This is a genomic window from Bacillus sp. B.PNR1 (genome assembly GCF_030386235.1).
Classification (GTDB): domain Bacteria; phylum Bacillota; class Bacilli; order Bacillales; family Bacillaceae; genus Bacillus; species Bacillus stercoris.
Genome location: NZ_JANYMN010000004.1, coordinates 115343 through 326275 on the forward strand (window position 1 = coordinate 115343; position 210933 = coordinate 326275).

Below are 210933 nucleotides of genomic sequence, written 5' to 3' on the forward strand. Positions count from 1 at the left end.
AGCCATTTCAGGTGTGCTCTCATTGGAAGATGCTCTTGACATCGTCAGCTATCGAGGGGCAGCGCTCCAAAATCTGCCGTCCGGTTCTATGCTTAGCGTTTCCTTAAGCGAAGCAGACATTAAACCGTATATAGACGGAACCATTTCAATCGCTGCCGTGAATGCATCGGATTCATGTGTTGTATCAGGAGAATCAAGTGCGATTGATGCATTGGAAAGGAAGCTGAACGCCGAAGGGCACAGTTGCAGAAAGCTTCATACATCACATGCCTTCCATTCGTATATGATGGAACCGGTTTTAGAAAGCATGAAACAAAAGCTCTCAGCCTATCAATTTAAAAAACAAAAGATCCCGTTTGTCTCAAATGTAACCGGAGACTGGATCACTGACGAGGAAGCTAAAGACCCGGCATATTGGACTGATCATTTGCGGGGAACCGTCAGATTTATGAACTGCGCAAAACGCTTAAAAGAAGAACTGGATCCAATTTTTATAGAGGTCGGCCCTGGAAATGCGCTGCGTTCGTTTGTCAGCAAATTGTATCAGGCAGAGGACAAGCAGCATATTGCAATCCAGCTGATGAGGCATCCAAAGGAGACGGCTTCTGATTACCGTTATTTGCTGAGCAGGCTGGGTGATATGTGGCTCCACGGGGTGCCGGTCGATTGGACAGCCTTTTATGACCAGGACCAATGCCAGCTTATTCCGCTTCCAACATATCCTTTTGAAAGAGAAAGATACTGGATTGGCCGGACAAATGAACAGCAGGGAACACCGGCGGCAGAACATTTTCAGCTTTTAGTGCCTGAGCAAGCAAATGACGGGCAGACAGCTGATGCAGAAGCAGATATTCAATTTAATGAGACAGAGACGGTCTTGGCTGCTATGTGGAAAGACATTCTCGGAGTCAAACATGTCACATTAGATACCCATTTCTTTGAAACAGGCGGGCATTCATTAAACGCCACTGGTCTGATTTCCCGCATTCATAAGGAATTTGGAGCGGAGCTGACGTTAAGCGATGTATTCCAGCACCCGACAATCCGTGCGCTTGCCGCGCTTATTGATCGCTCTGACCGACAACAATATACATCCATCCTGCCTTCAGAGAAAAAAGACGTATACAGGCTGTCAGCTGCACAGCGGAGAACGTATTTGATTCATCAAAGAATCGGGCAAGTCACCACATATAACATGCCGATGGCTCTTTTATGCTTCGGGAAAATTGATGCCGTCCGCTTCGAGGACACATTCAAAAAGCTGATTGAAAGGCATGAAACACTGCGTACAACGTTTGAAATTAAGGATGGAGAACCTGTGCAGCGAATCCATCAAAACTTTGAATTTTCGATTGAACAAACCGAAGCGAAAATGGATGAGCTTGATGACGAAATCAGTTCATTTATACGGCCGTTTGATCTTAAGGTTTCTCCATTAATTCGGGTGAAATTCGTCAAAATCGAGGAAGAAAAACATGCGTTGCTTGTTGATATGCATAATATTGTGGCGGACGGCGCCTCAATGAATATTTTTATAAAAGAATTCACCCAATTATATAGAGGGGAACAGCTCCCAGAAAACATCATTCAGTATAAAGATTATGCGGAGTGGCAGCAGACATTTTTTAATAGTGATATGTTTAAACGCCAAAAAGAGTATTGGCTGAAGCAGCTTGAGGGTGAAGTGCCTGTGCTGAATATGCCTCTTGATTACGAACGAAAAGAACAAAGCTTTTTAGGCAGGGCGATCAAGTTTACAATCCCGCCGCGCGTTTTAGAAAAGCTTGAGAAAATCGGAGAGGCGCAGCAGCTGACAAACAATGTCATGCTGTTTCAGCTCTATGCCATGCTTTTGTCCAGTTATACAAAACAGCAAGAGCTGATGATTGGGTCATTGGTGGCAGGCCGGCGTCATGCGGATATTGAGAATACGATCGGTATGTTTACAAACTTTTTGCCGATCAAAATTCATTTGAATCCTGAAGAGTCGTTTGTCGGCAACCTTCAGCACACAAAACAAACTCTGCTTGAAGCTTATGACCATCAGGATTATCCATACGATCAAATGGCAGAAGCGCTGCAGCCGGTGATCAAGCCGAACCGCAACCCTTTCTTTGACACCATGCTGATCTATCATAATGAGTATGACCCGAATATAAAAATAGAGGCTGGCGGATTAACATTTGAAACATACGAATTCGCAAAGGGCATTTCAAAGCTTGATATGAAAATGGACGTCGTGAAGGAAGTGACGGGAGAGCTTAAATGTGTGCTTCAATACAACCGGTCGCTTTTCACTCATGAATCCATGCAGGCATTTGTTTCTCATTTTATCTCTCTTGCTGAAAAAGCTGCAGAAGAGCCTGAAAAATGCATTAAGGACATTCCGGTGCTGAGCCAAAAAGAGCAGGAAGAGGCCGAGCGGAAAAGGGAGAGAGAGTCAAACCGAGTCATCTCGTGCCCATTAACCATTTGTTCCAATTTTACAGCTGATCCGATTGTGCCTTACCTAAAATGGTGGGGCGAACAGTTTGATATCAATTTAGATATAAAGCTGTCTCCTTACGGCCAGGTGTTTCAAGAATTGCTTAATGAAGAAAGCTTGCTGTCAAGGCAAAAAAACGGTGCCAACCTGCTGTTGATTCGCCTTGAGGATATGGCGGGGGATGCGGGTCTTTCTTTGGAAGAAAGAATAGCTCACGTTCAATATAATTCAGATGAACTGCTCGCCATCATGAAACAAAAGAAAAAGGAAGTGCCTTATTTCATTGGATTGCTGCCGCTGGAAAATGTGAAAGAGCAGGAGCTCCGGGACATTCTTGTGCAATGCCAGCAGAATTGGATCGCGCAGCTTGCTAAAGAAACGGATGTACATTTGATTGATCTTCGCCAGCTGCATCAAACATACCAGCTTGATGCCATATTTGACCCGCACAGTGAAAGAGCGGCAAGAATACCGTTTACTGAAGAATTTTACGCGGCGATGGGAACACGGGTGGCGCGTGAGTTGACGGCATGGCTCAAACCGCCATTTAAAGCGGCCGCCATCGATTGTGACGGCACTTTGTGGAGCGGTACCGTGTCTGAAGCTGGGGCGGAAGGAGTCATTATTACTCCTGCCCATCGAGCGCTGCAGCAATTTTTAAAGAAAAAACAAGAAGAGGGTCTGCTCCTTGTGCTTTCAAGCAGGAATAATGAAGAAGACGTCTGGAATGTGTTTGAACGTCATCCAGATATGATTTTAAAGAAAGAGGACTTTGTCCTGTCACGCATTAATTGGGATGAGAAAGCCAGAAACATGAAAGAAATGGCCGACGAGCTGAACATTTCAGTGGACCGGTTCATATTCTTAGATGATGATCCGGCTCAATGCCTTGAAATGAACGAACGCCTGCCAGAGGTTCTGACCTTGCTTCTGCCGTCAGATATAGATTCTATTCCAATGTTCTTAGAACATGTCTGGGCATTTGACAGGTTCAGGGTGACAGAAGCTGATCAAAAGCGCACGGAACGATACTTGGCAGCACAAGAAAGAAAAATAGATTTGAATACGTCCCGTTCTCTTGAAGAGTTTCTTTCCGGTTTACACCTGCGTATAGCCTTGACTGAGATGACAGAAGAGCATTTGCCGCGAGTTGCTCAAATGAGTGCGAGAATTAATCAGTTCAATATGAATCCGTCAGTCTATCGTGAGGAGCAGCTTGCCCAGCGGCTCAATACGGACGGCCATATCGGCTGGGTCGTTGAAGCGGCGGACAGATTCAGTGATGAAGGCATCGTCGGTGCAATCATGGGAATCCAAAAAGAAGATTCATTAAAGATAGATACTTTTCTGCTCAGCTGCCGCGCACTAGGCAAAGGAATTGAACATAAGGTGCTATCCGGCCTTGCTTCATATGCAAGGGATAAACAGCTTGCGACGTTGTCGTTGAAGTATAAAAAATCAGGGAAAAACCGGGCTTTTTCTGAGTTTTTGGCTGAGCATCGTTTTATGGAAGAGGCTGACCCGTTAAATACGGTTTATCACATATCCGTCAATGAGGTAGAGGATCAAAGCGGCCATATCGAATGGGTGTCCTCGTTAGAGCCAGCGCCTCGCAAAAAGGCGAAAGCAATTGCCGATGGCGTATTGCAATCCGCTTTAATGGAAAACACAAACGCTCATTGGGAAGTGCTGCATGCTGAGAAATCCTTGCATTCTCCATATTTAATGGCCTTAGATACCAATCAGCCGGAGCATTTGCGTGCTCTGTTAGTAAAGGAACATTTAGGAGCCGAAACAGAAGATAGCGGACCGGAGACAGAACAGCAAAAAATCCTCTCGGATATCTGGAAGCAAATTCTCCACTTGGATTTTGTAGGAATTGACAACGATTTCTTTGATTTGGGAGGAAATTCGCTGCTCGCTGTCAAAATGGAAGTAGAGATGGAAAAGAAAGGCTGGTATGTTGATGATTTGAATCTTGCGAAAAAACACACGATAAGGGAATTATCTAAATATATGAAGAGGGAGAATCAGCATGCATAAAGATATTAAAGCAATATTTGATGAAGAAAAGGTTTTGGCAGAAGCTGCCGTTATATATGGATTTACTAGAGATCAAGTGCAGTTTTTAGCGGATGCGGAAAACTATGTGTATGAGTTTGCTAAAGACAATGAATCCTATATTTTAAAGATTACACACACGATTCGCCGGTCGCCGGATTATATTATGGGAGAGATGGAATGGCTCCATCATCTTGCTGAAGGCGGTCTTTCAGTGGCCAAACCAATCCCGTCGTTAAACGGTAAGGATGTTGAGGAAGTGCCGGACGGAAAGGGCGGAGCATTTTTATTGAGAGTGTATGAAAAGGCGCCGGGCCATAAAGTAGACGAATCTGATTGGAACGAAACCCTATTTTTCGAGCTTGGCAGATACACAGGGAAGATGCACAGCCTGACAAAAAGCTATAAACTGAGCAATCCTACATTTAAAAGACAGGAGTGGGATGAAGAAGAGCAGTTGAAGCTCAGAAAATATGTTCCTGAAGATCAGACAAAGGTTTTTCAGCAGGCGGACGATTTAATGAATGAGTTGCGCCAGCTGCCAAAAAACCGTGACAGCTACGGCCTTGTTCACGCAGATCTTCATCATGGTAATTTTAACTGGGATCATGGGAAAATCACTACATTTGATTTTGATGATATCGGATACAACTGGTTTGTGAATGATATCAGCATTCTTCTCTACAATGTACTATGGTATCCGGTTGTTCCTTATGAAAATAAAGCAGCCTTTACAGAAGAATTCATGACGCATTTTATGAAAGGGTACAGGGAGGAAAATGAAATTGACGCCGAATGGCTCAAGAAAATTCCAGATTTCCTTCGCCTGCGCCATATGCTGATTTATGGATTGCTCCATCAAATGTTTGATCTGGATCAAATAGGAGAAGAAGAAAAAGAAATGCTGAAAGGATTCAGAAACGATATCGAAAATCAAACACCGATAACCGAATTTGACTTTTCGAAGTTAGCTTAAGAGAATTGCGCCGGTCCCTTTTGGGGCGGCGCTCCTTAATCAAAAAACGCCGGCAGTGAGCCGGCGTTTTTTATTTTTGTTCAAAAATAGCAAAAATGTTTTTTGCCTGCTGCGTATTGTCGATAAGCCCCTTCCATTTTTCCTTTCCCGGACCGTAAGCATAAACCGGTACGTCTTCCCCGGTGTGGGCTAATGTCGTCCAGCCGGAAAAAGACCGTTTATCAAAAATCCATTGAATGCTTTTTTGGATCTCAGCTGTATTCGATTGTGAGGCTGCATTTTGAACCTGATTTATCTCGTTTTCCGTCAGCTTCATATCAACATAAGTGCTGAGCACCTTTTCGGCATCTTGGCCTTCAGCGATCTTTTCTGCCATATAGCCCGGCGTTTTTTTAGCGGCGATGATTGGGGAAGGGTCCCATTTATAGCCGGTCTCGCGCGTCATTCCCTCTGCGCCGTAAGAGAACCCGCCTGTAGAGTGATCAGCTGTAATAATAACCAGCGTTTCTTGATCTTTTTTCGCAAAATCCAGAGCAGTTTGAACGCCTTTCTCGAAATCTTCCATTTCGCTCAAAGCGCCCACCACGTCATTTTCATGGGCTGCATTGTCAATATTGCTTCCTTCCATAAGCATGAAAAAACCGTTTTCGTTCTTCTGTAACTGGGTGAGTGCCGCTTCCGTCATGTCTTTTAGAGAGGGTGTGCTGTTCTCTCTGTCAATCGCTTTATCTAATTCAACTTCTCCAAACAGTCCGAGCAGTTTTTCGTGCTGATTTTTTTTTAGGTCTTGCTTCGTGGTCACATAATGATAGCCGTCTTTTCGGAACTCTTCAGCAAGATTTCGGTCATTGCGAATGAAATATTTCGCTCCGCCTCCAAGTAAAACATCAACCTTATGAGATCCATTAATACGTTCATCATAGTATTGGTCAGCAATTTCAGTGTAGTTTTTCCGTGAGACGTTATGTACGCCGAAAGCAGCGGGAGTGGCATCGGTTAAGTCCGAAGTCACGACAATGCCGACGGATTTCTTTTTCTCTTTTGCAGCTTCAGTTACGCTTTTGAGCCGCTGATGATTGTTGTCTACAGCAATGGCGTCATTATATGTTTTCGTTCCGGTTGCCATGGCAGTTGCAGCCGCCGAGGAATCAGTGATATTGTCTCTGGGATCGTTAGGTTGCGTCATCTGCATGCCTGTTAAATAAGAGTCCCATGCTGTTTGAACGGGAGTGTTCAGCTTTTCGCTTTTTAATGTCCTATAGCTGTTAATCATCGGCATACCCATTCCGTCTCCGATGATTAGGATAATATTTTTAGGATTCTTGCTGCTGCTCTTGGATGATTGAGAATGAGGAGGGGATATGAATTCAGTTATGGCAAAAATACTTAAGAAAGCAGTCAAAATGAGGGTGACAGTTACTGTAAACCGTGATTTGGTAATGAGGAACATCTCCTTTTATTATATTTATTTACTAATATGTATTTTATTTGAAAATAATAGAGACTTCAATGTTTTTTTCGATGACAGCAAAAAGCCAATGGGATTCCGCCCCATTGGCTTTTATAATGTATCACACTTCACGCCGACTACGCCTTCAATGGCTTTAATGTCATAGTAGACATCAGTCGTGTATCTGTTTTTATGGACGCGGACCTTCACTTCCATAATTGGAAAGTCCTTTTCGCCCAGGTCGTCGATCCGGACGGAGTGTGTTTTGATATCTTTTCTTTTCATTTCTTTTAAAATCTCTGTCATTTTGTCCTTATCAGAAAGTGACATTCTGATGCGGATGTCTTTTTCCTGCAGGCGGTCGGGACCGATTTTTCTGACCGCCCATGGGAGAAATTCCACGCTGATCAGGATGAACAGAAGACTGGCAAACGCTTCTTTATAAAATCCGGCTCCCGTTGCCAGCCCGAGTCCCGCTGCACCCCAGATCATGGCCGATGTCGTCAGGCCGGAAATGACATCATTGCTTTTTCGCAGGATGACACCGGCTCCGATAAATCCGACGCCGGAGATGATTTGTGCCGGCAGACGCAGCGGATCCATCATGATGCGGTAGTATTTAGGGAAATGATATGCCGCATTAATACTGACGATCGTCAGCATGCATGAGCTGACGGCGATGACGATACAGGTTTTTAATCCGAGCGGCTTATTTTTTAATTCGCGTTCAAGCCCGATGACCATGCCAATCAATGTTGCAATGCCCAATTTTAATAAAATATCAGGATCAATATACCAGCTCAACAGCAAACTTCCCCCTTTTCTAAGGTGTTTTTAAATAAATATGATTTTCTCACAGTATTTATAGCAAAACAAGAGCACAAAAGCCACCAAGCTGCGCTTGATGGCTTATTGTTTACTTTTTGCGTTTTAACAGCTTTTCCATGACACCGAATAATCGGTAAGAGGCTTTTGCAGGACGTTTTGTGATCAAGCTTCCAATAATACCTGCAATCATACTCAAGAAAAATCCTGGAATCATTTCATAGATGCCTGTAGAGTCAGCTAAACCAGTTGTAATCCAAATTAATACTGTCGCAGCCCCAACAACCATGGCTGAAAGGGCGCCCCATTCAGTCATCCGTTTCCAATACAGGCTCAGCAGAATGGCAGGCCCAAAAGCAGAACCGAATCCGGCCCATGCATAACCAACCAAATCAAGAATCGTGCTGCTTGGATTCAAGGACATCAGAATCGCAATGACCGCGATAATCAATACTGACAGCCGGCCGGCCAAGACCAATTCTTTATCTGATGCTTCACGTCTGAAAAATGTCCGGTATAAGTCTTCTGTCATTGCGCTTGCTGTTACCAAGAGCTGAGAAGAGATCGAACTCATAATGGCTGCTAAAATAGCAGACAGCAAAAATCCAGTAATCAATGGATGGAACAATATTTTAGAAAAAATAATGAAAATTGTTTCAGGATCACTTACAGCAACTCCGAATTTATGGGCGTAAGCCACACCGACTAAACCCGTTACGGTTGAACCAAGAATGGAGATAATCATCCAGCTCATACCGATTCTGCGCGCAGGTTTTAAATCCTTGATATGCTTAATCGCCATAAAACGGACGATGATATGAGGCTGACCATAGTAGCCTAAGCCCCAAGCCAAATAAGAAATAATGCTAATGACGCTCGCGCCTTTAAAAATATCCAATAGCTTTGGGTTTACAGCTGTAATCTCATGTAAAGCAGGAGAAACGCCGCCCAGCTGGGTAAAAGCAACGATCGGCACAAGCACTAGTGCTGCAAACATGATCGCACCCTGTACAAAGTCAGTCAGACTGACAGCAAGGAAACCGCCAAACAGTGTATATAACACGACAACGCCTGCAGTCAGCAGGAGTCCAAGTGTATAATCGGCTCCAAAAGCAGATTCAAATAATCTTCCGCCTGATACCATACCTGAAGAAGTATACAGTGTGAAAAAGATCATAATGATTAAAGCTGATACAATTTTCAGCACTGACGAAGAATGCTGGAATCGTTTATCAAAAAAATCGGGAATCGTAATCGCGTCATCCGCCGCTTCCGTATACGCTCTAAGACGTGGAGCCAAAAGAAGATAGTTCGAATACGCGCCGATTGTCAAACCGAGTGCTAGCCATAGTGTCGACAAGCCTGTCGCAAACATTGCCCCTGGAATTCCCATCAGCATCCATCCACTCATATCCGCCGCTCCGGCAGACAAAGCTGTGACAAACGGTCCGAGGCCTCTTCCTCCAAGCATGTAATCGTTGATATCAGTTGTTTTCTTAAACGAGTACCAGCCGATTAACAGCATGGCAGTAAAGTAAATTCCTAAAGATATAATAATTTCAATACTCACGATTTACCCTCTCTTCATTTCTAATAATGTTGCATCACCTCTCAAATTGATGGTGCCAGTTAAGCAGCCTGGCGTAAGTGCGAAACAAAAGAAATTCTTTTAGGAGTGCACTTGGTAACTTAACCTAACAAAGTATTCCCGGCCATTCAAGCAATGAAACCTTGCTCATGAGCGGGAAATACCGCCGCAAACCTAGAAGGGAATAAAGAATAAAACGCTTTCGAAAAATAATAAAAGTAAAAATATTCAGAAAAATATTTCGTTTCTCCTTCGTCTCATTTTAGTATAAAATATATAGGGTATTGTTTCGAAAACACAGGCCTGTCTTAAGGCGTTTTGTTGCTTTAAAGGGCTTGTTTTTGATATGATCAGTATTATATGACTTAACGGAGAAATATGTGGAGGTGGATCATATGTCACGAATTTCAATAGAAGAAGTAAAGCACGTTGCGCACCTTGCACGACTTGCGATTACTGAAGAAGAAGCAAAGATGTTCACTGAACAGCTCGACAGCATCATTTCCTTTGCCGAGGAGCTGAATGAGGTCAACACAGACAATGTGGAGCCTACAACTCACGTGCTGAAAATGAAAAATGTCATGAGAGAAGATGAAGCGGGTAAAGGTCTTCCGGTTGAGGATGTCATGAAAAATGCGCCTGACCATAAAGACGGCTATATTCGTGTGCCATCAATTCTGGACTAAAGGAGGGACACAAGAATGTCATTGTTTGATCATAAAATCACAGAATTAAAACAGCTGATACATAAAAAAGAGATTAAGATTTCTGATCTGGTTGATGAATCTTATAAACGCATCCAAGCGGTTGATGATAAGGTACAAGCCTTTTTGGCATTAGATGAAGAAAGAGCGCGCGCATACGCGAAGGAGCTTGATGAGGCGGTTGACGGCCGTTCTGAGCATGGTCTTCTATTCGGTATGCCGATCGGCGTAAAAGATAATATCGTAACAAAAGGGCTGCGCACAACATGCTCCAGCAAAATTCTTGAAAACTTCGATCCGATCTACGACGCTACTGTCGTTCAGCGCCTTCAAGACGCTGAAGCAGTCACAATCGGAAAACTGAACATGGACGAATTCGCCATGGGATCATCTACCGAAAACTCAGCTTACAAGCTGACGAAAAACCCTTGGAACTTAGAAACAGTTCCCGGCGGTTCAAGCGGCGGTTCAGCGGCTGCGGTTGCTGCGGGAGAAGTTCCGTTTTCTCTTGGATCTGACACAGGCGGCTCCATCCGTCAGCCGGCATCTTTCTGCGGCGTTGTCGGATTAAAGCCAACATACGGACGTGTATCTCGTTACGGACTGGTCGCATTTGCGTCTTCATTAGACCAAATCGGTCCGATTACCCGTACGGTTGAGGATAACGCATTTTTGCTTCAAGCGATTTCCGGCGTAGACAAAATGGACTCCACGAGTGCCAATGTGGACGTGCCTGATTTTCTTTCTTCATTAACTGGCGACATCAAAGGACTGAAAATCGCCGTTCCGAAAGAATACCTTGGTGAAGGTGTCGGCAAAGAAGCGAGAGAATCTGTCCTGGCAGCCCTAAAAGTCCTTGAAGGCCTCGGCGCTACATGGGAAGAAGTGTCTCTTCCGCACAGTAAATACGCGCTTGCGACATATTACCTGCTGTCATCTTCTGAGGCATCAGCGAACCTTGCACGCTTTGACGGCATCCGCTACGGCTACCGCACAGACAACGCGGATAACCTGATCGACCTTTACAAGCAAACGCGCGCTGAAGGTTTCGGTAATGAAGTCAAACGCCGCATTATGCTAGGAACGTTCGCTTTAAGCTCAGGCTACTACGATGCGTACTACAAAAAAGCGCAAAAAGTGCGTACGTTGATTAAGAAAGATTTCGAAGACGTATTTGAGAAATATGATGTCATTGTCGGACCGACTACACCGACACCTGCGTTTAAAATCGGTGAAAACACGAAAGATCCGCTCACAATGTACGCAAACGATATCTTAACGATTCCGGTCAACCTTGCCGGCGTACCGGGAATCAGTGTGCCATGCGGATTAGCAGACGGACTTCCGCTCGGCCTGCAAATCATCGGAAAACACTTTGATGAAAGCACTGTATACCGTGTTGCCCATGCATTTGAACAAGCGACAGACCATCATAAAGCAAAACCTGAATTGTAAGGGGTGAAAAGAATTGAACTTTGAAACGGTAATCGGACTTGAAGTCCACGTTGAGTTAAAAACAAAATCAAAAATTTTCTCAAGTTCTCCAACGCCATTCGGCGCGGAGGCGAATACGCAGACAAGCGTCATTGACCTCGGATACCCGGGTGTCCTGCCTGTCCTGAACAAAGAAGCCGTTGAATTCGCAATGAAAGCCGCTATGGCGCTTAACTGTGAGATCGCAACGGATACGAAGTTCGACCGCAAAAACTATTTCTATCCTGACAACCCGAAAGCGTATCAGATTTCTCAATTTGATAAGCCGATCGGCGAAAACGGCTGGATCGAAATTGAAGTCGGCGGAAAAACAAAACGCATCGGCATCACGCGTCTTCACCTTGAAGAGGATGCCGGAAAACTGACGCATACAGGCGACGGCTATTCTCTTGTTGACTTTAACCGCCAGGGAACGCCGCTTGTTGAGATCGTATCTGAGCCGGATATCCGCACGCCGGAAGAAGCGTACGCGTATCTTGAAAAGCTGAAATCCATCATCCAATATACAGGCGTTTCCGACTGTAAAATGGAAGAAGGCTCACTTCGCTGTGATGCCAATATCTCTCTTCGTCCGATCGGCCAAGAGGAATTCGGCACAAAAACAGAATTGAAAAACTTGAACTCCTTTGCGTTTGTTCAAAAAGGCCTTGAGCATGAAGAAAAACGCCAAGAGCAGGTTCTTCTTTCCGGCGGCGTCATCCAGCAGGAAACGCGCCGTTATGATGAAGCAACGAAGAAAACCATTCTCATGCGTGTCAAAGAGGGATCTGACGACTATCGTTACTTCCCAGAGCCAGACCTTGTCGAGCTCTACATTGATGATGAATGGAAGGAACGCGTAAAAGCAACCATTCCTGAGCTTCCGGATGAGCGCCGCAAGCGTTATATCGAAGAGCTTGGCTTGCCTGCATATGACGCGATGGTTCTGACGCTGACAAAAGAAATGGCTGATTTCTTCGAAGAAACCGTTCAAAAAGGCGCTGAAGCCAAACAAGCGTCTAACTGGCTGATGGGTGAAGTGTCAGCTTACCTAAACGCTGAGCAAAAAGAGCTTGCCGACGTTGCCCTGACACCTGAAGGCCTTGCCGGCATGATCAAATTGATTGAAAAAGGCACCATTTCTTCTAAGATCGCGAAGAAAGTGTTTAAAGAATTGATTGAAAAAGGCGGCGACGCTGAGAAGATTGTAAAAGAGAAAGGCCTTGTTCAGATTTCTGACGAAGGCGTGCTTCTGAAGCTTGTAACAGAAGCGCTTGACAATAATCCTCAATCAATCGAAGACTTTAAAAACGGAAAAGACCGTGCGATCGGCTTCCTGGTCGGACAGATTATGAAAGCGTCCAAAGGACAAGCCAACCCGCCGATGGTCAACAAAATTCTGCTTGAAGAAATTAAAAAACGCTAATAAAAAAGCAGCCCTTAGAGGCTGCTTTTTTATGGTTAAATGGAGATAAAGACAGAGATCAGAGCCCGAAGTTTTTCAACTTCTTCGTTATTGGTTCCGGTCAAATTGGACAGCATGCCTTTTATAATCGGCTTGCGCGGTTTAGCCTGAGCCAGTTCTTCCTCGATCACATCGAGTGACACTGTGATATCCTCGGGCAGCGTGCTGTTTTCTTTCACTTTCTGAATGTCCTCAAGCAGCTGGTCTTTCCCCGCAGGCATCGGAGTGAAAATTTCTTTTGGCACGATCGGATTGAGGTTTGAACGGCTCAGCCCCTGTACAAGATCATCCAGTCTCTCGATGATAAAGGCTGAGATTTCCTCTGCACCGATATTAAGCTCACTGTTAAATACCATCACATTCATATAGGAATGCACAATGCCTCTTGCCATGATAGACAGATCCGCGACGTACCGCTCGATTCCTTCGCCATAGGATACCAGCAAGGCGTTCCGGTACAGCTTATCCGTCTCCATGGTTACTTTGTAAAAGTATTGCTTGATTTCTTGATTTTCCGGAATGATATTTTCGGTAAGTAAAAGAACAATAAAATCTTTATGATCGCGAAAATCTTCAAATTGAGCGCCAATTTGCTTTTTTAACACTTCCTTAGGCGGCTTTCCGGCGAGATCTTCTTCTATATCTTTCATTTTGGTCATAGACATACCGATGTAATATTCACAGGCAGATAACAGCAGCGCTTCTTTCGATTTGAAGTGCAAATAAAAAGCGCCCTTTGAAATGCCGCATTCACTGGCGATTTCCTGGATCGTCGTAGCTGCGAATCCTTTTTTCGCAAATAAACGAATGCTGGTTTTTATGATTTTCTCTTTTTTTTCATTCATGACGTGCCTTCCCCTTAATCCTTGAAAAATTTAGTAAAATTTTCTGGTATATGAGTTGACGTTGTTGCGTTATAACGTTTAGTATTATATAGAATGACCAGTCAGTCAATAAAAAATGTAATGGAGGATATGATGAATCACGTTATTAATTTCGTTCTGAAAAACAAATTCGCCGTATGGCTGATGACGATTATTGTAACGGCAGCCGGCTTGTATGCGGGTATGAATATGAAGCAAGAGTCTATTCCTGACGTGAACATGCCTTACTTGACGATCAGCACGACATATCCGGGTGCGACACCAAGCCAAGTGGCTGATGAAGTGACCAAACCGGTTGAACAAGCCGTTCAGAACTTGGACGGTGTCAGCGTTGTGACGTCGACGTCCTATGAAAACGCATCGTCGGTCATGATTGAATATGATTATGAGAAAGACATGGACAAAGCAAAAACAGAAGCGGCTGAAGCGTTAGAAAACGTCAGTCTGCCTGATGACGCGAAGGATCCGGAGATTTCACGCTACAGCTTGAACTCATTCCCGATTCTGACGCTGAGCGTGTCCAGTGATAAAGATAACCTGCAAGAGCTGACGAAAAAAGTGGAGGACAGCCTCGTTTCTAAGCTTGAAGGCATAGAAGGCGTTGCGTCCGTCCAAGTATCAGGCCAGCAGGTGGAAGAGGTTGAATTCTCTTTCAAAGAAGACAAACTGAAAGAATACGGCCTTGATGAAGATACTGTGAAGAAAGTGATTCAAGGTTCAGATGTGACAACTCCGCTTGGCTTGTACACATTCGGAAATGAAGAAAAATCTGTCGTCGTCAGCGGCGATATTGAAACAATTAAAGATTTGAAGAATATGAGAATTCCTACGGCATCTGCTTCAAGTGCAGGCAGCAGCGCAGCATCTCAAGCGGCGGCTCAAAGTGCACAAGCAGCTCAAAGTGCGCAAGCTGCAGCACAGGCACAGCAAAGCGCAAGCACAGCAGTGCCGACGGTCAAGCTTTCTGACATTGCTACAATTAAAGATGTGAAAAAAGCTGAATCCGTTTCACGCACAAATGGCAAAGACAGCATCGGCATCAACATCGTTAAAGCAAACGATGCGAATACCGTAGAGGTTGCCGACAATGTCAAAGCTGAGCTGAAGAAGTTCAAAGAAGACCATAAAGGCTTCAACTACAGCGCAACTCTCGACATGGCGGAGCCGATCACACAGTCAGTTGACACGATGTTAAGTAAAGCCATCTTCGGTGCTATTTTTGCGATTGTGATTATTCTCTTATTCTTAAGAGATATCAAATCTACATTAATTTCGGTAGTTTCAATTCCATTATCATTGCTGATCGCACTCCTTGTGCTGCAGCAGCTTGATATCACACTGAATATTATGACGCTCGGCGCAATGACCGTCGCCATCGGACGTGTCGTCGATGACTCCATCGTTGTGATCGAGAACATTTACCGCCGCATGAGACTCAAGGATGAGCCGCTCCGCGGAAAAGCCTTGGTTCGTGAAGCGACGAAGGAAATGTTTAAGCCGATCATGTCATCGACGATCGTGACCATCGCGGTATTCCTGCCGCTCGCACTTGTAGGCGGACAAATCGGTGAATTGTTTATTCCATTTGCCTTAACGATTGTTTTTGCGCTTGCCGCATCACTGTTGATTTCGATCACGCTTGTGCCGATGCTCGCACACAGCCTGTTCAAAAAATCATTAACCGGTGCGCCGATGAAAGCAAAAGAACACAAACCAGGCAGACTTGCAAACATCTATAAAAAAGTATTGAACTGGGCGCTGAGCCATAAATGGATCACGTCTATCATCGCTGTTCTAATGCTCCTTGGAAGCTTGTTCCTTGTACCGTTAATCGGTGCCAGCTACCTGCCGTCCGAGGAAGAAAAAACGATGCAGCTCACATACAGCCCAGAACCGGGTGAAACGAAAAAAGAAGCCGAAAAAGAAGCTGAAAAAGCGGAAAAAATCCTGCTTGACCGCAAGCATGTCGATACGGTTCAGTATTCATTAGGCTCTGGCAGCCCGCTTGCCGGAGGAGATTCTAACGGTGCGTTATTCTATATCAAATATGAAAGCGACACGCCTGACTTTGATAAAGAAAAAGACAACGTGCTGAAGGCCATCCAAAAGCAATCTGACCGCGGAGAATGGAAGTCACAGGACTTCAGCTCTTCAGGCAATAACAACGAATTAACATACTATGTGTATGGCGATTCTGAAAACGACATTAAAGACACAGTCAAAGACATTGAAAAAATCATGAAAGATGAAAAGGATCTGAAAAACGTAAATTCAGGCCTTTCCAGCACATATGATGAGTACACATTTGTCGCTGACCAAGAAAAATTAAGCAAGCTCGGTTTAACCGCGTCTCAAATTTCTCAAGCCTTAATGTCACAAACATCACAAGAACCGCTCACAACTGTGAAAAAAGACGGCAAAGAGCTTGATGTGAACATTAAGACAGAAAAAGACGAGTATAAGAGTGTGAAAGATTTAGAGAATAAAAAGATCACTTCCGCGACTGGCCAGGAAGTCAAAATCGGCGATGTGGCAAAAGTGAAAGAAGGATCAACATCAGATACCGTGTCAAAACGTGACGGAAAAGTCTATGCGGATGTCACAGGTGAGGTTACATCTGACAACGTCACAGCCGTATCAGCTGCTGTACAGAAGAAAATCGATAAGCTAGACCATCCTGATAACGTATCGATTGACACAGGCGGTGTATCCGCGGATATCGCTGATTCCTTCACGAAGCTCGGTTTAGCGATGCTGGCAGCAATAGCGATCGTTTACCTTGTGCTCGTGATTACCTTCGGCGGAGCATTAGCGCCATTTGCGATCCTGTTCTCATTGCCGTTCACAATCATCGGTGCCCTGGTTGGACTTTACGTATCAGGTGAAACGATCAGTCTGAACGCAATGATCGGTATGCTCATGCTGATCGGTATCGTTGTGACGAATGCGATTGTCTTAATTGACCGCGTGATTCATAAGGAAGCGGAAGGTCTGTCTACGAGAGAAGCGCTTCTGGAAGCCGGCTCTACACGACTCCGTCCGATCCTGATGACAGCCATTGCGACAATCGGCGCCTTGATTCCATTAGCGCTCGGCTTCGAAGGCGGAAGCCAGGTCATTTCAAAAGGACTCGGCGTCACGGTTATCGGCGGTTTAATCAGTTCAACGCTTCTGACGCTCTTGATCGTGCCAATCGTATATGAAGTATTGGCGAAGTTCCGCAAGAAAAAACCGGGAACGGAAGAAGAGTAAAAAAACAAAAAGCCTCAGCTCTGCTGGGGCTTTTGTGCGTTTTCACCTGTAAGATTATGTACATTTTGTTGCGATTTTTTTAACTCATAGTATAATTAAAGGTTGTTAGTGTAAAAATGGATCGGATACTCTTAAGTAGGATGATGAGATAATGAAACGTGCACGCATAATATACAATCCGACTTCAGGACGGGAGATCTTTAAAAAGCATCTTGCCCAGGTCCTGCAAAAATTTGAACAAGCCGGCTATGAAACCTCCACCCATGCCACGACATGCGCAGGAGACGCTACACACGCTGCCAAGGAAGCGGCATTGCGTGAGTTTGACCTGATCATTGCGGCAGGCGGAGACGGAACGATCAACGAGGTCGTCAATGGGCTTGCGCCTTTAGACAACCGTCCGACACTCGGTGTGATTCCAGTCGGCACAACAAACGACTTCGCCAGAGCGCTCGGCATTCCGCGAGAGGATATTTTAAAAGCGGCAGATACGGTCATTAATGGCGTTGCCCGCCCGATTGATATCGGACAGGTCAACGGCCAGTATTTTATCAATATCGCCGGAGGAGGCCGTCTGACGGAGCTGACGTACGACGTGCCAAGCAAACTGAAAACAATGCTAGGCCAGCTTGCTTATTATTTAAAAGGAATGGAAATGCTGCCTTCACTTCGTCCGACAGAAGTCGAGATTGAATATGACGGCAAGCTGTTTCAAGGTGAAATCATGCTGTTTTTGGTCACGCTGACAAACTCCGTCGGCGGGTTCGAAAAACTCGCGCCGGATTCTAGCCTGAATGACGGCATGTTTGATTTGATGATACTAAAGAAAGCAAACCTTGCTGAATTTATCAGGGTCGCCACGATGGCGCTTCGCGGCGAACACATCAACGACCAGCACATTATTTATACAAAAGCGAACCGCGTGAAAGTCAATGTATCAGAAAAGATGCAGCTGAACCTGGACGGCGAGTACGGCGGCATGCTGCCGGGCGAATTCGTGAATCTGTACCGACACATTCACGTCGTCATGCCGAAGGAGAAAGCGGAACAGCTGGATGACTAAAACTTGGCTTTGTAAGCCAAGCTCAGAGTTATGACAAAATCCTAAAACAGTTTTCGTTTTAGGATTTTGTCATCTTTTCAGCGTGATTGAAAACCTTTGAAGTCTAGGAAGGACGAGCATTGGAGCGGAGCGAATGTTGAATTCGTGAGCACCGAAGCACAGGACTGACAACGAATGCGAAGGTTTGCCTACACGCTGAAACTTGGCTTGAATAGGCCAAGTTTTTCTTTATGCTTAAAACAAGAGGTGAACATACATGAAAATGAAACCCCCAGTAGAAAAAAACGAATACTACGACGTGACATTTGAGGATTTGACCCACGAAGGAGCGGGCGTCGCAAAGGTTCAAGGATTCCCGATCTTTGTGCCGAATGCCCTGCCCGAGGAAAAAGCGCAAATCAAAGTGACACGCGTCAAAAAAGGTTTTGCTTTCGGACGCTTGATTGAGCTGAAGGAAGAAAGCCCGCACAGAACGGATGCCCCGTGCCCGATCTACAAGCAATGCGGCGGCTGCCAGCTTCAGCACATGACCTACGAAGGCCAGCTCTTGTTTAAACAGAAACAAGTCAAAGACGTCTTAGAACGCATCGGCAAGCTGGACCTTTCCAACGTGACCGTGCACCCGACACTCGGCATGGAAGACCCGTGGAACTACAGAAACAAAGCGCAGGTGCCGGTAGGAGAACGGGAAGGCGGACTCGTCGCCGGATTCTATCAGCAAAGAAGCCATGACATCATCGACATGAGCGCCTGCCTGATCCAGCAATCCAAAAACGACGAAGCAGTTCAAGCTGTCAAAGACATTTGCGCAAACTAGGGTGTCAAAGCCTACAACGAAGAACGCCACAAAGGCTGGCTCCGCCACATCATGGTCAGATACGGCGTTGTTACGGGCGAAATGATGATCGTTTTCATCACAAGAACAACCGATTTCCCGCATAAAGCGAAGATCATCGAAGACATCACAGCGCAATTCCCGCACGTCAAATCCATCGTGCAAAACATCAACCCAAACAAAACAAACGTCATTTTTGGCAACGAAACAAACGTAATCTGGGGCGAAGAATACATCTACGACCTTATCGGAGACGTCAAATTCGCCATCTCCGCCAGATCGTTCTACCAGGTCAACCCGGAGCAAACCAAAGTGCTCTATGACAAAGCGCTTGAGTACGCGGAGCTTCAAGGCGAAGAAACCGTCATTGACGCTTACTGCGGCATCGGAACGATTTCTCTCTTCCTGGCAAAGCAGGCGAAAAAAGTGTACGGCGTAGAAATTGTACCAGAGGCAATTGAGGATGCCAAACGCAACGCCGAGCTCAACGGCATCACAAACGCAGAGTTCGCGGTCGGTGAAGCGGAAACCGTCATTCCAAAGTGGTATGAAGAAGGCATTACAGCTGATACGCTAGTCGTCGACCCGCCAAGAAAAGGCTGCGACGAAGCCCTCCTGCGGACAATTGTGGAGATGAAACCGAAGCGAGTGGTGTACGTGTCCTGTAATCCTGGCACGCTTGCGAGAGACCTGCGGGTGCTTGAGGATGGCGGGTATGCGACGCGCGAAGTGCAGCCTGTGGATATGTTTCCGCATACGAATCATGTGGAGTGTGTGGCTGTGCTTGAAAGAAAAGATATATAAGAAATTTTTAAAAAATAAAAGCCTCCCAAGATCAGGAGAGGCTTTTTATATGATTACGTTGTTTTTTAGGTATCTCATTTATATACAGAGGTGTTTGAAATAATGGCTGAAGTTTTAGATGATTCGAATTTAACCATACAAGAAAAAATGATTAAAGTAATAACAGAATATCATAAAGCTAAAAGAGAGATGTTTAAAGACCATCCTATAGGGACACTTGTTCGTCATAAGATAAAAGAGTCTCTTTTTAAAGACGCTGAATTGGATCGAAAAATTTACCATATAGTAGGGTCGGTAGGACAAGGTAGATGGGCTGAGATCCCATGGATTTCTGTCTTTATTAAGAAATTAACAATTTCAGCCACAAGAGGATACTATATTGTATACTTGTTTAATGCAGATGGCAGTGGCTTTTACGTTAGTTTGAATCAAGGTTGGACATATTTTAAAGATAAATATGGAACAAAGCTAGGGAAGGATAAAATAAAAAAAACAGCTTCTATAATTAGAGGAAAATTAAATACTATACCTAAAAACATGAATCTTTTAAATATTGATTTAAAGGGCAATGGTGATCTTGCTAGAGGATATGAACTAGGACATATATGTGGACGATATTATGATGTGAGCTATTTACCCAGTAAGGAAGAATTCATAACTGATTTACAAAATTTGTTGATTACATATAAAGAAATAGAAGGCCTGATTGGAAAGAGGTCGATAGAACAGTTCAATGATTTCATTTTATTACAGGAAGACGGATTATACACGGAAGATACGAATAATGAAGAAGAATATCAGCTAGCAGTTCAGCATTTTATTATATCTGAGAGTGTAAAAAGGACATATGAAGTAAATCAAAAAAAAGTACGTCCAGAACCAATTTATAATAAAGGTGGACAAAAGCAATGGACAAGGAATGCAAGCCTAGCCTCTATGGCAATGATGCTTTCAAATTACACTTGCGAAATTGACGACTCTCATAAAACATTTATCTCTAAATCTACCAATAAGCCTTTTGTTGAGTGTCATCATCTTGTGCCTATAGCTAAGCAAGATGAATTCCAATATGACTTAGATCAACTAGAGAACATGGTAAGTTTATGTCCACTTTGTCATCGTCTTATACATTTAGGTAGAGATCAAGATATAGAAACACTTTTAAGAAAATTGTTTGATCAGCGTAAGGATCAATTGAAACGTATAGGTATAGAAATAACCTTTTCGGATCTTAAAGAGATCTACGGTTGTCAAATAAAAAGTTAGTGAAATCATTTATATTATATTCTGGAAGTATTAATCTTCTAATTATTGATTATAACAGGTCTATTACTGCAATCAATAGTTTTAAGGGCATTATTGACTCTCGGTAATACGATAGTAAGAACTGTTCATTTAGAAAAAGGCGGAGGAGTTATCGGATGTCTGTTCTTAAACTTTTCACCATCTTTTTAACAGCTTTTATGTTTACATAGGATTCATGTATTCGTTTGCTGATTCTAGATATGCTTTTGTCATGGTGCCTAATTTATTTTTTAATGAAGAAAACCCTTTCTTCGAATTGCTCCTCGGATGAATGTTGTATAAAGAATTTTGCCACTTCATATCTTTTTAATATGTTTTTCACTATAGAGATTGGATTTTTTTGTTAATTGTTTTTATTGCTGTAATTGTTAATAGAGTTATTTTATTAAATCATATCAAAAGTGGACGCTTTTTATTAAAACTATAAGCCCTCGATTAAGAGGGCTTACTAGTAGGTTGCTCTATAAACCAAATAAATTGAAATTTAATCAAATATTATTATGATATCCTCCCACAGATTGGACAAGTCCTGCAACAGCTTTTACTCTAGCCTCAACCGTGCCTGTTATGTTAACTTCGATTACATCTTCCTTCTTTTCAATCTCTATGTTTCCGCTGAAATTTCTGCTTAGTGACTTAATGCTAATTTCCTTTATTTCAAATAAGTCAATTTCAATAACGGTAGTGTTATAATTTAAAAGGCTCCATTTTTTTGGCGGATTATCAGCGTGTGATGGCATATCAAATTTAATGCTAACTTTGTCGCCTTCTTGAAGAATATTAATCTCTGCAATTCTAACATTTTTTAATTCAGGTACCTTGTTATATAAATTACAAATCGCTATGTTTTTGTCTAAAGCTTCATGCCACATATTAACACCTCATATTTATTTATTAAATTCGTAATGATCTTTTGTACCATCAATACTTCCAGTTCGGGGGTTATCGCTTGGTCTTACGTTAAAATGGGGGCCTTGTCCGCCTTTTTCATGGCCAGCACTGTGATCTTGAATAATAATTGTTTCACCTTTATTGTTTTTAAAGTAATATTCTCGCGTGTATATAACATTACCTTGTTTATCTTTTATCACATGTCCACCTTCATGGGCTGCAGTTCGCATTGGTTCTGTCTTTACATCAAATGGTTGCTGAACAACAGGAATTCCCGCGTCTCTTTTAGCTTCTTTAAAAGCACCTCTGCGTGCATTTGTAACGACTTTTATATTGGAGCTAACACTTGTGTTTTTTCCGCTATTGGACTGATATAGTACACTATTTTTCTCGGTTATATCTTTCAGAGGTTTTGTATCTAGTGTATTATGAATATCTTTAATTCGATTTAAATCACCCGCAAAAGCAAATTGAACTGATCCGTTAGAAAATGTGTCTCTAATCATTCTAGATGTAGTAACAAGTGCTTCATTGCCTTTTGTAATAGTTTTTTGAGCTGTGAGTTTTCCTAGCTTTCCAACTTTATCTATACCTTTAGTTCCAATAAGTGCTGTTACAACAGTGGCTAGGGAATAGGTGATCCAACGTGATCTTGACTCTGCGTCTCCGTTTATCATATCACGCTTCCATGAATCGGATAACGCTGCCCATATATTAACTCCCGTAAATGTAACTGTTGCAAGTTGTTGGGTGGGAGAGGAGTTTAAAAATTTGTACACACTGCTAATTGTCTCTGGTGCATTTAAAATCATATCCTTCACACCAAGAGCAGTGTCTTTTCCAAAGTCGTATAATCCCTCACCAATTCCTTTTAAAATTTTAGCATCCTGTTTAGCAGTTTCTAATTGTATCACATACTGTTGTTGATAAGGCTCAAGGTTCTCATACCCAATCTTCTTCGCAATTTCTAAATATTCATCAGGGTCAGATACACCATCCGCAAGCTTTTTCTTCAATTTTTCAATCTCGCGTTCCTTCGCTTCCTCTTTCTTAATCTTCAAATAAGCCTCAGTCCGCTTTTCAATGTCGCCTTTTTTCTTGTGTATGTCGCTCTCACGGTACGCCTTGGCGTTGTAGTGGATGGGTGTGGCGTTTTTACCTTTGCCCGTTGCTTCTTGGAGCTTTTGGAAGTCGGATTTGATGAATTGTTCGTTTGGTTCTGACAGGGCGTATTCTGTTTTCAGGTCTTCGTCCAAGGCGTCCAATTTTTCCAGTGTTTTTTTGCGTTTGTCATTGGCATCGGCCAGCTCGTCTTTGAAGGTTTCTGTTGAAAACAAGTCGAGCGGGAGGATGTCGTCGACATCGTTCAGGATGTCTTTCATCGCTTTTTTCTGTTCGGACATGATGGATTTTGATTTTTTATTGGCATTTGCCAGTTCGTGCTCCAGGAAGGATTCTTCGATGTATGCGTCTGAGAGGCCTTTGTCCTCGGCGGCTCCGGCGATGCTGTTGAAAAATGCGATTTTCATGTCGATGTAGTCGATCCATTGGTCGGTGACGCCGACGTGGTCGTGATAGAAGGCTTTGATGTTGCTGGCGCCTTTTCCTGAGAATTCACTGTCACTGAGATCAGCGACGCTTTTTAACGCTTTTCTCAAATTGACCATTTGCGTTCTTAGTTCTTTGTACTCTTTTGCACGGTCTGTCGCTTCCGAAAGCAGTGTTTTCGCTTCAAATACTTTCATGACCATTTCCCTTCTTTTGTTCGCTCAATATCAAAATTTTACCACGGAGCGGGATGAGGGTGGGGGTGAGAACGTGTTTTGGTGGAAAAATGAGTCATTTGGCATGTGTCTTTATTCGTGGAAGGATTGGCGGAAACATGGTCGAAATGATATTGATTGCTACACATTTTTTGGAAGTTTGTATTCTATATTGTTTTTTAAGGAGCATGTTGATGACGAAAAAACGGATTACATTTGGTTTATTAGTTTTAATGGTATGTGTCATGCTGTTTGTTCTGTATGTTCAGTTACGCAATAAAGACAGTATTCCTGTCCAATCTTCCGCCATCCACCCCGAAGAAGACCGCATCTTTTTTATTTACTCCAATCCTTTCATAAAAGAAAGCGTGCTGCTTTCAACCTCTACAGGCGAACACTTTAACAGGCGTACATTCAAGGTGGCGGATGTGCCCTATATTCAAACGAAATCTTATGCATCAACAGACCTTGTTTTATTAGCGGAGCACGAGCCTTTTTATTACACGCTGGAGAAGGATGCGATCAAAGAGCATCCTCTTTCAGATCCATTTGCGTTTTGGCATGAGGGGAAGGATGTCTCGGTTAAGGCCTATAATGTTGATACGACGGGGAATGAGATCCACATAAATGATAAAAAAATGAAGAAGGAATATAACCTTACCTTGCCTTCGCTTGTCACAATGGGGGCCAGTGATGAGAACTTTATTTATATCATTCAAAGTATGGCTATTTACGTGATTGACAGAAAAACAGAGGAAATGATTGAGACTCTGAGTTTAGCTTCATACGCTGATCAATTCGCAGATTCGGAGGAATTTATTGTCGCAAGCTCGGAGCATGAATTGACTGTGATTGAAAAAGGGACATGGAAGACGACATATATTGCGTATCCTGAAGATCTTGAATATGCAGATACTGTGTATTATGACAAAGAAAGCGGCAGTTTTTACGTGGCGTACGAGGACAAAGAGGGTGGAGCGAACTTGCTGGAATATGGGGAGGATTTTTCTTTTCACACATACAGCTTGAAGTTTCCTTATATGGAGGCGAAGTTTAAGGGGAATCTATTGTATATAGTCGCCCAGGAAGAGCATAAAAAGGGCATTGGCGGGTATGTGGGTGTGTTTGATATCCATTCTAAGAAGATGCTTTATCAGTTTGATTTGCCTGAGGAACAGGTGAAGGTGCAGGATTTTGTTGTGATTGAGTAGGCTCATTTCAGTCTCTTTCTGCTTCTGTAAAAATGAAATGTACAAAGCGACAAAAGACCTATAAAATAAGAAAGCTACCATGAGAGAGCAGAAGGGTGAGAAGAGACAATGAGTTATAAATTGGGTGCGCTGCTTTTATCTGTTTTATTCCTATTATCGGCGTGTTCTGATAGCGGAGCTTCTGATAAGGATCAGGAAAAGCAAGCTGTGAAGAAGGCGAGCGTTGCGAAGATGACGGAGCAGGAAGTAAAATCAGCTTTGAAAAACGATATTGATGCGATCTTCAATGCATTTGATAAAGCGGGAACAGAAAACGGCTGGAGCACGGCAAACAAGGCGGATTTCAGCAAGCTGCGGCCAAGTGTGCTGCCTTATGCAACAGAAACGTTTGCAGATCAGACCTTAAAGGATTTGGCCGGAGAGTACTTTTGCGAGTGTGATGCTCCTTTTCAACCGGGCACTGATTTCGATGTGCGTTTTACATATAAACAGAACAAGAATAAGATAGAGGCTTCATCAATAGATCCGGCAACAGAATTAAACAACATGGGCACATCATGGACGTTTGAATTGGTGAAGGAAGATGGCGATTGGAAGATCAACAAATGGGACAGCAAGTCGCTTCAAGGGGATGATATCAAGCTGACAAAAGAAGAAGCAAAAACGATTCTGTCGAGAAACGGTGAAACGGCGGAATTTGTGAAGTCCTATGAATCGAAGGCTGCCGGCGGAACAGCTTATCTTTTCAATGTAAAGAGTTCACATGGGGAAAGACAGGCGGCGATCAGCTCAAAGGATACCAGTCTGGTAAGTGATAATGAAAACGAGACTGAGGCTGCGGAGCAAGAGACAGCTCAGACGACTGCGGAAACCGCATCGCCTGATACAGCGGATACACAGCGCAGTGGGCAGACAACGGGAAGCACAAAAACAGATTATGTTGCGAAATTGTCTGCGGCAGAAAAGAAAGAAAAGCACAATGACTATCAAAGTGATTATCAGATGATTGAGGATTACGGTTATAATTATCAAATGTGGGACGGATTGCTGAACGAGATATACGGTGTGCTGCAAAATCAGCTTTCTGCTTCAGACATGGCGGCATTAAAAGGGAAACAGCGCCAATGGATAAAGGATAGGGATGCTGCGGCCCAGAAACGATATGATGAGGAGGGCGGCGGTTCATTATCCCGAGTCGTCCAAACGGAAGAGCTTGCCAAACAGACGAAAGAGCGCTGTTACGAGCTGGTGAATACGTATATGAAATAAGTGAAGGGCCTGTGCCGCAACAATGTTGCAGGCACAGGTCTTTTTTATTCAGGTAATGAATCCTCTTTTTGATCGATATACAGCGTGCCGTCTGTTTGAACTTCTGCATAAAATACTTCTTTAGGATTTTGGATGCCTGCCTCTTTTAGCCGATCCATCAGCCATTGCCTGTTCAGATGCAATTTTTTTAAATTGTCTTCTCTCACTTTTCCATCAGCTATGACTGAAGCGGAATGAGATACTTTCGCGTTTGCTGCTTGTACGTTCATATCCTTTTTTGTCACGCTTTGGTGTGCTTCCTTTTTCAACACAGATACAGTGCCGTCCGATTCGTAAATAGCATAATCCACTTCGGCAATTGAAAATATATATTTTTTGCGAAGCGAAGTTTGCAAAGTATCGATATCAATTCGGGCTTTTCTAAGCTCCTTCTCCATGATTTTCCCTTTTTTAATCAGAATGACAGGCTGTCCTACAACCGCATACCGAAAAGCGGGGAATGTAATATCCAGAAACCCGATGATGATTGTAAAAGCGCTCCACACCAACAAGGCGATGAATCCATTTCTCATACTGATTGTTGAGTCAATGGCAAGCGAGGCCCCGATCGTTCCAATGGATATGGCTGAAACAAAGTTAAAAAAGGTCATCTGGGAGATTTCTTTTCTGCCCATCAGTCTTGTTAACACCAGCAATGTGATAAAGGCGATGAAAAGTCTAATGATCAGTTGCGTGATTGGCATCGGCCATTCTCCTTTACATAGGATCTGTTCATAGTGTTCCCATGCTTTTGTTTTATTTTCATTAAAGGCTTTTGAAAAAGGGGTTTTGAATGCTTTTGCCAGGATGAAAAAGAAAATTCTTCCTTTCGTATTGTTTTCAAAATTTGGGATTGATAGAATATGACATATCTCACAGAGAAGGAGGGAAGCCGTTGAGTCAAGCCATACCGTCTTCGCGTGTTGGTGTTAAGATTAATGAATGGTATAAAATGATTCGCCAGTTCAGTGTTCCGGATGCTGAGGTTCTGAAAGCGGAGGTTGAGCAGGACATTCAGAAGATGGAAGAGGATCAGGATTTGCTGATCTATTATTCTCTGATGTGTTTTCGGCACCAGCTGATGCTGGATTATTTGGAGCCGGGACAACCTTACGGGAATCGCCCTACCGTGACAGAGCTTCTTGAAACGATTGAGACCCCTCAGAAAAAACTCACAGGCCTTTTGAAATACTACTCTTTGTTTTTCCGCGGCATGTATGAATTTGATCAAAAAGAATATGTTGAAGCAATCGGGTTTTATCGCGAGGCGGAGAAAGAACTGCCGGTTGTGTCTGATGAAATTGAGAAAGCGGAATTCCATTTTAAAGTGGCGGAAGCGTATTATCACATGAAGCAAACCCATGTGTCGATGCATCATATTCTTCAAGCCTTAGACATTTATCAAAACCATCCCTTATACAGCATTAGAACGATACAAAGCTTGTTTGTGATCGCCGGAAATTATGATGATTTCAAACACTATGGCAAAGCGCTCCCGCATTTAGAAGCGGCGCTGAAATTGGCAATGGACATTCAAAACGATCGGTTTATCGCCATTTCTCTATTGAACATCGCGAACAGCTATGACAGATCAGGAGACGATCAGATGGCTGTAGAACATTTCCAAAAAGCGGCGAAAGTGAGCAGAGAGAAAGTGCCTGATCTGCTTCCGAAAGTCTTGTTTGGGTTAAGCTGGACATTATGTAAAGCGGGCCAGACACAGAAAGCGTTTCATTTCATAGAAGAAGGGCTGAACCGTATCACAGCACGTTCTCACAAATGTTATAAAGAATTGTTTCTGTTCTTAGAGGCCGTGTACAAGGAGACTGTTGATGAACGCAAAATTCATGATCTTTTAAGCTATTTCGAAAAAAAGAACCTGCACGCGTACATTGAAGCATGTGCCCGGAGTGCTGCCGCTGTGTTTGAAAGCAGCTGTCACTTTGAACAAGCTGCTGCGTTTTATCGGAAAGTGCTGAAAGCTCAAGAAGATATTCTAAAAGGAGAGTGTTTATATGCCTATTAAGAAAAAAGTGATGATGTGTCTGGCTGTTACTCTAGTTTTCGGAAGCATGTCGTTTCCATTCTTGACAAACTCGGGCGGCGTTAAGGAATCAACAGATCGAAATACGACGTATATTGACCATTCCCCTTACAAACTCAGTGATCAGAAGAAAGCCCTTAGCTAGGGCTTTTTCTTGCTTTACGGAAGACGTTCGATTTTCCCACCGCGGCATTCCTTCTATTTCTAACGCAAGACACTCGAAACAACCAAACCATTTGAGGTATAATGGATAAAGTGAATAACAGCATTTAGATTGATATATATGAAAGAGAGTGGAACATCATGGGCCGTAAGTGGAACAATATTAAAGAGAAGAAGGCGTCTAAGGATGCGAATACGAGTCGGATTTATGCGAAGTTTGGCCGTGAGATTTACGTGGCGGCGAAGCAGGGCGAGCCTGATCCGGAATCTAACCAGGCGCTGAAGGTTGTGCTTGAGCGCGCGAAGACTTACAGCGTGCCGAAAAACATCATTGAACGGGCGATCGAGAAGGCGAAGGGCGGAGCGGAAGAGAATTACGATGAGCTTCGTTATGAGGGCTTCGGGCCGAACGGATCAATGATTATCGTTGATGCGCTGACGAATAATGTAAACCGTACGGCGCCGGAAGTGCGTGCGGCGTTCGGGAAAAACGGCGGAAACATGGGTGTGAGCGGATCTGTTGCTTACATGTTTGACGCGACGGCTGTTATTGGTGTGGAAGGCAAAACGGCTGACGAAGCGCTTGAAATTCTGATGGAAGCGGATGTCGATGTCCGTGACATTTTGGAAGAGGATGACAGTGTGATCGTCTATGCGGAGCCGGATCAATTCCATGCAGTGCAGGAGGCGTTTAAAAACGCGGGCGTTGAGGAATTTACAGTAGCGGAGCTGACAATGCTTGCGCAAAGCGAAGTCACGCTTCCGGATGATGCGAAGGAACAGTTTGAAAAACTGATTGATGCCTTAGAGGATTTGGAAGACGTTCAGCAGGTGTATCATAACGTTGATTTAGGCGAGTAAGGAGTGAGCAGGCTGTTATAGCCTGCTTTCTTTTTTTGTCCTAGAAATTGTTTTAGCTGTATGTAGGCGGCTGCCTATACGATCTGTAAGATATTCTCATACTCTGGACTGTAACCTAAGTGAAGGAGAGAGTGAATATGACTGATACTGATACAAGACAGATCTATGGCGGACCTGGTTTTGGCGCTTTTCCAGGCTACGGCATTGGCCGTCCGGGGTTTGGCATGTATGGAGGACTAGGCTATCCGGGCTATGGGATGTACGGAGGCTACCCAGGCTACGGCGGCATGTTTGGAGGTTACCCAGGTTATGGAATGTCTGGAGGCTACCCGGGCTACGGCATGTATGGGGGGTATCCAGGCTATGGCATGCATGGAGGAGTCGGCGGCTATCCGGGATATGGCGCGTATGGCGGCGGTTACCCAAGCGGCGGTTATGGAGGCTCTCCGGGAGCTGTAAGCTATCCGGGCATGCACCATGAAAACGATGGACATCATCACTATTATCACCATCACCATGATGGAAAAGATAATCTTCATCACCACCATCATCATGTTGGTAAGGATAATCACCACCATCATCATGATGGTCATTATGGCCACCATCACCACCATATGGGCCATTGGGGAAAAGACGGCTTTAAATAAAAAAGATGATGGTGAAAAGAGGACACTCTTGCAGATCAAGAGTGTTTTTTTTATTTTTTCTTGACTGTTCAGTCCAGAAAATGATAACATTTGTTTCAGGAGGTGATCGTTTTTTGGGGAGGAATAAAGAATTTGATACGGCGCTTGTTCTTCACAGGGCGATAGAGGTTTTCGGAGAGTATGGCTACGAAGGAACGTCTCTTCAGGAACTGCTTTCTCATTTAGGCATTGCCCGCCAGAGCTTGTATGATACGTATGGAACGAAACGTGATTTGTTTTTGTCCGCTGTGAAATCGTATCTTGAAGGAAAAAACACTGCCGTTATGGAAAGGCTTGAAGCGCCAGGATCTGTAATGGAAGCCATTCGTGAAATTTTTCAGGAGGGTGTCAATGCCCTGAGGGATCCGGAACGGGCGAAGGCGTGCTATATCATTAACAGCGCGATTGAACAGATTCCGCATGACCCTGAGCTTGCCCGGTATTTTGAAAGACAATCCAAGCAGCTTGAGGACGCTTTTTATCAGGCGCTTTTAAGGGCGAAGAATCAAGGAGAATTGAATGGCGAAGATCCTGATATATCTGCGCTTGCCCGGTACCTGAATCAAAGCAGGCTGTCACTGACATTTATTGCGAAAGTGACGGCAGATATGGATCGTCTTCAGGACCATGTTGACGTGAGTTTATCAGTGCTTGATTAACATGTGGTAAAGAATTCTTTGCCCATGTGTGCATTTTTTGGACTGAATGGTCTGGAAATAAAAAAAGAGGTGATGATGAATGTTGATGAATGAATTTGAAAAAGCATGTGAAACTTTGAGAAAGTTTATGGCTTATATGCTTGAGAAGGACATGAAGAGCTGGGTGGAGCTTTGGGATGAGAATGCTGTATTTGAGTTTCCTTATGCGCCGGAGGGATCACCAAAAAGAATAGAAGGAAAAGCGGCTATTTACGATTATATTAAGGATTATCCTAAGCAGATCCATCTTTCTTCATTTACCGCTCCGACAGTGTATCGTTCAGCGGACTCGAATACGATGATTGCGGAGTTTCAATGTGACGGTCATGTGATTGAGACTGGATTGCCTTATCGCCAAAGCTATATCAGTGTCATCGAAACGAGAGAAGGCCGCATTGTGCGTTATAAGGATTATTGGAATCCGCTTGTTGTAAAAGAGGCCTTTGGAGGATTATTTTTGCAAACAGAGGAGAGTGGAAAATGATGAAACAGAATCCGATTTTAATCACGGGCGGGACCGGCACAGTCGGCAGCCGAATCGCCAGCCGTTTAATCAAGCTGGGATACAGGGTGCGTATTGCAAGCAGAAAAAAGGGCGCGCTTGCAAATGCAGAGTATGTGTATTTTGATTGGATGGATGCCTCCAGTTATACGCCTGCCCTAGAACAAGTAAAAGACATCTATCTTGTTGCTCCGGTCGGTGTGCTTGATCCGGCTCCCTATGTGCTTCCCTTTTTAAAGGAAGCAAAGCGTCTTGGTGTAAAGCGGGTAGTGATGCAAAGTGCGTCTGTTGTCTCCGAGAATGGCCCTGTGTTTGGCGCGCTTCACCAGGCAGTGCGCGAGTTTCCAGAATGGACGGTGCTGCGGCCCTCATACTTTATGCAAAATTTCATCAACGTCCAGCATCAAATGTCGATTCAAAATGAGGGACGCATCGTCACGGCTTCGGGTGAGGGAAAGCTAGGATTCATTGATGCTGATGACATCGCAGAAACAGCTGTCCGTGCTTTGGCTGATGCCGTCCCTCATCAAACACATCATATCCTGACAGGACCCGAGGCGCTGAGCTATGCCGAAGCGGCAGAGATCATCGGTGCTGCCGCGGGACGCCGGGTGAAGCATGTCAGCATTTCTCGTTCTGAGCTGCAAAATAGGATGGCGGCAGCTGGTTTGCCGGCGGATTATGCCAGTTTTATGGCGGGGCTAGATGAAGCAATCAGCCATGGTGCGGAACATCGGGTAACGGATACAGTGAAGCGTGTGACAGGAAAAGAACCTCGTTCGCTCTTAAAGTTTGCTGCTGCTCATGCTGCGTATTGGAAACACTGACCTCATTTTGGACTGAATAGTCTAGAAAGACCTTCGGCAGAGCCGAAGGTCTTCTTATTGAAAAAGCTAAGTCGTGTTTCAGTCATAATCATGCCTCCTGCCTCATACCTATTAAGGTCATTGTTTTTGAGAAAGGAGGAGCCGGAATGAAGGATATGCAGCCGTTTACGCCTGTCAAATCATATACGCCCTTTCACAGCCGTTTTGATCCCTGTCCGCCCATAGGGAAGAAATATTACAGAACGCCCCCTAACCTTTATATGACCTTTCAGCCTGAGCACATGGAGCAGTTTTCGCCGATGGAGGCTTTAAGGAAAGGCACCCTTTGGAAGGATCTCTATGATTTTTATGAAAACCCTTATCGAGGGGGAGACGCACATGGCAAAAAAGGTTGACGCCGAGTATTATCGTCAGCTTGAGCAAATACAGGCCGCGGATTTTGTGCTTGTTGAGCTGAGTCTTTATTTAAATACACATCCTCATGATGAAGATGCGCTGAAACAATTCAATCAATATTCCGGCTATTCAAGGCACTTAAAAAGACAGTTCGAATCCTCTTACGGGCCGCTTCTGCAGTTCGGCAACAGCCCCGCGGGCGAGGATTGGGATTGGGGCAAAGGGCCATGGCCGTGGCAAGTATAAGGAGGAATGCCTGAATGTGGGTGTATGAAAAGAAGCTGCAATACCCTGTCAAAGTCAGTACGTGCAACCCAACGCTGGCGAAATATTTGATTGAGCAGTATGGCGGAGCGGACGGCGAGCTGGCCGCGGCTCTCCGGTATTTGAACCAGCGGTATACAATTCCAGATAAGGTCATCGGCCTTTTAACAGATATCGGTACGGAGGAATTCGCCCATTTGGAAATGATTGCGACCATGGTCTATAAGCTGACGAAAGACGCCACACCGGAGCAGCTGCGTGAAGCTGGCCTCGGCGATCATTACGTCAATCATGACAGCGCGCTATTTTACCACAATGCGGCGGGTGCGCCGTTTACAGCGACTTATATTCAGGCGAAGGGCGATCCGATTGCCGATTTATATGAAGACATTGCGGCAGAGGAAAAAGCACGGGCGACGTATCAATGGCTGATTGATATCTCGGATGATCCTGATTTAAACGATTCCCTGCGCTTTTTGCGTGAGCGTGAAATTGTGCACTCCATGCGTTTCAGGGAAGCGGTTGAAATTTTAAAAGAAGAACGGGATAAAAAGAAGATTTTCTAATAGGCAGATTGGCCTCTCTTTCATACACCCTTTTACATACAGAGAAAATGGTCTGTTTTTGCGGTTTGGTCTGCATTATAATCAAGGTGTGTGTGCAAGCTTACTTTTTGATTGGGAGGCCTTTATGTCAGCTTTTAAGATTGAGAACGAAACGATAGCAGATGGATTTTACGCGTGTCCGGCCGTCTATGAGGATGCAGAATCGATTACCGGGTTGCTCGTCCGAACAGCTGAATGGCTCCGGGATCGGGGGTCTAACCAATGGAGCGGACTTCTCAAAGGGCAAGATATACATGATATCACGGGGTCAATTGAAAAGGGACATGTGTTTGTGTTTAAAAAAGATGAAGAGCTTGCGGCTGTCGTGATGCTGCTGCCTGAACCAAGTGAGTGGGACCGGACGCTTTGGGGAGACGATGGGCATGAGGAGTCCATTTATTTGCATCGCCTCGCAGTAAGCCGCCGGTTTGCGGGACAAGGACTTGGAGCACGCGTCCTTCAATGGGCGGAGACGGGCATACACTTTCCAGGGAAAACGCGGATTCGGCTTGACTGTGTCGCTGATAACGACGCCTTGCATTCCTTTTATCGGCGTATGGGATATGAATTCATGGGTGCTGATGCATCCGGATATCATTTGTTTGAGAAAGAGATTACGACAGAATAAGCGTCCTTTCAAGGAGGCTTTTTTGTCTTTTTCTAAAAGGGAGGGCAGGCGATGTTGTGGCCAATTTTATTTATGACAGGGATCGTGACGGCTTGTTTGTTCACTGGCGTATCTGCTTTGATACGGATGAAGTTTCCTGGCAAAAGCCGGCCGGAATGGATATTGGCCGGGCTGATCGTCCTTGGTGTGTTTCTGATCTGGTACAGCCTCGTGTATGTACGCGGCTGGGAAGGGGCTGCGCTCGGAGTGCTTGGATTCAATGTCATTTGCGGAGCCATTGCCGGATATTTGATCGATAAGGCCATCCGGCGTTACAGGAAAAGATAAGGCGGAGGCTGTCTCTCATCATGTCGAATTTTTCACAGAACGGCAGGAATTTTCTTTCGAAAGGAGAAATACATAGTACTTTAAAATGAAAGCGTTTTCCAGAGCGGGAAGGTGATGTTGATGATACACAGTGTGACGAATGGGCTGAATCGTTTTTGTACATGGGTGATGAGACTGGCCTATTTGAATGTGCTTTGGATTTTGTTTTCTCTTGCAGGCCTGGTTGTGTTTGGGCTGATGCCCGCTACTGCCGCGATGTTTACAGTGGCGAGAGAATGGGCGAAGGGGAATGCGGATGCCCCGGTGTTTTCTGTCTTTATTCGGGCGTTTAAAAAGGAATGGCGGGCATCACAGATCATCGGGCTCATCGTTGTGACGGCTGCCCTGTTTCTGTTTGCAGATATGCGGATAGCGGCTCAGATGGATCAGCCTGTGCTCGTCAACGTGTTCCTGAGCATCAGTTTGATTTTCGCGTTTGTTGTGCTGTATGTGTTCCCGGTGTTCTCTCATTTTGACGTGAAAATCAGAGAGGTGCTGAGCATTAGCTTTTTGATTGCCTTCAGCCGCCCGGCGGTGACGCTTTTGATGGCGGCGGGCGCTGTCGGTGTGCTTTGTCTCATTCTGTTTCATGTCACATTTTTGCTGTTTTTCAGCGGGAGTTTACTCAGCCTGATCTTAACGAAGCTGTCCTTTAAAGCATTTCGGTCAATGGATCAGCGGCAGGAGAAAGAAAAGGCGGCATGAAGAAAAGAATTGCTGGCTGGTACAGGCGGATGAAGATTAAGGATAAGCTGTTTGTGTTTCTATCGTTGATTATGGCCGTATCCTTTCTGTTTGTATACAGCGGGGTGCAGTATGCCTTTCATGTGTATGATGAGCAGATTTACCGCAAGTCCTCGGAGGTGCTGCGGATGTCTTCTGAAAGGATCGAAGACGAGCTGAAAAAGATAGAGGATGTGTCTTATGAAATCATTACAGACGAACAGATTCAGCGCATCCTGAGCATGCAAAATCGGGATGATACGTATGATCAATATCAAATGAAGCAGGAGCTGTGGGATCAGCTTGCAGGATATGCCAGCGATGAAAAGTACATCGATTCCATTCATTTGATTGATGCCCGCGGCGCAGAGTATTCAGCCGGAAGCAGTTCTTCAGATCTTTTGCAGCAGGAGCAGGAAGAGGTATTTAAGCGAGCGAAGGCGAAAAATGGAAGAAATCTTTGGATGACGCTCGGCGGGTCAGATCCTGTCCTGATTTCAGCACGGCAGATCAGATCCTTTCACCAGCTGAGTTTGAACGGCTTGGGCATGGTGCTGATCCAAGTCAATATCAAACAGATGATTCGTGATGTGCCGAAGGATTGGGGCGATTCAGTCGGAGACATCATGATTGCTGACCAAGGCGGGAATTTGGTGTATACGGCACATGCATCAGCGCATGTTCCTGAGGCAGCAAAGGAGACGCTGAAGCACCCAGGTTATGACTTGATAAAAAAGAATGGCAAACGTTACTTTATTTCTTACCTTCAATCATCCTATCAAAATTGGAGCTACTATAACGTCATCCCCTTTGATCAGATGTTCGCAAAAATTTCCTTTATGAAAACAGTGATTGGCACTTGCTTTCTTCTCTTTTTCTGTGTGGTTTTGCTTTTCGGAAGGAAAATTGCCAACAGCATCACGGAGCCGATTGAACAGCTTGTGACCGCGATGAAATCGGTACAGCACGGCGGCATTGAAGCAGGTGTATCGCTTTCTCTGCCGGAGCATACACAAGATGAGGCCGGCATGCTGAACCGCCATTTTACTGTCATGATGAAACGGATTAATGAGCTGATGGAAGAAAATGTGGAAAAACAGCTCATCATTAAAGAAACCGAATTGAAAGCACTGCAAGCCCAGATCAATCCGCATTTTTTATATAACACGCTCGAGTCCATCAATTGGCTGGCCAAGGCGAATCAGCAAAAGCAAATCTCAAAAATGGTGGAATCGCTCGGTTTTCTTCTGCGAAACAGTATACATATGAAGAAGGATATCGTGACCATTCAGGAGGAGGCGGACATCGTACTCCACTATATGACCATTCAGCGATTTCGATTTGAAGAGCGTTTGAACTTCACGTTGGATATTGACGATGAGGTGAAGCATTGTCTCATTCCAAAACTAACGCTCCAACCGCTTGCGGAAAATGCGATTCAATACGCGCTTGAACCCTTTACAAGGCCGTGCGCCATCCGGATTCAGGCGAAAAAGGAGAAGGACTGTGTCTGTATGACGGTCGAAGATAACGGCCCTGGCATGGATGAACGGATTCTTGAATCATCGGGCGGAAGAGGAATCGGACTGTGGAATATTCGTGAGCGCATCAGCCTGACATTCGGAGAGCCATACGGATTGCGTATTCAAAGTAAGCATGAAAAGGGAACGAGGATTGTGATCACAATACCGTGCCGAAATGAGGTGGTGTGATGTATAAAATACTGCTGGCTGATGATGAGAGGATTATCCTCGATGGAATGGCGGGAATCATTGAGTGGGAGGCGCTTGGCGCTTCACTGATCGGCAAAGCGCAGAACGGACATGAAGCGTATGAAAAGATTGTACATAAGCAGCCGCATATCGTCATCACAGACGTCAAAATGCCTGGCATGGACGGGCTTGAGCTAATCAAAAAGGTATCAGCCGTCAGCCCGTCGGTGCAGTTTATCGTCCTGTCCGGGTTTGGAGAGTTTGAGTACGCAAAGGAAGCCATGAAATATGGGGTGAAGCATTATTTGCTGAAGCCCTGCAATGAACAGCAGATTATCAGCTCGCTGGAGGAAATCATTGCTGAGCTGAAGCGGCAAGATGTGCGGAAAAAGAAAACAGACCACCTGATACACGAGCTTGATCATATCCGTTCCTTTGCTGCCGATCAATACTTGGAAGGCTTGATCGCCGGTGTCGCCCAGCTGTCTCCGCCGCCTTCGCTTGCCGGAAAAAAGGTCCGCCTCTTGATTTTAAAAGGGGGCCAATCTATTGATACCGTGGCTAGAAAGGCACTCGGGACGGCGCTGACAGCGGTTTGCGGCAGCGGAGAATGGACCGTGCTCGCTGTAGAGGAGGACGCCGCTGAAAAGGCGGCGGAGGTTTTTGCGGACCGCAAGATGGCTATCAGTCAGGCGGGAGAACTCCGGCACGCGGGGCAGCTGTTTCGGGACACAGCTGAAGTGGTTGATGACCTGCATGGGAGCGCAGTGATTTCAAAAATGATCAGGCTTATTGCCGACGAGCTCGGAAACCCGAATCTGTCCTTAAAATGGGCGGCGAAGGATATGCTGTTTATGAATCCTGATTATCTCGGGAAGTTATTTAAGCAGGAAACAGGCGAGAAATTTTCCCAATATGTTACACGAGTGCGTCTTGAACATGCGATGAAGCAGATGAAAATAAGGCGGGACGCAAGTGTATCAGAAATTGCTGAAGAAATCGGGTTTGGTGATAATCCGAAGTATTTCAGTCTTGTTTTTAAAAAATATACCGGTCTGACACCGTCAGAATTCAGAAGAAAACAGGGAGGCGCTTCCGCAGGATAGCCATCTCTGTTTTTTTGACTTTCCCCACTGTTTTTTGAGTGTTTCGCCTCATCTGAACGCTTTAAAATAAATGTAAGCACTTACATTAAAGGGGGGATTGGTTTGAAGAAGATTTGTTACGTGCTGTTATCGCTTGTCTGCGTCTTTTTTTTCAGCGGTTGTTCAGCGGGTGAAGAGGCCTCGGGAAAAAAAGAAGACGTTACACTCAGAATCGCATGGTGGGGCGGGCAGCCAAGACATGATTATACAACAAAGGTAATTGAACTTTACGAGAAAAAGAATCCGCACGTCCATATTGAAGCGGAATTTGCGAACTGGGATGACTACTGGAAAAAGCTCGCGCCCATGTCTGCCGCCGGCCAGCTTCCTGATGTCATCCAAATGGATACCGCTTACTTAGCCCAATACGGAAAGAAGAACCAGCTGGAAGATTTAACGCCGTATACAAAGGATGGAACGATTGATGTCAGTTCAATCGACGAGAATATGCTGTCGGGCGGAAAAATCGATAATAAGCTCTATGGGTTTACGCTAGGCGTCAACGTGCTGTCTGTGATTGCGAATGAAGATTTGCTGAAAAAAGCCGGTGTGTCTATCAATCAGGAAAACTGGACGTGGGAGGATTACGAGAAGCTGGCGTATGATCTTCAGGAAAAAGCCGGCGTCTACGGCTCCAACGGAATGCATCCCCCTGATATTTTCTTTCCTTATTATTTGCGCACGAAGGGTGAACGTTTTTATAAAGAAGACGGCACTGGCCTCGCGTATCAGGATGATCAGCTGTTTGTCGATTATTTTGAACGGCAGCTGAGGCTGGTGAAAGCGAAAACGTCCCCAACACCTGATGAAAGCGCACAGATTAAAGGGATGGAGGACGATTTTATCGTCAAAGGCAAATCAGCGATTACATGGAACTACTCCAATCAATATTTGGGCTTTGCCCGGTTGACAGATTCGCCGCTGTCTCTCTATCTGCCGCCGGAGCAAATGAAAGAAAAGGCGCTGACACTGAAGCCGAGTATGCTGTTTTCCATTCCGAAAAGCTCTGAGCATAAAAAAGAGGCTGCCAAATTTATTGATTTCTTCGTGAACAATAAAGAGGCAAACATGCTGATCAAAGGCGAGCGGGGAGTGCCAGTATCCGACAAGGTGGCGGATGCGATTAAACCGAAACTGAATGAGGAAGAAGCCAACATTGTGAAGTATGTGGAAACCGCATCAAAAAACATCAGCAAAGCCGATCCGCCGGAGCCTGTGGGAAGCGCGGAGGTCATCAAGCTGCTGAAGGACACGTCTGATCAGATTCTGTATCAGAAGGTATCGCCGGAAAAAGCCGCCAAAACGTTCCGGAAAAAGGCCAATGAGATATTAGAGAGGAATAATTGACGGGAAATGGGGCTGACGCAATGAAACAAAGCCGGAGTATGAGAAAAGACAATCTGGCGGGATATGCTTTTATTTCTCCGTTTATCATTGGGTTCCTATGCTTTACGGTCATTCCGATGGGGGCGTCCCTGTTTCTGTCCTTCACAAGCTATGACTTGTTTACGGCGCCGAAATGGATCGGGCTCGACAACTTTAAGGAAATGTTTACGGGTGACGAAAAGTATTGGCAGTCGTTGAAGGTGACGTTTACGTATGTGCTTGCCGGGGTTCCGCTCCGCCTCGGCTTCGCGCTTTTTATCGCTGTCATCTTAAACAATGCAGCAAAAGGAACGGCCATTTACAGAACGCTCTTTTATCTGCCTTCGATCATCGGCGGGAGCGTGGCCGTGGCGATTATGTGGCGCAATATTTTTGGCAATGATGGGGTCATCAATGCGCTGCTGTTTTTTGTCGGGATTGATCAAAAAATTCTTTGGTACCAGGACCCGACAAGTGCGTTGTGGACATTGATTCTGCTTTCCGTTTGGCAGTTCGGGTCATCAATGCTGATTTTTCTTGCCGGGTTGAAAAACATTCCGTCTGCGTATTTGGAAGCGGCAAGTGTGGACGGGGCGAATCGGGCGCAGCGTTTCTTTAAGATCACGCTTCCGATCCTCACACCGATTATCTTCTTTAATCTTGTGATGCAGACAATTTCAGCATTTATGACATTTACACCTGCCTATATCATATCGAAGGGCGAGGGAGGACCGCTTGACGGGACGCTTCTGTATTCGCTCTATTTGTTCCAGCGGGCGTTTAACTATTTTCAAATGGGCTACGCATCGGCGATGGCGTGGGTCATGCTTATCATTGTCGGGCTGATAACGCTGATACTGTTTAAAACATCGTCCTATTGGGTTCATTACGAGTCAAAGGAGGAATGACGGATGGAGCCGATCAACCAGCCTGTCAGAGAAGTCCCGGTTTTTGAGAGGAAAAAAACCGGGCGCGTCAGGCCCAAACGCATACTGTTCCATGTTTTTACGGCATCGCTGGCGGTGTTATTGCTGTATCCGGTCATTTGGCTGTTTGTCAGCTCATTTAAGGAAAGCGCCAGCATTTTTACAACCTCTCATTCTCTCATTCCCGATCCTTTTATTCTCAGTAACTATGCTGAGGGATGGAAAGGGATAGCGGGGCAGCCGTTTCTGACGTTTATTAAAAACTCGGCGATTATTGTGGGGCTGTCAACAATCGGCGCCGTCCTGTCATCGGCTGTCATTGCTTACGGATTTGCGCGTATTCCGTTTAAGGGTAAAAAGTTTTGGTTCGCGTGCATGATGGGGACGTTAATGCTGCCCCATGAAGTGCTGATGATTCCGCAGTATATTATGTTTGCGAAGTTAGACTGGCTGAATTCCTTTAAACCGATTGTCGTTCCGCAATTTTTCGGGCATGCGTTTTTTATTTTTCTGATGATCCAGTTTATCCGGACGATTCCCGAGGAGCTGGATGAGGCCGCACGAATCGACGGGTGCGGGCGCTTTGCCTGCTTTTGGCGGATCATTCTCCCGCTGATTGCCCCAGCGCTCGCGACGTCTGCGATTTTCTCCTTCTATTGGAAGTGGGAGGAGTTGATTCAGCCGCTTTTGTATTTGAATAAACCGGAGCTTTACCCTGTTTCACTTGCGCTGAAGCTTTTTCTCGATACGGAATCGGCTTCGAACTGGGGCGCGATGTTTGCCATGTCGGCCGTTTCATTATTGCCTGTGATTCTTGTATTCTTTTTGTTTCAGAAATATATCGTTCAGGGCATCAGTACGACCGGATTAAAATAAAAAGGAGTGTTGCAGATGGCACAGCTTATCTTTGATGAAGAAAAGGTGGCGTCCGTCATTGATCGGATCGTGAAACGGACATTTCAGATGGATTTTGCGTGGGATTGGCCGGGCGGCGTCGCGTTTTACGGCGTGGCGGAGGCCTACGAGGCGACGGAAAACGAGGAATATATCAATCTGCTAAAAACGTGGGTGGATGAACAGCTGGAGGATGGGCTGCCGCCGCTTTCGATCAATGGCGTTTCTATCGGGCATACGCTTTTGTTCCTCCACAAGGTGACGGGTGATGACGTGTATTTGGAAACAGCGGGCGAGATGGCGGAATATGTGCTGCATAAGGCGCCGCGCTTTGGCGAGGGCATCCTTCAGCATACGGTGAATGCGGCTGAATATGTATTTCCTGAGCAGGCATGGGCAGATACGCTGATGATGGCGGGGCTGTTTATGCTGAGAATCGGGCGCGTGATGGAGCGTGAGGATTATTTTGAAGATGGTCTGCTCCAGTTTCACGGACATGAGGCCGTGCTTCAGGACCCTGTCACGAATTTGTACTACCACGCCTGGGACAACAAAGCGCAAAATCATCTGTCGGGGATTTATTGGGGCAGGGCGAACGGCTGGGCGGCACTCACAATGGCAAAGGCGCTCCCGCTCATTGAGGTAACGCATCCTTCCTTTATGATCATTGACGGATCGCTCAGAGACCAGCTGAGCGCGCTTGTCCGGCTTCAGGATGAATCAGGGCTGTGGCATACGATTTTGGATGATCCGGATTCTTATCTGGAGGTTTCGGCATCGGCCGGCATTGCCTCTGCTCTGCTGTCGAGCGGAAAGCTCTATACAAAATATGTGCAGAAATCGCTTGCCGCCATGTTGGATGCGGTGGAAGAGGACGGACGGGTCAGCAAGGTATCGGCCGGGACAGCTGTCATGAAAAATGCCGAAGGATACAAACAGGTGCCTTGCAAACGAATACAAGGATGGGGACAGGGACTTGCGCTGACGTTTCTTGCTGATGTGTTGAGAACGAAAAAACGCGTGTATCAGTAAAGACCAGAGGCGGGGGGAAAGGGATGAAAAAACAGCCTCAACAGAAGGAACGGGTTTCTCGCTGGAAGGGAACGTATTTCAAAAGAAACTTTTTCTTCATTTTGCTGATTGCCTGTATTCCCGGATTACTGACTGGCGGCGCAATCTACTTTCTTTCGATCGACAAGGTGGAGAAAGAGCTGCAGAGATCGCATGAAGCACAGGTGGCGCGTGAGGTCAGCCGAATGGATGAGAAGCTGGGCGTGCTTGAGCTGGCTCTCACCCAGATGGCCTACGATTCTTCGCTGATGAACGGATTGGCCGAGAGGGATTTGGAGAAAGATTTTACGTTTTCCTATCAATTAACGAAAAAGCTGTTTCTTTTGCGGGACCAGCAGCCGCTGATCGAGCGGGCTTCCATCTTTCTGAACAGCCCCCGGCCTCTTGTGCTGAGTCCCGAATACAGCGCTTTGACAGAACGGGAGGCGCTTCGCAAGTATCGCTCGCTGCTTGCCTCAGACAACAGCATTTATTGGAAACGGTCGGGGAATCAAGCGATGCTGATCCAGCTCATTCCGGGCGCGGCGGAGAAACCGTTCGGCGCGATCATGCTGGCTGTTGATCTGAAAGAAATGGCATCGATCCTGCAAAGCTTGTCCCCTTATCCTGATGGCAGTGCGCTGCTTTTGGATCAAAATCAAGAGGTGCTCTTTCATGAGGGGGAAAAAGATTTTGAAAAGACTTTGCTTCATGAGGTAAAAAAACAGCCGAATGAGAAAGGCCATTTTCAGATGGAATGGGACGGCAAGGTGTATTCCGTTTCCTTTGGAGAAATGAACCGAATGCATCAGCAATGGACCTTTGTGTCAGCGGCGCCTCTTTCTGCCATTACAGCGCCGATGGTATTTTTATCCAAAGTAATCATTGTGATGCTTGTCATTTGCATCGGTTTGGCGGTATGCATGACATGGTATGCATCAAAAAAAATCTATCGTCCCATCCAGCATTTGCTTGGCTTGTTTACCGGTGGAGAGAAGAAAGTATGGCAGGCATCCGGGCAGGATGAATTCAAGTGGATTGAAAAGAGATGGCAGGATCTATCCCTTGAAAGCCGGAAGCTCCAAGAGCAGCTCCTGCGGCAGACGCCCCATATGAAAAAGAGTTTTTTGCAGCATCTCTTGCAGGGTGATTTTTACTATGACAACGAGGAAAGTCTCAGATCTCGGATGGAGGAGGCCGGCTGGAACATCGGCGAAAACGAGTTTCATGTGCTGGACCTTCAATTGACAGGGCTCCGCTGTGAAAACAGCATCTTCTGTTGTGATGATGAACAGCTCGCTGTGTTTACACTGACTAATATCGCTGAGGAATTGGCGGCTAAACGCGTTTTTCAGCTCTCCATACTTGATATCGGCCGGCTTTCTGTCACCGTGCTTGTGGTGACAACAAACAGCTCTGATCTCAAAATGTATATAACGGAGCTGGCACGCCAATTTGGGGATGTAACCGGACTATGCCTGACCGCAACATTGAGCAGCAGGACGGAACGTGTCACGGAAATCCCTTCTTTATTTCAGGATGTGAAAAGCGACAAATCCCGCAGGCAGTTTGCCAATCGGGATCAGGTCATTGATTTGCAGGCCGACTTCCCGCAGGATAAGCAGTCTGCCCCTTATTACCCTTTTGAGCTGGAAAAACAGATTGTTCAGGCCATCCGGCTGGAAAGAAAACAGGAAGCCCAGGAACTGATAAATAGCTGTATGAAGGAACTGGCGGAAAAGGCGGCCATAGACAGGCATGTGCATTCTGCTCTGATTCAGCTGTTCTCCCGCATTCAGGAGGATATTTTGCATTCCGGTCTTAATCCCAGCGAACTGTTTCAGCATCGAAATCTGCTTCTTGATATTTCAGAATTGCGTGAACCTAATGAAGCGGCGGCCTGGCTGATGGATATTGTGGTGACGCCTTACCTTTCCAAGCTTGAAGGCAGAAAAAACAGACAGCAAAAGCAGCTGGTAGAACGTGTGATAACGATGATTCACGAACAGTATATGGCGGACATTTCATTGGAAAGCTGTGCCGATGCGCTTGGCATGAATTCATATACGTTAAGCAAGGCATTTAAGCAAGTAACCGGCATTAACTTTATCGATTATGTGACCCAGATCAGAATCGAAAAGGCGAAAGAACTGCTGGTCAATACGAATAAAAAAATTCATGATGTGTCAGAAGAAGTCGGCTACCGCCACAATTACTTCAACCGGATTTTTAAAAAACAGGTCGGCATGCCGCCGGGTGTCTTCAGGCAAATGTATCAGGAAACGCAGTGAAAGGAGAGAACATGTGATGGAGAAACCGATTCACGTATTTTTGGCCGGGGATTCCACTGTGAGTGACTGCCCGCCTCATGAAGCGCCGATGGCGGGATGGGGGCAGGTATTCGGGCAATTGTTTTCTGAAGAGGTAGTGGTGCGCAATCACGCCAAAGGAGGAGCGAGCACCAATTCTTTTGTGGAGGAAGGGAGGCTTCAAGCAATTGCCGAGCGGATGACACAAGGCGATTATTTGTTGATTCAATTCGGCCACAATGACCAAAAACCGCGGGGGACGAAGCCGTACTCCACATTTCAGCAGTTCCTTACTTTGTTTGCAGATACGGCACGCGAAAAGGGCGCGCATCCTGTTTTCGTCACATCGGTGCAGCGCCGCCGCTTTGACGAAAACGGACGGATCGAGCATACACTCGGTGAGTATCCCGATGCGATGAAAGCACTGGCGAAGGAGCTCGATGTACCTGTGATTGATCTGCTCGCGAAAACAAAGGTGCTGTATGAGGCATACGGTCCTGAGGAGTCGAAGCGATTGTTCGTTTGGTTTCAGCCGAATGAACATCCGAATTATCCCGACGGCATTAAGGACAATACGCATTTTTCGGAAAAAGGTGCAATGGAGGTTGCGAAGCTTGTGGCAGAAGGCATTGAAGAGCTCGGACTTCCGCTGAAGGACCATCTTGCGAGCCGGGAGGGAAAAGAACATGTATAAGAAAGGCGCGTGCCTGTACCGTAATTCGCTCCAGTCAGAAAGCGATGTGAAGAACTGGCGGATGGAGGGTGGCGGACAGGTCTCATTTGATGATCACAGCATGCACCTGTCACATGTTCAGGACGAAGCGCACTTTGTCTTTTGGTGTCCGGAAACCTTTCCAGACGGCATCATAGTGACATGGGATTTCTCCCCGATTGAGCAGCCGGGACTATGTATGCTGTTTTTTTCCGCTGCGGGGATTGGGGGCGAGGATTTATTTGATCCAAGTCTCCAGAAAAGAACGGGAAAATACCCCGAGTATCATTCAGGGGATATCAACACTCTCCACCTGTCATATTTCCGCAGAAAATACCCGGAGGAAAGAGCATTCCGCACCTGCAATTTAAGAAAAAGCCGCGGTTTCCACCTCGCCGCAATGGGAGCCGATCCGCTGCCTTCTCCAGACGACGCTGATTCTCCGTATCGTATGAAGCTCATTAAAGACAAAGGCTATGTGCACTTTTCAATCAATGATCTGCCCATTCTTGAATGGATGGACGACGGCAGCACATACGGGCCTGTATTAACAATAGGAAAAATCGGGTTCCGGCAGATGGCGCCCATGAAAGCCGCTTACAGGGATTTTGCCGTACATCAAGCGGTGAGAAGATGAAGACGGCCGTAACGGATGCACTTTATGCAGGATGCGAAGCGGTGGTGAAAATCGCATGGCTCAACGGGCTGTGGCTGTTGTTTACCCTTTTGGGCGGCGTTCTTTTCGGATGGGCGCCGAGCACAGCCGCGATGTGTGCCGTGATAAGAAAATGGCTGATGGGGCAAAAAGATGTACCGGTATTTCCGTTATTTCTCGATACCTATAAAAAAGAGTTTCTCAAAGTAAATGCGATCGGATTGGCGTTTTCGGCTCTTTTGCTCATATTGTCCGCGAACTATCATTATTTTTCGGCCAATACGGATTGGCTGTCCTTTGCCGTAACAAGCTGCACGCTGCTTGCAGGGCTTTTGTATATCATTGCGCTGATGTATGTGTTTCCCCTTTATGTGCATTACCAGCTCCCGCTTCGCAAATATATTCCGCAGGCACTGCTGTTTGGCGCCATGAGCCCGCTGACGACCGGCTGTATGCTGATCGGGTGCGGATTTGTCCTTTATTTGCTGTATACGCTTCCCGGCCTGATTCCATTTTACGGCCCCTGTTTATTTGGGCTTGTGATGATGTTTTTTGCTCTTAGGGGATTTCAAAAGACGGAGGCCCAGCATCACCAAGCCGGATAACAAAAAAATGACACATACGCAAAAAAGTGCAGTGGCTGAAATAGGCAGATGCAAAAAAGTGAAATTGAAGACAGCTCACACAGCGCATAAAATCCAATTTAGGTAAGCGCTTACAGAAAAATAAGAAGGAGCTGTCTGATGATTACACGAAGGAAACGCATGTTTACCACTGTTACGTTGCTGGTCTTGTTGGTGATGGGAGCCTCTGTATATCCTGTGAAAGCTGAAGGGGCAGCGCGGCAGATGGAAGCGCTGAACCGGGGGCTTGTCGCGGTCAAGACGGACGGAGGCATTTTTGTCAGCTGGCGGTTTCTTGGCACCGAAAACGCATCTGTTTTGTTCAATGTGTACAGAGACGGGCAAAAACTGAATGCTGCGCCTGTCAAAGCCACGAACTATGTGGATAAAAACGGATCGGCCGGCTCAACGTATACGGTTCGGGCCGTCGTTAACGGTACCGAGCAGGCGGCATCTGAAAAAGCCTCCGTATGGGCGCAGCCGTATCATTCCGTCCCGCTGGATAAACCGGCTGGCGGCACGACACCAAAAGGTGAAGCTTACACCTACAGCGCCAATGACGCAAGTGTTGGCGATGTGGATGGTGACGGGCAATACGAGCTAATCCTGAAATGGGACCCATCTAACTCAAAAGACAACTCGCAGGATGGCTATACAGGTGACGTGCTGATTGACGCCTATAAACTGGACGGAACGAAGCTATGGCGGATCAATCTCGGCAAAAACATCAGAGCGGGCGCGCACTACACCCAGTTTATGGTGTATGACCTTGATGGTGACGGAAAAGCGGAAGTGGCGATGAAAACTGCGGATGGGACAAAAGACGGCACTGGAAAAGTGATTGGAAATGCCAATGCTGATTACAGAAATGAACAGGGGCGTGTGCTGTCAGGGCCGGAATACCTTACTGTGTTCCAGGGAGCAACCGGGAAAGAACTTGTTACAACAAATTTTGAGCCGACACGCGGCAATGTATCGGATTGGGGAGACAGCTACGGCAACCGTGTTGACCGTTTTCTCGCCGGCATCGCCTACCTTGATGGACAGCGGCCGAGTCTGATCATGACCAGAGGGTATTATGCTAAAACCATGCTAGTCGCTTATAACTTCAGGGACGGAAAGCTGTCAAAGCTTTGGACGCTTGACTCCTCAAAGCCAGGAAATGAAGCGTTCGCAGGACAAGGGAATCACAACCTGAGCATTGCGGACGTTGACGGGGATGGAAAAGATGAGATTATTTTCGGCTCAATGGCTGTTGATCATGACGGCAAAGGCATGTACTCAACGGGCTTAGGCCATGGGGATGCCCTCCATGCCGGGGATCTTGATCCGAGCCGGCCGGGGCTTGAGGTGTTTCAGGTACATGAGGACAAAAACGCCAAATACGGCTTATCCTTCCGTGATGCGGCAACCGGAAAAATCCTTTGGGGCATCTATGCCGGCAAGGACGTAGGCCGCGGAATGGCTGCTGATATCGACCCTCGTTATCCGGGGCAGGAAGTGTGGGCCAACGGTTCCCTTTACTCATCGAAAGGGGCCAAAATCGGAAGCGGGGCTCCTTCCTCGACCAACTTCGGCATATGGTGGGACGGCGACCTGCTGCGGGAACAGCTGGACAGCAACCGAATTGATAAGTGGGATTATCAAAGCGGCGTATCGAAAAATGTGCTGACCGCATCAGGCGCAGCGGCTAACAACGGCACAAAAGCAACGCCGTCACTTCAGGCTGACCTGCTTGGTGACTGGCGTGAGGAAGTGGTGTGGAGAACGGAGGACAGCAGCGCGCTCCGCATTTATACGACGGCCATTCTGACTGAGCACAGGCTGTACACGCTGATGCATGATCCTGTGTACCGGCTTGGCATCGCCTGGCAAAATGTCGCCTATAACCAGCCGCCGCACACAAGCTTCTTTTTAGGAGACGGCATGGCGGAACAGCCAAAACCAAATATGTATACGCCTTAACTGAAAGGGGGAAGGAACGGGCTGCGTGCAGCCCGTTCCCATCAAATGAAACCAAAAAAGAGGCAAATGGAATACTTGACCAGAGGTTTAATTGCGGTACAGACAGAACAGGGCGTGTTTGTCAGCTGGCGTTTTCTCGGAACGGATCATGAGACGACGGCTTTTCACCTTTATCGAGATGGAAAGCGAATCACCCGCGATCCGATCGCTGACAGCACCAATTTTCTTGATCAAAACGGAACGGCAGACTCTGTTTATCAAGTGGCGGCTGTCAATAAAGGCCGGGAAGAAAAGCTTTCCAAGGAAGCTCGTGTTTGGCAGGAAAATGTCCTGGAGGTTCCGCTTGCCAAACCGGAAGGCGGTGTGACGCCGGACGGAAAGCCGTACACTTACACCGCCAATGATGCCAGTGTCGGAGATGTAGATGGGGATGGAGAATATGAAATGATCCTGAAGTGGGATCCGTCCAATTCAAAAGACAACGCTCATGACGGTTATACCGGGGAGGTGCTCATAGATGCCTATAAACTGGACGGCACCTTTTTGTGGCGCATCAAGCTCGGGAGAAACATCAGAGCGGGCGCTCATTATACGCAATTTATGGTGTATGACTTGGACGGTGACGGAAAAGCAGAAATCGCCATGAAAACAGCTGACGGCACAACAGACGGGAAAGGACATATCATCGGTGATGAGCATGCCGATTTTAGGAACGAACAGGGCAGAATTCTGTCCGGACCGGAATATTTGACCGTGTTTAAAGGAGAAACCGGTGAGGCGCTCACCACTGTTGAATATGAACCGCCCCGCGGCAAGCTGGAGGATTGGGGAGACGGCTATGGAAATCGGATGGACCGTTTTCTCGCTGGAATCGCTTACTTGGATGGGGAGCGGCCGAGCCTTGTAATGGCACGCGGCTACTATACGAGGGCGGTGCTCGTGGCATACGATTTCAGAAACGGAAGGCTCAAAAAACGCTGGGTATTTGACTCCAACCAGCCGGGACATGAAGCGTACGCAGGACAGGGGAACCACAGCTTGAGCGTGGCAGATGTGGACGGAGACGGAAAGGATGAAATCATCTATGGCGCAATGGCGGTCGATCATGACGGAACCGGCCTGTACTCAACGGGGCTCGGACACGGAGACGCGATGCATGTAGGGGATCTGGACCCGTCACGAAAAGGGCTTGAAGTGTTCCAGGTGCATGAGGATGCCGCGAAGCCGTACGGACTGTCACTGCGAGATGCCGGAACCGGTGAGATATTATGGGGCGTCCATGCTGGAACTGATGTTGGCCGGGGCATGGCGGCTCATATTGATCCAAGCTACAATGGGTCGCTCGTCTGGGGAATTGATCCGCCTGGCAATGATGGCATGTCGTATGGGCTTTTTACGAGCAAAGGAGAAAAAATCAGCGACAAAGCGCCCGCTTCAGCCAATTTCGCCATCTGGTGGGACGGAGATTTGATCAGAGAACTGCTTGATCATGACTGGGACGGAACGATTGGCAGGCCAAAGATTGAAAAATGGGATGCTGAAAACAGCTGTCTGAAGACGATATTTCGGCCGGACGGCGTGCTGTCCAACAACGGCACGAAAGGAAATCCGGTTCTTCAGGCCAACCTGTTCGGGGACTGGCGGGAAGAAGTGATATGGAGAACGGAAGACAGCAGCGCACTCCGTATCTATACAACGACACATCTCACCCGCCACCGTTTTTACACGCTGATGCACGATCCGGTTTACAGGCTTGGCATCGCCTGGCAGAACACCGCCTATAACCAGCCCCCGCACACGAGCTTTTACCTCGGTACAGGGATGAAAAAACCGCCAAGGCCTGCCCTGTATATAGCGGGCAGCAAAGCGGAGGCAACGCTGTAGGAGGACTAAGGGATAAGAAGCAGCCGTATAAAAAACGAGGAGGAATGAAAAAATGGCAAATCATATTTATCTCGCCGGCGATTCAACTGTTCAAACGTATGGAGACAGCACAAATCAAGGGGGCTGGGGGCAGTTTCTCGGCTCACATCTGCCGGAGCACATTCAAGTAATCAACAGAGCGATTGGGGGAAGAAGCTCGAAAACATTTGTGGAAGAGGGCAGGCTTCAGGCGATCCTTGATGTGATCGAACCGGATGATTGGCTGTTTGTGCAGATGGGCCATAATGACGCATCGAAAAATAAACCGGAGCGCTACACCGAGCCTTATACTACCTATAAACAATATTTAAAACAGTACATCGCCGGCGCGCGAGAAAAAGGCGCCCATCCGCTTCTCATTACTCCCGTAGCCCGATTTCACTACGAAAACGGCGTGTTTTTGAACGATTTTCCTGATTATTGCATTGCCATGAAGCAAACGGCTGCTGAGGAGAATGTCCAGCTCATAGATCTGATGGAGAAAAGCCTTGCTTTCTTTACTGGGAAGGGCGAGGAAAAAGTGTACACCTATTTTATGGTTTCAGAAGGGATTAACGATTACACGCATTTTACAAAAAAAGGCGCAAATGAAATGGCGAAACTTGTGGCAAAAGGCATAAAGGAGCTCGGCCTGCCATTGACAGAATCGATCATCAAAGAAGGGTGAAGAATGTGAGGAGAAAACTATATCATGGGGCTTGCTATTATCCGGAATTATGGGATGAAGAGACGATTCAGCAGGACATTGACATTATGCGTGAAGTTGGCGTGAATGTTGTGCGGATTGGCGAATTTGCCTGGTCTGTCATGGAACCTGAAGAAGGAAAAATTGACATCGGTTTTTTCAAAGAAATCATCATCCGGCTGTATGATAGCGGCATCGAGACGATCATGTGTACGCCGACGCCTACCCCGCCGATTTGGCTGTCACACGGCCGGCCCGAACGCATGCATGTCAATGAAAAAAGAGAGATCATGGGGCATGGCTCCCGTCAGCACGCCTGTACGAACAACCCGTACTTCCGAAAAAGAGCCGCCATCATCACGACAGCCATCGCCAAGGAGCTTGGCGGGCTCCCGGGGCTGATCGGCTGGCAGCTAGACAATGAGTTTAAATGCCATGTCGCAGAATGCATGTGTGAGACGTGCTTGCGCTTATGGCATGACTGGCTCAGAAACCGCTATGGCGTGATTGAGCGGTTAAACGAAGCATGGGGAACCGATGTGTGGAGCGAAACCTATCAGACGTTTGAGCAAGTGCCGCAGCCGGGGCCGGCCCCGTTTCTGCATCACGCCTCTTTAAGGACCATGTATCAGCTGTTTTCGATGGAGATGATCGCTTCGTTTGCGGATGAACAGGCCAAAATCATCCGCTGCTATTCGGATGCGCCGATCACGCATAACGGATCAGTCATGTTCAGCGTGGACAATGAGCGAATGTTTCAGAATCTCGATTTTGCCTCCTATGATACGTACGCTTCGCAGGAAAACGCCTCTGCCTTTTTATTGAACTGTGATTTATGGAGAAATCTGAAACAGGGGCGCCCATTTTGGATTTTGGAAACGAGTCCGTCGTATGCCGCCTCGCTTGAAAGCTCTGCTTACCCGCACGCCGACGGGTATTTGCAGGCCGAAGCCGTATCGTCCTACGCCTTAGGAAGCCAGGGGTTTTGCTACTGGCTGTGGAGGCAGCAGCGTTCAGGCAGCGAGATTTCCCACGGTTCGGTTCTCAGTGCTTGGGGCGAGCCCACCATCGGCTACCCAAATGTGCTGGCGGTTGAGCGGGCAAGAAAGGAAATCGAACCGATTATTCTATCGACTGAACCCGTTCAAGCCGAGGCGGCGATGACGTACTCTGACAGAGCAAAAGCATTTATCAAAACTGAGCCTCACCGGGGACTCCGGCACCGTTCGCTTGTGACGCATTTTTATGAACGCCTTCTCAATACGGGGATTCACCGTGACCTCATTCCGGAAGGCGCTCCGCTGGACGGCTATCGTTTGCTGTTTACGCCATTTGTGCCGCATTTGTCTTCTGAATTTATCAAAAAGGCTACGGCATTCGCTGAAGCCGGCGGCATCTGGATCGCCGGGCCGCTGACAGGAGGGCGCACATCGGAGCATACGATTCATACCGATTGCGGACTTGGCGAACTTGAGAAAACGTCAGGGATCAAAACGCTGTTCACCTTTCCGATGAACGAGAACGTGAATACAGGAAAAGCGTTTGGCATCACTGCGCCGCTCGGACTGTGGAGCGTGGTGTTTGACACAGAGAGCGGAAACACCCTTGGCACGGTTGAATCGGGACCGGGGGCTGGCCATGCTTTTTTGACGGAAAGGAATTACGGCGAGGGGAAAATCGTCATGCTGGGCTCGCTTCCAACCGGGAAAGACGGGGATGCGATGCTGGCGGCGCTTGTCAGGCATTACGCCGCTGAGGCAGCCATTTCTGTCCGCTCGGATGTGACACCCGGCACGATCGTTGCCCCGCGCAAAGGCGATAACGGCCTCGTGTGGATCATCGTGAATATGGATGGAAAAGGCGGAAGCGTGACACTGCCGGAAGCGGGAACGGATCTGTTGAAAAAACGTTTGGAAAAGGCGGGGAGGCTGGCGGTGGGACCGCATGAATACCGTGTAATTCAGTTTGACAATCACAGCTGATTCTTTGCATCGAATCAGCTTTTTTCTATGGAGGGAGAGACCGATGAAAAAGATCAAATGGTTATCAGAACAGCCAAAAGTGACAAGCGGTGTGACGTGGGGCGTGCCATGGAAAAAAGGAGAATTAAAAAAGGGTGACCGTCTGGCGCTTCTGAATGAAAACGCGGCAATCCGATATGTGCAAAGCGAACCGTCGGCCTATTGGCCTGACGGGAGCATCAAGTGGACGAAGCATGCGGCGGTGTTTGGCGGTCAAGAGAACCAAAGCTTTACAGTACAAAAAGGAGAAGCACCGCAGCCGACAAAATCGATCAGCATTCACGAGTCAGCGCATGACATCCAAGTGGATACAGGAACGCTCGTCTGTACCATTCATAAAACAGGCTTTGATTTCATTCAATCGCTGCAGATCAACGGAAAGCCGATCGCCGCAGGCGGGAGGCTCGTTGCCATAAGAGAAACGAAAAAGGAGTCAGCGGCGGAAACGGTTCTTTTTCAAGAAACGTCTGTCAGCCTTATCAAACAGGCGGCGATTGAGCAAAGCGGTCCTGTCAAAGCAGTGGTCAAAATCGAGGGAATGCATGTGCTCCATAAAACGAATGAAGAATGGCTGCCGTTTGTCATCCGTTTGACGTTTTATGCCGGGCTGTCTGAGATCGGCCTTGTGCACACGCAGCTAATTGACAGGAGCGGTAAACAAGAATTCATTAAGGGGATCGGCATCGAATTTGACCTTTTTTTGGAGGGAGAGCCGTACAACCGCCATTTTCGTTTTGCGGGAAAGAAGGGGATGTACAAAGAACCCGCCCAGCTGTTTGGCACACGTAAATTCAATGAACGGTATCCGCTTTATGAAAAACAAATCAATGGCGAAATGCTGTCACCAGATGAAGAGCATAAGGAATGGTTTGCGCACGGAACTCAGAATGCGGTATGGGACGAGGTGAAGCTTGTTCAGGATTCAAGCGATCATTACAGCCTGTCAAAACGGACCGGAAAAGATTATGCGTGGGTCGGCATGCTGCATGGCAGCCGGGCGAAGGGGCTTTGCTATGCGGGCGGCGAAAATGGCGGTGTGGCTCTCGGCCTGCGGTATTTCTTTGAGAAATATCCGTCAGCACTGGAAATCACAGGTCTTGCCGGCAGCCGCCCAAAAATGACCGTCTGGCTTTGGCCCCCGGACGGCGAAGCGATGGATTTGCGGCATTATACAGGACATACCCATGTGGCCAGCGCGTATGAAGGCTTTGATGAAATGCGCGCTGATCCGACCGGCATTGCGAACACGAATGAAATCAGCCTGGCGTGCTTTTCGCACATGCCGTCTGATGATGTCTTCAATGCGCTCGCTGACAAATGGCAGGCGCCGCCGCTCTTGGTATGCGAGCCGAACGTCTATTACGAATCAAAAGCGCTCGGGGTTTGGAGCATCATTGACACATCCCATCCGCTCAAAAAAGAGCTTGAGGAACAGCTTGACGCCGCCTTTCTGTTTTATAAAAAGGAAGTAGAGCAGCGCAAATGGTACGGATTTTGGCATTATGGCGATGTCATGCATACGTATGATCCAATTCGGCACATGTGGCGATATGATCTCGGCGGATACGCATGGCAAAACAATGAGCTCGTTCCGACCCTATGGCTGTGGCAGGCGTTTTTCCGCTCAGGCAGAGAGGATATCTTCCGAATGGCAGAAGCCATGACCCGCCACACGAGTGAAACGGACAGCTTTCATCTCGGTGAATACGCCGGGCTTGGCTCACGGCATAACGTTGTGCACTGGGGATGCGGCTGCAAGGAAGCGAGAATCAGCATGGCCGGACTTTATAAATTCTATTATTATCTGACGGGTGATGAGCGGACGGGAGATCTTTTGACAGAAGTGAAGGATGCCGATTATGCCCTTGTCAAAACCGATCCGATGCGCGCTTTTTACGAGAAAGGCAAGCACCCGACTCACGTGAGAACGGGACCGGACTGGGCGGCGTTTTGCTCAAACTGGCTGGCGGAATGGGAGCGTACCGAAAATCCGGAATATCTCAAAAAAATCAAAACGGGCATCAACTGTCTAAAGCAGCTGCCGCTCCGCTTATTATCCGGCCCGACATTTGAATATGATCCGGCGACTTCGATGCTTCATCACATGGGAGACGGCATTGCGGGCGGATATCATATGATCATTGCCTTCGGCGCGCCGCAAGTGTGGATGGAGCTGGCTGAGCTTCTTGATGACCGGGAATGGGAGGATATGCTGAGTGAATTCGGCGAATTTTACACCCTCAGTGATGAGGAAAAACGCAAAAAAAGCGGAGGCGCGCTTCATGACGGGCATTTTCACTGGCCGATGTTCGCAGCTGCCATGACAGCCTACGCCGCGAGAAAAAAACAAGATCCTCATCTCGCCGCCAAAGCGTGGAATCTTTTGCTCGATGATAAGCTCAGCCATACGCCGCTTCCGATCAAACCCGAGCGCATCGAGACATGGACGCAGCTGGAGGAACTCCCGTGGGTGACAACCAATACTGTCTCCCAATGGTGTTTGAACGTCATAACAGCACTGGAACTGATCGGAGATTCTCTTCCGGCAAAAAAAGAAACATCGGGCAAAAAAGGATAACAGCCGGAATTTCATAGGAGAAATGAAGCAAAAAATGAAGATTGCAAGAATTTATGTAAGCGCTTTATATTGGGAGGGGCAAAGGGGAAATGCAAAGTGAAAAAAAGGGGGACTTACGCATCATGAAAATAAAAATGCGAAAAAAATGGCTGGCCTTGCCGCTTGCTGCCATGATGATCGCCGGATGCAGCAATTCGGAAACATCCAGTTCAGCGGGCGGTTCGAAAGACACGATTAACATTATGGCGCCGCTCTTATCGCCGGAAAGCCCGAGTGAAAAGAGCCCTTCATTAAAAGCGCTCGAAAAATACACAGGCAAAGAGATTAAGGTTACATGGGTGCCTGATTCATCCTACAACGACAAATTCAACATCGTCATGGCTTCAGGAGAAATGCCTCACGCGATTGTCATTAAAGATAAGTCAGCCGGCTTTATCAAGTCTGTCAAAGCAGGGGCATTTTGGGAGCTGTCTCCTTATTTAAAAGACTATAAGAATTTAAGTCAGGCAGATGAAAAGATTTTGAAGAACAGCTCGGTGAACGGCGAGGTGTACGGAGTCTACAGAACGAGGGACCTGATCAGGGCGTGTATGATCATCAGAACCGACTGGCTGAAAAATGTCGGTCTGGATATGCCGGAAACGCTTGATGATTTCTATGAAGTGCTGAAAGCTTTTAAGGAAAAAGATCCTGACGGGAACGGCAAGGATGACACGTACGGCATGGTCGTGCCGAAATGGATGGGGCTCGGCAACGGAAGCCCGTGGGATGTTCTGCAAATCTGGTTCGGCGCCCCGAACCGCTACGGTGTTGAAAACGGAAAGCTGATTCCTGATTTTACAACGAAGGAATACATGGAGGCGCTCAAGTTTTTTAAAAAGCTCTATGATGAGGGTTTGATCAATAAGGATTTTGCGGTCATGGATTCAGCAAAGTGGAATGATCCGGTTGTGAAAGGAAAAGCGGGTGTCATCGTTGATACAGGCTCCAGAGCGTCTCAGATCCAAAGCGCCATGGAGGAGGCGGATGAATCGAACAAGGATATCATTGATATTGTCGGCTCGCTTGAGGGGCCGAATGGCAAGCGCACCTTCCCGACATCCGGTTATTCAGGCATGATCGCGATACCAAAATCAAGCGTCAAAACCGAAAAAGAGCTGAAAGAGGTGCTGTCCTTCCTCGATAAAATGAATGATAAGGAAGCGCAGATTCTCACGAACAACGGAGTGGAGGGGCGCAATTACGAGCTCAAGGACGGCGTATTCACCTCACTTGAAAAAAACAACAAATCCCTCCTGTATGAGCACGAAGGCTTGGCGCAGTTCAGCATGTCGATCCCGAAAAGCGAGTATTACATCGAAGACCAGAAAACAAAGCTCTTTCAACATCGCAAAGACATCATAACTGAAGGAGAAAAAATAGCCGTCTTTAACCCGGCTGAGTCGCTTGTATCTGATGTCTATACCCAAAAAGGAGCCCAGCTTGACAACATCATTCTCGACGCGAGAACACAATTTATCATTGGAGAAATTGATGAAAAAGGGTTCGAGGATGCGGTGGAGCTTTGGAAAAAAAGCGGCGGCAATGACCTGATGAAGGACTTGAACAAATTGTATCAATCGTCAAAATAAACCGATGCGCCTGCCGCTCGGCGGGCGCGCCGGTACCACGAAAGGAGAACAGATATGGAAACAGTGCCGAAGAAGGGAGATTCACCTGTTCTCACTGCTGGAAAAGGCATCAGCTGGATGGCTGCGCTCAAACGGGACAAATGGCTTTATCTTCTTCTTATTCCCGGTCTGCTTTATTTTTTGATTTTCAAATACTTGCCGATGTGGGGCGTCCTGATCGCATTTAAAGACTATTCGCCATATCTCGGCTTCTGGAAAAGCGAATGGGTCGGCTTTGATTACTTCAAAGACTTTTTTATGAATCCGGATTTTTTCCGGCTGCTGCGCAACACCCTCATGCTGGCGAGCTTGGATCTTCTGTTTGCCTTTCCCGCGCCGCTCATTTTGGCCTTGCTTTTGAATGAGGTGAGAAAGGCCGTGTATAAAAGATGTATCCAAACCTTTATTTACGTGCCCCATTTTGTATCCTGGACAATTGTAGTCAGCATCACCTTCGTTTTCTTTACTGTCGATACAGGTGTGATCAACAAAATGATTATGAGCCTGACAGGTGAGCAGATTTCTTTCTTGTCTGATGCAGACTGGTTCCGGCCGATGATTGTGATGCAAAGCATTTGGAAGGAGACAGGCTGGGGGACGATTCTATTCTTGGCCGCGCTGGCAACTGTTGACCAAGAGCAGTATGAAGCCGCCATCATGGACGGAGCGGGCCGGTTCAGGAGAATGTGGCATATTACGCTGCCGGCAATCAGAAGCACCATTATCGTTTTGTTGATTTTAAGAATCGGCAGCTTTTTGAATCTCGGCTTTGAACAGGTGTATTTGATGACGAACTCGCTCAACCGCAGCGTGGCTGATATTTTTGACACGTACGTGTACATGATGGGGATTACCCAAGGCGCGTACAGCTACAGCACGGCGGTGGGGTTGTTTAAATCGCTTGTCGGAATCATCTTGATTTTCGGCGCCAATTACATTGCGAAAAAGTTTGACCAGGAAGGATTGTTTTAGAGGAGGGAGAGGTATGGCTGGAATTCACACGATGCATAACACCAAAGCCGGACGGGTGTTTGACGTCTGCAATATTCTGTTTCTCGGCGGTGTCGGAGCGATTACCATTTTGCCGTTTTTGTACATTATCGCTGGTTCCTTTGCGACAGAAGCGGAACTTGCCCAGCGGAGCTTCTTTATTTTTCCGAAAACCTTTACACTCGATGCTTACAAGTATGTGTTTTCGACACCGACGTTCATTCGAAGCATGGGCGTGTCCATCTTCATCACCGTGGTCGGGACGGCTGTGCAGCTGTTTTTCACCTTCACGATGGCATATCCGCTTGCGAAGCGGCATGTGAAGGGACGGAACCTGCTGTTGAATCTGGTAATTTTCTCGATGCTGTTTTCCGGCGGCATGATCCCAACGTACCTTGTCGTAAAATCACTCGGCCTTTTGGATACGTATTGGGCATTGATTCTGCCGATGGCAATTAATCCGTTCAACCTCATTATTATCAAAAACTTCTTTCAGCAGCTGCCGCGCGAGCTGGAGGAGTCAGCAAAAATTGACGGGTGTTCCGAAATCGGCGTCTTCTGGCGGATCGCCCTGCCGCTGTCAAAGCCGGTCATTGCGACCTTTGCGCTGTTTTATGCGGTCGGGATTTGGAATGATTTCTTCCACGCTCTCTTATATATCAATGACAGTGCAAAATGGCCGCTGCAAATGGTGCTTCGCCAAGTCACGATTTTATCGGATTTAACGGCGACCAATGGCGATACGTTGCAACATGCCGTTCCGCCTGAGCAAGGTATAAAGCTCGCCGTCATTGTCATTGCGACGCTGCCGATTTTGGCGGTATATCCATTTTTACAAAAACACTTTGCAAAGGGTATGCTGATTGGCTCGGTAAAAGGCTGAGAAAGGGAGTGTTTCATATGAGTACGTTACATCAGATTAAAATTGCCTATATCGGCGGGGGGTCTCAAGGCTGGGCCAGAAGCCTGATGAGTGATTTGGCGATTGATGAGAGGATGTCAGGCACGGTGGCACTCTATGATCTTGATTTTGAGGCGGCCCAGAGAAACGAAGTGATCGGCAATCACAGCGGAAACGGCAAATGGAGATATGAGGCCGTTTCTACTTTGAAAAAGGCTTTATCTGGCGCGGATATCGTCATTATTTCCATTTTGCCGGGTTCTCTGGATGATATGGAAATTGATGTTCACTTGCCTGAGCGCTGCGGCATTTATCAGTCTGTAGGTGATACTGTCGGGCCGGGCGGAATCATCAGAGGCTTGCGTGCTGTCCCGATATTTGCGGAAATTGCCCGGGTAATAAGAGACTACGCACCTGAGTCCTGGGTCATTAATTATACAAATCCGATGTCTGTCTGTACTAGAGCGTTGTATAAAGTGTTTCCCGGAATCAAAGCGATTGGCTGCTGCCACGAGGTGTTCGGGACGCAAAAGCTATTGGCGGAAATGGTCACGGAAAGGCTGGGAATAGAGGTGCCGCGGAGAGAAGATATCCATGTTAATGTGCTCGGCATTAACCATTTTACATGGATTACGGCAGCCTCTTACCGCCATATTGACCTGCTGCCTATATTCCGTGAATTCAGCTCGCACTATGGGGAATCAGGATATGAGCTGGATGGGGAAAGCTGGAGGGACAGCGTCTTTCATTCGGCACACCGTGTTGCGTTTGATTTATTTGAAACGTATGGCGCGATCCCTGCTGCGGGTGACAGGCACCTGGCAGAGTTTCTTCCCGGCCCATATCTTAAACAGCCTGAGGTATGGAAATTCCATCTCACACCTATATCATTCAGAAAACAAGACAGAGGACTGAAACGACAAGAAACAGAACGGTTCATTCAGCAACAACGGGGTGTTGCTGGGAAAGCTTCGGGAGAAGAAGGCGTGAACATCATAGCGGCCCTTCTCGGATTGGGTGAACTCGTCACGAATGTAAATATGCCGAATCAAGGCCAGGTCTCAAACCTTCCTATACAAGCCATTGTCGAAACAAACGCATTCATCACAAGGAACAGTGTCAAGCCGATTTTTTCCGGAGCGCTTCCAAAAGGTGTGGAAATGCTGGCGGCTAGGCATGTATCCAATCAGGAGGCAGTGGCGGAAGCTGGTTTGACAAAGGATACAGGCCTCGCGTTTCAAGCCTTCCTTAATGACCCGCTTGTCATGATTGACCGCAATGATGCAGAGCAGCTTTTTGATGACATGCATCAAAGCACCATACAAAGCTGAGCAGGCCGATTTTTCTAGCAGGGTGAGCTTCTTTCGCGGTTTAGAAAGGAAAGCATTGACCATACTGATAGTATTATCAAGAAGTAGGTGCTATCAATATGGGAAATTATTTAAGTGTTGCGGTGGAGCTGGTCTGCGGTTTAGGCATTTTATTTATCATTTTAAAGCTTCTCGGGAAAACCCAATTTTCTCAAATTACGCCGTTCGACTTTATTTCTGCTTTAATTTTAGGAGAATTGGTCGGAAATGCCGTTTACGATCATGAAATCAAGATCAAAGAAATTATTTTTGCTTCGCTATTGTGGGGCGTGCTGATTTATATTATTGAATTTATCACGCAAAAAATGAAATCATCGCGGAAGTTTTTAGAGGGCGAGCCGAATATCGTCATCCGCAAAGGGGAGCTTCAATATAAAGTATTGAAGAAAAATAAGATGGACATTAACCAGCTGCAAAGCCTTTTGAGGCAAGCGGGGAGCTTTTCAATCCAAGAAGTAGAATATGCGATTCTTGAAACAAACGGGATGGTCAGCGTGCTCCCCAAATCCGACTTTGACAAACCGATAAATAAGGATTTGCAGATTCCTTCGAAGTCTGTTTCTCTGCCGATCACTTTAATCATAGATGGAGAGATTGTGCAGGATAATTTGAAGGAAGCAGGTGTGGATGAACAGTGGCTGAAGCAAGAATTGAAAAAGAAGAACATTGATAAGGCGGAGGACGTGTTATTTGCGGAGTGGCACAAAAATAATCCGCTGTATACCGTAACCTACGAACAAAGCAGATCAACATGACTCTTTGAAAAAAAGCTTGCAGCGAGGCGCAAGCTTTTTATTGATTATATGTCCCTTGTTTGACAGCACGTACATGGTACATGCTCACTTCAGTGTTGATCAGATAGTCAGGCTTTGGCTTGCCTTTGTTTGCTTTATGGCCGGCGATATGCGCATCGCTTTTTTCCCATTGTTTCCAGTGATCCTCTGATTCCCAGCGAATCATGACAACAACTTCTTCATCACCGCGGCGCACATTTTTCTCAAGCACTTTCACATCAATTAAACCTTCTTGTTTTTCAATGATTCCTTCAGCACTGAAACGTTCTATGACTTTATCTGCAAAGCCTTCTTTAACCGTCATTTTTCTCAACTGTACAAACATTTGTCTCACTCCAATCATTCTTGCATATGAATAATTGTAAATGAAATTCATTCTCAATGTCAAAAGAAAGCGCAGGCAGGAATGAACCGCCGTGCGCCACAGTTTATTCTTTTAATAAAAACACATTTCCGTCTTCGTCCTTAAATTGAACGAAGGTGCCCCACTCCATTTGATTGGGCTCACCGAGAAATGCTACTCCGTTTGTCTTCATTTTCTCGTATGTACCGAAAATGTCCTCACATTCAAACACGATAGAAGCCTTCATTTGCTCAGAGCCTTTCATCATGGCCTTCGGATAAATGACTAAACGAGTCTGAGCACCTTTTGGCGCAACCTCCAGCCAGCTTGCTTCAGGTCCCATCGGGTGGTCGGCTGCAATATCAAAGCCTGCCTTCTCAGTCCAAAATTGTTTCGCTTTCTGCTGGTCTTCAACATATACAGCTACAGTGCCAATTTGTTTGATCATAGGGAAACCTCCAAGTTGCAAAGATAATAATACTATAACCTGTTTAAGGCCGAAGTAACACAAAAAATCAGCCGGGAAAACCGGCTGATTTTTGATTAAAATGAGCAGCTCACAACATCAATCTGATTTGTGTCTAAGGCGAAATAAACCCAGCGGCGCCGTGAATGATCCCAGTAAAAGCCGCCGACGGATCTTCTGCCAAGGATAATTGGGTAGAACCAAAATGAGCGGCCATTGGTTAACCAAACATAGGTAAACCGGAAAAGGCAAGGACGAATGGTGATTGGTTCAACTAACAAAACGGCTCCTTGAGAACTCTGCGGTTTTTTTGGTTTCGCTGGTATTTGGGAAGGAGGAGGTCCCTGTGGCGCACCGCCGAAGCCAGGGCCGGAGCCGCCGCCAAATCCCGGAACGGCACCGCCGCCAATGCCAGGGCCGGAGCCGCCGCCAAATCCCGGAACAGCGCCGCTGCCAATGCCAGGCCATGGATATCGATATTCATATTCAAAAGCAGGCCAAGGCTCATAAAAATGCCCTGCAAACATATAAGGATCAACATAATACATGTGATAACGCCCTTTCTCATTGTAAACTGTACACTGCAGTTTATGCGGGCAGACTCTTATTGGTGCATTCGCCTATGGATATAAACTGGAATGCGCTCAGAGAGCAGATTCATTTGATTTTTCCCTAGTCTTATTCACAATTTCGATTTATCATTTTATAATGAAAGTGCTTCTATTACGAAAAAGGAGACAGACCGTGAATATCGATCAATTATTATATCAATATATCATAGACCACACTGCGGACATTACTGAGAAATGGTTCAGTTTACGCTGCCAGCTACAAGGCGAGCTGTATTCCGCCGACCATTTAAGTGCAGAAACGAAAACGCTTTTAACCGAGCAGCATACGTTTACCAATATAACAATTGCAAGCGCATTTCTAGAGGATCAAACCGATTTTCAAGAAAATATGGCGAAATGGGCGCAAACCGTTGCGAAAAACAGGGTAGAGCAGGATGTTCAGGTGCATGAGGTCGTAGAAGCCATATCAAATTCTAGAATCTCATTCTGGGACGCAGTCGTCACATTTATAAAAGAAAATCAGGAGATCGTCACAAATGAAGATGCAGACCGATGGAACCGCATTGTGAATCAGTCGTTCGATAAGCTGATTATTGAATTCTCCGAGCAGTACCAAAAATTTATGCTAATGAGGCTTACGTCTCAGCAGGAACTGATCTCAGAGCTTGGCTGTCCGGTCATTTCCATTGCTGATGGAATCGGGATATTGCCGCTTATCGGCTCAGTTGATACAAAACGGGCACAGATCATTTTAGAAACAGTGCCGGTCCGCTGTGTCGAGAGAAAAATCACAAGCCTCGTCGTTGATCTTTCGGGTGTCCCGATTGTGGATACCATGGTGGCGCAGCAATTGTACAACCTGTCTAAAACGCTTTTCTTATTAGGCGTCAAAGCCGTATTTTCAGGGATTCGCCCGGATGTGGCCCAAACATCGATTCAATTGGGGCTTGATTTTAGTGAATATGAAACGTATGGCACGCTGAAGCAGGCATTAGAAAACATGGGTGTCCGCTGTATTGTTGAGGAATTGGAAGAAAACAAATAGGAAGTTCCAGGCATATGATTGTCCATCATCGGGTGATCATATGCCTTTTTGATTTGAAGAGAAATCACCATTGATTTATCAAAAAAAACATAATATTATAATTCTTATAAGAATACTGTGAATTAAAACCTATTCAACAGGGGGGAAGGTCTTTTGGTTTCAAAATTAACGATTGATCCGGAAGTGATTGAAAAAATCATCAGTTCGCTGGAAACGCTCGATTTCGGCACCGTTCAGATTACGGTTCATGATTCTCAGGTTACCCAAATTGAGAAAATAGAAAAGCATCGTTTTTCGCTGAAAAGGAAAGAATCGAAATGATAACGTAAAGGGCGTTTGTTTTCATTAAATTCTCCTTAAAACATATACATATTTCATCCAATTTTTATATAATAGACCTTTAAGATCATTTTTTAGGAGGATTTTTGACATGCAAGCTACGGTTCACGAGAGTAAGCAATCGATCATGCAACGCATTTTGACAGTCTTTGTCTTCACATTGCTGATCGCGACTGTCGGCCTTTTTATCGGCCAATTTGTTCCTGTCGCTTTGATGCTGCCGCTTTCTATTCTTGAAGTGGCGATGATTATTATGGCCTTCTGGATGCGCAGAAGAAAAGCGGTCGGGTATGCGTTTGTATATACATTCGCGTTCGTTTCCGGCATTACCTTATTTCCGATCGTCAGCCATTACGCTTCCATCGCCGGCGCCTATGTCGTGCTTGAAGCCTTTGGTTCTACATTTGTCATTTTTGCCGTCTTAGGCACAATCGGCGCAAAAATGAAGAAGGATTTATCCTTCCTGTGGTCATTTCTGATGGTAGCGGTGCTCGCCCTCGTTGTGGTTGGCATTTTCAACATTTTCAGCCCGTTAAACTCAGCGGCGATGATGGCGTATTCCGTGATTGGAACCATCGTCTTTTCCCTTTACATTTTGTATGATTTGAACCAAATCAAGCACCGCCACATTACGGAAGACTTAATTCCCGTTATGGCATTATCGCTGTACCTTGACTTTATCAACTTGTTCATCAACCTGCTCCGCTTCTTCGGCATTTTGAGCAGTGATGATTAATGAAAAAGCGCCTGTCATTGGATAGGCGCTTTTTGCCATACATCAAAAAGGCAGGTGGAGTGTTGGTGAAAAAACAAATGGGCGCATATGTATCTTTGGCAGCAGCTATGGCGATCGTCGGCAGCTCTGTCGTTGTCGGCAAGCTGATGGTCGAACGGATTCCGGTCTTTCTTTCCTCAGGATTGCGTTTTTTGATCGCTTCTGTCGTATTGCTCACGCTTCTGTTTTGCATTGAAAAAGGGTTACCGGCTTTAACGAAAAAAGATGTGCTCGTCTTGCTGGTGCAATCATTCACAGGTGTGTTTTTGTTCAGTATTTGCCTGCTGTATGGGGTTCAATATACGACGGGAACGGAAAGCGGCATTTTGACCAGCACAACCCCGATGGTGATCGGTATTTTATCCTTTTTCCTGCTGAGAGAAAAAATTGAGAAAAAGACGCTGATCGGCATTATGCTGGCGGTTTGCGGCGTGATGGCGATTAATCTATTTGGAGCGGGGAGCCAAGACGGGGCGCCGCACGCCTTATTCGGGAACATGCTGATCATTGCTGCAGTCATTGGCGAAGCGCTATTTACATTGATGGCCAAGCTGCTGTCTCCGCATGTTTCGGCACTGGCGATTTCGACCTTCGTATCACTCTTCGGTTTCCTGTTTTTTCTCCCGTTTGCTTTGTTTGAGGCCTCTTCATTTGATTTCAGCGTGCCGACTGTTTTGGATTGGTCGTATGTGCTGTATTACGCGCTTTTTGTTACCGTTTTAGCATTTTACTTATGGTATAGCGGGGTGACGAAGGTGCCTGCGGGTGTATCGGGCATTTTCACATCCGTTCTTCCGGTCTCCGCTGTTATTTTGTCAGGCGTAATATTGAAGGAGCCGTTTGAGTTTGTGCATTTCATCGGCATTGCATGTGTCATCGGCGGCATATTTGTTACGGTCATAAAGAAAAAACAGCCGGATGCGTATCCGGCTGCAGAAGAAAAGACTATGTAGCCTGTCCCCAGATCGGACGGGTTTTTTAGTCTTTAAACACGTTCAGCCTTTCAAAAAGATCACCAAGCATCTTTACGAACATATCTTTTTCCTCATCGCTGTAGTTTTCCATGACAGCGGAGATTTTGCGGCAGAAATTGCTCAAGGCGTGCTTTGCCTTCCGTTGTCAGTTCAATGCTGATTTTTTGTTTATCCTCTGTGTGATACCTCCGGCTGACAAAACCGTCTCTCGCCAGCCCGTCCAGCAGACCTGTAATCGTCGCTTTCGTGACGTTTGACTGTTTGGCAAGCTCTGTCGGACTTAACCTATGATCCCTGGCATCAAAGAGGAGCATCAGGCGATCGAGGATGCCATCGTCCTCGCCGAAGAGCCGGGAGCGGAAGAACTGATTGGGGAGTGCTATGCGGTGTTGAGGGAAGGGTATTAAATAGGAAAAGTCCAGAAAGTGATTTCTGGACTTTTTAGTCTTGCTCTGTTTTATTCCTTATCCGTTCAATCACCTCCTGCAGCCCCTCAGGCTTATAAAACTCCACCGGTGAACTGCCTTTCTCAAACGAAATCGTCTCGGCTTCAATCAGCGCGACATAGCGCCCGTTTACTTTTGCGAGATGAATAGAATCGCCAAAATCCGCTAGCAATCCTTTAATCTCTGTTTCTCCGACTTTCATTTTCAGCTGGGCCTCTGGCGTGTGCTCGATGATTTGGGCGGAGGCTTCGATCACTTGATGGGTGTCGAGGCGCTCTTGGATCTCCCGCTTTTCGCTCGCTTCCCAAATCTCAATGTCGTGCTCGAACTGCTTGAGCTCTTCGCTGTTGTCTTCAAATGTCTCGTAGACGTGCTCCTGCACCATGTTCATGACCTGGTTTTTCATGATTTCCGGCATCGATTCGCCGTACTCGACGAATTTCAGAAAGTCCTCAAAATAGCGGGCGTGCGAGGCCTGGTGGATTTTCAGCTCGCCTTCCTCGACCATTCCTTCCTCGGGCATGTACGGGTATTGGATGCTTTTCATGTTTTTTGTCGTGATCGCCATTTCGACTTTTTTAATGAGAGAAGACGCGTCAGAGATGCGGGCGACCTTCGGCTCAAAGTCACATTTCATAATGAAGACAAATGACTCGTTAAAGTATTTTCTCGGCACGGCTGAAGCGACGAGAAACACGCCGCCGCGGACTGCGCTTGTGTCGAGGTACGTGCGGACGAACTGCTCGCTCAGCTCATTGAAGTCTTCTTTTGTTTCCGCCAGACGCGCGCGGTTGAACATGTTGTAGTTTGGGTTGGAATCAAGCTCGTGGCCGGGCTCGACGATAAAATGGCCGATTTTCGTCGGCACCTGCTCAGACTGCGGATGACGTTCTGCTTTCCGTTTGACGATTTTTTTCAGTTCTCCGTCGAGAAAGTCCTTCAGCTCGCTTTCTTCAAATTCGCCCGTATCAAGGGTCTGAAAGTGCTTGAACTGTTTGTTCGCCTGCTCATCCTTGCCTTCCACCTGTATGACATAAAAGGATAAAAACCGAATTTCAAAATCCATATGTGAACTCACCTTATTCGCGTATTGTACAGCTTCTCAAGTATAGAAAAAACAGCGATCATGCGTCAATTGAGAGAACGGAATAATCATGACCATGAAAGGGAAATGTAGTCAAATAGAAGGCATTTCATACGGAAAGGAATGGTTCGATGAAGGAAACAAGCCCGATTCCTCAGCCGAAGACGTTTGGGCCGCTCGGTAATTTGCCTTTAATTGATAAAGACAAACCGACGCTTTCACTGATCAAGCTAGCGGAAGAACAGGGTCCGATTTTTCAAATCCATACACCCGCGGGCACGACGATTGTGGTGTCCGGCCATGAATTGGTGAAAGAGGTTTGTGATGAAGAACGGTTTGATAAAAGCATTGAAGGCGCCCTGGAGAAGGTTCGCGCGTTTTCCGGTGACGGATTGTTTACGAGCTGGACGCATGAGCCTAACTGGAGAAAAGCGCACAACATTCTGATGCCGACGTTCAGCCAGCGGGCCATGAAGGACTATCATGAGAAAATGGTCGATATCGCTGTTCAGCTCATTCAAAAATGGGCCAGGCTCAATCCGAATGAAGCTGTTGATGTCCCGGGAGATATGACCAGGCTGACGCTGGACACCATTGGGCTGTGCGGATTTAACTACCGCTTTAACAGTTACTACAGAGAAACGCCCCACCCGTTTATCAACAGCATGGTGCGGGCGCTTGATGAAGCGATGCATCAAATGCAGCGGCTTGATTTCCAAGATAAGCTTATGGTCAGAACAAAGCGGCAATTCCACCATGATATTCAAACGATGTTTTCGTTAGTCGACAGCATTATTGCAGAGCGTAGGGCGAATGGAGACCAGGATGAAAAAGATTTGCTCGCCCGCATGCTGAATGTGGAAGATCCGGAAACGGGTGAAAAGCTCGACGACGAAAATATCCGCTTTCAAATCATTACGTTTTTGATTGCCGGCCATGAAACAACGAGCGGCCTGCTGTCCTTTGCGATCTACTTTTTATTGAAGCATCCTGACAAACTGAAAAAGGCGTATGAAGAGGTAGATCGGGTGCTGACAGATGCAGCGCCGACCTATAAACAAGTGCTGGAGCTTAAATACATACGGATGATTTTAAATGAATCACTGCGCTTATGGCCGACAGCTCCGGCTTTTAGCCTTTATCCAAAAGAAGACACAGTCATTGGCGGAAAGTTCCCGATCACGACGAAGGACAGAATATCTGTGCTGATTCCGCAGCTTCATCGTGATCGAGACGCTTGGGGAAAGGACGCCGAGGAATTCCGGCCGGAACGGTTCGAACATCAGGACCAAGTGCCTCATCATGCGTACAAACCGTTCGGAAATGGGCAACGGGCCTGTATCGGCATGCAGTTTGCCCTTCATGAAGCCACACTTGTGCTGGGCATGATTTTAAAATATTTCACGTTGATTGATCATGAGAATTATGAGCTTGATATCAAACAAACCTTAACGCTCAAGCCCGGCGATTTTCGCATCAGGGTTCAAACCCGTCATCAGGAAGCCATTCATGCTGACATCCATGCAACAGAAAAGCCGGGGCCTGATAAGCAAAAAGAAGAAACGGAGACAAAGGGCGCATCGGTCATAGGCCTTAACAACCGCCCGCTTCTCGTGCTGTACGGCTCTGATACCGGCACCGCAGAAGGCGTCGCCCGGGAGCTTGCAGATACAGCCAGTCTTCATGGCGTCAGGACCAAAGTGTCACCTCTGAACGATCAGATTGGCAAGCTGCCGACAGAGGGAGCGGTTGTCATTGTGACCTCGTCCTATAACGGAAAACCGCCAAGCAACGCGAGACAGTTTGTCCAGTGGCTCCAAGAAATCAAACCGGGTGAGCTTGAGGGCGTCCATTACGCGGTATTTGGCTGCGGCGACCACAACTGGGCGAGCACGTATCAAGACGTGCCGAGATTCATTGATGAGCAGCTTGCAGAGAAAGGCGCGACTCGGTTTTCTGCGCGCGGGGAAGGTGATGTCAGCGGTGATTTCGAAGGGCAGCTTGATGAGTGGAAAAAGAGCATGTGGGCGGACGCCATCAAAGCATTCGGACTGGAGCTTAATGAAAATGCCGATAAGGAACGAAGCACGCTGAGCCTTCAGTTTGTCAGAGGGCTGGGAGAGTCCCCGCTTGCCCGATCGTATGAAGCGGCTCACGCATCCATCGCCGAAAATCGTGAGCTTCAGTCCGCGGACAGCGATCGAAGCACCCGCCATATCGAAATCGCATTGCCGCCGGATGTTGAATATCAAGAGGGCGACCACCTTGGCGTATTGCCAAAAAACAGTCCAACCAATGTCAGCCGGATTCTCCATAGATTCGGTCTGAAGGGAACAGACCAAGTGACATTGTCGGCAAGCGGCCGCAGTGCGGGGCATCTGCCATTGGGCCGTCCTGTCAGCCTGAATGATCTTCTTAGCTACAGCGTTGAGGTTCAGGAAGCAGCCACAAGAGCGCAAATACGTGAACTGGCCGCTTTTACAGTGTGTCCGCCGCATAAGCGCGAATTAGAAGAACTGACAGCAGAGGGTGTTTATCAGGAACAAATATTGAAAAAACGAATTTCTATGCTGGATCTGCTTGAAAAGTACGAAGCATGCGACATGCCGTTTGAACGATTTTTAGAGCTATTACGTCCGTTAAAACCGAGATATTATTCGATTTCAAGCTCTCCAAGAGTGAATCCGGGGCAAGCATCAATCACAGTCGGCGTTGTGCGCGGCCCGGCGTGGAGCGGCCGTGGCGAATACAGGGGCGTGGCATCAAATGATTTAGCTGAGCGTCAAGCCGGTGATGATGTCGTGATGTTTATCCGCACACCGGAATCCCGGTTTCAGCTTCCAGAAGACCCTGAAATTCCAATTATTATGGTCGGGCCAGGCACGGGAGTCGCACCATTTCGCGGTTTCCTTCAAGCCCGTGATGTTTTAAAGCGGGAGGGGAAAACGCTCGGTGAGGCTCATCTCTATTTTGGATGCAGGAACGATCGGGATTTTATTTACCGAGATGAGCTTGAGCAGTTTGAAAAAGACGGTGTAGTCACAGTCCATACAGCCTTTTCCCGAAAAGAAGGCATGCCGAAAACATATGTCCAGCATCTCATGGCTGAACATGCAGAAACCTTAATATCGATTCTTGACCGCGGAGGCAGGCTTTATGTATGTGGTGACGGCAGCAAAATGGCCCCGGATGTGGAGGCGGCACTTCAAAAAGCGTATCAGTCTGTTCATGGAACCGGGGAACAAGAAGCGCAAAACTGGCTGAGACATCTGCAGGATACCGGCATGTATGCCAAAGATGTCTGGGCAGGGATATAGATAAAGAAGACTGGAAACATCCAGTCTTTTTTGTCCTTTCGAAAAAATGGTGATCACGCTAAACATTAGTGCATACAATAACTTCAGTCCGCCGGAAGGGCGGGCTGTCTGCAAAACCTATTTTTCGTTTTTGCTAGTTTATGTTATTCTTATACTCGGTATCTATTTCTTTTTTCAAAGGCACACATGACAAAAGAAATCCTTTTTTTATTTCTGAGGAAAAAAGTGAAACGAAATGAAGGTTTCTTTCGTCCAGTGATTGGTTTCCAAATGGTTGTAATAAAAATGGTATGGTGCGAAACATAAATATTCCGGCTTGCCGCGGTGTATTTATTGTTGTGTGATGCCTTGATTTTGTTTGGAAAGAAGAAATGAGAAGGCAGGATATAAAGAGCAGGTAAATATGAATGAAGAACTTAAAGTGTTTAAGAAAGTAGAGGTTGCCATGAAGAAACTTTTTTCTTACAAACTTAGCTTTTTTGTGCTGGCTGTTATACTGTTTTGGGCAAAAACGTATTTATCCTACAAGACTGAGTTTAATCTTGGGGTAAAAGGCACAACCCAGGAGATCCTCCTGATATTTAACCCATTCTCAAGCGCCGTCTTCTTTTTAGGACTGGCTTTGCTGGCGAAAGGGCGTAAATCAGCCATTATTATGCTGATTATCGATTTCTTGATGACATTTGTGTTATATGCAAATATTTTATTCTATCGTTTCTTTGACGATTTCTTGACGTTCCCGAACATTAAGCAGTCCGGAAACGTTGGAAACATGGGAGACGGTATTTTCAGTATCATGGCCGGTCATGATATTTTCTATTTCTTAGATATTATCATTTTGATTGCGGTATTGATCTGGAGACCTGAATTAAAAGAATACAAAATGAAAAAACGCTTTGCATCTTTAGTGATCCTTTCCGGGGTCGCACTGTTTTTCATCAACCTGCACTATGCGGAAAAAGACCGTCCGCAGCTGCTGACAAGAACGTTTGACCGCAATTATATCGTGAAATATTTAGGTCTTTACAACTACACCATTTATGACGGTGTACAGACGGCTCAAACAGAAACGCAAAGAGCCTATGCAAGCAGCGATGATTTAACAAGCGTCGAGAATTACACGACGTCTCATTATGCGAAACCGAACGCCGAGTACTTCGGCGCTGCCAAAGGCAAAAATATCATTAAAATTCACCTCGAAAGCTTCCAGTCGTTCCTGATTGACTACAAGCTGAACGGTGAAGAGGTAACGCCTTTCTTAAATAAACTTGCGCACGGCGGAGAAGATGTGACGTATTTTGATAACTTCTTCCATCAGACAGGCCAGGGAAAAACATCTGACGCCGAGCTGACAATGGATAACTCGATCTTCGGCCTTCCAGAAGGCTCCGCGTTTGTGACGAAAGGCGAAAACACTTACCAGTCGCTTCCGGCGATTTTAGACCAGAAGGAAGGCTATACAAGCGCTGTCCTGCATGGTGATTACAAATCGTTCTGGAACCGTGACCAGATTTACAAACATATCGGATACGACAAGTTCTTCGACGCAAGCACGTATGATATGTCAGATGAAAATGTCATTAATATGGGACTGAAGGATAAGCCGTTCTTTACAGAATCGATTCCAAAGCTTGAGTCTCTTAAACAGCCGTTTTACGCGCATTTGATTACATTGACAAACCATTATCCGTTTAACCTGGATGAAAAAGACGCGTCTCTTAAAAAAGCGACAACCGGCGATAACACAGTAGACAGCTACTTCCAAACAGCGCGTTACCTTGACGAAGCGCTTGAGCAATTCTTCAAGGAGCTGAAGGAAGCCGGTCTGTATGACAACTCAGTCATTATGATTTATGGTGACCATAACGGTATTTCTGAAAACCATAACCGAGCGATGAAAGAGATTCTTGGAAAAGAGATCACAGATTATCAAAACGCACAGAACCAGCGTGTGCCGCTGATGATCCGCGTTCCTGGCAAAAAAGGCGGAGTGAACCATACGTATGGCGGCGAAATTGACGTCATGCCGACACTTCTGCACTTAGAAGGAATTGATTCTCAGAAATATATCAACTTTGGTACTGACTTATTCTCTAAAGACCACGACGATACAGTGGCATTCAGAAACGGAGACTTCGTAACGCCGAAGTACACATCAGTCGACAATGTCATTTACGATACGAAGACTGGTGAAAAATTGAAAGCGAATGAAGAAACGAAGAATCTGAAAACAAGAGTGAACCAGCAGCTGAGCCTTTCAGACAGTGTCCTGTACAAAGACTTGCTGAGGTTCCATAAACTAAATGATTTCACAGCCGTTGATCCGTCAGACTATCATTACGGCAAGGAAAAAGAAATCAAATAAGATGAAAAAGAGCCTTGAGCGGGCGCATTGCCTTCGCTCAAGGCTCTTTTTTTGGTTACATAACCAACTTGAAAAAATAGATTCCATTTGGTCACCAAGGCTGGCTTTCTCTCATATCATTACAGTAGATTTTGAAACCGGTATTGAAATCGGACAAATTATCGGGGAAATGCCTTGATAGATTGTAAAGATGTACCAGGTTTCGAACTCAATATTCATAGAGATGAGGGGTAGAGATGAAAGCGGTCATTCTCTGCGGCGGAAAAGGAACGAGAATGAGTGAAATCACGAATGACATTCCTAAACCGCTCGCCATGATAGGCGGCAAACCGATTCTATGGCATATTATGAAAATCTATCAGTACTACGGAGTAAACGAGTTTATTCTGCTTTTGGGCTATAAAGGCGAAAAAATCAAAGAATACTTTCTCGACTATGAATGGAAGCACAACAGCCTGACACTCGACAGCGCTACGGGAGAGGTACAGATGCTGGGGCAGCCTGAAACGTGGAAAATTACGTTTTTGGAGACTGGGGAAGATACGCTGACAGCCGGAAGAATCTTGCAGGCGAAAGACTATATCGGTGATGAAACATTTCTGCTCACCTATGGGGACGGGCTGGCCAATATCAATCTTTTCCATCTCATCAGCTATCATCAGACAAAAGGTGCTGCCGCGACTGTCACCGGCATTGACAAAGTCTCGCAGTTTGGCACCTTGACGGTTGAGGACGGCATGGCGAAAACATTTTCTGAGAAGACATCAAGTGACGGAATCATCAATGGCGGATTCTTCGTTCTCAGTCCCAAGGTTTTCGATTATTTGCCGAAGGACGGGAACACAATGTTCGAAGATGAACCGCTGAAGAACCTTGCCAAAGACGGAGAGCTTGCCGTGTACCGCCATTATGGATTTTGGACGGCCATCGATACGTATAAAAATCTCTTAGAAGTCAACAAGATGTGGGATCAAGGACAACAAGTATGGAAGGTATGGTGAACCGATTTGAGTTTCTGGAAAAATAAAAACGTATTTGTTACGGGGTGTACAGGTCTTTTAGGAAGCTATTTGGTGAAAGAGCTGATCGAACAGGGCGCAAACGTGACGGGGCTTGTCAGGGATCATGTGCCCCAATCCAATCTGTATCAGGGAGACCATATCAAGAAAATGAACATCGTGCGGGGCTCTCTTGAAGATTTGGCAGTCATTGAACGCGCGCTTGGCGAGTACGAGATCGACACTGTCTTTCACCTCGCTGCACAAGCGATTGTCGGGGTGGCAAATCGCAACCCGATTTCTACCTTTGAAGCAAATATTCTCGGCACATGGAATATTCTCGAAGCCTGCCGCAAGCATCCGTTAATTAAGCGGGTCATTGTCGCTTCAAGTGATAAAGCTTACGGCGATCAAGAAAACCTTCCGTACGACGAAAACATGCCGCTGCAGGGCAAGCACCCGTACGACGTCTCAAAAAGCTGCGCAGATCTGATCAGCCACACCTATTTTCACACGTACGGGCTTCCGGTCTGTATTACGCGCTGCGGAAACTTATACGGCGGCGGGGATTTAAACTTCAACCGCATCATTCCTCAGACGATTCAGCTTGTGCTGAACGGGGAAGCGCCGGAAATCCGCAGCGATGGCACCTTTGTCCGGGACTACTTCTATATTGAAGATGCCGTTCAGGCTTATTTGCTTCTTGCAGAGAAAATGGAAGAAAACAATCTTGCCGGAGAGGCCTTTAACTTCAGCAATGAGATCCAGCTGACCGTCCTTGAACTGGTAGAGAAAATTTTGAAGAAAATGAACAGTAATCTGAAACCTAAGGTGCTGAATCAGGGAAGCAATGAAATCAAACATCAATATTTATCCGCAGAAAAAGCGAGAAAGCTGCTGAATTGGACACCGGCCTACACCATTGATGAAGGACTTGAAAAAACGATTGAGTGGTATACGGAATTCTTCAAAAAGTAATGTGAAACGAGGTGAACATGACTGTGACCAGCGCGTATTGCACCGTTTTATCAAAAGGAAGATTATATCAGGCAGTCGCCTTATTTAAGTCATTAGAGCGAGTAGACCAAGACAGTCCCATTTTTACGCTGTGCATGGACGAAGATACGCACCGCGTGTTACAGAAGCTGAAGATGAAGCAGCTAAACCTTGTGCCGGTGGCCGCTCTTGAAAATGAAATGCTTCAAAAGCTGAAGGAAACTAGAGATCAAAGTGAGTATTGCTGGACGATGAAGCCGATCTTTCTGCAAGCTGTGCTGAACAGCAATCCCGAGCTGGAGCGTGTGACATACATTGACGGGGATCTCTTTTTCTACGCAGATCCATCGCCGATTTTTGAAAACCAGCCGGACTGTTCGGTGCTGCTTTCACGGGGGGATATTGTCATTCCTTCTTTTGAGAAAGATCAGATTGACATGCTGCAGCGTCTTTTAGGCAGATATAATTCTGGGTTTATCAGCTTCAAGCATGATGATGCAGGCACTGACTGCTTGGAGTGGTGGAAGGAACGCTGTCTTGAGGAATGCAAAAATGCGCCGGGTGAAGGAAAATTCGGTGACCAAGGCTATTTGGATTATATGTCTGGGCTGTTTCCGAATGTTTGTGATATTACGACACCCGGCGTGAACATTGGTCATTGGAATTATGGGCAGCATACGTTTTCGTGGGAGGATGGCCGGATCGTGCTGGAGGATGGCAGTCCGCTGATTTTTTATCATTTCAGCGGATACCGAATCGTCGGCATCAATGAAATCAAACAGATTCATGAAACAACCCGCACAGACCTGCCGTTTGTGCATGAACTGTATCAAGAGACACTGCCGCATATCATTGAGCACATCAAAACATTAGACCCTGAATTTAACGGTTTTGCTTCAAAAGATGACAACAAATAAATGAGTAAATACAGGAAGTGAAAATGAAGTGAAAGCAAGCGTTATTATTCCTGCATATAATTCAAAGGAGCGTCTTTATAATAGCCTTCTGTCATTAAACCATCAGGAGTGCGATGAAGAATTCGAAGTCATTGTAGCGGACAATGGCTCTGAGGACGGAACGCTCTCAATGCTTGAATCATTTCAAGCGGATTTTCCGCTGATTTTTACCCGGATTAAAGAAAACAGGGGGATTGCGTACGGTCGAAATCAGGCGCTGCGCAATGCCAGAGGAGATATCCTGATTTTCCATGACAGCGATATGCTTGCGGCGAAGGACCTTGTGGCAAAACATATTAAAGCCCATGAGAATGAAGAGAATCTCGTCGTGTGCGGGTTGTTTTGGAAGCGGATCTACAGTTTTTATTATGAACGATTTGAAGAAGAGCATAAGGAACAGCTCGCAAAGCTCACAGATGAAATGCCGAAAAAAGACAAACAAAAGCTGCTGGAGGAAGCGGACATTAAAAACGGAAGCTTTCTTGATAAAAGCTTTGACCTTAATACCGACTTTATTGACGTGCTCAAGCAGATTTTAGATGAGTACGGAGATGATTTGGAAGGTTATCATATGCCATGGCGCTTTTTTATCACGAATAATTCCTCTGTTAAACGCAAGCATGTCGTTGATCTCGGTTTATTTGATGAGGGCATTGTGCGGTACGGGTTTGAGGATTATGATCTCGGCATCAGGCTTCATCAGGCCGGATTGACCTTCAGGCTTCGGCGCGATATTGTCAGTGTTCATCAGGAGCATCCAAGCAATTGTAAGTCTGTAGACGATATTCGGGCAAACATTGCCTATATGTGCGATAAATACAACAATATCCGGTCCTTAGACGTTCATCTCGCTTTTAATGGGCCGTTCCCGCCTGACATGACGAACAGAATCATGGATGATATTCAAAAGCTGCTGGAATCTCAGAAATATGATCTGCTGCTGAATCTGTTTCTTGAGCTTCTGCATGTTGTTAAAGAGCGCAATATTGATCCGGATTGGCGAAAGAAATCCCCAAGGGTGACGGCGGAAAGCTTTGATTTACAAACTGTCCGCAAGCTTCTGCCAAAAGCGAAGAAAAAGCTAGGCGTTAATGACTTCGCCAACGCACTGTATGCGCTTGTCAACGATTTGCTGCACGTGGATCTTAGATCATTGGATGTGGTATAAGTGAGTACATTTCATTTTTCAACGATAGTGTCAAGAACACATATCTTTAAGCTCATGCCCATGATTCATTCTCTCCATGAGCATTGCGATGATTTTCATTTATATGTGCTGTGTGTCGACCAGAAAGCGTACGAATTGCTTCAGCACGTTCCATGGGAGCATGTCAGCTTTGTGCAGCTGCATGAAATGGAAGACCCGGAGCTGCTGAAAGCAAAAAGCAACAGAACGTTTCATGAATATTGCTGGACGTTAAAGCCCGCCTTTTTGTTTCATGTGATGAGCAAGTGGGATGATGCTGAATACTTTGCCCATATGGATACGGATCTATTTTTCTTTTCTGATCCGGCACGTATTTTTGCAGAAAACCCAACGGCGTCTCTGTATTTGACTGATCATCGTAATTCGCCGCGCTTCACGTCCTACTACGACCGAACCGGACGCTTTAATACAGGCTTTGTCGGTGCCGGTAATACAAAGGAAGCATATGAAGCGGTATGGCAGTGGAGACAGGACTGTATTGCATTTTGTACGGTCGAAATGGATACAGAACGAAAGACATATGGTGATCAAAGATATGTGGAGAAATGGCCGGCACAGTTTAAAGGTGTTCATGTTGTCAAGTCAATAGGAGCCAATACAGCGCTTTGGAATATCGAAAACTATAAGGTCGGGCAAAAGGACGGCCGCGTGTATATAGATGAAACGCCGCTGATTTTCTATCATTTCTCTGGGTTTACACTGGTGACAGAAAAAGAGTTTAATCTTTGCTGGTACTACCGGATTGAAGATGAAGCGACAATTGAGATGATTTATATGCCGTATATATTAAATCTGAAAAAATGGATTGATGAAATACAGTCCGCGTTTCCAGACTTTGCGGACGGATTTATCCCGAAGCATGCAGTGCCTGACACTCATTTTATACAACTTGATTAAAAAAACCCTGCCGCTGGGCAGGGTTTTTTAGCTATGCCATTCTCTCACCTTCTGGTCACTTGGCAATAGGAAGGCAAGGATGCCGAGGACAGGGAGAAAGGCAATGGCGATCATCGTCGGGGTCAGTCCCGCTGCATCAATCAGAGCGCCCAGCGCCACAGCGCCGATCGCGCCCATCCCGAAGGCAAGCCCGACGGTTAACCCAGACATTGTGCCGATTTTTCCAGGAACTAGTTCCTGTGCATAGACAACCGTTACGGAAAAGCTCGACATCAGAACCACGCCAATCAATGCGAGCACGCCATAGGCGAGAACCGGGCCGGCAAATGGCAGCAAAATCGCCAGCGGCGCCGAGCATAACAGCGAACCGAGGATAACGAAGCGTTTTCCAAAACGGTCTGCAAGCGGGCCGCCGAGAAACGTGCCGATCGCGCCAAACAGCAAGAAGACAAAAATATAGCTTTGTGCCTGCTGAATGCTTACGTGATATGTATCCATCGCGTAAAACGTGTAAAAGTTGCCGATCGCACTCGTATACCAGGAACGCGCAAAAATGAGAAATATAATAATAATAAGAGCAGATACAACAGATTTGGTGATGGCTGTGTTTTCAGCCGTTTTCTTTTGCTTGCCTGATTTCTGGGCGAGACTGCCAAGACGTGAGGCGTACCATTTCGCAATATACATGAGAAACATAACAGCAAGCGCGGCGACAAGCGTGAACCAAACAGCGCCGAATTGCCCGAGCGGCACAAGGATCAGCGCGGTGATCAGCGGCGCCATCGCTTGGCCTGAGTTTCCGCCCACTTGATAAATCGACTGGGCGAGTCCGCGTTTTGTGCCGGCGGCCATATACGCCACACGAGAGCCCTCCGGATGGAAAATGGCTGAGCCTAATCCAATGAAAAACACACAGCATAAGATCGTGATGAATGACGGGGCGAATGCAAGACCCAAAATGCCAAGCATGCTGGCGGTCAAACCGACTGGAAGCGCGTACGGCCGCGGCCGTTTATCGGTATACCAGCCGACGACAGGCTGCATCACGGATGACACCATGTTTAATGTGAAAGCGATGATGCCGAGCTGTGTAAACGTCAGGCTCATGGAGCGTTCCAAAATAGGAAACATCGCCGGAATCACGGCCTGCAGCGAATCGTTGAGCATATGGCAGATTCCGATAATAATCAAAATCGGATACACCGTGGTGCCGGGTTTTTGAACTGTTTTTTCTTTTAACGGGGCGGCGATAGCCAATTGAGTCTCCTCCTTACATATATAGCCAAAGCATACCATCATATTATTCATAAGGTGAAGAATTTATCAAGAGGAAAAAAGACTTTTATGAAAGAAACGCCGTCAGCCGATTAGCAGCTGACGGTATTTTCGATATTCAAAATGTGATATAGCTCTTCAAGCTTACGAATCTCATAGGTTGGGATGATCTCTGCCACATTCGGCTTCATCTCAGGGTTCATCCAGCAAGTATCAAGCCCGGCGAGCTGGCCGCCTTTAATGTCAGCAGTCAACGAATCCCCAATGATTAATGTGTGCTCTGCTGAAAATTGGGGAATCCGTTCAAACACGTAATCGAAATATTCTTTCATCGGCTTTTGGAAGCCTGTGTCTTCAGAAACGAAAATGTCCTTGAAGAACGGAAATAATCCTGAGTCACGGAGACGCTTGTATTGTGTGTTAGACACGCCGTTTGTCACGATGTACAAATCAAACTGATGCTGCAAATTTGAGATGAAAGCAAAAGCACCGTCTATCAGCTGATGTCCTTCTTCAAGAAAGCTGCGGTATTTTTGCTCAAGCAAAGCGCCGTCCGCCTCGTAACCGTACTCCTTGAGCAAAGCGGAAAAACGCGTATTCACGACTTCATCCCGTGTTATCTTTCCTTCTTCAAAGGCTCTCCAGAGACCTTGATTGATGGCTTTATATTGCGTTTTTATGTCACTTGTTAAAGGAATGTTTTGATCTTCAAACAGCAAACGCAGGGCCAAAGCTTCTGCCGCTTTAAAATCAAGGATGGTATCATCTACATCAAATAATAAAGTGCGGTATTGTTTCATCTGTGTGTCTTCCCTTCTCATATGTACTCAAAGTATAGCACATAAAAAAAGGAAAAAGCCGGCGGATGAGTGAGGCAGCGCCGGCTGAAAAAGAGATTATTTGTTTAATAAACTGTGTTTTCTCGAATATAGGAAGTAAACCAGTGTTCCGACAGCGATCCAGATGACAAATGAAAGCCATGTGACGCCGGGAAGGCTGTACATGAACCAGAGGCAGATGCCTGCGCTGATAATCGGCACAACCGGAACGAATGGCACTCTGAAGGACGCTTTGATTTCAGGATGTTTCTTTCTTAACACAATGACAGCAATGGAAATGACCGTAAACGCGGCAAGTGTTCCCATGTTCACCAGATGAGCCAGCGTTCCGAGGTTAATAAACCCGGCGATTCCCGCTGCAACGATCCCTGTGAGCCATGTATTGCGAAACGGCGTTTTAAATGACGGATGCACCTTTGCGAACAAGCCAGGCAGAAGGCCGTCTCTGCTCATGGCAAATGTCAAGCGGACCTGAGCGTACAGCAAAGCGAGCATCACCGTCGTAATCCCGATAATCGCACCAACAGAAATAATTCCGGCGACAGTGTCCTGTCCGACGAATTTCAGCGCGAAGGACACCGGATCTCCGACATTCAATTTGGCATAAGGCATCATGCCTGTCAGCACAAGCGATACCGCGATGTACAGAACCGTACAGACGGCTAGAGCTGAAATAATGCCGACGGGCATGTTTTTTTGTGGATTTTTCACTTCCTCTGAAGCATTAGAAACCGCGTCAAACCCAAGGTACGCGAAGAAAACAGTGGCAGCGCTCAGAATGACGCCTTTCATCCCAAATGGCATAAAAGGTGACCAGTTGTCCGGTTTCACATAGCCGATGCCGACAATAATGAACAATAAAATGATCGCGATTTTCATCAGTACGATGACGTTGTTAAAGCGTGTGCTTTCCTTGACGCCTCTGCTGACAATCGCAGTAATGAGGAGAATGATCACTGCAGCCGGAAGATTAAATACGGCATCCGGCGTGCTTCCCGGCGCACCTGTCAGTGCAGCCGGAAGATGGAGATTAAAGCCGGCAAGCAGCGATTGAAAGTAGGAAGACCAGCCGGTGGCAACCGCCGACAGTGCAATGACATATTCAAGCATGAGATCCCATCCGATCAAAAAGGCGAGCAGCTCTCCAAGTGTCACGTATGAGTATGAGTACACGCTTCCCGAAATCGGAATGGAAGACGAAAACTCAGCATAACAGAATGCAGCCAGCGCACAGGCGAGCCCTGCTAAAATAAACGATATGATGAGGGCGGGACCTGCACCGGTCGCTGCCACTGTTCCTGTAATGACAAAAATCCCTGTACCGATGACACAACCGATACCGAGCAAGGTTAAATCAAATGCGCTTAACGTACGGGCAAGGCTTTTTGACTTGCTCTGCGCATTCAATGTTTCAAGCGGTTTTTTTCTAAATAATGAACTCATCAAAAGTTCCTCCTGTAAATATTCAAAATATTCTAATCATTATATACAGTTCTTGTTGTATTATATTGTCGAAATTTGACGCAGTCAATAAAATATTTTTCTGCTTTAAACGATAGAAGCGAAACAGCGTTGTCGTATCATAGGATAGCAATTTTTACTAATCTAATATTCAATTTTATGCAGGATGAACCGATAGAAAAAATAGATTCGCCCATATTTTGATTTGCGGTTATAAAGGAGATGCTGACCATGTTTCAATATGAAGAGTTGAATAAACAGTATATCGGCGGGAAATGGCAGGAGGGCAGCAGCCCAAATGTATTGGAAAACAAAAATCCTTATACTCAAAAAACATTCACAACATTCCGTAAAGCGACTGCTGACGATGTAGATGAAGCGTACCGGGCAGCGGCGCTGGCGAAGAAAAAATGGGATGCGGTCAATCCGTTCGAAAAAAGATCCATTTTAGAAAAAGCCGTCACGTATATCGAAGAAAACGAAGAAGCCATTATTTATTTGATTATGGAAGAGCTTGGCGGAACAAGGCTCAAAGCAGCCTTTGAAATCGGTCTTGTCAAAAACATCATAAAAGAAGCGGCAACGTTCCCTGTCCGCATGGAAGGTAAAATTCTTCCGTCCACAATAGACGGAAAGGAAAACAGATTATATCGCGTGCCGGCAGGTGTTGTCGGTGTCATCAGTCCATTTAACTTCCCATTCTTTTTATCTATGAAATCAGTGGCGCCTGCACTCGGAGCCGGCAATGGCGTTGTGTTAAAGCCGCATGAGGAAACGCCGATATGCGGCGGAACGCTGATTGCGAAAATTTTTGAGAACGCGGGAATCCCAGAGGGTCTGCTGAATGTTGTTGTCACAGACATTGCTGAAATCGGAGACAGCTTCGTTGAGCATCCAGTGCCGCGGATTATCTCATTTACCGGTTCTACGAAAGTCGGCAGCTACATCGGGCAGCTTGCGATGAAGCATTTTAAAAAGCCGCTTCTTGAGCTTGGCGGGAATAGCGCCTTCATCGTGCTTGAGGATGCAGATATAGAATATGCGGTCAACGCGGCGGTGTTCAGCCGATTTACACATCAAGGACAAATTTGCATGTCAGCCAATCGCGTGCTTGTCCATTCATCTATTTATGATAAGTTCCTTGAGCTCTATCAGGCAAAAGTGGAATCGCTGAAAGTCGGCGACCCAATGGACCCTGATACGATTATCGGGCCATTAATCAACAGCAGACAGACGGACGGGCTGATGAAGTCTGTTGAGCAAGCAATTGAAGAAGGCGCTGTACCTGTGAAGCTTGGCGGATTTAACGGGACGATTGTGGAACCGACGATCTTAAAAGACGTCAAACCGTTCATGAGCATTGCCAAGGAAGAGCTGTTCGGGCCGGTCGTCTCCTTTATGAAGTTTGATTCAGAAGACGAAGCGGTGGATATCGCAAACGAAACGCCGTTTGGATTGAGCGGTGCCGTACATACGTCAAATCTTGAGCGCGGCGTGGCTTTTGCGAAACGCATTGAAACAGGCATGATTCACGTTAATGACACGACCATTAATGATGAACCGAATGTAGCCTTCGGCGGTGAAAAGCAATCAGGCCTCGGCCGTTTGAACGGTGAGTGGAGCCTTGAAGAATTTACAACGCTGAAATGGATCTCGGTTCAGCACGAAAAACGCAGCTTCCCTTATTAATGAATAGGAGTGAATGGAATTGAGCATAAAAACGGAAAAAGAAACGGCAGATATTCTGGACGCATTTATCAAAGTAGCCCCTTATTTAAACAGCCTGGTTCAGGATGATATTACAATCGGCATTTATGATACGGAAAAGCTGCTCGTGAACATACCGGCCAAAACCTTTTCGCTGAACGTAAAAGCCGGCGATCCGCTGCAGGAAGGGGATATCATCACAGATGCCATCCGCAGCAATCAGAAGAAAACGAGCATGGTTCCGAAAGAATTGTTCGGCTTCCCGTTGATCGCCCGTGCCATCCCGCTCCACGACGAGAATGGAAGAGTCATTGGAGGCGTTGGCCTCGGTACGAGCCTTGAGGAGTCATCGAAGCTGCATGATGTGGCAGAAAGCTTATCGGCTGTTGTTGAACAAACGGCCGCGGCCATTTCCGACATTTCTGAATCAATTAACGGGTTTTCAACTCAAATGTCAGGCATTTCCTCTCAGGCGAAAAAAGTAAGCGAAAGCGCCGGTGAAATCGCCGATATTTCAGTCACTGTTAAAGGCATCTCTGACCAAAGCAATCTGCTTGGCTTGAACGCCGCGATCGAAGCGGCAAGAGCAGGGGAGTCCGGAAAAGGCTTCTCTGTCGTTGCAGATGAGATCAGAAAGCTGGCGACGCATTCAAAAGAAAATGTCGGCCAAATTGACCAGATTACGAAAAAAATCCACAGCCTGCTAAAAGGGCTGGAGGAATCCATTGAGTCAATTAATCAGCATACAGACGGACAAGCCGCTGCCGTTGAACAAATTTCCGCCACGATGCAGGAGATTTCAGGAAGCGCGCAGCATCTTGCAAAAATGGCAGAAAAAGCGCTTGAGGAAGAGTAAGAGACCGGGGACAAACGTCCCCGGTCTTTTTCTTATCCCGCATTTCCATGAAATTCGTCTGACGTTTTACTAGTTTTATTCCAGCGGCTGATTTAAAATGTACACATGAACTTACGTGAGGATTGATAGGAACCATGAGCATATTAAAAGCGGAAAATCTTTATAAAACATACGGAGATAAAACATTATTCGACCATATCTCCTTTCATATTGAAGAGAATGAGAGAATCGGATTAATCGGGCCGAACGGAACAGGGAAATCAACGCTGCTGAAAGTGATTGCCGGCCTGGAATCTATCGAAGAAGGAGAAATCACGAAATCCGGAAGCGTGCACGTGGAATTTCTTCATCAAGATCCGGAGCTGCCCGCGGGGCAAACAGTACTGGAGCATATCTATTCCGGTGAATCGGCTGTGATGAAAACCTTGCGTGAATATGAAAAAGCGTTGCATGAATTGGGGAAAGATCCCGAAAATGAACAGCGCCAGAAACACCTGCTGGCAGCGCAGGCGAAAATGGACGCGAACAACGCATGGGATGCAAACACCCTGGCAAAAACCGTACTGACTAAGCTGGGTGTCAGCGATGTAACAAAGCCGGTCAACGAGCTCTCAGGAGGTCAGAAAAAACGGGTAGCCATTGCCAAAAACTTAATTCAGCCCGCTGATCTGCTCATTTTGGACGAGCCGACAAACCATTTGGATAATGAAACGATTGAGTGGCTTGAAGGATATTTAAGCCAATATCCCGGCTCTGTTATGCTGGTCACGCACGATAGATATTTCTTAAACCGTGTCACGAACCGCATTTATGAGCTAGAACGAGGCAGCCTCTACACGTATAAAGGCAACTATGAAGTGTTTTTAGAAAAACGCGCGGAACGGGAAGCGCAGGCTGAGCAAAAGGAAACGAAGCGGCAAAACCTGCTGCGCCGTGAACTGGCTTGGCTCAGACGAGGAGCGAAAGCCCGATCCACAAAACAAAAGGCGAGAATTGACCGGGTAGAAGCGCTTAAAGAGCAGAAAGGCCCTCAGTCATCGGGTTCACTCGATTTTGCGATTGGCTCGCACCGTCTCGGCAAACAGGTCATTGAAGCGGAGAACGTCATGATCGCTTATGACGGCCGCATGCTCGTCGACCGTTTTAATGAACTTGTCATACCGGGTGAACGGATCGGAATCATCGGGCCAAACGGCATCGGGAAAACAACGCTGTTAAACACCCTTGCCGGCCGTCACACGCCGGACGGAGGCGATATTACGATCGGACAGACGGTCAGAATCGGCTACTATACCCAGGATCATAGTGAAATGAATGGTGAGTTAAAGGTCATTGACTATATAAAAGAAACGGCGGAGGTCGTAAAAACAGTAGATGGCGATATCATTACAGCTGAACAAATGCTGGAGCGTTTCCTCTTCCCGCGTTCCATGCAGCAGACGTATATCCGCAAGTTGTCCGGCGGGGAAAAACGCCGTTTATACTTGCTACAGGTTCTCATGCAGGAGCCGAATGTCCTGTTTCTCGATGAGCCGACGAACGATTTGGATACTGAAACATTAAGCGTTCTTGAGGATTACATCGACCAATTCCCTGGCGTCGTCATTACCGTATCCCATGACCGCTATTTCCTTGACCGCGTCGTCGACCGTTTGATTGTGTTTGAAGGAAATGGTGTCATTTCCCGCTTCCAAGGCTCCTACAGCGATTATATGGAAGAGTCAAAAGCGAAAAAAACAACTGAAAAATCGGCTGCTGAAGCAAAACCGGCTGAAGCCGAGCCAAAGAAAAAACGGAAAAAGCTTTCTTACAAAGACCAGCTGGAATGGGACGGCATCGAAGATAAAATTGCTCAGCTGGAAGAAAAACATGAACAGCTCGAAGCTGACATCGCCGCAGCAGGCAGTGATTTTGGCAAAATCCAAGAGCTGATGGCCGAGCAGGCGAAAACGGCGGAAGAGCTTGAGGCTGCGATGGACCGCTGGACAGAATTGTCCCTCATGATCGAAGAACTGGAAAGCTAAAAAGCGTGGCCGCAGCAGGCCGCGCTTTTTTTCACATAATGTACAAAAACGAATCGGCCTGCTTATGATAGGATGGAATTGTGTGTCAGCGGCACATGGAAAACTAACGGAGATGATGAAGTATGACATGGGCGATCGTGATGTTAATTCTCATGAGTCTGGTGAAAATCGTATTAACCTGTCTTCCTACAGGCGTCATAGAATGGCTGCTCAGCAAATTTGAAGTGCACGCCAAGCTTAGTGATGAAAATGCGAGCCTCTCTCTAGACGGAAAACGTCTCGAGGGTACAGAGAAGCAGAAAGTGATTGATCAATTTAACGAAGCTGTCTTCCTGGAGAAATATTATATTTACCCAGGTGACGAAGAGCGTTATTTATATCCGGAAAACGGCGGCACGCCGCTGGTGATAGATACGAAAAAAGGCAAACATGATGTGAGGCTGTTTGTATACCGCTACGATGACCATATCGACGTCGTAAAACAGTACAAGAAGAAAGTGATCGCGTATCGAGTGCTTTCTGAAAGCCTTCAAAAAGAGTCTCTGTCATTGACGGGAAGTTTAGCTTAAACAGGAAAGTGAAAGACGGGTGCTTTATGCTGCTCGTCTTTTTTTATTGCTTTTCAAAAGTTAACGTTTACGTTAAGGTTCAAAAGGTGTATAATGGTAACAGAAACGGCGAAGGGGGATTTACCTTGGAATGGATGAAGATTGATCAAGTGGCCAAAAGAAGCGGGCTGACAAAGCGGACCATCCGGTTTTATGAAGAAATCGGTTTGATTCCGGCGCCGAAACGGACAGACGGCGGTGTAAGGCTTTATTCAGAGGATGATATGGAGGAGCTTGAGAAAGTCATCAGCACAAAAGAGGTGCTCGGTTTTTCCCTTCAGGAGCTTCAGCATTTCATGGAAACCAGCCGTCAGCTAGAGTTAAACAAAGAGGGGTATTTGTTGTCACTGGATCCTAAGGAACGGAAAGAAAAACTGGAGGAAATTCAGGAAACCCTGAATCACCAGCTGGGTTTGATTGATGAGAAAATCCGCACATTCCAAAGCTTTAAAGAACATCTGCAGGGCATGAAAGAAAAAGCGGAACGTGGCATTCAATCAATCGAATGAAAAGTTTGTTAAACGCTATTTTTGTAGCGTTTCTTTTAATGGAATAAAAATGGAGGTCAGGTCAAATGGATAAAACAAAACAAGTGAATCAGAAAACAGGCTTGCTCAGCCAGCCGAAAGCGGTATGGGCTGTCGCGTTTGCCTGTGTGATTTCTTTTATGGGAATCGGGCTGGTCGATCCAATTCTTCCGGCCATTGCCGCACAATTACATGCTTCACCTAGTGAAGTATCACTCTTGTTTACAAGTTATTTGCTTGTTACCGGATTTATGATGTTTTTCTCAGGAGCCATTTCCAGCCGCATCGGCGCGAAATGGACATTAATTCTCGGACTTATTTTTATTATTGTGTTTGCGGGGCTTGGCGGCAGCTCAAGTTCAATTGCTCAGTTAGTCGGCTATCGCGGCGGCTGGGGATTAGGTAATGCTTTGTTTATCTCCACAGCGCTTGCGGTTATCGTCGGCGTGTCAGTCGGTGGAAGCGCCCAAGCGATTATTTTGTATGAGGCTGCGCTCGGTCTTGGGATTTCTGTCGGGCCGCTTGCAGGCGGAGAGCTTGGAAGCATTTCATGGCGGGCACCGTTTTTCGGGGTATCTGTCCTGATGTTTATTGCGTTAATCGCGATTTCTTTCATGCTTCCGAAATTGCCGAAACCGGCGAAGCGCGTCGGTGTGTTTGATGCGATGAAGGCGCTCAAATATAAAGGCCTTTTAACAATGGCGGTATCGGCATTCTTATACAACTTTGGATTTTTTATTTTGCTTGCTTATTCTCCGTTCGTTCTGGATTTAGATGAACACGGTCTTGGATATGTTTTCTTCGGCTGGGGCCTTCTGCTGGCGATTACGTCAGTCTTTACGGCGCCGCTCGTGCACAAAGCGCTGGGCACAGTGCGTTCGCTCGTCGTTCTCTTTATCGCCTTTGCGGTCATTCTCATCATTATGGGGATCTGGACAGACCATCAGACTTTGATTATTACATGTATCGTTGTCGCTGGTGCTGTCCTCGGTATGGTGAATACGATCATGACAACCGCTGTGATGGGTTCTGCGCCGGTTGAACGTTCAATCGCGTCTTCAGCCTACAGCTCAGTCCGCTTCATCGGCGGCGCACTCGCTCCGTGGATTGCGGGAATGCTGTCAGAACACTTCACCGCAAGCACACCATATACAGTCGGCGGTATCGTCGTTTTTGTCGGCATGCTTGTCCTTCTCATGGGACGTAAACATCTTGCCGGGATTAAGGCGGGGCATTAATAAAGAAAGACACTGCGCATATGCAGTGTCTTTTTATTTGTTATAATGCATCATAATCGAATTGGCGCAGGAAAGGAAAGTCTTTATGACACAATTTTACTACTTAACAGCTAAAATCCCTTTAGAAACCGGTTTTTTCGGTCAGCAAGAACGGCGTTCTCGGAAAGGGCATCCGCTACGGTCAGGCATTGATGCGGCTGGGATTTATCTTGTAGGAGCTGAGAATGTGTCCGTTCATTTACAATTGCCATTTCAAGTGATGGTTCATGCTGTAGAGGGGACGTTTGCCATGAAGGCAAAGCCTGACGAATATGAACAGAAATGTTTAGAAACGCTCTATCAATACATACACAGCGTCATGAAAAACAGCTTTTCTGTAGAGTGGTTCACCGCTTGGGCTGATGAGGAGGACTTTGAATTGTCTGCCAAAAGAGAGCTGACACTAGATGAATGCACATCGCCATTGCAGCTCATTTTAAAAGACAGAGAGCTTTTGAGAATCGTTCAGAAAAAATGGCAGTAAAAAACCCGCCCTTCAGCAGGCGGGTTTTCTTCGGTTTAAAGCACTTTCGTTGTCCAAGACTCGCAGTTCCATGTTTCTGTCGCGATATCCATATAAAACTCTGGCTCGTGGGAAATAAGCAGAATCGAGCCTTTGTATTCTTTGAGGGCGCGCTTGAGCTCTTCCTTGGCATCGACATCCAAGTGGTTTGTCGGCTCATCGAGCACCAGCAGGTTTGTTTCCGAATTGATTAGCTTGCACAATCTGACTTTCGCTTTTTCGCCTCCGCTTAATACGGAGACGCGGCTTTCGATATGCTTTGTCGTCAGTCCGCATTTTGCCAGTGCGGCACGGATTTCATACTGCGTATAAGAAGGGAATTCGCTCCATACCTCTTCAATGCACGTATTGTTGTTTGTTTCCTTGACCTCTTGCTCGAAATAGCCGGTATAGATGTGCTCGCCGCGTTCAACCGAACCTTCGAGCGGCTGGATCTCGCCAAGTAAACTTTTCAGCAACGTCGTTTTTCCGATCCCATTCGCGCCGTAAAGGGCGATTTTTTGGCCGCGCTCCATGCGGAGGTTGAGCGGACGGGACAGCGGGGAATCGTAACCGATCACGAGATCCTTCGTTTCAAAAATCAGCTTGCCTGACGTTCTCGCCGGCTTGAAGTGGAATTCCGGCTTTGGCTTTTCTGCCGCAAGCTCGATCATATCCATCTTATCGAGTTTCTTTTGGCGGGACATCGCCATGTTTCTCGTGCTGACACGCGCTTTGTTGCGGGCAACGAAATCCTTCAGCTCTGCGACTTCCTGCTGCTGCTTTTTGTAGGCCGCTTCAAGCTGCTGTTTCTTCACCTCGTAGACTTCCATAAACTGATGGTAGTCGCCGACATAGCGTGTCAGCTCTTGATTTTCAACGTGATAAATCAGGTTGATGACGCTATTTAAGAACGGAATATCGTGGGAAATCAGGATGAACGCGTTCTCGTATTCCTGCAAGTAGCGTTTCAGCCATTCAATATGCTGTTCATCAAGATAGTTGGTCGGCTCATCGAGAAGCAGAATTTCCGGCTTTTCAAGGAGAAGCTTAGCGAGAAGGACCTTTGTGCGCTGTCCGCCGCTCAAATCGGTGACATCACGCTCTAAACCGATATCACTCAAGCCGAGGCCGCGAGCGATTTCTTCCACTTTGGAATCAATAACATAAAAATCATTGTTTGTCAGCGCGTCTTGAATGACGCCGACTTCTTCAAGCAGCTTCTCGAGCTCGTCGGGATCAGCTTCACCCATTTTGTTGTAAATCTCGTTCATTTCCTCTTCCATCGCAAATAAATAATGGAACGCGTCTTTCAGGACGTCACGAATGGATTTTCCTTTTTCAAGCACGGTATGCTGGTCAAGATAGCCGACACGGACATTTTTTGACCACTCGACTTTTCCCTCATCAGGTTCAAGCTTTCCGGTAATAATATTCATGAAGGTTGATTTTCCTTCACCGTTTGCGCCGATCAGCCCGACGTGCTCGCCTTTTAACAGGCGGAAGGAAACGTTATTAAAAATGGCCCGGTCCCCGAAGCCGTGGCTTAAATCCTTTACAGATAAAATACTCATGTTTACACCTCTATCGTTTATCAAACACGCTCAATCGGCGTGTAATATTCACCCTTTTGATTATAAAGGAGGATTCGGAATGTTGAAAGGTATAGGAAAGAAAAAGAAAAATTGCGTTCCGGGCGAGGTTTTGAGATACTATGGAGTAGATTTCAGGAATTGAGGAGAACGAAAATGACGCAAACTTGGCCATTTTTACATAATGCACAATCATTTATACAAGAGAATTGGAATGCTTCCAGCTTTCAAAAGCCAACTCCTGTACAGGAGCAGGCTGCCCAGCTGATCATGGACGGAAAGGATGTCATCGCGGAATCGCCGACAGGCACAGGGAAGACGCTGGCGTATGCGCTGCCGGTCTTGGAGCGGATCAAGCCGGACCAGAAGCATCCGCAGGCAGTCATTTTAGCGCCTTCGCGTGAGCTGGTCATGCAGATTTTTCAAGTGATTCAGGATTGGAAAGCGGGCTCTGAGCTGCGCGCCGCTTCCTTAATCGGCGGGGCGAATGTGAAGAAGCAGGTTGAAAAGCTGAAAAAACACCCGCATATCATCGTCGGCACGCCGGGCAGGGTATTTGAACTGATTAAAGCAAAAAAACTCAAAATGCATGAAGTGAAAACGATCGTGCTTGATGAAACGGATCAGCTCGTCCTGCCGGAGCATCGCGAAACGATTAAGCAAATCATTAAGACAACATTGAGAGACCGCCAGCTTCTTTGTTTCTCAGCCACCCTCAAAAAGGAAACAGAGGACGTGCTCCGCGAATTGGCGCAAGAGCCTGAGGTGTTGAAGGTGCAGCGAAGCAAGACGGAAGCTGGGAAAGTGAAGCATCAATATCTCATTTGCGACCAGCGTGACAAAGTAAAACTGCTGCAAAAGCTGTCAAGGCTTGAAGGCATGCAGGCGCTCGTATTTGTGAGAGATATCGGCAACCTGAGCGTATATGCCGAAAAGCTGGCATATCACCACGTTGAACTCGGCGTTTTGCACAGCGAAGCGAAAAAAATGGAGCGGGCTAAAATCATTGCCGCATTCGAAGACGGAGAGTTCCCGCTTTTATTGGCGACTGACATTGCCGCACGCGGCTTAGACATTGAAAACCTGCCATACGTGATTCATGCTGATATTCCTGATGAAGATGGCTATGTCCACAGATCAGGACGAACAGGCCGGGCCGGAAAAGAAGGCAACGTGCTGAGCCTTGTGACAAAATTGGAGGAATCAAAGCTGAAAAAAACGGCGAAGAAGCTTGGTGTTGAGCTGAGTGAAGCTGTGTATGCAGGCGGAAAACTGAAGACGAAATAAAAAGGAGGGCGAAAAGCCCTTCTTTTTTGTTGTAAAATAATAGAAAAGGTTTCGCTCGGAGGTGGGAAGATGGCTTCAATAGACAGGTTTCAAGCAGTGAAAGAGCCAGAGCTTAAAATCCTTGAACACTGGTTTGAAAATGAGGATACCAGGCGGAGAATGGATGGGATGCTGCCATTAGATGAGTGGTATGCACGAGTAAATAAAGATGAACACGATACCGTCATCATGGCGTATGATGGGCAGCTGCCGGCAGGAATGGCCGTTATTGAGTTCGGGGAGGAGCGGACGTATATTGGATTGGTCGTCAATCCTTTGTACCGGCTTCAAGGGTACGGGAAACGGATATTACAAAAGCTGCTGACCGAACCTGATTTTACTAAAGTGCGGGAATGGGTGGCATGCATCGAAGAAGACAATCGAAGCAGTTTAGCCTGCTTTCAAGCAGCGGGGTTCATTTTGGAGGATACGAAACCAGATGAAGATGGTTTTCTTACGCTGATTTTTCGCAGCTGACCTCAATAAACACAAAAGGAGGGCAAAAAGCCCTCCCGTTTTCATCTTCAGCTCGGGTCGCTGACCTTGATCAGCTGTTTCCCTTTATTTTCTCCCTTAAATAAGCCGAGAAACGCGTCAGGAATATTTTCGAAGCCTTCTATGATGGTTTCCTCGTAATGGAGTTTACCAGCCTTCAGCCATTCGGCCAGCTGTTTTGCTCCCTCAGGAAAACGCTCGGAGTAGTCGCTGACGATAAAGCCTTGCATCAGCGACTTGGTTTTAATCAGCTTTGATTGGACACGCGGGCCCATGTCATCTGCTTCGCTTTCTGCATTGTAGGAAGAAATGGCGCCGCACACCGGAATGCGGGCAAATTCATTGAGCAGATTCATGACCGCGTCTGAAATCGGTCCGCCGACATTGTCAAAATACACATCGACACCGTCAGGACATGCGTCTTGAAGCGCTTTTTGGATATCATCCGCTGTTTTGTAATTGATGGCTTCGTCAAACTGAAGCTTCTGTTTTAAATAGTCGATTTTTTCATCAGAGCCCGCGATACCGACAACTCGCGCGCCTTTGATTTTGGCAATTTGCCCGACTGTTGAACCGACGGCTCCCGCAGCTCCGGAGACAACCACGGTTTCTCCTTCCTTCGGGCGCCCGATGTCCAGCAATCCGAAGTATGCCGTCAAGCCGGTCATTCCCAAAATGCCTAGATAGGCAGAAGCGGGAGCGAGGCTTGTATCAATTTTTCGCAAGGCAGACTCGCTTACCGCGGAACATTCCTGCCAGCTGAGGTTTCCAATGACGATATCGCCTTTTTTCAGATGATTCCCGTCTGACACAACTTCAGCGATAACCCCGCCAGAGAGCGCTTCATTTAAAGCGAATGGCTCAACATATGACTTCGTATCCTGCATACGGCCGCGCATATAGGGGTCAACCGATATATATAGCGTTTTGACAAGCACTTCCCCTTGCTTCGGTTCAGGAACCGGAACGGTTTCAAAGCGAAAGTCTTCATGAACAGGAACACCTTGCGGACGTCTTGCTAATTGAATTTGCTGCTGAGATGCTGTCATTTTCATCCTCCTATCACTTGATTGACACCACTGTAACATGGACAGGAGAGGAAATACAAAAGGTAAGCTGGCAAAATAAAAAGGAGAGGATCTACCTCTCCTTTTCATTTCGCCCGCAATTTCGGACATAGTCCCGTCGGCAGGCACATTGGCTTCTGGTCGATCGGGCTTCTCATGATGCAGCATTCCAAGCCGAAGACTTCACGGAAAAATGGCTGGGTAAATACATCTTCCGGCGTTCCGGCATTATATATTTTTCCGTCCAGCACACTGATCAGATAGTCAGCATATTGAGCGGCTTGGTTTAAATCATGGAGCACCATGACAATGGTGCGGCCATGATCGCGGTTCAGCTTTTTCAGCAGCTCAAGCACTTCAATTTGATGTGAAATGTCTAAGTACGTGGTCGGCTCATCAAGCAAAAGCAAATCGGTTCCTTGCGCAAGTGCCATGGAAATCCAAGCTCTTTGTCTTTGGCCGCCTGAGAGGGCGTCCAGCGTCCGCTCCTTCAGCTCGATCATTCCCGTTGCGTTCAGCGCCCACTCTACCATGTCGTGATCCTCTTGCGTATGCTTGGATAACAGCTTTTTGTGAGGATGTCTGCCAAAATAGCATAATTCCTCTACCGTCAATCCTTCAGGAGCCTGAGGAGATTGTGGAAGAATGGCCAGTTTTTTTGCGACTTCTTTTGATGGCTGGCGGTGGATGTCTTTTCCTTCTAGTAGCACTGTACCGCTTTTCGGGGCCATCAGCCTGGCGAGCGATTTGAGGATTGTTGATTTACCGCAGCCATTGGCGCCGATGAGCGCAGTGATTTTTCCTTCTTCTATCTTTAAGTCGACTCCGTCAATAATCACTGTGCTGTCATATGAAAGAGTGAGCTGGTCTGCAGCCAGTTTTCCCATGGTATCCTCTCCCTACTGTTTCCTCGCTTCGAATTTCAATAAATATAAGAAATAAGGCGCGCCAATCACGGCAGTCAGTATTCCGGCAGGTATTTCAACCGGAGGCATGAGGCCGCGCCCTAGAGTATCTGCAATTACTAATATAATAGCACCAATCAATGCCGATGCAGGCAGTAAATATTTAGCTTTTTCTCCGGCAAGCCGTCTGGCAATATGCGGAGCAAGCAAGCCGATAAAACCGATTGAGCCGACGACGGCTACACAGCTTCCCGCCAGCGCAACCGCGGTGAAAATCAGGATGAATCTCAGCCGGTTTGCGTTTTCTCCGAGACCCTGCGCAAGCTCATCACCGAGTGACATAAGATCCAGCTTCGGTATGAGAATGCAGACGATCGGAAAAAGAATCAAAAGCCATGGCGCAAGCAGCTTGACTTCTTCCCAGTTTCTTCCCCAGAGGCTGCCTGTCAGCCAAATGAGTGCAGCATTCACGTCGCCCGGAAACTTGACCATCATATATTGCATTCCGGCGTGGCAGACCGCGCCTAAGGCAATGCCTGATAAAGCCAGTGAAGAGGGCTGAATGCTCTTTTTTCGGGCTATCATTAACAATAGTACAGCAATAATGGCTGCTCCGGCAAATGCGGAGAACGGAAGCACGTATACCGGCGACTCAGGAAAGATGAGAATCACAGCCATCGCCGCAAGTCCAGACCCTTTTGAAATGCCGACAACGTCCGGGGAAGCGAGCGGATTTCGGATCACGCCCTGTAAAATCGCTCCGGCAGCGGCGAGACCTGCACCGGCCAGAATCGCTAAGATAATGCGGGGAAGCCGATATTGCTGGATGATAAATTCAAAGGAATGATCCAGACCCAGCAAATTCGTCACCACCGCCTCAGGTGAAATGTATAATGCACCGATTCCGATGCTGATGACGGACAGAACGATCAAAATCACGGCCAATATGAGTATCGCCAGCAAGGGGCGTTTTTGTTTTCTGGTTGTTTTCTTCATTTCAGGTGTCGCCCTTTCCTTGCCAAATATAAGAAAAACGGCGTTCCGATAATCGCGGTGACAATGCCGACCGGTGATTCATAAGGAAATGCAATCCATCTGGCCAGAACATCTGCGTACACCAGCAAAATGGCACCGAACAGTGCCGAAAACGGAAGCACGTATTGATAATGTTCTCCGATCAGCTTGCGGACAATATGCGGGACGAGCAGCCCGACAAAGCCAATCGGCCCGGCGACGGCTACGGAAGCGCCGGAAAGGATTAAAATAATCAAACTGATCAGAATCCGGATGCCGTTCATATTTTGTCCAAGCCCTTTTGCTGTTTCGTCTCCGAGACCGAGAACGGAAATAGAACCGGAAAATACGAGAGCAAGCCCGATGCCAATGACAGAAAACGGAGCGATGGTCAAGACGTCCTGCCAGTTGCTGCCGTCGATTGCGCCTGTCATCCAGTACAGAACATCCTCACCTGACTCATTTAAAATAATGATGGCCTGTGTCATGGAGGAGAGGAAAAAGTGCACGGCCATTCCTGACAGCGCCAGTTTGACAGGTGTCATGCCGCCGGATGAGGCAATCATATACACAATCGCGCCGCCTGCCGCCGCACCCGCAAAAGCGAAAAGAACAGAAGAATAGGGCGATGCCGGCAGAATGACGAGAGAAGCAACGACAAAAAGCGATGCACCCGCATTCACACCGAAAATTTGGGGTGAAGCCAGAGGGTTTCTCGTCATAGCCTGCATCAGCGCCCCTGCTACAGCTAGGCTGGCGCCGACAAAAACGCCGATTAATGTGCGGGGAAGGCGAAGAGTAGAGATGATGAGCTGTTCCTTTGAACCGTCCCATACAAAAAGATATTTCAATGAATCTATGATGCCGATGTCTGAGGCTCCTACTGAAAGATTCAGCCCAAGCCCAAATATAAAAATGATCAGTGCAATGATGAACATCATCAGTCTTGATGATGAGCGCCGTTTGGCTGAATGATACAACAGTCTCACTTCCTTACTGCGTCTGGTTGCAAAAACGAAGAAGCAAGGATTTCCCCTCGCTTCTCATTTGTCCTATTTATTATACACTTTTTTAAGCACATCTTTGGCGCTTGTTTCACTAGACTTGATGCCTCTGAATCTTGTCCAGATGTCACGGTCCGCATCATAGACTTGTCCATTTTTCACCGCTTTGAGATTTTTCCAGAGCGGGTTCGTTTTCCACTCGTCTACAATGGTCTTGCCTTCGTTGGCTGAGATGAACAAAATATCAGGATCGATTTTGCTCAATTGCTCGAGGCTGACCTCTTGATAGGCGTTATCTGACTTCACAGCGTGTGTAAAGCCGAGCATTTTAAAGATTTCTCCGTCATAGGATGATGATGTATGAAGCTGGAAGGAATCCGCTCTTGCAACGCCGAGAACGATGTTGCGGTTTTCATCTTTCGGAAGTTCGGCTTTCAGGCCGTTGATGACTTTTTTGTGATCGGAAAGCTTTTCTTTTCCTTCATCTTCTTTATTTAATGCTTTTGCAATGGTTGTAAAGCTGTCGATTGTTTCGTCATATGTCGCTTCACGGCTTTTTAATTCAATCGTCGGGGCGATTTGTTTCAGCTGTTTATAAATGTTTTTATGGCGTTCAGCGTCAGCGATGATTAAATCAGGCTTCAAGGAACTGATGACCTCAAGATTCGGTTCGCTGCGTGTGCCTACAGATGTGTAATCAATGGAGCTGCCGACAAGCTTTTTAATCATATCTTTTTTGTTGTCATCGGCGATGCCCACCGGCGTAATGCCGAGATTGTGAACGGCATCCAAGAATGAAAGCTCAAGCACAACCACCCGCTTAGGTGTGCCGCTTATTGTCGTTTTTCCTTCTTCGTCATGGATCACTCTGGAATCCTTAGACTTGCTTCCGCTGCTTCCGTTGTTATTCTGGCTTGATGAACAGCCGGATACAATGAGGCAGGCGAGCAATAAAACACTCATGATGGCAATCAACTTGTTAGAATAGGTGCGCATGTCATTCTTCCTTTTTTTAGTTTTAGTAATGAGAATCATTATCACATGTAACACTATAATAGCATGGCTTATCATGTCAATATTTTTTTAGTAAAGAAAGCCGCTTTTTCACTGCTTTCTCATAAAAGCATCATCAGATACAAATAAGTGGTATGCAGCGTTACCGTGTCTTCGAGACAAAAACGCATGGGCATTGGCTTTAGAGGTTTCGAACATCTCAGCAGTGACATAAGGGAGGAGAGTGTTGAGATAACCGGACAATTTCATTTCTATTTCGTCCGCAAGCGCAAACTCAATATCGCCGATATTCATAATAATCGAGAAAACAAAGTCGATATCGATATCAAAATGCTCCTCGGCAAAAACTGCAAGCTCGTGAATTCCTGGCGAACATCCGGCACGCTTATGGAAAATCTGTTTGACTAAATCACTTACAATCCAAGCATTGTATTGCTGTTCTGGTGAAAAATATTGCATTAGACATACCTCCTGCTCGTACGGATAAAGGCAGCAATTCATGGTCGTGTGCTCCGTGCAGCGGCTTCTCTTAGATTTTGACTTTTCTGAAAATGGGTCCCGGTCCTATCACTTTACCATGGACGGAAAATAAATAGCTACTACCATTCTTCCTGTTTTTCTCTTCAATGTTCTGGAATCTGTTTCAGGTACAGACGAACGGGTATGAAAGAAATATAGAAAACAAGAAGGAGGAATATCGAAATGAAACCAGTTGTAAAAGAGTATACAAATGACGAACAGCTCATGAAGGATGTAGAGGAATTACAGCAAATGGGTGTGGCGAAAGAGGATGTATACGTCTTAGCTCACGACGATGACAGAACGGAACGCCTGGCAGACAACACGAATGCCAACACGATCGGAGCCAAAGAAACAGGTTTGAAGCACGCGGTAGGAAATATCTTCAATAAAAAAGGAGACGAGCTCCGCAATAAAATTCACGAAATCGGTTTTTCTGAAGATGAAGCCGCTCAATTTGAAAAACGCTTAGATGAAGGAAAAGTGCTTCTCTTTGTGACAGATAACGAAAAAGTGAAAGCTTGGGCATAAAGCAGGGGAAAAAAACCAAAGGGCCAATGGCGGCCTTTTGGTTTTTTTGCGGTCTTTGCGGCGGATCTTCTGCAGAATGCCGCAATAAGATAGCGGAACATTTTCGGTTCTGGATGTCCCTCAATTTGCTATTATATTTTTGTGAGAAATTGGAATAAAATCTCACAAAACAGAAAATGGGGGTACATAGTGAATGAAAAAAGTGATGTTAGCTACGGCTCTGTTTTTAGGGTTGACTCCAGCTGGCGCGAACGCAGCTGATTTAGGCCACCAGACGTTAGGATCAAATGATGGCTGGGGCGCCTACTCAACCGGTACGACAGGCGGATCAAAAGCGTCATCTTCGAATGTGTATACCGTCAGCAACAGAAACCAGCTTGTCTCGGCATTAGGGAAGGATACCAACACAACACCAAAAATCATTTATATCAAGGGAACGATTGACATGAACGTAGATGACAATCTGAAGCCGCTTGGCCTAAATGACTATAAAGATCCGGAGTACGATTTGGACAAATATTTGAAAGCCTATGATCCTAGCACGTGGGGCAAAAAAGAGCCGTCGGGCACACAAGAAGAAGCGAGAGCACGCTCTCAAAAAAACCAAAAAGCACGGGTCATGGTGGATATTCCTGCAAACACGACAATCGTCGGTTCAGGGACTAACGCCAAAGTCGTGGGCGGAAATTTCCAAATCAAGAGTGATAACGTCATTATCCGCAACATTGAATTCCAGGATGCCTATGATTATTTTCCGCAATGGGATCCGACTGACGGAAGCTCAGGGAACTGGAACTCACAATACGACAACATCACGATAAACGGCGGCACGCACATTTGGATCGATCACTGTACGTTTAACGACGGCTCGCGTCCGGACAGCACATCACCGAAATATTATGGAAGAAAATATCAGCACCATGACGGCCAAACGGATGCTTCCAACGGTGCTAACTATATTACGATGTCTTACAACTATTATCACGATCATGATAAAAGCTCCATCTTCGGATCGAGTGACAGCAAAACCTCTGATGACGGCAAATTAAAAATTACGCTGCATCATAACCTCTATAAAAATATTGTCCAGCGCGCGCCGAGAGTCCGCTTCGGGCAAGTGCACGTGTACAACAACTATTATGAAGGAAGCACAAGCTCTTCAAGTTATCCTTTCAGTTACGCGTGGGGAATCGGAAAGTCTTCTAAAATCTATGCCCAAAACAATGTCATTGACGTACCGGGACTGTCAGCTGCTAAAACGATCAGCGTGTTCAGCGGGGGAACGGCTTTATATGACTCAGGCACATTGCTGAACGGCGCACAGATCAACGCATCGGCTGCAAACGGGCTGAGCTCTTCTGTCGGCTGGACGCCGTCTCTGCATGGATCGATTGATGCTTCTGCTAATGTGAAATCGAATGTTATAAATCAAGCGGGTGCGGGTAAATTAAATTAAGAAAGTGAAAAACACAAAGGATGCTAACCTTTGTGTTTTTTAATTAATTAAAATGTTTATTAACTTAGTTAAGGAGTAGAATGGAAAAGGGGATCGGAAAACAAGTATATAGGAGGAGACCTATTTATGGCTTCAGAAAAAGACGCAGGAAAACAGTCAGCAGTAAAGCTTGTTCCATTGCTTATTACTGTCGCTGTGGGACTAATCATCTGGTTTATTCCCGCTCCGTCCGGACTTGAACCTAAAGCTTGGCATTTGTTTGCGATTTTTGTCGCGACAATTATCGGCTTTATCTCCAAGCCCTTGCCAATGGGTGCAATTGCAATTTTTGCATTGGCGGTTACTGCACTAACTGGAACACTATCCATTGAGGATACATTAAGCGGATTCGGGAATAAGACCATTTGGCTTATCGTGATCGCATTCTTTATTTCCCGGGGATTTATCAAAACCGGGCTCGGTGCGAGAATTTCGTATGTATTCGTTCAGAAATTCGGGAAAAAAACCCTTGGACTTTCTTATTCACTGCTGTTCAGTGATTTAATACTTTCACCTGCCATCCCAAGTAATACGGCGCGTGCAGGAGGCATTATATTTCCTATTATCAGATCATTATCCGAAACATTCGGATCAAGCCCGGCAAATGGAACAGAGAGAAAAATCGGTGCATTCTTATTAAAAACCGGCTTTCAGGGGAACCTGATCACATCTGCTATGTTCCTGACAGCGATGGCGGCGAACCCGCTGATTGCCAAACTGGCCCATGATGTCGCAGGGGTGGACTTAACATGGACAAGCTGGGCAATTGCCGCGATTGTACCGGGACTTGTAAGCTTAATCATCACGCCGCTTGTGATTTACAAACTGTACCCGCCGGAAATTAAAGAAACACCGGATGCAGCGAAAATCGCAACAGAAAAACTGAAAGAAATGGGACCGTTCAAAAAATCAGAACTTTCCATGGTTATTGTATTTCTTTTAGTGCTTGTGCTGTGGATTTTTGGCGGCAGCTTCAACATCGACGCAACCACAACCGCATTGATCGGTTTGGCCGTTCTCTTATTATCACAGGTTCTGACTTGGGATGATATCAAAAAGGAACAGGGCGCTTGGGATACGCTCACTTGGTTTGCGGCGCTTGTCATGCTGGCCAACTTCCTGAATGAATTAGGCATGGTGTCTTGGTTCAGTAACGCCATGAAATCCTCAGTATCAGGATTCTCTTGGATTGTAGCATTCTTAATCCTAATTGTTGTGTATTTCTATTCACACTATTTCTTTGCGAGTGCGACAGCACACATTAGTGCGATGTATTCTGCATTTTTGGCTGTGGTCGTGGCAGCGGGCGCACCGCCGCTTTTAGCAGCGCTGAGTCTCGCGTTCTTCAGCAACCTGTTTGGATCAACGACCCACTACGGTTCTGGAGCGGCCCCGGTCTTCTTCGGAGCAGGCTATATCCCGCAAGGCAAATGGTGGTCCATCGGATTTATCCTGTCGATTGTTCATATCATCGTATGGCTTGTGATCGGCGGATTATGGTGGAAAGTACTAGGAATATGGTAGAAAGAAAAAGGCAGACGCGGTCTGCCTTTTTTTTATTTTCACTCCTTCGCAAGAAAACGGATTTTGAAAAATGAGAAAATTTCCTGTGAAAAATGGTATGATCTAGGTAGAAAGGACGGCTGGTGCTTGGTGAAAAAGCGGTTCCATTTTTCCCTGCAAACAAAAATAATGGGGCTGATTGCGGCTCTGCTGGTCTTTGTCATTGGTGTGCTGACCATTACGTTAGCCGTTCAGCATACACAGGAAGAACGAAGGCAGGCGGAGCAGCTGGCGGTTCAAACGGCGAGAACTATTTCCTATATGCCGCCGGCTAAAGAGCTCATTGAGAGAAAAGGCGGACATGCCGCTGAGACGCAAGACGTCATTGAACAAATGAAAGAACAGACTGGCGCGTATGCCATTTATATCTTGGACGAAAAAGGAGACATTCGCAGCGCCTCTGGAAAAAGCGGTCTAGAGAAGCTGGAGCGCAGCAGAGAGATTTTGTTTGGGGGCTCGCATGTTTCTGCAACAAAAGCGGATGGACGGAGAGTGATCAGAGGGAGCGCGCCGATTATGAAAGAGCAGAAGGGATACAGCCAAGTGATTGGCAGCGTGTCTGTTGATTTTCTGCAAACGGAGACAGAGCAAAGCATCAAAAAACATTTAAGAAATTTGAGCGTGATTGCCGTGCTTGTGCTGCTGCTCGGATTTGCTGGCGCCGCCGTGCTGGCCAAAAGCATCAGAAAGGATACGCTTGGGCTTGAACCGCATGAGATCGCGGCGCTATATCGTGAGAGGAACGCAATGCTTTTGGCGATTCGAGAAGGGATCATTGCCACCAATCGTGAAGGCGTCGTCACCATGATGAACGTGTCGGCGGCCGAGATGCTGAGGCTGCCCGAGCCTGTGATCCATCTTCCCATAGATGAGGTCATGCCGGGAGCCGGGCTGATGTCTGTGCTTGAACAAGGTGAAATACCGCCGAACCAAGAGGTAAGCGTCAACGATCAGGTGTTTATTATCAATACAAAAGTGATGAATCAAGGCGGGCAGGCGCATGGGATTGTCGTCAGCTTCAGGGAGAAAACAGAGCTGAAGAAGCTGATTGACACATTGACAGAGGTTCGTAAATATTCAGAGGATCTCAGAGCGCAGACTCATGAGTTTTCAAATAAGCTTTACGCGATTTTAGGGCTGCTTGAGCTTGGGGAATATGATGAAGCCATTGATTTGATTAAAGAGGAATACGCGATACAAAATGAGCAGCATGATCTGTTATTCCATAACATCCATTCGCAGCAGGTGCAGGCGATTTTGTTAGGAAAAATAAGCAAGGCATCGGAAAAGAAAGTCAAGCTGGTGATTGATGAAAACAGCTCACTCGCGCCTCTTCCTGCACATATCGGCTTGTCCCATCTTATTACGATTATCGGCAATTTAATTGATAACGCTTTCGAAGCTGTAGCGGAGCAACGCGTGAAGGAGGTTTTGTTTTTTATCACGGATATGGGCCGTGACATTGTCATCGAAGTATCAGACACAGGGACGGGTGTGCCGCCAGATAAGATGGAAGCTGTGTTTGAGAGAGGCTATTCTTCAAAGGGGATGAAGAGAGGCTACGGTCTGGCCAATGTGAAAGACTCAGTGCGTGAACTGGGCGGCTGGATCGAACTGGCGAATCAAAAAACCGGCGGGGCGGTTTTCACTGTGTTTATACCGAAGGAGAAACAAGGGGGGAATCCATTTGATTCACATCGCGATTGCGGAGGATGATTTTCGAGTTGCGCAAATCCATGAGAGATTGATTAAACAGCTTGATGGATTCAAGATTATCGGCAAAGCGGCCAACGCCAAAGAGACAATGGCGCTTTTGAAGGAACACAAGGCTGATTTGCTTCTGCTGGATATTTATATGCCGGACGAGCTTGGGACCGCATTGATTCCTGAAATACGAAGCCGATTTCCTGAAGTGGACATTATGATTATCACAGCGGCAACAGAAACCCGTCATTTGCAGGAAGCGCTAAGGGTGGGGATTGCCCACTATTTGATCAAACCCGTAACGGCTGACAAGTTCAGGCAGGTGCTGCTTCAGTATAAAGAAAAAAGAAAGCTGCTCATGTCTCAGCCGGAGGTCAGCCAGTCCATGATCGATCATATTTTTGGAAACGGTGTGAAGACATCTTTGCCGGCAGAGAATTTGCCGACTGGCATTAATTCGATTACACTGCGAAAAATTAAGGAAGCGCTTCGGTCGGCGTCAGAGGGATTGACAGCGGAGGAACTCGGGGAAAAAATGGGGGCGTCACGAACAACTGCCCGCCGTTATGCCGAGTACCTTGTGTCAAAGGAAGAAGCAAGAGCCGAGCTTGAATACGGGATTATCGGCAGGCCGGAGAGAAAATATTATTTGGCGGCGAAATAGATATGAAACAATCTATAATCCTATTGATTTTTCTATTGATCTTTATGCAGGGGGATATCCGGCAGGCGGCTGCGCCGCGCCTGCCGGACGGGCCGATAGAAATTGTTGTCCCCGCTGAGCCTTCCGGCGGCTGGGATGTCACAGCGCAGGCGATTCAATCTGTTTTGAGCAAGAAGCAGATTGTGAAGGGGGATGTTCATATCGTCTATAAACCAGGCGGCGGGGGAGAGAAAGGCTGGAAATATGTCAACAACAGCAGCAAACAAACCATCAGCATGACGTCCAGCCTAATATTGAGCAATGATCTTCTCGGGCAAAGCAAATTAAAAATGTCCGATTTTACGCCGCTCGCCATTCTCTCCAAGGAATGGCAGACAGTTGCATTGCCAAAAGGATCAGCGTTAACAAACGGCAAGGATGTGCTAAATGAGATCAACATGCATCCCGGCAAGGTGAAAATCGGCTTTGCCCCGGGGTTTGGCAATGATGATCAGCTTTCGTTCGCCAGAGCGGCCGATATGTACGGTATTGACCCTTTTGACATTCAATTTTTACAGTATGACAGCAGTGAACAGCTCATTCAGGCGCTGATCAGACATGAGATAGAAGCAGCTTCCATGACCCTTTCTGAAGCGAAACCATATGAACGAAACGGTGATATCACGTTAGCCGCTGTAACATCTGATAAAAGACTTCCCGGTTTTCCAAAGGTACCGACGTGGAAGGAGCAGGGAATCCCGTTTGTTTTTTCTCATTGGAGAGGGATTTTGGGCTCGAAAAATATGTCCGAGGAAGAGATTTCTTACTGGGACCAAGCGCTCAAGAAGGTCACCTCCTCACCTGAATGGAGGCGGAAAATAAACGAACAGGACTGGGAAAGCTTTTATTTGAACAGCAGGGAAACGAAACGGTTTCTTGAACAGCAATCCGCTTTTTATCAAAGTATAATGACAGGAAATTAAGATCCCGGATGTCGGGATCTTTTTCATGCCGGAAAATGATCAAAAAGAACAAAACGGTTTTAAAAAATTAAAAATACAAAAAAACCAAATTATTTACTTGCGGTTGGTTTTCCCATACGATGGCAAAAAGGCAAGACAAAAGGGGAGTAAGGGATAAAAAATGTAAGCGGATTCATTTAAGGGGGAATGGATGTGTTAGCAATCTTAGGCTTTCTCATGATGCTTGTGTTTATGGCATTGATCATGACAAAACGGCTTTCTGTTTTAACAGCATTGGTTTTAACGCCGATTGTGTTTGCGCTGATCGCCGGATTTGGATTTACTGAAGTTGGGGACATGATGATTTCGGGGATTCAGCAAGTCGCGCCGACAGCTGTCATGATTATGTTTGCGATCTTATATTTTGGAATTATGATTGATGCAGGACTGTTTGATCCGATGGTTGGCAAAATTTTAAGCATGGTCAAAGGGGACCCTTTAAAAATTGTTGTCGGGACAGCGGTTCTGACGATGCTCGTCGCATTGGACGGCGACGGTTCGACAACGTATATGATTACGACAAGCGCCATGCTCCCGCTCTATTTGCTGCTTGGCATCCGGCCAATTATCCTGGCGGGAATCGCGGGCGTCGGCATGGGAATCATGAACACGATTCCATGGGGTGGCGCGACGCCGCGGGCGGCGAGCGCGCTGGGGGTTGATCCGGCTGAGCTTACAGGGCCGATGATTCCTGTCATTGCAAGCGGGATGCTTTGCATGGTGGCGGTTGCGTATGTGCTTGGAAAAGCGGAACGAAAGCGCCTTGGTGTGATTGAACTGAAACAGCCGGCCAATGCCAATGAAACGGCGGCAGCGGTTGAAGATGAGTGGAAGCGGCCGAAGCTTTGGTGGTTCAATTTATTGTTGACGCTTTCTTTAATAGGATGTTTAGTATCAGGGAAAATCAGTTTAACCGTTCTGTTTGTCATTGCGTTCTGTATTGCACTGATTGTGAATTATCCCAATCTCGAGCATCAGAGACAGCGCATCGCGGCGCATTCCAGCAACGTGCTGGCTATTGGTTCAATGATTTTTGCGGCCGGGGTGTTCACGGGTATTTTGACAGGCACGAAAATGGTTGATGAAATGGCGATCTCGCTCGTGTCCATGATACCGGAACAAATGGGTGGATTGATCCCGGCGATTGTGGCCTTAACAAGCGGCATTTTTACATTCTTGATGCCGAATGACGCGTATTTCTACGGGGTGCTGCCGATTTTATCAGAAACAGCTGTCGCATACGGTGTGGATAAAGTTGAAATTGCCAGAGCCTCTATTATCGGCCAGCCGATTCATATGCTGAGTCCGCTTGTGCCATCCACTCATTTGCTTGTCGGGCTTGTCGGGGTTTCTATTGACGACCACCAAAAATTCGCATTGAAATGGGCGGTTCTCGCAGTGATCGTCATGACGGCTATCGCTCTATTGATCGGTGCGATCTCTATTTCCTTATGATAATTCAGGCGTAATGACACACACTAACGGCATACAACATTCCGGAGGTGTCATTATGGGTGATCCTTATATGCCGCTGACTTCGGTCAGAAGCGGAACGGGGTTCGAAGCGGCAAAAGGGGTGCACGGCCTGACTGTGCAAATTGCGAATGTCTATTTTATTCAGCTGCCTTCTGATCCTCACTCATTTGTTTTAATTGATGCCGGTATGCCCCAATCAGCCGGCATGATTGTCAATGAAGCCAAGCAAAGATTTGGTGAAGGTTTTCAGCTGAAGGCGGTTATCCTTACACACGGGCACTTTGACCATATCGGAGCAATCGAAGAGATTCTTGAGCATTGGGATGTACCTGTTTATGTCCATTCGAGGGAAATGCCTTATGTAACAGGCAAAGAGGGGTATCCTCCAGCTCGTCCTGACAGCAAGAGCGGGCTGGTCGCCAAGCTGTCGCCGCTGTTTCCGCGGCATTCCATCGATATTTCCTCACAGGTGCATGAACTGCCGGAAGACGGCTCAGTTCCATTTCTTGATGAGTGGATGTGGATTGCGACACCGGGACACACGCCGGGCCATATTTCGTTATTCCGCGATGATGGCCGCGTGCTTGTGGCAGGCGATGCTGTTATTACGGTGGAGCAGGAGAAAATGGCTGACGTCTTGATTCAAAAACAGGAGCTTCACGGGCCGCCGGCTTATTTCACGCCTGACACAGAGACGGCCGCGGAGTCCATTCTAAAGCTGGCCGCTCTTGAACCGGAAGCGTTATTGACCGGGCACGGCATACCGATGACCGGCAAAAACTTTCGTCGTGACTTAACTGAATTGGCAAACCGTTTATCGTCTATTTGACACCCGCACTACGCGGGTGTTTTTTATTGTTTTCCAAGAAGTTGCAGAAAAATCATTGTCTTGCCGCTTAAAAACGATACAATGAAAAGCATGAAGTGAAGTGAAGGGGAGAGTTTGTTGGAAGAAAAAGAAATACTCTGGAATGAAGCGAAAGCGTTTATTGCCGCATGCTATCAGGAATTGGGAAAGGAGGAGGAAGTGAAAGACCGTCTTGCTGACATTAAAAGTGAAATTGACCGGACCGGAAGCTATGTACATACGAAGGAAGAGCTGGAGCACGGAGCGAAAATGGCTTGGAGAAACAGCAACCGCTGCATCGGCAGGTTGTTCTGGAATTCGCTGAATGTCATCGACAGACGAGACGTTCGGACGAAGGAGGAAGTGCGTGACGCCCTCTTTCACCATATTGAAACCGCCACCAATAACGGGAAAATCAGGCCGACCATTACGATTCTCCCTCCGGAAGAGAAGGGTGAAAAGCAAGTCGAGATCTGGAATCATCAGCTGGTCCGGTATGCCGGATATGAGTCAGACGGAGAAAGAATCGGCGACCCGGCTTCCCGTTCCCTGACAGCAGCCTGCGAAGAGCTCGGCTGGCGCGGAGAGCGAACGGATTTTGACCTGCTGCCGCTCATTTTTCGCATGAAAGGCGACGAGCAGCCGGTCTGGTATGAGCTGCCGCGTTCACTTGTGATCGAGGTTCCAATCACACATCCCGACATCGATGCGTTTTCTGACTTGGAGCTGAAGTGGTACGGCGTGCCTATCATTTCTGATATGAAGCTTGAGGTTGGCGGCATTCATTATAATGCCGCGCCGTTTAACGGCTGGTATATGGGCACGGAGATCGGAGCGAGAAACCTCGCAGATGAAAAGCGGTACGACAAGCTCAAAAAAGTAGCGTCCGTGATCGGCATCGCCGCTGATTACAATACGGATTTATGGAAGGATCAAGCGCTTGTTGAATTGAATAAGGCTGTGCTGCATTCGTATAAAAAACAGGGGGTCAGCATCGTTGACCATCATACAGCCGCAAGCCAGTTTAAACGGTTTGAAGAACAGGAGGAAGAAGCGGGCAGAAAGCTGACGGGGGATTGGACGTGGCTGATTCCGCCGATCTCACCCGCCGCCACTCATATCTTCCACCGATCCTATGACAACTCAATCGTTAAGCCGAATTACTTTTATCAGGATAAGCCTTATGAGTAAACAATGGCAAATCGATGATGGCCTTCGAGTCTGCGGGATTCAGTGACAGAGATGTCGGTAACCTTTGAGAAAGGGCTTCCTTTCTTTACAGCCTCAAGAAACGATTGCAGGGCGTTTTCCTGTCCCTCTACCAACATCTCAACACGCCCGTCATCACGGTTTTTGACCCAGCCGGCCAGTTTTCGTTTATCAGCTTCCATTTGAACAAAATAGCGAAAGCCCACACCCTGAACCCGGCCGTCTACAATGATTCGGTATTGAAGCATGTAAAAACCACCTTTTCTTTTTATGATAATCAATTATTTTACAGCCTGTAAAGGGGATGTGTTCGCATGAAACCAGAGCGCTATACAGTTCTTTCTCTTAATCTGGGAAAACCGCAGACGCTTGAATATGACGGAAAGAAGATCGAAACCGCCATCATGAAGCGGCCGGCTGATTCCGGCGTTATGCTGCACCGCGAGAATTTTGAAGGAGACGGACAGGCGGACATCGTCAACCACGGCGGACCTGATAAGGCTGTTTGCGTCTACCCGGCGGAGCATTATCCGTTTTGGGAAGAGTTCCTCTCAAGACCGCTGCCAAGCGCCGCATTTGGAGAAAATTTGACGGTCGCGGGCCTGACTGAGGAGACAGTTTGCATAGGGGATGTGTTCAAGCTTGATGAAGCTGTTGTTCAGGTCAGCCAGCCGCGCCAGCCGTGTGTAAAGCTGGCGAAAAAGTTTGGCGTAAAAGAAATGGTGCTGAAGGTTCAGCAAACAGGCTATACAGGGTATTATTTTCGCGTGCTGGAGGAGGGCAGGGTGTCACCAGGCGCCAAGCTTGAATTGCTGTCCAGAGGAGAGAAAGGCATCTCCGTCCAGTTCGCCAACCGCATCAACTATCATGATGCAAAAAATCTCACCGCCATTGACCGGATTTTAAGTGAGGATGCCCTATCGAAAAGCTGGAGAGCGTCCTTTATGAAAAAAAAGGCCAGGCTGCTACCGGTTGAATAGAAAAAAGCCGCGCATATCAACGTGCGCGGCTTTGACATCTTTAAGATTGTTTTTTCTTTGTTTCAAGCAGGTTGGCAAGAAAATAGGTTTTATAGCTTTGAAGCTTTCTTCCCTCATGGTGCGTGATCCCCTGCTTTTTTAGTTCTGCCACATACCAGCCTTTACTGCCGTAATGCATGTCAGAAAACTCCTTTCCCTATCTGATTTCGAAACGATTGGCATTGTAACATCTATAAAAAGATGCTGAAAAGAGATGTGGGGAAAACTGAGCCTTTCGCACTAGATATGCGAATGTTCTTCTGTATGTATATGCGGAGTAAAAGCCGAATATGATTTAATGGCCGGTCAATTTGAGCATAACAACGCCAAATGTCATAATGGCGAAAACAATGCCGATATATGTGAGCATCCCGTTTTTTTTCTTTACGCCGTAAACGGTTATTAAGATGCCTTCAATGAAAAAAATGATGCCAAAAATGATAAACCACATGCAGATAGAGGCTCCTTTCACAGACATAATAGTAGTGTAGCATATCTGGAAGAGCCGGGCTGTGACAATATCAAGAAAGCCGGGCGCATATATCGCCCGGCTCATGTTTTATTGTTTATCAACCAATTTGACCAGAAGCTGTGCCAAATGTGTTTTCTCATTTTCGTCCGCAATGCTCCAAAGCTCTTGCAGCAGCATTTCTTCACCGTTTTGCGGCTCTTCATGCTTTGCGAGGTAGTCTCCCAGGATCGCGGCGCTTTTCACCAGCTTGCCGTCATCCAATCCCAGCTTTTTGCCTCGATTGACTTGTTTTTTCAAGTAGTCTTTAAATTCCTCAAAGTCTTTTAAAATGTCTTCTTTTGTTGTGCCGTGCATCGCGTTCATTTCGTTTTCAATTTGGATTTTTTCTTGATCTCTGTTCATTGCAAGTCCTCCTCGTGCAGAATAATGTTGTTTTACCTGCAATTCGAGGAGGCTAAACCTGCCGGAAGTCCGGAATGTGTTTTACAGCTTCGTCAGGATAATCGGTTCGTCTTTTGTGATAACGATCGTGTGCTCAACTTGGGCAACCATGCTTTTATCCGGCGTCTTGAACGTCCAGCCGTCTCCAGCTTCAACAATCGTTTCCGCTTTCGTAGAAATAAACGGTTCAAGCGCGATCACTGTGCCGTTTTTGAAAAGCGCGTTATCAAACGGATCATAATAGTTCATGATGTGGTTCGGCGCTTCATGCAGGCTGCGGCCGATTCCGTGGCCGGTCAGTGTTTTGATGACGGTAAAGCCTTGAGAGCGTGCTTCATGATAAACGGCTCTTCCGATCTGGTTTTGGCGCTTGCCTGCTTTTGCCTGCTGAAGGCCCTTTTGAAAAGCGTCTTCCGCGCATTGGCAAAGCTTATGAAGGCGTTCTTCTCCTTCACCGAGTACAAATGAGATGCCTGTGTCGGAATAGAACCCGCCAAATTCAGCGGAGATGTCGATGTTGACAAGGTCCCCTGCTTTTAAAATCTTGGAAGTGCTTGGTATGCCGTGAGCCACTTCATCATTTACGCTGATGCATGTCACACCTGGAAAATCGTATTCCTTCTCAGGAGCTGAAACGGCGCCATGCTCATCAAGCACAGCTTTTCCGATAAGGTCAAGGTCTTTTGTGCTCATGCCGGGCTCTGCTTTTCGCTTCATTTCTTCACGCGCAAGCGCGACGATTCTTCCGATTTTTTTCAGGCCTTCTAATTCTTGATCGTTTGTTACAATCATCTGTCATTCCCGCTTTCTTTTTAAATAATCTAGATTAAGCTTACCACAACTGTCTTAAAAATAGGAAACACACGGACCTGGGAAAAAAGAAATGCCTTGGGAAAATTGGTATAGATCACTAGATATCTTATATGGTATATTTGAAAAAAAAGGGTATGAGGGGGATGGGTATGCTTTCATTTTTACAAAAACTCGGGAAGTCATTTATGCTCCCGATTGCGGTTCTGCCTGCGGTTGGAATTATCCTTGCGCTTGGCAGAGAGGATGTATTTAATATCCCGTTTGTCTATCAGGCGGGGACGGCGGTTTTTGATCATCTGCCGCTTATTTTTGCGATCGGAATTGCCATCGGCATTTCAAAAGACAGCAATGGGGCCGCGGGTTTATCAGGGGCGATATCGTATCTGATGCTTGACGCGGCGACAAAGACAATTGACAAAACAAATAACATGGCGGTGTTTGGGGGAATTATTGCCGGTTTAATTGCTGGTTACACCTATAACCGCTTCAAGGATACAAAGCTGCCAGAATATCTCGGATTTTTCAGCGGTAGACGGCTTGTGCCGATTATAACTGCCATCATTACGATCATTTTAGCCGGCATATTCGGAGTCGTCTGGCCGCCGATTCAATCGTGCATAAACGCGTTTGGAGAGTGGATGCTGGGACTAGGCGGCATCGGAGCGGGCATATTCGGCCTTTTCAACAGGCTGTTAATTCCGCTTGGCCTTCACCACGTACTGAACAATATTTTCTGGTTCCAATTCGGAGAATATAACGGAGTGACAGGGGATCTGGCTCGCTTTTTCGCGAAAGATCCGACAGCGGGCACATATATGACCGGATTCTTCCCAATCATGATGTTCGGTCTTCCAGCGGCGTGTCTGGCTATGGTTGTGACTGCGAAGCCGTCTAAACGGAAAGCGACGGCTGGAATGATGATTGGGTTTGCTTTAACGGCGTTTATCACAGGGATTACGGAGCCGATTGAGTTTGCATTTATGTTTTTATCTCCGCTTTTATACGCTGTTCACGCGATCTTAACAGGGTTATCTTTATTTATCGTCAACTGGCTAGGCATCCGCTCAGGCTTCTCTTTTTCAGCCGGAGCTATCGATTATGTGCTCAGCTACGGAATCGCAGAAAAACCGCTGCTTCTGCTTTTTGTAGGTATATGCTATGCGGCAGTATACTTTATCGTGTTTTATGTACTGATTAAGGCTTTGAATTTAAAAACGCCGGGACGGGAAGATGATGATGTGGATGAAGTGCTGGATGAAAATACGGTTCAGGATGTAAATGAAAACATCATGCTGAAAGGGCTCGGCGGAAAAGAAAATCTTCAAACCATTGATCATTGCGCCACAAGGCTGCGACTGACTGTGAAGGATACCGCTTTGGTGGATGAAGCGCTTTTGAAGAAAGCAGGCGCAAAAGGGGTTGTCAAATCTGGCGGGCAATCGGTTCAAGTCATTATTGGGCCGAATGTGGAATTTGCAGCTGAGGAATTGAGAGCTGCTGTCAAATAAAAAAGCGGAGAGGGCAACCTCTCCGCTTTTTCTTATTTATCTTCGTTATCCTTTGACGTTTCGGAAGAATCTTCGTCATGTTTTGTGTAATCATAATCAGAAGGGTTTACCTTCTTAAAACCTTTCGGCTCGTAGAACCGCAGCAGGTCTCCGTTTATGATTTTATCGGACATTTCAAGTTCCTTCTTGACGAGTGAGTCTTCTGACTTGTCGACTTCGGATTCATCGAGTTCTTTGCCGGTTTTCGTATCGTAATACTTACCGGATATTTTCGTGTACTTCGGTGAAATAAAGTCTCCGTTTCGGAACGGAATCACTTCACGGTGTTCTTTCGATAAAATATCAGACCCGGACATCAGATAGTCTTTCGTATCCACTCCGAGCAGATGCAGAATGGTAGGAGCCACATCGACGTCTCCGGCATATTTATGAACCTTCTCGCCCTTCACGCCGGCAGCGTGGATAAAGAGCGGCACCCGTTGAAGCTGGGCATTGTCGTAATCAGTGATTTCATCTTTGCCAAGCACTTTCGCCATCGCTTTATTGTGGTTTTCAGAGATGCCGTAGTGGTCTCCGTACATCACAATAACCGATTTATCATATAACCCGTCTTTTTTCAGATCATTGAAGAATTGTTCAATGGACTGATCAAGGTAATGGGCTGACTGGAAGTAGTTATCGACGACAGAGTCACCAAAGTCTCCAGCCGGGAAGTCTGTATCCCCCTCATCCATTCCGAATGGGAAGTGGTTGGACAGGGTAATGAACTTCGTATAGAACGGCTGCGGCAGGCTTTCCAGCAGCGGCATTGATTCTTTGAAGAACGGTTTGTCTTTCATGCCGTAGTTTTTCGTGTTTTCTTCGTTCATGTCATAGTAGGCAGAATCAAAGAATTTATCAATGCCTTCCGCTTTGTACATTTCGTTACGGTTCCAGAACGTCTGCGTGTTCCCGTGGAACGCGGCAGATGTGTAATTCTTAGACTTCAGAATCGCCGGAACGGATTGCAGCGTGTTTTGCGCTTTGTTTACGAAAACTGAACCTTGAGCCAGCGGGTACAGAGAGTTTTCCATCATAAATTCAGCATCAGATGTTTTACCTTGTCCCGTTTGGTGGAAAAAGTTATCAAAGTAGAACGTTTCGTTATCATGTGCCAGTTTATTTAAGAACGGTGTCACTTCTTTGCCGTCAATTTTGTAGTCGATGATAAATGACTGCAAAGATTCAAGTGAAACGTAAATGACGTTTTTTCCTTCCGCTTTGCCGAAATACACGTTATTCGGCACATCGTAATTGGCTTTCATATAGTTTTCTACGTCCGTCACGTCGCTGGAATCGGCAAGCGCGCGCTGGCTGTTGGACTTGATATTCTGTACAGCGTCATAAATTGTGAAATTGTATGTTCCCAAGTATTTCACAAGATAGTTCCGGTCGAATGATCTTGTCAGCAATTCAGGACGGTCTGATTCCGCAACTGCCAGGTTGATCAAGAACACAAGAATCGAAGACGCTAAAATAATTCGGAACGATTTTTTGCTTGACGTTTCGGCAGGCTTGTTCACTTTGATCGCCAAGATGATCAGGATGATCGTGTCGATAAAGTAAAAGGCGTCAGTCGGTCTCATCAGCGAAAATGCGCTGTCACCGAGTTGGCCGCCGTTTGTTTTAGCCTGCATAATGACCGGAATTGTAATAAAATCATTGAAAAATCTGTAGTACACAATGTTTGCGTACAGTAAAAAAGACATTAAAAAATGAATCACTATAATGGCTGTCCGCTGTAATTTTTTCTTGAACAAGAGTCCAAAGCCAAGAAAGAACAAGCTTGAGCTAAGAGGATTCACAAAAAGCAATATTTTTTGTATCGTGTTGTCTATTCCTAAGTTGAAGTTCAGGACATAACCGACATACGTTTTGATCCATAACAGGACGACCGCGATGAAGAAGAAGGCCAGTCCTCTTTCTTTTATAAATGTTTTCATTGTTACACTCCTTTTTTCCGATCCAGTTCGAGCGAAACGATAGAAAAAACGAACGTATCCAATATAACACGAATCCGCAGATTAGAAAAGTGAAAATCGTATGATGGAGAAAGTGGCGAAAAACGCCGTCGAATCAACGTTTCGCTTTGAAATGACCAAATGTAAAACAAGGTATCTTTCTAGAAATAAAGGAATAAAATGGTACAATGATCATTATATGATAAAATAAACGGAATAGATGAAAAGAGGTGGAAGGATGGATTTTTCCCATATTGTGTCTGAAGATAAAATTAAGCGCGCCATCAAAGACGGAGACTTTCAAAACCTCCCGGGAATGGGAAAGCCGCTGCCGAAAGATGACGCGGCACACTTGCCGGAATCGCTGCGCATGGGCTACCGTATTATGAAAAATGCGGGAATGGCTGAGGACGAGGGCGCGCTCAAAAAAGAGCTTATGACCATCGACCATTTAATCGAAAAGTGCTATGACGAAAAAGAACGGGAGAAATTAATCAGAACAAAATCTGAAAAGCAATTGCTTCTTGATAAGCTTGTTGACAAAAAAGACATGTTTTCAAAGCCAGCATCCGCTTTTTATAAGAATAAAGTATATGACCGGCTTGGACGAAACAGACCTTCTTCCAGCTGATTTGTCTTGTCTGCAGGATGGCGATTGAGAGAAGCCATCCTTTTTATATTCCAAGTTCTATGTCTAAAGGTTTATGTTTTTCCATCTATGGGAAATGACTCATAAACGAAAAAAGGGTGATGGGATGGAACGACTATTAGGGTGGATAGAGCATATATCTGATTGGCTGTGGGGGCCGCCGCTAATCATTCTGCTGACGGGGACGGGGTTGTATTTCACTATTTTGCTGAAAGGTTTTCAATTTCGCTATCCTTTATACATTTTCAAACAGACAATCGGCAGTGTAGGAAAAAAGCCGAAGGGAGAGGGGACGGTCACACCGCTCCAGGCATTGACCTCGGCCCTCAGTTCAACGATCGGTGCGGCGAACATTGTCGGTGTGCCTGCCGCTATTATGTTTGGAGGGCCCGGAGCGGTTTTTTGGATGTGGCTTATTGCCTTATTTGCCATGGCGATTAAGTTTTCTGAGAGTGTTCTTGCTGTTCATTACAGAGAAAAAAATGAGCAGGGTGAATTCGTCGGGGGACCGATGTATTACATAACAAAAGGGCTGCGCATGAAATGGCTCGGCGTATTCTTCTCTGTTGCGCTGATTGTGGAGCTGATTCCGAGCATTATGGTTCAGGGAAATTCAGTTTCAGTCTCGCTTGCCGAGACGTTTTCTTTCAATAAGATATACGCAGGAATCGGCATAGCGTTTTTGATCGGGTTAGTGGTGATCGGAGGAGTAAAGCGGATCGGAAAAGTAACAGAGTTTGTCGTGCCTCTTATGGCAGGGGCATATGCGGGAGCCGGTCTCCTGATTGTTCTCATGAATCTATCATCAGTGCCGGCGTTTTTCTCTCTTATCTTTTCAAATGCGTTTACTTCTTCTTCAGCAGTTGGAGGATTCGCTTGTGCTGCTCTGGCTGAAACCGTTCGCTGGGGATTTGCCCGCGGGCTGTATTCTAATGAAGCCGGAATGGGCACAGCCCCGATTGCACACGCAGCAGCTATGACTGATCACCCAGTGCGGCAAGGTTTTTGGTCTGTGATCGGCATTGTCATTGACACCTTGATCATCTGTACGACCACCGCTTTTATCGTCCTTGCATCTGGTGTCTGGACAGGGAAGAACGCCTCACATGACCCGGCAGCACTGACAACGGCCGCATTTCAGCACTATTTTGGTTCTGGAGGAGGGTATTTCGTCTCGGTTTCTCTCGTTTTCTTTGTTGTATCGACCATCATGGTTGTCATTTTCTACGGCGTAAAGCAAGCTGAATTTCTGTTCGGGCGGCTGGCAGGACATGTGATTAAATTCGTTTATTTAGCGGCTATTATCATAGGTGCCGCAGGCGGAGCAAAAGCCATTTGGGGCGTATTGGACTTAGCATTGGTTTTTATTGTTGTCCCGAATGTGATTGCGCTCTTGTTATTGAGCAGAAAGGTAAAAGCGCTGTACACCGAATTCTTTACATCTGAACAGTACTACCTGAAAGATATAAGAAAAACGAAACAAAAGCCTGTTTATCCAACAAAAGAAGCTAAAAATTCCTAGTGTTTTGCTTTTGCGCCGAACAATGCTTTGCTTTTTATGATCAAATAAATGAGTAAAGGCAGCAAAAGAGAAATCACTACATTAATGATTGGTTTGATTCTGTTAAAGTCGATTAGCTGATTTGTATTTAAAAAGAACCAAAAGCCGCATACGACTGAGAACATGCCGGTTGGTGTATACATGGCTTTCGGGTCGATTTTTGAGTGTAAAAACGAAAGGCCGTATACCACGATATATAGGGAACCTGCTATCTTCACCATAATGACCGGAATCCAAAAGGCCGCGATGATCAGGTCTGAGCGATCCAGAAAATCCGTAATGCGGATCTGCCTGATGACCATATAAGCAGGATCAAAGAAAGTAGATGTCAGGTTGGGACCAAAGACAGAAATTGAAGAAAATAACATCACGGCCAGCAATAAAGCGCCCAGCAGTATCGCGAAAATGGTGTATTTTAGCGGGACGCTCCGGTTTGAGAAGAGAAGCGGAAGGATAATCAATTCCCCCATTGTCCCAAACGCGTAATAGCCTGATTGAAGGTATGGGATTAGACCTTCAAAAACAGGTGTCAAGTTTTGAAGCTCAATTTGTGTGGCCAGCGTAAATGGAAGGAACAAGACCAGGATGCCGAATGGAAATAGGAATATCTGCGCCATTCTGGTCAATGTTTCTTTTCCCTCTCTGGCAATACAGATCGCCACAAAGATAATAACACCGCCAAGAACAGCCATTGGTGTTCTCGGGAGAAATAAAATGTTAATCAAATTGATGAAAAAACGTATATCATGAGCATTGATTAACAGGAAATACAAAGAAAACAGTAAAATGATAATCCGGCCTGCGATTGGTGAGGAATCGCTCAGCAGCTCATAGATATTTTTATCCTGATGCTTTTTCATCAGCCTATGCATGAGCCAGAGTGCCGGAATCACGATGACAACGCCGAGGATATAGCTGTGCCAGGCATTTTGTTTTGCTGATTCGATCATGAGAATCGGAGCATGCTTTAATCCGACCGCTAACGTATAAAGAGCTCCGAAAAATAATCCTTGGTATGCAGAGGTCTTGTCCATAAAGCACATCCTTTCTGTCATGTTCAAAACGGAATATATTTAAACAGGTGCCCCAGCCGCGGAAGCAGGGGATTCACTCTCATATAAATCCATAGAAAAGCACTTCCTGCAATCAGCAGGCTGAAGGCCCATTTTGTTAGATTGTTAGCGGAACGAAAATTCTTCCACTCATATGCGTATATGGCAATGCACACAATCAATGTCTGTACTATATAGCTGATCATGCTGACGCACCTCCATTAATGGCTGATCGTTTTGTATAGGACACCGCCCTGCTCAATCGTCACAATTGGGACGACGTGAACCTCCATATCCTTATATACCTCTTCCCATTCCTTTTTCAGCAGATTCTTCGTGGTTGCCGTGCTTCTGATGGTTCTGTCTTGAAAGCCGGCCGGGTCCGCCTTTAGCTTTTGCAAACGATGAACGGTGCTGATCACGTCCTTCTTTATGGTTCTGTTTAATGCTTTTTGAATGATGTAATACTGGTCATTTTCTCTCGTCTCATAGGTTGATTGGTTTTCCATAATAATTCCTTTGGCTCTGATCTCGATTGTCATTGACAGCTTTCCGTTTTTTTCAGCGGCATGAAAGGATGCATTGGACTTTTGAAGCTGAATGGATGCTTGTCCCATTTGATTCGGCAGGTCTACTATGAATTCTGGCTGGCGTGCTTGATTCAGCAACATCAGGGCTGCTGTCATGTGTTCATCTTTGAAAATATCCATCAATCTGTCCTTTTTAAAGATCGCAAGCCCGTCAATTTTCAAATTAGATTTGCCTTTCCCTCCAGGTTTTGTTTTAGATTCAGAGATGACCGGTGCATACGGATCACTGCCTATTTCTACTAGATCAGACATGAATCTGCTTAAGAAAACGGGGCGGCTCGTTGCGATAATGGCCAGCTCACGAATCATTTCCGCCGGAAACTGTTCAAGCTGGACATCGGTATTTAAAATGTCCCGCGCTTCTCCCCGGCTGACTAAAATGAGCGCCGTTAATCTGTTCTGCGGATTTCGGGTTAAAATATCAAAGACTGGGGCAACGCCGTCTCTCGCCATATCCTCTCCAATAATGACTGTACGTCTGTGGGACGTATTGATTGTCCGTGACAAGGAGGTTTGCAGCTTGTTGTTCGCTTCTCTGATCGTAGTGCCGGAAGCTGAATCAACATACCATGTTTTTGAACCGGCAGTTCCGCCGCCGCCCCCTGTTTGTCCGCCTAATTGACCGACCAAGGGAATCTGCATGGCCACTCGATACTGATCTTTTTTCTTATCAATGGCTGAGCTGACAACAAATGCAATGTCATTGATTTCTGTCCGGTCCCAGCACCCCGCTAGAAGGATACAAATGAGAAGCGGCACAACACACTTATATATTGTTTTCTTCATCTTTTGGGTCCTCTCTTTTCGCTCCCTTCTGTCCGTTGCCGCGCGAATACGTGCCCGGCCTTCTGGTCATCGTCCACCAAGGCGCCCTGACAAAAATATCTTTTACTTCATCTCGTTTAAACGGAGAAATCCCGGATAAATAAGGAATGCCGAAAGATTGCAGCTTGCATAAATGGAGCACTAAGATAATCGTGCCAAGCATAATGCCGAAAATCCCGAAAATACTCGCCAAAAACATAAGCGGGAAACGAAGCATCCTGATGGAGATAGCTAAGTTAAACCGCGGAATTGTAAATGACGCGATCCCTGTTAACGATACGATGATCACCATGGGGGCAGACACAATTCCCGCTTCAACAGCGGCTGTCCCAATGACTAGGGCCCCGAGAATACTGACGGTCTGGCCGATGGTTTTCGGCAGGCGCACTCCTGCCTCACGGAGAGCCTCAAAAGAAATTTCCATAATCAATGCTTCTATGATGGCGGGGAAAGGAATCGGTTCACGCGCGGAGGCCACACTGAACATTAAGTTTGTCGGCATTAAGTCCTGGTGGTATGTAATAACGGCAACATAAATAGCCGGCAAATATAAAGCAACGAATAAAAACATATAGCGAAGCCAGCGGATTAAGTTAGACATCAAATAACGCTCATAGTAATCTTCACTGGCCTGCATAAGCTGCCAAAACGTAATCGGGCCTGTTAAGACAAAGGGCGTATTATCTGTGAAAATGGCAAATCGGCCTTCGAGAAGCTGGGCGGCGACGGTGTCCGGCCTTTCTGTGTATTGCAGCTGGGGGAATGGCGAGTACGTGTCGTCTTCGATAAACTCTTCAATATATCCGCTTTCTAAGACAGCATCAATCTTTATCTTTTTGATTCTTTTTTTTACTTTGTCAATGACCTTTGGATCGGCAAGCCCGTCAATATAGGCCAAGACAACATCGGTTTTGGTTTTCGTGCCGATTTTAAACGAGATCATTTTAAGCTGAAACGTTTTGACGCGAAAGCGCACAAGAGCGGTATTGACCCTGAGGCTTTCAGTGAAGCCCTCTCTTGACCCTCTGATGGTCGATTCTGTTATCGGCTCTTCAATGCTTCTTCTTTGTCCGCCTTTTATATTTAAGATCAGGCCTTTTGAGTGCCCGTCGGCAAATAAAACCGCGTTCCCCTCAATGATGGATGCAGCCACTTTGCTCATACTCGTTTCTATTGCAACACTTGAAATGGATAGAGTATTTTGCAGCGCCTCTTCATGTTCATCTATTTGATCCGTCAAATGCATTAAGAAAGGGCGGAGGGCGTGATCCTGAATATGTTCAGATTTTACAATTCCTTCGATATAAATAATAAATCCGCACAGCCCGTTTCCAAAGTCAAATTGTCTAAATACGATGTCTGAGCAGCCTTCTGTTAATAAGGTCAGATTATCGAGGTTTTCCTTCAAATTGGGAGAGATCGGTCTGTCCTGATTGTCTTCAAGCTCTTTGATGAGCTGAAGCGCTTTGTCGCGTTTATTCATAGAGGCTCACCCTGCTTTTTAATGTCATATTCAATAAGTGCTTGTGACTTTTAGGGTAACCTTGTCTGTTTCATATATTCCAGACTAGGATGAAAGCGCTATAAAAAAGTGTTGACTACCTGTATATACAGGAATACAATATGATTATAAGTTGTATATACAAGTTATAAAAACGGATACGGAGGGGTTGGCATGGGGGAACTGAACAAATCGGCACTTCAGATTGTCGAAGCAGTCGGCGGTGCTGAAAATATTGCAGCGGCAACTCATTGTGTTACACGTTTGCGTTTTGCATTAATAGATGAAAGCAAGGTTGACCAAGAGATGCTTGATCAAATTGATGTGGTAAAGGGCTCATTCTCGACAAACGGACAGTTTCAGGTCGTCATCGGCCAGGGAACGGTCAACAAAGTATATGCTGAACTGGTCAAGGAAACGGGGATTGGCGAGTCAACTAAGGATGATGTGAAGAAGGCTTCAGAAAAAAATATGAATCCTTTGCAGCGTGCTGTGAAAACGCTTGCAGATATCTTCATTCCAATATTGCCTGCAATTGTCACGGCGGGTCTTTTAATGGGGATCAATAACATTTTAACGGCGGAAGGCATTTTCTTCAGCACAAAATCGATTGTGCAGGTCTATCCGCAGTGGGCAGATCTTGCTAATATGATTAACCTGATTGCAGGCACGGCCTTTACGTTCCTGCCTGCGTTAATCGGATGGTCTGCCGTCAAACGGTTCGGCGGCAATCCGCTTCTTGGCATTGTGCTCGGGGTTATGCTCGTGCATCCTGATTTGCTAAATGCGTGGGGATATGGCGCCGCAGAACAAAGCGGAAAGATCCCGGTATGGAATTTATTCGGCCTAGAGGTGCAGAAAGTCGGCTATCAGGGCCAGGTGCTCCCCATTTTGCTTGCTTCTTATATGCTGGCGAAAATTGAGATGTTTTTAACAAAACGCACACCTGAGGGCATACAGCTTCTCGTTGTCGCGCCGATTACGCTTCTCGTAACTGGGTTTGCCTCTTTTATTTTGATCGGCCCGGTTACATTTGCGATCGGTAATGTGCTGACTTCAGGGCTTATCTCGGTGTTCGGTTCTTTTGCCGCACTTGGCGGTTTGTTATATGGCGGCTTCTACTCAGCGCTCGTGATTACCGGTATGCATCACACGTTTCTTGCCGTTGACCTGCAGCTCATCGGATCAAAGCTCGGCGGCACCTTTTTATGGCCGATGCTGGCGCTTTCTAATATCGCCCAAGGTTCGGCCGCGCTGGCCATGATGTTTATCGTGAAGGATGAGAAACAAAAAGGCCTCTCCCTCACGTCAGGGATTTCTGCTTATCTTGGCATTACAGAGCCTGCCATCTTCGGGGTGAATCTGCGATACAGATTCCCATTTATCATCGCAATGGTCAGCTCTGGGCTGGCCGGAATGTATATTTCTTCTCAAGGTGTGCTGGCCAGCTCCGTCGGTGTCGGCGGTGTGCCGGGGATTTTCTCAATCATGAGCCAGTACTGGGGCGCGTTTGCTATCGGGATGGCCATTGTATTAATCGTACCGTTTGCCGGAACATACGCGTATGCAAGATTCAAACATAAATAACCAATGGGGAGCGGGACGTGTTTATCGTTCCCTTTTCCCATTTATCATTTAAAAATCGGTGGTGGAAACAGATGAAAACAGAACAAACGCCATGGTGGAAAAAAGCTGTGGTCTATCAAATTTATCCGAAAAGCTTTAACGATACGACAGGAAACGGTGTAGGTGACCTGAACGGCATCATCGAAAAGCTCGATTACTTAAAAACACTTCAGGTGGATGTGCTTTGGCTGACGCCGATTTATGATTCTCCGCAGCATGATAATGGGTATGATATTCGTGATTATTACTCGGTTTATCCTGAATATGGAACGATGGAGGATTTTGAAAGGTTACTATCCGAAGCGCATAAAAGAGACTTGAAAGTCGTTATGGACCTTGTCGTCAATCATACGTCAACAGAGCACAAATGGTTTCGCGAGGCGATTTCTTCAATCGACAGCCCATACCGTGATTTTTATATATGGAAAAGCCCGCGGCAAAACGGTTCTCACCCGACGAACTGGGAATCGAAATTCGGCGGCTCGGCATGGGAGCTTGATGAAGCATCGGGACAATACTATTTGCATCTGTTTGATGTGACGCAGGCTGATTTGAATTGGGAAAATGAAGAGGTCAGAAAGCATGTCTATGACATGATGCATTTTTGGTTTGAAAAGGGGATAGACGGCTTCAGGCTTGATGTCATCAACCTGATTTCTAAAGACCAGCGCTTTCCGGATGCGCAAGCCGGAGAAGACGGCCGTGCCTATTACACTGACGGGCCGCGGGTGCACGAATATCTGCATGAAATGAACGAAAAGGTGTTTTCACATTATGACAGCATGACGGTCGGTGAGATGTCTTCAACGACGGTAGACCATTGCATTCGATATACGAATCCTGCCAATAAGGAACTAGACATGACGTTCAGCTTCCATCATCTCAAGGTTGACTATCCAAACGGGGAAAAATGGGCCTTGGCGCCGTTTGACTTTTTGAAGCTGAAGGAGATCCTATCCGACTGGCAAACGGGCATGCACGCAGGAGGGGGATGGAACGCTCTGTTCTGGTGCAATCATGATCAGCCGCGCGTTGTATCAAGATATGGAGATGATGGCGCGTATAGGGTGAAATCGGCGAAAATGCTTGCTACGGCCATTCATATGATGCAGGGCACGCCTTATATTTATCAGGGCGAGGAGCTGGGGATGACGAATCCGAAGTTTACTGACATCAGCTCCTATCGGGATGTGGAATCGCTGAACATGTATCACGCCTTGAAGGACAAAGGAATGGCTGATCAAGAGATCACAGCGATTTTACAGGCGAAATCCCGTGACAATTCCAGAACCCCCGTTCAGTGGGATGCTACGGAGAATGGCGGTTTTACAACGGGCACACCATGGATACCGGTTGCCGGCAACTATCGGGAAATCAATGCTGAAGCGGCGCTGAGGGATCAAAATTCGGTGTTTTACCATTATCAAAAATTAATTCAGATTCGCAAAATGTATGACATCGTGACAGAGGGGACGTATGAGTTAATCGCAAAGGATGACCCGAGCATTTTTGCGTATCTCAGACACGGCCGCAATGAAAAGCTGCTCGTGATCAATAATTTTTACGGGACAGAGGCGGCCTTTACACTGCCGGACTCTTTAGCGCCTGACGAATGGAAGGCAGAGGTGCTGTTGACGAACGATGAAGCAAGGGAAGGGCTTCAGAACATGACGCTCCGTCCGTATGAGTCCATTGTTTATCGTTTAACGAAACCGTGTTAAACTAAGCTGGGTGGTCCATAATGAAGGTGAATAAATTCATCACAATTTATAAAGACATCGCGCAGCAAATCGAAGGCGGCCGATGGAAAGCGGAAAAGATTCTTCCGTCTGAACATGAGTTGACCGCACAGTATGGTACATCAAGAGAAACGGTCCGAAAGGCGCTTCATATGCTCGCGCAAAACGGCTATATTCAGAAAATCAGAGGGAAGGGCTCTATCGTTCTCAACCGTGAAAAAATGCAGTTTCCCGTTTCGGGTCTTGTCAGCTTCAAGGAGCTCGCGCAAACGCTTGGCAAAGAAACGAAAACAACTGTACACAAATTCGGGTTGGAGCCTCCGTCAGAGCTGATCCAGAAACAGCTCCGGGCCAATTCGGATGACGACATCTGGGAAGTCATCAGGTCTAGAAAGATTGACGGGGAACATGTGATTTTGGACAAGGATTACTTTTTCAGAAAGCATGTCCCTCACCTGACGAAAGAAATTTGTGAAAACTCCATATATGAATATATAGAAGGAGAATTCGGTCTTTCGATCAGTTACGCCCAAAAAGAAATTGTCGCCGAGCCGTGTACGGATGAGGACAGAGAGCTGCTCGATTTACGCGGCTATGACCATATGGTTGTGGTGAGAAACTACGTCTTTTTGGAGGATACGAGTCTGTTTCAATATACGGAAAGCAGACACCGTCTCGACAAATTCCGGTTTGTCGATTTTGCGCGGCGGGGAAAGTGAAAGAGGCGCCTGCCTTTGGCAGTGCGCTTTTTTATTTGGTATCAAAATTGATACTATCCAACAAAAATGTGCGTACTTTTACTTTTTATCATAATGGCTACAATAGAGATGAGAGTAACCTAAAGGAGAGGTGTTTTACATGGCAGATCTAAAGAAACAAATTTTGGATGCATACCATTTCAGACATGCGACAAAGGAATTTGATCCGAATAAAAAAGTGTCAGACAGCGATTTTGAATTTATTTTAGAAACAGGAAGACTGTCTCCAAGCTCACTCGGCCTTGAGCCTTGGAAATTTGTCGTCGTCCAAAATCCGGAATTCCGCGAGAAGCTTCGCGAATACACGTGGGGCGCGCAAAAGCAGCTGCCGACCGCAAGCCATTTCGTCCTGATTCTCGCACGTACAGCGAAGGATATGAAATATAATGCGGACTACATCAAACGTCATTTAAAAGAAGTAAAACAAATGCCTCAAGACGTGTACGAAGGCTATCTAAGCAAAACAGAAGAATTCCAGAAAAACGATTTGCATTTGCTTGAAAGTGACAGAACATTGTTTGACTGGGCATCAAAACAAACATATATTGCGCTTGGCAACATGATGACTGCCGCTGCGCAAATTGGTGTTGATTCCTGCCCGATCGAAGGTTTCCAGTATGATCACATTCACCGCATTCTTGAAGAAGAAGGGCTTCTGGAAAACGGAAGCTTTGATATTTCTGTGATGGTGGCATTCGGCTACCGAGTGAGAGACCCTCGTCCGAAAACAAGATCTGCTGTTGAAGATGTTGTGAAGTGGGTTTAAATAAAGAAAGCTGCTCGCATAGCGAGCAGCTCTTTTTTTATGCCTGATTCGCTCTATTCTGTTTTCTCCTCTGATGTAAGTACAATGCCGTGCCGAGTGCACTGATCAGAAATCCGGCCAACAGGATCGAGTACATGGATGTGGCTGTGTCCGGAAGCAGGCCGCCAGCCGGGCCGTCTGTTCCTGACCCGCCCGAACCGTTAGTCGGTTGAGTGCCAGGAGGCGTATCATTTCCTCCGTTCCCGTCAGTCGGCTGTTTTCCGCCTGGTTTGTCGGAGCCGCCGCCATGATTGCCGTCATCCCTGCCTGTCGGTTGATCTGACGGGAATGCCGGCGGTTTGTTGTTCTCTCCGGAATTTAAGATCGTGTATTCGCTGAAGTGGTTTGTATATCCTGTCACCATATCATCGTCAACTGATCCGTGATCTGTCTTTGTGAAAGCTTCCTTTTTCCTGTCGACGTGATAAATGGCAGGGTTATGGGCTTCTTCAATATCAAACATGCGAAGAGAAAGCTGAACGGGCTCCTTGAATGATTTTATCTCTTTTCCTTTTTGCTTTACTGTAAAGTCATATACATCTGCCAATGACACATCCAACTCTCCCGTCGACTTGATTCCGATTGCAGTGTCTGCGGTTTTAAGGTTCGCCATTGGCATCTTCATGCTGTACCAGTAGTTGAACACCGTCAATGAAGGATCTGACTCTCTTTCTTTCAAAAGTTGGACCTGATCTTTCTTCACTTTAAGATTGATAGGCTTCTCTTGTGATCCTTCATGTGTTCCGTAATAGACAAGCGGCGTGTTGGCATTTTTAGCGTAAATCGCAAATTTGTCTTCATCAAGTGTCCAGCTGCCATCCTTCTGCTTTGTCGGCAGGAATACTTCTTTGATCCGTCCTTCAATTTTAGGAGATACCTTGTTTCCTAGTTTTTTCAGCTGTTCGGTGAAAATCTCATAATCAACGTAGCCAAGGTCTTCACCATGGGAGGCTTGTGTAAAGACAGAATATCCGTCTCCTCCGGCGCCGACAAAATTATTTGTTGCCACGCGGTAGGTATCATTCGTATTTATAGCAACTTTGTCTCCGTTAGGCGATTCAATTTTCACGTCTAACACACGGTGTCCAGGTTCATTGTTTAATGTAAAGGTATATTCGATTCCGGCTACCTGAGGGAAAGCGCCGCCGCCGTTTTCCACATTGCTTAGGCCTTGTTCAAGGGCTTCTTTAATTTGTTTTCCGGTTAAATCGGCCACGTAAAGCGTATTGCCGAACGGCATCACGTTGAGCACCTCGCCGAGTGTGATATCCCCTTTGTCAATGCCGGCTCTGATGCCGCCGCCATTTGTTATCGCTATTCTGGCGCCGGCTGCTTCTTTCGCTTTTGCAAGCATACCGTCCGCGATGAAGTTTCCGAGATTCGTTTCTTTCGTACGCACATGCTCACGCTGGCCGTCAAGCGCCACATCCGTATAACCGACTTTTTCATTTTTGACGTCTTCTAATTCACTTTTGAACTGGTCGAGCTCTTGTTTTGCTTCTGCGTTTTCTCTTGTATGTTCATCAATTGGCAGCACACTCAGATTTGATTTGTCTGTTTGCACAACGCCGTTTTCATCAAACGCGACATCAACGCGCCCTAAGAATTGGCCGTATTCTTTTGCCTGTGCCACGATCGTCGGTTCTTCGTTGTCCACGACCTCCATTTTGTCTACGAGGGTGTGAGTGTGTCCGCCGATGATCAAGTCAATGCCTTTTACTTTTTTGGCGAGCTCAAGGTCTCGGTTATGCCCGATATGGGTTAATGCAATAATTTTATTTACTTTTTCTTCTTCCTGAATCGCTTTGACAGTGTTTTGTGCTGTTTCAAAGGCATCATTGAATACGATGCTTTTGCCCGGACTTGAGGTGGTGGCCGTATCTTCCGTTGTCAGTCCGAATACGGCGACTTTCTCTCCGTCAACGTCTAACAGAATGTAAGGGTGGATGCCGGCCTCTTTCTTTTCAACTGCCGTAAAGGTTTGCGGCTTTTTGACAAATGATTTCAGTTTGGGCTCATTTGACACATCTACGTTTGCGCTGACAATCGGAAATTCCGGCGCTTCAAAGTGATAGCGGTTCGCTGGATCAACGGTCGCGCTGTTTCCGCTTAGAAAATCAGAAAGCACTGTCGGGCCTTTGTCAAATTCATGGTTTCCGAAGGTCATGGCGTCATAGCCCATCATATTCATCATTTTCAAATCGGCCAAACCGTTCCATTTTGTGAAATACAGATCACCGGAAAACACATCTCCCGCATCAAGGAGAATGTTGTGGTTTGTTTCGCTGCGCACTTCGTTAATTTTCGTCATTCGTCTCGCTGCATTATCGAGATGGGCGTGCGTGTCATTCGTGTGCATGACAGTCAGATCCCACAGTCCGTCTTTAGGAGGATCTGGATTTGAATCATCATCGAATTGCAGCTTATACACACCATAGCCTTCATTCGCAGACTTGCCTACATAAGCGACGTCGTCTGCTTTATCAGCAAATGGCTTGGCCAAAAGCGAGGATTCAAACGTCACATTCGCACCGGAAACAGGCGCGATTGACCAGTTGTTGTCTGCTTTTGGATTGACTGTTTTTTGTTCAATAATGTAATCCATCAGCACCTGCCTGTTTTCAACCGCAGAGCCGTGGACAATTTTATCGCTCGTCAGATGAGGGAACCCGCCGCCTCCGGACGCACGGTAATTATTGGTGACCACGAGAAATTCCTGGCTTGGGCTGATCTGCTTGCCTTCATAGGAAAGGTTGATGATCCGGGATGAATCCGCATTGATCACTTTTCCGTTCTCATTGTATTTAGCCGGTTTTGTCACATCGACTTGATATGTGACGCCGTCAATCACATCAAAATTATATGAGCGGAAATTCTCGTTCAGCAAGGCCTGATCGCCGCCTTTAGACGGATCAATTTGATTGAATTGGCCTGCTGACATCTCCAGCCAGTCCTTCACTTCGCTGCCTGTCAGTTTGACGATTTGGACAGTATTATCGTAAAGATACAAGTCACCGACATTTTTAATCGCAAGATCTCCGGCCGGAATGTTTGTGTAGTAATTGGCTCCGTTTCTGCCGCCTGCTTTAAACGGCGCTCCGGCGGATAAAATCGGCAGGTCCTTGTACTCGGTATCCTTCATTTCTTTTTCGGCGTACCATTTTTGCGCGTCAGTCACGATTTGAATGGAAGGATCATCTTTGACCTGGGCAAAGAAGCTGTTAATTTCTGCTTCAGTTTTGCCGACTGGCTTTCGAACATACTCCAGTGTGTTTTGGTGTGTTTGCTGAATGGTGTTTGTAACGGTTTCGTTTCTGGATGTGACGGTGCCGGCAATAGATTCAATACTGCCTTTGGAATCTGCAACCTTCCATGAGCCGTCCGCCTTTTCAAGTTTGAGGTCAATCACGCCTAAGTATTTGCCCCAGCTGCTTGGCATGACGACAGGAATGCCGTTAATCGTTCCTTTTTCCACATCGAATTGAGCAGCACCTGCATACTCCGCGGAAGGAAAGAGCCCGTGCTGATGGCCCGAGATAATCGCGTCAATGCCTTTCGTTTTGGTGGCAAGGTCAAACACGGCGTTTTCTGCGCCTGATGATTGTGACTGCTTTTCAATGCCGGTGTGGGCGAGGGCAATAATGACATCTGCGCCTTCCGCCTTCATTTTAGGAATCGTTTCATTGGCGGATTCTACGATATCCTGCACCTGCACCTGCCCCTCGAGATTCTTTTTGTCCCATGTCATGATTTGCGGGGGGACAAAGCCTATGTAGCCGACTTTTACTTTCTGTTTATTGCCGTTTCCGTCAGTGACCGTTTTCTCTTTTATCACATACGGCGTATAACGATTTTCGCCGCTAGTTGTTTTGACGTTGGCATTGACAATCGGGAAATCGGCTCCTTTGATTGTGCCGTCGAGAAAGTCAAGTCCGTAGTTGAATTCGTGATTGCCAAGCGTCCCGGCGTCGTATTTCAGCGCATTCATGACGCTGATAATCGGATGGGTTTTCGCGCCGGAGATAATGTCGTCTTTTTGATATTTCACCGCGTATTCACCCAGCGGGTTCCCTTGAATCAAGTCGCCGTTATCCACAAGTAGGGTGTTAGGGTTTTGCTCGCGGTGCTTTTGGATCAGCTGCGCCGTTCTCGCCAGCCCGAAATCCGTCGTTTCTTTGTCGCTGTAGTAATCATAATCCATCATATTGGCATGAATATCAGTCGTGGCCAAAATACTCAGATGCACCTGAGGAGCCGCGCTTTCTTCTGCATGAATGGGTGGTGTTGGGAGGATTAGGCTAAGTATCATAATTGGGGGCAAAAGAATACGGAGAATGTTTCCGACGTGTGTTCGTCTTTTCTGTATTCTCACCAGTTCTCCACCTTTCAACGAAATTTGTGTTACAGCTCCTATTGTAAGAATATTTTGTAACTATTTGTAGGTGTTTCTTTATGATTATTGTAAAAGGGAGAAAAATGAGTACTATGTAGCAGCTTCAAACGACAAATGCTGGGTATTTATGCTTATCGCTTGTCCATATTCGCAAAATGTTTATTTTAGTGTGGCTGGGGTAGAGTGTTTTATGTAGACATCTAAAGCGGGAGGTTATGAACCATGGGGAAAAAAATTGCAGTTGTTTTGACAGATTACTTTGAGGACAGCGAGTACACTGAGCCTGCGAAAGCTTTTAAAGAAGCGGGACATGAACTGACTGTCATCGAAACTGAAAAAGGAAAAACAGTAAAAGGCAAGCAGGGGAAAGCGGAAGTGACAGTTGACGCTTCCATTGACGACGTAAACCCTTCAGACTTTGATGCGCTTTTGATTCCTGGAGGATTTTCGCCAGACCAGCTTCGCGCTGACGATCGTTTCGTCCAATTTACAAAAGCCTTTATGACTGACAAAAAACCGGTATTCGCCATTTGCCACGGCCCGCAGCTTTTAATCAATGCGAAAGCGCTCGACGGCCGAAAAGCAACAGGCTATACGTCCATTCGTGTTGACATGGAAAACGCCGGTGCCGACGTTGTGGACAAGGAAGTGGTTGTTTGCCAGGATCAACTGGTTACAAGCCGAACACCGGACGACATTCCGGCATTTAACCGCGAATCTTTGGCATTGCTTGAGAAATAAGAAAAAACGGACGCTCACGGGCGTCCGTTTTTTTGTTGCTTAGGCTTGAGCACCTGTCAGTTTCTTGTACCTGTAATACAAGAAAGCAGCTGCAGCCGTTCCGATGACCGCAATGCCGAAGTCGAACATGAAAATATGGGCGATGCCTCCCGCTTTTGCGATAAGGCCTGTTGCAATCGGAAGCAGAATCGATGCAAGGCTTGAAGCGGTCGCTACAATTCCGGTAACGGTTCCTTTTCGCTTCCAGAACAGCTCTGTCATTAACGTAATGGTCATTTGAAACACACCTGCAGTAGAAAAGCCTAAGAAAAAGGCAGTGATGTCCAGCACGACTGGGGTATGAACCGTCAGCATAACTGCGAGCGTACATAAAGTAATAATAGGATATAAGAGCGTTATGAAGACAGGTTTGACCCATCTGTTCAGCAAAACGGCTAATAATAAAACAGATGCCAGAGACCCTATACTATAATAGCTCAGCAATTGTACGGATGCTGATTCAGCTAACCCGGCTGCCTTTTGCGCGTAGCTCGGGAGCCAGATTTGAGAAACCGTAAATAAAGCCGTGGATGTAAAACCGATGATAATCAGTGCGGTGCCTTCTTTCTGAAAAACAGGTTCAGACAAGAAAACGGAATATTCCTGTTGGCCGCTATCAGTTGGTTTCTTATGTTTTTTAGGAAACGAAAGCGTTGATAAATAAATAATATTCAGGAGATAGACCGCTGCCGGCAGATAAAAAGCAAATCCGTAAAACATGCTGTGGTCTGCTAAAAATGTGATCAAAAGCGGCAAAAGGGCTGCCCCGACAGACATAAAGGCTTTGACCAAGACATTCGCCGAACCGGAAGCAGCCGGGAAGAGTTCGGTCAGGGCGGGATATGTTCCTGCGTCCATCGCTGAATTTGCAACTCCCGCTAATAAGGCGAACACAAACGCCAGCTCATAGCTCGGTGATAAAGGAATACCGACTAAAAAGACGGCCATAATTCCCGCAGAAGCGACAACAAGCGGCTTTCTGCCGATTCTATCAGATAAAACCCCGGAAATGCCGTATGTCAGCAGTTTGCCAAACCCGATAGCGGCAATGACATAACTGATGCCGGTCGGATCGGTATTCCATTGTTTTGTTAAAGAGGGCATATTGGATGCGAGAATGATATTGACCATCCCCAGAAAGAAGTAGTTGATATACATTCCGGATGCTGTTTTGATATGTGACGTTTTCATGCTTGTACTCCTTCACAACTTATTCGAACACTGTCATGAGTATCATGTTTGGCAGCCTGTTTCTTCGAATGCAAAAATTAAGCAGATATAAATGGCGCCTGTTAAGGAAAATTGGTTTTGAGGCAATGATAAAAAAGACTCGCCGAGTTTCCGGCCAGTCTCCATTATTTGCGAAGCGAGGCTAGTTCCTGAGCAATTGCCTGCATTTCACTTGGGCTGAATGATTCTTTTTTCATCACCATGCGGTGAAGGTACGTGAGGTCTTCGATCTTCTCATCACTGAAATCCTCCGCTTTGATCACGCCGACGTTCAGCATGTTCAGCTTTTGGGAAATCTCTTCAATCATTTGAGTTAATGTCTCTGTATTTGGGCTGGACAAATGATTCCATCCTTTCTTTACGCAATATAGGTATGTTTTATTCTAACAGAATTCCTTCAGAAAAAAACCCTATTCTAAAAGCAGGCTGTTTATTCCAAAAAAGTGAAGACATCAGTTGAAAAGGAAATGAACATCCTACTAAGATATTCATGAAGGTTTCTTTTTAGAGAAATAGGGGCAAAGAATAGGGAGGTTGCACAACATGATAAGCGTGTTATTTGTTTGTTTAGGAAACATTTGCCGGTCTCCGATGGCGGAAGCGATTTTTCGGGACTTGGCAGCCAAAAAAGGATTAGCGGGGAAAATCAAGACGGACTCAGCCGGTATTGGCGGCTGGCACATCGGCAACCCCCCGCATGAGGGAACGCAGGAGATATTGCGAAGAGAAGGAATCAGCTTTGATGGCATGCTGGCGCGTCAAGTCAGCGAACAGGATCTGGCCGATTTTGATTACATCATTGCAATGGATGCAGAAAATATCGGAAGTCTCAGAAGCATGGCGGGATTTAAAAACACCCCGCATATCAAAAGGCTTTTGGACTATGTTGAAGATTCTGATCTGGCCGATGTTCCCGATCCTTACTACACGGGGAATTTTGAAGAGGTTTGCCAATTAATCAAATCGGGCTGTGAGCATCTGCTTGCGTCGATTCAAAAAGAAAAACAATGTGAGTGAAAGGAGAATTTGCATAAATAACGAACGTTTAATGCTGAAAGGGATATTTCTCGGAGCTGCGGCAGGCGCGGCGTTATCACTGCTCCATAAGCCGACAAGACAGGCGTGCGGCATGAGATGGCTGACATGCAAGCATAAACTTTCACTGTATAAAAGCAATCCGGAGCTGTTAAAAAACACTGTCATCACAAAAGTGGATGAGGCCAAAAAGCTTGCCCAAACGCTTTCAAAGGAAGTCGACTTTGTGAATCAGCAGGTGAAAGAGCTGAAGAAAACAACACCGCAAGTGATCGAACTTGTGCAAGAAACGAAAGAGCATTTTTCAAAAAAATGATTAAACATGCGAGGTGAGGCGACATGAGTTTTTTAAAAGAGCTTTTCAGCAGGTACACCCTTCACGAAGGACAAAGCAAATCAGCGGAGCTGGCGTATTTTTTTCTATTGTCACTGTTTCCGTTTTTGATTTTTATGCTGACCCTCACCGCGTATCTTCCGCTTTCTACCGATGATGTTTTAGGAGTCATAGAACAATATGCTCCCGCCAGTGCGATGTCTCTCGTTGAATCCATTACCCATCAAACCTTAAATAATCGAAATGGCGGTTTGCTGTCCTTCGGGATTATCGCCGCATTATGGTCTGCGTCTAATGGAATGAACGCGATCGTCCGGTCGTTAAACCACGCGTATGATGTGGAAGAAAACCGCTCTTTTATCATTGTTCGTCTAACCTCGATTTTTTTGACGATTGCCATGGTATTTACGATTTTAGTGGCTTTGCTTCTGCCGGTATTTGGCCGGGAGATTGGAAGGCTCGCTTCTGACTTTGTCGGGGCGTCGGATCTGTTTTTATCCGTCTGGGCCGCCATTCGCTGGGGTGTAAGCCCTCTTGTGCTTCTGATTGTTTTTTCCGCGCTGTATGTGATTGCACCGAACAAAAAGCTGTCTCTCCGGTTTGTCATGCCGGGTGCGGTCTTTGCGACCCTCGGCTGGATCATTGTCAGCACATTGTTTTCGTTTTACGTCAGCACGTTTGCGAACTATAGCGCCACTTACGGGAGCATCGGGGGAATCATCGTTCTGATGATTTGGTTTTACTTGAGCGGTATTTTAATTATCCTAGGCGGAGAAATCAACGCTCTTTTACATAAACGTAAAAAGCTTCCTGATGAAAACCCCTACCATTAGTGCATCCTATAAACGAACTTCGGTTCAAAAAGAAGTCGGGGGGATATCGTGATGACCAAGCATACGAAAAAAGGCGGAAGCCATAACAAACAAAACTCGAAAAGCAAATCGAGCCATAAAACAAGCGGAAGCGCCAACGGACAAAACGGCTACCATTAGCATCAAAGCCTCCTGACATCATGTCGGGAGGCTTTTTGATTAGGAAGATGAAGAATAGGTTTCAGCCGGTGACCAGCTTTTCGGTTTGCCCAGCACAAGGGCCAGCCATACAGCGCTAAGCGTAAGAGTAATGAAGTAGAACAAGTTTGCGCTTTCAAATGTCTGCATATACCAGCCGCCGGCAATTGGGCCGAGAATGCTGCCAAGACTGAATGTAATGCCGCAAAGCAGGTTTCCCGCCGGCAGGAGATGAGGCGGGAGAAGATCTGTCATATAGCTGATGCCAAGTGTAAAGGTTGATCCGACTGCCATTCCTGCAATAAAAAAGCAGCCGCCGATCACGTAAGGCAAAGGGAATACACCGGCGATGAAAAAGCAAAGAGCCCCAGTCAGTAAAATCACCAGCAGCACATTCCGCCTGCCGTATTTATCGCTGAGGATGCCGAGCGGAAACTGAAAGATAATGCTTCCAATTGCAAATGCGGGAAGGATGATCGCTACTGCGTCTACTGATATCCCCAAACGGAGCGCGTAAACGGGAAAGCTTCCGTTCAGCGCCGTCTCCAGAAACCCGTAGCCAATTGTAGGCATAAAGGCAACCCATCCAAACAGCATGGCCTGATAAAACCGCCTGAAACTATTGTCAGTTTTGGTTTCATGAGGACTGGTTTGCGGGTATGCATTTTGTAGAAAGAAAACAAAAAGCCACGCAAACAGACTGATGCAGCCGGACACGATAAAAGGAAGCGACGGGCTCAGCTTGACAAGCGGCACCATGAACGGACCCGCGGCAAATCCAAGGCCAAAGGAAAGCCCGTAAATAGACAGGTTTTTTCCGCGATTTTGTTTTGATGACATGGAGGTTACCCACGTTTGCGTAGAAAAGTGAAGCATATGGTCGCCGATTCCAATAAACAGGCGAAGCAGGAACCAGACCCAAACTGACTGAAGCCAAATAAATCCGAATAAGCTTAAAATGACAATGCTCCCGCCCATGACGATCAGCGGCTTGAATCCGAGTTTTCTGAGCTGCGCTTCCATAAACGGCGAAGCCAAAAGCACGCCGATATACAGTCCGGTCGCATGCAGGCCGTTGACAGCAGCGGATTCTCCATTTGTTTCAAAAATGATTGAAATGACAGGCAGCAGCATGCCTTGTGAAAACCCGGAAATGGAAACGAGCAAGACAAGGATAAAGAAATGAAATCGTGACATTGTGTCGTTCTCCTTATGTGGGATCTATGTTGATCGTACAACGTTTTCCAAAAGCAGGCAACCTGAAAAAAGCCTATATCACGCTAAACATTTGCCCTCGTGTAATCATGAAGGTTTTTGTGAAGAATAAAAATAAAACAAGTCATAAAAAAGGAGCCATTTCACCATGAATCGTATCTTTTTTATTTTAGTGGCGGCCGGTGTTCCGCTTTCTGTGATTGGCAGTTTGATGCATTGGCCTTCCGCGGTTCTTTTTGCCGTTTACTGCGTGACAATTATCGCGCTTGCAAGCTATATGGGAAGGGCGACAGAATCACTGTCCATTATTGCAGGACCGCGGATAGGCGGTTTGTTGAATGCAACCTTCGGGAATGCGGTTGAACTGATTATTTCCCTTTTTGCATTAAAGGAAGGCCTGACAGGAATCGTGCTTGCCTCTTTAACCGGTTCAGTGCTGGGAAACCTGCTGCTGGTCGCGGGCCTATCGTTTTTTGTCGGCGGTTTAAAGTATAAGCGCCAAGAGTTTAATATTCATGATGCGCGCCATAATTCGGGGCTTTTGATTTTTGCCGTCATTGTCGCCTTCGTGATTCCCGAAGTATTTTCTATTGGAATGGGAGACGCGAGCAAGCTCAATTTAAGCATCGGCATCAGCATTATCATGATTCTGTTATATGTCGCGGCGCTGTATTTTAAACTCGTCACGCACCGCGGAGTTTATCAGCCAAACAATGCCGCCCAGCATGAAGAGGAGGAACAGCCGGAATGGTCAGGGAAGGTTGCGACGATTGTGTTGTTTGCGGCAACGATTGTCGTGGCATACATATCCGAAAACCTTGTCCACACATTCCACTCGGTGGCTGAGCAGTTCGGCTGGAGCGAGCTGTTTATCGGGGTCATCATTGTGGCGATTGTAGGAAATGCGGCGGAGCACGCGTCAGCGATTATTATGGCCTTCAAAAATAAAATGGACGTTGCGGTTGAAATTGCAGTCGGCTCTACGCTGCAGATCGCTATGTTTGTCGCACCGGTGCTCGTCATCTGTTCTATCTTTTTCCCGACAAGCATGCCGCTTGTCTTTACATTGCCGGAGCTCGTCGCGATGGTATCAGCGGTTCTCTTGATGATCGCTATTTCGAACGACGGGGATTCCAACTGGTTTGAAGGGGCGACACTGCTTGCCGCATATGTCATTATGGCGATCGGCTTTTTCCTTCTTTAACCTGAAAAAATGTTGGATAACAACAAAGCGGGATGGAAAGACTAAGGGAAAATGCCATAGAAAGAGTGATATGATGAAAAAGCTATTTCATTCCACACTTATCGTGTTGTTATTCTTTAGTTTTTTCGGCGTTCAGCCCATCCACGCGAAAAAGCAGTTTAAGGTTCCTAATTCTGTCGCAAGCATTTCAAAGGAAAACACGTATCCGAACGCTTCACAGGATCAGCCAATGCTTCAGCCGAGCAAGCTGGCAAAGGAATTGCTCGATCATTCTGAGGTGGAGATTGAAAACCCGCATCTCATCAAAATGCTGAATGAATCCAACATATCCGGCACACCGCTTGCGGTTGGGTACCGTGCGACAATATTTCTCGGGAAATGGGCGCTCGGCTATGAATCAAATGAAACAGTCGCAAACTGGGAATATAAAAAAATCAATACAAACCGTGCAGATAACCGCGGCGGGAAGGAAACGGCTGAAATGCATTATGCCCAGGAACAGCAGTACAAAGTGAAGGGCGGCCTGACAGCTAAAGTTCCGAATGCTGAAGATGTCAAAAGCATGATGATGCAAAAAGCGATGAAGAAAACGAACCTTCCGCTAGCATTTGAGACGGTCATCGGGGCTGGCACAAAACGGGATCAGATTTATAAAGTCGCTCCTAAAAAAATCGGTTATCTACATGCATATGCACCGGCTGTGAATGAAAAAGGAAAAGTGACTTACGGAGAAGTGTACTTAGTGCTGAAAGGAAATAAACGAAAACTCGTCGTGAAAAATGTCACGTCACAGGGAATCGGCGCATGGATTCCGGTTCAAGATCATGTCACGTTTGGCTTTCAGCTTTCCTCACTGATCAGATAAATAAAAAACTGATTCCGACTCGGAATCAGTTTTTTTGTTTATTGGGTTCTCTCAATTCGGACCGCTTCCTCAAGCATTTGCACATTGTTTTGGTAGAGCTGGCGAACGAGTATTCGTCTTGCTGCAAGGCTGGCGCTGAAATAATCATCATCCTTCACCATGCCTTTCACCGTAAATTCGATGCCGCGATTGATTTTATTCAAAGCGGTGATGCCGTGGACTTGAAACGGTTCTGCCGGATTGCCGAATTCATCCCGCTTCAATGAATCACGAAGCTCTTCATTCAGCATGTCACATGCCTCTTCCAACACGCTGTACACGCGGTCTGGATCTTCTTTAAAGCTGATGAGAAACGATTCGATAATCCGCATAAAATGGATATTATAGTTCTCTATCTGCCTGACCTCGCCGTTGCTGATGGTGAGCAGTTTGCCGCTCCATTCCCGGATTTGCAGCGAGCGAAGGCCAATCTCCTCCACTGTCCCGTTAAACAAGTTGTTGACGGTGACATAATCGCCTTTGTGCAGCTGGCGTTCATATATTAAGAAGACACCGGCCAGCACATCTTTGATCAGAGATTGGGCGCCAAAACCGATCACGATACCTGCAACGCCTGCTCCGGCTAATATCTTGCCGAAATCATGCACAAATAAAGAAATAACGTAAAAGATAAATCCAATCGTCGCCGTATATTGGGTGACAGAACGGACAAGGCTTTCAATCGTTTTTTCCTTTTTTTCTTCAATAAAGTCCGTCCGTTTAAAAAACAGCTGTACCAGCCGGTTGATGATAAAAACACCAATCCAAAGGATAACGGCAACGAGGAGAATATCGACGATTTTATTCTGGAAAATCTCTGTAAGTGTTTCTTCCATCCGCATCTAACTCCTGGCTTGACGTTTTGTGAAATCTGTATCCTGATAATAAGTGTTTTTGACAAGAACATTCGGTCCGAGGCACCGGACATTCGGGCAGTGGCAACTCAGTTCTTTTGCAAGCTTGGTCTCTCTCCATTTTTCATAGGCGGAAGGGAGGCTGTCCGTCTGAATATTGCCAAGCGGCGGAGTATCGCCGAAATCGGTCACGATAATGTTTCCGTCAAAAATGTTTACATTCAGGCGAGAACGGCCGTCAGGGTCATTTCGCACGGTAACGTTTTTTGCCGAGCGAAGCCGGCGAAGCAGCTTTTGGTCGTCTTCGTCCGGACTACAGGCATAAAACGGCAGCGTTCCGAACAGCATCCACGTATTTTCATCACGAATATCCAGCAAGCGGTGAATGGCCTGTCTCATCTCTTTCAGGCTGAGGGATTCAAGAGCGCTTGCGAAATCGCTTGGATACATTGGGTGGACCTCATGACGCTGACATTTCATATCTTCTGTGATTTGGCGGTGAATATGCTCAATATGCGGAAGAGTTCGTTTGTTCAGCATCGTTTCCGCAGATACCATTACTCCGGCATCCACGAGCGTGCGGCTGTTTTCGATCATTTTTTCAAAATAGCGCGCGCGCTGTTCGAAGGTCGGTTTTCTGTCCATCATGGCAAAGCCGATTTCAGCAAAATCTTCAACTGTACCCCAGTTATGAGAAATATGTAGCACATCGAGATACGGAATGATCCATTCGTACCGCTCAATGTCGAGGGTCAGGTTTGAATTAATTTGTGTCCGTACACCCCGTTCATGGGCGTATTTCAATAAAGGAACGACATATTCCTTTACTGATTTCAACGAAAGCATAGGCTCTCCGCCTGTAATGCTGATGGAGCGCAGGCGAGGGATTTCCTCCAGCCGTTTTAACAGAAGATCTATTGGCAGAGCATTCGGGTCTTTAGGCTGCAATGTATAGCCTACAGCACAATGCTCGCATCTCATATTGCAAAGTGTCGTCGTTGTGAATTCAACGTTTGTCAGCTGCATGTCTCCGTATTGGTCAACATCCATATAGGCTTCCCAAGGATCAAACTCAGGCGTAATCGGACGCAGCTTCGTGTTTTGTGTCATGACTATCTAACTCCTTTATAAATGGGCATACTAACGCTGCCAACAGTTAATTTTAGACCTGATTTGCCAAGATCGCAAGTAGCGCGGCGATTGAAAAACCGCAAAAAATGAGCTACCATAATAAAAAATGAATGGAGGAACAGCATGGGGAACGCCGTAAACAATAAAGACCAGCAGATTGATTATTTAAAGAACAGACTTGACATGTTTATGAACGTCATCGATTCATTAGACCCTGAAGCAACCGACGTTGAAGATATAGACAGGCTCATCAGCATGCTTGATGACCTGGAAGCCAAATACGAACGTTTTAAAAAAGATTGGGAATAAAACCGCGCGCCGGCGCGGTTTTTTCTATTGGCATAAAGCAACAGTATAAAACAAAGCCCCTATCTGTAAAATAAGAAAAAATGCAGAAGGAGCGCTGGCCATGAAGTGGATGTGTTCAATATGCTGCGCCGCCGTATTGCTTGCCGGAGGTGCAGCACAGGCGGAAGCGGTGCCGAATGAGCCGATTAATTGGGGGTTTAAACGAAGTGTCAATCATCAGCCGCCAGATGCCGGGAAGCAGCTGAACCGCTTAATTGAAAAATATGATGCGTTTTATTTAGGGAATACAAAGGAAAAAACGATTTACTTAACGTTTGATAACGGGTATGAAAATGGCTATACGCCAAAAGTGCTTGATGTCTTAAAAAAACATCGCGTAACAGGAACGTTTTTTGTCACCGGGCATTTCGTAAAGGACCAGCCTCAGCTGATTAAACGAATGTCAGATGAGGGCCATATTATCGGCAACCATTCCTTTCACCATCCGGATTTAACGACAAAAACAGCTGATCAGATTCAGGATGAGCTTGATTCAGTCAACGAAGAGGTTTATAAAATTACGGGAAAGCAGGACAACCTGTACTTGCGCCCGCCGCGCGGCGTGTTTAGTGAGTACGTACTGAAAGAAACGAAACGCCTCGGCTATCAAACCGTTTTCTGGTCAGTCGCTTTTGTTGATTGGAAAATCAATAACCAGAAGGGGAAGAAATATGCTTACGATCATATGATCAAGCAGGCGCACCCAGGAGCTATTTACCTGCTTCACACTGTATCAAGGGACAATGCTGAAGCACTTGATGATGCGATCACAGACCTGAAAAAACAAGGCTACACTTTTAAAAGCATTGATGATCTGATGTTTGAGAAAGAAATGAAGATGCCGTCCTTGTAATGAGAAAAGCCTCTCCTGAAACGGAGAGGCTTTTCTTTATTTTATACATTTAATCAGTGCGGCCCAATCCAGATCTCCGAAGCCTTGTTCAATCCCGCTTTCAAAATGGCTCTTGGCCAGCTCGGCAAGAGGAAGATTTGCAGAAACCTGTTTTGCGGCGGCGAGTGCCAGGTTGGTATCCTTCAGCCCTAATGACATTTTGAAACCGGCCGGCTCAAATTTCTGCTCGGCCATGATGGTTCCGTAATTTTGGTAGACAGGGGAGCCGAAAAGCGCGCTGGCAATTTCTAAAAATTGTTTTTGTTCTAAGCCGTACTTCTCCATCATTAAGAAAGATTCAGATAACGCCTCCAGCATAGACACGAGTAAGAAATTGATGCTGATTTTTGCTGCATTTGCTATCTTGCTTTCTTCGCCGACGTCAAATACCTGCTGGCTGAGGCTGTCGAGCAGAGGCTTGGCGGTTTGCTTCGCTTCCGCCGGTCCTGCTGTTATGATGCGAAGCGCGGCTTTGGCTGCGGCATCCGGTCTGCCAAGGACGGGAGCGGCGAGAAAAGATTGTCCTTTCTCTGCATGAGCCGCTGCGAGCTTCTCTGAGAATTCAACACTGATCGTGCTCATCGAGATGTGAATGCCATCCTCTGCTAATCCTTCAAGCAGCCCGTCTTCTCCAAATGTCACGGCGCTGACAGAATCATCATCTGCAAGCATTGTCATGACAATATCAGCGGACTTTGCCGCCAGCCGCGGCGTATCAGCTGCCTGTGCGCCTTCTGTGACAAGTTCTTCCGTCTTTTGTTTCGTCCGGTTATATACAGTCAATTCGTAGCCTGCTTGAAGAACATTTCGGGCAATGGGCTGTCCCATATTGCCGAGTCCGATGACAGCAATTTTCAATCTGATCACTCCCTGAATATTTTTTCCATTATAAACAATATAAACAGAATATGCATAGCAATCGGCTTACAACAAAAAAGAACAGCTTCCCGCTGCCCTCATTTAAAAATATTGAACCATCCTTTATGTACAAACCAAATCAGCATCCCGATCACAAGCGCGGCCATCAGGCCAAGTACAGCAAAATATCCGTATTTCCAATGCAGCTCCGGCATGAAGTCGAAGTTCATACCGTATACACCGGCAATAAAGGTGAGCGGGATGAAAATGGTCGACACGATCGTCAGTGTCATCATAATCGCATTCATCCGGTTTGAGTTTAGCGTCACGTAGCTGTCACGCAAATCGGACGTCATGTCCCGGTTGGATTCCACAATTTCAGACAACTTTAACAAATGATCGTATATGTCACTGAAGTAGGCTTTCGTTTCCCGCTGCTCTTTCACATGGTCAAGACTTAAAATCCGATAGAGCAAATCACGCATCGGGATAATTGTCCGTCTTAAATGCAATAGATCTGTTCTGAGTTCAAACACCTCGTTCATCAGCGTTCCATACGTTTTGTGGGGGCGGCTTTCTTCAATTTCATTCAGCCGGTCCTCAATTTTATACACGAGGGGAAAATATTCATCGACAAGCTGATCCATGATCATATAAGAAATATGCCCAGGCCCTTTTTTAAATATGTCCGGTGAAGCATACAAACGCTCCCGGACTTTGGCGATACCGGGCGTTTCGTGTAAATGAAAGGTGACGATAAATTGTTCGCCCTGAAAAATATCGACTTCCTCCGTCTCAAGTGTTTCCTTATTCAGCGCATGAATCACGTAAAAACGATAGCCGTCATAATGGTCAAGCTTCGGCCGCTGCATGTGCTGGAAGCAATCCTCAATGGCAAGCGGATGAAAATGAAAAAAATCTCTCAATAACGCCGTTTCCGTATCCTCCGGGCCGTAAAAATCAACCCAGTACCATGCAATATCAGGCTGTTCCACTCGTTCAATCGGTATATTTTTCAGCAGCTGATGCTCTGTTGTGATTGCGGTAATGTTGATCATAAACAACCCTCCACCTGCCATTATATCATGCGGTCTTTATGAGAAAAGTATACGGTACTCTCTGCCTGTTTCCAGTGGCATGTTATACTGAAAAAAAACGGAAAAAGGGTGGATCACATGTGGAAGGAAAAAGTATCTGTCACGCCGCCGTATCATTTTGACCGCGTATTGGACAGGCTGTCTTTAGACCCCCTCAATGCTGTCGATCGAGAGGCGAGAGAAGTCCGCGTGCCGATCAGAAATCATGCGGGAGACGTTTGTATTGTAAAAGTACAGGCGTTAGGCCATGCTGACGAGCCTGAGTTTCTCGTTAGCGGGGAAACGGATCAGGATGAGATGATGAAGGAAATCAAGCGGATTTTTCAATGGGAACATCACTTGCAGCACGTTCTGGATCATTTCTCAAAAACGAGTCTGTCCGCCATTTTTGAAGTGCATGCCGGGACACCGCTTGTTCTGGACTACAGTGTGTACAACTGCATGATGAAATGCATCATCCACCAGCAGCTCAATCTGTCCTTTGCTTACACGCTAACAGAACGGTTTGTTCATGCATTTGGCGAGCAGAAGGATGGCGTGTGGTGCTATCCAAAGCCGGAAACAATTGCAAAACTCGATTATCAGGATCTGCGTGATCTGCAATTCAGCATGAGAAAAGCGGAATACACCATTGATACATCAAGGATGATCGCAGAAGGCACACTCAGCTTGTCAGAACTGACGCATATGGCGGATGAAGACATTATGAAAAAACTGATTAAAATCAGGGGCATCGGCCCGTGGACCGTGCAAAACGTCCTCATGTTCGGACTTGGCCGTCCCAATTTATTCCCGCTTGCCGATATCGGCCTCCAGAATGCCATCAAACGCCATTTTCAGCTGGACGATAAGCCGGCAAAGGATGTCATGCTGGCGATGAGCAAGGAGTGGGAGCCTTATTTAAGCTATGCGTCTTTATATTTGTGGAGAAGTATTGAATAATTCATCTGACAATGAAGGAAAACCTGCAAACGTGTTATACTAGTTAGATGTGAAAAAACATTTCACTTTCTGCCATCCGCAGAAAGCTTCATATAGAAACGGAGAGAAAAACGTGAACCAACAAAAGAAACAGGCGCCCGTCGAACTGAAGGTCGGACAAACCTTTCCGCTGACGATTAAGCGTCTCGGCATTAACGGAGAAGGTGTCGGCTATTTTAAGAAAAAAGTCGTCTTCGTGCCCGGCGCGCTTCCTGGTGAAGAGGTTGTGGTGCAGGCCACAAAGGTCCAGCCTAAGTTTTCGGAGGGCCGCATTAAGAAAATCCGCAAAGCGTCTGAGCACCGGGTGGCACCGCCTTGCCCCGTGTACGAACAATGCGGCGGCTGTCAGCTCCAGCACCTTGCATACAGCCAGCAGCTTCGAGAAAAACGCGACATCGTCATTCAGTCTCTTGAACGCCATACGAAGTTTAAAGTAGAGAACATGGAAATCAAAGAAACGATTGGCATGGACAATCCGTGGAATTACCGCAACAAAAGCCAATTCCAGATCGGGCGCTCGCAAAGCGGCAGCATCATCGCCGGCTTATACGGCCTTGATTCTCATGACATCGTTCCGATTAAAGATTGTATCGTTCAGCATCCGGCAACCAACAAAACAACAGGCATCGTCCGCCGCATTTTAGAGGACTTCAATGTGTCTGTTTATAATGAAAGAAAACGAAAAGGCGATGTTCGCACGATCGTGACGAGAGTCGGCTTTGAAACAGGCGAGGTACAGGTCGTGCTTGTAACCGCAAAAGAAACGCTTCCGCACAAGGAAGAAATCGTCAAAGCGATTCAAAAGCGATTGCCAGAGGTCAAATCCATTATTCAGAATGTAAACGGGGAGAAAACCTCAGTGATTTTCGGTGAGAAAACGAAACCGCTCGCAGGAAAAACAGTGATTCAAGAGGTGCTCGGCGATGTAGCCTTTGAATTGAGCGCCCGCGCTTTCTTCCAGCTCAATCCCGAACAGACCGTCAAGCTGTATGACGAAGTGAAAAAAGCGGCGCAGCTGACCGGAAAAGAAAAAGTCGTAGATGCGTATTGCGGCGTCGGCACTATCGGCATGTGGGTGGCGGACGGAGCGAAGGAAGTCCGCGGCATGGACGTCATCAAGGAATCAATTGACGATGCCAAGAAAAATGCCAAAAAACACGGCATGGCAAATGCCACATACGTAACAGGAACAGCCGAGCACTGGCTCCCGAAATGGACGAAAGAAGGCTTCCGCCCGGACGTCGTCATCGTAGACCCGCCAAGAACCGGCTGTGACAGCACGTTCTTGGACACGATCAAAAAAGTCAAACCGAAACGCTTCGTCTACGTTTCCTGCAATCCATCCACGCTTGCGAAGGATTTGCAGACGCTGTCAAAGGACTATCGCGTGGACTATATTCAGCCTGTCGATATGTTTCCGCAGACTGCTCATGTTGAAGCAGTGGCGAGGCTTGTATTAAAATCGTCTCATTAAGTCCTAATCAGATCTGGATTTCGGTAGTATGAACAATTCCGATTTCCGGGTCTTTTTCATGTGCAGCCCTAGTTCTGACTGTCTTTCTCAATTCACTAGTGACTTACTTAGCGATCTCTATCTTCTTTATCTTTTTTTGATAAGAAAGTAGATCAACTTAAATTAATTACGTTCATATCAACGCCCATAAAAGTCTTGTGTATTATCTTCATCATAATTTGATTCTTCAGCGTGAGAGCTTATAGGCTGACTGGATACAATTACAAATATGAAAACCATCGAAATTCTTCATTTTTTATACTCTATTTCCTTTATGCATTTTATTAAATAATAAGATTGTATATAATTTGTCCCCCTTCTAAAAAATAAAATATAAGTAAAACATTAAATATATATTTTTCTAATTAGCAGTGATTATCCCGAAAAAATTAGCTTAAGTATGATTGAATTACATGAGTAGAATAATGTAAAACAAAAGATGTATTTTCATAATTTGTAAAATCATATATTGACTTGCAGTTATTATGTGTAAAATATTATTTATGGAAATGTAAGGAAAGGTAAGGAATTAAATGGATAAAGTGTGCAAAAAACGACCGTTATTTAAAAGAAGTTGGTTTCAAACGTTGTTGGCATTTTTAGTTTCACAGCTGTATTTTAATTTTGTAGAATTAACGGGATGGGGCCCTAATTATAGAGAAATGAATGGATTCCCAGCAAACATAGTTGAACTGGATTTCTTTCAAACATATCTTTCATTCTATGATAATCCATGGTTTAATATTATTACTGTTTTCTTGGGAGTTTTCACTATTATACAAATAATCATAGGTATAACAAAGGATATTCGAAATTAAAGCAATAACTTCTGATGCCTTATTAATGATGAAAGAAATGAACACTTTCTTATTAATCTTATGAGTGAAGACTGCGACACTTAGTCAGCAGTCTATTTTATTGGTTCTGGATCAGGATTACCGTCCTCACCCTCAAGCGGTAAGTTAAGGCTTTTTCATTCTCTCGAGTACTCAGATATGCCACCCCAACTCAATTTACTTAATCAGGTTATCTCTTGAAATTAGTTTTTCCACAAATGATATTGAGATACGGATATGGTGTAGCGTTAAATATCTTATCTCGATAACAGGACAATTATTTTGCTTTTGTAATAGGGAGAACTCATATGATATTCTATTTAGGTTGGAATACTTTTTATCCAAAAAGTTCAAAAGTAAGGCCACTAAGAAAGATGAAGGTCAGCGGTAATATTAATAAACCACAATATAGATATAAAAAATAGGTGTAGATAATCATCACACTTTTTTCTCTTTCGAACCGATTATAAGGTTCAGGGGTTGAAGAACTATATGGGGATAATTAAAGCGATACTCCATTACGTTAACCCAATTAAGGTGTTCTATCTTATCTATTCTATTTCAGTTTGCTGTTTCACTTTTGATCGTGTAAAAGTGAAATGTTCAACATTTCCTATAGTTTGATAAGAAATGCTTTCGCATGCTATAAGTGTAAAAAGAAGCATGGTCAGTTTTTAATTTTGGGATAAAGGTTTGACTGTATCCCATCATGAAAGGATTTGAATGTATGATGACAGATAATTTCTGGCGTGAATTACCACGGCCATTTTTTGTATTGGCACCAATGGAAGATGTGACAGATGTTGTTTTCCGGCATGTAGTAAGTGAAGCAGGCAGACCGGATGTGTTTTTTACAGAGTTCACAAACTCAGAGAGCTATTGCCACCCGGATGGGAAGGATAGCGTACGCGGCCGTTTGACTTTTACAGAGGATGAACAGCCAATGGTAGCCCATATATGGGGAGATAAGCCTGAAAACTTTCGTAAAATGAGTATTGGCATGGCAGAGTTAGGATTTAAAGGCCTAGATATCAATATGGGCTGTCCTGTGCCTAATGTGACACAGAACGGTAAGGGAAGCGGCCTTATCCGCCGGCCGGAAGTTGCAGCAGAGTTAATACAAGCAGCAAAAGCAGGGGGATTGCCTGTAAGCGTAAAGACAAGACTTGGTTTCACGGATGTGGATGAATGGCGCGAATGGCTGACACACATTTTGAAGCAGGATATTGCCAATCTTTCTATTCATCTGCGTACAAGAGCAGAAATGAGCAAAGTGGATGCGCATTGGGAGCTCATCCCGGAGATTAAGAAACTTCGTGACGAGGTGGCACCAGATACACTGTTAACAATAAACGGAGATATTCCTGACCGTCAAACTGGCTTGAAACTTGCTGAACAATACGGCGTCGATGGAATTATGATAGGGCGCGGTATTTTTACGAATCCTTTCGCTTTTGAAAAGGAGCCGAAAGAGCATAGCAGCAAGGAATTGCTTGACCTCTTAAGGCTGCATCTGGATCTCCATGATAAGTATTCAGCATTAGAAGCACGTCCGTACAAACCTCTTCCTCGCTTTTTCAAGATTTACCTTCGCGGGTTCCGAGGAGCAAGTGAATTAAGAAATCAATGCATGAACACAAAGTCAACAGATGAAGTGCGTGCATTGCTCGACGAATTTGAGAGAAAGTATCTTGATGGGATAGAGTAACAGCAGTGCTTGATTCAAAAAAGGCTAACAAAATAAAGGGATTTTCACACCATTCTTGACTAAAATAAACCTGGATGTTCGGTAAAATAAACAATTCCGATTTCCGGGTCTTTTTTGTACGCAGCTTTTACTCAGCCTGTCTTTTCTCGCATGTATTGTTTAGTCATGCAGGAATAAGAAAATAATGGTACATTTAGTGGAGATATCTCATAAAGGGGGAGAGAAAACATGAAACGGCTATGCATCATCCCCTGTGGCAAGAAAAAAATCTGGGATGTCCAGTCTGATGCCGGGCCGGTAAGAGCGGCGGACGCTTATCTCAGCCCGTTTCATCAGGCGTGCGAGCGGTATGCGAAAGCATTTTTCGATGAGTGGGTGATTTTGTCGGCGAAGCACGGCTTTCTTCGCCCTGATGATATCGTATCGAAAAATTACGATGTCACTTTTGGCACCGGTCATCCGGAAATCATGACAGCGGAGGAGCTGGGCCGCCAATTTTACGAAAAGGGCTTTTCTGATATTGAAGAGCTAGTCATGCTTGGCGGGAAAAAATATCGAAACATTCTCAACGCCGTCATCGGAGAGCATCAGCATATCAGCTGGCCGCTGACATCATACAAAGGCATTGGCTATATGCTTCAAGCATTGAACCGGGCTGTTGAAGAAAAGCATGAACTGATTGATTTTCTTTCAAAAGCGGCTAATCAATCAAACGATGCAGAGGAACTAGGAAGTTAACATCATTTCCAAGGAAATAAATACGTCGATCATTGTCAAAGGCCGGGTGATGCCCGGTCTTTTTTTGTATGCTGTAAAACGAGACAAATAGATCAGTTTGAGACAAAACGAGACACCCGTCTCAAACTGTCTCCAGTGTAAAAATGAAAAGGCTGATTTGACGGGCTTCAAATACTGGCACACTTCTTGCTTTTATAATCGTGAACCCTAAATAGAAGGAGGCGCACAAAATGGAATTGTTAAAACGAGAAGGCTTGTCATTAACTGAGGAAAAAGCGCTGTGGATGTACCAAAAGATGCTGGAGATCAGGGGCTTTGAAGACAAAGTGCATGACCTGTTCGCCCAGGGAGTGCTTCCTGGATTCGTTCATTTATATGCCGGTGAGGAAGCCGTGGCTGTTGGGGTGTGCGCTCATTTACATGATGGCGACAGCATTACAAGCACACACAGGGGACATGGACATTGTATCGCCAAAGGCTGTGATCTGGATGGCATGATGGCGGAAATTTTCGGGAAAGCGACCGGATTGTGCAAAGGCAAGGGCGGTTCTATGCACATTGCGGATCTCGATAAAGGCATGTTAGGGGCAAATGGAATCGTCGGAGGCGGATTTACGCTCGCGTGCGGATCAGCGCTCACGGCTAAATATAAACAGACTAAAAATGTAAGCGTTTGCTTTTTTGGAGACGGGGCAAATAACCAAGGCACCTTCCACGAAGGGCTGAATCTAGCGGCTGTATGGAACCTTCCTGTCGTGTTTGTTGCTGAAAACAACGGCTATGGAGAAGCTACCCCATTTGAGTACGCATCAGCCTGTGATTCAATCGCCGATCGGGCGGCTGCTTATAACATGCCGGGGGTTACAGTTGACGGGAAAGATATTTTAGCAGTTTACCAGGCAGCCGAGGAAGCGATAGAAAGAGCAAGAAACGGCGGAGGCCCGTCTTTGATTGAATGTATGACCTACAGAAACTACGGCCATTTCGAAGGGGATGCCCAGACCTATAAAACGAAGGATGAAAGAGTTGAGCACCTTGAAGAAAAAGATGCCATTCAAGGCTTTAAAAACTACCTTTTAAAAGAAACAGATGCTAATAAGCTGTCAGACATTGAACAGCGTGTCAGCGAATCGATTGAAAAAGCCGTCTCGTTCAGCGAAGACAGCCCATATCCAAAAGATTCGGAGCTGCTGACAGATGTGTACGTGTCATATGAAAAAGGAGGAATGTAAGAGATGGCGAGAGTCATAAGCATGTCAGACGCGATCAATGAAGCAATGAAGCTTGCGATGAGAAGAGATGAAAATGTGCTTTTGATCGGTGAGGATGTTGCCGGCGGAGCGGCTGTTGATCATTTGCAGGATGATGAAGCATGGGGCGGTGTATTAGGAGTCACAAAGGGGCTCGTACAGGAATTCGGGCGCACAAGAGTGCTGGACACACCGATTTCTGAAGCGGGCTACATGGGTGCAGCTATGGCTGCGGCATCCACGGGGCTGAGACCGATTGCAGAATTAATGTTTAATGACTTTATCGGCACATGCTTTGACCAGGTGATCAACCAAGGGGCGAAATTCCGCTATATGTTCGGCGGTAAAGCGCAAGTGCCGATTACCGTCCGCACCACATACGGAGCGGGATTTCGGGCCGCTGCCCAGCATTCACAAGCGCTGTATGGCCTTTTCACGAGCATCCCGGGACTGAAGACGGTTGTTCCATCCAGCCCGTATGATGCCAAAGGTCTGCTGCTTGCAGCAATAGAAGACAATGATCCGGTGTTCTTCTTTGAAGACAAGACGTCCTACAACATGAAGGGCGAGGTGCCGGAAGATTATTATACAATTCCGCTCGGAAAGGCCGACATCAAACGTGAAGGCAATGATGTCACGCTATTTGCAGTCGGCAAGCAGGTCAATACCGCGCTTGAAGCAGCTGCACAGCTTTCAGAGAGAGGCATCGAAGCTGAGGTGCTTGATCCCCGCAGTCTGTCTCCTCTTGATGAGGATGCGATTTTCACATCGTTAGAAAAAACAAACCGGCTGATCATCATTGATGAAGCCAATCCGCGATGCAGCATTGCTACAGATATTGCAGCGATTGTCGCAGACAAAGGCTTTGATTTGCTTGATGCGCCGATTAAACGGATTACAGCACCGCATACACCAGTGCCTTTTTCACCGGTGCTTGAAGATCAATATTTGCCGACACCAGATAAAATTGTCAGCGTCACGCTTGAATTGCTTGGCGAGCCGGCAATGAACTAAAGGGGGGACACAAATGGCGGTAAAAGTAGTGATGCCAAAATTAGGAATGGCGATGAAACAAGGGGAAGTATCGATATGGAATAAAAAAGTAGGCGACCCGGTTGAAAAGGGAGAAAGCATTGCCAGCATTCAATCGGAGAAAATTGAAATGGAGATCGAGGCGCCTGAAAAAGGAACGCTGATCGACATCAAAGTGAAAGAGGGAGAAGAGGTTCCGCCCGGCACTGCAATCTGCTACATCGGGGACGCCAATGAGTCGGTGCGGGAAGAGGCAAGCAGGCCTGCTGCTGAAGACAGCGTGCCGCAAGCCGTCCAGCCCGTCAAACAAGAAAACAAACCCGAAGCCTCCAAAAAAGATCGATTGAAAATATCTCCAGTTGCGAGAAAAATAGCGGAAAAAGCGGGGTTAGACCTGAAACAGCTGAAAGGCACCGGACCAGGCGGAAGAATCGTGAAGGATGACGTGACAAAGGCGCTGGCTGAACAGAAAAAAGCTCAGGCAAAACCTGTTTCTGATCAGAAAGCGCAGGAAACCCCGGTGACAGGCATGAGAAAAGTCATCGCTGCCCGAATGCAGGAAAGCTTGGCAAACAGCGCGCAGCTGACGATTACGATGAAGGCTGATATCACTAAGCTTGCCACTCTTCAAAAACAGCTTTCACCAGCTGCGGAAGAACGGTACGGCACAAAACTGACAATCACTCATTTTGTCTCAAGAGCCGCCGTTCTCGCACTGCAAGCTCACCCTGTGCTGAACAGCTTTTATCAAAATGAGCGCATCATCACACATCCTCATGTGCACCTTGGTATGGCTGTAGCCTTGGAAAATGGCTTAGTGGTGCCTGTCATCCGCCATGCTGAAAAGCAATCGCTGATTGAACTGGCTCAATCCATCTCAGAAAATGCCAAAAAAGCACGCGAGGGACGTGCGGGAAGCGACGAGCTGCAAGGCTCAACCTTCTCCATTACAAACCTTGGCGCTTTTGGAGTTGAGCATTTCACACCGATATTAAATCCGCCGGAAGCAGGCATTCTCGGTATCGGAGCAAGCTATGACACACCGGTGTACCAAGGGGAGGAGATCGTCAGAAGCACGATCCTGCCGCTCAGCCTGACATTTGATCACAGAGCGTGTGACGGCGCTCCAGCAGCTGCATTCCTGAAGGCGATAAAAACATATTTGGAAGAACCCGCGGCATTAATTTTATAGGAAAAGCAGGTGAAAACGACATGACACTAGCCATTATCGGCGGCGGACCTGCAGGCTATGCGGCTGCGGTCTCCGCGGCACAGCAGGACAGAAACGTGCTGCTCATTGACAAAGGCAAGCTTGGGGGGACCTGCCTGAATGAAGGCTGCATCCCCACGAAGTCTTTGCTAGAAAGCGCAAACGTTCTTGATAAAATCAAGCATGCCGGCAGCTTTGGAATCGAACTCCCCGCAGGTGCGATATCAGTCGATTGGAGTAAAATGCAAAACCGAAAACAGCAGGTTGTCAGACAGCTTGTTCAAGGCGTTCAGTACCTAATGAAGAAAAATCAAATACAGGTTGTAAAGGGAACAGCCTCGTTTCTTTCTGAAAGAAAGCTTTTGATCGAAGGACAAAACGGAAAAGAAATCAGAGAGGCGGACCAAATATTGATTGCCTCAGGATCAGAGCCGATCGAGCTGCCGTTCGCTCCTTTTGACGGCGAATGGATCATCGACAGCAAAGACGCGCTTTCTCTTTCCGAGATTCCGTCTTCACTTGTCATTGTCGGCGGCGGTGTCATCGGGTGTGAGTATGCAGGGCTGTTTGCCAGATTGGGATCGAAGGTGACCATCATTGAAACAGCGGGACAGCTGGTCCCTGCAGAAGATGAAGATATCGCCCGTCTCTTTCAAGAAAAGCTTGAGGAAGACGGTGTTGAAGTGCATATTTCATCCAGGTTAGAGCGGGTGGATCAAACAGCGAAAACGGCAATATGGAAAAGCGGCCAGCGTGAGTTTAAAACAAAGGCCGATTATATACTGGTGGCGATCGGCAGAAAACCCCGTCTTGACGGATTACAGCTGGAGCAGGCGGGAGTTGATTTTTCTCCAAAAGGCATTCCGGTGAATGGGCACATGCAGACGAACGTGCCTCATATTTACGCGTGCGGAGATGCAATAGGAGGCATTCAGCTGGCACATGCCGCATTCCATGAGGGCATCATTGCTGCTTCTCATGCTTCTGGAAGGGATGTCAAAATCAATGAGAAACATGTGCCGCGCTGCATCTACACGTCCCCGGAAATCGCGTGTATCGGAATGACAGAACGACAGGCAAGAAGCGTATACGAGGATGTGAAGATTGGCGAATTTCCTTTCTCCGCAAACGGAAAGGCGCTCATTAAACAGCAAGCGGAAGGAAAGGTCAAAATCATAGCTGAACCGGAATTCGGCGAAATCGTAGGTGTTTCGATGATTGGTCCGGATGTAACCGAGCTTATCGGCCAGGCGGCAGCGATCATGAATGGTGAGATGACGGCTGATATGGCAGAGCATTTTATCGCCGCCCATCCGACTTTATCGGAAACATTGCACGAGGCGCTGCTAAGCACGATCGGGCTTGCAGTACATGCATAATAAGAGGAAAAGCAGGCGCATGGATATAAGGCGTCTGCTTTTTTTATTGTTGAAAGCGCTTTATTTTTCCCCTACAATAAATGAAAACGGCGTGTAAGGGAGGAGCGATCAAGGAAATGAATTCGGTCCCAAACGATTTGCAAACCTGGAAACGTTTTGTGAAAGACGGTGTGCTTGACGAAGCCAGAATAAGAAAACGGATCGCCGAGTCATGGCATCGCTGCAAAAAAGCTGAGGTCAATCCTTATTTAGAAAAAGGCCCGAGGGTTTTACAGCAAACGGAGCTGGATCAGCAGTCAAAAAAGCATTCATTCTTCCTGACGACCGCAAAGCCTTACCTCGAAAAACTGCTGCCTGCCATAAAAGAAATGGAAATGATGGCGCTGTTAATTGATTCAGATGGTGTTGTACTGGCATTGGACGGCCATCCCCGCGCGCTCTATGAAGCCAAACGCATCAATTTCGTCGAAGGGGCATGCTGGACAGAAACGGCTGTCGGAACAAATGCGATTGGCACGGCGCTCCACATCAGCGAGCCGGTTGCAATACAAGGGTCAGAGCATTACTCCATCGCTTCCCATCTTTGGAACTGTTCAGCCGCTCCGATTCACCATGAGGATGGCAGCCTTGCGGGTGTAATTGACATATCATGTCCGGCGGCAGGCGCGCATCCTCATATGCTTGGTATTGCCACGGCGATTGCCTATGCCGCTGAACGGGAACTCGCAGCTAAAAGCCGTGAGAAAGAGCTGGAGCTGATCAGCCGTTTTGGGGAGAGAGCTGCATCCAGTGTGCCGATGGTGCTCTGTAATAACAAGCAGCACATCGTCAGTGCGAGCATGCCGATTCGAACCTCAATGCCGGATTGGCAGGGCCGGCATCTGTACGAGTTGAAGGAGCGGGGCTATTCAATCGAAAAAGCTGTCACCATAGGAGGTGGCGGCACTTGTTTTTATCTTTCGGAACAAAAGAAAAAGAAGGCGTTTCGATTCAATGGAGTGATCGGGCAAAGCGGCCGATCGCAAGCGATGCTGATGCACCTTGAACGAGCAGCTGCGACGGATGCAACGGTCTGTTTGTCGGGTGAAACGGGTACGGGGAAGGAGGTCGCGGCTCGCGCGCTTCATGAGAACAGTGAGAGACGGCACGGTCCGTTTGTTGCTGTCAATTGCGGAGCGATTCCGTCTGATTTGATTGAAAGCGAACTGTTCGGCTATGCGGAAGGCGCTTTTACGGGAGCGAAGCGAAATGGCTATAAAGGCGCCTTTCAAAAAGCGAATCAAGGCACCTTATTTTTAGATGAGATCGGAGAAATCTCCCACTCGATGCAGGTTGCGCTTTTACGCGTGCTTCAGGAACGTAAGATTACGCCAATCGGCGGGGCAAAAGAAATTCCGGTTGATATCAGAGTCATTGCCGCCACACATTGTGATTTACGCGAGCTTGCCGAAAGCGGAAAAATCAGAGAGGACTTGTTTTACCGCCTTCATGTCTATCCAATTGAACTTCCTCCATTGCGCGATCGCCCCGAGGATATTCCGGATCTCTTCGAGTACTTCAAACAGAAGAATCATTGGCCAGGCGAACTTCCTTCTGATTTTTGTGAGGTGCTGAAGCATTGGAAGTGGCCGGGAAATATCCGTGAGCTATTTAATGTGTTTGAACGTCTTTCCATCAGATTTCCGGACGGCCGGCTTGGAGATGAGCCGCTTTCCGCTTTACTGGAAGCCGCTGGACTGCCGGTCAGCACTGCAGAAAAACAGCCCGCTGCTGCCGGCGTGCTCAAACTTCGTGAGCAAATCCAAAAGGATATGATGATCAAAGCGCTTGAATCCGCAAAAGGAAACGTCTCTCAAGCCGCCAAAATCAGCGGGATCCCGCGAAGCACTTTCTACAAACGCCTGAAAAAATTCAATTTGTCCGCTGAATCATAAAGCATACTTCCTTCAGGAAATGGAAACATTATGTATTGAAGGAGGGTGTTACGATGAATATACAAAGGGCGAAAGAAATTGTAGAATCTCCCGATATGAAAAAAGTAACGTACAACGGTGTTCCTATTTACATTCAGCACGTGAATGAAGAAAACGGAACAGCAAGAATTTATCCGCTTGACGAACCGCAAGATGAGCATGAAGTGCAGCTGACAAGCTTAAAAGAGGATTAAACAAAAATGGCCCGCTTCATAAGCAGGCCATTTTGTTTATCCGCGCGGCGCAAATAAGATGACGCAGACACCGATGAGACAAATGCATGCGCCGATCCAATCATACAGATCAGGTGTTTTCCGGTCAACAAGCCATCCCCACAGGACCGCAAGCACGATGAATACCCCGCCATAAGCGGCGTATACACGGCCGAAGGAAGGGAAGGACTGGAATGTCGGAAGAATGCCGTAGACAATCAAGATCAATGCTCCGGCGATCCCGTAGCCGGCTGGCTTTGCCTCTCTCAGCCATAGCCAAACCAGATATCCGCCGCCAATTTCAGCAAGCCCCGCCGCGAGAAATAAAAGAATGGTAACCAGCATTCATGAGCACTCCTCAAGTTGCTTTTCTCTTTCATTATAAAGGAGGAGAGCTGTTAAAGCTTTGGATGATTTTCAAATTCCTTTAAATACGCGCTGCGCTGAATCTCCGTAAATTGGCTGATCCAGTTGCTTTTCGCCTCTTCATTCAGATGAGGGAGGATATAGCGTTCCACCGCTTCAAAAAACAATGGATTCGCGATAATGTTCCAAGTAGGGATGCGAACGACTTTTCCGTCTGTTTTCTCGATGATAATATCTTCAAAAAAGATCCCTTTCAAGCTGTAATGATGCCGTCCCATATAAATCCGTTTTACCTCAGAAAACATCACGCTGCGCTTTCTAGAGAAAATCTCGCCATCAGGCCCTGTTTTTACGCTGAAAATGACATTTCCCCGGCTTGTGAACGCCGGAAAAGCCATAAAAAATGTGATCAATCCATAAACGATCGCCATTAATCCGCCGCCCAAATAAAGCAGGGCATACTTAGATTCAAATGTAAGAGCTTCAGACACCAGCCATACTCCTACAATAAAAGCGCCTCCTGTAGCGAGGAACAGCCATATTCTAAAAAACAGTCTGCTTTTGACCTTAATTATTTCATTGTTTTTCAATTGCTATTCTCCTTTATCGCTCTTTAGCAAAAAAGTATTCCTTTTATCACATCTTTATTTGCTGTTACGATAGAAAATTCATTTTGAGTAATGCCTGTTACCAGCCAAGTATGACGGCTGCCAGGCAGGACGAAAGCCATATCAGCCACTTCCGGCGAGTTGTCTTTGTCATAAACCAGCCGCATCAGCGTATCCATTTTTCCTTTTCGCAAAGCCAGATCATTTACAAAACGGGTCACGTCCTCTTGGTGATCATGCTTATCTAGAAATTCCTTCAGATATGCGGGAGTGTCTGAAGCGCCCTCCAGAAGCCATTCGAATTCAGTTGACGTCAGGGTGATCATTGATTCTTTATGATCTTCTGCATCTATTACATTTAAAAACTCGTATGTTTTAGAGAGTACTCCATTAGTTGAATCCATTTTTTTGATTCTATGTACCTGTTCATCAAACAGCAATTCATGAGAGTAAGTGCCAAACTTCGAAACATGGCAGGATATATTCTGTTCTTTGGCTTGTTCATCAAATTTGGATAGCTTCACTGTATAGTCCGCATCGTTTAACACATGGATAAACGGACAGTATTCGTCCTTTAACCGATATTGATGATTCCGATATTCCGCCGCCTCCTTGGCTAAGAGTGAGCGGCACGCAGCTTCAAATAAGGAGCCGAGCTGTTCATCTTCTATTTCGGGAAAATAAGCTTGTTTTAAGGCCATTCCCTGTTCAAAAAACCCTTCGCTGTAAAAACAAAACAAGAGTTCTTCTATGCTAATTGTAAACTGCTTCATTGTTTATTCTCCTATCCAAATGAAAATTTCCCTTTAAGGAAATGGGTTGCGCCGTGTATAAGCGAATCCGCTGTTTTCTTTGCTTTTTCCATTCCTTTTTTCGCGCTGTCTATCCCTTTATGTATCGATTTATTCGCCGCATCTATGCCGTCATTCACTGATTTGACGACTTTGCCGGCTGATTCCAGCCCTTTTTTGGCTGTATCAACGACAGCATGGATCGGCTCTTTCAGCTTTATCGCTGCTTTTTCAGCATAGACTGATGTGAATTTTGCGATTTTTTCCCCAACAAATCCGCCTACCGCCGAACCAATTGTGCCTCCGACTACGGTGCCGACAGGGCCTAACACACTTCCTACGGCACCGCCTACAACAGCACCAGCTGTCGCACCGCCCGCAATAAAAATGGTGTTATTCACAGCATTCCCGACGGCCTTGGCGTTTTCACGCTTGAGAACTTCCGGTTTGTCCTGGTATTTCGCGTAATTTTCAGCTATTTTCAAGCCCGCTCCGAACGTTTCGGTCGCACCGGTAATCAGTGTGGCGGTAATGGCATTTCCTTTTGCGAATTTTAAACCCGTTTTTCCTACATCCTTTAAAGTTGAGCGTACGCCGGCTTCATTAAGAAATCCTTTTGTGTAGCTTCTGACGCTGTTTGAAAAATCCACCGTGTCCTGAGGGAAGTATTTTGTAAACTTTTTATGTACCAAATCTGAAAATGGCCGGTTTGTCTTTTTTAACAAATATTTAGGGTTCAAAAGCACTCTTGCCGCTTTTTGATAACGGGAGCTGTCAACGGCCCTGGAAATATCCAATAGAAGTTTTGAGTGCTGGGCGGTATGCAAGCCGCTTGGCTGTTTCACAAATTTCGTAAGCCCTAATCCGTAATATTTTCCCTGTGTCAGCATAAGGGCGGTTAAGCTTGTCATCGTGCCGTATTTGTCGTAGGCATTGTAGAGCTTTCGCAAAATATCATCTTGTTCCACAAATTTATCGCCCGTTTTTCTGATGAAAATCTCATTGTCATTCAGCTTGGTGACGAGCGCTTTTCCTGAGCTCCACGCATCGCCCACTCCGGAAAAACAGCTGCTGTAGCGGGGATCGCATTGCAAAATCATCTGCCCCAGCTCCACATGCAGATCCTTATATTTGTTTTCCATATCAGTCAATTCAGTGACTACATCATTTGCAAGCTGTTCAAGCTTATCCGGATCAACTGCAATGTTTCCTGACACACCGTTCACCTCCCGAGTTTATGTCTTTCCTCTCTTGCTTTACGTTCCAGTTCTTCCATTCTGGCAATTTCAGTTTTTCGTTCTTCTATTTTGACAGCGGCTGCCTTCAGCTCCTGGCTAGTTTCAAGCAGCTCCTGTTCAAATTGGTCGTAGGCGGCTTTCGTTTCCTCGAAATCCTGGTCAAACGAATCTCTTGCTTTTCCCTGCCAAGCATCTCCCATTGCAGATAACCGGGATTCAAGCAGCATTTTGGAGCTTCTGACCTCTTCTGCGGCCGCACTGTACTTGTTTGCCAGCTCAATGACTTTATATGAGTCCAACTTTTGTCCCCTGCCTTTTCTAAATTCACGCACAATTGGATGTTTTATATAAATGATTATAAATAATTCGGCATGTATCCGAATCGTACAAAAGAACCTTTTCATAAGAACTGGAAGGGCGTATATTCACTTAAAATTCACAGTTGATGAGACTTTAAGATTACAAAAAAGGAAAAAAAACCAAATCTTACGGACGGAAGGTAAATGAGAAATTTCCCGCTCTATGGGAAAAAACACTAAAATTGATCAAATGACCTAAGTGCGCCAAACGTGTTACGGGACGGGCTTTCCCATGGTATAAATGAAATTGTAAACGTTATCAAGGAGGTCGTCATATGAAGAAAAAATCATTCTCAATTGTAATAGCGGGCGGAGGAAGCACTTTCACTCCAGGGATCGTACTCATGCTCTTGGACCATTTGGAGGAGTTTCCGATCAGAAAGCTGAAGCTGTATGATAATGATAAGGAGAGACAGGATCGCATTGCAGGCGCCTGTGATGTTTTTATCAGAGAAAAAGCGCCGGATATTGAATTTGCAGCGACGACTGACCCGGAAGAAGCTTTTACAGATGTCGATTTTGTTATGGCGCACATCCGGGTAGGGAAATACGCAATGCGCGCGCTGGATGAACAAATTCCGTTAAGGTACGGAGTTGTCGGCCAGGAGACATGCGGGCCGGGCGGGATCGCGTACGGGATGCGTTCGATCGGCGGTGTGCTTGAAATATTAGATTACATGGAAAAATACTCGCCTGATGCGTGGATGCTCAATTATTCCAACCCTGCGGCGATTGTAGCTGAAGCTACGAGACGCCTTAGACCGAATTCTAAAATTCTCAATATCTGTGATATGCCTGTTGGAATCGAAGACCGGATGGCGCAAATTCTTGGCTTGTCCTCAAGAAAAGAGATGAAGGTCCGCTATTACGGATTGAATCATTTCGGCTGGTGGACATCGATTCAGGATCAAGAGGGCAACGATTTAATGCCGAAGCTGAAGGAACATGTATCCCAATACGGTTATATTCCGAAAACAGAGGCTGAAGCGGTGGAGGCAAGCTGGAATGACACGTTCGCCAAAGCGCGTGACGTGCAGGCCGCAGATCCTGACACACTGCCAAATACGTATTTGCAATATTATTTGTTCCCAGATGATATGGTGAAAAAATCAAATCCGAATCATACGCGGGCGAATGAAGTCATGGAAGGGCGCGAAGCTTTTATTTTCAGCCAATGTGACATGATCACACGTGAACAGTCCTCGGAAAACAGCGAAATTAAAATCGATGACCACGCATCGTATATCGTTGATCTTGCCCGGGCGATTGCCTACAACACAGGTGAAAGAATGCTGTTGATTGTTGAAAATAACGGTGCAATTGCGAACTTTGACCCGACTGCGATGGTTGAGGTGCCATGCATCGTCGGCTCAAATGGGCCTGAACCGATTACCGTCGGCACCATTCCGCAATTCCAGAAAGGGCTCATGGAGCAGCAGGTATCCGTTGAGAAGCTGACTGTTGAAGCGTGGGCGGAGAAATCCTTCCAAAAGCTGTGGCAGGCGCTGATCCTGTCAAAAACAGTGCCGAACGCGCGTGTGGCAAGACTCATTCTTGAGGATTTAGTGGAGGCCAACAAAGACTTCTGGCCTGAGCTTGATCAAAGCCCAACCCGCATATCATAAATGAAATTCCCCCATTTTCGAATCTGTAATTGTATATAATAGAAAGAAAATGGGGGGATCTGATATGCAGCTCGAAGAACTGATCAATCAGCACTACAGCAAATTGAATGACAACGATTTTCATATTTTAAAATATATATTGAATCATAAGCACACGTGCTATCACCTTGGAATCGACGCGCTGGCCAAAGCTTGCAGTGTATCGCGTTCCTCAATTTTGCGACTTGCCCAAAAGCTCGGTTTCAGCGGCTACAGTGAATTTCGCGTCTTTTTAAAGTGGGAAGATCAGCCGGAAGAAGGCGAGAGTATGAGTTTTGAAAAGCTGCTTGATGATATTGAAGCAAATTTGAAGTTCTTACGGACAAAGGACATGACGGACATGTGCCAGCTGATTGATGAAGCGGACCGCATTTTCGTCTACGGTTCTGGAAATGCGCAAAAGATATGCGCCCGCGACCTGCAAAGAATGTTTATTCCGCGCCATCGCTATCTTATTTTGATTGAAGACACGAATGAATTTAATCTGATGCGCGGGGATTTTAAAGTGAACGATCTGTTTATCATCATTTCTCTTTCCGGAGAAACACCGGAGCTGATTCCTCAGGCAAGAATGCTTTCTGCAAAGGGTATTCCCTTTATTTCCATTACGAATTTAAAAAACAATGTCCTCGCCCAGCTGACTCCGCATAATCTCTATGCGACAAGCAAACCTGTGACATTAAGCGATAAAACGGAAATTGTCGCTTTTGCACCGTTTTTTCTCGTTGGCGAAGCATTGTTCCGCGCATATGTTGATTACAAAGAGGCAGAAAAAAATGACAATGAGTAGCAGGGGGTTCTGGTATGATGCAAAAAATTCAGCGCTTTGGAAGCGCGATGTTTGTGCCTGTTTTATTATTCGCGTTCGCCGGCATTATCGTCGGTATCAGCACGCTCTTTAAAAATAAAACCCTCATGGGATCGCTCGCCGATCCTGACGGTGTTTGGTATCAGTGCTGGTATATCATTGAGCAGGGCGGCTGGACTGTCTTTAACCAAATGCCGCTCTTATTCGCCATTGGCATCCCGGTTGCTTTGGCGAAGAAAGCTCAGGCACGCGCTTGTTTGGAAGCGCTTACTGTTTACTTGACATTCAACTATTTTGTCAGCTCGATATTGACGGTATGGGGAGGAGCATTTGGCGTCGACATGAATCAAGAGGTCGGCGGAACGAGCGGATTAACGATGATTGCGGGCATAAAAACGCTCGATACCAACATTATCGGAGCCATCTTTATTTCTTCGATTGTCGTCTTTTTGCATAACCGCTATTTTGATAAAAAACTGCCCGATTTTCTCGGCATCTTTCAGGGTTCAACGTATATCGTGATGATTTCCTTCTTTATTATGATCCCCATTGCGCTGGCTGTGTCTTATATATGGCCGATGGTTCAATCTGGAATTGGCTCGCTTCAAAGCTTCCTGGTTGCTTCCGGGGCGGTGGGCGTTTGGATATACACGTTTCTGGAACGGATTTTAATTCCGACTGGCCTTCATCATTTTATTTACACGCCGTTTATTTATGGCCCGGCTGTAGCGGAAGGCGGGATCGTCACGTATTGGGCACAGCATCTCGGCGAATATTCGCAAAGCGCCAAACCGCTGAAGGAACTCTTCCCGCAAGGCGGGTTCGCGCTTCATGGCAACTCGAAAATCTTCGGTATTCCGGGTATCGCTCTTGCTTTTTATGTGACAGCCAAAAAGGAAAAGAAAAAACTCGTTGCAGGGCTGTTGATTCCTGTCACACTGACAGCGATTGTCGCCGGGATTACAGAGCCGATTGAATTTACTTTCTTATTCATTTCACCATTCTTATTTGCGGTACACGCCGTGCTTGCCGCCACAATGTCGACAGTTATGTATATGGCCGGCGTCGTCGGAAACATGGGGGGCGGACTGATCGAAGCGGTGACCTTGAACTGGATTCCGCTCTTTGGCAGCCACGGTATGACATATGTGTACCAAATTTTGATCGGGCTCTCGTTTACAGCTATTTATTTTTTCGTCTTCAGATTTTTAATCCTCAAATTCAATATTGCTACACCAGGACGGGAAAAGGATGAACAGCAGGAAACAAAGCTGTATTCGAAAAAGGAATACAGAGAACGAAAAAACAAGGATGAAACGGCGGCCTCCGCTGCAGAAACGGCGGATGACACTGCTTTTCTGTATATTGAAGCGCTGGGCGGAAAAGACAACGTCACTGAAGTCACAAACTGCGCCACCCGTCTCAGAGTCAGTGTCAAGGACGAAACAAAGGTTGAACCCGACAGCGTATTCCGGGCGCTTGGCGCACATGGCATCGTCAGGAACGGGAAGGCGTTTCAGGTGATTATCGGATTAAGCGTGCCGCAGATGCGGGAGCGTGTGGAAAAAATATTGAATCAATAAAGACAGCCCTCCTTTTCGGGAGGGTTTTCGTTTGCCGTCAAAAAGACCGCCATAGTAAAGTAAAGAAAGAGACAATCGAGTAAAAAGGGGTTTGGAGGCTTTTACATGCAAAAGGCTTTGTCGTTTTTAAAACCATATTCATTGCTGGCGGGAATTGCGCTGATTCTTATGCTGACGGAGCTTGCGGTTGAACTGATGCAGCCTTTATTGATTGCGAAAATCATCGACGATGGGATATTGAAGCAAGATCTGCGGCATGTATGGAAATGGGGCGCGGTCATGATCGGGCTGACCGTGCTATCCTTTGCGGCGGGGATGCTGAATTCCTTTTATGCCGCCCATGTCAGCCAAAGCTTTTCCTATGATACGAGAAAAGGGCTTTTTCAAAAAATCCAGTCCTTCTCCTATTCTACATTTGGACAGTTTTCATCCTCTTCTTATATTACAAGGCTGACAAACGATGTCACACAGGTTCAAAATATGATTTTTATGAGTTTGCGGTTTATGCTGCGGGCTCCTTTAATGATTGCAGGCGGCATTGTGCTGTCGCTTGCCGTTAATGCGAAGCTCGGCTTTTTTCTGCTTGTGGCCATTCCGATCCTGATCTTGTTTTTGCTATGGGTATTACAGAAAGGCGGGGCGCTGTTCCGTTCAGTGCAGAAACGGCTGGATCAAGTGAACAACATCATGCAGGAAAACTTAACCGCAATCAAGCTGATCAAAGCGCTGCTTCGCGGCAGCCACGAGGTCAAAAAATTTATCAAAGCCAACACAAGGCTGATGGAAAAAACGGTTTCTGCCTTTCAGCTTGTGGAATTCACGATGCCTGTATTGATGCTTTTGATGAATCTCTGCATCCTGTTGATTTTGTGGGCGGGGGCCTACAGTATCACGTGCGGAAGCACTCAGGTCGGCGATGTTGTTGCGATTATCAACTATGCCACACGAATTACGGGCGCGCTTTCGATGTTTCCGTTTTTGATTATGATTTTCACAAGGGCGAAGGCTTCAGGAGATAGAATCGGCGAGGTGCTTGAAACAGAAGGCGACGAGCGGGAGGAAGGCATCATATCTGATCGTTTGGCGGGACGGATTGAGTTTCAGCATGTATCCTTCCGCTATCCTGAAATGGACAGGGAAGCGCTCAGAAATGTCTCATTTTCCGCAAAACCAAGAGAAACAATCGCGATTCTCGGTGCGACGGGCTCGGGCAAGTCCACGCTTTTTCAGCTCATTCCGAGGCTTTATCAGCCGGATGCAGGCCGTATTTACATAGATGAAAAGCCGATTCAAGATTTTCCGGCTGAAGGGCTGCGCAGGCAAATTGGATATGTACCGCAGGAGGTTCTCTTGTTTTCCGGCACAGTCAAAGAAAATATCGCTTGGGGCAAAGAAAATGCTTCACTAGATGAAATAATGGATGCGGCCAAACACACGCAAATTCATGAAACGATTTTGAAGCTCCCAAATGGATATGACACAGTTTTGGGGCAAAGGGGCGTCAATCTGTCCGGCGGCCAGAAACAGCGGATTTCCATTGCGCGGGCGCTGATCCGAAAGCCGGCCATCCTTCTTTTGGATGACAGCACAAGCGCGCTTGACCTGCAAACGGAAGCGAAGCTGCTTGAGGCAATCAGCACATACGAGTGCACAACTTTGATCATTACACAAAAAATGACCACAGCAATGAAAGCTGATCAGATTTTGCTGCTTGAGGACGGCGAACTGATTGAAAAAGGCACTCACAGTGAGCTGCTTTCTGAATCTCAGTTATACAAGCGCATTTACGAGTCACAATTCGGAAGGGAGGGGAGCGAGTCATGCTAAAAGACATCCGCAAGCCTTTCCAATATCCCAAACTGCCAATTGACAAAAAAGAAAGCGCGAAAAAGCGGGCGAAAGCAAAGGATACAAAGGGTACACTGAGACGAATCTGGTCTTACTTGGCTGAACGAAAAGGACTGCTCGTACTTGTCATGCTGATGGTTGTCATCAGCGCGATATTCGGGCTCCTTGGCCCCTTTGTGATCGGAAAGGCCATTGACCATTTTATCGTTGGGAAAACGGTCAATGGCTTGATTCCTGTTTTGCTTCTTCTGCTCGCTATCTATATCATTCAGTCCCTATCGCTCTGGTTTCAAAACTATTGGATGATTACGATCTCGCAGGGCACGGTTTTCAGAATGAGAAGCGAATTGTTCACCCATCTGCATGAGCTGCCGATTCCGTTTTTTGATAAACAGCGGCACGGCGAGCTGATGAGCCGGGTGACGAATGACATTGAAAATGTCAGTTCTACCTTAAATACGTCAGTCATTCAAATTTTGTCAAGCGTGATCACCTTTGTCGGGACCGTTGCGGTGATGCTGTACATGAGCCCGCTCCTTACATTGATTACGCTGACCATTATTCCGGTGATGGCAGCGAGCCTGAAATGGATCACCAACCGAACGGGAAAGCTGTTTAAAGAACAGCAGAAAAATCTTGGTGATCTGAATGGGTATATTGAGGAATCTGTTTCCGGCGCAAAGGTCATTAAAGCCTATTCGCGTGAGAAGCAGATTACTGCTGAATTTCTCGAAAAAAACGCTGCTCTCAAGACGTCGGGCTTTTGGGCGCAGACGATTTCAGGGTTTATCCCGAAAGTCATGAACTCTTTGAATAACTTAAGCTTTACAATGATTGCGGCAATCGGCGGTCTGTTCGCGCTGAAAGGCTGGATCTCGATCGGCTCAATCGTCGTCTTTGCCGAGTATTCAAGACAATTTACACGTCCTTTAAACGATCTGGCCAACCAGTTTAATACAATGCTGTCCGCAATTGCCGGCGCTGAACGGGTATTTGACGTGCTTGATGAAAAAGAAGAGCGCGAGGATGAAAAGAACGCCGTGCATCAGCCTATCCAAACAGGAAGCATTGAATTTCGGGATGTGTCCTTCGGTTACGATAAAGGGCGACATACACTGAAGCATTTACAGTTTACCGTGCCTGCCGGGCAGTCCATCGCGTTTGTCGGGCCGACGGGAGCGGGAAAGACGACAGTCACCAACCTACTCGCCCGTTTTTACGAGCCTGACGAAGGAAAAATTTTAATCGACGGTACAGATATTAAAACCCTTACTAGAGCAAGCCTGAGAAAAAACATGGGATTTGTTCTTCAGGATTCGTTTTTGTTTCAAGGAACGATCAGAGAAAATATTCGCTACGGCAGGCTTGATGCTTCTGATCAGGAAGTAGAAGCAGCTGCAAAAACAGCAAATGCCCATAGTTTTATTGAAAGGCTGCCAAAAGGGTACGACACCGTGCTGACGCAAAACGGCTCGGGCATCAGTCAAGGACAGAAACAGTTAATTTCTATAGCGCGGGCGGTGCTTGCCGATCCGGTTCTTCTCATTTTGGATGAAGCAACAAGCAACATTGATACCGTAACGGAAGTCAACATTCAAGAAGCGCTTGCCCGTTTAATGGAAGGAAGAACAAGCGTCATCATTGCCCACAGGCTGAATACCATTCAAAGAGCGGATCAGATTGTGGTGCTGAAAGACGGCGAAATGATTGAAAAGGGCAGCCATGATGATCTGATCCGGCAAAAAGGATTTTACAGCAACTTATATGAAAGCCAATTTGAGAAATAGACCTTTGTCCTGCACAGAGGTCTTTTTTGTTACAGTTTTATAGTACTTTTATGTCATTTTCGTAAAATGTAACAAAATTACTTGACGTAAACAAGTTATGTATATATACTAGCTTACATTAAGTAAGTGATAACATTTATCAAGGAGGATCAAATGAATAAATCATTTGAAATTGGCACATTACTTTTAAGAGTTATTACAGGTATTATCTTTTTTGTCCACGGTTTGTCTAAGTTTCAGGGAATGGAGGGCACCATCCAATTTTTCGGCAGCATAGGCCTTCCAAGCTTTATGGCGTATGTCATCGCAGCGATTGAACTCATTGGCGGAGTGCTTGTCTTCTTCGGATTGGCTACACGTATTGTCGGTGTACTGTTCGCACTTACACTGATCGGCGCCATCATCACAGTTAAGCTGAAAGCGCCATTCATGGGCAATGCAGAATTTGATTACCTTCTGCTTTTGACATCCATCCACCTGGCGCTTACGGGAAGCCGATTCCTGGCGCTGGACCCATTAGTGTTTAAAGGAAAAAAGAACACAAACGTATCAGCATAAGAAAAGAGGCATACAGCATGACCAGCATTCATGAGGATACACACATTGGCTATGCCAAACTCACAATCCGCAGTTTGGAGCGTTCCCTTCAGTTCTACTGTAACGTCATCGGTTTTCAAGTTTTAAAAAAGACGGATCATCGAGCTGAATTAACGGCTGACGGGAAGCGCGTTCTGCTTATTCTTGAAGAAAATCCAAGCGCCGTCGTCTTGCCTGAACGGTCTGTGACGGGTCTTTATCACTTTGCGATTCTTCTTCCGGACAGGAAGGAACTTGGGATCGCGCTCGCCCGCCTGATTGAACACGGCATTGCCATCGGACATGGGGACCATGCTGTCAGCGAAGCGCTCTACCTGTCTGATCCTGATGGCAACGGCATTGAAATGTACGCTGACCGCCCCCGCAGCACGTGGCAGCGTGACCGGGAAGGGAACTACGTCATGACGACAACCGCTGTTGACATTGAAGGCCTATTGGAAGAGGCAGGAGATGAACGGAAAACAGCGCTTCCCAACGATACAATCATCGGACACATTCATCTGCATGTCAGTGATTTGAATGAAGCAAAAGCGTTTTATACAGATGTGCTGGGCTTTGACATTGTCGGAAACTATGCGGGCATGTCCGCTCTCTTCGTTTCAGCCGGAGGCTACCACCATCATATCGGCTTAAACATTTGGGCGGGAAGAAACGCGCCGCCCAAACCGACAAATGCCAGCGGACTAGACTATTACACGGTTGTCCTGCCTCATCAAGAGGAACTGGATCAAGTGGCTGACCGAGTCAAACGCGCCGGATATTCGATCGAAGAAATGGAAAACAGCTTCCGAGTGAAAGATCCTGTTTCCGGGGCCCATATTCTATTTGTGAATTGACTGCAATCCCCTTGCCGAAAAAACGGCAGGGGGATTTTTTATTTTCCAGAAACTCCTGTCAAAAATGCCCTGAGGAAGGTATGATAAGAAGGGAATTGGGTATCGGGAGTGATGAGTGTGAAGGCTCTTTTTTTTACGAGAATGTTCACCTTGATGGTGAGTTGTTTAATGTATTTGTCCATTGTCAAAGAGGATAACTGGTTTGGATATGTATTTATCGCAGCAGGTGCTGCCATGTATGCAGCCAATCATGTTTTGCTGACAAAAGAGACAAGTGCCATCTGGTTTTGTCTGATTGATATTGCAATCGGCTTTTCGTTCGGATTTATCTTTCCCGGCACAGGTTTGTTCATTATTATGCTTTGTCCGGTTGCGGTCGCCTTTTTTCTGCGGGGGTTTCCTAAAAGAACAGCTTGGTCTGTCTTATGTCTTTGCTCTATTTTGTTTTTGCTCGTCCTCATCCGTACATATGCGATGTTCGGCAATGAATTTGTCATTGATCATTTGACCAGCATGACATTCGTTGTCTTCTGCGGTGTTGTGGGCAAATTAATCCGCAAGCTGTTGGATGCGCAGGAAACGGCAAAACAGCAGTACCGGGAACTGACAGAATCCCACTTGGCGCTGTCTGCTGCCCACGAGGAGCTGCATTTATATGCGAAGCAGGTTGAGGAGCTGACCGCCATTCATGAGCGGAATAGAATGGCAAGGGAAATCCATGATACAGTCGGACACAAAATGACGGCGCTCCTCGTTCAGCTGCAGCTTTTGCGTGAATGGCAAAAAAGAGACAGCCAAAAAGCGGATGAGACAGTCGGTGTCTGTGACACGCTTGCCCGTGAAGCGCTTGATGATGTCCGCTTATCAGTACGCACCCTGCAAACGGAAAACGATCCTTCGCTAATCGAATCGCTGAAACAGCTGACAGAAGACTTTTACAAAAATGCAGGAGTTACAACTGAATTTGCGGTCAGCGGCGATCCTGCAATCATCCCGCTGTCTCTCCATCCGACCCTGATCAGAACGGTGCAGGAAGCACTGACCAATGCCAAACGGCACGGCGGCGCCACAGCCTGTTCGATACAGCTTGCCTGCACAACGGACAGCATAAGCCTTGTCATTAAGGATGACGGCAAAGGAAATCCAGAAACGGCACTTGGCTTTGGCCTCTTGAATATGAAAAAGCGGGCAGCGGAGCATGGCGGAACGATCCGCTTTGAGAGTGAACGGGATCAAGGGTTTACTGTAATCGCCGAATTTTCACTGGCTAATAAAAAATGGAGCTTCGGGCCCGCACAGCAAAAGGAGAATTTATCATGATTAAGATCATCATTACCGACGATCAGGATATCGTCAGAGAAGGGCTGGCATCCCTGCTTCAGCTCCGAGAAGAGCTCGATGTGATCGCAACGGCGCGAAACGGACAGGAAGCCTTCGAAAAGGCGAAAGAGCTGGAGCCGGATATCGTGTTAATGGACATCCGCATGCCGGTCTCCAATGGTGTCGAAGGAACAAAATTGATTACAAGCTCTTTGCCCGGCGTAAAGGTTTTGATGCTGACAACCTTCAAGGACTCAGAGCTGATTGCTGAAGCGCTTGAAGAAGGAGCGAGCGGATACCTGCTGAAGGACATGTCGGCAGATACGATTGTAAAAGCGGTCATGACTGTTCATTCTGGCGGAATGGTGCTTCCTCCGGAACTGACTGCTCAAATGCTGAATGAATGGAAGCGTGAAAAACAGCTGAAAGGAATAAGCGACATAGAAAAACCTAAGGAGCTGCTCGACTTGACCGAGCGCGAAATCGAGGTTCTGGCTGAGCTGGGGTACGGGCTGAATAACAAAGAAATTGCTGAAAAGCTGTACATTACAGAAGGCACAGTCAAAAATCATGTTTCAAATATCATCAGCAAGCTGGCTGTCAGGGACAGAACCCAAGCCGCCATTTACTCGGTCAGATATGGTGTATCTGTCTTTTGACATATGACGTTTTGCATATGCATTTCTCTAAAAAGGCCTTTTACAGGCCTTTTTTTTCATGCCTTACATTCTATCCGGCGCTACATGCCGCACGCCTTTCTTTTTTCTACAATGGCAATGGGAGTAAAAAAGGAGTGAAACAACGTGCTGCAAGCAGAAAACATCAAAAAGGCATATGGGAAAAAAACAATCGTGAAAGGCATTTCATTTTCCCTCCAAAAGGGGGAGTCATTCGGGCTGCTCGGGCCAAACGGTGCGGGAAAATCCACAACCATCTCAATGATTTCCGGCCTTGTGCCGCATGACAGCGGGAACATCACAGTCGGCGGCTGTGTCATCGGTAAAGAAACAGCTAAAGCGAAACAAAAAATCGGTGTTGTCCCGCAGGAAATTGCTTTATATCCGACGCTCACGGCTCATGAGAATCTTATGTTTTGGGGGAAAATGTACGGACTTACGCACGGTGAGGCTAAAAAAAGATCGGCAGAGGTCCTCGAATACGTCGGCCTGACTGAGCGTGCCAAAGATAAAATTGAAACATTCTCCGGAGGGATGAAGCGAAGAATCAACATCGGTGCGGCTTTAATGCATAAGCCCGAGCTGCTGATTATGGATGAACCGACTGTCGGTATTGACCCTCAGTCAAGAAATCATATTTTAGAAACGGTGAAACAGCTCAACGAATCGGGCATGACGGTGATCTATACGAGTCATTACATGGAAGAGGTTGAGTTTTTATGCGATCGGATCGGAATTATTGATCAGGGCGAAATGATTGCGATCGGTACAAAAACTGATTTGTGCAGCCGTCTTGGAGGCGATACCATCATTCAGCTCACGGTCAGCGGGATCGATGAAGCGTTTCTTTTTGCGATCCGTTCTTTGGCTCATGTGAATGATGTGACAGTACATGACCCAGAGCTCAAAATTGACATTGCTGCGGCCCATCATGAGAAAGTCGTCACAAGCCTGCTTGCTGAAGCCGCTGCCCATCATATAAACCTGCTGTCTCTTCAGGTGCAGGAACCAAATCTGGAGCGCCTGTTTCTGAATTTGACCGGCCGCACGTTGCGGGATTAAGGGGGAACGGCTATGAAAAAAAGCATATGGATCGCATGGAAAGATGTCAAAATCAGAATCACGGACAGAAAAGGGTTTATGATGCTTATCCTAATGCCGCTGATCCTAACCTGTATTTTAGGAGCGGCGCTCGGGTCAGTTGTTGACGGAGGCAGCGGGATTGATGAGATCAAAGTCGGCTACGTTCAACCAGATCAGTCAGATGCAGCGAACATGTTTACGAAAGATGTGCTCAAAAAAATGAAGTCGATAAAGGCCACACAAGCAACCAGCGAAGACAAGATGAAGAAACTGCTTGATGAAAAGAAAATCGATGTAGGTATTGTCATTCCGAAACATTGGGAATCCGGCAAAACATCAGCTGTTGTTTATGCCGCTCCTGATCAAACATTAAAAAGTTCCATCATCGAAACAGCTGCCAGCTCTTTTATAGACCAATATAAAGCGGTAAAAGAAGCCGCGTCAGCTTCAATGGATTACGTCAGCAAAACGGCAGCTGTACAGCAAGGAAAACTTGACACTGCACAGTTTGCAGAAAAGCTGACAAAGACACTTGAAAGAGAAACGGGCGACAAACTTACTATTAAGGAAAAATCTGTTGGCAGCAAGGCAGTTACCAGTTTTCAATACTATTCGGCTGCAATGCTTTGCATGTTTATGCTGTTTCATATGACAGTCGGGGCGAAATCATTTTTACAGGAAAAGGATACGGAGACGCTTGCCAGAATGCTGATGACGCCCGCGCAAAAATCTGTCATTCTCTTCGGAAAATGGCTTGGGACATATCTGTTTGCCATCATACAATTTTTCATATTTCTGATCGTCACAATCAATGTTTTTGGTGTGGACTGGGGCGGCAATCTGCTGTTTGTGAGTGTTCTCGGGCTTTCTTACGCCGCTGCTGTATCCGGCATTTCAATGCTGCTTGCGTCCTTCCTCAGCGATATGAAATCTGCGGATGCGATCGGCGGCTTCGGTATTCAATTGCTTGCAGTTCTCGGCGGGTCCATGCTGCCGCTGTACCAATTTCCGGACGTCTTGCAGACTGTATCTAAAGCTGTGCCAAATCGCTGGGCGCTTGACGGCTTTCTTTCTTTAATGGAAGGGGGAGGCTGGGCTGACCTTCAAAAGCCTGTGCTTCTTTTTGCGGGGATTGGGCTTTGCTCACTTGTAATTGGTATCAGACGGCTTCATACAAGATAAGGAGGTACACCAGGGTGAAAAAAATCATAGCCATTTGCGGCATTGAGCTTTCTCTCATTTTTAAGAAGCCGCAGAACTATTTAATCATGTTTGCTGCCCCGCTGTTGCTTACCTTTGTATTTGGGAGCATGCTCAGCGGAAATGATGATAAAGTGCGGCTTGCAATCGTTGATCAGGACGACACGATTCTCTCACAGCATTATACTCGGCAGCTGAAGGCGCACGATAATATGTATACATTCGAAAGCATGTCTGAAAACAAAGCGTCAGAAAAGCTGAAACAAAAGAAAATTGTCGGGATCATCGTCATTTCCCGCTCGTTCCAGACACAGCTGGAAAAAGGCAAACATCCTGAGCTGATTTTCCGTCACGGCCCCGAGCTGTCGGAAGCGCCGATGGTCAAACAATATGCAGAAAGCACATTGGCAACGCTCAATATTCAGGTTACCGCGGCGAAAACGGCAGCTCAGACAGCGGGAGAGAGCTGGAAGGCGGCGTATAAAACAGTTTTCGCCAAAAAACATGAAGATTCAGCTCCGGCTGTAAAACGACAGACGCTCAGCGATAAAAAAGAGGGTGTGGAAGCGAGTGACACAGCCTCCAGAGCAGCAGGCTTTTCCATCCTATTTGTCATGCTGACCATGATGGGAGCGGCTGGAACCATTTTAGAAGCAAGAAAAAACGGCGTCTGGTCCAGATTGCTTACAGCCTCTGTCAGCCGAGTAGAAATCGGTGCTGGGTATGTGCTGTCCTTCTTTGTCATTGGCTGGATTCAATTTGGCATTTTGCTTCTCGCAACCCATTGGCTGTTTGGCATCAACTGGGGGAATCCGGCTGCGGTTATGGTGTTGGTCTCGCTATTTTTGCTGACCGTTGTCGGCATTGGATTGATGATTGCGGCCAATGTCAAAACGCCAGAACAGCAGCTCGCGTTTGGCAACTTGTTCGTCATTGCAACGTGTATGGTGAGCGGAATGTATTGGCCGATCGACATTGAACCGAAATTTATGCAATCCATCGCTGAATTTCTTCCCCAAAAGTGGGCAATGAGCGGGCTGACTGAGATTATCGCTAACGGTGCCCGCGTCACAGATATTCTCGGGATCTGCGGCATTTTGCTTGCATTTGCGGCGATCACTTTCGCAGCGGGGCTGAAAGCGCTCCGAGCTTAAAAAAATCATCTGTCCGAGGGACAGATGATTTTTTTATGTGGGCAAACCCATGCATTACGTAAAGGACGCTCCCGGTTAATCCTTATCGATCATAGCTAAAATCGATTCCAGCCAAGAAACGTAATTTTTCTCTCTCTCCAGCGCTTTCGTCAGCACGAGGTAGTGGCCGAAGTCCGGTGAAGAAAACGACATCGGCTCTGCTGAAGCCATTAGCTTTTCATAGCTTTCCTGCAGGTCAGACAGCTTGGCCTTGCGTTTTAGAAGCTGGTCTGTAAACAATTCTGAAGCCTCCTGCCGTGATAGAGAAGAAATAAAGTATGCCTTCAGCATAAATTCATCCTTCACCGTCTCCGGTATCGGCTGATGGCGGATCAGCCAGTCATGCAGTTCCTGCTTTCCGCTGTCTGTCAGGGTGTACATCTTTTTCTCCAGCTTTGTGCCCTGAATCGTTGTCCGGAACGTGATAAATCCTTCATCCGTCAGCTTTTTGAGCTCGGGATAAATCTGGCTGTGCTTGGCGCTCCAAAATTGGCCAAGCTCCTCTTTAAAATAACTCGTAATGTCGTATCCACTCAATTCGCCTTTTCGCAAAAGCCCTAATATGGCGTATTTTAATACTCTCATGCTATCCTCCGTGTCTATGGCTGTTTCGAAAAACAGATGAGTCGGTGCTCAACTGTGATTCTAACTGCCTATTCCCCTTATTATAGAAAAGGGTGGAAGGGAACACAACCGGGCCACTTGGGAAATGAAAATAAAAGGTATGTCAGACGTATCCGATTCATCTCCATTGATGTGATAAAAGAGATTTGCATTTAATTTTTAGAAAAATATAAACGATATTGTTTTTTTATGTATAATGGGGAATCCTCTCTTAATATGAGCCGCAATATCTATATCTCCATAAAACAACCTGCTGTCTCCGTTACAGCGGGTTTTTTCGTCTGAGAAAGCCATAGGGTCTTATGACCTTAGTCTATCATGCATACGTCATTATATGACATCAGGCACTTTTTCAAATAGAACAGACATGTTAAGGTACAACCATCGATTTCTGTCAATTTGAAATAAAAGGAGCGCTGTCATGCAAATTAAAGAAATTTTTATGATCCGCTGCATTTCGTGCTTAAGTGTCGTCCTGCTCCATATCATTTCAATGGTCCTGATGCTTCAGGCAGAAGCTCTTGCAGATGTTTCTCACACTGTTGATTCTTTCCGTACTCTCCTGATGTTCAGCACGCCCGCTTTTATTTTCATCTCTGAATTTTTACTGGCCCGTTCTTATCCTGACGGGGTGCCAGAAGGTTTTTTAAAGAAGCGGGGAAAAGTGATTTTTGTTCCTTTTTTATTTATCGCGGCCATTGATGCCCTGCTGATGACCAGTGCGATGGGGGGAGAGATAACCTTTCTCGCGTTTGTGCAAAAGTATCTGGCGAATGTATTCCTAGGAAACTTTATCGGGTACTTCATTCTCGTCATCTTTCAGTTTTACATTCTGCATATGATGTTTCATGAGTATTTGAAAAAAGCATCTCTGAAATGGGTGCTGTCTATCTCATTTGTGGTGACAGCCGCTTATTTAAGCTATTTCTCCGCAGTCAGCCCGGCTCCTGCTTCTGAAGAGGGCGGGTCATTTCCGTTCTTCTGGGTTCCGTTCGCAGGCTGGCTTTTCTACTTTTGTCTAGCCTACTATTGCGGAAAAGAGTACAAGCGTTTCTTAGCGCTGCTGAACCAATACCGCTGGGTCGTATACGGTTGCGCAATTGCTTCTGGTGCGCTGGTTGTCACTGTTTCTTATGTCGGCGAAATCGGCATGATCAGCTCGAAGCGGCCTGATATCATGCTGTATTCGACAAGCATGATTTTCCTGTGCTTTCACTTGTTTTCTAAAATGAAGCATGTGCCGAAAATCATGATGTTTATCAGCAACTATTCCTTTTCGATTTATCTGCTCCATGCCTATTTTATGATGATAGGCTACGTGTTGCTTTTGAATATGCCCGAAATTCCCGCCGTACCGGCTGTTCTCCTGCTGTTTGCCGTGTGTACAGCCGGCCCGATTCTGACCTCGTGGGCGCTGAATAAGTTCAAATACGGGTATTTATTTGTGGGGAAGGTTTATCAGCCAAAACAGAAGAAGGTAATAGTCGAAGTGCGTGATCACGCAGGGTAAAAAACAAGCGGCAGGGGGCTCCTGCCGCTTGTTTTTATTTCTCATCCGCTTGCAGAACTGTTTTTAAATATAGTTTTGCAGACTCAGCAAGTCCAGATACATCAGCCTTTTCTTCATCGAAATACAGGGCGTTTTGAATGATGCCGTCATTCATATTGAGGAAAAACTTGGCGATAGTCGCAAGAGGCTGAACCGGCTGAAACTCTCCCTGATCGATCCCTTTTTGCAATAGCTTTGAAAATCTTTCTACAAAAAGATCATACCGCTTCTCCAAGTATTGCCGTCGCTCTTCATTCCGCCAAGCTGTCACTAAATATTCAAATTGCACCGGCGCCAGCGTATCTGCTACATCACGCAGGCCCTCAGTTAGTTCATCCAAATAGATTGAAATGGCGGCCCAAACACTTTGGTGTTCAGCTGATTTATCAAGCTTTCGGAGTCCTTCATCCAGCCCTGTTTCAATAATGCGGCGAAACATCTCCTCAGTGCTTGAAAAATAAAGATAGACACCGCCTCGGCTGAAACCTGATTCTTCCACAACGTCCTTCATCGTCGTTAATTCGAATCCTTTTCGTTTAAAAACCGTTTTGGCAGCCTCTAAAATCTCTGCCTGCCGTTTATCCTTGTGCTCCTTTGTTACTTTCGGTGACAAGATATCGCCTGCTTTCTGAAACTTTCTTACCTACAAGTGTAATCAACCCAATCATGATCAGCAAGCAGCCACAGACAAGAAAAGCAAGTGAAACACCGATCCATTCCGCCAGCACGCCCCCGCCCGCCATGCCGAGGATGGAGGCGAGGGTTGTCGCGCTTTGAATGGCGCCAAACACCCTGCCGCTGTAATCGACAGGCACTGTTGCTTGCACGAGAATTTGAAATGGAATATGGACGAGGCCGAAAGCCGCCCCCATGATGAAAAAAGCAAATATAAAAAGAGCCATGCCGGCAATGCCCATACCGGTTAGAAATGGCACACCTCCAGTCGCTAGTCCAAGAAGAAGGGTTCCAGTTGAGAAATAAAGCAAATAAGAAGTGATCTGCCGTCTGCCGGCAATGACCGCCGTAAGGAGCATGCCGGCGCCGCTTACGGCCATGCACCAGCCTGCAAGCTCGGGCGGAGCTCCTGAAAAGGAGCGGATAAGAATAATCGCTTGGGAATCACCAATCTGCAAAATAAAGAGAACGACACAAGCTGTGAGTAAGCCTGTTAAAAGAAGCGGCATCCGTTTCAAAAACTGAAGGCCTTCCTTGATAGAAGTAAGTGCTGATGTTTTTTCTTGAGGTGTATTGGCTTTTTGTAAAAAAGCATCTCTGGGGAGGAAAAACAAAATGACAGCGGAAAGAAAGAAGGCGCCGGCGTTTATATAAAAAACAGAATGTATCGAGAAAGCAGCGATCAGCGTGCCGCCGAGGGCAGGGCCGAAGATTTTTGAACTGTTATCAATGATGCTGCTGACGGAAACAGCCTGCTGGAGGTGTGCTTCCGGCGCCAATTCCTTAAGCTTTCCGTTTTTAGCAGGTGAAAAAAGTGAAGAAAAACAGCTCTGAACGCATAGCAATACGTAAAGCTGCCAAAGCTCACTGACATAAACGCAGCTGATAACGGTGAGGGCACGGCCGATTTCAGACAGAAACATAATCGTTTTTCTGTCAAAACGGTCGGCGAGTAGGCCCGATACAGGTCCAAGTACAATGACAGGCAAAGCAAATGACATCATTAAAAACGACATATCTAATGGTGAAGCATCCAGCTGAAAAGCGGCTAACGTTAGCACGGCCAAAATGTGAAGCCAGTCTCCAAGTGAAGAAATGGTTTGTGAGGCTAACAGTGTCATCAGCCCTTTTTGAGTGCGAAACAACGGTTTTTCCATGATTCATCCTCCTAAAAAATAAAAATGACACTAGTGTCGTTTTTTTATTGTATGGGAAAAAGACGCAAGACACAATCTTTTTCTTGTAAAATAAAGGAGAAGAGTGAAAAGAAGGGGGAACATGCATGACAACAGACAACCTAAGCTACCCAATAGGAGAATACAAGCCGAGGGAATCCATATCGAAGGAGCAAAAAGATGAATGGATACAAGCCCTTGAAAAAGTGCCTGCCCAACTGAAGCAAGCCGTAGAAGGCATGACGGACAGCCAGCTTGACACACCGTACCGGGACGGTGGATGGACTGTTCGGCAAGTTGTTCATCATCTGGCTGACAGTCATATGAACAGCTATATTCGTTTTAAATTGAGCTTGACGGAAGAGACGCCGGCTATCCGTCCGTATGATGAAAAAGCATGGTCGGAGTTAAAAGACTCGAAAACGGCAGATCCGAGCGGTTCACTCGCCCTTTTGCAGGAGCTTCACGGAAGATGGACGGCTCTGCTCCGCACTCTGACGGATCAGCAATTTCAGCGCGGGTTTTATCACCCTGATACAAAGGAGGTTATTACCCTGGAGAACGCGCTCGGCCTGTATGTCTGGCACTCACATCACCATACCGCTCATATTACAGAGCTTTCCAAACGGATGGGGTGGTCTTAACGCTTTTGCCGGCGGAAAGCTGGAATACTGATAGCGGCAATCACTAGCAGTGAGATCACAGCAGCCGCTGCATATAAATGGTCATAGCCGCTGGCGACACTCGCATGAATGGCATCGCTTATCGCGGCTTTGACTTCAGGAACGGGAATGCGTTCAACTTGTTCTTGTAAAGTAGAAACATCAGAACTGTCGATCTCCGGAATCATCTGCCTCGCCTTTTCTGAATGCCCGCTGTCCGATAAGCGGCTCTTGATTTCATCACCGATTTGGTCAAACCCGGCCGTGATAAAACCTGCGTAAAGAGTAGGCGCCAAGGTCAGTCCAATTTGCCTTACTAATGAAAGCGTGCCAAGCGCTGTGCCTTTATTTGTTTTAGCCGCTTCTGATACAAGGACGTTTAGCGGAGCGCCTAACAGAAAGCCAAAGCCGATCCCAGCCACCACACTTGCGATCACAAACTCCCATTTTTCCGTCACCCAGAGCGGAAATAAAGCAAACCCCGCACATGAAATGATTCCCGAAAGAATAACGGTTTTTACAGGACCTTTTTTGTCGGTAAGCGCTCCGCCAAGCCAAGCGCCGATTCCGGAAGCCAACGCAAGAGGTGTCATCCAATAGCCTGCTTTTGCGGCAGGGACTCCTAAATACTGCTCGACATATGACGGGATAAAAATGACTGCCGCCAAGAGTCCCCCGGATAACAAACCGATGATAAGCGTGCGCTGAAACATGTTGTTTCGCAGCAGAGAATACGCTAAAATCGGATCGCCCCCGCGCATTTCAACTCTCTTTTCATACGTGATAAGCGCTGCAAAACAAAGAATGCCAAAAATAATACATCCATAAACCTCCGGATGTCCCAAGCTGTTTAAGAGATTTGCCCCGTCAAGGTTCGTCATGCCGTACATCACGGCTAAAATCGACAGGGACAGAAGAAAGATGCCAGCCGTATCGAGGCGTTTAGCCTCAGGCGCTTTTGTTTCCGCAATAAAACATGCGCCGAAAACAATCAATAGCACGGCAATCGGCAAATTAATCAAAAACAGCCAATGCCAAGACCCGGTCCAATCAAGCAGAAAGCTCCCGATATTGGGCCCGAGCACAGCGGCCATGCCGTTCATTGCGCCAAGCAGTCCAAGCGCCTTTCCTTGTTTTTCCTTTGGAAGCGTAGCGAGAATGTGCGAGCTGCCGATGATGAAAATCCCGCCGCCGCCAAGCGCCTGAATCAGCCGCGATATCAGAAAGAGCGGGAAGCTTTGGCTCAAAGCAACAAGCAAAGAACCAAGTCCGAACAGGCAAACCTCAATGAGAAAGAGTTTTTTTCTGCCGTAGCGATCGGAAAGCTTTCCGACGATTGGCACACTGACGCTAAGACCGAGCGTATAAAGGGTGATGCCCCATGATCCCCAAGAAGGAGAAACAGCAAACGACTCGTTTATCGTTGTTAAAGCAGCCGAAATAATTCCGTTATCTAAAGCAGCCATAAACACGCCAATCGTAAACAGGCTGATTGCCCACTTTTGGCTTTTCTGCTTTGTTAATGCTTCAGACATATTCATCAACTCCTCTTTAGTTCACTCAAAATATATTATTCATTTTAAATGAACTAAATGTCAAATAAAAAAAGCCTGTTTCCGCAGTTTGCGGATGACAGACTTGCAGATCTATTCTTTTTTCGCTTTCTCTAATGCTCTTGAAAGGATAGACAACCCTTCGGAAACAGCCTGCTTTTCTTCAGGGGACAGCAGCTCCAATGAACGCTTCAATTTCAGGTGGCCTTTTTCATACAACCCCCGGAAAATATTTTTCGCATTTTCTGTCAACTGAACAACCACTGAGCGGCGGTCCTCTTCAGAATGTGAGCGTTTGACAAATCCTGATTTTTCAAGCCGGTCAAGCAGCCCTGTTGTATTAGACAGGGAAGCCCCCATTTTTTCAGCAATGTCACTCACTTTCAGTGTTCCATGGTTGTTTAATAGCATCAGCACTTTCATTTGCGGCATGCTCATATCCAGCTTCATCCATTCGGACACATCACCGAGCCCGGCAGAAGTTAAGACTTTCATATAGAGCACCCATATTTCCCGCTCCTCCGATGAAAGAATGTTTTCGTTTAGTACCGTTGTATCGTGTAAATTATATTCCATTTCATCACTTCCTCATCATTCACTCCTCTTATCATATTACTCGATTTCTACTCCTGAAAGAAAGTGAGCAGAAACTGCATGCGGGACTTTGTCCGAGAAATAACGGTAGTGTATAATGAGTTGGAGATTATTGGGGGAGAGATTCGAACTAGAATATGATTGGAGAGACCATTGCTGATTAAAAAGAATGCTTTATCAATATTAAAAATCGTTTTTCCTATTGCTGTTTTGCTATTTGTTATTTATCAATCAAAAAAAGAACTGACAAATCTGTCTTTCAAACGTACGCTCATGGTCATCAACGGGCTGGAACGAACAGACTTATTCATACTTGTGTTTGTCGGCTTGCTGGCTGTAGCGGCCATGTCTCTGTATGATTACGTCCTGAAATACTCACTGCGCCTATCGATCACAAACGGAAAAGTATTCAGGGTTTCCTGGATCGCCAATTCATTTAATAATGTGCTGGGATTCGGCGGTTTAGCCGGAGTCGGATTAAGAATGATGTTTTATAAGGAGCATACGAAAGACCATAAGGCTCTCGTGAAAGGAATCGCCTGGCTCACATCATCTATGCTGCTCGGATTATCTGTTTTCAGCATTTTTGTCGTTGCACGAGTGCTGCCGGTGGATGAAGTCATTCATGAAAAGCCTTGGCTGTGGGCGGTCGTTATCGGTTTTGCGCTGATATTGCCGCTATCCTTGGCAGTGTCCAAAATAAAAGACCGCAAAGCTGGGGACGAAGAAAATGCGGATAAAGTGAAAAATCCGATTTTCGCATATATTGGAGCTTCCGTTGTTGAATGGCTCATGGCCGGGATCGTCATCTATTTTGCTTTGTTCGCTATGGGCGTTCATGCTGATATCAGGTATGTGTTCGGAGTGTTCGTCATTGCGGCGATCGGCGGGATGATCAGCCTCGTGCCGGGCGGCTTTGGTTCGTTTGACCTTTTGTTTTTGCTGGGGATGGAGCAGCTTGGCTATCATCAGGAGGCCATCGTTACTTCTATTGTGTTGTACAGACTCGCCTATTCATTTATCCCATTCATTTTGGGACTATTCTTTGCCGCAGGCGACCTGACGGAAAATACAATGAAACGGCTCGAAACGAACCCGCGCATCGCACCGGCAATTGAGACGACAAACGTTCTGCTTGTTGTTCAGCGTGCGGTATTAGTGAGAATTTTGCAAGGCTCGCTTTCGCTTATTGTGTTCGTAGCAGGCCTGATTATCCTGGCCTCAGTTTCCTTGCCGATTGACAGGCTGACGGTTATACCGCACATTCCGCGCCCGGCTCTTTTGCTGTTTAACGGTCTGTCTTTAAGCTCAGCGCTCATTCTGCTGATATTGCCGATCGAGCTTTATAAACGGACAAAACGCTCCTATACGATGGCCATTACAGCGCTTGTCGGCGGGTTTGTGTTCAGCTTTTTAAAAGGACTTAACATCAGTGCGATATTCATACTGCCGATGATTATCGTATTGCTTGTGCTATTGAAAAAACAATTTGTCCGCGAACAGGCATCTTATACACTGGGACAATTGATTTTCGCTGTAGCGCTGTTTACTGTGGCACTCTTTAACTACAATCTGATTGCGGGCTTTATTTGGGATCGGATGAAGAAGGTGCTGCGTCATGAATATTTCGTCCACAGCACCTCGCATATTACACATGCAACCATCATGGCGATCATCATTGTGCCGCTGTTCTTCTTTATATTTACAGTGGTCTATCATAAGAGAACGCGACCGATCGGAGAGAAAGCTGACCCTGAGCGTCTTGCTGCGTTTCTCAATGAAAAAGGCGGCAACGCGCTGAGCCATCTCGGCTTTCTTGGAGATAAGCGGTTTTATTTTTCAAGTGACGGGAATGCATTGCTTCTGTTTGGGAAAATCGCCAGAAGGCTGGTCGTGCTCGGCGACCCGTCTGGCCAAAGAGATTCATTCCCGCTCGTGCTGGAAGAGTTTCTGAACGAAGCGCATCAGAAGGGATTCAGTGTTTTGTTCTATCAAATTGAACGAGAGGACATGGCGCTGTATCACGATTTTGGCTACAACTTCTTTAAATTGGGCGAGGAAGCATATGTAGATTTACATACATTTACCTTGACTGGGAAGAAAAAAGCCGGCCTTCGGGCAATCAATAACCGCTTTGAGCGGGAGGAGTATACTTTCCATGTGGATCATCCCCCATTTTCTGATGCGTTTCTGGAGGAGCTGAAACAAATCTCAGACGAATGGTTAGGTTCGAAAAAGGAGAAGGGATTCTCGCTCGGATTTTTTGATCCTGCCTATTTACAGAAAGCGCCGATCGCCTATATGAAAAATGCAGAGGGAGAGATCGTTGCATTCGCAAATGTCATGCCGATGTACCAGGAAGGAGAGATATCGGTTGATCTGATGCGCTATCGCGGCGACGCTCCAAATGGCATTATGGACGCATTGTTCATCCGCATGTTTTTATGGGCAAAGGAAGAGGGCTGCACGTCATTTAATATGGGAATGGCACCCTTGTCCAATGTCGGCACTGCCTTTACATCCTTCTGGTCAGAAAGGTTTGCCGCTGTCATTTTTAACAATGTCAGATACATGTACAGCTTCAGCGGCCTAAGGGCCTTTAAAGAAAAATACAAACCTGAGTGGCGCGGGAAATACCTGGCGTATCGGAAAAACAGATCTCTTTCTGTCACCATGTTCCTCGTTACACGTCTGATTGGCAAAAGCAAAAAAGACTCCGTCTAACAAGACGGAGTCTTTTTTTATTTCGTTTTTAAGAAATAGGTTTCAATATCATCAAGCAGGTAGTTTGCGGCTTTAATTCCGCCTGCAGTTGTCCACACGACGTCATCGACTTCATGTGCGTTACCTGACTTCACGGCCTTTAGGTTTTTCCATAGTGAACTGCTTGTCCACTGATTGGCCCATTTTTCATTTTCCTTTGCATTATCGGCTTTATAAGTGAAATAAAACAGCACATCAGCATCCATATCAGGAATAGATTCTTTACTGTCGGTTGAGAACGTAAATTGGTCCTTTTGTTTCTTAAACAGCTCCACTTGTTTTTCAGGGCGTTTGAAGCCAAGCTGGTCTAAAATAATTCCTGAGAATGAATCAGTATAATAGATTCTTGATTCACCGGATAAAAAGCGTACGACAGAAACTGTTTTGTTGGTCTGGTCGCCAAGCTTTTCTTTTAAATCGGCAGCGCGTTTATCAAAATCGGCAATGGCTTTCTTGCCTTTATCCGCCTTGTTCACCGCGTTGGCATATAAAATCAGGTTATCCTTCCAATTCCCGGCCAAGGATTCAGCAAAAACAGTCGGTGCAATCGCATTTAGCTGATCATAAATTTTTTCTTGGCGCACTTTGTTTCCAATAATCAAATCAGGCTTTAATTCTGCGATGGCTTCCACATTCGGTTCTGTTTCAAGGCCGACGTTTTGAACACCTTTCATGTCATCCTTCAGATAGTCATACCACGGGTCGCCCTTCCATGACTTCACGGCGCCAACCGGCTTGATGCCAAGCGCTAAGAGCGCCTCTGTGCCTTCGTTTGTTAAAACAACAATCCGTTTTGGATTTGCGGGAATGTTGTCTGATGTTCCCATTGCATGTTTAACCGTTCTGGTTTTGCTGTTTGACTCCTCGCTGTTGCTTGAACTTTCTGAACTATTACAGGCAGAAAGTACGACAAGGGTCATTAAAAATACGAATAGCATGCTGATATGCTTTTTCATCTTTTTCCTCCCGATATTGAAATTCATTATCATTTAGATCATAATAAGCAGTGGTGAGAGTGTCAATCCCTAATTGAGGATTATTCTCAAAAACAAACAATACATAGTAAATCTGGGAGAATGAGATCATGATCTGCAAAAAGGCATCTTCAAAATGGATTACGTTATTATGTCTGATTTTCATTTTACTGGCAGCTGTCTGCGCAAGTGTTGTGTACGGTTATACAGGTACGTCATGGGGACAGGTCTATCAAGCGTTTCATTCCTTCAACGGTACAAATGAGCATGTCATCATCAAGGACGTCAGGCTTCCGCGTGCTTTGGTTGCCACAGTCGTCGGCGCCTCGCTTGCAGCCGCGGGAGCACTCATGCAGGCGCTCACAAAAAATCCGCTTGCGTCACCGGGAATTTTCGGAATAAACGCCGGTGCCGGCTTTTTTATTGTGGCCGGATCGTTTTTTCTGCATATTCAATCACCTCAGGCACTAGTATGGAGCTCGTTTCTAGGGGCAGCATTTACCGCTGCGATCGTCTACGCAGCAGGCTCGTTTGGGAGAGAAGGGCTGACACCAATCAAATTGACGCTGGCGGGAGCTGCCATGGCAGCCATGTTTTCTTCTCTGACGCAAGGCTTGCTGTCTGTCAACGAACTTGAGCTCGCCCAGGTGCTATTTTGGCTGACTGGCTCTGTGCAGGGCAGGAGTCTGGATCTGCTGATGACGATGTTTCCATATGCAGCGGCAGCGCTGGTAATCTGCTTTTTTCTTGGCCAAAAAATAAATCTCCTTGTGATGGGAGAAGATGTGGCAAAAGGACTCGGCCAAAAAACGGGCCTGCTGAAATTCGTGATGGCGCTTTGTGTTGTCTTGCTAGCAGGATCTGCTGTCGCCATTGCCGGGCCGATTTCCTTTATCGGCATCATTATTCCGCACTTTGCCCGATTCGTCGTCGGTAATGATTATCGCTGGGTTCTGCCGTTTTCCGCTGTTTTGGGTGCCATTCTGCTTGTTTCCGCGGACATTGGTGCGCGATATATCATTATGCCTCAGGAAGTTCCTGTCGGGGTCATGACCGCCATCATCGGAATGCCTGTGTTTGTGTACATCGCAAGAAGGGGGGCGAAGCTATGAAACTTCGTTTTGGCGTTACTGCGGCTGAAAAGAAAGCGTGGATCGTCTTTTTGGTTTTACTGGGATTAACAGCTGCTGTCCTCATCATAAGCGCCGGTCTTGGACAAAGGTTTATTCCTCCCTGGGATGTAGCAAAAACATTCTTTGGCGCAGGTTCCAAGCTGGATGAACTGATGATCATGTCGTTCCGCATGCCAAGAATTTTGACGGCTTTATGCGCCGGCGTTTGTTTGGCAGCGGCAGGCGCGATATTGCAGGGACTCGTCAGAAACCCTCTCGCATCTCCGGATATTATCGGAATAACGGGAGGAGCGGCAGTAGCTGTCGTACTTTTAATGATGTTCTTCTCAGACCGCAGCAGTTCACTTACGATCAGTCTGTCATGGCTTCCAGCAGCCGCATTTATCGGCGCATCGGCTGTCGGACTCATCGTCTATTTACTGGCATACAAAAATGGCGCCTCCACATTTCGGCTGGTGCTTATCGGAATCGGATTTTCAATGTCGGCGCAGGCGATGACTACCCTGTTGATGATCAAAGGTCCGATTTACCGGGCATCACAAGCCAATGTATATATCACTGGGTCAGTTTATGGGTCAAACTGGCAGCATGTAAAATTAGCTATTATCTTATCTGTCATTCTCTTATTCATTTGTTTTGTCGCGCTAAAAAATATGAATATACAGGTGCTGGGTGAAGATATTGCGGCGGGTGCAGGAAGCGCTGTGCAGCGAAATCGTTTTTTCTTGCTCCTTTTGAGTACGGCTCTTACGGGTTGTGCAGTTTCAGTTGCCGGCACAATCGGTTTTGTCGGGCTGATGGCGCCCCATATTGCAAGACGGCTTGTCGGCTCATCTTATGGCGCGCTGCTCCCAACGTCGGCACTTATTGGAGCTCTGCTCGTTTTAACAGCTGATATCGTCGGCAGAACCTTATTTGCTCCGGTGGAAGTGCCGGCCGGCGTCTTTACAGCGGCTATCGGCGCACCTTATTTTATTTATTTGCTCTATAAAACAAGAAATTCTTGATCGTTACACCCATTTTCTTAAAAAAGGAAATGGGTTTTTTTGATAATGACTGAAGATTCGTAATTATTTTTGCTATACTGACAGAGACATTGATAAAGAAAGGGCGGCAGATGAATGAAAGAAGCAGAGGTATTAAAATATGAAGCATTTACAAGCAGTCCCGGCAAAGGAAACCCCGCAGGCGTCGTTTTGCAGGGAGACGATTATACGGAAGACGAGATGCAGATCATAGCTGAACGTGCCGGGTATTCAGAAACCTCCTTTATCCGAAAAAGCGAGTCGGCCGATCTTGAACTCCGTTACTTTACCCCTGGACACGAAATGAATTTGTGCGGTCATGCGACAGTTGCTTCTCTTTACGCATTATGTGAGAAAGGAATGCTGGAGAGCGGTAAAACGTACAGCATCCAAACGAAAGCGGGTATCCTGCCTGTGAACATTTCTGAAAAAGGTGGCCGCATTCATATCACGCTTGAACAGGCTTCTCCGCAATTCAAACCATTTACAGGCGATCGGAAAAAACTTGCGGACGCACTGGGTATCACCGATGAAGATTTTCATGAAGACCTTCCGATTGTGTTTGGCAGCACTGGGATATGGACAGCCATCGTTCCGCTTAAATCATTAGAGGCTTCTAAAAAGATGGTGCCAGATAACAAACAATTTCCGGAAGTGTTAGTTGATCTGCCAAAAGCTTCAGTCCATCCGTTTACCTTTGAAACCGTTCATCCTGACAGCGACCTGCACGGACGCCACTTTTCATCCCCGTATTCGGGAACAATTGAAGACCCAGTGACCGGCACAGCGTCCGGCGTGATGGGGGCTTATATGAAACATTATGGCAATGCCGAGCAGCATAAATTTATCATTGAACAAGGGCAGGAAATCGGAAAGGACGGAAAAGTCGAAATCGAAATGAACGAAGCGGACGGCCATGTGAAAGTGAAGATGACAGGAACGGCCGTTTACTCAGAAACGCGTATTTTTAACATCTAATACGGATGATGGTTTACAACAAGATGCACTTTCCGTTATCATTATGAAATGATAATCATTTTCAATTGGATAGGAAGGTGAAACGGTATGCCTCAAACCGAACAAATACATCAGCACTCAGAACTGCGGGACATCATACGCAGCAGAAGATCGATTCGAAAGTTTAAACAAGGGCCAGTACCTGCAGAAGTCATTCTTGACATGCTTGAAACGGCAAAATATGCGCCAAATCACAGAGTAACAGAGCCATGGAGATTTATTTACGTTTCCAGTGAGACAGGTAAAGCGAACCTCATCAATACATTTGCAGCGTTCTCTAAGAAATCCAAGCCGGATATGACAGAGGAAAAGCTTCAAAATTTCAAAAACACACTTGGGCGCGTTCCGGGTTTTCTGCTCGTCGTTTTTCAGGAAGATGAAAACGAAAGAGCGCGAGACGACGATTTTGCGGCAACAAGCTCATTGATTCAAAACCTTCAGCTTCTTGCTTGGGAAAAAGGAATCGGCATGGTTTGGAAAAGCGGAAAAATCCTATACGACAAAGAAGTCCATCAGGCCTTTGGTTTACAGGATAATGAACGCTTCGCCGCCATCATACAAACGGGTTATCCTGACGAATCGCCGGAAGTGAAAAAACGCACACCGATCCGCGACCGGTTCACTGAAATGTAAAAAACCCCTTGTCTCAAACGGAGACAAGGGGTTTTTATTAACGAGATTTCTTTTTCGCTCTGTTGTCGGCTGCTTTCGCACGCTCTTGCGCTTCGCGGTCATTTGCATCAGCAAGCTCGCTTGAATATTCTTCGTAAACGCCGTCAGTTTCCCTTTTTAATGCATCGGGAACTTGTGGAAGCTTTTGTTTGTTTTTATCACGGTTTTTGTGGATATGATTTCTGCCCATATCAAATTCCCCCTAAAAAGTGATATCAAACAAAGATAGTATTTGGTTTTAAGGGGCTATGTATTCCTACTTCCGCTTAGCAGCTTTTTCCGCTTTTTTAAATTCGCCTGAATAAAGAACTTCCTGCATTTTCTTCAGGTTGGCGCCTTGCTGGTGCTTCTCCCTCTTTTTTTCCATAAAAAGGACCTCCTTCAACCATGTTATCCTTAAGGTTGACGCTTCCTGCTGTTTTTATACAGTCTTTCGGTCCGTTATCAGCTGTAAGAGTGCGAATGCAAGATCCGAATATGTAAAACGAAATCCAGAGGTGATCGCTTTTTTAGGAAGAGCGCGCTGACCTTTCACAATCAAAAGACTCATCTCACCCAATGCTTTTGATAAAAAGAATTCCGGGACGGGGAGCCAGTGCGGGCGGTGCTTCACCCGTGCAATCGTTTTGCCGAATTGTTTCATTTCCACAGGATTGGGCGCGGTGACATTCATTGGGCCAGAGATGCCGGCGTTTTCCACCGCAAATCGGATCATCTGGGCTGCGTCTTCGACATGAATCCATGACAGCCACTGTCTGCCTGTTCCGATCGTTCCGCCGGCCAGAAACTTATAGGGGAGAACCATAAGCGGTAGAGCGCCTTTTTCTCCAAGCATCACGCCAAATCTCGCATAAACCGTCCTGATGCCCATCGCCTCAATATTCTGTCCTTCCTTTTCCCACAGGTGCGCAGTATGGCTGAGAAAATCCTCATCTGACGTTGCAGAATCCTCTGTAAAGGTTTTCTCAAGGCTTGTGCCGTAAATACCCACAGCACTGGCTTGGATCAATGTCTTCGGTTTCTCCTTCTGTTTACGAATAAGCCGCTGCACTTCACGCGTCGCATTGATACGGCTGGAGAGAATGTCCTGCTTCGTTTTTTCTGTCCAGCGGCCAAAAATTGATTTTCCCGCAAGGTTTATCCAGACATCAATATGAGGAAGTTCCTGCTCCGGGGCGGCTCCTTCCGTCAGCCATTGGACATATGTCATATTTTTTTGTTCAGTTTCCCGTGCGTTTCTTGATAAAATATAAACATGGTGTCCCTGGCGGGTAAGAACGCCTGTCAGATGCCGGCCGAGAAAACCGGTTCCGCCCGTCATTGCGATATTCATCAACATCTCTCCTCATCGTTCTAATAAATATACTTTACCTCATTTTAATAAAAGGAAACACGTTTCAGGCCTGAGAAGGGAGATTAAGATGCCGTTTATTACAAAAATATCAGCGCAAAAAAAGAATACGGAACGCTTCAATATTTTTCTGGATGATAAATACGCCTTCAGCGTGGACGCGGATGTGCTCGTGAAATATGAGCTCAAGAAGGGAAAAGAACTTGATGATCTTGACATCATTGAGATTCAATACGGCGATGAAGTGAAGAAAGGCTTCAACCGCGCGCTTGAATTTTTATCCTATCGAATGCGGTCAACGAAAGAGGTCGAGGACCACTTGAAGAAAAAAGAAACCTCGCCACCCGTCATTGCGGAGGTCATCCATAAGCTCAACGATTACAAGTACTTAAACGACCAGGAATTTGCCGCAGCCTATGTCAGCACCCACAAAAAAACAAACGGAAAAGGACCTGATGTTTTGTTCAGAGAGCTGAGAGCGAAGGGAATTGATGACGATACAATTAAGGAGGCGCTAAGTTCTTTTTCCTTTGAAGATCAGACAAGAGAAGCGGTCAAGCATGTTGAAAAGCTTCTCAAAAAAGATAAAAAGCTTTCGACAAAAGAACTCAAACAGCGCGCCCAGATGCAGCTTCAGCGCAAAGGCTTCTCATTTGATGTCATCAATGCGGCGCTAGAGCAGATTGAATATGAAAATGATGAAGACACAGAGAAAGAAGCGCTGCGCATTCAAGCAGAAAAAGCGCTTAGAAAATACCGCTATGACGGCTCCTATGAAAGCGCCATGAAGGTCAAACAATTTTTATTCCGCAAAGGATTCTCACTCGATTTAATCGAACAATTTCTGCACGAAGAGGAGTAGCTGAAAAAATGGAGAAACGATACAGTCAAATGACACCGCACGAACTCAATACTGAAATCGCATTACTTTCTGAAAAAGCAAGAAAAGCCGAACAGCATGGAATTATAAACGAACTGGCAGTGCTCGAACGGAAAATTACGATGGCAAAAGCATATTTGCTGAACCCGGAAGATTACTCACCGGGAGAAACGTACCGTGTTGAAGACACTGAGGACGAGTTTACCATCAGTTATTTAAATGGCGTTTTCGCATGGGGATACAGAACCTCTTCTCCTCAGCAAGAGGAAGCGCTGCCAATCTCAGTTTTGAAAGAAAAAGAATAAAGCGTAACAGGGAGGCTGATCATCAGCCTCTTTTTTTTGTGCAGCACATTTACACGAGGTCTTAAAGAAAAAATCATTGAATTCACTTTAAAAATCTTTTAGTATGGAAATCGTTGTTTTTTAATATCAAAGGAGGCGATGACGTTGAGTATCAAAAACCCATCTGTAAAATTTATTATATTTGTTCTTATGATTTGTACATTTTCAATCGGCTATACAGAATACGCGGTGATGGGTATTTTGACGTCGATTGCCAATGACTTTCATATACAGGTTTCATCTGCAGGGCTTCTTGTCACGGCTTACGCGGCAAGCGTCTGTTTGACAGGACCGCTCGTCACCATCATTTCTGTCAAACTCCCGAGAAAGCCTGTGCTTCTTGGGCTGATGGCGATTTTTATCCTTTCAAACCTGATGAGCGCACTGGCACCGAATTTTGCGGTACTGGCCGTCTCAAGAATTTTATCTGCGTCCATTCACGGCGCATTCTTCGCGATAGCCATGGTCTTCGCCAGTGAAATGGTTCCGCCGGAAAGGCGCGCTGCAGCCGCTGCTTCAATGAACGGCGGACTGACAGTAGCTCTAATGCTGGGTGTTCCATTCGGTTCTTATCTCGGAGATGTCCTGAATTGGAGAGCGGTGTTTTCCATCATTACGGCACTTGGTGTCATCGGATTTTTAGGTCTTATGGCTGCCGTGCCAAACAGAAAACCAAAAGTGATCCCTATGCTAATGAATGAGTGGGGGGTTTTTAAACACAAACAAGTGCTGTTTTCCTTCGCGATTACCATTTTAGGCTATTCCGGTGTCTTTATCGCCTACACCTTTATCGAACCGATCTTGAGACATTCAGCCGGATTCAGCACAGTTGGCATTACAGGCGCTCTCTTTGCGTATGGTTTGGGAGGCGTTGCAGGGAATTTCTTTGCGGGAAAAGTGCCGCTGCCTCTGCTGACTCGGACGATGATCGGCGTAATGATCGGTTTAATTGGTGTTCTGGCTGTATTTCCGTACATCGCCATTTACCCGGCTGCAGCTATTGTGGCCACGTTCCTATTCGGGGCATGCGCATTCGGCACGCCGCCTCTGCTGCAAACAAAGGTCATTTCCTCATCTGAGGGCGGCACAACCATTGCCGCAGCTGTCAGCGTATCAGCATTTAACCTTGCTAATGCCCTTGGTGCATGGATCGGCGGAATGATTTTAAGCGGAACAGGCTCTTATTCCTGGCTGTTTGCAGGCGGCGCGCTTATGACCGCATGCGGACTTGTGCTTTCTACCTTCGCACACTTATCAGAAAAGAAGAGCGTCTACGAATATCAAGTCAATAAAGGGTAAAAACAGCTGCAGTGTATGCAGCTGTTCTTCTTTACCGTTTGCCAGAGGCTCTCATTCTTTCTTGAGGATGCTGATTAATCGATCCATCAGCACGCTTTGAAGCATAGTCGTCCTTTGCTCTCGGTTCACCCTGAAATTTGTTTTCGTTTTCGTAAGGAAATCCTTTTTCTTTATTCCGGACCATGTCATATCCCCCTAGGTTCGAGATCAAAAAGTTGCGTCTTTCCAGATGAAGACGTAAGGTTAGTATATGGAGAACACCACGTAATAAAGCGTTATTTTTTTCCTGAAGAAAGGAGACTGCACACATGAATATGTACATTGAGAAACTGACGAATCTGCTTCTGGAAAAGAACGATATGATCAGCTATATACAGGCGAAAACATGGGTGGAACTGCTATGGAGCGATTTTGAAGCAACCTATGCAAAAGCCGGACACGCCTATCAGGGTGAAAAAATGACTGAAAAAATCGTCACACAATGGATCGAAAACTACGGAGGCCAGCTCCACCTTTTTCAAAGCTCCCGTAACGACGTGAATGATTACTTACATCAAAGCAGAGGCCTTTTGCATTAAAAACCTGCCGTTAGCGACCGGCAGGTTTTTTCATTTTTTTTTACATAAAACATGTTTCGCCAGCCTGTCAATCAGGGAATACCACTTATATCTTGTCAAATGCGAGGAGGAGCTTTAAATGAAAAAGAAACAAGTAATGCTCGCTTTAACAGCTGCCATAGGAATGGGCTTGACAGCACTTCACTCCGCTCCCGCAGCAAAAGCTGCGCCCCTTCACGACATATCTGTCAGCATGCCATCATCCGATACTTACATCATAAAAGCAGGAAAACTGAATGTCCGGACTGCGCCAAATCATGAAGGTGATATTCTCGGCACTGTATCATCAGAACAAAAGGTAACAGTCGATGGGTTCGTAAATGCCGATTGGGCTCAAATTCATTTCAAAGGAAAAAAAGCATATATTTCAACTCACTTTTTAATGAAAACCGCAAGCCAAGCGAAAACAACGAAACAGACAGCCTTCTATACACCGACGCCCGAAAACGGAAAAGCTAAGCAGCTCTCATCCGGAACAGGGGTGACAATACTCGGGTGGGGATTTAGTAAAAACGAAGGATTTGACTTCACTTGGGCGTTCGTGGATTATGGCGGTGTTATAGGCTATATTCACACAACGGATTTACAAATGCGATAAAAGGCAGGCCGAGGCTTGTCTTTTTGTCTATTCGTGAAACATTTCTTCTTTCTGCACGTAACAATGAGAAAGGAGATGATAATATGGCTGGTTTAGTCGGCGGAGGGCTTATGATCATTGCGGGCATACTGATCAAACAGTTTCCTCCCAAATCCATCAACAGTGTGTACGGATACAGAACAAGACGCTCAATGTCAGATCAAAGATTATGGAATGAAGCGAACCGTTACAGTGCATCATTAATGATCCTGTCAGGCTTGGTGATTGCGGGAATGGGATTTTTGCTGGGATCAAGCTTGATCATTCTTCAGCTAATCCTGCTGATTGCCGCTTGTGTCATCATATTTATGCTAACGGAAAAAAGACTGAAAACCATGATGCACAGTCAAGGAGGAGATAGAAGTGGACGGAGTTAAATGCCAGTTTGTCAATACAAACGGAATCACGCTCCATGTTGCAAGCGCAGGACCGGAAGACGGCCCGTTACTAGTCCTGCTTCATGGATTTCCGGAGTTTTGGTACGGCTGGAAAAATCAAATCAAACCGCTTGCTGATGCGGGTTACCGGGTCATTGCTCCTGATCAGCGGGGCTACAATCTCAGTGACAAACCGGAAGGAATTAATTCGTACCGAATTGATACATTAAGAGATGATATCATCGGACTTATTACGCAATTCACTGATGAAAAAGCAATTGTCATCGGGCATGACTGGGGAGGGGCTGTCGCATGGCATTTGGCTTCCACACGCCCGGAATATCTTGAAAAACTGATCGCGATCAACATCCCGCACCCGCACGTCATGAAAACCGTAACGCCGCTTTATCCGCCGCAGTGGCTGAAAAGCTCGTATATCGCATTCTTTCAGCTGCCAGACATACCGGAGGCATCACTAAGGGAAAATGATTATGAAACATTAGACAAAGCGATTGGATTATCGGCCCGTCCGGAGATTTTTTCGTCCGATGATGTCAGCAGGTACAAAGAAGCGTGGAAACAGCCGGGTGCACTGACAGCTATGCTGAACTGGTACAGAGCCCTCAGAAAAGGAAGCCTTGCAGAGAAACCGCCTTGTGAAACAGCACCTTACCGGATGATCTGGGGAATGGAAGACCGCTTTTTGAGCAGAAAGCTTGCGAAAGAGACGGAAAAGCAATGCCCGAATGGACATCTCATCTTTGTAGATGAAGCATCCCATTGGATTAACCACGAAAAACCAGCCATCGTCAATCAGCTGATTTTGGAATATCTTAAGAACCAATAAGAAAAATTTTCTCTCCATCCGTCTGTCATAATGGCAGACTTTTTCTGTGCGATTTTTTCATAGTCTGTTTTAAACATGACAAAATAACATTAAAAATCATGAATGTCACCATAAAATTGTAACAAAAAACAGGTTTAAACGACTTTAAAAAAAGGAATAGCCTTACTGAAGATTTGTGTAAAACTCCCCTAAGGCAATACTTAAAAAGAATAATAAAAAGAAGGTGCCTTAATGAAGCAAGGATTAATCTCGATTATTATCCCGTCTTACAATGAAGGGTATAATGTCAAACTCATTCATGAATCTTTAAAAAAGGAATTTAAAAACATTCATTATGACTATGAAATATTCTTCATAAATGACGGAAGCGTTGATGACACGCTTCAGCAGATCAAAGACTTGGCAGTGACGTGCAGCCGGGTGAAATATATATCTTTTTCTCGAAACTTTGGAAAAGAAGCCGCGATTTTGGCGGGCTTTGAGCATGTTCAGGGCGAGGCGGTAATTGTAATGGATGCCGATCTGCAGCATCCGACATATTTGCTGAAGGAATTTATCAAAGGCTACGAAGAAGGGTACGACCAGGTCATTGCCCAAAGGAACAGAAAAGGGGACGGGTTTGTCCGCTCACTCTTATCATCAATGTATTACAAGTTCATTAATAAAGCGGTGGAAGTCGATTTGCGTGATGGTGTGGGTGACTTCAGATTGTTAAGCCGCCAAGCTGTAAATGCTCTTTTGAAGCTGAGCGAAGGAAACCGCTTCTCAAAAGGCCTTTTTTGCTGGATCGGCTTTGATCAGAAAATTGTGTTTTATGAAAATGTCGAACGGAAAAACGGCACATCCAAATGGTCGTTCAGCAGTCTGTTTAATTACGGTATGGACGGTGTCGTTTCATTTAATCATAAGCCGCTGAGATTATGTTTTTACACCGGCATTTTCATCTTGCTGCTTTCCATCATTTATATCATTGCCACATTCGTTAAAATTCTGACTAACGGTATTTCTGTGCCTGGGTATTTTACAATTATCTCAGCTGTGTTATTTCTCGGCGGAGTACAGCTGTTAAGCCTCGGGATCATAGGCGAATATATCGGCCGAATTTATTATGAAACAAAAAAACGCCCGCATTATTTGATCAAAGAAGCGAATATCCCAAACAAAGACCTGCCTGAAACGAACGAATTAAAAAGCGTGCGGCGTCTGACAAAAATGCACTGAAATCACCAAGCGTCATTGGCAGTGCTTTTTTTTGCGTGTCTATCATCTTAATAGCAAGACTGGAGAATGTATATGAAAAGAAAACATGTTATGATCTATGCGGCCAGTCTGCTGGTGTCCGTTCTGGCACACGCCTTTTTTGTGAAAGAATGGGCGGAAGGCAGGTATATGACAGGTCCGGGTGACGGACTTGCGCAAATGATCGTATTTAAAAAATTATTATTTGACCAATATACACACGGGAATTTTTTCTACAATTATTCATTCGGACTTGGCGGCGGCACATTCAGTCAGCTCGGCTATTATTTTTCTGCTTCTTTTCTATTTCTTGCTGTGTCCGCCGTTGTCTGGCTGCTTCAGGCCCTTCAGTTTATCGGAGAAGCGGATACGCTTTTTTGGGCAGAGTCAGCTGTTTTTATCAGTATTTTCAAATTGAGCTTGATCATCTTTACGTCCGCTTCTGTTTTTCACTATCTTCTCAAGCATAGGGCGGCTTCGTTTACGGGGGGCGTGTTATACGGCGTCTCGATTATTTATTTCCGTCACGAAGCGTATTGGGAATTTTTTACCGATACAATGGTTTGGCTTCCGCTGCTTGTGCTCGGCACAGAAAAAATTATTAGAGAGCGGCGTCCGGCGTGGTTTATTGTTGCGTGTTCGCTGACGTTCATCAACAATTTTTACTTTGCATACATAAACCTTATATTCATCGGAATCTACGTGCTGTTCAGATGGCTGATCAGACTGGAACAGGATGAAGTGAAAAGATGGGTTCAATGCAGATTGTTTCTGGTTTCGGGCCTCATTTCTTTTGGCATCAGTGCGGCGGTGTTTGTGCCGGTGGTATACGGTTATTTAAACAACCTGCGCCCTCCATACAGCCAGAAAATAGAGTGGCTCAATTTAGATGATAATATATTATTTTCGAGCCGGATTATTATTGTGCCGGCCGCTTTTCTGCTGTTTTTGTTTATGATGTCTTTTTACAAAAACCGTGTGTTTCGTCTTTTTGCCGGATTGAGCCTGCTGTTTATTCTTTTTCATTTCAGTCCGTATGCGGCAAGCGTTTTTAACGGCTTTTCCGCCCCGCAAAACCGCTTTGAATATGTTCTGGCCTTTACCATTGCGGGAGCAGCGGCGGCTGGTTTGTCACAGCTGTCTGAACTGAAACGGAAAGAACTGCTCCCGGCCATAGCTATCGTCCTGCTTCTTTACTTGTATCATATCCAAAGGTATAAGCTCGATATATGGAAGCCTGCGAATGAAAGCATTCTCTTACTCTTACTCATGACAATCGCAGCCTTGTTTGCTGCAGCTTTTGCGAAAAAACAGGCAAAAGTGGCTGTGTACGGTATCATCATTCTTTCTTCGCTGTTTGTTGCCAACTCCTATCAAAAATACGCACTCTCAGAAGGCGGCGATCTGGATAGTGTGACAAGAGAATATCTTACAAGTGAGGAATACAGAGGGCAAGAATCATCTGAGCTCATCAGACGTTTACAAAAGGAAGACAATGACCCGCTCATGAGAATCGACTGGATGAACGGTGTCCGCAATAATACGCCAATCATTTACGGATTTAATGGCTTCAGCGCCTATTCCAGCATTTTAAATAAAAATCTGCTGGCCTTCTATTGGAATGATTTAAGCATCGATATGGGCAGGGAAAGCGTCAGCCGTTATGCGTCATTGGGAGACAGGGCGAATTTATACAGCCTGCTTTACGGCAAATATTATATGACGGAAAAAACAAACGCAGCCAGCGTCCCGTACGGCTTCAAAAAGCATTTAGAAACAGAGCATTATGCGGTTTATGAGAATGAGTACATGCTTCCATTCGTCAAAACAGCGGATGCCATATACAGCGAAAGTGAGCTGGACCAATTGCCCGCTCTTGCGAAAGAACAGGCGATGCTGAAAGGAATCATATTAAAAGATCCATCTGGAAAAACCGAGCAGACACCAAAACCGGCCAATTTGATCACCAAGTCGGACATCACCGCAAAACAAGCCCATTATCAAAACGGACTGCTCACCGTAACTGGAGAAAACGGAGGAGAGCTGCTCATCACTCCGAAACAGCCATCATCCGCTCCGGGAGACTACTATGTCAGCTTTTATTTGAAAAGCAAAGCAAAAGACAAAGGATTTACATTAAAGGTAAATGATTATGTCACAACAAGGAAATCGAACAAATCGATCTATAAAACCGGTGTAAATGATATTACGGTCAGAGTGCCTAAATCAGGCCATATCTCAATCCATCTTCCGAAAGGAACCTATGAGCTGAGAAATATAGCGTTCTATGAAGAGAATTATGAAACGCTGAAAAACGCTGTATTGCAACATAAAACAGAGAAAGCAGAGAAACTGAATTGGAACAATAATCAATTGACCTTTGCATATCATCTGTCAAAAGACCAGTACATCATGCTTCCGATCCCATATGAAAAAGGCTGGGAGCTGAAAATCAACGGACACACACAGAAGATTGAAAAAGCGGATTATGCTTTTATAGGCTTCAAGGCGCTAAAGGGAGACAATCACATTGAGCTGACTTACTATCCGCCATACTTCAACATATCGGCGATCATATCTCTCGTCAGTCTGCTGCTTGCTGTTTTATATATAAGACGTAAAAAGCCCGGCTCTATATAGAGCCGAGCTTTAATTTTTTCTGAAGCTTTTCTTCGCTGAATATCCATCCCGTATAGGACGAACGAATCGTAAGATCATGGCCGATATGAACAATTGCCACAAAAGGGTAATGGCCTTTGCTCCGATAACGCAGGTCGATAAATCTCACCTCATAATGATCTTTAAACGTATCCACTTCCCACCGGTAAACCGGAGAAAAGGACAGAAACGCCGCGATGTTATCATCCTGCTTTGCCGCATGCATTACATCGGTTTCAGGAACAGGCACTCGATTAAATGTATCCAGAATCACGACGTGTCCTTCCATGCTTCTTCCTACATAGAAAGCATGTGCTGTTGTCACTGCGATTCGCCATTGCCTGAATTTCATCGTTGGAGAAATAATAATGCTTTCAATCTCATCATGAATCATCTCATGAAGCTTTCGTTTAATTCTCAGCTGCATGATCAGGCGCACCAAATAATAGCCTGCCAATATGATATATAAGCTGAGAAACGTGATGCCGGGACTGCCGCCTGCATACCAAATCGCAATAGCTGCCAGATGGCTGATAAAAATAAACGGATCAAACGTATTAATCAGCCCAAGCGCAACCCATTTTTTCGAAAACGGACGAATGGCTTGTGTCCCATAGGCGTTGAATATATCGACGAAGACATGCAGAACAACGGCCAGCAGCGTCCACAGCCACAGGTGCAGAAAATTGGCCTGAGGATAAAATAAATACAGAATCGCCGGGATGATGACAGACCAAAACAAAACGGCGGGAATTGAATGGGTAAATCCTCTGTGATTCCTTATATAAACAGCATTGTTTTTAAGCTTTAACACAGTATCAATATCCGGAGCCTGAGAGCCCGCAAGCGTTGCGATCATAACAGCGTGAGCCATTGCCGGATCTGATGCGACAACAGGATCAAGCGTCGCAATACCGCCCAGTGCGATGCCCATAACGACATGTGTGCCCGTATCCATAGGTGACCTCCTTGCAGGATGATCCTGCACATTCACTTTGTAAGAAACTCCCCATTTTCATATACCCAATTTTTAAACTGATTCAATCGTTCTCATATGTTTCCGCTTTTTCTTTACTACTATTTAATGTAACATATTATCGTACTGTGCCCTTAGTGTACAACAAAAAACAGTCTAAAGAAAAGCGGGGCGCGAAAGACTGGGGAGAAACACATATGAACGTACTTGAAGACAAATTAAAACAAAAAGACATACAGCAATTTCGCGATGATTTAATCACATGGTTTGAAAGAGAGCAGCGCGTTCTTCCATGGAGAGAGGACCAAGATCCGTATAAAGTGTGGGTATCTGAAGTCATGCTGCAGCAAACGAGAGTAGAGACTGTGATTCCTTACTTTCTGCGATTTGTGGAACAATTCCCGACAGTGGAAGCGCTCGCTGATGCAGATGAAGAAAAGGTGCTGAAAGCATGGGAAGGACTCGGCTATTATTCCCGAGTCAGAAACCTGCAAAGCGCAGTAAAAGAAGTAAAACAGGAATACGGCGGCATTGTCCCTCCAAACGAGAAAGAATTTGGCGGGTTAAAAGGCGTCGGCCCTTATACAAAGGGAGCGGTGCTCAGTATAGCCTACAATAAACCCATTCCCGCGGTTGACGGAAATGTGATGCGTGTCATGTCCAGAATTCTTTCTATTTGGGATGATATTGCCAAACCAAAAACAAGAACGATCTTTGAAGACGCTATACGAGCTTTTATTTCCAAAGAAAAACCTTCAGAATTTAATCAGGGCTTGATGGAGCTTGGAGCCTTGATCTGTACGCCAAAATCACCTTCATGCCTGCTATGCCCGGTTCAGCAGCATTGCTCAGCATTTGAAGAAGGCACTGAACGGGAGCTTCCGGTCAAAAGCAAAAAGAAAAAGCCCGGGATCAAAACAATGGCTGCAATCGTACTGACCGATGAAGACGGACAAGTGTATATCCACAAACGGCCGTCTAAAGGTTTGCTCGCCAACCTATGGGAATTCCCTAATCTTGAAACCCAAAAAGGGATCAAAACTGAGCGTGAACAGCTCATTGCATTTCTAGAAAACGAATATGGGATACAAGCTGATATCAGTGATCTGCAAGGTGTAGTCGAGCACGTTTTCACCCACCTGGTATGGAATATTTCTGTGTTTTTCGGTAAAGTAAAACAAGTGTCGGATACTGCCGAGCTGAAAAAAGTAACGAAAGAAGAGCTCGAACAATTTGCGTTCCCGGTGTCACATCAAAAAATCTGGAAGATGGCAGTGGAAGCAGCCTCATACTCGGCTGCTCCGTAAACCATTCTTAATCGTAAGAGACGCGCGTGCCGTGGCTGTAGTCCGCTTCATTGCGCCTCATTCCGCCGCGCGCTTCAATTTCTTGCGTTAATTCCCGGTATTTTGATTGGCCTTCTTCGTTCAAGTAAGGCATAATTTGCTGAAAGGCATGATGAAAATAAGCGAGTTCACTGTTCTTCCAATCTTTTTTGGAAACCATGCTCAATTCGCTCATATCACGTCCGACATACATAACAGAAGACCCCCTTTAAAGTTCTTGCCATTATTGTTTGTGGAAATAAAAGAACTATACGCTACAAGGAGATGAGGAAAAATGGAACAAAATAAATGTGCACTCGTAACAGGAAGCAGCCGCGGTGTCGGAAAAGCGGCCGCGATCAGACTTGCTGAGAATGGCTATAACATCGTCATTAACTATGCCCGCAGCAAAAAAGCAGCACTAGAAACAGCAGAAGAAATCGAAAAGCTTGGTGTTAAAGTGCTTGTCGTAAAAGCAAACGTAGGACAGCCTGCAAAAATCAAAGAAATGTTTCAGCAAATTGATGAAACGTTCGGCAGACTTGATGTTTTTGTCAATAATGCCGCTTCAGGCGTTCTGAGACCTGTCATGGAACTAGAAGAAACACACTGGGACTGGACGATGAACATTAATGCGAAAGCATTGCTTTTCTGCGCTCAGGAAGCTGCCAAGCTAATGGAGAAGAACGGAGGCGGGCATATTGTCAGCATCAGTTCATTAGGCTCTATCCGCTATCTTGAAAACTACACTACGGTTGGTGTATCAAAAGCAGCGTTAGAGGCTCTAACACGTTATCTTGCGGTTGAGCTTTCACCAAAACAAATTATCGTCAATGCTGTTTCAGGCGGAGCGATCGACACAGATGCGCTGAAACACTTCCCTAATAGAGAAGATTTGCTTGAGGATGCGCGCCAAAACACACCGGCGGGCCGCATGGTCGAAATTAAAGACATGGTTGATACCGTTGAGTTTCTAGTGTCTTCCAAGGCTGACATGATCCGCGGACAGACTATTATCGTTGACGGCGGACGCTCACTGCTCGTTTAAAAATTTTTAAAAAAGAGGAATAGCTATACGATCACCTGCACATTCTAATGACCGTGGAGGTGATAACAATGGCTAACTCAAATAATTTCAGCAAAACAAACGCTCAACAAGTTAGAAAACAAAACCAACAATCAGCTGCTGGTCAAGGTCAATTCGGCACTGAATTTGCTAGCGAAACAAACGCTCAGCAAGTTAGAAAACAAAACCAGCAATCAGCTGGCCAACAAGGTCAATTCGGCACTGAATTCGCTAGTGAAACTGACACACAGCAGGTAAGACAACAAAACCAATCTGCTGAACAAAACAAACAACAAAACAGCTAATCACTGAAACAGAAAAAAGCACTTCATCTTCGGGTGGAAGTGCTTTTTTCTGTTTGAAAAACGACAAAACTTGTGGAAGGTCTACAGAATGAGTCAAAGGGTTTGCTTTATGGAGATCGAAATGATTAAAGGAGGAAACGTTTATACTTTCACCAGGCTAAAGGAGGAACCGATGACGGAATTTGAAAAGCTGGTAAGTGAACAGATGAAAACGATGGATAAGCTTCTCGATCTCCAATCAGAGCTCGACCGCTGCAAACAAATTGAAGCGGAACTCCGACATTTAGAAAGGGATGCAAGGCTGCGGGGGATTCAGGCTGAAATTGCGGTAAAACGGAAACACCTTGCCGATATACAAGATATGTTTCAAAAGCAGACAGAGCAGGTCATTCGTTCTTATCGCAGCTCAGAAAAGCCGTCTTCCTTTGTGTAGTGCAGGAATGTGCCATTCCCCGGCCGGAATGGCTCTTTTATTTTCATTTTTCAAATTGTAACGTTATAATAGGTAAAAGACGTTGTCGGTAAGCAAATTTGGACATACTAACTGTAGGGCTTTATAGAAAGTAGGGGAGAAATATGGGCTATCCCAAGGAAGGAGAAACCATTCAAATTCACAGCTATAAGCACAACGGGCTGATTCATAGAATTTGGAATGAGACAACAATCTTAAAAAGTACAGAAATGTGTGTCATCGGGGCCAATGACCGGACGATGGTAACCGAATCAGACGGCCGGACATGGATAACCAGAGAGCCCGCAATCTGTTATTTTCATGCAAGACAATGGTTTAATGTCATCGGGATGCTGAGGGAAGACGGGGTTCATTATTATTGCAATATCAGTTCTCCGTTTGCCTATGATGGCGAAGCAATTAAATATATCGATTATGACTTAGACGTTAAGGTTTTCCCTGACATGACCTACAATATTCTTGATGAAGACGAATATGATGATCACCGGAAAGCCATGAATTATCCAAAAGAAATCGACAGTATATTAAGAGACTACTTAAACACGCTGCTCCATTGGATTCACCAGCGTCAGGGACCGTTTGCGCCCGAGTTTGTTGATATGTGGTATGAACGGTATTTGCGCTATACAAAATAATGGTTACGTAAAAACCTGTTGCGGGGTACAACAGGTTTTTCACATGGGCTCACACACATCATGATCAAGAGAGAGGGGGAATCAACGTGGGGGTTATGAAACGCTACATGCAATTCGTCAAACCTTATAAGAAGCAAATTTTCGTTACAGTGTTAATCGGGATCGTAAAATTCTCCATTCCGCTTGCTCTCCCATTGCTTCTGAAGTACGTAGTTGACGACATTATTCAAGGAGGCGGCACGGCTAGTGACAAAACAACGTCATTGTTCACGATTATGGCGATCATGTTCGCCTTATTTTTAATTTTGCGCCCGCCTGTTGAATATTATCGGCAATATTTTGCCCAGTGGACGGCCAGCAAGGTGCTTTATGACATAAGAGCCAAGCTGTTTGACCATATACAGAAACTCAGCCTTCGTTTTTACGCGAATACAAGAACAGGGGAAGTCATTTCCCGAGTGATTAATGATGTAGAACAAACAAAGGATTTTGTCATCACAGGCCTGATGAATATTTGGCTAGATATGCTGACGATTTTGATCGTGATCTCTATCATGCTGACGCTGGACATAAAATTAACACTGATCTCTATCGTTTTATTCCCATTATACGGCATATCAGTGAAGTATTTTTACGGCCGTTTACGAAAGCTCACAAGGGAGCGCTCACAGGCGCTAGCTCAAGTACAGGGGCATTTGCACGAGCGCATTCAAGGCATGCCGGTCATCAGGAGCTTTGCAATAGAAGACCATGAACAGGCTCAATTTAATGAGAAAAATGGTCATTTCTTAGATAAGGCCATCAGCCACACGAATTGGAATGCCAAAACCTTTGCGGTCGTTAATACCATTACAGATTTGGCGCCGCTCATCGTCATTGCGTGCGCCGGCTATTTTGTCATTAATGGACCGCTGACAGTCGGAACAATGGTCGCGTTTGTCGGATATATTGACAGAATGTACAACCCAGTTAGAAGACTGATCAATTCCTCTACAACCTTGACACAGTCAATCGCATCAATGGACAGGGTGTTTGAATTTATCGACGAGCCCTATGAACTCACTGACAAACCAAATGCGATAAAGGCCGATCAGATTCGCGGAGGAGTGGAGTTTCAAAACGTTTCGTTTCAATATGAAAAGGAAAAAGATAACATTCTCCATGACGTCTCTTTAAAAGTAAATAGAGGGGAAACTGTAGCTCTCGTCGGCATGAGCGGAGGAGGAAAATCAACGCTCGTCAGCCTGATCCCGAGATTTTATGATGTTTCAAGCGGCAGACTGCTGATTGACGGGAAGGATATACGCGATTATGAAGCGCGAAGCCTTCGTAACCAGGTTGGCATGGTGCTGCAGGATACCTTTCTATTTAGTGAAACGATTCGGGAGAATATCGCAATCGGCAAACCTGATGCCACTCTTGAAGAAATTATTGAAGCCGCCAAAGCTGCAAATGCCCATGAATTTATCATGGGTTTTCCAGAAGGATATGAGACCCGGGTGGGAGAACGAGGCGTTAAGCTTTCAGGCGGACAAAAGCAGCGGATCTCAATTGCGCGGGTATTCCTGAAAAATCCGCCGCTCCTCATTTTAGATGAAGCGACATCGGCTCTGGATTTGGAAAGTGAGCATTACATTCAAGAAGCGATGGACAAACTGGCGAAGGATAGAACAACTTTTGTTGTCGCACACCGGTTATCGACGATCACACATGCGGATAAGATTGTCGTCATGGAAAACGGCACAATCATTGAAACCGGAACCCATGATGAACTCATGGACTATGACAGCCAGTACAAGCACTTATTTACCATTCAAAATTTGAACTAAAACATCAATCTTATATCCTTTTAACGAAGGATATAAGATTTTTTTGTATAAAAAAACCCGGCTGTTTAACCGGGTTACTCTTCTGTTTCTATTTCGCAGTCTTTCGGATGATACGTTTGAAAACTTGTGATGAGTGTTTCTAAATGTTCGAGCTGCTCGCGGTACTCTACGGCGCTTGCCATAATATTGAGCATGTTGTAATCAATAAGCTCCTCATCCGTATTTTGCTGATTTTTTAAAAAGGACTTTGTTAAAAGCTGCTTATATCGAATGCCTTCTTCATCCGCGTCATCATGCGGCTTGATTTTGCCGACAAACCTCATTAAAATCAGTTCATGCCAGTAAAGCAGGTAATCAAGCTCTTCAGTCAGTGTTTCCTGAAACTCTTCCGGCATATGATAGATCTCGTTTTCCAGACGATGCAGCTTCTTCAATGTATCAAGCGCCCGGTTTGCAGTAATAATGGCCTGTCTGAACAGGACAAGCTTTCTTGATTTCACATAAGTCGTTTTCTTAAAGTAACTTCTTTCTTCTTTATATAGAAGATATGTCTGATCAAGCTTGATCATTTTTTCTTTCAGTTTTTCAATATCCTCTTTCAAAATCGAATGCTCTGTCGACTGCCGCATGGACAATCTGATCCACTTCATAATTTCTTCGGTGTTTTCGACGGTATTATGAATCAGCTTTGTTTCGTACTTAGGAGGCAAAAATACAAGGTTGACAATAAAAGAAGAAAGCACCCCTAAAATGACTGTGCTTGTTCTGATCAGCGCGAACATTAAAAAGTCGTCACCGGCAGATTCTAATATCGCAATGACTGTTACAAGAGCAATTGAAATTGTATGTTCAATTTTAAGTTTCAGCATGATTGTAATGACAATAACTGCTGTTAACCCGATCATAATCGGGCTGGGTCCGAAAATAAGGCCGAACACTGTGGCAATCACAGCTCCGATGATATTTGCCTGAACCTGGTCAATAATAATGAGAAAAGAGCGGTAAATCGACGGCTGAATCGCAAATATCGCTGCAATTCCAGCGAAAATCGGCGCGGGAAGCCCGATCCACGAAGCCAAATAAAGGGCAAGTGTAATCGCAATCCCGGTTTTGAAAATGCGGGCACCAAGTTTCATTGGTTTGTGCGTGCATTCCTTTCTATAGTAAATTGTGTGACATAGCAAATGGGCTAATCCTTAAAATTCCCGGTTAGTTTATTTGCTAAACAATTAAGTAATATACAGGGATCGATACAAATATTCAAGCTATTTTTCTAGAAAAAGACCAAAATCTTACACGTTATTTGAATCCATAAAAAAACAGGAGCTCAATGCTCCTGTCCAAGGTGTCAAATTCTAGTTTTTAAGATGTTTAAAAGCATCCTCGACCGCCTCAAGCGTGTCTTTAATATCCTGCTCTGTATGTGCTGTCGTGATAAACCAGGCTTCATACTTAGAAGGTGCTAAATTAACTCCGCGTTCCAGCATCAGTTTGAAAAACTTAGCGAATGTTTCACCGTCACTCCGTTCAGCCTGCTCATAATTTTCGACTTTCTCATCAGAGAAATAAACCGTGAGTGCGCCTTTTAACCGGTTGACTGAAATTGTGATGCCATGTGTTTTTGCGTGCTGCAAAATGCCTTCTTCCAGCATTGCGCCAAGGTGATCAAGCTTTTCATACACGCCTTCCTCTTTGAGCACTTCCAGACAAGCGATGCCTGATAGGATGGAAGCGGGGTTCCCTGCCATTGTTCCAGCCTGATAAGCAGGCCCTAGCGGAGCTACCTGCTCCATGATTTCTTTTTTGCCGCCATAGGCGCCAATCGGAAGTCCGCCGCCGATAATTTTTCCGAGCGCTGTTAAATCCGGTTTCACCTGTAAGAGATCCTGCGCGCCGCCATACATAAAGCGGAAAGCCGTAATGACTTCATCGTAAATAACGAGAGCGCCTGCATTGTGCGTCAATTCATTTACTTTTTCTAAGAAACCTTCTTTTGGCTCAACGATACCGAAGTTGCCGACAATCGGTTCAACGAGAACTGCCGCGATTTCACTGCCCCATTTATCAAGAGCCTCTTTATAGCTTTCGATATCATTAAATGGAACAGTGATCACTTCGTTTGCAATGCTTTTTGGTACACCGGCTGAGTCCGGAGTGCCGAGAGTGGACGGGCCGGAGCCTGCAGCGACAAGCACAAGGTCCGAATGCCCGTGATAGCAGCCTGCAAATTTAATGATTTTTGTCCGGCCTGTATATGCGCGGGCCACGCGAATGGTCGTCATAACGGCTTCTGTTCCCGAATTGACGAATCTTACTTTGTCCATAGCGGGAATAGCTTCTTTGAGCATCTTTGCAAATGTAACCTCATGTTTCGTCGGTGTTCCATACAATACACCGTTCTCTGCCGCTTTTTTAATCGCTTCTGTAATATGCGGGTGGGCATGTCCTGTAATAATCGGACCATACGCCGCTAAATAATCGATGTATTTGTTGCCGTCCACATCCCAAAAATAAGCGCCGCTTGCTTTCTCCATTGCAACGGGAGAACCGCCGCCGACTGCTTTATATGATCTAGACGGGCTGTTTACACCGCCGACAATGTGCTCTAATGCCTCATTGTGAAGTTCAATTGATTTTGTATGCAAGAATAAAAACCTCCTATATCTCCATGCGTCCTTTCTATTGTAGCATGCTTCCGAACAAGAACAATGGCTTTGGGCTTCAGATGCAGCTGAGATGGTTGTAATCTGGACAAGAATTGGATACGCTTAATAAAAAAACATCCGGAGGTAACGTAATGACTATAGAAATCGGACAAAAAGCGCCTGAGCTTGAGTTAAAAGGCGATCATGGGGAAACAGTAAAATTATCGGATTATAAAGGAAAGTATATTGTGCTTTATTTTTATCCAAAGGACATGACACCGGGGTGTACAACGGAAGCCTGTGATTTTCGGGACAATCACGAAAGCTTCAGTGAACTGGATGCCGTCATTATCGGTGTCAGCCCGGACAGCCAGGAAAAACACGGAAAATTTAAAGAGAAGCATGATCTTCCATTTCTGCTTCTTGTTGATGATGAGCATAAGCTGGCGGAAGCGTTTGATGTGTGGAAGCTGAAGAAAAACTTCGGAAAAGAATATATGGGAATCGAGCGCTCCACTTTTTTAATTGATAAAGAAGGCCGTCTCGTTAAAGAATGGAGAAAGGTAAAAGTGAAAGACCATGTAGCCGAAGCGCTTCAAACCCTCAAGGATATGTCGGAAAAGTAAATTCGTCTATCAGCCTCAAATGATATGCCTTACTTTTACCCTGATATCAATTGACAAATTATCGTAGAAAGAGTTACACTAATTATAAACATTACAATGTAAGAATTTTTTTTAGAAGAGAGGTGCATGACGGATGGCTGCACATGAACTAAAAGAAGCCTTAGAAACGTTGAAGGAAACCGGAGTTCGCATTACTCCTCAACGTCATGCGATTCTGGAATATCTCGTTAACTCTATGGCTCATCCAACAGCGGACGATATATATAAAGCTCTGGAAGGGAAATTTCCTAACATGAGCGTAGCGACGGTATATAACAATTTGCGTGTGTTCCGAGAATCGGGTTTGGTAAAAGAGCTCACATACGGTGATGCTTCCAGCAGATTCGATTTTGTCACATCCGATCACTATCACGCGATTTGCGAAAACTGCGGGAAAATTGTGGACTTCCATTACCCGGGCCTTGACGAAGTTGAGCAGCTTGCTGCCCACGTCACTGGTTTCAAGGTAAGCCACCACCGTTTAGAAATTTACGGCGTCTGCCAAGAGTGTTCGAAAAAAGAAAATCATTAAAAATAAGCTGACCGCACGAAACGGTCAGCTTATTTTATTTCGACATTTTCTTTTTATTATAAGACTCATCAAATTCTTTTCCTTCTAATCCCTTATCTAAAGTCAGCGGCTCTCGGCAATGCATGCACATATCGACTCTTCCTAAAACCTTTGTCTCTTTATCACAGCCTGGACAAATGACGCGAACCGCTTTAGTCGAAAGCATTCCAATCCAAAAGTAAACAACCGTGCTGAGACCGATCGATAAAAGCCCAAGTATCATAAACAAACTAGAAAGCAAAACTGACTCTTTGAAAAAGATCCCGATGTACATAATGATAAACCCAACGAAAACCAAACTTAACGCGAATGTTCTGATTTTATTAATTTTGCTGGAGTATTTCGCCATGTCCATCCCCCTCTGATTTAACTATAGCACAAACCCGATGGGATTTTCTTCATGTTTTCGGTTGAACTGGAATTTACTTATGGAGACTTGCTGTGAAATTGTTTATAATAGTTCAATGTGTTTAGAAAAAAGGAATTTCGTTTTAACCATAGAATTGAATCAAATAGAGAATAAAAAAATTTGAACAATTGCATTGGAGGAATAGTGATGGAAAATCTTCTCCGCCCAATTTACCAAGAAAGAGCAAGTCACCCCAATACATTAGCTGTCATTATGATTGAGAGAAGAAACAAAACATCTTCCTTAACAGATAACTTTGACGCAGCTTTGCTGGTGATTGTAAAGGATGCTGATGAGCCAGTTTTTATAAAGCACTATGAATTCGATCATCAAACAGCTTCTTTGCATGTGGTAACAGATTCTCAGATTCAAGAATGGATTTTGCTTGGAACAAATAGAAGAATCATAGATTGGATTGTAAATGGCAGAGTCTTGTTTGACCGTAATGAATACGTTGCTGAACTGATTGACAGGCTGAATACATTTCCGTTTGCCGAACGTAAACTGAAGATCGGGCTTGAATACGGCAAATTAATCAGAAGGTATGTTGAAGGAAAAGCTTTTTTTGAAGCCAATCAATTTTTAGATGCCTACAACGCAGTTGTTCATGCGTTGCATCATTTAGCACGTATTGAAGTAATCGACAGAGGATTTCATCCCGAAACCACGGTGTGGAGCCAAGTGCGCCAGATGGAGCCCCAAGTGTACAAATTATATTCCGAGCTGATTGAAAGTCACGAGAGCTTGGAAAAAAGACTAGAATTATTATTCTTAGCAAATGATTTTCTCATCCATTCCAAAGCAGAGATCGGTTCGGCGCATCTATTCGAAGTAATGAAAGAAAAAGACATTTGGCAATTCGGTGAGCTTCTTCAACATCATGACCTAAAGCACTTTACACAGGATCTTGGCGTTATGCTTGATTACTTGACAGAAAAGGGACTTATCAACGTCAGCCAAATAGAAACGAAAGGACAGGCTGTCTATCACCGAGGATATTCTTTTAAAAAAGGTGTTGACTCTGTTTCTTGACCGTGTTATATTATTAAACGTCGCTGATGCGCTTCTGAGAAAATAAGCTCACAGCGGCGGGGAAATAAATCAAAAAAACATTTGACAAAAGAAAGTCAAAATGTTATATTGATAAAGTCGCTTCAACAAGAAGTGAAAATGATCTTTGAAAACTAAACAAGACAAAACGTACCTGTTAATTCATTTTTATAAATCGCACAGCGATGTGCGTAGTCAGTCAAACTAGGGC

193 protein-coding genes and 8 pseudogenes (1 of these 201 running past the window's edge) are annotated in these 210933 nt (G+C 46.0%); 140 read left to right on the plus strand and 61 right to left on the minus strand.

Annotation, left to right across the window (positions count from 1 at the left end; all coding sequences use genetic code 11):
* Positions 1-4528: the 3' portion of a type I polyketide synthase gene (locus tag NZD81_RS19380; protein ID WP_289861072.1), read on the plus strand. It extends 1901 nt beyond the left edge of the window; only the last 4528 of its 6429 coding nucleotides appear in the window; its start codon lies beyond the left edge, outside the window; it ends in the stop codon at positions 4526-4528.
* Positions 4521-5522, plus strand: a complete 1002-nt coding sequence (locus tag NZD81_RS19385; RefSeq protein ID WP_136654982.1) for a phosphotransferase enzyme family protein — start codon at positions 4521-4523, stop codon at positions 5520-5522. Before NZD81_RS19380 ends, NZD81_RS19385 begins: the two co-directional genes overlap by 8 nt.
* A gap of 70 nt (positions 5523-5592) precedes the next feature.
* On the opposite strand, the gene NZD81_RS19390 is transcribed toward NZD81_RS19385, so the two are convergent.
* The 3 genes from NZD81_RS19390 to putP form a co-directional block, all read right to left on the minus strand.
* On the minus strand, positions 5593-6972 hold the full coding sequence (locus NZD81_RS19390; RefSeq protein WP_282374050.1) for an alkaline phosphatase: 1380 nt from the start codon (positions 6970-6972) through the stop codon (positions 5593-5595).
* 111 nt (positions 6973-7083) lie between these two features.
* Positions 7084-7782 (minus strand): MgtC/SapB family protein, encoded by a 699-nt coding sequence (locus NZD81_RS19395; RefSeq protein ID WP_014663093.1) that lies wholly within the window; start codon positions 7780-7782, stop codon positions 7084-7086.
* A 106-nt stretch (positions 7783-7888) separates the two neighbouring features.
* Positions 7889-9367, minus strand: coding sequence for a sodium/proline symporter PutP (gene putP / locus NZD81_RS19400; protein WP_014663094.1), 1479 nt, complete (start codon positions 9365-9367; stop codon positions 7889-7891).
* Between the two features lie 413 nt (positions 9368-9780).
* Between putP and gatC the strand changes: the two genes are divergently transcribed.
* The 3 genes from gatC to gatB are packed head-to-tail and all read left to right on the plus strand — an operon-like array spanning position 9781 to position 12988.
* The gene (gatC, locus tag NZD81_RS19405; protein WP_003219442.1) at positions 9781-10071 is read left to right on the plus strand and encodes an Asp-tRNA(Asn)/Glu-tRNA(Gln) amidotransferase subunit GatC; all 291 of its coding nucleotides are present in this window, start codon (positions 9781-9783) and stop codon (positions 10069-10071) included.
* 15 nt (positions 10072-10086) lie between these two features.
* Positions 10087-11544 (plus strand): Asp-tRNA(Asn)/Glu-tRNA(Gln) amidotransferase subunit GatA, encoded by a 1458-nt coding sequence (gene gatA, locus NZD81_RS19410; protein WP_003233901.1) that lies wholly within the window; start codon positions 10087-10089, stop codon positions 11542-11544.
* Between the two features lie 13 nt (positions 11545-11557).
* The gene (gene gatB, locus NZD81_RS19415) at positions 11558-12988 is read left to right on the plus strand and encodes an Asp-tRNA(Asn)/Glu-tRNA(Gln) amidotransferase subunit GatB (RefSeq protein WP_069149113.1); all 1431 of its coding nucleotides are present in this window, start codon (positions 11558-11560) and stop codon (positions 12986-12988) included.
* Here gatB and NZD81_RS19420 read toward each other — a convergent pair.
* A pseudogene (locus NZD81_RS19420) lies at positions 12975-13872 on the minus strand (TetR/AcrR family transcriptional regulator). The gene gatB and the pseudogene NZD81_RS19420 overlap by 14 nt on opposite strands.
* Before the next feature lie 132 nt (positions 13873-14004).
* Between NZD81_RS19420 and srfP the strand changes: the two are divergent.
* From srfP to NZD81_RS19440, 4 genes and pseudogenes are all read left to right on the plus strand, one after another.
* Positions 14005-17163, plus strand: a complete 3159-nt coding sequence (gene srfP / locus NZD81_RS19425; protein ID WP_134975859.1) for a surfactin resistance protein SrfP — start codon at positions 14005-14007, stop codon at positions 17161-17163.
* Positions 17164-17314: 151 nt separating this feature from the next.
* Complete coding sequence (locus NZD81_RS19430; protein ID WP_003233894.1) at positions 17315-18226, plus strand: diacylglycerol kinase; 912 nt, start codon at positions 17315-17317, stop codon at positions 18224-18226.
* A gap of 256 nt (positions 18227-18482) precedes the next feature.
* Positions 18483-19865 (plus strand): annotated as a pseudogene (gene rlmD / locus NZD81_RS19435) (23S rRNA (uracil(1939)-C(5))-methyltransferase RlmD).
* Positions 19866-19967: 102 nt separating this feature from the next.
* Positions 19968-21131 carry an MrcB family domain-containing protein gene (locus NZD81_RS19440; RefSeq protein ID WP_187360243.1) on the plus strand — a complete coding sequence of 388 codons (1164 nt, stop codon included), beginning with the start codon at positions 19968-19970 and terminating at the stop codon, positions 21129-21131.
* 201 nt (positions 21132-21332) lie between these two features.
* On the opposite strand, the pseudogene NZD81_RS21225 reads toward NZD81_RS19440, so the two are convergent.
* The 3 genes and pseudogenes from NZD81_RS21225 to NZD81_RS19455 form a co-directional block, all read right to left on the minus strand.
* Positions 21333-21551, minus strand: a pseudogene (locus tag NZD81_RS21225) (hypothetical protein).
* A 107-nt stretch (positions 21552-21658) separates the two neighbouring features.
* Positions 21659-22042: an Imm50 family immunity protein gene (locus NZD81_RS19445; RefSeq protein WP_148343786.1), complete on the minus strand. Its 384-nt coding sequence runs from the start codon at positions 22040-22042 to the stop codon at positions 21659-21661.
* Positions 22043-22057: 15 nt separating this feature from the next.
* Positions 22058-23806 carry a T7SS effector LXG polymorphic toxin gene (locus NZD81_RS19455; RefSeq protein WP_345774686.1) on the minus strand — a complete coding sequence of 583 codons (1749 nt, stop codon included), beginning with the start codon at positions 23804-23806 and terminating at the stop codon, positions 22058-22060.
* A gap of 212 nt (positions 23807-24018) precedes the next feature.
* Here NZD81_RS19455 and NZD81_RS19460 point away from each other — a divergent pair, with 212 nt between their 5' ends.
* A complete protein-coding gene (locus NZD81_RS19460; RefSeq protein ID WP_282374052.1) occupies positions 24019-25035 on the plus strand; it encodes a hypothetical protein in 1017 nt (338 codons plus the stop codon).
* Positions 25036-25143: 108 nt separating this feature from the next.
* Complete coding sequence (locus NZD81_RS19465; protein WP_282374053.1) at positions 25144-26304, plus strand: lysozyme inhibitor LprI family protein; 1161 nt, start codon at positions 25144-25146, stop codon at positions 26302-26304.
* A 44-nt stretch (positions 26305-26348) separates the two neighbouring features.
* Here the strand turns inward: NZD81_RS19465 and NZD81_RS19470 are convergent, their stop codons facing one another.
* Positions 26349-27047 carry a YetF domain-containing protein gene (locus NZD81_RS19470; RefSeq protein WP_282374054.1) on the minus strand — a complete coding sequence of 233 codons (699 nt, stop codon included), beginning with the start codon at positions 27045-27047 and terminating at the stop codon, positions 26349-26351.
* A 191-nt stretch (positions 27048-27238) separates the two neighbouring features.
* Between NZD81_RS19470 and rapH the strand changes: the two genes are divergently transcribed.
* The 33 genes and pseudogenes from rapH (at position 27239) to NZD81_RS19635 (ending at position 61354) form a co-directional block, all read left to right on the plus strand.
* Positions 27239-28369 carry a response regulator aspartate phosphatase RapH gene (rapH, locus tag NZD81_RS19475; RefSeq protein WP_103750042.1) on the plus strand — a complete coding sequence of 377 codons (1131 nt, stop codon included), beginning with the start codon at positions 27239-27241 and terminating at the stop codon, positions 28367-28369.
* Positions 28359-28532, plus strand: a complete 174-nt coding sequence (gene phrH, locus NZD81_RS19480; protein ID WP_014663108.1) for a phosphatase RapH inhibitor PhrH — start codon at positions 28359-28361, stop codon at positions 28530-28532. Before rapH ends, phrH begins: the two co-directional genes overlap by 11 nt.
* A 158-nt stretch (positions 28533-28690) precedes the next feature.
* Positions 28691-29410: a YebC/PmpR family DNA-binding transcriptional regulator gene (locus tag NZD81_RS19485; protein ID WP_003233863.1), complete on the plus strand. Its 720-nt coding sequence runs from the start codon at positions 28691-28693 to the stop codon at positions 29408-29410.
* Between the two features lie 137 nt (positions 29411-29547).
* Positions 29548-30057, plus strand: a complete 510-nt coding sequence (locus NZD81_RS19490; protein ID WP_014663109.1) for a hypothetical protein — start codon at positions 29548-29550, stop codon at positions 30055-30057.
* Between the two features lie 113 nt (positions 30058-30170).
* Complete coding sequence (locus NZD81_RS19495; protein WP_014663110.1) at positions 30171-30755, plus strand: TetR/AcrR family transcriptional regulator; 585 nt, start codon at positions 30171-30173, stop codon at positions 30753-30755.
* Between the two features lie 79 nt (positions 30756-30834).
* The gene (locus tag NZD81_RS19500; RefSeq protein ID WP_014663111.1) at positions 30835-31278 is read left to right on the plus strand and encodes a nuclear transport factor 2 family protein; all 444 of its coding nucleotides are present in this window, start codon (positions 30835-30837) and stop codon (positions 31276-31278) included.
* Positions 31275-32143: pseudogene (locus tag NZD81_RS19505) on the plus strand (NmrA family NAD(P)-binding protein). The gene NZD81_RS19500 and the pseudogene NZD81_RS19505 overlap by 4 nt, the downstream one beginning before the upstream one ends.
* Positions 32144-32269: 126 nt before the next feature.
* Positions 32270-32518, plus strand: coding sequence for a spore coat-associated protein CotJA (gene cotJA / locus NZD81_RS19510; protein ID WP_003219489.1), 249 nt, complete (start codon positions 32270-32272; stop codon positions 32516-32518).
* Positions 32502-32765, plus strand: a complete 264-nt coding sequence (gene cotJB, locus NZD81_RS19515; protein ID WP_014663114.1) for a spore coat protein CotJB — start codon at positions 32502-32504, stop codon at positions 32763-32765. The genes cotJA and cotJB overlap by 17 nt, the downstream gene beginning before the upstream one ends.
* A 14-nt stretch (positions 32766-32779) precedes the next feature.
* The gene (gene cotJC / locus NZD81_RS19520; RefSeq protein WP_014663115.1) at positions 32780-33349 is read left to right on the plus strand and encodes a spore coat protein CotJC; all 570 of its coding nucleotides are present in this window, start codon (positions 32780-32782) and stop codon (positions 33347-33349) included.
* A 124-nt stretch (positions 33350-33473) separates the two neighbouring features.
* Entirely contained in the window at positions 33474-34016 is a 543-nt protein-coding gene (locus NZD81_RS19525; RefSeq protein ID WP_014663116.1) for a GNAT family N-acetyltransferase, read from the plus strand.
* 22 nt (positions 34017-34038) lie between these two features.
* A pseudogene (locus tag NZD81_RS19530) lies at positions 34039-34343 on the plus strand (YesK-like family protein).
* A 114-nt stretch (positions 34344-34457) separates the two neighbouring features.
* Positions 34458-35087 carry a YesL family protein gene (locus NZD81_RS19535; RefSeq protein WP_014663118.1) on the plus strand — a complete coding sequence of 210 codons (630 nt, stop codon included), beginning with the start codon at positions 34458-34460 and terminating at the stop codon, positions 35085-35087.
* Entirely contained in the window at positions 35084-36817 is a 1734-nt protein-coding gene (gene yesM, locus NZD81_RS19540; protein WP_289861076.1) for a two-component system sensor histidine kinase YesM, read from the plus strand. Before NZD81_RS19535 ends, yesM begins: the two co-directional genes overlap by 4 nt.
* A complete protein-coding gene (yesN, locus tag NZD81_RS19545; RefSeq protein WP_282374057.1) occupies positions 36817-37923 on the plus strand; it encodes a two-component system response regulator YesN in 1107 nt (368 codons plus the stop codon). Before yesM ends, yesN begins: the two co-directional genes overlap by 1 nt.
* A gap of 102 nt (positions 37924-38025) precedes the next feature.
* Positions 38026-39309: an ABC transporter substrate-binding protein gene (locus NZD81_RS19550; RefSeq protein ID WP_069149132.1), complete on the plus strand. Its 1284-nt coding sequence runs from the start codon at positions 38026-38028 to the stop codon at positions 39307-39309.
* The gene (locus tag NZD81_RS19555) at positions 39306-40235 is read left to right on the plus strand and encodes a carbohydrate ABC transporter permease (protein WP_014663122.1); all 930 of its coding nucleotides are present in this window, start codon (positions 39306-39308) and stop codon (positions 40233-40235) included. The genes NZD81_RS19550 and NZD81_RS19555 overlap by 4 nt, the downstream gene beginning before the upstream one ends.
* A gap of 3 nt (positions 40236-40238) precedes the next feature.
* The gene (locus NZD81_RS19560; protein ID WP_282374058.1) at positions 40239-41129 is read left to right on the plus strand and encodes a carbohydrate ABC transporter permease; all 891 of its coding nucleotides are present in this window, start codon (positions 40239-40241) and stop codon (positions 41127-41129) included.
* A 15-nt stretch (positions 41130-41144) separates the two neighbouring features.
* A complete protein-coding gene (gene yesR, locus NZD81_RS19565; protein ID WP_172641183.1) occupies positions 41145-42179 on the plus strand; it encodes a rhamnogalacturonyl hydrolase YesR in 1035 nt (344 codons plus the stop codon).
* 23 nt (positions 42180-42202) lie between these two features.
* On the plus strand, positions 42203-44488 hold the full coding sequence (yesS, locus tag NZD81_RS19570; RefSeq protein ID WP_282374059.1) for a transcriptional regulator YesS: 2286 nt from the start codon (positions 42203-42205) through the stop codon (positions 44486-44488).
* A gap of 13 nt (positions 44489-44501) precedes the next feature.
* Positions 44502-45200 (plus strand): rhamnogalacturonan acetylesterase, encoded by a 699-nt coding sequence (rhgT, locus tag NZD81_RS19575; protein WP_282374060.1) that lies wholly within the window; start codon positions 44502-44504, stop codon positions 45198-45200.
* Entirely contained in the window at positions 45193-45855 is a 663-nt protein-coding gene (locus NZD81_RS19580) for a YesU family protein (protein WP_282374061.1), read from the plus strand. The genes rhgT and NZD81_RS19580 overlap by 8 nt, the downstream gene beginning before the upstream one ends.
* Complete coding sequence (locus tag NZD81_RS19585) at positions 45852-46478, plus strand: YesL family protein (RefSeq protein ID WP_282374062.1); 627 nt, start codon at positions 45852-45854, stop codon at positions 46476-46478. Before NZD81_RS19580 ends, NZD81_RS19585 begins: the two co-directional genes overlap by 4 nt.
* A 138-nt stretch (positions 46479-46616) precedes the next feature.
* Positions 46617-48461, plus strand: coding sequence for a rhamnogalacturonan lyase (gene rhgW, locus NZD81_RS19590; RefSeq protein WP_483298482.1), 1845 nt, complete (start codon positions 46617-46619; stop codon positions 48459-48461).
* A 45-nt stretch (positions 48462-48506) separates the two neighbouring features.
* Positions 48507-50345 carry a rhamnogalacturonan exolyase gene (gene rhgX, locus NZD81_RS19595; protein WP_289861078.1) on the plus strand — a complete coding sequence of 613 codons (1839 nt, stop codon included), beginning with the start codon at positions 48507-48509 and terminating at the stop codon, positions 50343-50345.
* A 52-nt stretch (positions 50346-50397) separates the two neighbouring features.
* Entirely contained in the window at positions 50398-51051 is a 654-nt protein-coding gene (locus NZD81_RS19600; protein WP_243572415.1) for a rhamnogalacturonan acetylesterase, read from the plus strand.
* Between the two features lie 5 nt (positions 51052-51056).
* A complete protein-coding gene (yesZ, locus tag NZD81_RS19605; protein WP_289861079.1) occupies positions 51057-53051 on the plus strand; it encodes a beta-galactosidase YesZ in 1995 nt (664 codons plus the stop codon).
* A gap of 43 nt (positions 53052-53094) precedes the next feature.
* Positions 53095-55668 carry an exo-rhamnogalacturonan lyase family protein gene (locus NZD81_RS19610; protein WP_289861080.1) on the plus strand — a complete coding sequence of 858 codons (2574 nt, stop codon included), beginning with the start codon at positions 53095-53097 and terminating at the stop codon, positions 55666-55668.
* Between the two features lie 122 nt (positions 55669-55790).
* Positions 55791-57299: an extracellular solute-binding protein gene (locus tag NZD81_RS19615; protein ID WP_040083994.1), complete on the plus strand. Its 1509-nt coding sequence runs from the start codon at positions 55791-55793 to the stop codon at positions 57297-57299.
* Positions 57300-57353: 54 nt separating this feature from the next.
* The gene (locus NZD81_RS19620) at positions 57354-58310 is read left to right on the plus strand and encodes an ABC transporter permease (RefSeq protein ID WP_040083891.1); all 957 of its coding nucleotides are present in this window, start codon (positions 57354-57356) and stop codon (positions 58308-58310) included.
* 13 nt (positions 58311-58323) lie between these two features.
* Positions 58324-59211, plus strand: a complete 888-nt coding sequence (locus tag NZD81_RS19625) for a carbohydrate ABC transporter permease (RefSeq protein WP_069149143.1) — start codon at positions 58324-58326, stop codon at positions 59209-59211.
* A gap of 8 nt (positions 59212-59219) precedes the next feature.
* Positions 59220-60560, plus strand: coding sequence for an alpha-galacturonidase LplD (gene lplD, locus NZD81_RS19630; RefSeq protein ID WP_289861082.1), 1341 nt, complete (start codon positions 59220-59222; stop codon positions 60558-60560).
* A gap of 98 nt (positions 60561-60658) precedes the next feature.
* Positions 60659-61354 (plus strand): DUF421 domain-containing protein, encoded by a 696-nt coding sequence (locus NZD81_RS19635; RefSeq protein WP_014663138.1) that lies wholly within the window; start codon positions 60659-60661, stop codon positions 61352-61354.
* A gap of 37 nt (positions 61355-61391) precedes the next feature.
* Here NZD81_RS19635 and hmoA read toward each other — a convergent pair whose 3' ends face one another.
* The 3 genes from hmoA to NZD81_RS19650 form a co-directional block, all read right to left on the minus strand.
* Complete coding sequence (gene hmoA, locus NZD81_RS19640; RefSeq protein ID WP_243572410.1) at positions 61392-61718, minus strand: heme-degrading oxygenase HmoA; 327 nt, start codon at positions 61716-61718, stop codon at positions 61392-61394.
* A 103-nt stretch (positions 61719-61821) separates the two neighbouring features.
* Entirely contained in the window at positions 61822-62184 is a 363-nt protein-coding gene (locus NZD81_RS19645) for a VOC family protein (RefSeq protein WP_134975836.1), read from the minus strand.
* Positions 62185-62279: 95 nt separating this feature from the next.
* Positions 62280-62750, minus strand: a complete 471-nt coding sequence (locus tag NZD81_RS19650; protein ID WP_148343803.1) for a hypothetical protein — start codon at positions 62748-62750, stop codon at positions 62280-62282.
* Between the two features lie 196 nt (positions 62751-62946).
* Here NZD81_RS19650 and NZD81_RS19655 point away from each other — a divergent pair, with 196 nt between their 5' ends.
* From NZD81_RS19655 to NZD81_RS19670, 4 genes are all read left to right on the plus strand, one after another.
* Positions 62947-63819: an STAS domain-containing protein gene (locus NZD81_RS19655; RefSeq protein WP_041521264.1), complete on the plus strand. Its 873-nt coding sequence runs from the start codon at positions 62947-62949 to the stop codon at positions 63817-63819.
* 153 nt (positions 63820-63972) lie between these two features.
* The gene (locus NZD81_RS19660; protein WP_014663144.1) at positions 63973-64140 is read left to right on the plus strand and encodes a YezD family protein; all 168 of its coding nucleotides are present in this window, start codon (positions 63973-63975) and stop codon (positions 64138-64140) included.
* A 109-nt stretch (positions 64141-64249) separates the two neighbouring features.
* A complete protein-coding gene (locus tag NZD81_RS19665; RefSeq protein WP_014663145.1) occupies positions 64250-64894 on the plus strand; it encodes a Bax inhibitor-1/YccA family protein in 645 nt (214 codons plus the stop codon).
* The gene (locus NZD81_RS19670) at positions 64894-65886 is read left to right on the plus strand and encodes a DMT family transporter (RefSeq protein ID WP_282374069.1); all 993 of its coding nucleotides are present in this window, start codon (positions 64894-64896) and stop codon (positions 65884-65886) included. Before NZD81_RS19665 ends, NZD81_RS19670 begins: the two co-directional genes overlap by 1 nt.
* 25 nt (positions 65887-65911) lie before the next feature.
* On the opposite strand, the pseudogene yetL reads toward NZD81_RS19670, so the two are convergent.
* Positions 65912-66230: pseudogene (gene yetL / locus NZD81_RS19675) on the minus strand (transcriptional regulator YetL); the annotation flags it as partial.
* Between the two features lie 15 nt (positions 66231-66245).
* On the opposite strand from yetL, the pseudogene NZD81_RS21315 reads away from it, so the two are divergent.
* Positions 66246-66314: pseudogene (locus NZD81_RS21315) on the plus strand (hypothetical protein); the annotation flags it as partial.
* Between the two features lie 34 nt (positions 66315-66348).
* Here NZD81_RS21315 and NZD81_RS19680 read toward each other — a convergent pair.
* Positions 66349-67419, minus strand: a complete 1071-nt coding sequence (locus tag NZD81_RS19680; protein ID WP_282374070.1) for a DUF3900 domain-containing protein — start codon at positions 67417-67419, stop codon at positions 66349-66351.
* A gap of 149 nt (positions 67420-67568) precedes the next feature.
* On the opposite strand from NZD81_RS19680, the gene cypD reads away from it, so the two are divergent.
* The 7 genes from cypD (at position 67569) to NZD81_RS19715 (ending at position 78173) form a co-directional block, all read left to right on the plus strand.
* The gene (cypD, locus tag NZD81_RS19685) at positions 67569-70754 is read left to right on the plus strand and encodes a bifunctional P-450/NADPH--P450 reductase (protein WP_289861086.1); all 3186 of its coding nucleotides are present in this window, start codon (positions 67569-67571) and stop codon (positions 70752-70754) included.
* Positions 70755-71199: 445 nt separating this feature from the next.
* The gene (ltaS1, locus tag NZD81_RS19690) at positions 71200-73119 is read left to right on the plus strand and encodes a lipoteichoic acid synthase LtaS1 (protein ID WP_040083991.1); all 1920 of its coding nucleotides are present in this window, start codon (positions 71200-71202) and stop codon (positions 73117-73119) included.
* A gap of 236 nt (positions 73120-73355) precedes the next feature.
* A complete protein-coding gene (locus NZD81_RS19695; protein ID WP_014663152.1) occupies positions 73356-74120 on the plus strand; it encodes a glucose-1-phosphate cytidylyltransferase in 765 nt (254 codons plus the stop codon).
* Positions 74121-74126: 6 nt separating this feature from the next.
* Positions 74127-75095 carry a GDP-mannose 4,6-dehydratase gene (locus NZD81_RS19700; RefSeq protein ID WP_040083881.1) on the plus strand — a complete coding sequence of 323 codons (969 nt, stop codon included), beginning with the start codon at positions 74127-74129 and terminating at the stop codon, positions 75093-75095.
* A gap of 23 nt (positions 75096-75118) precedes the next feature.
* Entirely contained in the window at positions 75119-76030 is a 912-nt protein-coding gene (locus NZD81_RS19705) for a putative nucleotide-diphospho-sugar transferase (protein WP_134975896.1), read from the plus strand.
* A 28-nt stretch (positions 76031-76058) separates the two neighbouring features.
* Positions 76059-77237 (plus strand): glycosyltransferase family 2 protein, encoded by a 1179-nt coding sequence (locus tag NZD81_RS19710; RefSeq protein WP_282374072.1) that lies wholly within the window; start codon positions 76059-76061, stop codon positions 77235-77237.
* Complete coding sequence (locus NZD81_RS19715) at positions 77238-78173, plus strand: putative nucleotide-diphospho-sugar transferase (protein WP_040083878.1); 936 nt, start codon at positions 77238-77240, stop codon at positions 78171-78173. It begins immediately after the preceding gene.
* A 27-nt stretch (positions 78174-78200) separates the two neighbouring features.
* On the opposite strand, the gene NZD81_RS19720 is transcribed toward NZD81_RS19715, so the two are convergent.
* The 3 genes from NZD81_RS19720 to bcaP form a co-directional block, all read right to left on the minus strand.
* The gene (locus tag NZD81_RS19720; protein WP_069149148.1) at positions 78201-79430 is read right to left on the minus strand and encodes an MFS transporter; all 1230 of its coding nucleotides are present in this window, start codon (positions 79428-79430) and stop codon (positions 78201-78203) included.
* A gap of 110 nt (positions 79431-79540) precedes the next feature.
* A complete protein-coding gene (locus NZD81_RS19725; RefSeq protein ID WP_282374073.1) occupies positions 79541-80248 on the minus strand; it encodes a YjjG family noncanonical pyrimidine nucleotidase in 708 nt (235 codons plus the stop codon).
* A 96-nt stretch (positions 80249-80344) separates the two neighbouring features.
* A complete protein-coding gene (bcaP, locus tag NZD81_RS19730) occupies positions 80345-81730 on the minus strand; it encodes a branched-chain amino acid transporter BcaP (protein WP_282374074.1) in 1386 nt (461 codons plus the stop codon).
* A 249-nt stretch (positions 81731-81979) separates the two neighbouring features.
* Here bcaP and yfmT point away from each other — a divergent pair, with 249 nt between their 5' ends.
* The 7 genes and pseudogenes from yfmT to NZD81_RS19765 all read left to right on the plus strand — a co-directional run bounded on the left by yfmT (position 81980) and on the right by NZD81_RS19765 (position 89148).
* Positions 81980-83437, plus strand: coding sequence for a benzaldehyde dehydrogenase (gene yfmT / locus NZD81_RS19735; RefSeq protein WP_014663161.1), 1458 nt, complete (start codon positions 81980-81982; stop codon positions 83435-83437).
* A 469-nt stretch (positions 83438-83906) separates the two neighbouring features.
* Complete coding sequence (locus tag NZD81_RS21320) at positions 83907-84311, plus strand: methyl-accepting chemotaxis protein (protein ID WP_369888597.1); 405 nt, start codon at positions 83907-83909, stop codon at positions 84309-84311.
* A gap of 134 nt (positions 84312-84445) precedes the next feature.
* The gene (locus NZD81_RS19745; RefSeq protein ID WP_069839997.1) at positions 84446-86335 is read left to right on the plus strand and encodes an ABC-F family ATP-binding cassette domain-containing protein; all 1890 of its coding nucleotides are present in this window, start codon (positions 84446-84448) and stop codon (positions 86333-86335) included.
* Between the two features lie 122 nt (positions 86336-86457).
* On the plus strand, positions 86458-86904 hold the full coding sequence (locus NZD81_RS19750; protein WP_014663164.1) for a YfmQ family protein: 447 nt from the start codon (positions 86458-86460) through the stop codon (positions 86902-86904).
* Positions 86905-87029: 125 nt separating this feature from the next.
* Entirely contained in the window at positions 87030-87452 is a 423-nt protein-coding gene (locus tag NZD81_RS19755) for a MerR family transcriptional regulator (protein WP_040083865.1), read from the plus strand.
* Between the two features lie 65 nt (positions 87453-87517).
* Positions 87518-88708 (plus strand): MFS transporter, encoded by a 1191-nt coding sequence (locus tag NZD81_RS19760; protein WP_136655014.1) that lies wholly within the window; start codon positions 87518-87520, stop codon positions 88706-88708.
* A gap of 289 nt (positions 88709-88997) precedes the next feature.
* Positions 88998-89148: pseudogene (locus NZD81_RS19765) on the plus strand (hypothetical protein).
* Positions 89149-89266: 118 nt separating this feature from the next.
* On the opposite strand, the gene NZD81_RS19770 reads toward NZD81_RS19765, so the two are convergent.
* Complete coding sequence (locus NZD81_RS19770) at positions 89267-90823, minus strand: ABC-F family ATP-binding cassette domain-containing protein (protein WP_014663168.1); 1557 nt, start codon at positions 90821-90823, stop codon at positions 89267-89269.
* 174 nt (positions 90824-90997) lie between these two features.
* Between NZD81_RS19770 and NZD81_RS19775 the strand changes: the two genes are divergently transcribed.
* The gene (locus NZD81_RS19775; protein WP_069149154.1) at positions 90998-92128 is read left to right on the plus strand and encodes a DEAD/DEAH box helicase; all 1131 of its coding nucleotides are present in this window, start codon (positions 90998-91000) and stop codon (positions 92126-92128) included.
* Positions 92129-92197: 69 nt separating this feature from the next.
* Positions 92198-92644, plus strand: coding sequence for a GNAT family N-acetyltransferase (locus NZD81_RS19780; RefSeq protein ID WP_136655015.1), 447 nt, complete (start codon positions 92198-92200; stop codon positions 92642-92644).
* Positions 92645-92691: 47 nt separating this feature from the next.
* On the opposite strand, the gene NZD81_RS19785 is transcribed toward NZD81_RS19780, so the two are convergent.
* From NZD81_RS19785 to NZD81_RS19810, 6 genes are all read right to left on the minus strand, one after another.
* The gene (locus NZD81_RS19785; RefSeq protein WP_136655016.1) at positions 92692-93711 is read right to left on the minus strand and encodes an NADP-dependent oxidoreductase; all 1020 of its coding nucleotides are present in this window, start codon (positions 93709-93711) and stop codon (positions 92692-92694) included.
* Between the two features lie 104 nt (positions 93712-93815).
* Positions 93816-94616 carry a Fe(3+)-citrate ABC transporter ATP-binding protein YfmF gene (gene yfmF / locus NZD81_RS19790; RefSeq protein WP_069839993.1) on the minus strand — a complete coding sequence of 267 codons (801 nt, stop codon included), beginning with the start codon at positions 94614-94616 and terminating at the stop codon, positions 93816-93818.
* A 12-nt stretch (positions 94617-94628) separates the two neighbouring features.
* Positions 94629-95630, minus strand: coding sequence for a Fe(3+)-citrate ABC transporter permease YfmE (yfmE, locus tag NZD81_RS19795; protein ID WP_136655017.1), 1002 nt, complete (start codon positions 95628-95630; stop codon positions 94629-94631).
* Positions 95627-96628, minus strand: a complete 1002-nt coding sequence (gene fecD, locus NZD81_RS19800) for a Fe(3+) dicitrate ABC transporter permease FecD (RefSeq protein WP_282374075.1) — start codon at positions 96626-96628, stop codon at positions 95627-95629. Before fecD ends, yfmE begins: the two co-directional genes overlap by 4 nt.
* A gap of 72 nt (positions 96629-96700) precedes the next feature.
* A complete protein-coding gene (yfmC, locus tag NZD81_RS19805; protein ID WP_289861091.1) occupies positions 96701-97648 on the minus strand; it encodes a Fe(3+)-citrate ABC transporter substrate-binding protein YfmC in 948 nt (315 codons plus the stop codon).
* A gap of 108 nt (positions 97649-97756) precedes the next feature.
* On the minus strand, positions 97757-98125 hold the full coding sequence (locus NZD81_RS19810; protein WP_069149158.1) for a DUF3212 family protein: 369 nt from the start codon (positions 98123-98125) through the stop codon (positions 97757-97759).
* A gap of 243 nt (positions 98126-98368) precedes the next feature.
* Here NZD81_RS19810 and NZD81_RS19815 point away from each other — a divergent pair, with 243 nt between their 5' ends.
* The 10 genes from NZD81_RS19815 (at position 98369) to nosA (ending at position 108657) form a co-directional block, all read left to right on the plus strand.
* Entirely contained in the window at positions 98369-98716 is a 348-nt protein-coding gene (locus NZD81_RS19815) for a YflT domain-containing protein (protein ID WP_014663177.1), read from the plus strand.
* A 193-nt stretch (positions 98717-98909) separates the two neighbouring features.
* Positions 98910-100172, plus strand: a complete 1263-nt coding sequence (locus NZD81_RS19820; RefSeq protein WP_040083849.1) for a pectate lyase — start codon at positions 98910-98912, stop codon at positions 100170-100172.
* A 126-nt stretch (positions 100173-100298) separates the two neighbouring features.
* The gene (locus NZD81_RS19825; RefSeq protein WP_040083848.1) at positions 100299-101735 is read left to right on the plus strand and encodes an anion permease; all 1437 of its coding nucleotides are present in this window, start codon (positions 100299-100301) and stop codon (positions 101733-101735) included.
* A gap of 126 nt (positions 101736-101861) precedes the next feature.
* Positions 101862-103490: a two-component sensor histidine kinase CitS gene (gene yflR / locus NZD81_RS19830; protein WP_147773039.1), complete on the plus strand. Its 1629-nt coding sequence runs from the start codon at positions 101862-101864 to the stop codon at positions 103488-103490.
* Entirely contained in the window at positions 103462-104142 is a 681-nt protein-coding gene (citT, locus tag NZD81_RS19835) for a two-component response regulator CitT (RefSeq protein ID WP_289861093.1), read from the plus strand. The genes yflR and citT overlap by 29 nt, the downstream gene beginning before the upstream one ends.
* Positions 104143-104144: 2 nt before the next feature.
* Positions 104145-105104 carry a tripartite tricarboxylate transporter substrate binding protein gene (locus NZD81_RS19840; RefSeq protein ID WP_289861094.1) on the plus strand — a complete coding sequence of 320 codons (960 nt, stop codon included), beginning with the start codon at positions 104145-104147 and terminating at the stop codon, positions 105102-105104.
* Positions 105105-105129: 25 nt separating this feature from the next.
* Complete coding sequence (locus NZD81_RS19845) at positions 105130-105261, plus strand: hypothetical protein (protein WP_052438176.1); 132 nt, start codon at positions 105130-105132, stop codon at positions 105259-105261.
* Between the two features lie 35 nt (positions 105262-105296).
* Positions 105297-106598, plus strand: a complete 1302-nt coding sequence (gene citM / locus NZD81_RS19850) for an Mg(2+)/citrate complex secondary transporter CitM (protein ID WP_040083754.1) — start codon at positions 105297-105299, stop codon at positions 106596-106598.
* Positions 106599-106653: 55 nt separating this feature from the next.
* Positions 106654-107448, plus strand: a complete 795-nt coding sequence (locus NZD81_RS19855) for an MBL fold metallo-hydrolase (RefSeq protein WP_103031727.1) — start codon at positions 106654-106656, stop codon at positions 107446-107448.
* A gap of 117 nt (positions 107449-107565) precedes the next feature.
* Positions 107566-108657, plus strand: a complete 1092-nt coding sequence (gene nosA / locus NZD81_RS19860; protein ID WP_103031728.1) for a nitric oxide synthase — start codon at positions 107566-107568, stop codon at positions 108655-108657.
* Here the strand turns inward: nosA and NZD81_RS19865 are convergent.
* On the minus strand, positions 108648-108923 hold the full coding sequence (locus NZD81_RS19865) for an acylphosphatase (protein WP_103031729.1): 276 nt from the start codon (positions 108921-108923) through the stop codon (positions 108648-108650). The genes nosA and NZD81_RS19865 overlap by 10 nt on opposite strands.
* Before the next feature lie 66 nt (positions 108924-108989).
* Here NZD81_RS19865 and NZD81_RS19870 point away from each other — a divergent pair, with 66 nt between their 5' ends.
* Positions 108990-109655: an MOSC domain-containing protein gene (locus NZD81_RS19870; RefSeq protein ID WP_103031730.1), complete on the plus strand. Its 666-nt coding sequence runs from the start codon at positions 108990-108992 to the stop codon at positions 109653-109655.
* A 40-nt stretch (positions 109656-109695) separates the two neighbouring features.
* Here the strand turns inward: NZD81_RS19870 and NZD81_RS19875 are convergent, their stop codons facing one another.
* The 4 genes from NZD81_RS19875 to map all read right to left on the minus strand — a co-directional run bounded on the left by NZD81_RS19875 (position 109696) and on the right by map (position 111399).
* Positions 109696-109833 (minus strand): YflJ family protein, encoded by a 138-nt coding sequence (locus tag NZD81_RS19875; RefSeq protein WP_003239885.1) that lies wholly within the window; start codon positions 109831-109833, stop codon positions 109696-109698.
* Between the two features lie 156 nt (positions 109834-109989).
* Positions 109990-110145: a hypothetical protein gene (locus tag NZD81_RS19880; protein WP_014663188.1), complete on the minus strand. Its 156-nt coding sequence runs from the start codon at positions 110143-110145 to the stop codon at positions 109990-109992.
* Positions 110146-110253: 108 nt separating this feature from the next.
* Positions 110254-110568, minus strand: coding sequence for a DUF3243 domain-containing protein (locus NZD81_RS19885; protein ID WP_014663189.1), 315 nt, complete (start codon positions 110566-110568; stop codon positions 110254-110256).
* Between the two features lie 81 nt (positions 110569-110649).
* Complete coding sequence (gene map / locus NZD81_RS19890) at positions 110650-111399, minus strand: type I methionyl aminopeptidase (protein WP_003223067.1); 750 nt, start codon at positions 111397-111399, stop codon at positions 110650-110652.
* A gap of 170 nt (positions 111400-111569) precedes the next feature.
* On the opposite strand from map, the gene nagE reads away from it, so the two are divergent.
* Entirely contained in the window at positions 111570-112928 is a 1359-nt protein-coding gene (gene nagE, locus NZD81_RS19895) for an N-acetylglucosamine-specific PTS transporter subunit IIBC (protein ID WP_040083748.1), read from the plus strand.
* 32 nt (positions 112929-112960) lie between these two features.
* Here nagE and ltaS read toward each other — a convergent pair whose 3' ends face one another.
* On the minus strand, positions 112961-114910 hold the full coding sequence (ltaS, locus tag NZD81_RS19900) for a lipoteichoic acid synthase (RefSeq protein ID WP_014663191.1): 1950 nt from the start codon (positions 114908-114910) through the stop codon (positions 112961-112963).
* Positions 114911-115010: 100 nt separating this feature from the next.
* On the opposite strand from ltaS, the gene NZD81_RS19905 reads away from it, so the two are divergent.
* From NZD81_RS19905 to NZD81_RS19915, 3 genes are all read left to right on the plus strand, one after another.
* Positions 115011-115139 (plus strand): hypothetical protein, encoded by a 129-nt coding sequence (locus tag NZD81_RS19905; protein ID WP_080478180.1) that lies wholly within the window; start codon positions 115011-115013, stop codon positions 115137-115139.
* A 27-nt stretch (positions 115140-115166) separates the two neighbouring features.
* The gene (locus tag NZD81_RS19910) at positions 115167-115559 is read left to right on the plus strand and encodes a DnaJ family domain-containing protein (protein WP_014663192.1); all 393 of its coding nucleotides are present in this window, start codon (positions 115167-115169) and stop codon (positions 115557-115559) included.
* A gap of 124 nt (positions 115560-115683) precedes the next feature.
* Positions 115684-117099 carry an alanine/glycine:cation symporter family protein gene (locus tag NZD81_RS19915; RefSeq protein ID WP_282374077.1) on the plus strand — a complete coding sequence of 472 codons (1416 nt, stop codon included), beginning with the start codon at positions 115684-115686 and terminating at the stop codon, positions 117097-117099.
* Here the strand turns inward: NZD81_RS19915 and NZD81_RS19920 are convergent.
* The 4 genes from NZD81_RS19920 to NZD81_RS19935 are packed head-to-tail and all read right to left on the minus strand — an operon-like array spanning position 117096 to position 121088.
* The gene (locus tag NZD81_RS19920) at positions 117096-118172 is read right to left on the minus strand and encodes an endospore germination permease (protein WP_003243872.1); all 1077 of its coding nucleotides are present in this window, start codon (positions 118170-118172) and stop codon (positions 117096-117098) included. The genes NZD81_RS19915 and NZD81_RS19920 overlap by 4 nt on opposite strands.
* A 23-nt stretch (positions 118173-118195) precedes the next feature.
* A complete protein-coding gene (locus tag NZD81_RS19925) occupies positions 118196-118396 on the minus strand; it encodes a hypothetical protein (protein ID WP_003233686.1) in 201 nt (66 codons plus the stop codon).
* A 15-nt stretch (positions 118397-118411) separates the two neighbouring features.
* Positions 118412-119566 carry a Ger(x)C family spore germination protein gene (locus NZD81_RS19930; RefSeq protein ID WP_172641155.1) on the minus strand — a complete coding sequence of 385 codons (1155 nt, stop codon included), beginning with the start codon at positions 119564-119566 and terminating at the stop codon, positions 118412-118414.
* The gene (locus NZD81_RS19935) at positions 119547-121088 is read right to left on the minus strand and encodes a spore germination protein (RefSeq protein ID WP_095432326.1); all 1542 of its coding nucleotides are present in this window, start codon (positions 121086-121088) and stop codon (positions 119547-119549) included. Before NZD81_RS19935 ends, NZD81_RS19930 begins: the two co-directional genes overlap by 20 nt.
* Before the next feature lie 192 nt (positions 121089-121280).
* Between NZD81_RS19935 and treP the strand changes: the two genes are divergently transcribed.
* From treP to NZD81_RS19955, 4 genes are all read left to right on the plus strand, one after another.
* Positions 121281-122693, plus strand: a complete 1413-nt coding sequence (gene treP, locus NZD81_RS19940; RefSeq protein ID WP_282374078.1) for a PTS system trehalose-specific EIIBC component — start codon at positions 121281-121283, stop codon at positions 122691-122693.
* A 71-nt stretch (positions 122694-122764) separates the two neighbouring features.
* The gene (gene treC / locus NZD81_RS19945; protein WP_282374079.1) at positions 122765-124453 is read left to right on the plus strand and encodes an alpha,alpha-phosphotrehalase; all 1689 of its coding nucleotides are present in this window, start codon (positions 122765-122767) and stop codon (positions 124451-124453) included.
* 20 nt (positions 124454-124473) lie between these two features.
* The gene (gene treR, locus NZD81_RS19950; protein WP_282374080.1) at positions 124474-125190 is read left to right on the plus strand and encodes a trehalose operon repressor; all 717 of its coding nucleotides are present in this window, start codon (positions 124474-124476) and stop codon (positions 125188-125190) included.
* Between the two features lie 139 nt (positions 125191-125329).
* Positions 125330-125995, plus strand: a complete 666-nt coding sequence (locus tag NZD81_RS19955) for an NAD(P)H-dependent oxidoreductase (protein WP_014663198.1) — start codon at positions 125330-125332, stop codon at positions 125993-125995.
* A 37-nt stretch (positions 125996-126032) separates the two neighbouring features.
* On the opposite strand, the gene NZD81_RS19960 is transcribed toward NZD81_RS19955, so the two are convergent.
* Entirely contained in the window at positions 126033-130406 is a 4374-nt protein-coding gene (locus NZD81_RS19960) for a multifunctional 2',3'-cyclic-nucleotide 2'-phosphodiesterase/3'-nucleotidase/5'-nucleotidase (RefSeq protein WP_282374081.1), read from the minus strand.
* A 243-nt stretch (positions 130407-130649) separates the two neighbouring features.
* Between NZD81_RS19960 and yfkM the strand changes: the two genes are divergently transcribed.
* Positions 130650-131168 (plus strand): general stress protein 18, encoded by a 519-nt coding sequence (gene yfkM, locus NZD81_RS19965; protein WP_014663200.1) that lies wholly within the window; start codon positions 130650-130652, stop codon positions 131166-131168.
* 39 nt (positions 131169-131207) lie between these two features.
* On the opposite strand, the gene NZD81_RS19970 is transcribed toward yfkM, so the two are convergent.
* Positions 131208-132398 carry an MFS transporter gene (locus NZD81_RS19970; RefSeq protein WP_040083738.1) on the minus strand — a complete coding sequence of 397 codons (1191 nt, stop codon included), beginning with the start codon at positions 132396-132398 and terminating at the stop codon, positions 131208-131210.
* Between the two features lie 164 nt (positions 132399-132562).
* Entirely contained in the window at positions 132563-132778 is a 216-nt protein-coding gene (locus NZD81_RS19975) for a DUF1128 domain-containing protein (protein ID WP_003243712.1), read from the minus strand.
* 202 nt (positions 132779-132980) lie between these two features.
* Here NZD81_RS19975 and yfkJ point away from each other — a divergent pair, with 202 nt between their 5' ends.
* From yfkJ to NZD81_RS19990, 3 genes are read left to right on the plus strand one after another with little or no spacing between them, the layout of a single operon-like run.
* Positions 132981-133454, plus strand: coding sequence for a protein-tyrosine-phosphatase (gene yfkJ / locus NZD81_RS19980; RefSeq protein ID WP_289861100.1), 474 nt, complete (start codon positions 132981-132983; stop codon positions 133452-133454).
* 13 nt (positions 133455-133467) lie between these two features.
* On the plus strand, positions 133468-133788 hold the full coding sequence (locus tag NZD81_RS19985) for a hypothetical protein (RefSeq protein ID WP_289861115.1): 321 nt from the start codon (positions 133468-133470) through the stop codon (positions 133786-133788).
* 23 nt (positions 133789-133811) lie between these two features.
* Positions 133812-134639 carry a YihY family inner membrane protein gene (locus NZD81_RS19990; protein ID WP_014663205.1) on the plus strand — a complete coding sequence of 276 codons (828 nt, stop codon included), beginning with the start codon at positions 133812-133814 and terminating at the stop codon, positions 134637-134639.
* Positions 134640-134837: 198 nt separating this feature from the next.
* Here the strand turns inward: NZD81_RS19990 and NZD81_RS19995 are convergent, their stop codons facing one another.
* Positions 134838-136013, minus strand: coding sequence for an MFS transporter (locus NZD81_RS19995; protein ID WP_282374084.1), 1176 nt, complete (start codon positions 136011-136013; stop codon positions 134838-134840).
* 166 nt (positions 136014-136179) lie between these two features.
* On the opposite strand from NZD81_RS19995, the gene cax reads away from it, so the two are divergent.
* Both cax and NZD81_RS20005 read left to right on the plus strand, forming a co-directional pair.
* Positions 136180-137235 carry a calcium/proton exchanger gene (gene cax, locus NZD81_RS20000; RefSeq protein ID WP_014663208.1) on the plus strand — a complete coding sequence of 352 codons (1056 nt, stop codon included), beginning with the start codon at positions 136180-136182 and terminating at the stop codon, positions 137233-137235.
* Between the two features lie 70 nt (positions 137236-137305).
* The gene (locus tag NZD81_RS20005) at positions 137306-138100 is read left to right on the plus strand and encodes a YfkD famly protein (RefSeq protein ID WP_014663209.1); all 795 of its coding nucleotides are present in this window, start codon (positions 137306-137308) and stop codon (positions 138098-138100) included.
* Positions 138101-138138: 38 nt separating this feature from the next.
* Here the strand turns inward: NZD81_RS20005 and mscC are convergent, their stop codons facing one another.
* A complete protein-coding gene (gene mscC, locus NZD81_RS20010) occupies positions 138139-138981 on the minus strand; it encodes a mechanosensitive ion channel protein MscC (RefSeq protein WP_080478182.1) in 843 nt (280 codons plus the stop codon).
* The gene (gene yfkAB, locus NZD81_RS20015; protein ID WP_040083733.1) at positions 138982-140103 is read right to left on the minus strand and encodes a radical SAM/CxCxxxxC motif protein YfkAB; all 1122 of its coding nucleotides are present in this window, start codon (positions 140101-140103) and stop codon (positions 138982-138984) included.
* Positions 140104-140247: 144 nt separating this feature from the next.
* Here yfkAB and NZD81_RS20020 point away from each other — a divergent pair, with 144 nt between their 5' ends.
* Both NZD81_RS20020 and pdaA read left to right on the plus strand, forming a co-directional pair.
* Complete coding sequence (locus NZD81_RS20020; protein WP_003223132.1) at positions 140248-140433, plus strand: SE1561 family protein; 186 nt, start codon at positions 140248-140250, stop codon at positions 140431-140433.
* A 100-nt stretch (positions 140434-140533) separates the two neighbouring features.
* Complete coding sequence (gene pdaA, locus NZD81_RS20025) at positions 140534-141325, plus strand: delta-lactam-biosynthetic de-N-acetylase (protein WP_069149179.1); 792 nt, start codon at positions 140534-140536, stop codon at positions 141323-141325.
* A gap of 36 nt (positions 141326-141361) precedes the next feature.
* On the opposite strand, the gene NZD81_RS20030 is transcribed toward pdaA, so the two are convergent.
* A complete protein-coding gene (locus NZD81_RS20030) occupies positions 141362-142222 on the minus strand; it encodes an NAD(P)-dependent oxidoreductase (RefSeq protein ID WP_172641150.1) in 861 nt (286 codons plus the stop codon).
* A gap of 98 nt (positions 142223-142320) precedes the next feature.
* Positions 142321-143280, minus strand: coding sequence for a magnesium/cobalt transporter CorA (gene corA / locus NZD81_RS20035; RefSeq protein WP_172641149.1), 960 nt, complete (start codon positions 143278-143280; stop codon positions 142321-142323).
* A 117-nt stretch (positions 143281-143397) separates the two neighbouring features.
* On the opposite strand from corA, the gene NZD81_RS20040 reads away from it, so the two are divergent.
* From NZD81_RS20040 to NZD81_RS20090, 11 genes are all read left to right on the plus strand, one after another.
* On the plus strand, positions 143398-144261 hold the full coding sequence (locus NZD81_RS20040) for a DNA-3-methyladenine glycosylase family protein (protein WP_289861101.1): 864 nt from the start codon (positions 143398-143400) through the stop codon (positions 144259-144261).
* 112 nt (positions 144262-144373) lie between these two features.
* Positions 144374-145774, plus strand: coding sequence for a 23S rRNA (uracil(1939)-C(5))-methyltransferase RlmD (rlmD, locus tag NZD81_RS20045; RefSeq protein ID WP_040083728.1), 1401 nt, complete (start codon positions 144374-144376; stop codon positions 145772-145774).
* Positions 145775-146346: 572 nt separating this feature from the next.
* Complete coding sequence (locus NZD81_RS20050) at positions 146347-146631, plus strand: YfzA family protein (protein ID WP_040083727.1); 285 nt, start codon at positions 146347-146349, stop codon at positions 146629-146631.
* A gap of 748 nt (positions 146632-147379) precedes the next feature.
* Positions 147380-148357 (plus strand): tRNA dihydrouridine synthase, encoded by a 978-nt coding sequence (locus tag NZD81_RS20055; protein WP_095432336.1) that lies wholly within the window; start codon positions 147380-147382, stop codon positions 148355-148357.
* 228 nt (positions 148358-148585) lie between these two features.
* Positions 148586-149095, plus strand: a complete 510-nt coding sequence (locus NZD81_RS20060; protein WP_095432311.1) for a DUF6884 domain-containing protein — start codon at positions 148586-148588, stop codon at positions 149093-149095.
* A gap of 230 nt (positions 149096-149325) precedes the next feature.
* A complete protein-coding gene (gene acoA / locus NZD81_RS20065; protein WP_015252546.1) occupies positions 149326-150327 on the plus strand; it encodes an acetoin:2,6-dichlorophenolindophenol oxidoreductase subunit alpha in 1002 nt (333 codons plus the stop codon).
* Positions 150328-150330: 3 nt separating this feature from the next.
* Positions 150331-151359 carry an acetoin:2,6-dichlorophenolindophenol oxidoreductase subunit beta gene (gene acoB, locus NZD81_RS20070; protein ID WP_014663223.1) on the plus strand — a complete coding sequence of 343 codons (1029 nt, stop codon included), beginning with the start codon at positions 150331-150333 and terminating at the stop codon, positions 151357-151359.
* A gap of 13 nt (positions 151360-151372) precedes the next feature.
* Positions 151373-152569, plus strand: coding sequence for an acetoin dehydrogenase complex dihydrolipoyllysine-residue acetyltransferase (gene acoC / locus NZD81_RS20075; protein ID WP_069149189.1), 1197 nt, complete (start codon positions 151373-151375; stop codon positions 152567-152569).
* 20 nt (positions 152570-152589) lie between these two features.
* Positions 152590-153966 carry an acetoin dehydrogenase complex dihydrolipoyl dehydrogenase gene (acoL, locus tag NZD81_RS20080; protein ID WP_289861104.1) on the plus strand — a complete coding sequence of 459 codons (1377 nt, stop codon included), beginning with the start codon at positions 152590-152592 and terminating at the stop codon, positions 153964-153966.
* 116 nt (positions 153967-154082) lie between these two features.
* Positions 154083-155900, plus strand: a complete 1818-nt coding sequence (acoR, locus tag NZD81_RS20085) for an acetoin dehydrogenase operon transcriptional activator AcoR (RefSeq protein WP_041521269.1) — start codon at positions 154083-154085, stop codon at positions 155898-155900.
* Between the two features lie 53 nt (positions 155901-155953).
* Positions 155954-156133 carry a small acid-soluble spore protein H gene (locus NZD81_RS20090; protein WP_014663227.1) on the plus strand — a complete coding sequence of 60 codons (180 nt, stop codon included), beginning with the start codon at positions 155954-155956 and terminating at the stop codon, positions 156131-156133.
* A gap of 36 nt (positions 156134-156169) precedes the next feature.
* Here NZD81_RS20090 and NZD81_RS20095 read toward each other — a convergent pair whose 3' ends face one another.
* Genes NZD81_RS20095 through NZD81_RS20115 form a run of 5 tightly spaced genes read right to left on the minus strand, consistent with a single transcriptional unit; the run spans position 156170 to position 159453 of the window.
* Positions 156170-156496: a YnfA family protein gene (locus tag NZD81_RS20095; RefSeq protein ID WP_014663228.1), complete on the minus strand. Its 327-nt coding sequence runs from the start codon at positions 156494-156496 to the stop codon at positions 156170-156172.
* 53 nt (positions 156497-156549) lie between these two features.
* Positions 156550-157107, minus strand: coding sequence for a YfjD family protein (locus NZD81_RS20100; protein ID WP_014663229.1), 558 nt, complete (start codon positions 157105-157107; stop codon positions 156550-156552).
* Positions 157108-157130: 23 nt separating this feature from the next.
* On the minus strand, positions 157131-157898 hold the full coding sequence (locus tag NZD81_RS20105; RefSeq protein ID WP_014663230.1) for a hypothetical protein: 768 nt from the start codon (positions 157896-157898) through the stop codon (positions 157131-157133).
* An 11-nt stretch (positions 157899-157909) separates the two neighbouring features.
* A complete protein-coding gene (locus NZD81_RS20110; RefSeq protein ID WP_103031757.1) occupies positions 157910-159133 on the minus strand; it encodes a hypothetical protein in 1224 nt (407 codons plus the stop codon).
* A 5-nt stretch (positions 159134-159138) separates the two neighbouring features.
* On the minus strand, positions 159139-159453 hold the full coding sequence (locus NZD81_RS20115; RefSeq protein WP_014663232.1) for a WXG100 family type VII secretion target: 315 nt from the start codon (positions 159451-159453) through the stop codon (positions 159139-159141).
* Positions 159454-159788: 335 nt separating this feature from the next.
* On the opposite strand from NZD81_RS20115, the gene glvA reads away from it, so the two are divergent.
* The 12 genes from glvA to lnrN all read left to right on the plus strand — a co-directional run bounded on the left by glvA (position 159789) and on the right by lnrN (position 174070).
* A complete protein-coding gene (gene glvA, locus NZD81_RS20120; RefSeq protein ID WP_040083710.1) occupies positions 159789-161138 on the plus strand; it encodes a maltose-6'-phosphate glucosidase in 1350 nt (449 codons plus the stop codon).
* 64 nt (positions 161139-161202) lie between these two features.
* Positions 161203-161967: a MurR/RpiR family transcriptional regulator GlvR gene (gene glvR, locus NZD81_RS20125; RefSeq protein ID WP_014476181.1), complete on the plus strand. Its 765-nt coding sequence runs from the start codon at positions 161203-161205 to the stop codon at positions 161965-161967.
* 14 nt (positions 161968-161981) lie between these two features.
* Entirely contained in the window at positions 161982-163568 is a 1587-nt protein-coding gene (gene malP, locus NZD81_RS20130; RefSeq protein WP_282374092.1) for a PTS maltose transporter subunit IIBC, read from the plus strand.
* 105 nt (positions 163569-163673) lie between these two features.
* Positions 163674-165395 carry an ABC transporter ATP-binding protein gene (locus tag NZD81_RS20135; protein ID WP_282374093.1) on the plus strand — a complete coding sequence of 574 codons (1722 nt, stop codon included), beginning with the start codon at positions 163674-163676 and terminating at the stop codon, positions 165393-165395.
* The gene (locus tag NZD81_RS20140; RefSeq protein ID WP_014663238.1) at positions 165389-167203 is read left to right on the plus strand and encodes an ABC transporter ATP-binding protein; all 1815 of its coding nucleotides are present in this window, start codon (positions 165389-165391) and stop codon (positions 167201-167203) included. Before NZD81_RS20135 ends, NZD81_RS20140 begins: the two co-directional genes overlap by 7 nt.
* A 153-nt stretch (positions 167204-167356) precedes the next feature.
* Positions 167357-167761 (plus strand): DoxX family oxidoreductase CatD, encoded by a 405-nt coding sequence (gene catD / locus NZD81_RS20145; protein WP_014663239.1) that lies wholly within the window; start codon positions 167357-167359, stop codon positions 167759-167761.
* A 17-nt stretch (positions 167762-167778) separates the two neighbouring features.
* Positions 167779-168636, plus strand: a complete 858-nt coding sequence (gene catE, locus NZD81_RS20150) for a catechol 2,3-dioxygenase (RefSeq protein ID WP_103031760.1) — start codon at positions 167779-167781, stop codon at positions 168634-168636.
* A gap of 117 nt (positions 168637-168753) precedes the next feature.
* On the plus strand, positions 168754-169956 hold the full coding sequence (lnrJ, locus tag NZD81_RS20155) for a two-component system sensor histidine kinase LnrJ (protein ID WP_282374094.1): 1203 nt from the start codon (positions 168754-168756) through the stop codon (positions 169954-169956).
* Positions 169953-170615, plus strand: a complete 663-nt coding sequence (gene lnrK / locus NZD81_RS20160) for a two-component system response regulator LnrK (protein ID WP_069149196.1) — start codon at positions 169953-169955, stop codon at positions 170613-170615. Before lnrJ ends, lnrK begins: the two co-directional genes overlap by 4 nt.
* Before the next feature lie 144 nt (positions 170616-170759).
* A complete protein-coding gene (lnrL, locus tag NZD81_RS20165; RefSeq protein WP_282374095.1) occupies positions 170760-171695 on the plus strand; it encodes a linearmycin resistance ATP-binding protein LnrL in 936 nt (311 codons plus the stop codon).
* Positions 171696-171707: 12 nt separating this feature from the next.
* The gene (lnrM, locus tag NZD81_RS20170) at positions 171708-172898 is read left to right on the plus strand and encodes a linearmycin resistance permease LnrM (protein WP_136655052.1); all 1191 of its coding nucleotides are present in this window, start codon (positions 171708-171710) and stop codon (positions 172896-172898) included.
* Between the two features lie 14 nt (positions 172899-172912).
* Entirely contained in the window at positions 172913-174070 is a 1158-nt protein-coding gene (lnrN, locus tag NZD81_RS20175; protein ID WP_148343825.1) for a linearmycin resistance permease LnrN, read from the plus strand.
* Between the two features lie 75 nt (positions 174071-174145).
* Here the strand turns inward: lnrN and padR are convergent, their stop codons facing one another.
* Entirely contained in the window at positions 174146-174694 is a 549-nt protein-coding gene (gene padR / locus NZD81_RS20180; RefSeq protein ID WP_069149200.1) for a transcriptional regulator PadR, read from the minus strand.
* 460 nt (positions 174695-175154) lie between these two features.
* Between padR and NZD81_RS20185 the strand changes: the two genes are divergently transcribed.
* A complete protein-coding gene (locus NZD81_RS20185) occupies positions 175155-176243 on the plus strand; it encodes an acyltransferase family protein (protein WP_147773067.1) in 1089 nt (362 codons plus the stop codon).
* A gap of 34 nt (positions 176244-176277) precedes the next feature.
* Here the strand turns inward: NZD81_RS20185 and NZD81_RS20190 are convergent, their stop codons facing one another.
* Both NZD81_RS20190 and NZD81_RS20195 read right to left on the minus strand, forming a co-directional pair.
* On the minus strand, positions 176278-176895 hold the full coding sequence (locus NZD81_RS20190) for a TetR/AcrR family transcriptional regulator (protein ID WP_040083693.1): 618 nt from the start codon (positions 176893-176895) through the stop codon (positions 176278-176280).
* Positions 176861-178114, minus strand: coding sequence for an MFS transporter (locus NZD81_RS20195; RefSeq protein WP_282374096.1), 1254 nt, complete (start codon positions 178112-178114; stop codon positions 176861-176863). Before NZD81_RS20195 ends, NZD81_RS20190 begins: the two co-directional genes overlap by 35 nt.
* Before the next feature lie 125 nt (positions 178115-178239).
* Here NZD81_RS20195 and bstA point away from each other — a divergent pair, with 125 nt between their 5' ends.
* Positions 178240-178776 carry a bacillithiol transferase BstA gene (bstA, locus tag NZD81_RS20200; RefSeq protein ID WP_040083690.1) on the plus strand — a complete coding sequence of 179 codons (537 nt, stop codon included), beginning with the start codon at positions 178240-178242 and terminating at the stop codon, positions 178774-178776.
* Here bstA and NZD81_RS20205 read toward each other — a convergent pair.
* Both NZD81_RS20205 and NZD81_RS20210 read right to left on the minus strand, forming a co-directional pair.
* Positions 178773-180329, minus strand: a complete 1557-nt coding sequence (locus NZD81_RS20205) for an MFS transporter (RefSeq protein WP_172641138.1) — start codon at positions 180327-180329, stop codon at positions 178773-178775. The genes bstA and NZD81_RS20205 overlap by 4 nt on opposite strands.
* 111 nt (positions 180330-180440) lie before the next feature.
* Complete coding sequence (locus NZD81_RS20210) at positions 180441-180923, minus strand: MarR family transcriptional regulator (RefSeq protein ID WP_014663255.1); 483 nt, start codon at positions 180921-180923, stop codon at positions 180441-180443.
* A gap of 171 nt (positions 180924-181094) precedes the next feature.
* On the opposite strand from NZD81_RS20210, the gene mprF reads away from it, so the two are divergent.
* Positions 181095-183665: a bifunctional lysylphosphatidylglycerol flippase/synthetase MprF gene (mprF, locus tag NZD81_RS20215; protein WP_282374097.1), complete on the plus strand. Its 2571-nt coding sequence runs from the start codon at positions 181095-181097 to the stop codon at positions 183663-183665.
* Between the two features lie 17 nt (positions 183666-183682).
* On the opposite strand, the gene NZD81_RS20220 is transcribed toward mprF, so the two are convergent.
* The gene (locus NZD81_RS20220; protein WP_206868479.1) at positions 183683-184660 is read right to left on the minus strand and encodes an ABC transporter substrate-binding protein; all 978 of its coding nucleotides are present in this window, start codon (positions 184658-184660) and stop codon (positions 183683-183685) included.
* A 128-nt stretch (positions 184661-184788) separates the two neighbouring features.
* On the opposite strand from NZD81_RS20220, the gene NZD81_RS20225 reads away from it, so the two are divergent.
* The 4 genes from NZD81_RS20225 to NZD81_RS20240 all read left to right on the plus strand — a co-directional run bounded on the left by NZD81_RS20225 (position 184789) and on the right by NZD81_RS20240 (position 188486).
* Positions 184789-185790 (plus strand): FecCD family ABC transporter permease, encoded by a 1002-nt coding sequence (locus NZD81_RS20225; protein ID WP_014663258.1) that lies wholly within the window; start codon positions 184789-184791, stop codon positions 185788-185790.
* Positions 185787-186818 (plus strand): FecCD family ABC transporter permease, encoded by a 1032-nt coding sequence (locus NZD81_RS20230; RefSeq protein WP_136655060.1) that lies wholly within the window; start codon positions 185787-185789, stop codon positions 186816-186818. The genes NZD81_RS20225 and NZD81_RS20230 overlap by 4 nt, the downstream gene beginning before the upstream one ends.
* A 114-nt stretch (positions 186819-186932) precedes the next feature.
* Positions 186933-187814 carry a PhzF family phenazine biosynthesis isomerase gene (locus NZD81_RS20235; protein ID WP_282374098.1) on the plus strand — a complete coding sequence of 294 codons (882 nt, stop codon included), beginning with the start codon at positions 186933-186935 and terminating at the stop codon, positions 187812-187814.
* A gap of 87 nt (positions 187815-187901) precedes the next feature.
* Entirely contained in the window at positions 187902-188486 is a 585-nt protein-coding gene (locus NZD81_RS20240; RefSeq protein WP_014663261.1) for a nitroreductase family protein, read from the plus strand.
* A gap of 37 nt (positions 188487-188523) precedes the next feature.
* On the opposite strand, the gene NZD81_RS20245 is transcribed toward NZD81_RS20240, so the two are convergent.
* The 3 genes from NZD81_RS20245 to NZD81_RS20255 all read right to left on the minus strand — a co-directional run bounded on the left by NZD81_RS20245 (position 188524) and on the right by NZD81_RS20255 (position 189858).
* On the minus strand, positions 188524-188715 hold the full coding sequence (locus tag NZD81_RS20245) for a YfhD family protein (RefSeq protein ID WP_014663262.1): 192 nt from the start codon (positions 188713-188715) through the stop codon (positions 188524-188526).
* A 66-nt stretch (positions 188716-188781) separates the two neighbouring features.
* Entirely contained in the window at positions 188782-188892 is a 111-nt protein-coding gene (locus tag NZD81_RS20250) for a YfhE family protein (protein WP_003223230.1), read from the minus strand.
* Between the two features lie 54 nt (positions 188893-188946).
* The gene (locus NZD81_RS20255) at positions 188947-189858 is read right to left on the minus strand and encodes a TIGR01777 family oxidoreductase (protein WP_014663263.1); all 912 of its coding nucleotides are present in this window, start codon (positions 189856-189858) and stop codon (positions 188947-188949) included.
* Between the two features lie 88 nt (positions 189859-189946).
* Here NZD81_RS20255 and recX point away from each other — a divergent pair, with 88 nt between their 5' ends.
* The 3 genes from recX to NZD81_RS20270 all read left to right on the plus strand — a co-directional run bounded on the left by recX (position 189947) and on the right by NZD81_RS20270 (position 192399).
* Entirely contained in the window at positions 189947-190738 is a 792-nt protein-coding gene (recX, locus tag NZD81_RS20260; protein WP_069149210.1) for a recombination regulator RecX, read from the plus strand.
* An 8-nt stretch (positions 190739-190746) separates the two neighbouring features.
* A complete protein-coding gene (locus NZD81_RS20265; RefSeq protein ID WP_014476208.1) occupies positions 190747-191061 on the plus strand; it encodes a YfhH family protein in 315 nt (104 codons plus the stop codon).
* A 144-nt stretch (positions 191062-191205) separates the two neighbouring features.
* Positions 191206-192399: an MFS transporter gene (locus tag NZD81_RS20270; protein WP_014663266.1), complete on the plus strand. Its 1194-nt coding sequence runs from the start codon at positions 191206-191208 to the stop codon at positions 192397-192399.
* Between the two features lie 31 nt (positions 192400-192430).
* Here NZD81_RS20270 and NZD81_RS20275 read toward each other — a convergent pair whose 3' ends face one another.
* The gene (locus NZD81_RS20275; protein WP_003223241.1) at positions 192431-192583 is read right to left on the minus strand and encodes a small, acid-soluble spore protein K; all 153 of its coding nucleotides are present in this window, start codon (positions 192581-192583) and stop codon (positions 192431-192433) included.
* A gap of 124 nt (positions 192584-192707) precedes the next feature.
* Between NZD81_RS20275 and NZD81_RS20280 the strand changes: the two genes are divergently transcribed.
* The 6 genes from NZD81_RS20280 (at position 192708) to NZD81_RS20305 (ending at position 198756) form a co-directional block, all read left to right on the plus strand.
* Positions 192708-192977, plus strand: coding sequence for a YfhJ family protein (locus NZD81_RS20280; RefSeq protein ID WP_014663267.1), 270 nt, complete (start codon positions 192708-192710; stop codon positions 192975-192977).
* A gap of 118 nt (positions 192978-193095) precedes the next feature.
* A complete protein-coding gene (locus tag NZD81_RS20285; RefSeq protein WP_289861111.1) occupies positions 193096-193614 on the plus strand; it encodes an SH3 domain-containing protein in 519 nt (172 codons plus the stop codon).
* A gap of 83 nt (positions 193615-193697) precedes the next feature.
* Positions 193698-194030, plus strand: a complete 333-nt coding sequence (locus tag NZD81_RS20290; protein ID WP_282374100.1) for an SdpI family protein — start codon at positions 193698-193700, stop codon at positions 194028-194030.
* Positions 194017-194877 (plus strand): epoxide hydrolase EphM, encoded by an 861-nt coding sequence (gene ephM, locus NZD81_RS20295; protein WP_282374101.1) that lies wholly within the window; start codon positions 194017-194019, stop codon positions 194875-194877. The genes NZD81_RS20290 and ephM overlap by 14 nt, the downstream gene beginning before the upstream one ends.
* Positions 194878-195108: 231 nt before the next feature.
* Positions 195109-196098, plus strand: coding sequence for a glycosyltransferase family 2 protein (locus tag NZD81_RS20300; protein ID WP_014663272.1), 990 nt, complete (start codon positions 195109-195111; stop codon positions 196096-196098).
* Between the two features lie 72 nt (positions 196099-196170).
* Positions 196171-198756: a YfhO family protein gene (locus NZD81_RS20305; protein ID WP_282374102.1), complete on the plus strand. Its 2586-nt coding sequence runs from the start codon at positions 196171-196173 to the stop codon at positions 198754-198756.
* Here NZD81_RS20305 and NZD81_RS20310 read toward each other — a convergent pair.
* Positions 198749-199732 (minus strand): metal-dependent hydrolase, encoded by a 984-nt coding sequence (locus NZD81_RS20310; protein ID WP_014663274.1) that lies wholly within the window; start codon positions 199730-199732, stop codon positions 198749-198751. The genes NZD81_RS20305 and NZD81_RS20310 overlap by 8 nt on opposite strands.
* Before the next feature lie 215 nt (positions 199733-199947).
* On the opposite strand from NZD81_RS20310, the gene mutY reads away from it, so the two are divergent.
* A complete protein-coding gene (gene mutY, locus NZD81_RS20315; protein ID WP_040083669.1) occupies positions 199948-201057 on the plus strand; it encodes an A/G-specific adenine glycosylase in 1110 nt (369 codons plus the stop codon).
* 7 nt (positions 201058-201064) lie between these two features.
* Here the strand turns inward: mutY and NZD81_RS20320 are convergent, their stop codons facing one another.
* Positions 201065-201289: a hypothetical protein gene (locus NZD81_RS20320; protein WP_136655066.1), complete on the minus strand. Its 225-nt coding sequence runs from the start codon at positions 201287-201289 to the stop codon at positions 201065-201067.
* A gap of 81 nt (positions 201290-201370) precedes the next feature.
* Here NZD81_RS20320 and fabL point away from each other — a divergent pair, with 81 nt between their 5' ends.
* The 5 genes from fabL to NZD81_RS20345 all read left to right on the plus strand — a co-directional run bounded on the left by fabL (position 201371) and on the right by NZD81_RS20345 (position 205382).
* Complete coding sequence (gene fabL / locus NZD81_RS20325; protein WP_003223262.1) at positions 201371-202123, plus strand: enoyl-[acyl-carrier-protein] reductase FabL; 753 nt, start codon at positions 201371-201373, stop codon at positions 202121-202123.
* A 68-nt stretch (positions 202124-202191) separates the two neighbouring features.
* On the plus strand, positions 202192-202446 hold the full coding sequence (gene sspE / locus NZD81_RS20330) for a gamma type acid-soluble spore protein SspE (protein ID WP_014663277.1): 255 nt from the start codon (positions 202192-202194) through the stop codon (positions 202444-202446).
* Between the two features lie 172 nt (positions 202447-202618).
* Positions 202619-202879 (plus strand): YgaB family protein, encoded by a 261-nt coding sequence (locus NZD81_RS20335; RefSeq protein WP_003242708.1) that lies wholly within the window; start codon positions 202619-202621, stop codon positions 202877-202879.
* Positions 202880-203022: 143 nt separating this feature from the next.
* Positions 203023-203553 carry a nucleoside tri-diphosphate phosphatase gene (gene ntdP / locus NZD81_RS20340; protein ID WP_003223272.1) on the plus strand — a complete coding sequence of 177 codons (531 nt, stop codon included), beginning with the start codon at positions 203023-203025 and terminating at the stop codon, positions 203551-203553.
* An 86-nt stretch (positions 203554-203639) separates the two neighbouring features.
* A complete protein-coding gene (locus NZD81_RS20345) occupies positions 203640-205382 on the plus strand; it encodes an ABC transporter ATP-binding protein (protein WP_147773076.1) in 1743 nt (580 codons plus the stop codon).
* Positions 205383-205456: 74 nt separating this feature from the next.
* Here NZD81_RS20345 and NZD81_RS20350 read toward each other — a convergent pair whose 3' ends face one another.
* Together NZD81_RS20350 and NZD81_RS20355 are read right to left on the minus strand one after the other, a co-directional pair.
* The gene (locus NZD81_RS20350) at positions 205457-206518 is read right to left on the minus strand and encodes an aromatic acid exporter family protein (RefSeq protein ID WP_014663280.1); all 1062 of its coding nucleotides are present in this window, start codon (positions 206516-206518) and stop codon (positions 205457-205459) included.
* Between the two features lie 219 nt (positions 206519-206737).
* On the minus strand, positions 206738-208027 hold the full coding sequence (locus NZD81_RS20355) for a glutamate-1-semialdehyde 2,1-aminomutase (RefSeq protein ID WP_041521271.1): 1290 nt from the start codon (positions 208025-208027) through the stop codon (positions 206738-206740).
* 152 nt (positions 208028-208179) lie between these two features.
* Between NZD81_RS20355 and bcp the strand changes: the two genes are divergently transcribed.
* Both bcp and perR read left to right on the plus strand, forming a co-directional pair.
* Positions 208180-208653, plus strand: coding sequence for a thioredoxin-dependent thiol peroxidase (gene bcp / locus NZD81_RS20360; protein WP_071581305.1), 474 nt, complete (start codon positions 208180-208182; stop codon positions 208651-208653).
* Between the two features lie 133 nt (positions 208654-208786).
* A complete protein-coding gene (gene perR / locus NZD81_RS20365) occupies positions 208787-209224 on the plus strand; it encodes a peroxide-responsive transcriptional repressor PerR (RefSeq protein ID WP_003223285.1) in 438 nt (145 codons plus the stop codon).
* Positions 209225-209258: 34 nt separating this feature from the next.
* Here perR and NZD81_RS20370 read toward each other — a convergent pair whose 3' ends face one another.
* Positions 209259-209612, minus strand: coding sequence for a YgzB family protein (locus NZD81_RS20370; protein ID WP_014479226.1), 354 nt, complete (start codon positions 209610-209612; stop codon positions 209259-209261).
* A gap of 207 nt (positions 209613-209819) precedes the next feature.
* Here NZD81_RS20370 and NZD81_RS20375 point away from each other — a divergent pair, with 207 nt between their 5' ends.
* Entirely contained in the window at positions 209820-210704 is an 885-nt protein-coding gene (locus tag NZD81_RS20375) for a nucleotidyltransferase-like protein (protein ID WP_069839939.1), read from the plus strand.
* Positions 210705-210933: the final 229 nt, after the last annotated feature.

Bases quoted from the DNA above. Each gene is read 5' to 3' on its own strand.
- NZD81_RS19385 (WP_136654982.1), top strand. From the start codon at position 4,521: ATGCATAAAGATATTAAAGCAATATTTGATGAAGAAAAGGTTTTGGCA.
- NZD81_RS19390 (WP_282374050.1), bottom strand. From the start codon at position 6,972: ATGTTCCTCATTACCAAATCACGGTTTACAGTAACTGTCACCCTCATT.
- gatC (WP_003219442.1), top strand. From the start codon at position 9,781: ATGTCACGAATTTCAATAGAAGAAGTAAAGCACGTTGCGCACCTTGCA.
- gatA (WP_003233901.1), top strand. From the start codon at position 10,087: ATGTCATTGTTTGATCATAAAATCACAGAATTAAAACAGCTGATACAT.
- srfP (WP_134975859.1), top strand. From the start codon at position 14,005: ATGAATCACGTTATTAATTTCGTTCTGAAAAACAAATTCGCCGTATGG.
- NZD81_RS19430 (WP_003233894.1), top strand. From the start codon at position 17,315: ATGAAACGTGCACGCATAATATACAATCCGACTTCAGGACGGGAGATC.
- NZD81_RS19440 (WP_187360243.1), top strand. From the start codon at position 19,968: ATGGCTGAAGTTTTAGATGATTCGAATTTAACCATACAAGAAAAAATG.
- NZD81_RS19445 (WP_148343786.1), bottom strand. From the start codon at position 22,042: ATGTGGCATGAAGCTTTAGACAAAAACATAGCGATTTGTAATTTATAT.
- NZD81_RS19455 (WP_345774686.1), bottom strand. From the start codon at position 23,806: ATGAAAGTATTTGAAGCGAAAACACTGCTTTCGGAAGCGACAGACCGT.
- NZD81_RS19460 (WP_282374052.1), top strand. From the start codon at position 24,019: ATGACGAAAAAACGGATTACATTTGGTTTATTAGTTTTAATGGTATGT.
- NZD81_RS19465 (WP_282374053.1), top strand. From the start codon at position 25,144: ATGAGTTATAAATTGGGTGCGCTGCTTTTATCTGTTTTATTCCTATTA.
- NZD81_RS19470 (WP_282374054.1), bottom strand. From the start codon at position 27,047: ATGCCAATCACGCAACTGATCATTAGACTTTTCATCGCCTTTATCACA.
- phrH (WP_014663108.1), top strand. From the start codon at position 28,359: ATGCCTATTAAGAAAAAAGTGATGATGTGTCTGGCTGTTACTCTAGTT.
- NZD81_RS19485 (WP_003233863.1), top strand. From the start codon at position 28,691: ATGGGCCGTAAGTGGAACAATATTAAAGAGAAGAAGGCGTCTAAGGAT.
- NZD81_RS19490 (WP_014663109.1), top strand. From the start codon at position 29,548: ATGACTGATACTGATACAAGACAGATCTATGGCGGACCTGGTTTTGGC.
- NZD81_RS19500 (WP_014663111.1), top strand. From the start codon at position 30,835: ATGTTGATGAATGAATTTGAAAAAGCATGTGAAACTTTGAGAAAGTTT.
- cotJA (WP_003219489.1), top strand. From the start codon at position 32,270: ATGAAGGATATGCAGCCGTTTACGCCTGTCAAATCATATACGCCCTTT.
- cotJB (WP_014663114.1), top strand. From the start codon at position 32,502: ATGGCAAAAAAGGTTGACGCCGAGTATTATCGTCAGCTTGAGCAAATA.
- cotJC (WP_014663115.1), top strand. From the start codon at position 32,780: ATGTGGGTGTATGAAAAGAAGCTGCAATACCCTGTCAAAGTCAGTACG.
- NZD81_RS19525 (WP_014663116.1), top strand. From the start codon at position 33,474: ATGTCAGCTTTTAAGATTGAGAACGAAACGATAGCAGATGGATTTTAC.
- NZD81_RS19535 (WP_014663118.1), top strand. From the start codon at position 34,458: ATGTTGATGATACACAGTGTGACGAATGGGCTGAATCGTTTTTGTACA.
- yesM (WP_289861076.1), top strand. From the start codon at position 35,084: ATGAAGAAAAGAATTGCTGGCTGGTACAGGCGGATGAAGATTAAGGAT.
- yesN (WP_282374057.1), top strand. From the start codon at position 36,817: ATGTATAAAATACTGCTGGCTGATGATGAGAGGATTATCCTCGATGGA.
- NZD81_RS19560 (WP_282374058.1), top strand. From the start codon at position 40,239: ATGGAGCCGATCAACCAGCCTGTCAGAGAAGTCCCGGTTTTTGAGAGG.
- yesR (WP_172641183.1), top strand. From the start codon at position 41,145: ATGGCACAGCTTATCTTTGATGAAGAAAAGGTGGCGTCCGTCATTGAT.
- yesS (WP_282374059.1), top strand. From the start codon at position 42,203: ATGAAAAAACAGCCTCAACAGAAGGAACGGGTTTCTCGCTGGAAGGGA.
- NZD81_RS19580 (WP_282374061.1), top strand. From the start codon at position 45,193: ATGTATAAGAAAGGCGCGTGCCTGTACCGTAATTCGCTCCAGTCAGAA.
- NZD81_RS19585 (WP_282374062.1), top strand. From the start codon at position 45,852: ATGAAGACGGCCGTAACGGATGCACTTTATGCAGGATGCGAAGCGGTG.
- rhgW (WP_483298482.1), top strand. From the start codon at position 46,617: ATGATTACACGAAGGAAACGCATGTTTACCACTGTTACGTTGCTGGTC.
- rhgX (WP_289861078.1), top strand. From the start codon at position 48,507: ATGAAACCAAAAAAGAGGCAAATGGAATACTTGACCAGAGGTTTAATT.
- NZD81_RS19600 (WP_243572415.1), top strand. From the start codon at position 50,398: ATGGCAAATCATATTTATCTCGCCGGCGATTCAACTGTTCAAACGTAT.
- NZD81_RS19610 (WP_289861080.1), top strand. From the start codon at position 53,095: ATGAAAAAGATCAAATGGTTATCAGAACAGCCAAAAGTGACAAGCGGT.
- NZD81_RS19615 (WP_040083994.1), top strand. From the start codon at position 55,791: ATGAAAATAAAAATGCGAAAAAAATGGCTGGCCTTGCCGCTTGCTGCC.
- NZD81_RS19620 (WP_040083891.1), top strand. From the start codon at position 57,354: ATGGAAACAGTGCCGAAGAAGGGAGATTCACCTGTTCTCACTGCTGGA.
- NZD81_RS19625 (WP_069149143.1), top strand. From the start codon at position 58,324: ATGGCTGGAATTCACACGATGCATAACACCAAAGCCGGACGGGTGTTT.
- NZD81_RS19635 (WP_014663138.1), top strand. From the start codon at position 60,659: ATGGGAAATTATTTAAGTGTTGCGGTGGAGCTGGTCTGCGGTTTAGGC.
- hmoA (WP_243572410.1), bottom strand. From the start codon at position 61,718: ATGTTTGTACAGTTGAGAAAAATGACGGTTAAAGAAGGCTTTGCAGAT.
- NZD81_RS19645 (WP_134975836.1), bottom strand. From the start codon at position 62,184: ATGATCAAACAAATTGGCACTGTAGCTGTATATGTTGAAGACCAGCAG.
- NZD81_RS19650 (WP_148343803.1), bottom strand. From the start codon at position 62,750: ATGTATTATGTTGATCCTTATATGTTTGCAGGGCATTTTTATGAGCCT.
- NZD81_RS19665 (WP_014663145.1), top strand. From the start codon at position 64,250: ATGCAAGCTACGGTTCACGAGAGTAAGCAATCGATCATGCAACGCATT.
- NZD81_RS19670 (WP_282374069.1), top strand. From the start codon at position 64,894: ATGAAAAAGCGCCTGTCATTGGATAGGCGCTTTTTGCCATACATCAAA.
- NZD81_RS19680 (WP_282374070.1), bottom strand. From the start codon at position 67,419: ATGGATTTTGAAATTCGGTTTTTATCCTTTTATGTCATACAGGTGGAA.
- cypD (WP_289861086.1), top strand. From the start codon at position 67,569: ATGAAGGAAACAAGCCCGATTCCTCAGCCGAAGACGTTTGGGCCGCTC.
- ltaS1 (WP_040083991.1), top strand. From the start codon at position 71,200: ATGAAGAAACTTTTTTCTTACAAACTTAGCTTTTTTGTGCTGGCTGTT.
- NZD81_RS19695 (WP_014663152.1), top strand. From the start codon at position 73,356: ATGAAAGCGGTCATTCTCTGCGGCGGAAAAGGAACGAGAATGAGTGAA.
- NZD81_RS19725 (WP_282374073.1), bottom strand. From the start codon at position 80,248: ATGAAACAATACCGCACTTTATTATTTGATGTAGATGATACCATCCTT.
- bcaP (WP_282374074.1), bottom strand. From the start codon at position 81,730: ATGAGTTCATTATTTAGAAAAAAACCGCTTGAAACATTGAATGCGCAG.
- yfmT (WP_014663161.1), top strand. From the start codon at position 81,980: ATGTTTCAATATGAAGAGTTGAATAAACAGTATATCGGCGGGAAATGG.
- NZD81_RS21320 (WP_369888597.1), top strand. From the start codon at position 83,907: ATGTCAGGCATTTCCTCTCAGGCGAAAAAAGTAAGCGAAAGCGCCGGT.
- NZD81_RS19745 (WP_069839997.1), top strand. From the start codon at position 84,446: ATGAGCATATTAAAAGCGGAAAATCTTTATAAAACATACGGAGATAAA.
- NZD81_RS19750 (WP_014663164.1), top strand. From the start codon at position 86,458: ATGACATGGGCGATCGTGATGTTAATTCTCATGAGTCTGGTGAAAATC.
- NZD81_RS19760 (WP_136655014.1), top strand. From the start codon at position 87,518: ATGGATAAAACAAAACAAGTGAATCAGAAAACAGGCTTGCTCAGCCAG.
- NZD81_RS19770 (WP_014663168.1), bottom strand. From the start codon at position 90,823: ATGAGTATTTTATCTGTAAAGGATTTAAGCCACGGCTTCGGGGACCGG.
- NZD81_RS19775 (WP_069149154.1), top strand. From the start codon at position 90,998: ATGACGCAAACTTGGCCATTTTTACATAATGCACAATCATTTATACAA.
- NZD81_RS19780 (WP_136655015.1), top strand. From the start codon at position 92,198: ATGGCTTCAATAGACAGGTTTCAAGCAGTGAAAGAGCCAGAGCTTAAA.
- NZD81_RS19785 (WP_136655016.1), bottom strand. From the start codon at position 93,711: ATGACAGCATCTCAGCAGCAAATTCAATTAGCAAGACGTCCGCAAGGT.
- yfmF (WP_069839993.1), bottom strand. From the start codon at position 94,616: ATGGGAAAACTGGCTGCAGACCAGCTCACTCTTTCATATGACAGCACA.
- yfmE (WP_136655017.1), bottom strand. From the start codon at position 95,630: ATGAAGAAAACAACCAGAAAACAAAAACGCCCCTTGCTGGCGATACTC.
- yfmC (WP_289861091.1), bottom strand. From the start codon at position 97,648: ATGCGCACCTATTCTAACAAGTTGATTGCCATCATGAGTGTTTTATTG.
- NZD81_RS19810 (WP_069149158.1), bottom strand. From the start codon at position 98,125: ATGCAATATTTTTCACCAGAACAGCAATACAATGCTTGGATTGTAAGT.
- NZD81_RS19815 (WP_014663177.1), top strand. From the start codon at position 98,369: ATGAAACCAGTTGTAAAAGAGTATACAAATGACGAACAGCTCATGAAG.
- NZD81_RS19820 (WP_040083849.1), top strand. From the start codon at position 98,910: ATGAAAAAAGTGATGTTAGCTACGGCTCTGTTTTTAGGGTTGACTCCA.
- NZD81_RS19825 (WP_040083848.1), top strand. From the start codon at position 100,299: ATGGCTTCAGAAAAAGACGCAGGAAAACAGTCAGCAGTAAAGCTTGTT.
- NZD81_RS19840 (WP_289861094.1), top strand. From the start codon at position 104,145: ATGAAACAATCTATAATCCTATTGATTTTTCTATTGATCTTTATGCAG.
- NZD81_RS19845 (WP_052438176.1), top strand. From the start codon at position 105,130: ATGCCGGAAAATGATCAAAAAGAACAAAACGGTTTTAAAAAATTAAAA.
- NZD81_RS19855 (WP_103031727.1), top strand. From the start codon at position 106,654: ATGGGTGATCCTTATATGCCGCTGACTTCGGTCAGAAGCGGAACGGGG.
- NZD81_RS19865 (WP_103031729.1), bottom strand. From the start codon at position 108,923: ATGCTTCAATACCGAATCATTGTAGACGGCCGGGTTCAGGGTGTGGGC.
- NZD81_RS19870 (WP_103031730.1), top strand. From the start codon at position 108,990: ATGAAACCAGAGCGCTATACAGTTCTTTCTCTTAATCTGGGAAAACCG.
- NZD81_RS19875 (WP_003239885.1), bottom strand. From the start codon at position 109,833: ATGCATTACGGCAGTAAAGGCTGGTATGTGGCAGAACTAAAAAAGCAG.
- NZD81_RS19880 (WP_014663188.1), bottom strand. From the start codon at position 110,145: ATGTGGTTTATCATTTTTGGCATCATTTTTTTCATTGAAGGCATCTTA.
- NZD81_RS19885 (WP_014663189.1), bottom strand. From the start codon at position 110,568: ATGAACAGAGATCAAGAAAAAATCCAAATTGAAAACGAAATGAACGCG.
- map (WP_003223067.1), bottom strand. From the start codon at position 111,399: ATGATTGTAACAAACGATCAAGAATTAGAAGGCCTGAAAAAAATCGGA.
- nagE (WP_040083748.1), top strand. From the start codon at position 111,570: ATGCTTTCATTTTTACAAAAACTCGGGAAGTCATTTATGCTCCCGATT.
- ltaS (WP_014663191.1), bottom strand. From the start codon at position 114,910: ATGAAAACATTTATAAAAGAAAGAGGACTGGCCTTCTTCTTCATCGCG.
- NZD81_RS19905 (WP_080478180.1), top strand. From the start codon at position 115,011: ATGATGGAGAAAGTGGCGAAAAACGCCGTCGAATCAACGTTTCGCTTT.
- NZD81_RS19910 (WP_014663192.1), top strand. From the start codon at position 115,167: ATGGATTTTTCCCATATTGTGTCTGAAGATAAAATTAAGCGCGCCATC.
- NZD81_RS19915 (WP_282374077.1), top strand. From the start codon at position 115,684: ATGGAACGACTATTAGGGTGGATAGAGCATATATCTGATTGGCTGTGG.
- NZD81_RS19920 (WP_003243872.1), bottom strand. From the start codon at position 118,172: ATGGACAAGACCTCTGCATACCAAGGATTATTTTTCGGAGCTCTTTAT.
- NZD81_RS19925 (WP_003233686.1), bottom strand. From the start codon at position 118,396: ATGATCAGCTATATAGTACAGACATTGATTGTGTGCATTGCCATATAC.
- NZD81_RS19930 (WP_172641155.1), bottom strand. From the start codon at position 119,566: ATGAAGAAAACAATATATAAGTGTGTTGTGCCGCTTCTCATTTGTATC.
- NZD81_RS19935 (WP_095432326.1), bottom strand. From the start codon at position 121,088: ATGAATAAACGCGACAAAGCGCTTCAGCTCATCAAAGAGCTTGAAGAC.
- treP (WP_282374078.1), top strand. From the start codon at position 121,281: ATGGGGGAACTGAACAAATCGGCACTTCAGATTGTCGAAGCAGTCGGC.
- treC (WP_282374079.1), top strand. From the start codon at position 122,765: ATGAAAACAGAACAAACGCCATGGTGGAAAAAAGCTGTGGTCTATCAA.
- treR (WP_282374080.1), top strand. From the start codon at position 124,474: ATGAAGGTGAATAAATTCATCACAATTTATAAAGACATCGCGCAGCAA.
- NZD81_RS19955 (WP_014663198.1), top strand. From the start codon at position 125,330: ATGGCAGATCTAAAGAAACAAATTTTGGATGCATACCATTTCAGACAT.
- yfkM (WP_014663200.1), top strand. From the start codon at position 130,650: ATGGGGAAAAAAATTGCAGTTGTTTTGACAGATTACTTTGAGGACAGC.
- NZD81_RS19970 (WP_040083738.1), bottom strand. From the start codon at position 132,398: ATGAAAACGTCACATATCAAAACAGCATCCGGAATGTATATCAACTAC.
- yfkJ (WP_289861100.1), top strand. From the start codon at position 132,981: ATGATAAGCGTGTTATTTGTTTGTTTAGGAAACATTTGCCGGTCTCCG.
- NZD81_RS19990 (WP_014663205.1), top strand. From the start codon at position 133,812: ATGAGTTTTTTAAAAGAGCTTTTCAGCAGGTACACCCTTCACGAAGGA.
- NZD81_RS19995 (WP_282374084.1), bottom strand. From the start codon at position 136,013: ATGTCACGATTTCATTTCTTTATCCTTGTCTTGCTCGTTTCCATTTCC.
- cax (WP_014663208.1), top strand. From the start codon at position 136,180: ATGAATCGTATCTTTTTTATTTTAGTGGCGGCCGGTGTTCCGCTTTCT.
- NZD81_RS20005 (WP_014663209.1), top strand. From the start codon at position 137,306: ATGATGAAAAAGCTATTTCATTCCACACTTATCGTGTTGTTATTCTTT.
- mscC (WP_080478182.1), bottom strand. From the start codon at position 138,981: ATGCGGATGGAAGAAACACTTACAGAGATTTTCCAGAATAAAATCGTC.
- yfkAB (WP_040083733.1), bottom strand. From the start codon at position 140,103: ATGACACAAAACACGAAGCTGCGTCCGATTACGCCTGAGTTTGATCCT.
- NZD81_RS20020 (WP_003223132.1), top strand. From the start codon at position 140,248: ATGGGGAACGCCGTAAACAATAAAGACCAGCAGATTGATTATTTAAAG.
- pdaA (WP_069149179.1), top strand. From the start codon at position 140,534: ATGAAGTGGATGTGTTCAATATGCTGCGCCGCCGTATTGCTTGCCGGA.
- corA (WP_172641149.1), bottom strand. From the start codon at position 143,280: ATGATCAACATTACCGCAATCACAACAGAGCATCAGCTGCTGAAAAAT.
- NZD81_RS20040 (WP_289861101.1), top strand. From the start codon at position 143,398: ATGTGGAAGGAAAAAGTATCTGTCACGCCGCCGTATCATTTTGACCGC.
- NZD81_RS20050 (WP_040083727.1), top strand. From the start codon at position 146,347: ATGGATAAAGTGTGCAAAAAACGACCGTTATTTAAAAGAAGTTGGTTT.
- NZD81_RS20055 (WP_095432336.1), top strand. From the start codon at position 147,380: ATGACAGATAATTTCTGGCGTGAATTACCACGGCCATTTTTTGTATTG.
- NZD81_RS20060 (WP_095432311.1), top strand. From the start codon at position 148,586: ATGAAACGGCTATGCATCATCCCCTGTGGCAAGAAAAAAATCTGGGAT.
- acoA (WP_015252546.1), top strand. From the start codon at position 149,326: ATGGAATTGTTAAAACGAGAAGGCTTGTCATTAACTGAGGAAAAAGCG.
- acoB (WP_014663223.1), top strand. From the start codon at position 150,331: ATGGCGAGAGTCATAAGCATGTCAGACGCGATCAATGAAGCAATGAAG.
- acoC (WP_069149189.1), top strand. From the start codon at position 151,373: ATGGCGGTAAAAGTAGTGATGCCAAAATTAGGAATGGCGATGAAACAA.
- acoL (WP_289861104.1), top strand. From the start codon at position 152,590: ATGACACTAGCCATTATCGGCGGCGGACCTGCAGGCTATGCGGCTGCG.
- acoR (WP_041521269.1), top strand. From the start codon at position 154,083: ATGAATTCGGTCCCAAACGATTTGCAAACCTGGAAACGTTTTGTGAAA.
- NZD81_RS20090 (WP_014663227.1), top strand. From the start codon at position 155,954: ATGAATATACAAAGGGCGAAAGAAATTGTAGAATCTCCCGATATGAAA.
- NZD81_RS20095 (WP_014663228.1), bottom strand. From the start codon at position 156,496: ATGCTGGTTACCATTCTTTTATTTCTCGCGGCGGGGCTTGCTGAAATT.
- NZD81_RS20105 (WP_014663230.1), bottom strand. From the start codon at position 157,898: ATGAAGCAGTTTACAATTAGCATAGAAGAACTCTTGTTTTGTTTTTAC.
- glvA (WP_040083710.1), top strand. From the start codon at position 159,789: ATGAAGAAAAAATCATTCTCAATTGTAATAGCGGGCGGAGGAAGCACT.
- glvR (WP_014476181.1), top strand. From the start codon at position 161,203: ATGCAGCTCGAAGAACTGATCAATCAGCACTACAGCAAATTGAATGAC.
- malP (WP_282374092.1), top strand. From the start codon at position 161,982: ATGATGCAAAAAATTCAGCGCTTTGGAAGCGCGATGTTTGTGCCTGTT.
- NZD81_RS20135 (WP_282374093.1), top strand. From the start codon at position 163,674: ATGCAAAAGGCTTTGTCGTTTTTAAAACCATATTCATTGCTGGCGGGA.
- NZD81_RS20140 (WP_014663238.1), top strand. From the start codon at position 165,389: ATGCTAAAAGACATCCGCAAGCCTTTCCAATATCCCAAACTGCCAATT.
- catD (WP_014663239.1), top strand. From the start codon at position 167,357: ATGAATAAATCATTTGAAATTGGCACATTACTTTTAAGAGTTATTACA.
- catE (WP_103031760.1), top strand. From the start codon at position 167,779: ATGACCAGCATTCATGAGGATACACACATTGGCTATGCCAAACTCACA.
- lnrK (WP_069149196.1), top strand. From the start codon at position 169,953: ATGATTAAGATCATCATTACCGACGATCAGGATATCGTCAGAGAAGGG.
- lnrM (WP_136655052.1), top strand. From the start codon at position 171,708: ATGAAAAAAAGCATATGGATCGCATGGAAAGATGTCAAAATCAGAATC.
- padR (WP_069149200.1), bottom strand. From the start codon at position 174,694: ATGAGAGTATTAAAATACGCCATATTAGGGCTTTTGCGAAAAGGCGAA.
- NZD81_RS20185 (WP_147773067.1), top strand. From the start codon at position 175,155: ATGCAAATTAAAGAAATTTTTATGATCCGCTGCATTTCGTGCTTAAGT.
- NZD81_RS20195 (WP_282374096.1), bottom strand. From the start codon at position 178,114: ATGGAAAAACCGTTGTTTCGCACTCAAAAAGGGCTGATGACACTGTTA.
- bstA (WP_040083690.1), top strand. From the start codon at position 178,240: ATGACAACAGACAACCTAAGCTACCCAATAGGAGAATACAAGCCGAGG.
- NZD81_RS20205 (WP_172641138.1), bottom strand. From the start codon at position 180,329: ATGTCTGAAGCATTAACAAAGCAGAAAAGCCAAAAGTGGGCAATCAGC.
- NZD81_RS20210 (WP_014663255.1), bottom strand. From the start codon at position 180,923: ATGGAATATAATTTACACGATACAACGGTACTAAACGAAAACATTCTT.
- NZD81_RS20220 (WP_206868479.1), bottom strand. From the start codon at position 184,660: ATGAAAAAGCATATCAGCATGCTATTCGTATTTTTAATGACCCTTGTC.
- NZD81_RS20225 (WP_014663258.1), top strand. From the start codon at position 184,789: ATGATCTGCAAAAAGGCATCTTCAAAATGGATTACGTTATTATGTCTG.
- NZD81_RS20230 (WP_136655060.1), top strand. From the start codon at position 185,787: ATGAAACTTCGTTTTGGCGTTACTGCGGCTGAAAAGAAAGCGTGGATC.
- NZD81_RS20235 (WP_282374098.1), top strand. From the start codon at position 186,933: ATGAAAGAAGCAGAGGTATTAAAATATGAAGCATTTACAAGCAGTCCC.
- NZD81_RS20240 (WP_014663261.1), top strand. From the start codon at position 187,902: ATGCCTCAAACCGAACAAATACATCAGCACTCAGAACTGCGGGACATC.
- NZD81_RS20245 (WP_014663262.1), bottom strand. From the start codon at position 188,715: ATGGGCAGAAATCATATCCACAAAAACCGTGATAAAAACAAACAAAAG.
- NZD81_RS20250 (WP_003223230.1), bottom strand. From the start codon at position 188,892: ATGGAAAAAAAGAGGGAGAAGCACCAGCAAGGCGCCAACCTGAAGAAA.
- NZD81_RS20255 (WP_014663263.1), bottom strand. From the start codon at position 189,858: ATGAATATCGCAATGACGGGCGGAACCGGTTTTCTCGGCCGGCATCTG.
- recX (WP_069149210.1), top strand. From the start codon at position 189,947: ATGCCGTTTATTACAAAAATATCAGCGCAAAAAAAGAATACGGAACGC.
- NZD81_RS20265 (WP_014476208.1), top strand. From the start codon at position 190,747: ATGGAGAAACGATACAGTCAAATGACACCGCACGAACTCAATACTGAA.
- NZD81_RS20275 (WP_003223241.1), bottom strand. From the start codon at position 192,583: ATGGTCCGGAATAAAGAAAAAGGATTTCCTTACGAAAACGAAAACAAA.
- NZD81_RS20280 (WP_014663267.1), top strand. From the start codon at position 192,708: ATGAATATGTACATTGAGAAACTGACGAATCTGCTTCTGGAAAAGAAC.
- NZD81_RS20285 (WP_289861111.1), top strand. From the start codon at position 193,096: ATGAAAAAGAAACAAGTAATGCTCGCTTTAACAGCTGCCATAGGAATG.
- NZD81_RS20290 (WP_282374100.1), top strand. From the start codon at position 193,698: ATGGCTGGTTTAGTCGGCGGAGGGCTTATGATCATTGCGGGCATACTG.
- NZD81_RS20300 (WP_014663272.1), top strand. From the start codon at position 195,109: ATGAAGCAAGGATTAATCTCGATTATTATCCCGTCTTACAATGAAGGG.
- NZD81_RS20305 (WP_282374102.1), top strand. From the start codon at position 196,171: ATGAAAAGAAAACATGTTATGATCTATGCGGCCAGTCTGCTGGTGTCC.
- NZD81_RS20310 (WP_014663274.1), bottom strand. From the start codon at position 199,732: ATGGATACGGGCACACATGTCGTTATGGGCATCGCACTGGGCGGTATT.
- mutY (WP_040083669.1), top strand. From the start codon at position 199,948: ATGAACGTACTTGAAGACAAATTAAAACAAAAAGACATACAGCAATTT.
- NZD81_RS20320 (WP_136655066.1), bottom strand. From the start codon at position 201,289: ATGTATGTCGGACGTGATATGAGCGAATTGAGCATGGTTTCCAAAAAA.
- fabL (WP_003223262.1), top strand. From the start codon at position 201,371: ATGGAACAAAATAAATGTGCACTCGTAACAGGAAGCAGCCGCGGTGTC.
- sspE (WP_014663277.1), top strand. From the start codon at position 202,192: ATGGCTAACTCAAATAATTTCAGCAAAACAAACGCTCAACAAGTTAGA.
- NZD81_RS20335 (WP_003242708.1), top strand. From the start codon at position 202,619: ATGACGGAATTTGAAAAGCTGGTAAGTGAACAGATGAAAACGATGGAT.
- ntdP (WP_003223272.1), top strand. From the start codon at position 203,023: ATGGGCTATCCCAAGGAAGGAGAAACCATTCAAATTCACAGCTATAAG.
- NZD81_RS20350 (WP_014663280.1), bottom strand. From the start codon at position 206,518: ATGAAACTTGGTGCCCGCATTTTCAAAACCGGGATTGCGATTACACTT.
- bcp (WP_071581305.1), top strand. From the start codon at position 208,180: ATGACTATAGAAATCGGACAAAAAGCGCCTGAGCTTGAGTTAAAAGGC.
- perR (WP_003223285.1), top strand. From the start codon at position 208,787: ATGGCTGCACATGAACTAAAAGAAGCCTTAGAAACGTTGAAGGAAACC.
- NZD81_RS20370 (WP_014479226.1), bottom strand. From the start codon at position 209,612: ATGGCGAAATACTCCAGCAAAATTAATAAAATCAGAACATTCGCGTTA.
- NZD81_RS20375 (WP_069839939.1), top strand. From the start codon at position 209,820: ATGGAAAATCTTCTCCGCCCAATTTACCAAGAAAGAGCAAGTCACCCC.